Raw genomic sequence first — 229262 nt, forward strand, 5'->3', positions numbered from 1 at the left:
AGACGTACAGGACCGCACCCCACGCCGTGAAGGCGTAGCCGATCGGCCGGGCGATCGCGGCGATGTCGGAACCGCCCTGGGTGAGCAGCAGGAACGGGAAGGCGTACATCAGCACGAAGGTGGCGCCCTTGCCGATGTAGGTGACCTCCGGCGGGGCGAACCCGCGGTGCCGCAGCAGCAGCACGCAGACGCCGAGGACGGCCTCGCGGACGACCAGCGGGACCACCAGCCACCACGGGATGATGTCGCGGATCAGGAAGGCGATGAGGGTGGCGAGGATGTAGAGCCGGTCGGCGGCGGGGTCGAGCAGCTGGCCGAGCCGCGACATCTGGTTGAGCCAGCGGGCGAGTTTGCCGTCGAGCCAGTCGGTGAGCGCGCTGAACACGAGCAGCGCGAGCGCCCAGCCGTCCTCCTTCGGGCCGAGCAGCAGCCACAGGAAGACCGGCACCCCGGCGAGCCGGAGGATCGAAAGCATGTTGGGGACATTCAGGGCCTGCCGCAGCAGGGAAGGCTCTTCGCTGGTCACGCTCGGTTCGGGGGGCGTACTCACCCGCTCAGCCTAGCCAGCGGCGGCAGGTCCTCCCGCGTCAGCTGGCCCGGGTGTGGGTCCAGCCGCGGCGTTGCAGGTCCGCGCTGGTCAGCGCCACGGGCCTGCCCCGGTGGTCGGTGCCCATCCAGCGGTTGTGGCCGGCGGAGGTCTCGAGGACGTACGGGCGGCCACCACACCAGACGACGGTGCACGGTGCCGTCGGTGGCAGCTCCGCGCTCGCCGGTGCGGTGGCCTGGGTTGACGCGGGGTCGGTCTGTTCGTCGGTCTTCATCACTCTCACGGTTTCGGTGACGGGGACTGGGACACGCCGGAGCGCTACCTTTGTTTTCGGCAGAACGGGGCCGCGCGTTAACGGCTCCACGCCGGATTCGTCCGATCGGTTCGCAACGACAGCAGGATGTTGTCGCGCTGTGAACGGCATGTTAATCGTCCACAATGGACAGTCGCCGGGCGGTCCTCGCGAAGCACGGCGGCGGTGGCGCGATAGCCTCCCGCGAATCGAACGTGGCTCAATGCCACGGGATCGGGCCCGGCCGGGTCAGAATGGGCCGGCCACGACCGGCCGACGAAAGGATCGCCTTGCCCGTCTCGACCACCATGGGAACGTGGCGGCGCCTGTTCGCGGCCTGCGCCGTCTGTGCCGCCGTCGGAACGCTCGCCGCCTGTTCGGGCGAAGATCCGCCACCGCCTGTCACCTTGATGTCGGCCTCGCCGCCCTCGCTTCCCACCGCGGTGTCCAGCGTGCCGGTGCCGCCGATCCCGTCGCAGACCGCGCCGAGCCGGTCCGCCGCACCGGTTCCCACCTCCCAGCCGAAACCCGCTGAACCGGTTCAGGGTTCGTGCGGAACGGTCACCGCGGCCAGCGGGCTGACCCTGCAGGTGCTCAATGGCCCCGGGGTCTCGTGCGCGGACGCGACCGGGATCGTCGATTCGTTCCACAAGAGGATCGCCGGACGCCAGTCCGCGGGCTCGGACGAGCCGGTCAGCGAGACCGTGGACGGCTGGCTGTGCGTCTCCGGCGCCCCCGCCGCGCAGGGCGGAACCAGTTGCAGCAAGGGCGACCAGAACGTGTTCGCCGCCGTCGTCCCCGTCGAATGAACCGAATGAAGGGCCCATGAAGAGCTTCGCCGTCCTGCCCGCCGCGTTCGCCGTCGTCCTGCTGAGCGGATGCGGCGCGGACCCCGCTCCCGCCGCCGCGCCGCCGCCCTCCCCCGTACCCACGGCCGATCAGGTCCTCGCCGGAAAGCCCTGCGGCGAGGTCGCCGGGTTCCAGGGCGCGAAGAACAGGGTCGTCGTCCGGGGGAAGGCAGACTGCGCCGAGGCGAAACAGGTGCTCACGGACTACTTCGCGAAGCTGACCCCGGCCGAGGCGGCGTCACCGCAGGGGCCGGGCCCCGTGGTGGTCGGCGCCTGGACCTGCGGGAGCGGGCCGAACGATCCGGTGACGAGCTGTTCGACCGAGGACGAACGGCAGATCGACGCCACCCGGAGCTGAGCACGACCGGCGGCGTCATTTCCCGCGACGCCGCCGGGCCCGGTCCATCCGGTACAGGACACCGAGCCCGATCAGCATTCCCAGCAGTACCAAGCCGGCGAGCGCGACCATCACCAGGCTCAAGACCCGGTTGGACCTCGACAGGTAGGCGAATCCGTCGCCGGCGAAGATCCTGTCGCCCTTCGCGACCTTCTCGCCGTCGATCCTCCCGTGACCGGTGCGCCCGTCGTCGAATCGCCACGACGCCGAGCAATAGGGGAACCGGCCGCTCATCGGCGGCCCGTCCTCGACGCAGCCGGAGACGTCGGTGACCGTGACGTCCTCCCCGGTGTTCAGTTCGCGGACACGTTCGGCGACGGCTCCCCCGGTCACCCACAACAGGAAGACGAACGGGATCGCGGCCAGCAGCATCCAGGCGTTCCGCGGTTCACCTGACAAGAAAGTCCTTCCGTTCGGTCTCTTCAGGCTATTCGCCGCCGCCGCGGAGTGACACGGGATTTGTACCCACCCCCTTGCGGTCATAGGTAAGAGTCGTCTAGACTCAAACTATGCTCACCAGCGAAGACGCCGTGACGATGATCGAGAACACGGTCGACGCGGCCGCTCTGTTCGCGCGCCATCGCTACCGCGAACTGGCGGCCGTTCTCCACCCCGACCGCAACCCCGGCGACGAGCGCGCCCACCGCGCCGCCGCCACTCTCAACCGGCTCCATGACGACTGGAAACGCTCCCGGCGCCAGACGGTCACCACGGCGACGTCGGCGTACACCCTCACCACGCCGCACGCGGTGGGCAGCATCGCGACGACGTACCGGGCCACCGGGCCGCACCTGGTGAAACTCGTCCGCGACCCGGCGCTCAACCCGCTGATCCACGCGGAATGGGCGGCCCTGCGCACGCTCGACGGCTTCACGGAACGGCACCGGTGGCTTCGCCCCTACTACCCGCGGCTGCTGGACACCTCGGGTCCGGTGGCCAGGGGCGACCGCGCGTTCAGCGTCCTCGATCCGCTCGTCGACGGTTTCGTCACCCTCGCCGATGTCGGGAAAGCCTTCCCCGGCGGGCTCGACGGCCGCGACTACGCCTGGATGCACCGTCGCCTCCTGCGTGCCGTGGCAGGCGCGCATCGCGCGGGGGTCGTCCACGGCCACCTCACCGCGGACAACGTGCTCGTCCATCCGGAGCGGCACGGCATCGTCGTCGTCGGCTGGTCCTTCGCCGTCGAAGACGGTGTCCTCCCGCTCGCGGCGGACAACTCCGTCGACTACCCACCGGAAGTCCACAAAGGACTGCCGATGACCGCCGCCACCGACGTCCACATGCTCCACCGCATGATGCTGGAACTGCTGGCACCGGACGAAACCCGCCAGCGCGAGTTCGCGACTTGGTGCACACAGGACAACCCCGCACAACGGCCCGACGCCGCCGATCTGCTCGACGAATACGACGCGCTGCTCGACGACCTCTACGGCCCCCGCACCTTCCGACCCTTCACCATCCCCGAGACAGGAGCCTGACCATGGGACACGGACACTGGGACGACAACGCCTACGCCGCCGCGAAGACCTTCCGGAAGGCCAAGGGCGAGGACGACTTCGGCTACACCGCCGATCTGCGCTCCAAGCCCGCGAAAGACTGGAAGGTCGCACCGGCGCTCGACCCGCTGAACGCGGTCCGGGAATGCCGGGATTCGGCCGACCACACCGATTCGACGCCGATCGCGGTGCTGTTCGACGTCACCGGCTCGATGCGCCGGGTGCCGCGGGTCATGCAGGGCAAGCTCGGCAAACTGCACGGCCTGCTGAAGCGCCGGGGGTACCTGGCCGACCCGCAGGTGATGTTCGGCGCGATCGGCGACGCCGACAGCGACCGGGTTCCCTTGCAGGTCGGGCAGTTCGAATCGGACAACCGGATGGACGAGCAGCTGCGCACGATCTTCCTCGAAGGCGGTGGCGGCGGGCAGAAGAGCGAGTCCTACGAACTGGCCGCCTACTTCATGGCCCGGCACGTCGTGACCGACGCGTGGCAGAACCGCGGCCGCAAGGGCTACCTGTTCATCATCGGCGACGAGCTGAACAAGCCGGCGCTGGAGGCGCGCCACATCCGCCGCGTGATCGGGGACGACGTGCGGGAGGACATCGACCCGGCCTCGGTGTACCGGGAGCTGGCCCGCAAGTGGCACGTCTACTTCGTGCTGCCGAACCAGTCGTCGTACTACAACGACCCGCAGATCGGCGAGCACTGGAGCGATCTGCTGGGCCAGAACTTCCTGAAGCTCGACGATCCCGGCGCGGTATGCGAACTGATCGCGGCCACCATCGGGCTGGAAGAGCGGGTCGTCGACGTCGACCGGGCGCTCGCCGATCTCGCGGACGTCGGCTCGGTCGCGGAAAGCAAGGCGGTCGGCAAGGCGCTGGCGAAGCTGGGCACCAAATCGGTCGTCACCTCGGCCGTGCCGGAGCCGGACGGGCCGAGCGACGTGGTGCTGCGATGACTCTCCTGGACGGTCACGTGGTGGTGGTCGGGCTCGGCTTCGGCGACGAAGGCAAGGGCGCGGTGGTCGACGCGCTCTGCGCCGCCCGGCCCACCACCGCCGTGGTCCGCTTCAACGGCGGCGCGCAGGCCGCGCACAACGTCGTCGTGGACGGGCGGCACCACACGTTCAGCCAGTTCGGGGCGGGCACGTTCGCCGGCGTGCCCACCCACCTCTCACGGTTCGTGCTTGTCGAGCCGTTCGCGCTGGCCGCGGAAGCGCGGCGGCTCGAAGCGGTCGGCGTCCGGAATCCGTTGTCGCTGCTGAGCGTGGACGGCCGGGCCCTGCTCACGACCCCGTTCCACATCCACGCCAACCGGGCAAGGGAGGCGGCCCGGGGCGCGAACCGGCACGGTTCGTGCGGCATGGGTATCGGTGAGACCGTCTGGTATTCGCTGCTGGCGGGGGCCGTGCCGGGCGAGGTGGTGGAAAACCAGGAAGTCATCGGGACGCCGGGGGAAGCGCCCACGGTCGCGGACTGCGCCACACCGTCGGTGTTGCGGCGCAAGCTGGACACGCTCGCGCGGTTCTACGCCCCACTCGCCACGCCACCGCACGGCGTGGACGAACTGGTGGCGCTGTACCGCGATTTCGCGGACGCCATACGGATCACCGACGGGGACGAAGCGGGACGACTGGCGGATTCCGGGCGGCTGGTCTTCGAGGGAGCGCAGGGGGCTCTCCTCGACCAGTACCACGGATTCCACCCGCATACGACCTGGTCCACCACCACGCCGCACAACGCCCGCGAACTGCTGGCCGGACGCCCGCACGCCGTCCTGGGTGTCACGCGGACCTATCTCACCCGGCACGGCGCGGGACCGCTGCCGACCGAGTCCGCCGCCGTGCTCGCCCGCTTTCCGGAGGCGCACAACGAAACCGGCGAGTTCCAGGGCGCGTGGCGGGCGGGTCATCTCGACGCGGCCCTGCTCGACTACGCGATCGCGGCGTGCGACGGCGTGGACGCGCTCGCGGTGACCCATCTCGACGCGACCGGGCTGAAGGTCGTGCCCGAGGACGGCTCCGCCGCCGTCGACCTGCCGGATCCGCTGGCGTGGTTCGGCGAGCAGCTGCCGGTGGCCGTCGCCGGGTACGGTCCGGACAGGGCCGGTTACCGGGTCACGGAAGCAAGGTCGACAATCAACGCGTGATCGAGTCGACGCCGGTGTCCGTTGACGTGCTCGTGGTGCGGTTCGCGCCCGGCACCAGGAAAGTGCTGCTGGGAATCGCGCCGCGAGCCGCCGAGCCGTTCGCGGGTGAACTCGCCTTGCCCGGGGTGTTGCTCGGGCTCGGGGAACGGCTGAGGGAGGCGGCACATCGGGCGGTGGTCGGGAAACTCGGCCTCTCGCCCGACGCCGTCTCGGCCACGGGACAGCTCGCCACCTTCGACGAGCCGAACCGTGATCCCCGCGGGCCCACGCTCTCCATCGCCTTGTGGGCCACGGTGGATCCCGCGCTCGACGAGCCGGGGAACGTGGTGTGGGCCCCGCTGGACGAAGTCCCGCCGCTGGCGTTCGACCACGACCGGATCGTGGCGGACTGCCGTCCGATGCTGGCCGAACGGCTGTGGCGGGACGTCGCCTTCACCGCCGGGCTGCTGGGACGGATCTTCACGACGGCGCAGGCGCTGGACGTCACCGAAGCACTGACCGGGGACCGCCCCTATCCGGCCAACCTCGGCCGGACCATGGAGCGGGTCCCCGGTCTGCGGCGCACCACAGAACACGCGGCCGCCCTCCCCAAGGGAGGACGGCCGCCGTCGTTGTGGCGCTGGGAGTGACTCAGATTCCGCAGGACGGGGCTGACCAGAACCGCGTCGACCGGTGTGCCACGTGCGTGTGATCGTTGTGGCCGGGGTAGCCCGGTCCGAGGATCTCACTGAACCCGTGGTTGCGGGCCTGCTTGGCCAGCCCGCAGAAGCCCTGTGAGCCGGCGCCGAGATCGACGGCGTCACCGTAGAGATGACGGCTGTTGGTCGCGCCGCCGACCGCGTTGTTGCAGGCGACGCTGCGGAAACCGCCGTTGACGTCGATCGGCCGGTCGCCCATGGCGTGCCGCATCGCCTGCAGCTTCCACATCGAGATCAGCGCGTTGGCCTTCGCCGTCGCGGCCGAGACGTTGCCGCCCGACCAGTCGGAGTTGCACCGGTTCAGCTCCGCGTAGGTGAAGTTGACCGGCGTGCAGTCGTCGTCCTGCAACGCGTAGAGCTTGCTGAACGTGGCCGATCCGGCGATGCCGTCCGCGGCCAGCCCGTACGCCTGCTGGAAACGGGTGACCGCGGCCTTGGTGCCCGCGCCGAACTGGCCGTCGATGGCGAGGACGCCCCCGTAACCGGGGTAACCGGCGACGCGGATCTGCAGTTGCCGGACGTCCTCACCGGACGCGCCCTCGGACAACGTGCGTCCCCAGGAGTAGCAGGCGTCGGCGACGGAGACTTCGCCCGCCGTCACCGGGCCAGGATCGGCGGCGGCCGGAGCGGCCACCGCGGTACCGAGCCCGGCCACCAGGGCGAGCATCGGCAGGAGGAAACGAATGCGCATGACAGGAACACCTTTCAAGCAGGGAAGGTGAGACCCGTGACCCCCACGGGTTGTCAACGATTCACTGCACGGGATGCTAACGCGGTTCCGGTTACCGCGCTGTGGGTCGTTCGACCCACACGGCCCTGTCCTTCGCGTGTGTTCGGAGGCGTGACTCGCGTGTCTGGAGGCGCAACTCGCGTGTCTGGAGGCGTAACTCGCGTGATTGGAGGCGTAACACACCGGGTGGGTGAGTTACGCCCTCAAACACGCGAGTTACGCCTCCAAGCACGCGAGTTACGCCCTCAAGCACGCGAGTTCGGCGTTCGGGGCCGGCCGTCAGCCCTTCAGCTGCGGGAAGTCCTCCTCACGGAACTCCCCCGCCGGACGGCCGTCGGCCTCGTTCTCCCGTCCGCGCAGTTCGACGCGCCGGATCTTGCCGGAGATCGTCTTCGGCAGTTCGGTGAACTCCAAGCGGCGGATTCGCTTGTACGGGGCCAGATGTTCACGGCAGAAGGCCAGGATGGACACCGCGGTGTCGGCCGTCGGTTCATGTCCGTTCGTCAGGACGACATACGCCTTCGGTACCGCGAGCCGGATCGGGTCGGGCGCGGGGACGACGGCGGCTTCGGCGACCGCTTCGTGTTCTAGCAGGACACTTTCCAGCTCGAACGGCGAGATCCGGTAGTCCGACGCCTTGAAGACGTCGTCCGTGCGACCCACGTAGGTGATGTAGCCGCGTTCGTCGATCGATCCGACATCACCGGTGTGGTAGAAGCCGTTCGCGAAGGCCGAGGCGGAACGTTCCTCGTCGTCGGCGTATCCGGCCATCAGCCCGACCGGTCGCTTGTCGAGGTCGAGGCAGATCTCGCCCTCTTGCGCCCGTTCGCCGGTGACGGGGTCCACGAGCGCCACGGTGAAGCCCGGCAGCGGGCGGCCCATCGACCCCGGCACGACGTCCTGCCCGGGCGTGTTGGCGATCTGGACACTGCTCTCCGTCTGCCCGAAACCGTCGCGAATCGTGACGCCCCAAGCCTTTTCGACCTGGTCGATCACTTCGGGGTTGAGCGGTTCACCCGCGCCGACCACCTTGCGCGGCGGCGTCTTCAGCACGGTCAGATCCGCTTGGATGAGCATCCGCCACACCGTCGGCGGGGCGCAGAAGCTGGTGATACCGCATCGGTCCATCTGCGCCATCAAGGAGACCGCGTCGAACCGCGCGTAGTTGTACAGGAACACGGTCGCCTCGGCGTTCCACGGCGCGAAGACGTTGCTCCACGCGTGTTTCGCCCAGCCGGGCGAGGAGATGTTGAGGTGGACGTCGCCCGGTTCCAGACCGATCCAGTACATTGTGGACAGATGACCGACCGGGTACGAGACCTGCGTGTGCTGCACCAGTTTCGGTTTTGCGGTGGTCCCCGAGGTGAAGTACAGCAGGAGCGGGTCTTCCGCCGCCGTCGGGCCATCGGGCGTGAAGGTGTCCGGTTCCTCGTAGGCGTCCACAAAGGACCGCCAGCCCTCGACCGGCTCCCCGACGGCGATGCGCGTGTAGTCGCCTTCGACGTTCTCGAACTTGTGCGCGTCGACGGACCGGATCACGACGTGTTTCGCCGCGCCCCGCTCGACGCGGTCGGTGAGATCCGCCGGGCCGAGCAGGGTCGAGGCCGGGATGATGACGGCGCCCAGTTTGATCGCGGCGAGGATCGTCTGCCACAGCTCGCCCTGGTTGCCGAGCATCAGGATCAGCCGGTCGCCCCTGGCCACGCCGAGCGAGCGCAGCCAGTTCGCGACCTGGTTGGACCGCCGCGCCATCTCCGGATAGGTCCAGCGGTTCTCGATGCCGTCCTCTTCGACGATCCACAGCGCGTACCGGTCCTGGTTGGCCGGGTCGGCCGCGACGACGTCGAACCAGTCCAGCGCCCAGTTGAACTCGGCGGGCCGGGGCCAGGTGAAGTCGCGATAGGCGGTTTCGTAGTCCTCGCGATGGGCTAGCAGGTAGTCCCGTGCCTCGCGGAACGTGCGGTATGCCTCCGAAGCGCTCACGATCGTCCTCCTGGTCCGCTGGTAGGGCCGCCGGTTCTTTCTACTCTCCCTTGAACTCGGGCGCGCGGCGCTCGAGGAAGGCCTGCACGGCCTCGCCGAGGTCCTTGCTGGGCAGGAACGCCGCGTTCCAGGCCGACACGTAGCGCAGGCCGTCCGCGACCTGGCGTTCCGTGTTGGCCGAGAGCACGTTCTTGGTGCCCTGCACGACGAGCGGCGGGTTCGTGGCGATCTCGGCCGCCAGCTTGCGGGCTTCGGCCAGCAGGGTGTCCTGATCCGCGTGGACGTCGTTGACCAGGCCGATCTTCTCGGCGCGGGCGGCGTCGATGTCCTTGCCGGTGAGGGCCAGTTCGCGCAGGTGTCCCTCGCCGATGATCGGCGCGAGCCGCTGCAAGCTGCCGAGGTCGGCCACGATCGCGACCTTGACCTCGCGCACGCTGAACTTCGCGTCCGCGCTCGCCAGGCGGATGTCCGCGGCCGCGATCACGTCGACGCCGCCGCCGATGCACCAGCCGGAAATGGCCGCGATGACCGGTTTGCGGCATTCCGCGATCGAGGACACGCTCGCCTGGAGGGTCCTGACCTCGTCGAGGAACTTCGTCCGCGGGCCCGCGAGGGCGTCGCCGCCGAGCATTTCGCCCCAGCCGGGCATCATGGCCGGCAGATCGAGCCCGTAGGAGAAGTGCTTGCCGCTCCCGGTCAGCACGACCGCCCTGACCTGCGGGTCCGCGTCGAGCGCCCGGAAGACGATCGGCAGCTCGCGCCAGAAATCGGGGCCCATCGCGTTGCCCTTGGACGGACCGAGCAGCGTCACTTCGGCGACGTGCCCGTCGATCTCCACCTTGAGCGAAACGAGATCGGGAAGACTGTCAGCTGTAGCGGTCATGAGGTCATCTTGACTCATGTGATTGACAGGCTGCCAACGGCCACTGTGCCTGGCCGCCCCGGAGATGCTTTCCTAATACCGACGAGTACTACCGGTGAGTACCGACGATCGACGAAGGGACGGTGGGATATGAGCCCGGCCAGCAGCGCCACCGCGGTCGCCGACCTGCCCGCTCCGAGCACCGCGCGCGGGCGCGAACGATCTTCCCGGCCGATCGAACTGTCGGGATCCTTCACCCATGAGGGTCACCGGCTCGCCTACACCGAGTTCGGCTCCGGCGACCGGGTGGTCGTCCTCACCCACGGCATCATGCTGACGAGGCGGATGCACGCCCCGCTCGCCCGCAGGCTGGCGCGCGCCGGTTTCCGCGTGGTGACCCTCGACCTGCTCGGGCACGGCGATTCGGACCGGCCCACCGAATCCTGGCTGTACTCGATGCCCGCGTTCGCCGAGCAGACCGTCGCGCTGCTCGACCACCTGGAGATCGACGCGGCTGTCGTCGGCGGGACGTCCCTGGGCGCCAACGTCGCGCTCGAAGTGGGTGTCGCCGCCCCCGAGCGCGCGCTGGGCCTGGTAGTCGAGATGCCCGTACTGGACAACGCGATCGTCGCGGGGCTGATCACGTTCGCGCCGCTGCTCATGGCCGCCCGGTTCCTGCCGGTGACCGTGCAGGGCGTCGCGCTGGCGGCGAAGCTCGTGCCGCACGGTAACCAGTGGGTCGACGTCGTCACCGACACGCTGTCGCAGGAGCCCGCGCCGATGGCCGCGCTCCTGCACGGCGTGCTCTTCGGCCGGATCGCGCCGCCCAAGTCGATCCGGCGGAAGATCGAGACACCGGCGCTGGTCATCGGGCACGAGCGCGATCCGATCCATCCCTTCGGCGACGCCGACACCCTGGCCGCGGACATGCCGGCGGCCGAGTTCGTCCAGGCCCGCAGCCCGGTCGAGTTGCGCTTCGATCCGACCCGCCTGACCGAAGCCATCGCGGACTTCTCCGCGCGCTGTCATGACCGCTGACCCGGCGCCGGTCCGCGACGCGGAGGAACTGCGGACCGGGCGGCTGCTTCTGCGCCGCCCGGGTCCTGAAGACCTCGACGCGATCTTCGCGCTCCACACCGACCCGGAGGCCTGCGCGCACAACCCCTCGGATCTGCTGGAGACGCGCAAGGAGGCGGAGTTGCTGCTGCTCCGCTGGTCGCACCAGTGGAACCGATACGGCTTCGGGTACTGGACGGTCCGGCGGCACGACTCGGCGGAACCGCTGGGATTCTGCGGGGTGAAGATCGTGGGCTTCCGGCGGCGGCCGGTGCTGAACCTCTTCTACCGCTTCTTTCCCTCGTCCTGGGGTGCCGGATACGCCAGTGAGGCCGCCGCCGCGGCGGTGGACTGGGCCCGCGTCCACCGGCCGGACGACCTCGTGATCGCCCGCGTCCGGCCGGAGAACGTCGCGTCGCAGCGGGTGGCGCTACGGGCCGGGCTGGTCCGCGCGGAACACCTCGACACCCCCGGCGACGACGGGACCGACTGGCTCTACGTCTCGGACCCCGGCTACGAGGGCTGAGCCAGCCCCGCCACCGGACCGAACACGATCACCGCAGGCGGCCGCACCCCGGCCGCCGCCGCGTCTTCGACCACCTTGTCCAAAGTGGAGCGGAGCACCCGCTGCGTGCGCATGGTGCCGTCCTCGACGATCGCCACCGGCGTGTCGCCCGGCCGCCCCGTCTGGAGCGCCTTGGCGAACAGCGGGAGACGCTCGACGCCCATCATCAACACGATGGTGCCGCGCATCTTCGCCAGCAGATCCCAGTCCACCAGCGACTTCTCGTCGTCCGGTGCGACGTGACCGGACACCACGACGACCTCGTGCGCGACACCGCGATGGGTCACCGGGACGTCCGCCGCGGCGGGAACGGAGAACGCGCTCGTGATCCCGGGGACCATCGTCACCGGGATGCCCGCTTCGGCGCAGGCGAGGACTTCTTCGAAGCCGCGGCCGAACAAGTACGGGTCGCCGCCCTTGAGCCGCACGACGAACTTGCCCGCCTTGGCCCGCTCGATCAGGGTGGAGTTGATCACGTCCTGGCTGGCGGCGCGGCCGTACGGGATCTTCGCGGCGTCGACGATCTCGACGTGGGGCGCGAGTTCGTCGAGCAGTTCGCGCGGGGCCAGCCGGTCGGCGACGACGACGTCGGCCCTGGCGAGGAGACGGCGGCCGCGGACGGTGATCAGTTCCGGATCCCCGGGGCCGCCGCCCACGAGGGCGACACCGGGAAGCTCGTCGCCGGCGTCGGGTACCCGGCCGTCGGCGACGGTTCCGGCACGAAGGCCGTCGAGGACGCTGTCCCGGACGGTGGCCGACCGCAGCGGCTCGCCGCCGGAGAGGACGCCGACCAGCAGCCCGCCGTGCCTGCCGGAAGCCGGGGTGACCGCGCTGCCGAGATCCCCGTCGTCAGCGCGGACGCAGAACACCCGCGCGCGTTCGGCTTCGGCGCACACGGCGGCGTTGACCTTGGGATCGTTCGTGCACGCGAGCGCGTACCAGGCGTCGGCGAGGTCGCCCTCGGCGTAGCGGCGCTCGTGCCAGACGATCTCGCCTGCGTCGGCCATGGCGCTCACCGACGGCGTGGTGTGCGGCGAGACCAGTTCGACCCGCGCGCCGGCGCTGATCAGCCGTGGCAGGCGGCGCTGGGCGACCGTCCCGCCACCGATCATCACGACACGACGGCCGGCCAGGTCGAGGCCGGAGAGGTAATGCGGGTCATCCATGCGGGGCAGTGTAAGGATTCAGCGCCCCGGACCGCGATCCGAGTGAGAACCGCCTCAGCTCTCCAGGAGCGCCAGCAGTTCGGTGTTGCCGAACATCCTGGCCGCGTCGATCGCCGACGGCTCCCCCGCCGTCGCGTCCGCGCCGCCCTTCAGGAGCGCCTTCACGACCTCAGGCTCGTTCTTGAACACCGCGCCGGCCAGCGGGCTCTGTCCCCGGTCGTTCTCGCGGTTCGGATCGGCGCCGCGTTCGATCAGCGCGGCGACGGTCTCGGCGTGACCGTGGTAGGCGGCGAGCATGACCAGCGTGTCGCCCCGGTCGTTGGTCAGGTTCGCCGGAATGCCGGCGTCGATGTACGCGGCGATCTCGGCCGTCGCGCCCGTGCGGGCGAAGCCGAACACCTTGGCCCACAACTCCAGCAGTTCGGGATCGAATTCCTCGGGCTGTCCGGGGTTCTCCGTCATGGGGCCGATTCTTCCACGCCGAGCCGCGGTCCGGGCGGCGTCTCGCACCGCCCGGACCGGTGACCTCAGCGCCCCGCGTTGGGGTAGGGCAGCAACGCCATCTCGCGGGCGTTCTTGATCGCCGTGGCGACCTGTTTCTGCTGCTGGGGCGTCAGCCCGGTGACCCGGCGGGCGCGGATCTTGCCGCGGTCGGAGATGAACTTCCGCAGCAGGTCGACGTCCTTCCAGTCGACCTCGGTGATCTTGTTGGCGTGCAAGAGGTTCGTCTTGCGCTTGAAGGGACGGTCGCGGCCTGCCTTGCCCATCGCGCTCACCAGCTCGACTTCGTGACGCCGGGCAGTTCGCCGTTGTGCGCCATCTGCCGCATGCGGACCCGCGAGAGCCCGAACTTCCGCAGGTAGCCACGGGGGCGGCCGTCGGCGGTGTCGCGGTTGCGGATCCTGGTCGCGCTGGCGTCGCGCGGCATCGCCTGCAGGGCCGACACGGCCGCGGCCTTCTCCTCGGGGGACGCGGAGGGCGAGGCGATGGTGGCCTTCAGCTCACGCCGTCGTTCGACGTAGCGGGCGGCGATGACCTTGCGCTGCTCGTTCTTGGCGATCTTCGACTTCTTGGCCATCAGCGCTCCTCCTTGAACTCGACGTGCTTGCGCGCGATCGGGTCGTACTTGCGCAGCACCATGCGGTCGGGGTTGTTCCGGCGGTTCTTCTTGGTGACGTAGGTGTAGCCGGTGCCGGCGGTCGAGCGGAGCTTGATGATCGGCCGGATGTCGGTGCTCTTGGCCATCAGAGCTTCACCCCTTTCGCGCGGAGCTCGGCCACGACGGCCTCGATCCCCCGCTTGTCGATGGTCTTCATGCCCTTCACCGAGACCCGCAGCCGGACCCAGCGCCCCTCGCTCGGCACGAAGTACCGCTTGGCCTGCAGGTTCGGTTCCCAGCGCCGGGACGTGCGCCGATGCGAATGCGACACCTGCTTCCCGTATCCCGGTTTGCGGCCGGTGACCTGGCACACGGCGGACATACACCCTCCCAAGTTGATATCGGTTGTCGTTTTCATTTACTCTACACAGCCGAACCAGAACGCCCTCGACGCCCCGGAGCTTCAGTGACCGACAACCCCCGCGTGCCCCTCGTCCTGATCAGTGGCCTCGCACCGGGACCGAACGCCGACCTCGCCGAGCGGCTGCGCCTCGCCGAGCCGGGTACCGCCGTCGTGCATCACGACCTGAGGCAGATCCACTCCGGAGTGGTCAGGCGGCGGATCCGGCTCGGCGACCGCGACCAGCTGACCGTCCTCGAACTGGCGCACGGCTGCGTCTCGTGCACGTTGCGCGAAGACCTGCTGCCGCTGCTGCGCAAGCTCTCCCAGATGCCGCAGGTGCGGCGCATCGTGGTGCGGCTCGACGAGGCGATGGAGCCCGAGCCGGTGAGCTGGGCGCTGCACAACGTCCTCGTCGGCGAGCGGCCGGTGATCGAGGACGTCGACCTGCGGGCCGTGCTGACGGTCGTCGACTGCGCGGGCTGGCTGGGCGACAGCACCGGCGACGACACCTTGGCCGAGCGGAACCTGCGGGCCAGCCCCGAGGACGAGCGCACCGTCGCCCAGGTCGCGCTGTCCCAGGTCGAATTCGCCGACCTGCTCGTCCTCGCCGGCGCGGCGACCGACGCCTGGTCCGCGGCGAAGGCTTCGGCCGTGCTCGACCGCGTCGCGCCGTCGATCCCGCGCGTCGAGCTGTCCACTGTGGACGGGAAGACCGTGCTCGACGCCGTCCCGGCCGACGCCCGGCGCGGCGAGGTCACCGACATGCACGGCCCCCTGCTGCGCGGCCAGCCGCCGTTGCACACCGACTGCGGGATCGGGCTGCTCACCTTCACCTCGCAGCGCCCGTTCCACCCCGAACGCCTCCACGACGCGATCGACGTCCTGCTCGACGGCGTCGTCCGCACCCGGGGGCGGCTCTGGGTGGCGAGCCAGCCCGACATGGCACTGTGGATCGAATCCGCGGGCGGCGGCCTCGGCGTCGGGCACGCCGGGCCGTGGCTCGCCGCCCCGGACGGTCCGGACTGGGCCGACGTCTCCCCCGAACGCCGCACCCTCGCCTCCCTGCGCTGGGACCCGCTGTTCGGCGACCGCGCGCAGGAACTGGTCGTCGTCACGGATCAGGCCACCCCGGACGAGATCGAAGCCGCCTTGAACGGGGCGCTGCTGACCGAGGAGGAACTCGCCGCCGGCGAGCAGGAATGGCTCCGGTACCCGGATCCGTTCGGCGAGTGGCACGAAGAACCGTGCGAGGACACGGAAATCGACCCTGAGAAGCACGACGTGAACGCGTCGAACCGAAAGGACGAAACGCAGTGAAACCGGGAATCCACCCCGACTACCACCCGGTGGTGTTCAAGGACCTCTCCACCGGGGACGCCTTCCTGACCCGCTCCACCGCCACCTCGGAGCAGACCATCGAGTGGACCGACGGCAACACCTACCCGCTGGTGAACGTCGAGATCAGCTCGTGGTCGCACCCGTTCTGGACCGGCAACCAGCGGATCATGGACAGCGCGGGCCAGGTCGAGAAGTTCCACCGCCGCTACGGCCGTCGCGGAGGGTCGAAGTAATGGCCGTCCCGAAGCGGAAGATGTCGCGCAGCAACACCCGGTCCCGGCGTTCGCAGTGGAAGGCGGCCGTACCGGATCTGGTGCCGATCAAGGTGAACGGCGAGACGAAACTCGTGCCGCGCAAGCTGATGAAACACTTCCACCAGGGTGGGGAATGACGACGCCGGTCACGGTGCTGTCCGGGTTCCTCGGGGCGGGTAAGACGACCGTGCTCAACCACGTCCTCGCCAACCGCGACGGGCTGCGGGTGGCGGTGATCGTGAACGACATGAGCGAGGTCAACATCGACGCAGCGCTGGTGCGGGACGGGAACAGCCTGTCCCGCACCGAGGAACGGCTCGTCGAGATGACCAACGGCTGTATCTGCTGCACCTTGCGCGACGACCTGCTGGAAGAGGTCTCGCGGCTGTGTGAGGACGGCCGGTTCGATTACCTGCTCATCGAATCCAGCGGGATCTCCGAGCCGATGCCCGTGGCGGCGACGTTCTCGTTCGCCCGTGAGGACGGCGCCACGCTGCTGGATGCCGCGCGGCTCGACACGATGGTGACCGTGGTCGACGCGGTGAACTTCGAGCGGGAGCTGGCGGCCGGGGACGCGCTGACCGAACGCGGGCTCGACCAGTACGACGGGGACGAGCGGACGGTCAGCGACCTGCTGATGGACCAGATCGAGTTCGCGGACGTCCTCTTGCTGAACAAGGCGGACCTGGTCCCGGCCGGCTCCCTCGACCGGCTGACGGCGGTACTGCGGCGGCTCAACCCGGCCGCCGACGTCGTCGTCTCGACGCACGGCCGGGTCCCGCTCGACCGGGTGCTCGGCACCGGACGCTACGACGTCGAGCGGGCGCAGGAGGCACCCGGCTGGGTGGCGGAGCTCAACGGCGATCATGTTCCGGAGACGGAGGAGTACGGGATCTCCAGCGTCGTCTTCCGCGCCTCGCCGGCGTTCGACGCCGAGCGATTGTGGGACTTCGTCGAGCGGCTCGACACCGGGGAGTTCGGGACGGTCCTGCGGTCGAAGGGGTTCTTCTCGCTGGCGTCGCGGCCCGGGGTGACCGGGCTGTGGTCGCAGGCGGGCTCGGTCGCCCGGTTCGAGCCGCAGGGTGTCGAAGAGGCGCCGCGGCAGGAGCTCGTGTTCATCGGCGTGGGTCTGGAGAAGGACGCTCTGCTGGACTCGCTCCGGGCCTGCCTGGCCGCCGGTCCCGCCGGGGCGGATCCGTTCCCGGAATGGGAAGCGGTGCACGTCCACTGAGCAGTACGCCTCGTGAGTGGTAAGGACGGTTCTAACCGTCCTTACCACTCACGAGGACGAGGGTCAGTGGTCGTCGTAGTGGTCCCCGTGCGCGGCGTGGCGGTGGCCGTCGTGCAGGTAGTCGACGTGGTCGCCGTGCGGCACCGCGACATGGCCGCAGCCCTCGCCGTGCGCGTGGTCGTGACCCTGGTGCGGGATGTGGTCGCCGGTCTCGCACTCGTCGAAATGCCCGTCGTGAGCGCGGTGCAGGTGCCCATCGTGCACATAGTCGACGTGGTCTCCGTGGGGTACGGCGACGTGGCCGCATCCTTCGCCGTGAGCGTGCGTATGGCCGGCGTGTTCGGTGTGCGCGGCGGTCATGACCGGGTCCTTCCTGAGCGGAAATGCCTGATCAGGCGGACCGTAGCACCGGTTTACGGGCCCAGCAGCGCTCTCACCCGACCGAGTGCACGCACCTGTTCGGCCCAGCGCGGGCCCGCCAGCCCGACGACGATGTGGGCCGCTCCTGCCTCCCGGTACGTCGCCAGCCGTTCGGCGACGGCCTCGGCGGAACCGGTCAGGGGCAAGGAGAGCGCCTGGTCGAGCGGCATCCCGTAGACCTCGTTGATCCCTGTCGCCAGATCCGCCGCTGTCGGCAGGTCCGCGCCTCCGCCCAGTGCGCCGGTGGCGCCGACCGCGGTCACCGGGTTCGCGACGCCGAGATCCGTCAGCCGTCGCCGTCCGTCGGCGACGGCGTCCGGTGGCAGGAGCGACGGGAACCATCCGGTGCCGTGCTCCGCCACGCGCTCCAACACGCGCCGGCCCCGGTTGCCCACCCAGATCGGCGGGACCGCCACCGCCGGCGCCAATTCGACGACGGCGTCGCCGATCCGCACCTCATTGCCCGCCAGCAGCTCCGGCAGCAAGCGGAGCGCCTGGTCGGTGCGCGGGCCACGTTCGCCATACGGCACCCCGGCCGCGGCGAACTGGGCTTCTCCCCCGCCCGAGCCGATGCCGAGGATCAGCCGTTCGCCCGACACCTCCTGCAGTGTGGCGATCTGCTTGGCCGCCCACGCCAACGGCCGCATCGCCGGGACGAACACGCTCAGCCCGATCCGGATCCCGGTCGTGACCGCGGCGGCGACCCCCAGCCCGACCGTGCTGTCGAGCGACGGACGGCCGGTCATCAGGTGATCGCCGAGGAACACACTGTCGAGGCCCGCGTCCTCGGCCTGCCGGGCGGAGACACGGAGGTCGCCGGCCGGGAGGATCACACCCAGTTTCATGAGCCCATCGTGCGACCTCCACTCGACTGGAGGTCAAGCGATGTGGCGGCGGTGCCCGGCCCAGAACGGCTCCCGGAGCGCCCGCTTGTCGACCTTGCCGATCGCCGTCAGCGGCAGTGCCCCGGCGAAGTCCACATCGGACGGTACGAAATGCTCCCGCCCGAAGAACTCCCTGGCATACGCCCGGACTTCGTCGGCCGACAGCGCTCCCGAGGCGACCACCACGGCGTGGACCCGCTCGCCCTCGCCGCCGTCACCCGGCACCCCGAACACGGCCGCGGAACGGATCAGCGGATGCCGCGCGAGCGCGTTCTCGACCACGGTCGAGTACACCTTGGTGCCGTGTTCGCCGGTGATGATGACGTCGTTCGCCCGGTCCAGCAGGTAGAGGTACCCCTCGTGGTCGAACCGCCCGAGATCACCGGTCCGCAGCCAGCCGTCGCCGATCGGCGCCGCCCCGTGGTACCCGACCATCATGGACAGCCCGCGCACCAGGACCTCCCCGTCGTCGATCCTGGCCTCCATGCCGGGCACGATCCGGCCCACGGACTCGAGCCGCTCCGGCCTGCCGTCGAGTTCCGCCGCGGAGATGCTCGCGATCATCGGCGCCTCGGTGAGCCCGTAGCCCTGCCCGACCACGGGCCCGAACACCTCGAGCGCCTGAGCCAGCCGTCTCGGCGGTAGCGGGGCGGCACCCAGCGAAAGTTGCCGCACGCTGCCGACGTCGGTCGACGCCATGGCCGGATGGTCGAGCACCGCGGCCAGCCGCGCGGGCGTCAGGGACAACGCGGTGATCCGGTGTTCCGCGATCGCGTCCAGGACGGTGCCCGCGTCGAAGCCCCGCAGCAGCACGACACTCTCCCGCCGCAGGATCGCCCCCAGCACGGTGGCGTTGCCGGTCATATGCGTCATCGGCGCGATCAGCAGCGTGCGCCCTGGACCCGCCGGATCCGGCGCGAAGATATGCGCCATCCCGTCGTAGATCCCGCTGTGCCGGATGAGTTTCGGCGTTCCGGTCGTGCCTCCGGTGGGGAAGACGACGGTGACCGACTCCGGCAGTCCGTCCGGGTCGGCACCGTCGCGGTCCGTCAGTTCGTCGAGCGTGATCACCCGCGCGTCGCCGTCTGGCCAGTCCGACGGCCGCTCGGTCACCAGGGTCGTGACCCCGGCCGCCTCGACCGCGGCGAGCCGATCCGGCGAACTCGCCGACGCGGCGACGAGCAGCACCGTCGCACCCCGCAGCTGTGCGGCGAGCTGCAGGAGGACGGTTTCCGGCCGGTTGCCGGCGTCGATGGCGACCACCCCGCCCTCGGGCAGTCCCGCGTACATCCGGCGCACCAGGTCGAACGCCTGCGCGTAGCCGGTCTCCACGCCTTCCTGGACGAACAGCACCTCGTCGCCTCCCGAGCGCAGCGCGTCCAGCACCCGGGTCAAGAACAGACTCTCCACCGGCGGACCCTAACCCACCGAGCAGCACCCGCCGCCGGACGAAGCGGCGCCCTCGTAGGCGTCGTGCCAGTCCCACCACTCGTACGGTGGCGTCTGCGGATAGCCCTCCGGCGAGTCTTCCCACTCCTCCTGCCGTCCCAGCGCGGTGATGTCGAGGTAGCTCCACGTGCTCCCCATCGCTTCGTCGCCGCGGTTGTTGACGAAGTAGGTCCGGAACACCTGGTCACCCTCACGGATGAAGGCGTTGGTGCCGTGCCACTCGTCCACGCCGAAGTCGACGTCGAAGTCGCCGGCGATCGTGTACCACGGCATCGTCCAGCCCATCCGCGCCTTCATCCGCGCGAGATCCGCCTGCCCGCCGCGGGAAACGAAGGCCAGGGTGGTGTCGCGGGCGTTCAGATGCGCGACATGCGCGACCTGGTCGGCCACCAGCGAGCAGCCTTTGCAGGCGTGGTCGGGGAACCCTTCCACGCCGGGATCGAAGAAGGCCCGGTAGACGATCAGCTGACGGCGTCCCTCGAACAGGTCGAGCAGGTTCACCGGGCCGGACGGCCCCTCGAACTCGTACGGCTTCTCGACCACGAGCCACGGCATCCGCCGCCGCTCGGCCGCGAGCGCGTCGCGGGCTCGGGTCAGTTCCTTTTCCTTCACCAGCAACCGAAGGCGCGCTTCTTCCCATTCGGCCGCGGACACCGTGTTCATCCCGCCAGCTCCGCGGGCAGGACGCTTTGCCGGTTCGGCCGCCCCTCCCCGGTGGTGATCAAATCGCGCAGGCTGATGCCGACATAGAAGCTCCACGCCTTGTGGCAGACGTCGAAGCATTCGTACTCCGGGACCAGCCCGTGATGGGTGAAGCGCGCTTCGGTCTTGCCGTCCTTCTCGGTGATCTCGAACGTGATCGTGGTGTCGACCCATTCGGTCTCGTCGCGGGTGAAGTCGAAGTGGTTTTCCAGCACCAGCCAGGAGACCTTGCGGCCGGGCACGGATTCGGTGATCCGGATCCGGCAGCGGTGCACCTCTTCGTAGTGGTATTCGAACTCGTCGCCGGTGAACTCGATCTCTTCCGACCACCACCGGCGGACGTCGGTGAAGGCGTCGAAGACCTGCCTCGGCGTCTGATCCACGGTGAAACTCGTCGTGAAGCTCATGATGAACCCTCCAGATGGTCTTTCAGAGCCGCGAGCGGCCCGTCCCAGTCACGGGCGAGCGCGGCGAGGAATTGCTGGGCGACCTGCATCGGGGCCGAGTGCAGCCGGTAGCGGACGCGCCGCCGCTCCCCCTGCTCCGGGATCACCAGCCCCGCGTCGGTGAGCAGCGCGAGGTGCTTGGCGATGGCCTGCCGCGTGATCGGCAGCCGGTCGGCCAGGTCGGTCGCCGTGGCCGGGCCGCCCGAGGCGAGGACGGCGAGAATGCTCCGCCTGCTCGGGTCGGCCAAGGCGACGAAGACCTGTTCGGCGATCGTTTCGTTGTCAGGCGGCATCGAGGTATTCGATCAGTTCGCCCAGCTCGGCCGCCCACCCCTTCGTGTTCCCCTCGAACGCGGCCTGGTGCGCGTCGTCCGGCAGCTGGGAGAAACCGGACTCGACGACGGTGAGCCGCGTGCCGCCATCGTTCGGGACCAGGGTGAACTCGACGTAGGTGCGACGAGGGTCCTCGTCGGGAAGACCGTAGATGTGCCAGGTGAAGCCGAAGACCTCCGGCTCTTCGACGCGCTCGACGCGCATGTTCGCCTGGTGTCCCTCGTCCCATTTCATCTCGGCCGCGCCGCCGGGCCGCAGGTCGATGCTCGCCTGGTTGCCGAACCAGGTGCCAAGGCCCTCGGCCGTGGTCAGCGCGGCCCAGACCTTCGCGGGCGGGTGGGCGATTTCGACGGTGCGTTCGATCCGGTCGGGGAATCCCACGACGGCCTCCTCAAGTAGCAATCAATCGGTTGCTATAACTTTGTATAGCAACCGACCGATTGCGTCAAGGGCGGATCAGGAAGCCGTGTACAACGCGCCGAGGAACTCCAGTAGCAGCCGCTCCCGCAACGGACCGGGTGCCGTGGCCAGCAACGCGTTGATCTCGGCCATCCGGGTGGGCAACCCGGCCGCACCGCCGAGGCCGGCGGCCGCCAGCAGCCCGGCGAACTGCTCCGGCGTCAACGTCGCCGGGTCCAGCGCGGCGACGAATTCGGCCACCTGTGGGTCGACGACGACCGGCCCCGCCTCACGGGCGGCCGCGACCGACGCGGCGAGATCGGCGAGGAAGTCCTTCTCGCTCCCCCTGTTCGCGGCCGTCACGGTCAGATGCAGGTTCGCGGGCGACGATTCGTGGGCGAACTGCGGCTGGACGTACCAGCCGCGTTCGCGCATCTCGTCCGCGACGGTGAACAGGTCGAATCCGGCGCCGTCCGCGACGGTGAACGCGAGCAGGGTCGACACCGGATCACCGAGGACGCGCAAGCCGTCCAGCGCCTCGATCCCGGCCCGGATCCCCACGGCCGCTTCACGCGCCGCCGAAGCCAGCTTCGCGTAACCCTCGTCGCCGACATGGCGCACCACGGCCCATGCCGCGGCGAGCGGGCCACCGGACCGTGTGCTCTGCAGCGTGGTGTTCAGCATCGTGTAGCCGGGCCAGTCGGCACTGGCGAAGTACTGCGGACGGCGAAGTTCGGCGTTGGCGTGCAAGAGAACCGACACGCCTTTCGGGCAGTAGGCGTACTTGTGCAGGTCCACCGAGACGCTGGTGACGCCGGGGACGTCGAAGCCGAACGGGCCCTGCCCCAGGTACGGCAGCACCCACCCGCCGATGCAGGCGTCGACGTGGAACCGGACGCCGTCCAGCAGCGCGGCGATCTCGGGGATCGGATCGAGGACGCCGTGGGCGTACGACGGAGCGCTCGCGACGACGAGCACCGTGCCGCCGTCGACCGCCGCGGCCATCGCCTCGGGGACGGCGCGGAAGGTCACCGGATCGACCGGCACCGAAACCGCGCGGACGCCGAAGAAATGCGCCGCCTTGTGGAACGCCGCGTGCGCGGTCGTGGGCAACACGATGTTCGGCGTGGCCACGTCGGGACGCGCGTCGCGGGCGGCCAGGACGGCGAGCATGCACGACTCCGTGCCGCCCGAGGTCACCGAACCGACCGTCTCCGCCGTACCGCCCAGCAGCCGCGCGGCGGTACCGACGAGGTCGTTCTCCATCCGCAGCAGGCTGGGGAACGCCGTCGGGTCGAGGCCGTTGGCCGACGACGCCAGCGCGTGCGCCGCCGCGCCGAGTTCGTCCACTTCGGACAGACCACTGTCGTAGACGTACGCGAGTGTCCGGCCCCCGTGCGTCGGCAAGTCCCCCGCGCGCAGCTCCCGCAGTTCCCTCAGGATGTCCTCGGCGGTCACGAACGGCGCTCCAGCACCGACTTACGCAGCAGCGGAATACCGAGCACGATCAGCACGGCCGGGAGGATCGACGCGCCGAGCAGGATCGCCGTGAGCGCGCTGTCCGGCTGGGCGACCTTGGCGTCGAGGCTGGACTGGTAGCCGCCGAACTGCAGCACCAGCCCCCAGAGCCCCGGCCCGAGCGCGAGCCCCAGCGTCTCCGACGCCGTCCAGACGCCGGCCGCGACCCCGGCCCTGGTCTCGCCGGTCCGCTCCTCCTCGTCGCTGATCAGATCCGGCAGGATCGCCAGCGGGAACACCGAGATCCCCGCGTAGCCGACACCGCAGAAGGCCACGAACACCATCGTGACGGCGAACGGGAACACCTCGGCGCCGAGAAGCCCCAGCAGGCCGACGCCGAACGCGGCGGTCGCGATCCGGAACCCGGCCAGCTTCCCGACGCTCGCCCCGAGTCGCGGCCACAGCGGCATGGTCAGCAGCGCCGGTCCGACGAAACCGACGAACAGGACCGTCGAGTAGCCGGAGCTGCCGAGGATGCGCTCGGCGAAGAACGGGATCGCGGCCAGCACCGTGCCGATACCGAGCGCCTGGATGAAGTAGACGCCGAGCAGCCAGCGGAACGGCCGCCACTGCGCGAGTGTCCGGAGCAGTTCGCGCGGGCTGACCGTGTTCGGCCGCAGCGCGCCGACGGGAGCGCCCTTCAGGCCGAAGTACACGCCGAGCGTCGCGAGCAGGATGACCAGTGCGATGAACAGACCCATGACCCGGTATCCGGCGACACCGCCGATGAGGTCGGTGATCGCGGGCGCGCCACCGCCGGAGACCAGGATGGCGACCGCGAGGAAACCGATCCGGACGCTGGTCAGCTTCGTGCGCTCTTCGGCCGAGTCCGTCAGCTCGGCGGGCAGCGCGTTGAACGGCACCTGAAAGAAGGCGTACGCGGTGGCGCACAACAGGAACACGACGACGACGTAGATCGCGTCGGGTACCGGGCCGCCGAATCCGGGATGCGCGAACAGGGCCGCGAAAAGGACGGAAACGCCGATTCCGCCGTAGAGCAGGAACCGGCGGCGGCTGCCGGTGCGGACCATGTCCGCGTCCGACAGCCTTCCCGCGATCGGGTTGAAGAGCACGTCCCACGCTTTGGGAACGAAGACGATCAGGCCGGCCACGCCCGCGGCGACGCCCATCGTGTCGGTGAGGTACTTCAGGAGGAGCAGGCCGGGAACCGTGCCGAAGGCGCCGGTGACGAACGAGCCGAGCGAGTAGCGGTACCTCGTCCGTGCTGGCAGCGATGCCATGATCCTCCTCGAGGCGGTTCTCCCGATGAAGGCCTCAGTATTGGATCTTGGCCACCACCGGGTAGTGGTCGGAGGGAATCGTGCCACCGTCGTAATGCACGAGCTGTACCGGGCCGACAGCGGCGAGTGGACGGCCGCCCGCGCGCACGGCGCCGACGTAGTCCAGCGAGTCACGGTAGGTCGCCGGAACGGACTTCGCCGCGTTCGGGTTCGTGGCCGCGTCGAAGGTGTACGCGCCTTCGCCCGTCGTGCGCAGAACGCCGCCGAGGAAGGCTTCGCCCTGCTGGACCTGGGTCCGGCCGAGGGAGTCCTTGCGCGCTTGCCCGGCCCAGTACTCGATGTTCAGGTCGCCCGCGATGACCACCGGCTCGCTCGCGGGGGCGTATTTCGTGACCAGGTCCCGGATCTCGCCGAGCTGCGCCATCCGGATCTCGTGCGCCTTCGGCAGCGTCTCCGGTCCCTCGTCCGCCTGCATATGCGTCCCCGCGATCCACACCGGCTTCCCGTCGACGACCAGCCGGGCGAGCGCGGCCCCCTTGTTGGACAGGTAGTCCGCTGTGCCGGAGTAGGAATTGCGGAACACCAGCTGGTGCTGTTCGGTCACCGGCGCCTTGCTGAGCACGGTGACGCCGCCGTTGACCACGACCGGGGAATTCGAGCAGTTCCCGTTCACCGTGGTCCAGCCGGGCGAGGTGCCGCAGTGCTGTCCGACCAGCGGGGTCTGGTGCGGCCAGACGTCCTTCAGCCGGTTCCGGAGTTCCTCCGCCTGTGCGCTGAAAGCCTCGTCCAGGACGACGACGTCGGCGTCGTTCGCCCGGATGACGTCCTCCGCCGCGCGAGCCCTGGCCTGTTTGTCCGAGGTGTTCGGGCTGGCGATCCAGGGCAGCTGCCAGATGTTGAAGGCCATGACCTTCACCGAGACCGCCGCCTGGGCGGGCACGGCGGTTCCGGCGAACATCGCGGCGGCGATGGCGAGTACGGCGAGCTTCCGCACGAATGATCCTTCCGGGTCAGGAGACGACGAACGTCCGTGAAGTCCCGCTGAACGCGGAGATCGCCCCGTTCCAGCCGTTCTTCCAGTTGCCGAAGTGGATCACGCGATATTTGCCGATCGGGGCGTTCGCGGGGATCTTCCAGTGGACGACGGCTTTCGATTCGGCGACGAACGTCCGCGCCCAGTGGTACTTCGTGTCCCAGTCGCCGTCGTCGGCGTGGCGGACCCACTTGCCGTCGACCAGCCGCTGGATCTCCAGGAACGTGCCGCCGCGCCGCAGGTCGTTCTTCGGATGCCCGGTGACGAACTCGACCGCGACCTGTTCACCGCGCGCGTAGGTGCTCTTCGCGTCGACCAGGACGTCACCGAAGCTCTTGAACGCGGGCGGGCTGTCGAAGACGACCCCGGGCTGGAAGTTGATCAGCTTGCCGCGCAGGTCCCGCGGCGTCGGCCCGTGCGGCACCGCCGTGCCCGCCTTCATCGCGGCCGCGAGCTTCGCGAATTCCTGTTGATAGGCCGGAAGCGTGTACCGGCCGTACAGCGTCGACGCGCCTTCGTACTGCTGCGAGTCGTACTCCTCGGGCGTGGTGATGTACTGGCTGTACGCGTTGGCGTACCCCTGGATGAGCACGTTCTCCAGCGGGACACCGAGTTCGGCGGCGACGGTCCGGCGCAGGCGCAGTCCGGCGACGATGGTCAGCTCGGCGGGCACGGCCACGAGATGCAGCTGCCCGATCCGGACGAGCTGCAGCGGCAGCACCTCTGGCGTCCACGGATACGGCTTCATCGCGCCGAACGGCACCGCGATCACCTTCGGCGCGTGCGCGTCGGCGAGTGCCTGCGGGATCGGCGCGTCGATGCCGCCGAGCCAGTCGATGAACGGGTTCTTCACTCCTTCGGGGAGCGGTAGGCCGGGCCCGTCTTCGCGGCTGCCGGCCAGCATCGACACCCCGATCGCGGCCGTGCAGGTGCGCTGCGGCCGCCCGTTCGGGGTGTACTTCGCGTCGACGGCGACGTCGGACATGTCCACGTAGCACATCCGGTGGTCGACGCCGCCCGTCACGGCCTCGGCGGCCGCGTCGAAGGCGCTCTTCGCCGCGCGGAACTGGAGGTCGCCGATGGTGCGGGTGTTCTCGAACTCGGTTTCGGGGGTGCCGGGCTCGAGGTTCAGGTTCGGGCTCATGTCGCCGGTGTTGGTCTGCGGGAAGGCGGCGACGAACCGCGGGTTCCCGTCGAGGTACCGCACGCCGGCGTGGTCGTGCTCCCATTCGTAGGCGGCGTAACCCTTGTTGTCGCCGCTGATCAGGTGGTTGCCGTTGCTCATCGACGTCCCGTGCGTGGCGAACCAGCTGATCGCGCCGACGTCGACGCCGCTCTGGCTGAAGCGCAGGACCGTGACGGCCGGGTCGATGGCCTGCGGGAAGTGGTCCTTGTCCGCCTGCGGGTTCAGGTCGAAGGCCTTGCGTGAGCGGTTGACGCTCGCCTTGGTCAGTTCGGCGCGGCCGAGCCGGATCGACCCGGGCGCGAGGTTCGCGTGCGCCCGGGCGATCGCCTCGAAGATCCCGTCGACATGCGCGTCGTACACCTGCTGCTGGAAGCCCAGGATCGCCAGATCGTAGGCGGCGTAATGGGAATCCCCGCCGCACGCGGAGTGGGTGTGCGTGGCGTTGAGGAGGACGTTCTGCTCGGTGTAGAGATCGCCGTACGCGGCCTGGAGCTTGCGCAGCACGCCCTGGTGGACGGACTGGAACAGGGCGCCGAGGTCGGCGGTGACGAAGGCGATCCGCTTGGCGCCGTCGTCGATCACGAAGGCGCGCGCCCGGGTGCGGAGGTGGATGCCGGCGGTCTGCTGCTGCGGCATCGAGTAACCCATCATGCCGTTCTCGGCTGCCGGGCCGGTGACGTCGGAAATGCCGACACCGACGCGGAAACCCTTCGGCGGCGCCGCTTGCGCCTGCTGGGCGCCGAGCACGCCCGCCGCGACGGGCAACGCCGCCGCGCCCGCGAGAACCCGCCTCCGGCTCACCGTCATGAGTCGCACCTCCCGGCCACGAACATGAACCGACTTCATGTTCGTGGCCGGGACGCTACGTGATGGGCCTCACTGCCGCAACCCACGAAAGGTGTGGGGGCTGAGGGGGCCTTTCCCCGCGTCCGATGCGGCGAAGGGCGCTTTCAGCACGTCACATGCAGGGGAGGCGGCCGCGTACCGGCTGCGGTTGATGCCAGGTCGAGTCCGTCCCAGATGCACCAGCAGCCACAGCGGCTGCGCGTGAAGGCCCCCTTCCCTCGGCTCAGCCGAGGAAACTCGACCTTCACACCTTCACCAGTACATGAAGGACCCCTTCCTTGCGCCTGACGCAAGGAAGGGGTCCTTCATGTACCTCGCGCAGGCGAGAGCACGGCCAAGTCGCCGAATGCCGCTACCTACGCGAGGGTTTCCGCGACCTTCGTGAGCGTCGCGGCATCTCCCCGCAAAAGCAGCGTGGTCACCACGGTCTCCTCCCACGCCGCGAGTTCGTCACGGATCTTTTCCGCCGGGCCGATCAGCGACGTGTCCTCGACCAGCGACGTCGGAATCGCCGCGATCGCCTCCTCCTTGCGGCCGGCCAGATACAACTCCTGCACCTTGTCGGCCACGTCCTCGTACCCCATCCGGGCGAAAACGTCGTGGTGGAAGTTGACCGATTTCGCGCCCATGCCGCCGATGTACAGCGCGAGCGACGGTTTGATCCAGCTCGCGGCCTCCTCGACGTCGTCGTGGACGAGCACGGGCACGGACGCGGCGACCTCGAAATCGTCGAAACCGTGCCGGGCGCCGGGGCGCGAGAAGCCCTCCTGCAGCGCTGTCCGGTAGAAGGCGTCGCTCTTGGGCGAGAAGAACAACGGGAGCCAGCCGTCGCAGATCTCGGCCGACAGCGCCACGTTCTTCGGCCCTTCCGCGGCGAGGAAGATCGGGATCTCCTTGCGGAACGGGTGCACTGTGGACTTCAGCGGTTTACCGAGCCCGGTCCCGCCCTGTAGCGGCAACTGGAAGTGCTGCCCATCGTGGGTCACCGGCGCCTCGCGTGCGACGACCTTCCGCACGATGTCGACGTACTCGCGGGTGCGCGCGAGCGGCTTCGGATACGGCTGCCCGTACCAGCCTTCGACCACCTGCGGCCCGGACGCGCCGAGCCCGAGCACGAACCGCCCGCCGGACAGGTGATCCAGCGTCAGCGCGTGCATGGCCGTCGCGGTCGGGGTGCGCGCCGACATCTGGACGATGTTGGTGCCGAGTTTGATCCGGCTGGTCGACGCGCCCCACCAGGCGAGCGGGGTGAACGCGTCCGAGCCGTAGCCCTCGGCGGTCCACACGGAGTCGAAGCCGAGTTCTTCGGCCCGCAGAACCGCGTCCAGCGCGCCCTCCGGCGGGCCGGACGACCAGTAACCGAGGTGATAACCCAGCTTCATCGAGGCTCCTAGTCAGACGTTCGGTGAGTAGTGCTCGGGTTTGCCCCGCTCCGAGAGTGGCGGAAGGTTCCTCGCGGGAGTCTCGACCAACGGCGCGTCCGGGGCCAGTTCGCCACGCTCGCGGCGCCAGCCCGCCCTGGCCCGCGGGTGGTAGCGGCGATCGCGCGGGACCAGCTTGAACGCCGCGTTGATCAGCTTGCCCACGCGGCGATGGCGTCGCTCGTCGCGTTCGGTCCAGGTGTAGCCGAGCCGCTCGCGGATCGGCGGGTCGTACAGGCCGACCGTCAGCCAGACGAAGTTCCGCGCCACCTGCCCGCGTACGAGCTTCCACGCGAAATCCGGCAGCCAGGGCAGGAAATTCGGCTTCGGGAGGTCCTTGATGTCGAGGACGTCGCGCGTGGCCTTGTTGTCCTCCAGCACGTCCTCACACATGTGCTTCCAGTAGAGCTGGAAGTCCTCCCAAGATTCCGGCACCGGGCGCATGCTCATGCCGTACATCTCGTACCACTGGACGTGCTCGTCGAACAGCTTCCGCTTCTCGGTCTCGCCGATGCCGCCACAGAAGTTGTCGGCGATGAGGATCGCGCTCACGAAGAACGTCGAATGCGCCCAGTAGAACGTGTCCGGGTTGAGCGCGTGATAGCGCCGCCCATGCTTGTCGACGCCCTTGATCCGATCGTGGTAGCCGCGCACCTCCAACGCGGTCTGCCGGGCGCGCGGACCGTCGTAGATCACTCCCCCGATCGGGTACAGCGAGCGGAACAACCGCTGCCAGCGCTCCTCGAAGAACCGCGAGTGCTCCTCGACGCCCGCGCCCAGCTCGGGGTGCATGTTCTGCATGGATCCGGCCCAGAGCGCGATGAGCAGCCCGCGCCAGTCGCCGAAGTACTTCCAGGTCAGCGAATCCGGTCCCAGCGGCCGCGGCTGTGTCATCCCCGGTCTCCTCAATGAGCTGGTTAAATTGACCACAACTGTTGTCAGGTTAAAGTTGACAACGGTCGTAGTCAACAAGAGGAGCCGATCATGGCCGGCCGCAGCTGGGCAGGCACGACCCTGGACGACCGCAAGGCCGCGCGGCGGGGACAACTCGTCGACGCGGGCCTCGACCTGCTCGGGACCCAGGGCAGCGCCGGGGTGAGTGTCCGCGCGGTGTGCCGTCACGCCAAGCTCACCGAGCGGTATTTCTACGAGAGCTTCGCCGACCGCGAGGAACTCGTCGTCGCGGTCTACGAGCACATCGGCGAGCAGGCCCGGCAGGCCCTGGTCGACGCGGTCAGCGACACGGCCGAGCCAGCCGAACGGGCGAAGGCCGCGGTCCGCGCCTTCGTCGAATTGATGCTCGACGATCCGCGCAAAGGCCGCGTGCTCCTGCTCGCGCCGATCACCGACCCCGCGCTGACCACGCGCGGGATCGCGCTCCTCCCCTCCTTCGCCGAGCTGGTCAGCGGGCAGCTGTCCCACGGTGACGCGGCCGAACGGCAGATGACCTCGATCGGGCTGGTCGGCGCGCTGAGCAACGTGTTCATCGCCTACCTGGACGGCTCGCTCAAGGTGAGCCGCGAGCGCCTGATCGAGCATTGCGTCCGCCTCGTACTCGGCGCCGACCGTCAGCCCTGACCGCGTTCGGCGACCAGCTGCAGGGCGATGTCGATGATCATGTCCTCCTGTCCGCCCACGTACTTCGCGGCGCCGACGCGATACAGGATTTCGTGCGCCGGGACGTCGTACCGCTCGGCGGCGCGCTCGGCGTGCAGGAGGAAACTCGAGTACACCCCGGCGAATCCCTGCACGATCGACGACCGGTCCATCACCGGCAGCCGGGTGATGTAGGGCTTCACCACGTTCTCGGCCGCGTCCATCAGCACGTCCTTGTCGACACCGGTTCGGATCCCGAGCCGTTCGAACGTCGCCGCGAGGACCTCGGTCGGCGAGTTGCCCGCCCCCGCGCCGAGCGCCACGAGCGAACCGTCGATCTGCCGCGCGCCCGCCCGATAGGCGAGCACCGAGTTCGCGACGCCGAAGCTCAGGTTCTGGTGCCCGTGGTACCCGACCTGCGCCTCGTCGCCGAATTCCGCCACCAGCGCGGCGACGCGTTCACCGGCGTCCTCCAGGATCAGCGCCCCGGCGGAGTCGACGACGTACACGCATTGGCAGCCGGCGTCGACCATGATCCGGCCCTGCTTCGCCAGCGCCTCGGGCGTGGACATATGGGACAGCATCAGGAAACCGACCGTCTCCAGCCCGAGTTCCCTCGCCGCGCCGAAATGCTGGACGGAGACGTCGGCCTCGGTGCAGTGGGTCGCGATCCGGACCGCGCCCGCGCCGAGGTCGGCCGCCACGCGCAGATCGCCGACCGTGCCGAGTCCCGGCAGCAGCAGGACCGCGATCTTCGCGTGCCGCGCCTCGTCCACGGCCGCCTCGATCAGCTTCCGTTCGTCCACAAGGGAAAAGCCGTAGTTGAACGTCGAGCCGCCGAGGCCGTCGCCGTGGCTGACCTCGATCAGCGAGACCCCGGCGTCGTCCAGCGCCCGGACGGTGTCACGCACGTTCTTCTCGGTGAACTGATGCGCCATCGCGTGACTGCCGTCGCGCAGACTCGTGTCGACGATCCGGACCTGCCGGCTCACGTCGTCCCAGCTCATGCCGCCACCTCCTGAGTGGCCAGAAGGTCGCCGACGCGGGCGGCCGCGGCCGTCATGATGTCGAGGTTCCCGGCGTATTTCGGCAGGAAGTCCCCGTTCCCGGCGACCTCCAGGAACACCGCTACCCGCGCCTGCCCGCTCCACCCAGGCCGGGGTGGGTCGTACTGAGGTTCCGCCTTGAGCGTGTAACCCGGCACGTAACCCTGGACCGTCTCGACCATCCGGTGGATGGATTCGCTCACCGCGTCGAAGTCCGCGTCCGGGTCGATCGCGCAGAACACCGTGTCGCGCATGATCATCGGCGGTTCGACCGGATTGATGATGATGATCGCCTTGCCGCGGCTCGCTCCCCCGACGAGTTCGATCCCGCGCGCCGTCGTCGCGGTGAACTCGTCGATGTTCGCCCGGGTTCCCGGGCCCGCCGAGCGCGACGAGACGGATGCGACGATCTCCGCGTAGAGCACCGGCGTCACCCGCGACACCGCGTGCACGATCGGGATCGTGGCCTGGCCGCCGCAGGTGATGAGGTTGACGTTCGGCACGTCCAGCCGTTCGGGCAGGCCCACGGCGGGGCAGGTGAACGGGCCGACCGCGGCCGGGGTCAGGTCGATCGCGCGGATCCCGGCGGTCGCGTACCGCGGCGCGTTCGCCAGGTGCGCCTTCGCCGAGGTCGCTTCGAAGACCAGGTCCGGCAGCTCGTCGCGCGACAGCAGCCAGTCGACGCCGCCGGCGGAGGTCTCCAGTCCCAGTTCCGCGGCCTTGGCCAGCCCGTCCGATTCCGGGTCCACGCCGACCATGTACCGCACCTCGACGTGCTCGCTGCGCCTCAGCTTCGCGAGCAGGTCGGTGCCGATGTTCCCGGGACCGACGATCGCGGCCACCGCTTTCCGTTGCGCCATGCCAGGTGACGCTCCCCGCTCGGATAGGGCACACTCAACCCATGCGTGCCGCTGGGCGGAACGACGACCCGGAACGAACCGGAGCGGACGGCCTCGTCGCCGCCCGGATCTCCGCGCTGCTCTCGGCCTTCCGCCCCGGTGACGACGCGCTCGGTGTTTCGGAGCTGGCGCGGCGGACCGGCCTGGCGAAGTCGACCGTCCACCGGCTCACCGGGCACCTGGTCGCGACCGGCTTGCTCGAACGCGAAGGCGCGGCGTTGCGGCTCGGGCTGAAGCTGTTCGAGATAGGCCAGCTGGCGGTCCGGCGGCGGGGACTCGTCGAGGCGGCGCGGCCGTATCTCGCCGATCTCCGTGAAGCGACCCGCAACACCGTGCATCTCGCGGTCTTGGAAGGCACCGAGGTCGTCTACCTCGACATCCTCCGGGGGCCCGACGCGCCGTCGTTGCCGTCCCGGATCGGCGGCCGGTTCCCCGCGCACGCCACCGGCGTCGGCAAGGCGATCCTCGCTTTCTCGCCGGAATCCGTGGTGTCCCAAGTGATCGATGCCGGCTTGCCCCGCGTGAGCGTGCGGACGATCACCGCCGCGGGGCTGCTGCGCCGTCAACTGGCCAAGATCCACGGCGAGGGAATCGCGTTCGAACGGGAGGAATCCGGCGTCGGTGTCGTCTGCGCGGCGAGCCCGCTGCTCGACGCGCAAGGGGTCGCGGTGGCGGCGTTGTCGATCTCCGGCTGGGCGAATCGCATGCACACCAACCGGGTCGCGCCCGCGGTGCGGACCGCCGCTTTGGCGTTGTCGCGCACTTTGTGAGCGCTACGCGACGAGCCCACGCCGGACCAGTTCCGGACGCACGCCCTCGCCGAACCAGTACGCCTCCTCGAGATGCGGGTATCCGGAGAGGACGAACTCCTCGATGCCGTGCGCGTGGTATTCCTCGATGAGGTCGGCGACTTCCCCGTGGCTGCCGACGAGGGCCGTGCCCGCGCCACCGCGCACGAGGCCGATGCCGGCCCAGAGATTCGGGTACACCTCCAGCCCGCGGACGCCGCCGTCGGTCTTCCCGCCGTGCAGCGCGGCCATCCGTTGCTGGCCGACGGATTCGCTGGCGGACAACTGCTTCTGGGTGTGGGCGATCCGGTCCGGGTCGATCGCGTCCAGCAGTTTTCCCGCCTCCGCCCAGGCTTCCGCCGACGTGTCACGCGAGAGGGTGTGCAGCCGGATGCCGAAACGGAGCTTCCGTCCCTGTTCCTCGGCGAGCTCGCGGACCTTGGCGATCTTCTCGGCGACCTGCGCGGGCGGCTCGCCCCACGTGAGGTAGACGTCGGCGTGCCTCGCCGCGATCGGCAGCGCCGCCGCGGACGAACCGCCGAAATAGATGGGCGGAACCGGATCCGGCGCCGCGCGTGTGGTCGCGCCCTCGACCTTGAGGTGCTCGCCGTCGAAGTCGAACGGCTTGCCGCTCCACACGCCTCGCACGATCTCGAGGAACTCGCCGGTGCGGGCGTAACGCTGGTCGTGGTCGTGCCAGTCGCCGAACCGGCGCTGCTCGACCGTGTCGCCGCCGGTGACGACGTTGAGCAGCACGCGTCCCTGCGAGATCCGCTGGAACGTGCCTGCCATCTGCGCGGCAAGCGTCGGCGAGACCGTGCCGGGCCGGAACGCGACCAGGAACTTGAGGGTTCTCGTCTCGCGGATCAGGGCGGCCGTCGTCAGCCAGGCGTCCTCGCACCAGGTGCCGGTCGGCGTCAGCACGCCCTCGAAACCGTTGGCCTCGGCGGCGCGGGCGACCTGCGCGAGATAGTCGAGGCTCGGCTCGCGGGCGGCGGACGCCCCGGCGGCGCGGCTGGCGTGGAAGTGCTCCACGATCGTCCGGCCGTCACCGGTGGTGGGCAGGAACCAATGCAGCTTCAACGTCACGGTTCCGAGCTTCGGCTGCCCGCACCGGACTGGTCAATCCGCGAGCCTCGCGTCCCGCGATCTGGACGCCCTCCCCCGCATTTCGTCCTCTAGATGCGGGCAAGGGGCGTGGCACCAGGACGCGTCGCGAAAGCCACTTTCGGGACGTCTGATGTCCTCAAAGTGGCTTTCGCGACGCTCCGATCGGAGCTCGGCCGCGCGTACGACGCTGAGTGCCTTCCCGCGTTTAGTCCTCTGAACGCGGGTCAGCCGCCGAACATCAGCCGCCATTCGTCCAGCGACTTCGGCCGGAACACGAAGTTCGTGTCCTTCACCCGCGACAGGTTCGCCGACGGCTCCGCCGAGTACTGGTGTCCCGGATAGACGACCGGATCGCCGTCAAGTCCGGCCAGCCACTGCAGGCTCCGGTAGATCGCCTCGGCGTCGCCGCCGGGAAAATCGGTCCGGCCGCAGCCTTCGAGGAACAGCGTGTCGCCGGAGACGAGCTTCCCGTCGACCAGGAAGCACTGGCTGCCCGGGGTGTGCCCCGGCGTGTGCAGCAGCCGGATCGGCACCGCGCCGACCTCGATGACGTCGTCGTGGTCGTGCGATCGCAGATCGGTTCCGGAGACACCGGTGATCCGGCGGACCCACTCGGCCTCCGCGCCGTTGACGTGGATCGGCACCTGGACGCGTTCCAGCAGCTCCGCGATCCCCGGCAGCGAGAAGCCCATCATCTCGCCGCCGACGTGGTCGGGATGGTGATGCGTGGCGAGGACGCCGGTCAGCCGCATGCCGTCGGCCTCCAGCAGGTCCAGAAGATCGCCGACGGCGTACGCCGGGTCGACGATGACGGCCTCGTTCGTCTCCCGGTCGCCGATCAGATAGGCGAAGTTGACCATCTGCGTCGCGACGGGGTCTCCCACCGCGAAGTCACGGCCCGCGAGCAATTGCCGGAAGTACAGCCTGTCAGCCATGCGGACACCTTACGGCGCTACTCCCCCGTGGTTCCGTCGGCCAGCTCCCGCAGGATGTCCAGATGCCCGACGTGCCGCGCCGTTTCCTGGACGACGTGCGCGAGCACCCAGCGGACGGTGAACTTCCCCGACCTGCGCGCGCGGTCGTCCGGCGAGACCCCGGCCAGCGACGACTCCGCCAAGGCCCACTCGGCGCGGTACGCCGCGACGACGGAACGCGGGTCGTCGTCTTCGGTCAGATCCCAGCTCGGATCCGGCGAGCCTTCCCACAGCGAAGGCAGATCCGCGCCGCCCGCCTCGATCGAGAGCCACCAGCGCTCCACAGCGGTCAGATGCTTGAGCAGCCCTAGCGCGCTCATCCGCGGGGACGACGGCAGCGGTGTCGCGGCGGCCTGATCCCTGGTCAGCCCGGCGACCTTGTTCACCGCTGTCGCGCGGAGGAACCGCAGGAAGTCCCACTGGAGCCCGGCCTCGTCTTCGGCGATCCCGCCCGGCCAGGCACGCTCCACCGGCTCAGCGGTACTCGAACTCGTGTTCGACATGCCGCTCACCCTACACATCCGGCGTAACTCGCGTGATTGAGCGCATAACTCGCGTGATCGAAGGCGCAACTCGTGAGTTACGCGCCCAAACACGCGAGTTACGCGCCTGATCACGCGAGTTACGTGTCGGCACCGCAGGGCTAGGCTCGATTCATGTGGTGGGGTTTGGCTTGCGCGTTCTTCGCGGCCTGTGCGTACGGCGTCGCTTCGGTGATGCAGGCGATCGCCGCGAAAGCGACGTCGGGCGCGGAAGACCGCGTCGATCCCCGCCTGCTCGTGCGGGTGCTGCGGCAATGGAAGTTCGTCGCGGGTCTCGCGCTCGACGTCATCGGGTTCGTCGCGCAGGTCGCCGCGCTCCGGGTGCTGCCGCTCTTTGTGGTCCAGGCGGCGCTGGCGGGAAGCCTCGCCGTGACAGCGGTGGCCGCGCGGACGCTCGGGGTCCGGCTCGGCCGTCGCGAGTGGACGGCGGTCGCGGTCGTCTGCGCCGGGCTCGCGTTGCTCGGGATGTCGGCGGAGAGCGAGGGTTCGGCGTCGACCGGGCTGGGTTTCCGGCTCGCGCTGGTCGGCGCGGTCGTGGTGCTCGGCACGGCCGGGATGTTCGCCGGACGCGCGCCGCGCCGGATCCGGACACCGGCGCTGGGCCTGATCGCCGGCCTGTGCTTCGGCGTGGTCGCCCTCTCCGGCCGCGCGCTCACCAGCCTGGCCCCGCTCGATCTGCTGGCCGACCCGGCGACCTACACGCTCTGTGTGGCGGGCGCGCTGGCGATGTTGTTCTACGCCACCGCGTTGCAGCGCGGCAGCGTCACCACGTCGACCGCGATGATGGTCATCGGCGAGACCGTTCTTCCATCCCTGATCGGGGTGCTCGTGCTGGGTGACACCACGCGACCCGGGTTCGCGGCCGTCGCGGCGGTCGGGTTCGTGCTCGCGGTTTCGGCGGCGCTGGCGCTGGCCCGCTTCGGCGAGCCCGCGCCGATCGAGCCGGTCAGCGCGCCGCTCGGCTGACCCCGCGCCGGGACACCAGCAGCCACGCCAGGTACAACCCGCCGATCGCCCCGGTCACGAGACCGACGGGCAGGCCCGCCAGGAACTGCTGGGTGATCAGATCACTGGTCACCAGCAGGAGCATGCCCATCAGCGCCGCGGCGGCGAGCCCCGGGCCCGACGACCTCGTGAGCCGCTTCGCCAGCTGAGGCGCGGCGAGTGCCAGGAACGCGATCGGACCGGCGGCCGCGGTCGCGATCGAACACAGCCCCACGCTGACCCCGAGGAGCACGACCCGGCTCCGCTGCACCGGCACGCCGAGTCCCTTGGCCGAGTCGTCCCCCATCTCCAGCAGGGAAAGCCTTCTGCCGTAGACGAGGGCGGGCGGCAGCAGGACGGCGATGGCGATGGCGACCGGGACGACGTGCTCCCAGCCGCGGCCGTTGAGCCCGCCGACCAGCCACGCCTGCGCCGCCAGGCCGTCCTGCCAGGAGGCCCTGGTGATCAGGTAGGAGTTGAACGCGAGCAGCATCGCGTTCACGCCGATACCGACGAGGATCAGGCGAAACGTGTGCACGCCGCCTTTCAGCGCGAGCAACGCGATCAGGCCCGCGGTCACGACGCCACCGACCAGGGCACCCAGCGAAACCTGGAGCATGCCGCCGTGCACCACGATGATCGTCAGCAGCGCGCCGGCGGCCGCGCCCTCGGTGAAGCCGATGAAGTCGGGGCTGCCCAACGGATTTCCGGACAGGCTCTGCAGGATCGCGCCGCTGACCGCGAGGGCGCCGCCGACCAGTAGCGCGGTCAGCAGCCGGGGCAGCCGCAGGGTGGTCACGATGAACTCGGTGCTCCGGTCGCCGAAGCCGAAGAGCGTCTGGATGACCTCGCCGACGGACAACGGGTAGTCGCCGGTGGTCATGCTGACGGCGCCGAGGAAGAACACGGCGATGGCCAGCAGCGCGACGACGATCGCGGCCCGCGGGGTGACGCGAAGGGAAAGTCCGCCGCCCGGGGTGCGCAGGACGCGGGTGCTCATCCGTGGGTGCTCCTTGATCGCGGTCACAGCCTGGCCAGCTTCCTGCGGCGGCAGAGCGCGATGAACACCGGCGCGCCGAGGAACGCGACGACGATCCCCGCCTGCAGTTCCTCCGGCGGGTTCAGCACGCGGCCGACGACGTCGGCGCCGATCAGCGCGATCGGCGCGAGCAGCATCGAGTACGGCAGGACCCAGCGCTGGTCCGGGCCGACCAGCAGGCGCGCGGCGTGCGGTACGGCGAGCCCGAGGAACACGACCGGTCCGATCGCCGCGGTACCCGCGCCGCAGAGCAGGGTCACCACGATCGCGCCCAGCACCCGGGTGCGGCCGACGTGGGCGCCGAGCGCCTTGCCGGTCTGGTCGCCGAGCGCGAGGACGTTGAGCGGGCGGGCCAGCAGCAGCGCGATGATCGCGCCGACCGCCACGAACGGCGAGATCTGCCAGAACACGTCCCATTTCCGGCCGCTGAGCGAACCGACGTTCCAGAAGCGGAACTGGTTGAACGTCTCGGGCATCAGCAGCAGGATCCCGACGATGTAGGCCTGCAGCACGGCCATGACGGCCGAGCCGGCGAGCACGAGCCGGTCCGGCGTGGCGCTGCGCCCCGCGGAGCCGAGCACGTACACCACGACCGAGGCGATCGCCGCTCCGGCGAAGGCGAACCAGATGTAACCGAGCACGCTGGTGACGCCGACGAACGCGATCCCCGAGACGACCGCTGCCGAAGCACCGGTGTTGACCCCGAGGAGGCCCGGGTCGGCGAGCGGGTTCCGGGTGAGCGCCTGCATCACCGCACCGGCCAGGCCGAGCGCCACCCCGACGACCACGCCCAGCAGGGTCCGCGGGATACGGAGGTCGTGGATGATCACGGCCTCGGTCGAGCCGTCGTTGTGCCACAGCACCGACCAGGTGGAGGTGAACGGGATGCTCTTCGACCCCACCCAGATGCTGAGCAGGAACACCAGCGCCAGCAGGGCGAGCCCCACCAGCAGTCCGCCGGCGCGGAACGTCCGTGCCGCCGCGCTGGGCGGGGACGCCGCGGCGGGCGGGCGTTCGGTGACGACCACGGAACCTCCTTCGAGTGAGGCGAGGCTAACCGAACGCCGGAGTTCACCTCAACGAGCTACCTACTTAGACTAGCCTTACCTTCCCCACCACGAACGGAGGCGCCGGTGACCGCAACGGCCACCACCAGCCGGAGTGTCCTGCGGCAGGCGATTTCCGGGCAGCGACGACGGGTCACGCTCGCGTCCGTGCTGGCCGCCGGGCACCAGGGCGGTGAAGCCCTCGTCCCGGTGATCATCGGCGTGGTGATCGACCAGGCGGTCGACGGCGGATCGGCGGGCACGCTCGTGTTCTGGATCGCGGTGCTCGGCGTGATCTTCGCGGGACTGTCCTACAGCTACCGGTTCGCCGCGCGCGCGGCCGAGGGCGCGTCACTACGGGCGGCGCACGACCTGCGCATCGCGATCAGCCGCCGGGTCCTGCATCCCGGCGGCGGCGCCGACAAGGGCAAGCTGGCGGGCGAGCTGGTCAACATCGGCACCAGCGACGCGCAACGCGTCGGGGTGGTGAACGCGGCGCTGCCGTTCGGGATCGCCGCGCTCGCCGGGGTGCTGGTCAGCGCCATCGCGCTGCTGCGGATCTCGCTTCCGCTCGGGCTTCTCGTGCTCCTGGGCACGCCGCCGCTGCTCTACCTGGCCCATCTCATCGGCAAGCCGCTGGAGCGCCGTAGCGAAGCCGAACAGGAGCGGTCCGCGCACGCCTCGGGAGTCGCCACGGATCTGGTGTCCGGCCTGCGGGTGCTCAAGGGCATCGGCGCCGAACCCGCCGCGGTCGCCCGCTACCGCGAGACGAGCCAGAGCTCGCTCAAGGCGACCTTGCGCGCCGCGCGGGCCAAGGCCTGGCACGACGGCGCGGTGCTCGCGCTGACCGGCGGCTTCATCGCGGTCGTCGCCCTCGTCGGCGGGCATCTCGCTTCGTCGGGATCGATCAGCGTCGGCGATCTCGTCGCCGCGGTGGGGCTGGCCCAGTTCCTGCTCACGCCGTTCCTGATCTTCTCGTGGGTCAACGGCGAACTGGCGCAGGGCCGCGCGTCGGCGGCCCGGGTCGCCGATCTGCTGACCACGCCGGTCGCGGTGGACTCGGGCGACGGCGAACTCCCGTCGCCCGCCACCGGGAACGTCCGGTTCACCGAGGTCACCTACGGCTGCCTCCGCGGCGTCGACCTCGACATCCCGGCCGGGCAGCTGATCGGCGTCGTCGCCGCGGATCCGGCCGCCGCGACCGATCTGCTCGACTGTCTCGGCCGCGCGGGGGATCCGGCCGAGGGCAAGGTCCACGTCGACGGCGTCAATCTGTCCACTGTGGACCCCGACCGGGTGCGGGAGGTCGTCCTGGTCGCCGCGCACGACGCGGACCTGTTCGAAGGGACGCTCGCCGAGAACGTCCACGCCGACGGCCATTCCATCGACGAGGCACTGGCCGCGTCGGCCGCGGACGAGGTCGCGGCGGCCTTGCCGGACGGCACCGCGACCGCGGTCACCGAACGCGGACGCTCCCTCTCCGGCGGCCAGCGGCAGCGGGTCGCGCTCGCCCGCGCGCTGGCCGCGGACGCGCCGGTGCTCGTCGTCCACGACCCGACGACGGCGGTCGACACGGTGACCGAGGCGAAGATCGCCGCCGGGCTCGCCCGGCTACGGAGAGGACGGACCACGATCCTGGTGACCACGAGCCCCGCGCTGCTCGCCGTGGCCGACCGCGTCGTCGTCCTCGACGGCGGCCGGATCACTGGTGAGGGCGGCCACGCCGAACTCGCCCGTGACCGCGCCGACTACCGCGCGGCGGTGCTGTCATGACCCGCGAACTCCTCCCCACCGCCGACGGCAAGCGGATCCGGGCGGTCCTCGGCGAACTGCTCAGCACTTCGAAGGCCCGCGCCGTCGGCGCGCTGGCGATGCTCGTCGGCGCGACCGCGATCGGGCTGCTGACCGCCCGGCTGCTCGGCCACATCGTCGACCTGGTCATCGAGAAACGGCCCGCGACCGAGCTGACCACCCCCGTGGTGGCACTAGTCCTGGTCGCCGTCGCACAGGCCATCGCGACGGCACTGGGTGTCTCGCTCACCGCCAAGCTCGGCGAAACACTGCTCGCGGAACTCCGTGAACGGTTCGTCGACCGGGCGCTGGGCCTCCCGCTGGAACAGGTCGAACGCGCGGGCTCCGGCGACCTGACCGCCCGTGTCACCAACGACGTCACGGTCGTCGCGAGGGCGGTCCGCGAAGCCCTCCCCGAACTGGGCCGCTCGGTGCTGACGATCGTGCTGACCCTCGGCGCGCTCGCCGTGCTCGACTGGCGGTTCCTCCTGGCGGCCCTGCTCGCGACGCCGATCCAGCTGCACACCGTGCGCTGGTACGTCCGCAACGCGGTCCCGTTGTACGCGAAGCAGCGGATCGCGACGGGTTCGCAGCAGCAGCAACTGCTCGACACGATCGGCGGCGCGAAGACCGTCCGCGCGTTCCGGCTCGCCGACGCGCATGTGGAGCGCGTCCGGCAGCGGTCCGAGGGCGCGATGGACCTGATGTTGCGCGGTGTCCGGCTGATGACGAGGTTCTTCGCCCGGCTCAACCTGGCCGAGTTCGTCGGTCTCTCGGCCGTGCTCGCGGCCGGGTTCCTGCTGGTCGGCGCCGACGCCGTGACCGTCGGCGCGGCGACCGCGGCGGCGTTGTACTTCCACAGTCTCTTCGGTCCGATCAACAGCGCGCTGGCGCTGGTGGACGACGCGCAGGCGGCCGCCGCGAGCCTCGCCCGGCTGATCGGTGTCGCCGATCTGCCCGCGCCGCGCGAACCCCAACGGCCGGCGAAGCCCGTCGACGCCTCGGTGAAGGCTGCGGGCATCTCTCATTCCTATGTGGACGGACATCCGGTGCTGCGGGAGGTCGACCTCAGCCTCTCCCCCGGCGAACGGGTCGCACTGGTCGGCGCGAGCGGTGCGGGCAAGACGACACTGGCCAAGCTGATCGCCGGGATCCACACCCCGGCCTCGGGAACGATCTCCGTCGGCGGGGTCCCGCTCGACGAGCTCGGCCCGTCCGCCACGCGGCAGGCGGTCGCGCTGATCAGCCAGGAGGTGCACGTCTTCGCCGGTTCGCTGGCGGACGACCTCCGCCTCGCGCGTCCCGGCGCATCCGACGCGGAATTGCTGGCGGCACTGGAAAAAGTGGGCGCACGCGGCTGGGCGGAGGCGCTCAGCGACGGACTCGCGACCGTGGTCGGCGAGGGAGGGCACCGGCTGACCGTCACCCAGTCCCAGCAGCTGGCGCTCGCGAGGCTGGTGCTCGCCGATCCGCCGATCGCGATCCTCGACGAGGCGACCGCCGAAGCCGGGAGCGCGGGCGCGAAGACCCTCGAAGCCGCCGCGGCCGCGGCGCTCGAAGGCCGGACCGGCCTGGTCGTCGCGCACCGGCTGACGCAGGCGGCGGCGTCGGACCGCGTCGTCGTGCTCGACGCGGGTGTGATCGTCGAAAGCGGCACGCACGACGAACTCGTGGCCTCCGGCGGTCAATACGCAACGCTTTGGGCGGCCTGGTCGGACAACCGTTCACAGACGTGACCCGGGACGCAGCGACACCGGTTGCAATCGACCGGTCGGCGTCTTAGGTTAGCCAAACCTGATCCTCGATTAATCCGGCATTCCGCCGGACAGCCGATCACGAAGGACGGACGATGGCCCGAATCCCCACCCTCTCCGCCGTGCGCGGGCGCCTGAAGACCGCCGGCCTGCTGGCGTCCACCCTGGTGCTGGCCGCCTCGCTCACCGCGTGCGGAGGAGGCGGCGAGTCGGCCACCCCGGCCGCGCAGAACTCCGCCGGCTCGGCGGTCGACGCGAACGCGTTCCCGACCACGATCGAGCACAAGTACGGCAGCACCACCATCACGCAGGAGCCCAAACGCGTCGTCACGGTCGGCCTGACCGAGCAGGACGCGCTGCTGGCGCTCGGCGTGGTCCCGGTCGGTGTCACCGAGTGGCTCGGCAAGTTCCCCGGCACCATCGGCCCGTGGGCCACCGACAAGCTCGGCGGCGCCGCGCTGCCCGAGGTCCTCAAGGACGTGGACGGGCCGCAGTACGAGAAGATCGCCGCGCTCAAGCCGGATCTGATCATCGCGCTGTACTCCGGGCTCACCAAGGAGCAGTACGACAAGCTGAGCCAGATCGGCGTCCCGGTCGTCGCGCAGCCCAAGGAGTACAACGACTACGGCATCCCGTGGAACGAGGCGACCAAGAAGGTCGGCCAGGCCGTCGGCCGTTCCACCAAGGCGAACGAACTGGTCAAGGGCGTCGAGGACAAGTTCGCCCAGGCCCGCAAGGAGCACCCGGAGTTCGCGGGCAAGTCGGCACTGATGGCTTCGACCTACGAGGGCTACTTCGTCTACGGCAGCCAGGACGGGCGTTCGCACATCCTCGAATCGCTCGGCTTCAAGCTGCCCGCGGATCTCGACGCCGCCATCGGCGACAAGTTCGGCAAGAGCCTCAGCGCCGAGCGGACCGACCTGCTCGACCGCGACGCGCTCGTGTGGCTCATCGACACCCCGGCCAAGGCGCAGGAGATCCTCGGCAAGGACGCGCTCTACAGCGGCCTGAAGGTGGCGAAGGAGAAGCGCGAGGTCTTCATCGAGAACGAAGGCACCTACGGCAGCGCGGTCTCCTTCGTGACCGTGCTGAGCCTGCCGTTCGTGATCGACCGGATCGTCCCGCAGCTCGCCACCGCGGTCGACGGTGACCCGAATACCGAGGTCAAGCCGGCCAACTGAGCCGGTTCCCAGTGCGCGTGAAGGCCCCCTTCCCTCGGCTGAGCCGAGGGAAGGGGGCCTTCACGCGCGGACGGGGAGGCAGTCGCAACCCTCAGGGCCGCCAGCCGCTGGCGCAGGGGTCGTCCATGAAGGATTTCGGACACTCAACGTCCCAAATCCTTCATGGACACGAGACCGCTCTCAACGCCCGCTCAGTGCGGGAAACCCCAGGAGTTGTGCAGCGGAACGGTGATCTGCTTCAACCAGCTCTTCGTGGTGAAATCACGCGCCTTGATGACCACCGAGAACGGCGAGACCTCCACCTGAAGCCCCTGGTTGAACGCGCCGCCGAGGGACACTTCCCCGCCCTTGCCGTCGTCCGTCCAGCCGGTCTGCACGGCGGCGGTGTTGACGACGGTGAACCCTTCCAGGTTGCCGGTCCCCGGCACCACCCGGCGGACCACCCAGTCCGACAGGTTCAAATCCCAGTGCGTGTGCCCGGAGAACAGGAACACGTCCCGGTGTCGGCCGAGGATCGAGAGCAGCCTGTCGGGCTGGAGGTAGTCGGACCGGTAGAGCTTGTTGTGCGTGCCGGAAACGGTGTTGGGCAGCGGATGATGCGTCAGCACCATGACCGGGCTGCGCCGGTTCGACCAGTACCGGAGGCGTTGTTCGAGCCAGGTGAACTGGCGGTCGCTCATCCAGACCTCGTCCCACAGCTTGGGGTCGTGGTACTTCGCGTACCGCTCGGTGCCGAGGCAGAGCACCGGGACGCCGCCGAACGACGTCTCGTTGTAGACGGTGTTGCGGCCCGCGAACCGGTAGAAGCTGCGGAAGAGGGAGTCCTCGGTCGTCCCGTTGGGCCAGGTCTCCTGGGCGAGCGTGTCGGGATCCCGCCACTTCGGGACGTAGAACTCGTGGTTCCCGATCGCCCACGCGACCTCGCGCGGATGCGGGTGCTTGTCGAAGGTCGCGCGAAGCTGGGCGTACTCGAAGTCGTAGCCGCGCGGGGTGAGGTCGCCCGCGATACCGAGCCCCGCGCTGCGCGGGTTGATCGCGTGCAGGTCGTCGAGCGCCTTGCCGAAATCGGTGAGGTCACCCTGGATGTCACTCAGGATGTTGAAGCGGACGACCGGCCCGTGCGGGCCCCACTTCCCTTGCGGTTGCGCTTCCGCCTGTCCCGGCAGCATCGCCGCCCCCGCCGCCGCACCACCGGCGGTCACCATGAAAGCTCTTCGATCCATAACCCGAACGCTACTCACGTTTTATGGCCGGATTCTGAACAACGCAAGTCCGTGAAGGCCTCTCGAGGAGGCCTTCACGGAACGAAACGGGTCAGGACTCCATGGCCTTGACGAGCGAAGCGGGCCGCAGGTCCGTCCAGTTGGTCTCGACGTATTCGAGGCACTCCGGACGCGAGGCCGGGCCGAACTTCGTCGTCCAGCCCGCCGGGACCTCGACGAACTCGGGCCACAGGCTGTGCTGACCCTCGTCGTTGACGAGCACCAGGTACGTGCCGTCGGGGTTCTCGAACGGGTTCGTCATTCCTTGTTCTCCTTCTTCGTGGCCGGTGAATCAGCCCGGCGGATGAGCGCGTCCAGCGCGAGGAACCAGCCTTCCGCGAGTTCCCGCACCGAGTCTTCGGTGAGCACGGCCTCCGGCCAGGACCAGTGTGCGCCCAGTTCGGGGCCGCCGGGGCGGTCCTCGGTCACGACGTTGACCGTCAGCGCGTGCGAGACCGGCATCCCGTCGTCAGGGCCGAGTTCGGCCGCCTCGGCCTCCGAGGCGTACGACCAGTCGGTCGCCTCGGGGACACCGATCCGGCCCAGGTAGTTGAACTCGATCTGCGGCTTCGCTAATTTCGCGAGCTCAGGGCCGGTGTGCGGGTCGAGGTACCGGAGCAGACCGTGCCCGATTCCGCCGTCCGGCAGCCCGTCGAGGTGCGCCCGGACCCGTTCGAGCGCCTCACCGGCGGCCGCCCCACCCGCGAACGCGTCGTCGAGGTCGAGGTCGCCAAGGTCCAGGCACACCGGGACGACGCTGGTGAACCAGCCGACCGTCCGCGAAAGGTCCGCTCCACCAGCGAGTTGCTCTTCGCGGCCGTGCCCCTCGACGTCGACCAGCACCGCCTGTCCCCCGTCCCGGCGCCACCGGGCGACGGCGAGGGCGAGGCCCGTGAGCAGGACGTCGTTGATGCTCGCACGGGACAGCAGCGGGGCCGTCCGCTCGGCGGGCAATGTCAGCGACACCTTCTTCACGGTCGCCGCCACGTCCCGGGCGGGGTCGAGCGGCCGGTCCAGCGGGATCGGATCCCCGCCTCCCAGTACCGACTTCCAGCGGTCCAGCTCGCCCGTCCGGTTCTGGGCGGACAGAGCCCGCGACCATCGCCGGAACGAGGTGTCCACAGTGGATAGCTCCGGCGACCTGCCGACCGCGACCGCGTCCCATGCGGAAGCGAGATCCGGCAACAGGATCCGCCACGAGACACCGTCGACGGCCAGATGATGGATCATCAGCAGCAACCGTCCGGGCGCCGACGGCCCCGCGTCGAACCACGTCGCGCTCAACATCACGCCGGCGTCCGGGTCCAGCCGGGCACGAGCCGGTTCGGCGTGCCGCTCGATCAGCGCGAACAGATCACCTTCGACCTCGACACGTTCGATACGGACATCGACGGATTCGGCCACCCGGAGCGCCCAGCCGTCCACCGACCGGTCGAGCCGCGCGCGCAGCATGTCGTGCCGCGCGACGACCGCGCCGAGCACGGTCTTCAGCTGGTCACCGGTCATGCCGGACGGCGTCCGCAGCAACGCCGCCTGGTGGTACCCGCCGATCGGGCCGCCGAGTTCGCGCAGCGCGTGCATGATCGGCGTGAGCGCGACCGTGCCGTCGTCCTCGATGTTCTCGGCGACCTCGGCCAGCGCCTCGACGGTCCGGCCTGCGAAGACGTCGTGCGGGGTGATCTTCAGCCCGGCCGCACGTGCCCGGCTGACCAGCCGCATCGCGACGATGCTGTCCCCGCCGAGGGCGAAGAAGTCGTCGTCGGCACCGAGGTCCGGAACGTCGAGCACCTCCGCGAAGAGCGCGCACAGCGCCTTCTCCCGCGCGGTCACGGGCGCCCTGCCGCCTGCCAGCTCCGTGTAATCCGGGGCGGGCAGCGCCTTGCGGTCCAGCTTCCCGTTGGACAGCACGGGAAGCGCGTCGACCGAGACGAACGCCACCGGCACCATGTAGTCCGGCAGCGCCTCGGCCGCGAACCGCCGCAACTCCTCCCGATCCACAGTGGACACCACGTACGCCACCAGTTGCTTGACCCGCGGACGGTCCTCACGCACGAGGACGACCGCCTGCGTGACGTCCTCGTGCCGTTCGAGCACGGCCTCGACCTCGCCGGGTTCGACCCGGAACCCGCGGATCTTCGCCTGATCGTCGGCGCGCCCGCCGAAGTCCAGCCGACCGTCCGCGGTCCAGCGGGCGAGGTCACCGGTCCGGTACATCCGGGCCCCCGCCGGGCCGAACGGGTCCGCGACGAACCGCTCAGACGTCAGCGCCGCTCGCCCGAGGTAACCCCGGGCGAGCCCGGAACCGGCGAGGTACAGCTCGCCGGTGACGCCTGGCGGCACGGGCCGCAGTGCCGCGTCCAGCACGTAGGCACGGGTGTTCGCGACCGGCCTGCCGACCAGCGGTTTCTCGCTGTCACCGATTCTCGCGACGAGCGCGTCCACTGTGGACTCGGTCGGGCCGTACAGGTTGAACGCCGCGGTTCCGTCCAAAGTGGCCAGGCGACGCCACAGGCTCTCGGGCACCGCCTCACCGCCGACACCGATCACGGCGAGCGGGCACCGGTCGCCGTCGAGCAGCCCCGCGTCCGCCATCTGCGCGAAGAACGACGGCGTGACCTCGATGAAGTCGAAGCCGTCCCGCTCGATCATCGCGGCCAGCAGTTCGGGGTCGCGCCGGGTCTCCTCGTCCACGATGTGCACGGCGTGCCCGTCGAGCAGCCACAGTTGCGGCTGCCACGAGGCGTCGAAGGAGAACGACCACGCGTGTCCCACCCGCAGGTGCGGTTTGCCGGTGGCCTCGACCGCGGGCCGGTGCAGGGTGGCGCGGTGGCTGTGGAACAGGTTCACCACGCCGCGATGCGGGACGACGACCCCCTTGGGCGTCCCGGTCGAGCCGGACGTGTAGATCACGTACGCCGGATGCTCCGGGTCGAGCGGGCGGACCCGGTCACGATCGGTCAGGTCGTGCGCCTGCCGGTCCTCGGTGACGAGCGCGCACAGCGCCAGCGTCTCGATCTCGGCCCGGGGCAACGACTCCAGCAGCTCGGGCTCGGTCAGGATCACCTTGGGCCGCGCGTCGGCGAGCATCGCGGCCAGCCGCTCGGCCGGGTGGTCCGGGTCGAGCGGCAGGTACGCCGCGCCCGCCTTGTGGACCGCGAGGATCGCCAGCAGTACGTCCGCCGAACGCGGCAACGCCAAGGCGACGAAGTCCTCTGGGCCCACACCGTGGGCGACCAAGGCCCTGGCGAGCCGGTTCGCGCGCTCGTTGAATTCGGCGAAGGTCAAGGCGACCTCGCCCGAGACCACCGCCGTCGCGTCCGGTGAACGCCGCACCTGTGCCTCGAACAGGCCGGCCACAGTGGACGGTTCGACGGCGAGTGCCGTGTCGTTCCAGTCCCGCACGATCCGCTCGAAATCGGCCTTCGCCAGGGTGTCGACCCTACCGGCCGGTGCGTCCACATCGGACACCATCGCGGCGAGCACGCGTTCCATCGCGGGGAGAAGCCGCTCCGGCAGGCCGGGGTCGAACAGGTCGGAGCGGTACTCGGCGGTGAGCTTCAGCCGGGTGCCGGGTTCCACCGCCCAGGTGAGCGGATAGTGCGTGGAGTCCTCGTGGCGCACGATCTCCCCGCGCAACCCGGCACCGGTCTCGTCTTCGTCCGCGCCGGGGTAGCTCTCGAACACCATCAGCGTGTCGAACAGCTCCCCCAGCCCGGCGACGCGCTGGATGTCGGCGAGCCCGAAGTGCTGGTGTGCCAGCAAACCGGACTGCTCGTCCTGGACCCGGTCGAGCAGATCACCCAGCTTTTCGGCCGGGTCGAGCGCGATCCGCACCGGGATCGTGGTGATGAACAGGCCGATCATCCGCTCGACCCCGGCCAGTTCGGGCGGGCGCCCGGCGACCGTCGCGCCGAACACGACGTCCGAGCGGCCGGTCAACCTGCCGAGCACGATGCTCCAGGCGGTCTGGACGAGCGTGTTCAGCGTCAGGCCACGCGAGCGGGCCACTGTGGACAGTGCATCGGTCGCCTGCTCCGATAGCTCCAGCGACAACCGCTCCGGCAGGGCCGGGACCCGCTGCGGGTCGTGCGGGACCAGATGCGTCGGCTCGGTCAGGCCGTCGAGCGCCTGCCGCCAAGCGGCTTCGGCCGCCTCCCGGTCCTGTTCCCCGAGCCAGCCGAGATGGTCGCGGAACTGACGGGTGGGCGCCGGCTCGGCCCCGGCGTACAGCTGGGACAGCTCGGCGAACAGCTGCGGCACCGACCAGCCGTCGAGCAGCACGTGCTGGTGGGTGAACACCAGCCGGTGCCGTCCGTCCGGCAAGGCCAGGAGCAGGAACCGCAGCAGCGGCGCGGCGGCCGGGTCGAAGCGGCGCCGGTCGTGGGCCAGCTCGGCCTCGGCGTCGTCGGCCGAGGCCATGAAACGCCACGGAACGGTGACCGAACGCGCCACCAGCGCCACAGGACGGCCGGACGCGAGGTACCGGTAGCCGGTGCGCAGGATGGCGTGCCGGTCCACGAGCGACTGCGCGGCGTCACGCAGTCGCGCCGGATCGAGCGGCCCGTCGAGATCGAACGACACCTGGACGGTGTAGACGTCGGGTCCGCCGCCGTCCATCGTCGCGTGGAAGAGCAGCCCGGCCTGCAACGGCGTCAGCGGCCACACCTCGGCCGTGTCCGGCGCGACGTCGAGGACCTCCGCCTGCTCGGCCGCGTCGAGCTCCACCAACGGCTTTCTGGTCGTCGGCGCGTCGAGCCTCACCGAGCTGACCTCGGCCAGGGCCGCGACGGTCCGGTGCCGGAAGACGTCACGCGGGCTCAGCATCAGCCCGGCGCTCCGCACGCGGCCGACCAGCTGCATCGCGACGATGCTGTCCCCGCCGAGACGGAAGAAGTCGTCGTGGATGCCCACCTTGTCCAGGCCGAGCACGCCGGCGACGAGCGTCGCCAGCAGTTCCTCGCGTGGGGTGCGCGGGGCGTCGCCGGTGACCTCGCCGGAGAAGTCCGGGGCGGGCAGCGCCTTGCGGTCGAGCTTCCCGTTGGGCGTCAACGGGTACGCGTCCAGCACCACGAACGCCGACGGCACCATGTACTCCGGCAGCGTGGCCTCCGCGAGCCGCCGCGCCGCCTCGACATCCGCCTCCCCGGTCAGGTACGCGACGAGCCTGCCGTCGCGCAGGACCACGCGGGCGGAGAGCACGGACTCGATCTCGCCCAGCTCGATCCGGAAGCCGCGCAGCTTGACCTGGTCGTCGGCCCGGCCGAGGTAGTCGAGCGCGCCGTCGGACCGCCACCGCGCGAGATCGCCTGTGCGGTACATCCTCTCCCCGGCCGCGTACGGGTTCGCCACGAACCGCTCGGCGGTCAGCCCGGCCCGGCCGAGATAGCCGCGCGCGAGCTGCGCGCCCGCCAGGTACAGCTCGCCCGCCACGCCCGGCGGCACCGGCCGCAGCCGGGAGTCGAGCACGTGGACCTGGGTGTTCCACACCGGACGTCCAATAGAGACAGTGTCATCGACGACCTCCCAGGAGGTCACGTCCACCGATGCCTCTGTCGGCCCGTAGAGGTTGTGCAGCGGGACATCCACGCGAGCCGCCAACTCCGGCGACAGTGCCTCGCCACTGCACAGGACGCGGCGGACTCCATGCCACGACGGCTCTTCGGCGAGGAACGCCTCCAGCATCGACGGGACGAAGTGCAGCGTCGTGATCCGCTCGTCCCGGATCAGTGCTTCGAGATACGCCGGGTCGCGGTGGCCGTCCGGTTTGGCGACCACCAGCGTCGCGCCGGTGATCAGCGGCCAGAAGAACTCCCACACCGACACGTCGAAACTCGACGGCGTCTTCTGCAACACCCGATCATCGGCGGTGAGGCCGTACTCGTCCTGCATCCACAGCAACCGGTTCACGATGCCCTCGTGCGGCACCATCACACCCTTCGGACGACCGGTCGAGCCGGACGTGTAGATCACGTACGCCGGAGACGACGGATCCACCACCCGCCCCAGACTCTCACCGGAGTAGCCGTCCAAAACCGGCAACTCGTCGAGAACGACCGCGGGCGCGGCGTCTTCGAGCATGAACGCGATGCGGTCGGCCGGGTAGTCCGTGTCGAGCGGCAGATACGCCGCGCCCGCCTTGTGCACGGCATACAGCGCGACGACGAGATCGAGCGATCGCGGCAGCGACACCGCCACCACCGACTCCGCGCCCACGCCCTGCTCGACCAGCCACCGCGCCAGTTGATTCGCCCGTACGTCGAACTCGGCATACGACAGCTCGACGCCCTCGAACACCACAGCGGGAGCATCCGGCGTCCGCGCCACCTGCGCCTCGAACAACTCCGGCAGTGTGGTCGGCGGGACGTCGTGCGCGGTGTCGTTCCAGCGCCCGAGCCGCGTGCGCTCGTCCTCGCCGAGGAGATCGAGTTCGCCGACCGGGATCGCCGGATCGGCTGCCACCTGGTCCAGGACGGCGACCAGCCGCCGCGCGAACGACTCGGCCGTGCCGTGGTCGAACAGATCGGCGCTGTACTCGATGGCGCCCGCGATCCCGTCACCGTTCTCCAGGAACCCGAACTCGAGGTCGAACTTGGCGACGCCCTGCGCGAACTCTTCCTGGACCGCGCGAAGACCGGGCAGCTTCAGCCCGGCCTCGGCTTCGGGCAGGTAGACCACCATCACCTGGAACAGCGGGTGCCTGGCCAGCGAACGTTCCGGGTTCACCGCGTCGACCAGGCGCTCGAACGGCAGGTCCTGGTGTTCGAAGGCGGCGAGGTCGTTCGCGCGCACCCGGGAGAGCAGGTCGCCGAACGACGGGTCCCCGGACAGGTCGGTGCGCAGTACGAGCGAGTTGACGAAGAAGCCGATCAGCGGCTCCAGCCGTTCGTCGACGCGGCCGGAGCTCGGCGCGCCGAGCGGGATGTCGTCCCCGGCGCCGAGCCGGTGCAGCAGTGCCGCGACCGCGGCCTGCGCCAGCATGAACATGCTGACGTCGTGCCGCCGGGCGACCGCGCGCAGGCGCTCGGTGAGCCCGCCGTCGATCGGGAAAGTGACGAGACCACCGCGGTGGCTCGACTCGGCAGGGCGTGGCCGGTCCGTGGGCAGAGCCAGTTCGACCGGCAACCCTGCCAGCGTGTCCCGCCAGAAGCCGAGGTGCGCGGGAGCCGTCGAGTCGAGCAGTTCCCGTTGCCACAGGGCGTAATCCGCGTACTGGACGGGCAAGTTAGTCCACTGTGGAGCGATGCCCGCAGCACGAGCCTCGTACGCCGTGGCGAGGTCCGCCATCAGCGGCCCCTGTGACCACTCGTCCGTCGCCACGTGGTGGATCACCAGCAGCAGGACATGTTCCCGCGGCGAGACGGCGAAGACCGTGGCCCGGATCGGGAGTTCCTCGTCGAGCGCGAATCCGCGACCGGCCTCGGCCGCCAACCGCGTCGGAAGGTCTCCGGCTTCCTCGAAACGGACTTCCGGACGCACGTCGCCCAGGATCCGCTGCGCCGCGACGCCGTTCTCCTCGGCGAACACGGTCCGGAGTGGTTCGTGCCGTTCGACGAGGTCGCCGATCGCCGCGCGCAGTGCGTCCACATCCAGCTCGCCGTGCAGACGCCAGGCGAGCGGGATGTTGTAGGTGGCCGTGATCCCTTCGAGCCGGTACAGGAACCACAACCGTTGCTGCGCGGGCGAAAGCGGCAGTACGTCCGGCCGGTTCCCGGCGCTCAGGGCCGGTTGCGCGGACGGGTCCGAGAGCCGTTCGGCCAGCGCGGCGACAGTGGGGGCGTCGAAGACGTCACGGACCGACACCGTGGCGTCCAGGCTCGCCGAGATCCGGCTGACCAGGCGCATCACCAGCAGCGAATGGCCGCCGAGGGCGAAGAACCCGTCGTCGATCCCGACCCGCTCGACCCCGAGCACGTCGGCGAACAGCGCGCACAGGGCCACTTCCCGCGCGTTTCGCGGCTCGCGGCCTTCGGTGGTCGCGAACTCCGGCGCGGGCAGGGCCTTGCGGTCGAGTTTGCCGTTCGGGGTCAACGGGATCTCGTCGAGGACGACGAACGCCGACGGCACCATGTGCTCCGGCAGCTTCGCCGCCACCGCCTCCCGCAGGCCGTCGGCGGACCCGACGACATAGGCGACCAACCGGTCTTCGCGAGCGACGACCACGGCGCGCGTGACGAAAGCGGCCAAGGCGGCTTCGACCTCGCCGAGTTCGACCCGGAAGCCGCGGATCTTGACCTGGTCGTCGACCCGGCCCAGGAACTCCAGCACGCCGTCGTCCGACCAGCGCGCGAGGTCCCCGGTGCGGTACATGCGCTCCCCCGGGCCGCCGAACGGGTCGGCGACGAACCGCTCGGCCGTGAGACCCGGCCTAGCCAGGTACCCGCGAGCGAGCTGCACGCCGGCGAGGTAGAGCTCACCGGGGACCCCCGGCGGGACGGGGTTCAGCCGGGGGTCCAGCACGTACGTCCGCGTGTTCCACACCGGACGCCCGATCGGGACCGACGGCGTCGTCTCGGCACCGGCTCGCCAGGCCGTCACGTCGACGGACGCCTCGGTCGGGCCGTAGAGGTTGTACAGCGGGACGTCCACGCGTGCGGCCAGCTCGGACGGCAGCGCCTCGCCACTGCAGATCACGCGCCGCAGGCCCGTACATTCGGCGGTTTCCAGGAACAGCGCGAGCATCGACGGGACGAAGTGGACGGTGGTGATCCCGGCGGTGCGGATCAGCTCGGCGAGGTACGCCGGGTCCTTGTGCCCCTCGGGTTTGGCGACGACCAGCGTCGCGCCGGTGATCAGCGGCCAGAAGAACTCCCACACCGACACGTCGAAACTCGACGGAGTCTTCTGCAACACCCGATCATCGGCGGTGAGGCCGTACTCGTCCTGCATCCACAGCAGGCGGTTCACGATGCCGGAATGCGGCACCACCACACCCTTGGGGCGTCCCGTCGAACCCGACGTGTAGATCACGTACGCCGGAGACGACGGATCCACCACCCGCCCCAGAGCCTCACCGGAGTAGCCGTCCAAAACCGGCAATTCGTCGAGAACGACCGCAGGCGCGGCGTCTTCGAGCATGAACGCGATGCGATCGGCCGGATAGTCCCGGTCGACCGGCAGGTAGGCGCCACCGGCCTTGTGCACCGCGTAGAGAGCGACGACCAGGTCGATCGACCGCGGCAACGACACCGCCACCACCGACTCCGCACCCACACCCTGCTCGACCAGCCACCGCGCGAGCCGGTTCGCCCGTGCGTCGAACTCCGCATACGACAACTCGGAGTCCTCGAACACCACGGCAGGAGCGTCCGGCGTCCGCGCCACCTGCGCCTCGAACAACTCCGGCAACGTCGCGACCGGTATTTCACGGGCCATGCGGTTCCACTCGGTCACCCGCGCGTGTTCGTCGCCGACGAGGACGTCGAGCGCCGCGACGGGCCGCTCCGGCTCGGCCGTGACCTGCTCCAGCAGCGACGTCAGCCTGGCCAGCAAGCGCTCGGCCGTCGTCTCGTCGGCGAGATCCTCGGCGTACTCCAGCATCAGCGTGGCGGTGGTGCCGTCGTCGACCATCGTGAAGTGCAGGTCGAACTTCGCCATGCCGGTGTCCATCTCGAACCACTCGGCGGGCAGCCCGAGCACGTCGCGCGCGCCGCTCTGCCGGTGGTAGCCCACCATCACTTGGAAGAGCGGGTTGCGCCCCGGCACCCGGGGCGGGTTCAGCTCCTCGACCACGCGCTCGAACGGCAGATCGCCGTGAGAGAACGCGGCGAGGTCGGCCTCGCGGACCCGGTCGAGCAGGGCGGCGAACGTCGGCTCGCCGGACAGATCGGTCCGCAGCACCAGCGTGTTCACGAAGAACCCGACGAGGTCGTCGAGCGCCGCGTCGGTGCGCCCGGCGATCGGCGCGCCCAGCGGGACGTCGTCCCCGGCGCCGGTCCGGTGCAGCAAAGCGGCCACCGCCGCCTGAAGCACCATGAACGGGCTCGCACCCGCCTTCGCCGCCAGGTCACGCACCGCGGCCGATAGTTCCTCCGACAGCGGGGACTTGACCTTGCCGCCCTTGCCCGTCGGCTGGAGCGGACGCGGGCGGTCCAGCGGCAAGGTCAGCTCGTCCGGCGCCCCGCGAAGAGATTCGGCCCAGAAAGCGACCTGGGCGGCTCCGCGCTGATCGAGGAAGTCCCTCTGCCACAACGCGAAGTCGGCGTACTGCACCGGCAGATCCGTCCACACTGGACTGTCTCCACCGAGCCGCGCCCGATAGGCCGAGGTCAGGTCGTCCAGGAACGGCCGGTCCGACCATTCGTCGGTCGCGCTGTGGTGCAGGACCAGTGAGATCACCTGGTCACGCTCGCCGAGACGCAGTACCCGCAGCCGGACGGGGATTTCCCTCGCCAGGTCGAACGGCGTCCGCGAAAGTTCGGCGATCCGCGCGGCCAGGCCGCCCTTGTCGCACTCCTCGACGGCGAACGGGATCTCCGGCGCGTCCAGAACACGCTGGTAGGGCTCGCCGTCGTGCTCGGCGAGCACGGTCCGCAGGACCTCGTGCCTGCCGAGCACGTCGCCGAGTGCCGCGCGCAGCGCTTCGAGGTCCAGGTCACCGCGCAGGCGGAAGGTCAGCGGGAAGTTGTACGCGACCGCGTTCGCTTCCATCCGGTCCACGAGCCACAGGCTGCGCTGGGCCGCCGAAAGAGGGATCCGCTCGGGGCGTTCGGCGCGGACCACCGGCGGCCGCGCCGGTTCTCCGCCACCCGCGCGGGTGGCCAGTTCGGCCACCGTCGGTGCCTCGAACAGGTCACGGATGGCCAGTTCGGCGCCGAGTTCGGTCCTGGCCCGGCTGATGAGCCGGGTGGCGAGCAGGGAATGGCCGCCGAGATCGAAGAAGTTGTCCTCGACACCGACCCCTTCCACCCCGAGGACCTCGCCGAAGAGCGCGCACAGCGTCTCCTCCTCGGCGGTCTCGGCCGGACGGCTTTCGGCGAGCCGCACCGTCTGCTCGGCGTCCGGGAGCGCCCGGGTGTTGAGCTTGCCGTTGTCGGTCAGGGGCAGGGCGCCCAGCGTGACGAAGGCGGCCGGGACCATGTAGTCCGGCAGTTCCGTCTTGAGCCTGTCCCGCAGGCGCTGCACCAGCTCGCCGCCGCCGCGGGCCGCCGTCGGGCTCGTGGCGTACTTGGCCAGGTTCGTGCTGAGCGAGACTGGCTGATGCACCCCGGTGACCAGCACCTCCGTCTGTCCCTTGTGGACGAACACGGCTTCGAACGCGCCCTCGGCCGACCACGTGCAGTACACCCGGAACCCGAGCCGGTCGCCGAGTTCGTGCACATCCTCGGGCTCCACACCACGGGAGGAACCGAATACCGCGAGGACGTCGATGAGCGGCGCGCCGGCGTCCAGCGCCCTCGTCGCCTCGACCTCCGGGGCCTGCCGGGCGTCCGGGATCCGGCTCACCCGCAACGTTTCCACGCCGGAAAGACGGTCCTCCAGTGCGGCCAGGGAACCCACTTCGTCCCACGACAGTCGTGGCGCCTGAGCGACCGACATCGTCGCGGCGGGTTTCTTCACGAGCACCGCGTCGTAGCGGTACCGGCTCAGCTCGTTGTGCAGGCGGGCCCGTTTGATCCGGACCTGCGCGGCGACGTCCGGCATCCGCCGCGCGAGCGCGGTGAAGTAATCCGGATCGATCAGCAGTTCCTTCTCCAGCGCGGCACCGCGTTCGATCGCGCGCCGCACCTGGGCGACATCGGAGGTCGCGTCGGCGCGGGTGAGCTGGATCGCGGTGTGGAAGGCGCGGGCGAGCCGCAGGTTGCGGACGTCGCCGACGAACAGCGCGCCGCCAGGGGCGAGCAGGCCGATCGCCTTCGTGATCACGTCGGTCAGGTAGTCGACGCTCGGGAAGTACTGGATGACGGAGTTGATCACGATCGTGTCGAACCGGCCGGCGGGCAGGCCGTCGAACACGTGCGCCGGCTGGGCGCGCAGATTCACCTTGGCCGCCAGCGCGGGATCCTGCTCCAGCTCGCGGTTCAGCTTCGCGATCACCGGCGCGGCGAGGTCGGTGCCCCAGTACTCCTGGACCAGCGGCGCGATCTGACCCATGAGCAGACCGGTGCCGACGCCGATCTCCAGCACCCGTTCCGGCTTCAGCTCGGCGATGCGGTCGACGGTCGCCCGCCGCCATTCCCGCATGTGCTCCAGCGGGATCGGGTCGCCGTCGTAGCTGGAATCCCAGCCCGCGAAGTCCTCGGTGAACAACGCCGTCGGGATCTCGGTGTACTCGTCGGAGTAGATCTGCTGCCATTCGCCGACCTGGTCGGCTTCGGCCTCGGCTCGCGCGTCCCCGCTCAGTTCGGCCGGGACGACGTAGCCGATGAGCCGTTGCAGACCGGGCGCGGACGGGTCCGGCCGCGCGATGACGGCGGCCTGCGCGACCTCCGGGTACCGGCTGAGCGCGGTCTCGATCTCGCCGAGTTCGACGCGGTAGCCCCGGATCTTGACCTGGTCGTCGGTACGGCCGAGGAAGTCGAGGTTGCCGTCCGGACGGCGGCGCACCAGGTCACCGGTGCGGTACATCCGCCCGCCGCCGGGCACGAACGGGTCGGCGACGAACCGTTCGGCGGTCAGGCCGGGACGGCCGAGGTAGCCGCGGGCCAGGCCCTCGCCCGCGATGTAGAGTTCACCCGCGACGCCGTCGCGGACCGGCCGGAGCCACGCGTCGACGATGTAGGCGCGCGTGTTCCAGATCGGCTTGCCGACGGTCGGGGTGTCGCTGTCGGTCGTGCCGCCGCCGAGCGTGTTGATCGTGTATTCGGTGGGTCCGTACAGGTTGTAGCCGTACGTCCCGTCGGTGTCCCGCAGCCGGTTCCACACCGACTCGGACACCGCTTCGCCACCGAGCAGGACGAGCGCGGGCCGGTGCCCGTCCAGCAGCCCCTCCTCGATCAGCAGGTGCGCGTACGTCGGAGTCACGTTGACGACGTCGACCTCGTGCTCGTCGCAGTACGCCACGAGCGCCCGCGCGTCCCGCCGCAGTTCCTCGTCGCAGACGTGGACTTCGTGCCCTTCCACGAGCCAAAGCAGTTCTTCCCACGACATGTCGAAGGCGAACGACACGGTGTGGGCGATCCGCAGCCGCCGTCCGCCCGCGGACGCGATGGCCGGGGCGAAGATGGCACCCTGGTGGTTGAGCTGCATGTTCGTCAGGCCGCGGTACGGCGTGACCACACCCTTGGGCTTGCCGGTCGAGCCCGACGTGTAGATGACGTACGCCGGGTGCTCCATGCGGTCCGCGCGGCTGCGCGCGAACAGCGGGCGTTCGGCGTCGGAGATCGGGCCGTCGCCGAACGCCCTGTCTTCGTGGTCGTCGACGAGGATCCGCGACGTTGTGCCGGGAATTGTCGCCGAGACGTCCTTTGTGGACACCAGGCACAGCGGCCTGGCGTCCTCCAGCATCACCGTGAGCCGCTCGACCGGGTAGTCGAGCTCCAGCGGCAGGTACGCCGCGCCGGTCCGCAGCACGGCGAACAGCGCGACGACCATGTCGATCGACCGCGGCAGCCCGAGCGCGATCACCTGCTCAGGTGCGGCCCCCTTCGCCAGCAGCAGCCGTGCCATCCGGTTGATGCGCGCGTCGAGTTCGGCGTAGGTCAGCTGTTCTTCACCGAACACCAGGGCTGTCGCGTCCGGAGTCCGCTCGGCCTGGACGGCCAGCAGGTCGGCGATCGTGTCCTCGACGACGGGGTGCTCGGCCTCGGCCCAGTCCGCCTCCAGCGCGGCACGGTCATCTGCGGATACCGTCGCGAGCGCGGCGACCGGTTTCGCCGGGTCGTCCACGATCTGCGCGACCAATGACGTGAACCGGTCCAGCACCGACGCGGCCTCGGCGGCGTCGATCACGTCGTCCCGATAGGACACCGTGATCCGGATTTCCTCGCCCGGGGTGACCACCAGCGTCAGCGGGTAATGCGTGGCGTCGATGTTCAGCAGTCCGGTGATGCCGTGCCGGTGGCGCAGGCCGTCGCGCCGTTCGTCGCCGTCGGCGTTGCGCAGCACGAAGAGCGTGTCGAACAGAACGCGATGCCCGGCTTCCCGTTGCAGGACACCGAGGCTCATGAACTCGTACGGTGTGAGATCCATGCGCTCGGATTGCAAGCGCCGCACCAGGTCCAGGACGGATTCGGCCGCGTCGAGCCGCACCCTGGTGGGTACGGTGTTGAGGAACAGCCCGATGGTGTTCTCGATGTCGGGCACGGCGGCGGGCCTGCCCGCGACCGCGGCGCCGAAGACGACGTCGGTCCGCCCGGTCATGGTCGACAGGACCAGGCCCCAGGCGGCGTTGAGCACGGAGTTGACGGTCAGGCCGTGCCTTCTGGCCTGCGCACGCAACCCACGTCCCAGCTCCGGCGGGAGCACGGTGTCCAGGTTGACCGGGGTCGCCGGCACCAGGTCCCGGCCTTCCGGTCCGATGACCGTCGGCTCCGCGAGACCGGACAGCGCCTCGCGCCACGCGTTCGTGGCCGCCTCGATGTCCTGCCGGTCCAGCCAGCGCAGGAAGTCCACATAGGACCCGGCGGCGGGGAGGGCACGATCGTCGCCGCCGAGGTCGTACAGCGCGAACAGCTGCTCGATGAACAGCCACGCGGACCAGCCGTCCCAGAGCAGCAGATGCCGGTTCAGCACCACACGGTCGCGTCCGTCGCCGAGCCTCACCAGTTTCAGGCGGAACAGCGGCGGCGCCCCGAGGTCGAACCGGGTCGCGCGGTCCTCGGCCATCAAGGCGTCGAGGCGTTCCTGCTGTTTGTCTTCGGGCAGCGCCGAAAGGTCCACTTCGGACACCGGGGGTTCGACCTCGGCCGCCACGAACTGCACCGGCCCGCGCAGCCCCTCGCTGGTGAACCCGGCGCCGAGACTCGGGATCCGCCGGAGCAGCGCGGAGACCGCCGCTCGCAGCCTTCCGGCGTCCAGGCGCTGATCGAAGTCGATCGCCTCCTGGATCGTGTAGATGTCGACCCGGTCGGAGTTGTAACTGGAGTGGAAGAACAAACCTTCCTGCAGCGGCGACAGGGGCCAGACGTCGGCGACGGGCACCGGGCTGACCCGCTCGACACGGGCGATCTCCTCCTGCGTCAGCGACACGAGTTCGAGGTCGGACGGCGTGAGGCCCACCGGCGCGTCCGTGTCCACCGCCGCCAGCTCGCGCATCGCCACGAGCCAGCGGTCGGCATGCGCCGCACCCGCTCCAGCGAACGTCGCCGTCAGCCTCGGCCCGTCCGCGGTCTCCTCGCAGGCGACACCGATCCGCAGGGCGTGGTCTCCGGACGGTGGCACGGCCGTGTGCCCGGCGACCTGCCAGTCCCCCGGCCCGGCCGGGATACGGCCGTCGTAGCGCAGCGCGATCCGCGGCTTCGGGAGCCCGGCGAGCAACGGTCCGGTCTGGACGTTGAGGTACCGCAGCGGGCCGTAACCCTCGGGCGTCTTCCGGACGGTCTCCTTGACGGCCTTGAGCATCGCGAGCGGTTCGCCGGTGGCGGTGATCCGCACCGGACGGACAGACGTCAATGCGCCGACCGTGTCGGAGCTGTCCACCCTGCCGTGGAGATCGACGAGCAGTTCACCGTCGACAGCGACTTTCAGCGCCGTCAGGAGGACGTCTGTCACGTCACCGTGAACGGCCGACGGGAGCGCGCCGACGAGCGTCCGGGTGTCCTCGACGGACAAGGTGATGCGACGTTCGGCGACGTCGCCGGAGATCTCGGCTGAGCCGGGCGCCAAGGCCTCGGTCCACTGCTCGATCTCGCCGAGCAGCGCGGGATCCTGCGCTTCGTCGGTGGTCCGGCGGGCGATCGTGCGCAGCGACGTCCGCAGCGGGGTGAACACCGGCGGGCGGCCATCGGTCACGGCCTGCCAGCTGATCGCGAGATCGGCCGCCAGCGTCGTCCAGCTCCGCGCGTCCAGCAGGACCGGATGCGCGACCAGGAGCAGTCTGCCCGGTTCGTCGAACCAGACGGCCTGCAGCAGGTTGTCCGGCAACCGGTCGACGGCGTCGCGGTACTCGTCCTCCACGGATCCGGTCGCGTGCCGAAGAAGATCCGCCGCCTGCACCGTCCCTTGTGGACGGATTTCGAGCGACCACAGGACCGAGGCGACCCGCGACAGTTCCAGCCGCAGGCCGTCGTGGTGGTCGAGCACGAGTTGCAGGGCGGCGGCGAGCGTCTCGACGTCGGCCCCGGCGGGCGCGTTCAGCAGCACGGACTCCGGCTGGATCGCGTCGCCGAGCTCCCGCAGCCTGAGCGCTTCGGGAAGGAGAGGCAGGGCGCCGACACCGTCGGCGACGGCCGCCGACTCGGCAGGTGCGGCGGAGGCGGCGAGCGCGGCCGGGGTCCGGAGCTCGAAGACGTCCTTGGGGCTCAGTTCGAACCCGGCCCGCCGGGCGCGGCTCGACACGGCGATCGACGAGATGCTGTCGCCGCCCAGCAGGAAGAAGTCGCCGTCGGCACCAACAGAGTCCAGGCCGAGGACGTCCGCGAAGATCCGCGCGAGGGTCCGTTCCTGATCACTCTCCGGGACGGTGGCGGCTTTTCCGACCTCGGGCGCGGGCAGGGCGCGGACGTCGAGTTTTCCGCTGGGGGTCAAGGGGAATTCGTCGAGCACGACGAACGCCTGCGGCACCATCGGCGCCGGCAGCGCCTCGCTGACGGCGGCACGCAGCCGCTCCGGGTCCACATCGCCGACGACGTAACCGACGAGCGCGCCGTCCTTCGCGACGACCGTGGCGGCCGTGACCTCCGGCAGCGCGACGAGGACGGCTTCGATCTCGCCGAGTTCGATCCGGTTGCCGCGGATCTTCACCTGCCGGTCGGTGCGGCCGAGGTACTCGATCTCGCCGTCGGCGCGGCGCCGCACCAGGTCGCCGGTCCGGTACAGCCGCTGCCCGGGTTCGCCGAACGGGTCGGCGACGAAGCGTTCGGCGGTCAGGCCGGGCCGTCCGTGATAACCGCGGGCCAGCTGGACACCGGCGAGGTACAGCTCGCCTGCCACGCCGTCGGGTACCGGACGGAGACAGCCGTCAAGGACGTGCACCCGCGTGTTCCACACGGGACGGCCGATGGGCACGGTGGCGCCCTCGGTACCTGTGCTGGCGAAGAACGTGACGTCCACAGCCGCCTCGGTGGGGCCGTAGAGGTTGTGCAGCGGAACGCCGGTGAGCGAACGCCATCGCGCGGCGATCTCGCCGGTCAGCGCCTCGCCGCTGGAGAACACCCGGCGCAACGATCCGAGCTCGCCGGTGACCTCGTCGCTGCCGAGGAACGCGGCGAGCATGGACGGGACGAAGTGCAGGGTGGTGATCTGCCGTTCCCGGATCACCCGCGCGAGATACGCGGGGTCGCGGTGACCGTCCGGCTCCGCCAGGACCACCGCGGCGCCCTCGCACAGCGCCCAGAAGAACTCCCACACCGACACGTCGAAACTCGACGGAGTCTTCTGCAGCACGCGGTCATCGGCCGTGAGCCGGTACTCGTGCTGCATCCACGCGAGCCGGTTGACGATCGCGCGATGCGTGACGGCCACGCCCTTCGGCCGCCCGGTCGATCCGGAGGTGTAGATCAGGTAGGCGGTGTTGTCCGGTCCGGCGGCCGCTCCGGGGACGTCATCGACGGGTTCGCCGGCGACGGGGACCTGCGTCAGCCCGTCGACGACCGGGATCCGCGCGGCCGTGCCGGGTTCGGAGAGCACGAGACGCGCACCGGAATCGGCCAGCATGTACTCGAGCCGGTCGGCCGGGTAGTCGAGGTCGATCGGCAGGTAGGCGGCCCCGGCCTTGAGGACACCCAGCAGCGCGACCATCAGCTCGGCCGACCTCGGCACGGCGACGGCGACGACCACTTCGGGGCCCGCGCCCAGGGAGCGCAGCCTGCGAGCCAGGTTCTCGGCGCGGGCGTCGAGGTCCGCATAGGACAGTTCGGTGTCCCTGAAGATCACCGCCGTCGCGGACGGCGTCTTGGCGACCTGCTCGGCGAAGGCCTCGGCCAGCGTTCGCTCGGGCACCGGATGCGAGGTCGCGTTGAGCTCGGCCAGACGGCCGCGTTCGGCCGGCGACAGCAGGTCGAGGGCGGCGACCGGCAGTTCGGGGTTCGCGGTCAGTGTCTCCAGCAGGCGGGCGAACCGTTCGGCGAGCTGTCCGGCCGCGACCGCGTCGATCCGCGCGGCGTCGAACTTGAGGCTGAACTCCAGGTCTTCACCCGGTGTCACGATCAGCGCGACCGGGAAATGCACCGCGTCGGTGACCTCGACGCCGGTGAGCCGGACGGTTCCGGACGCGCGTTCGCCGTCACGCGGGAAGTTCTCGACGACCACGAGGGTGTCGAACAGTTCTTCCTGCCCGGCACCGGCGATGCGCTGCAGTTCGCCGAGGCCGAGATGCTGGTGGTCCAGCAACGCCGCCTGCTCGCCTTGCAGCCGCCGCAGCACGGCGGCGACGGTCTCGGCTCCCGACCAGCGCAGCCGCACCGGGACTGTGTTGATGTAGAGGCCGACGGCCGACTCGATCCCGGCGGCACCGCTGTCGCGGCCGGAAACCGTGCTGCCGAACAGCACGTCGTCGCGGCCGGTGAGCCCGCCGAGCAGGAGACCCCACGCGCCGTGCAGCACGGTGCCGAGGGTGAGCCCGTGCACGCGAGCCATGTCCGACAACGCCTTCGTCGCCTGCTCGCCGAGGTTCAGGTGCAGCCGCGACGGCTGCCTCGCAGGCCCTGGCTGCCCCTCGATCAGCCGAGTGGGTTCGTCCGCTCCGGACAATGCCGCGCGCCAGGCTTCGCGCGAAGCCTCATGATCACGGGACGCGAGCCGCCGCAGGTGGTCGGCGCGGGTGTCCGGCTCCGGGCCCGTGTTCGCACCTTCGTAACCCGCCAGCAGTTCACGGAGCAGCACCACGACCGACCAGCCGTCGGCGATGATGTGGTGGAACGTCAGTGCCAGCTTGGCATGACGCTCGCCGAGCCGGGTGAAGGTCGCCCGCAGCAGGGGCGGCCGGGCGAAGTCGAACCGGCGCGCGCGGTCGGCCTCGAAGGCTTCCGCGGCGTCTTCGGCGGCCACCTCGCGCCAAGGCAGTTCGGCGTGCCGGGTCACCGTCTGGACGACCTGGCCGCCGTCGAGCTGCCGGAAACCGGACCGCAGGGACGAATACCGGTCCAGCAGGGCCTGCGCCGACCGGCGCAATGCTTCGGCGTCGATGTCGCCTTCGAGGTCCAGCACCTCCTGCACCGTGTAGATGTCCGCGGCCTGGCCGCCTTCGAACTCGGCGTGGAAGAAGAATCCTTCCTGCAACGGCGTCACAGGCAGGACGTCGGCGTACTCGGCGAGCGACGCCCGCTCCGCGCCGGTCAGCTCCAGCAACGGCCGCTCATCCACAGTGGACTCGGCGACGACGGCCTCCGCACAGGTGGCAAGCGCCTCGGGAGTCCGGTGCTGGAACACCTGACGCGGGGTGATGGCGAGACCGTGGTCCGCCGCGCCCAGCACCAGCCGGATGGACAGGATGCTGTCGCCACCGAGCGAGAAGAAGTCGTCGTCGGCACCGAACGAAGCCAGACCGAGGACTCGCGCGGCGACGTCGCACAGGATCCGCTCGCGCTCGGTGCGCGGCGCGCGTCCGGTGGCGGCGGCGCCGAAGTCCGGGAGGGGCAGGGCGGTGCGGTCGAGTTTGCCGTTCGGCATGATCGGCAGCCGCTCGAGGTCCACGAACGCGGACGGCACCATGTAGTGCGGCAGCGCCGATTCCGCGTGGGCGCGCAGGTCCTTGAGCAGCGACGGAGACGCGTCCGTGGCCGGGACGACGTACGCCACCAGCCGCCGGTCGCCCGGCTTGACCTCGCGGGGCACGACGGCGATCCGCTCGACCCCGGTGAACGTGGCGAGCGCGGACTCGATCTCCCCCGGTTCGATCCGGAACCCGCGGATCTTGACCTGGTGATCGGTCCGGCCGAGGAAGTCGAGATTGCCGTCCGCACGCCAGCGGACCCGGTCGCCGGTGCGGTACATCCGCGCGCCGTCACCGGCGAACGGGTCGGCGACGAAACGTTCCGCCGACAGTCCAGGACGGCCCGCGTAGCCCCGCGCGAGACCGCGCCCGCCGACGTACAGCTCCCCCTCGACGCCGACCGGGACCGGCCGCAGCGCGGTGTCGAGGACATAGCAGCGGGTGTTCGGATCCGGGACGCCGATCGGGATCGGCGCGTTCCAGCCGGGTTCGGCCGCCCACAGCGTCGAGTTCACCGTCGCCTCGGTCAGCCCGTACGCGGCGACGACCCGCAGGTCTTCGGCCCAGCGCGCGATCAGTTCCGGCGGGACGGTCTCGGTGCCGACGATCAGCACCGCGCCCTTCGGCAGTTCGCAGTCCGAGGGCAGCGCCGCGACCAGCGACGGCGGCAGGATCATATGCGTCGCCGCGTTGTCCGCGATGTAGCCGGTCAGCTCGACGCCCGCGACGCGGCGATGCGACGGGACCACGATCAATGTCCCGCCGACGCACAGCGACATGACCAGATCCCAGACCGTCACGTCGAAACCGGTGGAGGCGAACTGCACCACCCGGCTGTCCTCGCCGATGCCGATCCGCTCGGTCGCCGTACTGATCAGGCTGCCGATCCCGTCGTGGGACAGGACCACACCCTTCGGCCTGCCCGTCGAACCCGACGTGTAGATGACATACGCGGCCTGGCTCAGCGCGATCCCGCTCACGTCCACAGTGGACGAATCGAGGGCCGCCAGCTCGGCGGCGGTCTCGGGATCGTCAAGAAGGATCCGCTCGACGTCCACGCCGGACGGCAGCTGCTCGGCTTCCTCCACAGTGGACACCACGATCTCCGCACCCGCGTGCGAAAGCATGTACGCGAGGCGATCCTCGGGATGGTCGAGGTCGAGCGGGAGATACGCGGCTCCGGCCTTCATCACGCCGAGCAGCGCGACGACGAGATCGGCCGACCGCGGCATCGCCACGCCGACGACGTCTTCGTCACCGACGCCGCGTCGCCGCAGCAGCCGGGCGAGCCGGTTGGCGGCGGCGTCGACCTCCGCGTAGGTCATCCGGACGTCCTCGCAGACGACGGCCTCCGCGTCCGGCTTCCGCGCCACGACCCGGGCGAACGCCTCGGGCCACGAAACCTCCGGCGACTCCGCGACCGCCGTCCCGAGCGCCAGGACCCGGTCGCGTTCCTCGGCGGAGAGCAGGTCGATCGCGGCCAGTGGCAGGTCCGGCCCCGCCACCAGGGCGTCCAGGACCGCGGCGAACCGGCGGCGGTGATCGGCGAGTTCGTCGTCGGAGGACACGGATTCGTCGGCGTCGAAGTCGAACCGGAGCCCGCGTCCCTCGCCGGCGTCGTACACGGCGATGGCGACGTCGCTGATCGGCCCGAGTTCGAGGTTGTGCACCGTCGCGCTCGCGGCGCCGAACGCGAGCTCGCCGTCCACCGCCATGTAGTTCACGCTCAGCCCGACGAGTTCGTGCACCCCGCCGCTCGCGCCGAGTTCGCGCGCGAGGTCCTCGCCGCGGTACCGGCTGTGCTCCAGCAGCGCGGACACCTTCTCCGCGACCTGGGCGACGAGCTGCGCCGGCGTCGTCTCCGGGCGCACCGCCAGGCGCAACGGCAGGACGTTGGAGACCATGCCCGGCTGTTCACGCAGGGCGCGGGTGGTCCGCGCGGTGACCGGCAGGCCGAGGACGACGTCTTCGGCTCCGGTCACCCGGTGGGCGTACGCCGCCACCGCGGCGATCGCGACACGGGACAGCCTCGTTCCCGCGTCGAGCGCGAACTTCCGCAGGCGACCCGCGTTCGCCGCGGACAGCTCCCACGAATGCCGCCGGAGCCGGATCCGGCCGGACGATGCGCGGCCGAGCAGCCGCACCGGGTTGGGCCTGCCCGCGAGCTCGGCGGACCAATAGTCGCGGTCGGCTTCCGCGCCGTAGCGCGGCTCGGCCAGCCCCGAAAGCGGCCAGGAGACCTCCTCGGCGGTGCCCGAGTAATGGGCCGCCGCGCGACGGGTCAGGACGGCCTGGCCGTGCGCGTCCATCACCAGATGGTGGTAGCGCTGGAACCAGCGGACCCGGTCCGCGGCCAGGACGAGCAGCGTGTGCGCGGTGAGCGGCCCCCGGGCGGGGTCGGTCACCACGGCGAGCTCGGCTCGCGCCCACTCGTCCGCGGCCCGCTCCGGATCGGGCTCACCGGTGAAGTCGAGGACCGCGACCTCACCGGGGGCGACCGGACGCTGGACCGGCGTGTCGCCGTCCAGCTCGACCGTGACGTGGAGGCATTCCGCCTCCGCGACCGCCCGCCGGACGGCTTCACCCAGGCGGGCGATGTCGACGTCGCCGCGAAGCTCGGCGACCCAGCCGATCGTGTAGACCGGGTCGGCCGGGTCGAGCTGCTGCGCGAGCCAGATCCCCTGCTGTGCCGGGGTCAGGGGAAAGCCGCGGTTCATCGGGTCGCCTCCACCGTTCAGAGCTGTCGGGATCGTCCACGCCTCAGGCGGGGCCGGTCCCGCTCACCGCGTACTCGGGCCGGGACGCGCCCGCGGCCCGGCGGTCCACAATGGACTGAAGGATCTCGCCGACGCGGACGGCGGTGTTGGACAGCAGCGACGACGTGATGCCGTGCGTGTGCTCGGTGCCGCCCTGGAGGTAGATCCCACCGTCCAGCGGCGGCTCGGTGACGATCCGGTAGTCGCGTTCGACCCGGAGCCTGCCCTCGTCGTCGCGCATGCAGGCCGACGCCAGCTCGCCGAGCAACGGTGTCGGGTCGGCCGGGCTGTACCCGGTGGCGTACACGACGAAATCGGCGTCGAGCCGGGTCCGCTCCCCCGTCTCCAGCGCTTCGACGGTGACCCGCACTTCGGAGCCGGTGTCCGTGACCTCGGTGGGGCGGGAGACGTTGATGAGCTTCAGCCGCTCGATCCCCTGCACCTTCTCGCGGTAGACGCGCCGGTACAGCTCGTCGATGAGCTCGATGTCCACGGCCGAATAGTTGGTCGCGCCGTGGTAGCGCATCAGCCGGTCCTTGACCGCTTCCGGCGCTTCGTAGAACCGCCCGACCGCCTCGGGATCGAAGATCCGGTTCGCGAACGCGCTGTCGTCGGCCGGGCTGTAGCCGTACCGCGCGAACACCGCGCACACCTCGGCCCGCGGGAAGCGGTCGTGCAGCAGCGCGCTCACCTCGGCCGCGCTCTGGCCGGCACCGACGACGACGAAGCGCTTCGGTTCCTCGGCGGCCATCCCCTCCAGCCGGTGCAGGAGCTCGCTGTTGTGCCAGATCCGTGTGCCCGGCGTCACACCTTCGGGGAGGTTCGGGCGCAGCCCGGTGCCCATCACCAGATTGCGGGCGCGCAGGTTCACCAGTTCGCCGTCGGTGCGGGCGTGCACGTCGAAGAACACGATCTCGTCGCCGTCGAACACCGGCGTGACGGAGAGCACTTCGGTGCCGTAGGAAACCAGGTCGTCGACCTTTTCCGCCGCCCATTCGAAGTAGTCGTGGAACTCGATCCGCAACGGGAACAGGTTCTTGTGGTTGATGAAATCGACCAATCGGTCCTTGCTGTGCAAATACGACAGGAAGCTGAACGAACTCGTCGGGTTCCGCATCGTCGCCAGGTCCTTGAGGAAGGAGACCTGCATGGTCGCGTTGTCGATCAACATCCCGCGATGCCAGCCGAAACGCGCCTGGCGCTCGAGGAAGTGGGCGGTGACGGTCCCGGCTCCCGGCGCGGCGTTGTGCTCGGTGACCGCGATGGCGAGCGCGAGGTTCGAGGGACCGAACCCGACCCCGACCACGTCGTAGACCGGAACCCGTTCACCGACCACTGCTCGTGCCATCTTGAACCCCTAGCGCGGCTCAGCCGCATCTCGGTACTTCGTTACAAAGACCAGGGAACCCTAACCTAAGTTAGGTGAGGCTCAACTAGTACTTTCAGTGGTGATGTTCATCCCTCGACCAGGAGGAGGCCGGTCCCATGCGGGTCGCCATGTTCGGATACCAGACCTGGGGACACCGCACCCTGCGGGCCTTGATCGACGCGGGCCACGACGTCGCCCTCGTCGTCACCCACCCGAAGAGTGACCACGCCTACGAGAAGATCTGGTCCGATTCCGTCGCGGACCTCGCCGAGGAGAACGGGATCCGCGCGCTGCTGCGGCAGCGTCCCGACGACGCGGAACTGCTGGCGGAGCTGAAGGAAGCCGATCTCGACCTGATCGTCGCCAACAACTGGCGCACCTGGCTGCCGCCCGAGATCTTCGAGATGCCGCGGTACGGCACGCTGAACGTCCACGACTCGCTGCTGCCCGCCTACGCCGGCTTCTCGCCGCTGATCTGGGCGCTCATCAACGGCGAGAAGGAGGTCGGTCTCACCGCCCACATGATGGACGCCGACCTCGACGCGGGCGACATCGTGCTGCAGCGTTCCGTGCCGGTCGGCCCCAAGGACACGACGACCGATCTGTTCCACCGGACGGTCGATCTCATCGCGCCGATCACCACCGAGGCCATCGAGCTCATCGCGAGCGGGGACTACACGCCGGTCAAACAGGACCGGTCGAAGGCCAGCTTCTTCCACAAGCGCGCCCTCGAAGACAGCCTCATCGACTGGTCCTGGCCCGCCGAGGAGATCGAGCGGCTGGTGCGCGCGCAGTCCGACCCGTACCCGAACGCCTTCACCTACCACCGCGGTAAGCAGCTACGCGTGATCCGCTCGTCCGTTTCGGTGGGTCACTACGGCGGCACCCCCGGCCGGATCTTCATCCGTGAGGGTGAAGGCGTCGTGATCGTCGCCGGGCCGGAGTCGCGCCGGGGCCGGTCGCACGGTCTCGTCATCGAGCGGGTCCGGACCGAGGACGGCACCGAACTGGCGGCGAACGAGTACTTCCGCACGATGGGTGGTTATCTCACCTCGCGCCCCTAGGGTGTACTCACGGTTCGACCTGGAGGGAAAGTCATGCCGGAGAAGATGACCGACGAGCAGCGCCGCGCCTTCCTCGCGGAAGGCACCCGCACCGCTGTCTTCGCGACGGTGCGCCCGGACGGCAGGCCGCACGCGGTCCCGATCTGGTTCGCCCTCGATGGGGACGACATCCTGGTCAACCTCGGCGAGGGCTCCGTCAAAGGCAAGGCGCTCAAGGAGAATCCGCGCGTTTCGGTGGTCGTGGACGATCCGGTGCCGCCCTACTCGTTCGTGAGCGTCGAGGGGGTCGCGGAGATCGTTTCGGACCCGGACGGCATCCGCGCGGGTTCGGAGTCGATCGCGCGGCGGTACCTCGGCGAAGCGGGGCAGGAGGCCATCGACGGCTGGCTCGCCTACGCGACTTCTCCGGGGAAGGTGATCGTGCGGGTGAGGCCTGAGCGTTTCGTGGCGATCGCGAAGGTCGGCGGCTGAGGTCGCTTCGGTCTCGGCACCGCCCCACAGGTACCAGCAGTCACAGCGACAGCGCGTGAAGGACCCCTTCCCTCGGCTCAGCCGAAGAAACTCGCCCTTCACACCTTGCCCAGTACATGAAGGACCCCTTCCTTGCGCCTAGGTACAGGAAGGGGACCTTCATGTACTCCGGCGGACTCTCGTCATCGGACGGCCCACTCACGAGACCGGTGTACCGCCGAGCGGGAGCCCGCTGGCCGCCGCCACCGTCCGGCGCCAGGATGGCCCCGTGGCCGAGATCGTTTTCGACGAGAACACCCGTTCCTGGCTGATCAGCACGGCATCCACGAGTTACGCGCTCAGGCTGACCGAGGACGACACGCCCTCCCACGTCTACTGGGGCCCCGCGCTCACCGCCGGCCAGCTCACCGACGTCCTCCCCCGGACGAAGGAACGCTGGGACGCCTTCAACGATCCCAACGAGGGACTCGACGAACTCGCCGCCGACGGCGGCACCCGGTACTGGACTCCCGCCCTCCAGATCCGGTTCGCCGACGGGACCCGGGCCCTCGAATGGCGCTACCTCGGCCACGACATCGACGGCGGACAGCTGCGCGTCCGCTTCCGCGATCGCCACTACCCCCTCCGGATCACGCTCGGCTACCGCGTCCCGGAGGGCACCGACGTCGTCGAGCGCTGGACCGAACTCGGTCACGACGGCTCGGACGGCCCGATCGAGATCATCCGGGCCGACTCGGCGACCTGGGTCGTATCGGACCGGCCGGACTACCGGATCAGCCACGTCACCGGCCGGTGGGCAGCCGAGAGCCAGCTGCTCCGCGAGCCTGTCCCCCACGGCGAAACGACGTTCGGGAGCAGGCGCGGCATCACGAGTCATCACGCCAATCCGTGGGTGATGCTCGACGACGGCGAGACGACCGAGCGGCACGGTGAGGTCTACAGCGCCGTACTCGCGTGGAGCGGTTCGTGGCGCATCACCACCACCCGCTCGTCCACCGGCCGCCTCACGGTGACCGGCGGATTCGGCCAAGACGGCGTCGTCCCCCGGCTCGCACCTGGCGACACGCTCACCACACCGGTTTTCGCCGGCTTGTACACCGACGGCGGATTCGGCGCCGCGAGCCGCGCCTGGCACGCGTACACGATCGGCCACGTCCTCCCGCATCCCGGCGAGCTCCGGCCGGTGCTCTACAACTCCTGGGAGGCAACGGGTTTCGGCGTCACCGAGGCAGGGCAACGCGCGCTGGCGCACAAGGCCGCGGCGCTCGGCGTGGAGTTGTTCGTGGTGGACGACGGCTGGTTCGGCGCCCGGAACGGCGACCACGCCGGCCTGGGCGACTGGCAGGTCAACCGGGACAAGTTCCCCGGCGGTCTCGAACCTCTCGTCTGGGAAGTTCACCGGCTCGGCATGAAGTTCGGGTTCTGGGTCGAACCGGAGATGGTCAATCCGGACAGCGATCTCCACCGTGCCCACCCCGACTGGGTCCTCCACCATCCACATCGGACACGGTCGGAACTCCGGCGGCAGCTGGTGCTCAACTTCGCGCGCCCGGACGTCGCCGAGTGGGCGTTCGGCACACTCGACTCCCTCGTAAGCGCGAACGGGATCGACTTCCTGAAATGGGACATGAACCGCCCGTTCAGCGAAGCGGGCTGGCCCGCCGACAGCGATCCGGACCGGCTGTGGGTGGAGCACACCCGCTCGGTCTACGCGATCATGGACCGCCTGCGCGCCCGCCATCCCAGGCTGCGGATCGAGGCGTGCAGCGGTGGTGGCGGCCGGATCGACCTCGGGATCATGGCCAGGACGGATCAGGTCTGGACTTCCGACAACACCGACGCGCTCGACCGGCTCGTCATCCAGCACGGTTACGGTCAGGTGTACCCGGCGCGCGCGATGTCGGCGTGGGTCACCGACGATCCCAACTTTGTCACCCGGCGGTCCACACCACTGCGCTTCCGGTTCCATGTCGCGATGGCGGGGGTGCTCGGCATCGGCGGCGACATCGTGAAGTGGTCCGAGGAGGATCTGGACCACGCGCGCGAGCAGATCGCGTTGTACAAGGAGATCCGGCCCATCGTGCAGCACGGCAGGCTCCACCGTCTCGTGCCACCTGCCACCGACGGGGTCTCCGCGCTGCAGTACGTGGCGGCCGACGGCGGACGCGCGGTGGTGTTCGTGTTCCGGCAAGCGGCACATTTCCACACTCACGAACGACCGCTCCGGCTCGACGGTCTCGACCCCTCGGCCCGCTACCGCGACGAGGACACCGGAAAGGTGTGGCACGGGGCCTCGCTCCTGGCACACGGCCTGTTCCCTGGTCTTCCGGAGGGCGATTTCGCCAGCGTCGTGATCCGCTTGACGCGACTCGATAGGTCAGATGTATAGGCTATTTCTGCCGCCTTGAAGCAGGGTAAGCCGCTTGACATCCCCCTAGACATCCGATCGAATGCCGGGCATGAGAAGGTCCTTCGCGTTGGGAGCCGCACTACTCATCGCCGCGAGCCTCACCGGATGCACCGTCGGCGGCGGGACGAACGCCTCGGGCAACGAGATCACCTTCCTGACGTTCGAGACGCCGAACCTCCCACCGTCCTATTGGGACTCCGCCATCAAACGCGTCACGGACCGCAATCCCGGTCTGAGCGTGAAGAAGCTGGTCGCCCCATCGACCGACCGGACGGGCTACGCCAAGCAGCTGTTGCAGTCCGGCCAGTTCCCCGACGTCGCGATCGCCGTCGACTCCGCCGGTTTCGCCGAATCGGGCAACCTCTACGCGTGGACGCCCGAGGAGCTCAAGGACTTCCAGTTCCCCGCGGCCAACCCGATCAAGGGCGGTCACCACCAGTTGCCCGCCAACACCCAGACCATCCCGCCGATCTACTACAACAAGAAGCTCTTCGCCGACGCCGGGATCACCTCGACGCCGAAGACGTGGAACGAACTCCTCGCCGCGTCGGAGAAACTGAAGGCGAAGGGCGTCACTCCGTTCACCATCGGCGGCGGCAAGGAAGGGTTCCCGTCCGCGATGCTGCTGGACGGCCTGGTCAGCGTCGACGTCTACGACAGGACACCGGACTGGCTTTCCCAGCGCCGGGCCGACAAGGTCAAGTTCACCGATCCGGCCTTCCAGCAGGCGTTCGGCAAGTTCGCCGACCTGGTGGCCAAGGGCTACCTCGACAAGACCCAGGTCTCACGGGACTACTCGGCGACCGAGGCGGCCTTCCTCAACGGCGAGGGCGCGATGTACCCGATGGGCAACTGGTTCGCCGCCAGCGCCGACGCCAAGAAGCCGCCGTTCGAGATCGGCGTCTTCAACTTCCCTTCCGAGGACGGGAAGCTCGTGGTTCCCGCGTACACCGGTGGTGGCATCGTCGTCAACGCCAAGTCGCGGAACCTCGACGCGGCAAGGAAGTTCGCGCTCGCGTTCCAGCTCGACAAGGAGCAGATCGACGCCTCGGTCAAGGCCGACGGCCTGTTCCCCGCGATCAAGGGCTACACGCCGCCCTCCGACGTCGGCCCGGTCTTCAAGGCGGGCTACGACTTGTATCAGGAAGCCGTCGCGAAGAACGCGGTCGTGAACGCCTTCAGCTGGGAAACCGCGGACGACGGTCTCCTGCCGGGGATGAAGGACAAGGTCTACCAGGCCGCGCAGGACGTCATCACCGGCCGCAAGACGGTGGCCGACGCGTGCGCGTTCCTGGACACCGAATGGGCGAAGGCGCGCTGACACCACGATGGGGAGGAAACCGATCCTGCCGCGCGTCTGGCATTTCGCCTCGTTCGGCGCGCCCGGCGTCCTAATCTATCTGTGTTTCGTCATGGCGCCGATCCTCATCAGCTTCGGCTACAGCCTGACGAACCACAATCCGTTCAACCCGCCCGCGGAATTCGTCGGGCTCGAGAACTACCGGCTGCTGTTCCAGGACGAGCAGTTCCTGACCGCGCTCCGGGTCACCACGATCCTGACCGTGATCGTCGTGATCGTGCCGAACGTGCTCGGCCTCGGCGTCGCGCTGCTCCTCGACCGGAAAGGCTGGCTGTACAACGCTTTGCGGAGCGTGTTCTTCACGCCCGTGATCCTCAGCTCGGTCGTGGTCAGCATCATCTGGACGAAACTGCTCGACGACCGGGGCCCGGTCAACGACGCGCTCCGCGCCCTCGGTGTCGAGCATCCGCCGGGCTGGCTTTCGGATCCGGATCTCGCGCTGTACTCGGTCGCGTCGATCGTGTGCTGGCAGATGCTGGGGTTCTGCGTGGTCGTGTATCTCGCGGGCCTGCAGGGTGTCCCGGCCGAACTGCTGGAGGCCGCGGAGATCGACGGCGCCGGACCGGTGCGCCGGTTCCGCGCGGTGACGTGGCCGCTGCTCGCGCCGTCGTTGACGATCAACACGGTCGTGCTGCTGATCTCGGCGTTCAAGACCTACGACCACGTCAAGGTCGTCACCAACGGCGGGCCGGGTTCGGGGACCACGGCCACCATCGCGTTCGGCGTCCTCGCCACCGGACTCGACGCGAACCACGTCGGCTACGCGTCCGCGATGGCCGTGGTGATGCTGGTGATCGTGGCGGTGCTGACCACGATCGTGCTGCGGTTCCTGCGGCGGCGGGAGGTGGACCTGTGACCGCGAAGTGGCTCCGGCCGGCCGCGGCGATCCTGGTGAGCGCGCTCTTCGCCGTGCCGCTGTACTACGTGGTCGTCAACGTCTTCAAACCCGGCGATCGGATCGCCCAGGAGCCGGCGTCGGTCCCGCTGCCACCGACGCTGTCCAACATCCACGCCGTCCTCACGCGGCCCGACGGCCTGTTCTGGGTGAGCCTGGCGAACAGCGTGCTCGTCACCCTGCTGTCGATCATCGTGCTGACCGTGCTCTCGGCCATGCTCGGGCATTACCTCGCGCGTTCCGGTAGCCGGTGGACCAAGGTGCTCGCGCTGATCCTGTTGGCGGGCTTGATGATCCCGCCCCAGGTGATCCTCATCCCGGTCACCGAGGTGCTGCGGCTGACCGGGTTGATGGCGACGATCCAGGGTCTGGTGCTGTTCAACGTCGGCTACTACGTGCCGTTCGGTGTCTTCGTCTTCACCGGGTTCATCCGCGGGGTCCCGGTGGAACTCGAGGAGGCCGCGCTGCTCGACGGCGCGAGCCGGACACAGGTGTTCTGGCGGATCGTGTTCCCGCTGCTGCGCCCGGCCACGGCGAGTGTGCTGATCTTCCTGGGGGTGTGGATCTGGAACGACTTCATCGATCCGCTGATCATCCTCGGGCCCAGCCAGGGCACGACGGTCACCACCGGGATCTACCGCTCGATCGGTCAGTACCAGGCGGATCTCGGCAGCGTGTTCGCGCTGATGTTCCTGGCGACCCTTCCGGTGCTGATCTTCTACCTGGCGCTGCAGAAGCAGTTCGTGAAGGGCCTGACCGGCGGTGCCACCAAGGGTTGACCCGCATTTAGTCCTCTCAATGCGCGCCGCATTCAGAGGACTAAATGCTCAGAGTTCCGTCACCTTGCCGTCGGCGACTTCCAGTCGCCGCGTCGTCGCCACCGCGTCCAGCATCCGGCGGTCGTGCGTCACCAGCAGCAGCGTCCCCGGATACTCCGCCAGCGCCGACTCCAGCTGCTCGATCGCGGGCAGGTCGAGGTGGTTCGTCGGCTCGTCGAGCACGAGCAGGTTCACCCCGCGCGCCTGCAGCAGCGCCAGCGCGGACCGGGTGCGCTCCCCCGGCGACAACGTGGCCGCGGACCGCAGGACGTGCGCGGCCTTGAGCCCGTACTTCGCCAGCAGCGTCCGCACATCGGCGTCGACCAGTTCCGGGACCTCACGGGCGAAGGCCTCGACCAGCGGCAGGTCGCCGAGGAACAGCTTCCGTGCCTGGTCGACCTCTCCAACTACGACACCGGAACCGAGTGACGCGGCGCCTTCGTCGACCGGGACCCGTCCGAGCAGCGCGGCGAGCAGCGTCGACTTCCCGGCGCCGTTGGCCCCGGTGATCGCGACCTTGTCCGCCCAGTCGATCTGCAGGTCCACCGGGCCGAGGGTGAACTCGCCCCGCCGCACCACCGCGCCGCGCAGCGTCGCCACGACCGCGCCCGCCCGGGGCGCAGCGGCGATCTCCATCCGCAGTTCCCATTCCTTGCGCGGTTCCTCGACGACTTCGAGCCGCTCGATCATGCGGTCGGTCTGCCGGGCCTTCGACGCCTGCTTCTCCGTCGCCTCGCTCCGGAACTTGCGGCCGACCTTGTCGTTGTCGGTGGCCTTGCGCCGGGCGTTCTTGACGCCCTTCTCCATCCACGAACGCTGCATCGCGCCACGGGCTTCGAGCGAAGCCTTGGTGTTCGCGAACTCCTCGTACTCCTCGCGGGCGTGCCGCCGCGCGACGGCGCGTTCCTCCAGGTACGACTCGTAGCCGCCGCCGTAGGTCCGAACCTGCTGCTGCGCGTAGTCGAGTTCGACGACGCGGTCCACGGTGCGGGCGAGGAATTCGCGGTCGTGGCTGACCAGCACGGTCCCGGCGCGCAGTCCGGTCACGAACCGTTCGAGCCGTTCCAGCCCGTCGAGGTCGAGGTCGTTGGTCGGCTCGTCGAGCAGGAAGATGTCGTACCGGCTCAGCAGGAGCGACGCCATGCCCGCGCGGGCCGCCTGCCCGCCCGACAACGACAGCATCGGCTGGTCGAGGTTCACCGTGAGCCCGAGATCCGCGACGACCTCGCCCGCCCGGTCGTCCAGGTCGGCCCCGCCGAGCGCGAGCCAGCGGTCGAGCGCGAGACCGTACGCGTCGTCCGCGCCGGGTTCGCCCGCGGTGAGCGCTTCGGTGGCGGCGTCGAGGGCGGCCTGTGCGGCGGTGACGCCGGTGCGCCGCGAGAGGAACTCGCGGACGGACTCACCCTCACGGCGTTCCGGCTCCTGCGGAAGGTGACCGACGGTGGCCGTCGGCGGGTTCAGGCGGACGCTGCCCTCTTCCGGCGGGACGAGGCCACCGAGGGTCTTCAGCAGGGTCGACTTGCCCGCCCCGTTGACCCCGACGAGACCGATCACTTCGCCGGGCGCGACGACCAGGTCGAGACCGGAGAACAGCACGCGGTCGCCGTGGCCGGCGGCGAGATTCTTGGCAACGAGTGTGGCGCTCATGAGATCGGTAAGTCTACGGGGGCCGATTGAACACCTCGTGGTCCCTCGGAAGAGTGGCAAGTATCCAAGCGATCACGGAACGTGGGTAACCTGGTTGTTCTTCTGGGCCCGAACGAACCCCCGAGTATTGAGGTCGGTGACAGCAAATGGCGGACTCCGCCACCCCGGTCCCCGTCGTCCACCAGCAGAAAGGCGGTACCCGTAGGCCGACGTTGAGCAGGCGGCGGGAAGTCGGTCATGCCAGCGCGCGGTCGCTGCTGATGACGATCCTCGGCGAGTACGTCCTGCCCCGTGACCAAGCGATCTGGACCTCGACGCTGGTCGAGGCGCTGCACGTGCTCGACATCGAGGAGAAGTCCGCACGGCAGGCGCTGGCCCGTTCCTCCGCCGAGGGCTGGGTCGTCTCCGAACGCGTCGGACGAAGAGTGCGCTGGTCGCTCACTCCACCAGGCAGACGCCTCCTGACCGAAGGCGCGGAGCGGATCTACGCCTTCGGCAACGAGGAAAAAGCCTGGGACGATCGCTGGCTGATGCTGATCGTGTCGGTCCCCGAAGCGAAACGGGATCTCCGGCACAGGCTGCGCACCCGGCTGACGTGGGCCGGCTTCGGTTCGCCGGTGGCGGGCGTCTGGGTCAGCCCGGATCTCAGCCGCCAGCGAGAGGCCCAGCAGATCGTCCAGGAACTCGGCCTCGACGCGCAGGCGATGTCGTTCACCGCCGCCTACGGCGACGTCGGCGATCAGGAGACGATGGTCGCGCGCTCGTGGGACCTGAGCGAGCTCAAAGACCGCTACGAGGACTTCATCGATCGCTTCACCGGCTTGCGTCCTTCGGGCGAACGCGGCGTCCTGCGCGCGCAGACGGAACTCGTCCACGAATGGCGCAGCTTCCCCTTCCTCGATCCGCGCCTTCCGCTAAAACTTCTCCCCGACGGTTGGAGCGGCGTGCGCGCGGCGGACCTGTTCCACCGCAAGCACGTGGAATGGCGACCAGAAGCACAGGCGCAATGGGACGAACTCGTGGCGGCCTCGGGCTAGGGTCACGGAAAACGACCCATCGGAGGGAACCGCCTTGGCCGCCTCGATCCGCCTCGACCGTGAAGACGACCTCGCCGTCCTGACCATCGCCTCGCCGCCGCTGAACCTGTACACGGCGGAACTGCAGGCCGAACTGGGCGAGGCGATCGGCGAACTGGAGACCACGCCGCCGCGCGCGGCGCTCATCCGCGCCGAGGGGAAGATCGTCAGCGGCGGCGTGGACGTCTCCCTGTTCGACGCCCAGTCGACCGCGGCCGAGGCGAAGGTGCTCTTCGACGAGATGCTGGCGATCCCCGACCGGATCGCCGCACTCCCGTTCCCCACCGTGTTCGCCGCGCACGGGCTGTGCCTGACGTGGGCGTTCGAGGTCGCGGTCGCCTGCGACCTCATCCTCGCGAGCGAAAAGGCCAAGTTCGGCCTGGTCGAACGGGTCGTCGGCCTGACCCCGACCATGGGCGGCACGCAGCGGCTCGCCGCCCGCGCCGGGGTCGGCCGCGCCAAGGAGTTCGTGATGACGGGCGCGACCTACGACGCCGCGACCCTCGAACGCTGGAACGTGGTCAACCGGGTGCTCCCGGTGGACGGCTTCGACGAGGCCGCACGCGCCTTCGCGACCGACCTCGCCCAGGGGCCGACGAAGGCGCACGCGGCCACCAAGAAGGTCCTCGAGCACTACGAGCACGGCGGCGTCGCCGAGGCGAACGAACACATCACGACGATCGCCGCCGAACTCTTCGACACCGAGGACCTGCGCGGCGCGGTGAAGTCGTTCCTCGCCGACGGCCCCGGCAAGGCGACGTTCACCGGCCGCTGATCCGCTACGGCCGCTGACCGACCGCGTTCACCACGCCGGACGCGGTCACCGCGGTCGAATTCGTGCCCAGGAACTGGAACGTGTCCGCGGTGAAGACGATCACGATCGGCTCCGCGTCCGGACCGTCGCTGGGCTTCAACGGCCACGTGATCCCGACTCCGGGCCTTCCCGCGGCGTCGTGGGCGGGCTCCATGACCCGGAGCCGGGGCACCTTCGCCGCGGCTTCGAACAGGGCGGCGCGAGTCGCGGGCGAAAGGTAGTACCCACTCGCCAGCTCCTGGATGTCCTTGCCCATCGCGTTGTAGTCGCCGTCCTCACCGGAGTGGTGGGCGTTGAGGTAGGCGAACATCGCGTCGGCGCCGGTGGGGAGGTCGCGGCGATCCCGGACGGTCGGCTCGCACGGCTCCGTGCGTCCCTTCAGCGGCTCGCCGCCCTTGTACACCTGCGCTTTCCCGTCCCGGCAGCCCGGGAGCGGCAGGAGCGATCCGTCCGCCATCTTGATCACGCCGTCCCGGGTGCCGTCGGCCGAGAACCATGATTCCCGCTCACCCTCGGGATCCTTGGTCTTCGTATAGAGGAATTGGTCGGGCCTCGGCGGAATGGCGGGAGACTTCAGCGCGGCCGCGGCGGCGTTCCGGAGCACCGTCACGGGATCCGCGGCGGCCGCGGGAGGTTCGAGGCCGACCTGCTCGACCGGCACCAGCGCGACGACCGCGGTGATGGCCGCGGCCAGCCCGGCCGCGCCCGCCCCGGTCCAGACCCAACGCCGTCGTTTTCGCAGCGGCACCACGTTTTCCCGTTCCGCGTCGGCGATCTCGGCCATCAATCGCGCGCGTGCCTTGGCGAGCGCTCCGGATTCCGCGAGCGGGACCGAGCCGGTCCGCTCGGCGATCGACTGCAGCTCATCCATGGGTGGAGATCTCCTTCGAAGTCGTGGTGTCCGGGCGCCCCAGCGCCTCTCGGACCTTCCGGCGGGCTCGGTTGAGCCGAGAGCGGACGGTGCCGATCGGAATGCCCAGCGCCGAGGCCACTTCCTCGTAGCTCAGGCCTTCGCCGGCGAACAACGTGAGCGCGTCCCGGTCGCCGTCGGCCAGTTCCGCCAGCGCGGAGTCCAGCAGTTTCCCCATCGCCTCGGCGGTCACCTGCTCCGCGACGCGCTCAGCGTGCCCCTCTTGGTGAGACGGCGGGCCGAGGGCTTCCCGTAGCTTCAGCTCCTTGGCCTCCTCGCGACGCCGCTGCGCCACGAGGTTGGTGGCGATCCCGTAGAGCCAAGGCCGGGCGTCGCGGCGCTCGGTGTCGTACCCCGCGCGTTTGCGGAAGGCCACCAGGAACGCTTCCCCCAGCGCGTCCTCGGCGGCGGTGGGGCCGATGCGCCTGACCAGGTAACGGTGGATGTGCGCGGCATGCCGATCGAAGATCGCGGAGAACCAGTCCGGCCTGGTCACCGATCTCGCGATCAGCTCCGCGTCGTCGAGATCGTCCGGATCCGCCCTAGGTGAGCTCATGAACCGCCCTTCGCCGTTCGTCCGTGTCACCCGTTGTCCGCATCCGGGGCCTATCGGGTTCACGACCGACGAATCGGTCTAGACCTTTTATGCGCTCCGCGCTACATTCAAGTGTGGTCTAGACCACACGCGCCATCTTTCGAGCAGGTCAGTCTCGCCGCCTCTTTTGGAGAGAACCGCCATGAGACGCACCAGAAGAAGACTACTCAGCGCACTCACCGTGACACTCCTCGCCGCCGGGCTCCTGGTAGCCGCGGGCACTCCGGCGCTGGCGGCGGGCCGCCTCCGCGCCGCCTTCACCTTGACCGGGACCACCGGCGAGTACACCGTCACGAACCCCAGCAGCGAAACCGTCGCCGACTGGTCCATCACCTTCACCGTCCCCGCCGGCGTGACCGCCACCAGCGGCTCCAACGGCACGGTTTCCCAGACGGGCAACCAGGTCACCCTCACCCCGGCGTACTACATCAAGTCCCTCGCGCCGGGCCGTTCGACCTATCCCTACAGCCCGTCGTTCCGGCTCAGCTCCGCGGTCAGCCCGACCACCTGCCGGATCGACGACGCCAACTGCGACGGTTCCGGCGACGCCCCGCCGTCGACCCCGGCCAACCTGCGACTCGTGGCGAAGACGACCACGACCGCCGCGCTGGCCTGGAACGCCGCCGCGCCGGGTTCCCTGCCCGTCGTCGGCTACGACGTCTACCAGGGCACCACGCTGGCGGCGTCGGTCACCGGTACCGAAGCGAGGATCACCGGGCTGACGCCGAACACGGCATATAGCTTCACCGTCGTCGCCAAGGACCGGAAGGACGCCAAGTCCCCGCCCACCCCGCCACTCGCGGTGACCACCAACAACCCGAGCGACGACACCCAGGCGCCGACCGCGCCGTCGAACCTCCGCTCGACCGCGGTCACCTCGGGCTCGATCTCGCTGGCGTGGAACGCGTCCACGGACAACACCGGCGTCGTCTCCTACGACGTCTACCGCGGCACGACCCTCGCCACCACGGTGACCGGGACGACCGCGACGGTCACCGGGCTGTCACCGTCCACTTCGTACTCTTTCACGGTCAAAGCCCGCGACGGGTACGACAACGTCTCCGGTGCGAGCGCCGCCGTCAGCGCTCGCACCGGCGACATCGTGAACGGGTACGCCCGGGTCGGCTACTTCGTCCAGTGGGGCATCTACGGCCGCCAGTTCTTCGTCAAGAACCTGGTGACCAACGGATCCGCCGCCAAGCTGACCCATCTGCTGTACGCCTTCGGGAACATCGACCCGGTCAACCACACCTGCCTTTCGGGCGTCACCAAGGGCACGACGCCGAACCCGCAAGACCCGAACCAGGGTGACGGCGCGGGCGACGCGGAAGCCGACTACTCGCGGCCGATGTCGGCCGCGCAGTCCGTCGACGGCGTCGGCGACACCGGCTGGGAGACGCTGCGCGGCAACTTCAACCAGCTGAAGAAGCTCAAGGCCAAGTACCCCAACCTGAAGATCCTCATCTCCTTGGGCGGCTGGACCTACTCGAAGTACTTCTCCGACGTCGCGGCCACGCCCGCGTCGCGGCAGAAGTTCGTCGCGTCGTGCATCGACACGTACCTCAAGGGGAACGTGAAGCCGTACGGCGGCGCCGGCGGCCCGGGTACGGCCGCGGGCATCTTCGACGGCATCGACATCGACTGGGAGTGGCCGGGCAGCCCCGACGGGCATCCCGGGAACCACTGGAGCGCCAACGACAAGACGAACCTGACCGCCCTGCTGGCCGAGTTCCGCACGCAGATGGACGCCTACGGCGCGACCACCGGCAAACGGTACGAACTGCAGGCCTTCACCCCCGCCGACCCGGCGAAGGTGAAGGGCGGCTGGGAGATCCCGAAGATCTTCGACTACCTCGACGTCGCGAACGTGCAGGGCTACGACTTCCACGGCTCCGGCAGCGACAACTCGTGGGAACCGAACCGCACCGGCCACCAGGGCAACCTCTACGCCGACGCGGACGATCCGTACAACTTCAAGTTCAGCGTCGAATCGGCGATCAACGCCTACACCGAGGCCGGGGCCAATCCACGGAAGCTCACCCTCGGGCTCGCCTTCTACGGGAGAGGCTGGCAAGGGGTCGCCGACGGCGGCAAGAAGGGCGAATGGCAGAGCGCGACCGGAGCCGCGCCAGGCCAGTTCGCCGAGGAAGCAGGTACTCGTGGCTACGCGAATCTCTTGGCCAGTGTCCCCAACTGCGCCGTCCAGCACGACACCGCGGCCGTGGCCACGTCGTGCTACACGGGCAACGGAGGGCAATGGTGGACCTTCGACGACGCCTGGTCCATCCAGCAGAAGGTCGCCTGGCTCAAGACCAGAGGACTGCTCGGGGTCATGGCCTGGGAGATGTCCGGTGACACCGGAGCCCTCATGACCACAGTGGACAATTCACTGAAGTGACAGTCGGCCCTCGCGCGTGGTGAGCCACGCGCGAGGGCTTCACCTCCACCTCGCCTTGCTGCACAGTGTGTTCCGTGACTTCTGCGAACGAGGATCGGACCCTGCTCATCGCCGGCTCCTACACGGCGGCGAGCGGCGGCAAAGGCGAGGGCATCGGCACGTTCTGGCGCGACGCGCGGACCGGGGAGCTGACCCCGGCGGGTTCCCTCGCGCTGGACTCGCCGAGCTGGCTGACCCCGCATCCCACGCTCCCCGTGCTCTACGCCGTGAACGAGACGGCCGAAGGCGCGATCACCGCGGTGGCCGTCGCCGAAGACGGCACGCTGTCGGCGCTGAACTCGCTGCCGACCGGCGGCGCGGATCCGTGCCACCTGGCGGTCACTCCCGATGGCCGGTACCTGTTGTGCGCCAACTACAGCGGCGGCAGCCTGGCCGCTTTCGCGCTGGGCCCCGACGGAGTGCCCACCGTGCGGACCGCGCTGGTCCAGCACGAAGGCAGCGGCCCGGACACCGAACGGCAGGAGTCGGCGCACGTCCACATGGCCGTCGTCGACGAGAGCGGGACGCTGGTCAGCGCGATCGACCTGGGCGCGGACGAGATCCGGAGCTACCGCCTCGGCGAGGAGGGCGAGCTGATCCCCGTGTCGGTGTCGACGCTGCCCGCCGGGACCGGCCCTCGGCAACTGGTCCGGCGTCCCGGCACGAACCACGCGTACGTCGTCGGCGAACTGGCCGCCTCGCTGGTGACAGTGCGCGAAGAGCCGCCGGGCACGTTCGCCGTCGAGAACTCCGTTAACGCGACCCGCGAACCCGGTGGCCCGAACCTCCCGGCGCAGCTCGTCCTGCACGAAGACCGGCTGTTCCTGTCGAACCGGGGCCCCGAGAGGATCACGGAATTCACGTTCGACGGCGTACTTCCGCAGGCCGTCGACGACCATCCGACCGGCGCATGGCCGCGGCACTTCTCAATTGCCGGAGAGCATTGTTATGTCGCGTCACAGAACACCGACGCGATCCAGGCCTACGAACGCGCGACCTGGCGCCTGATCGGCAGCTATCCGGTCGGGAGCCCGGCCTTCATCGGCCTTTGGCCGCACTGATTCGTCCAGCCTCTTTCTTTTTGGGGTGAACGAAGACTCTTGACGCAACTGGTTCAGACCATGACACTGAATCGCGCGCCGCCGGTGACCTGGTTCACACCCACTCGAGGAGTCCCATGTCCCTACCGAGGAAACTGCTCGCCCTGACCACGCTCGTCCCGTTGGCACTAGGCCTTTTCAGCGCTCCCGCGCAGGCCGCTCCCGCCACCTTCACCCATCCCGGCGTGCTGGTCAGCCGCCCGCAATTGGACTTCGTCCGCGCCAAGGTCCAGGCCGGCGCCCAACCGTGGAAACAGGCTTACGACGCGATGATGTCGAGTTCGTACGCCTCGCTGTCCCGGTCACCGAAACCCCGCGCTGTCGTCGAATGCGGTTCCTATTCGAATCCGAACATCGGCTGTACCGATGAGCGGCAAGACGCGATCGCCGCGTATTCCCTTTCGCTGGCCTGGTACATCACGCGCGAAGCGAAATACGCGACCAAGGCGATCGAGATCATGGACGCGTGGTCCGCGGTGCTGAAGGATCACACGAACAGCAACGCTCCCCTCCAGTCGGCGTGGTCGGCCTCCTCGTGGCCGCGCGCGGCGGAGATCATCAAGCACACCTACCCGAGCTGGCCGAATTCCGGCCGCTTCGGCACCATGCTCCGGAACGTGTACCTGCCCGAGGTGATCAACGGCAGTCACAGCAACGGCAACTGGGAACTCAGCATGACCGAGGCCGCGCTCGGCATCGCCGTCTTCCTCGACGACAAGGTGACCTACGACAAGGCCGTCGCGAAGTTCCGCACCCGCGTCCCCGCCTACCTCTACCTGACCAGCGACGGCACACTCCCGAAGACCGCGCCCGGCAGCGGCCTGAACACCCGCGACAAGATCGTCAAGTACTGGCAAGGCCAGACGACGTTCGTCAACGGCCTCTCCCAGGAGACCTGCCGGGACTTCACCCACACCGGTTACGGCCTCGCCGCCATCGCGAACTTCGCCGAGACCACCCGCATCCAGGGCCAGGACCTCTACCCCGAGATCGCCGACCGGCTCCGCGAAGGCCTCGGCTTCCACGCGAAGTACCAGATGGGTGCCGCCGTCCCGTCGTGGCTGTGCGGCGGCAGCCTGAAACTCGGCCTCGGCCCGATCACCGAGGTCGGCTACAACCACCTGCACACCCGCCTCGGGCACACCATGAGCAACACCGAGGCCCTCACCCTGCGCCAGCGCCCGGCGGGCACCAACAACCTGTTCGTCTCGTGGCAGACCCTCACCCACGCCGGCAACCCCCAGTGACCCCGTGGGGGCCGCCCGAATGCGGCAGGGCGGTCCTCACGGACCGTTTTCCCAGCTCAAACACACAGTGACCCCTGGTTGCAAGCCCCCGTCCGGGACCCGCTAAAGTACTCACATCGCACTCCACGGAGCGCGGGTCCGGGCTGTGGCGCAGTTTGGTAGCGCACTTGACTGGGGGTCAAGGGGTCGCAGGTTCGAATCCTGTCAGCCCGACGGACGAAGCGGGTTTCCGCAGCTCACCAGCTGCGGGAGCCCGCTTTTTCATGTGGTCGGAGGTGTCGTTCCGGTTCAGCACAGCGCTCGGTGACACCTTGTTCGGGACCGGCGGCGCCTGCGAGCGTCGAGCCGATCGACATGGTTGAAATGGCGGAGTGGACACGCGGCACCGCTCACCGAGCAGACCTGGCCGCCGTATACCTGAGCCTTGCCACCGCAAGGGGTATGACGAGCGCTTCCCCGTAACCCGAGGACCGCAGCGACGACGCGGCTGGCGCGCGCGACAGAGGTCAGACCGGTCAGCTTGTGCGTGCCACCCCGGCCAGGCCACGCGACCGGGCGGCGTCCTTTCCGGTGCCCGCCGTGTCGGGGTGCCATTGCGGCAGCCACACCAGCCCGGGCTCGACCAGCTCCAGGTCGCCGAAGAACTCGGCGATCTGCTCACGCGACCGCATGATCGCCGCGTGATTGGTCCGGCGCCCGTACTCCTGCGCCACCTTCTTGCCCGCGTTCTGCGTCTCGACATCCTCCGGCGCCACGTGAATATGTGACACCGCAAGGAAACTGCCCGGCGGCAGCATCGAGCGGTGGAACCCGAGCGCGGCGTGCGGATTCTGCTCGTCGGGCATGAAATGCAGCAGAGCGACCAGCAGCAGCCCGATCGGCTGCGTCCGGTCGATCAAACCCGTGTCCAGTACGCGATCCCACAGCAGACGCCGGTCGAAGAAATCGGCATCCAGCGCGGCATGCCGGCTCGGATCCGCAGTCTGCTCCAGCAGGATCTGCGCGTGCGCCTGGGCGATCGGTTCGTTGTCGATGTAGACCACCCGGCACTCGCCCGGTGCCACCTCATCGGCGACCTCGTGCACGTTGCCCTGCGTCGGCAGCCCGGAGCCGATGTCCACGAACTGCCGGATCCCCTGCCCGACCATGAAACGCACGGCACGGCCGAGGAACGCCCGGTTCGCGCGGGCGAAGTCCCGGATCTCCGGCAGCACCGCGAGCTGCTGCTCCGCGAAAGCCTGATCGACGGCATAGTTGTGCGTCCCGCCGAGCAGATAGTCATACACCCGCCCCACCGAGACCTTGTCCACCGAAGCGGCCACACGGGCGACGTCATCCATGCTCATCGTGTTCCCCAAGAGTCTTCAGGTGCCGCAGCGAGTACTGGCACACTACCGGTCCCGAGAACGACCCAAGGCTGGATCGTCAACACGAGCCAATGTTGCCCGCGGCGGCCCAAGGCACGGCTGCGCATAGGCCCGGTCGTCGACGCCGGGCACGTCGCGCGTGTGCCGTGGGCTCCACGCCCGTACCGGCGAATTCGCCGGCCGCGCGTCGAGGATCCCGCTGCACTCCCCGATGCGCAGCGGGATTTCAGCGACCTGCGCTCAGCAGTGCACGGTGATGGCGTCGGTGCGGTCGTTGGAGCCGACCAGACGCAGGCTCTCCCACGCTTGGACGGTGGTCATCTTGTGCCACTGGTTGGTGCCGTGATTCCAGTCCCAGAGGGTGATCGCGTTACCGTGTGCCCGGACGGAAGACGTCTGGTTCTGCATCCAGCCGTCGAGGATGTGCCAGCCGCAGCCGTTGGCGTCCCACGTCGGCCCGTCCCAGTTGGGCCACGCGAACAGGCACGCCTCGCCGTAGTCGCAGACCTGGTTGCCGACGCCTGCGACGCCGACCTCTCCCGAAGCCGTGGCGGTCCCGGACAACAGCGTCACGGACATCGCGGCCGCAGCCAGCACACCGGCGAACAGTTTTCTCATGATCATCCCTCCAGATCGGGTGGGTCGAATCCGTTCAGGAGGGAACTTATGGCGACTCCGGCCCCGCGTTCTGTCGTCCGGCTTGCTCCGCACTGTCAGCACCGACCGGCACATCACGCAGTGGGGGGTCAGGCAGGCGATCAACGGTTAGGCTGGTTTCCGCCGGAATCACTTGGTGGATGGCGGAAAAACAACACCGGCATCGGCGCCGAGCGGGGTGCGACGACCCCGCTCGGCGACCGGCGGCGTCAGTGAGAGGCCTGGACTTGACCTTCGTTCTCGATCACACCGACCTGCTCAGGGTTTTCCGGGGCGGCCATATGACGGATGCTTTCCCCGCCCTTGTGGTCGTGGGCACGGGAATGCAGGGAATCCAGCACGCTCTTCACTTTGTGCGCCGCGCCGGCGTACGCGTCGTCCACCGTCGTCGCATGATGCGTCACCGCGACAGGCGGTTTCGCCCCGGGACGTGCTTCGATCACGCATTTCTTTTCTTCCGGCTTGGTGCCCCCGTTGTCGCTGAGGTGCACCTCCACCCTGGTCAACCAGCCACCGAACCTGGACAGGCTGTTCTCCAAGTCCGTCTTCACGTAGGAGGCCAATTTCTCGCCGCCAGGGACGTTGTGGTCGGTGTTGACTTGAATTTGCACGAGCACCTCCGCGGGACGACAGTGAGGATCTCCTCAGTACCCCGGGCTCGGCCGAACCAAACCCGGATAACAGGCCACTCCCTCACGCCGACCGCGCCACCAAAGCCGCGCAGCGTGCCAGCGAAATGTGCCGACGGCGCGCCATCTCCCTCAGTTCGCCACCCGCCCGTTCCCGGCTGACACCTCGGGCGATCAGCACGGCCACAGCCCGCTCCACATCACCAACGGGCACAACTGCTTTCCTGCGAAACAACACTGCGTTTCCTCCGGCGGCACCTCACGACGACTCAGAGCGTTTACCCACGAGCGGCCGACCTCAATCATGGGACGCGGCGCGCCACGACCCCGACCGAAAATCGGGAAGTTCCCAGCATGGAAGTGAAACCCGGCTCGGCGGCGTTTGGCGTGACGCGGGTGCGGGCACTACGAGCCAGTCCCCATCGTGGCCGCGGATCCGTTCCGGCCACTTCAGGAAAGTGAGTCACCATGATCGTGCTCGGAGTCATCATTCTCGTGATCGGCCTGCTCGTCGACATTCCCGTGCTGACCACCATCGGCGCCGTTCTCGCCGTCGTCGGCGTGGTTCTCGCGATCCTCGGTGGCACGGGACGCAAGGTGGGCGGCCGCGCCCACTGGTTCTGAGCCGCTCGTCCTTCGAACCGACGGCCCCGGTCCGGCTTCGCCCGGACCGGGGCCAGGTTCTTACCCCGCACCTTCTACTCCACCGCACCCGCGAGGACAACGATGCCTGAGCCGACGACGCCGGAACCCGTCCCAGCCGAACTACGGGCCTTGGCCGCCGATGCCGACGCTCTCGCCGAGCGGACCGCGGAAATGGCCGCCCGCTTGGAGGCCGCGGACGACGGGCACCTGCAACGCCTCGCCCAGCCGATGAACAAGGCCACCGACGATCTGGCCGGATACACCGGCGAGATCGCCCGGACCGCCGAATACCTGGCTCGCGTCCGGGTATCCCGCGATCCGCAGCTATGCGACGTCCCGTGGGGCGTCTGCCCGGTCCACGGCGTCACCTTGCACTCGCTCGGAGACCGGGCCTGGTGCACCGCCACGGGTTGCGGCAACACCTGGGATTACGACCGGCTCCACACTCCCTGCACGGAACCGGCCGCGGCGATCGCCACCGATCGCGGCGGTGTGACCGGCTCGCTCTGCTCGGCCCACGCGTCGGACGCCGCGCGGCGGCTGGACGGATGCAGCATCGAGTACCTCGATCATCGGGCCAAGAACAGCTGACCCGCCTCCCCGTGCCGGAGACCGGCCGGATCGTGACGCGCTCGTCAGGGGCGGTTGACCACGGACTTCGCCGCTGCCTAAAGCCGGGAAGATCCGATTCACGTCCTCGCTGACCCGGCTTACCCGAACGTCTAGCCAGATTGTCGGACAATCTGGCAACCTGTTCACTGTGACCGACCCGATCACCGGCTTGGGTGCGAGTATCCAGCGGCAGAGCACCACAGAACAGGCGGCCGAAGCCGTCCGGCATGCCATCCTGTCCGGTCGGCTACCGCCGGCCACGCCGCTGCGTGAGGCCGCCCTCGCGGCCGAACTCGGCGTCTCCCGCAGCACTCTCCGCGAAGCCGCTCGGACCCTCGAAAGCGAAGGCCTGGTCCGCTATCAGATGAACCGCGGCATCGTCGTCGCGGACGTCACCGGGCCGGATATCGACGACATCTACGCTGCCCGAACCGCCGTGGAACTGGCCGCGGCCGACGCCCTGACCACGACCCGGGACCCGGAGGTCTACGCGCGCCTCGCCGACCTGGTCGACCAGATAGAACACGCCTTCGTCGACGGCGACATCGCCGCCGCGCTCGACGGTGATCGGCTCTTCCACGCCACCCTGGTCGTGGCCACCGGCAGTGCCCGGCTGCGCCGCTTCCACGCGCGACTCCACCAAGAACAGCGGCTCGCCCTGGCGTTGGCGGAGCGTTCCCGCAATGAACTCGGCCGCACCGTGGACGACCACCGCCGGCTACTGAACGCGTTGCACGGCAGCCCGGAGCAAGCCAGGGCGGAACTGACGACACACCTGCGAGACGGCGCCGCCGAACTGCGACGGCTGCTCGACCTGCTCGCCCAGCCGAACGATGGAGGGACGACCTCGTGACCGATGACCGCACCGGCGCCTGGGATCTGATCGTCACGCCCTGGCATCTCGACGAGTACATCCCGGCCTTCCCGATCCCCGTCGCCGCGACCCAGGCCATCCGCCCGGTCCTCCCCGCCGGCCCCGTCCCCACGCGGATGAGCCTGCTGCACAGGGCCGCCCTCGACGCGGTGACGCAAGCGGCCAGACCCCTGGTGCTCTCCGGCGACTGCCCCACCACCCGCGCGGTAGTGGCCGGGCTGCGGCACCGCCATCGCGACCTGGCCGTGCTCTGGCTGGACGCCCACGGCGACTTCAACACCCCCGCCATCTCGACCAGCGGCTACCTCGGCGGCATGGCACTGGCCATGTTGACCGGCCGCACTCCCGGCCTGTTCGACGACACGCTCGGTCTGCGCCCCGTCCCCGATACCGGTGTCGTGCTCGCGGGCGCCCGCGACCTCGACCCCGCCGAGCGCGACGCCCTGACCACCAGCCACGTCCGTCGCGTGCCTGCCGACCCCGCCGCGATCAGCTCCGCCCTCGACCGCCTCGGCCCCGTCCCGGTCTATCTCCACCTCGACATCGACGTCATCGACGCCTTGCAGCTGCCCGGCGCGCGCTTTCCCTCCGGGCTCGGCCCCTCACTCGCCCAGATCGAGGAATGCCTGGCCGCCGCCTGCGCCACCGCCGAGGTCACCGCCGCCTACATCGCCTGCGCCTGGCTCCCCGAGCATGTCGGCGACGAGACCAGCCGGCAGACGATCACGCGCCTCACCGCGGCACTCGGCGCCGACCTGGCGTGGCACGAACCCGACGGCGACTGATCGTCCGGTCGGTTTCACCGGGACCCGCTGCCGGAGGGCATCGTGGTATCGGCCGAAAAGAGATGGCCGGTTCGCGACTGGACGTTTCAGTGACGGGTGACCACAAACAACGTCTGCGCGAAGCCGAACGCAAAATACGACCGCTGCGGCTGGCACGTTTCTGCTGATCGAAGGCCTTTCCCTCCTCTAACGGCGGCGAAGGCACCTCTACCAGCACCCCGGTCGAGTGAATTGCACGGTAAAGGCCTCACGCCCTTTTCGTGGTTCCCATCCAATGAGCGCGTCCGCCTTTTGTAGTATCGCTCTCGATCGAGGGGGCGTCATGAAAGCACTGAATCCCGGGGAACCCACCGAGGTGGGTCGGCACCGGGTGTTCGCCGTGCTCGGTCAAGGTGGCATGGGCCGGGTGCTGCTGGGCCGTTCGCCCGACGGGCGGCTGGTCGCCGTCAAGCAGGTGCATCCCGGCTTCGCCCACGATGCCGGTTTCCGCGAACGGTTCCGCCGAGAGGTCTCGGCTTCGCGGATGGTGTCAGGCGCCTTCACCGCCGCGGTCATGGACGCCGATCCCGACGCGCCGGCACCTTGGCTGGCGTCGGTGTTCGTACCGGGTCCCTCGCTGGCGGAGGCGGTGGCGGCCGGCGGGCCGTTGCCCACGTCCTCGCTGCGGTATCTGGCCGCCGGGCTGGCGCTGGCGCTGGGAGAGATCCACCGCGCCGGGCTGGTACACCGCGACCTCAAGCCCGGTAACGTCATTCTCGCCGAGGACGGCCCGCGAGTGATCGACTTCGGGATCGCCCGCGCCATCGAGGGTGACTCTGAGCTCACCCACACCGGAGCGATCATCGGCTCGCCCGGTTTCATGTCGCCGGAGCAGGCACGCGGACAGGAGATCGGCCCCGCGAGCGACCTGTTCTCCTTCGGCTCCTTGCTGGTGATGGCCGCGACCGGGCAGGGCCCGTTCACCGGATCGTCCACTCCGCACACCCTCTACAACGTCGTGCACGCCCAGCCCGACCTGAGCCGGGTGCCGGAAGACCTTCGGCGGATCGTCGAGCCCTGTCTCGCCAAGAATCCCGGCGACCGGCCGGACTCGGCCTGGGTGCTGCGTCAGCTCGGCCCCATCGCGCCGGCGGCTGCCCCGTGGCCACCGCCGGTGCCCCAGCTGATCGACGCGCAGCAGGCCGAGGTGCGTGAACTGCTGAACCCGCCCGCGCCGGGGCGCTCCCGACGCGGGCTCTACACCACCTTGGCCGCGGCCGCGGCGGTGCTGGTGGTCGCCTCCGTCGTCGTGGCGGTGAACCTGCCGCAACGGCCCGGGCCGGCACCCACGGCCGCGTCGGCGCCGCCACCCGGAGCGGCGGTGACCACGCCGGTCAACCCGGATCCGCTCGGTCCGGACAACCTGCGCCGGGTCGACCTGTGCAAGGTGCTGGCGGGCTGGGAAGCGCCCATGCTCGGTGCGCTGACGGCGTCCTCGCCCGGGCGAAGACTGGACTGCCTTTACGGTGCCCTGAACCTCGGTATCGGCCCCAGACTGATCGAGGGGGTCCCCACCGGGGAATTGGAAGGGCTGCCGATGTACACCAGCACCTTCGGCGACTCGTGCGCGGCCGCCGTACCGGTCGCCGGTCTCCAGAGCGTCGTGCTCCTCACCGAGATTCGCGGTGCACTCTCCTCCAACGAAAAGTGCACCGTGGTGAAGGCCGGCCTCGGAGAGGCGGTGCGGCGGATCCGAGCGGGTGGTCACGGACGCGATATGGCCCCCCAGTCGCTGATCGGGATGGACCCCTGCACGCTGCTCTGGCCCGAAAGGGTCGCCCGGTTGATCGGCCCCGTGCGGGCCACCGTCCTCGAGGATCTGCACCAGTGCGTCCACCACGGCGACGACACGTTCCGGCTGACCGTGGAGCAGGGGTATCCGCCACACGGACCGGAGCAGGCCGCCGCCGGTGGCGTCGTGCCGGTAGAGGTCGGCGGTACGACGGTGTACCGCGACGAGCGTCCACCGCAGGGGCCTCCGGCCTGTGTCCTGACCTGGCAGCACCGGGCGACGAGCGAGCGCCTCGGCGAGAACGTCAAGGTGACGTACGAGCGTGGAAGCCGCAAGACCATGCAACAGGCCTGCGCCAAGGCCGAAGAGGTCGTCAGTGCGCTGCTCACCTGGTTGCCGAAACCCTAGGACCAGTCTGTGAAACCCTTGCGTGCCGGTGAATCCCGGCAGGTCGGTCCCCACCGGATCATCGCCGAACTCGGCGAAGGGGGCATGGGCAGGGTCCTACTCGGACTCGCCCCCGACGGCCGGCTCGTGGCCGTCAAACAGATCCACGCCGAGTTCGCCCACGACCCCGGCTTCCGGGAACGTTTCCGCCGGGAGATCGCCGCCTCACGCCTGGTCTCCGGCGCCTACACCGCCGCCGTCATGGACGCCGACCCCCAAGCCGAATCCCCTTGGCTCGCCTCGATCTTCGTCACCGGACCCGATCTGCGCACGGCCGTGGACGCGACCGGCCCGCTCCCCGTGGAAACCGTTCGCCGGCTCGCCTCCGGACTCGCCGCCGCACTCACGGACATTCACCGTGCCGGACTGATCCATCGCGATCTCAAGCCCAGCAACGTCATCCTCTCCAGCGACGGGCTCCGCGTCATCGACTTCGGCATCGCCCGTGCCGCCGAAGAAGCGCAGAACCTCACCCACACGGGCGCCATCATCGGATCGCCCGCGTTCATGTCGCCCGAACAAGCCGGAGGCGGGCCGATCACCCCGGCCACCGACATGTTCTCGCTCGGCTCCATCCTGGTCATGGCATCCACCGGACGTGGCCCCTTCAGCGGTACGTCGGCACCACAGACGCTCTACGACGTGGTCCACACGGAACCCGATCTTTCCACCGTGCCGACGGAAATCCGGCGTATCGCCGAACCGTGCCTTGCCAAGGACCCGGCCCGGCGGCCCACCCCCGGACAGCTACAGGACTTCCTCGGTCCTGTTCCGTCGGACACCGAACCCTGGCCCGAGGCCGTACACGCCCGCATCCGGCATCAAGAAGCCGAAGTGCGCTCGGTGCTCTCGTTGCCGATTCCGGCGTGGCAGCCACCCTCGAGACCTTCGCCGGTCAAGAAGCGCCGGCCGGTTTTGCCCCTCACCGTGGCGCTGGTGGTGGTCGCGGCCCTGATCGGCACCCTGATCGTCGTCATCCAGGCGATCACCTCACCACCGGATATCGGCACCGCGGCCATGCCGGTGGCCGAGGCGCTGACCCTGGACCGGCTCCGTCGGGTCGACACGTGCAAGGTCCTCGACGGCCGGTACACCGAGGACCTCGGCTCACTGGAGCCGGACTCGAACCCGATGTCACCGGACAGGTGCACTTACAAGGGACCCAAGGGTCTCTATTTCGATCTCCGGCTCGGCGAACCCGTGGTCAACGGCGGCATCGGCACGACGAACCGCACCGCCGAAGGACTACCGCTGCTGCGCGCCTCCTTCAGCGAGGGCTGCCACTCGCTGATTCCGATCACCGACGAGCCGGCGCTTTACGTGATGCTCTACAACGACACGAACGTGGGCGACAAATGTGCGGTCGCGGACAGCGCGCTCACCGTCGTGCTCGCCCGCCTGCGCACCCACGAAGTCGATCGTCAGGACGACGCGGCTGGTGTACTCCCCCTCAACCCTTGCGCTCTCCCTGACGCCACCGTGGTCGCCCAAACCATGCCCGACGTCCGGGCGGTCACCGCGGGCCTGCGGAACTGCCGGTGGCAGCGGGAAGACGAACGGCTGGACCTGAGAGTCCAGCGGAGCCGGTACATCGACGACGACAACGGTGACCCCGTCGATCTCGGCCACGGAGTCACCGGTTACGTAACCGATGACTCCGAGTCCTCCTGTCAGCTCTCCTGGCCGCACCGCACCCTCCCGGACGGTGACGCCGAGTACATTTCCGTGTGGCTGCAGGGATACAGCGGTGAACGCGCCTGCGATCGAGTACGGGCCGTCGCCGGCTCCGTACTGAACCGGCTGCCGAAGCGCTAGAGGCCTCTTACCGAGTGGGCGCGTCCGTGAGAAGCGTTCGTGTCCACCGCAACCGTGGATCGCGGGTGGTCATCGCCGTACCCCGGACAGGGCGCACAGGACCGCCCAGCCGGTGGCGAACCCGGCGACCTTCACCCGCGCTGTCTTGTCCGGCAAGGTCAGGCCGAAGATGATCGCGTCGGCGGCATCGGCGGCGACCCGCGCGCCCAACGCCACCTGCAGCGGCCGTCCGGCCGGGGCGAGCATCATCGCCACGCCGATCGCGGTGTCCCGGGCGCCGATGGCGGCGATCAGTGTCCGGACCGGCACCGGCACCGATCCCGCCGGCCCCGTCAGACCGCTGGGTTTCGCCAGGATCTTCGGGGCGACGATCAGCGAGGCGCTGTAGGCAGCGGTGATTCCGCCGAGAACACGAGTCAGAGCGGGCATGGCGGAAATCTCCTCGATGAGGTGGTCTGCGGACACCCGAGCCATACCCGATGCATCGATTCTGAAACGCAACGGCGTCCGGCATCACCGCACATCCGCGCGGCGCCGGTGCGATGGTGGCAACGTGAACTCGACGCAAGACGAGGTCGGCTGGATCTCTTCCCTCACCCGACGGCTCAGGTGGGGCCTCATCGGAGACCGAGGTGTGTTCGACGCCTGGGGCTTTGCTTCCGGCTTCTCTCTCCCGCGACGATCCGCACAACGATGCCGGCCAGTGAGCGGAGTCGCCCGGATACGGGTGGAACATGAAGTCCGCAACAGACGGAAGCGAGGGACCGGACGTGCTTCAATCCGCCGGGCGCTCGTCGCGTGCCTTCTTGGTAAGCGACCTGCTGACGTAGACCAGCCCGCTGGTCAGGACCACGATGTCGTCGAAGTACACCGGGTCAGGCAGCAAGTCGAACGGGAACACCGTGTAGGCCAGGGAAATCCAGTAGGCGGCTTTGGTCGGCACCGGCGTGCCCGGCTGATGGACCTGACGGTGCTTCCGCACCAGTTTGACCACAAGGAACAGCGCGATCAGAACGAGGACGACGACCACCACCACGGCCACGACGCCGAGAGTCGTCCACAGGGATTCCATGTGATCCTCTCCCATCACCACAACGCCGTCACCGTGGCGGCACGACCGCGATACGTACCCTAGCCATAGTGCACATGCCGCGGCGACGAGTGCTACGTCGAAGCTCGCGAACGGTCGATGTCCCGGGCCATGTCACCGGAACCGCGAGCACGTCCGGTGAGTCCCAGTCGAGAACTGGACGTACAACCACTAAAAGGGGATGAATGAAGACCCTACTCAAGAAGGCGACGATCACTGCCGCGGCGAGCATGGTGATGTTCGGGCTCACCACGGTGGGCACCGCCTCCGCCGAGGCGGCGACCATCACCTGCGACTCGAAGTCCAGCGGTAAGGACGGCCCCTTCTACCATGGGGAATCGGCCTCCTACGCCTACGACAACCGGTTCAGCAAGAGCCACCCCGTCCCCGCCCTGGCGACCAACATCCCCCAGGGCACGGCGACCTGGTCGAACTGGGACGGATCGAACGACCTGATCCTGGTCACGTCGTACGAGTCCGGCCACCGCAGCGCGATCATCATCGGGATCGACGCCAAGACCGGCAAGCAGGTCGGGCAGGCGCTGCTCGCGTACTCGCACGTCGGCGGGATCGCCGTCTTCGAAAAGCAGGGCTGGGCGTTCGTGTCCGGCAAGGGCGACACGATCCGCAAGTACTCGCTGGCGAAGCTCAAGAACGCGATCAAGAAGTCGCTTCCCATCGAACAGGAAGGGAAGGCGCAGACGGTCTACGCCTCGTCCTTCCTCACCAGCCACGGCCCGAGCAATACGCTGTGGGCCGGCAAGTTCGAAGACTCCAAGCGCGGATTGATGCACTCGTACACCGTCGGCTCCGACGGCAAGCTGAGCTACCGGCCGGGGTCGTGGGAGGTGCCGACGAAGACGCAGGGCCTCATCGTCACCAAGGACCTGTTCATCTACAGCACCTCGCATGGCCGGAACAACCGCAGCAACATCTACGTGGTCCGGCGCGGCGCCGGCGACAAGGACCTGGACACGGCCAAGAAGCACTGCTTCCGCGCGCCCAGCATGTCCGAGGGGCTGACGGTGTACGGCAGCAACGTCTACCTGGCGTACGAGTCCGGCGCGCACTACTACAGCAAGGCCGCGGACAAGCCGAGGAACATCATCTCGAACCTGCACAAGGCGTCACTGTCCTCTTTGGAGGCACTCGCGCCCCGATGAGACGCCGGCGGCGGGCGAGGGTAGCCGCCCTCGCCCGCCGCCGGAGCACTGGAGCGTCAGCGGTTCCAGTGGATGGTGCGCTGGATCCAGCCGTCGTAGGCGGGAACGCTGGTGTAGAGACCGGGTCCGTTGGCGCAGGGCACGTCGTCGTCACCGGGGCCGGAGGTGACGCCGATCAGCTCCCACCGGCCCCATTTCCCGCGCTGGACCTGCGGCCCGCCGGAGTCCCCCATGCACGCCATCGCACCGGGCTTACGGCTGATCGTGCAGAGCCGGGTCGAGTCCGCGTAACCGGGCGAGCATTCCGACACCGCACCGCGGCGGGTGTCGAGCTGCTGAAGCCGTTCGGGGAACACCACCTTGGAGATGTCCGCGGTGTCGACCGTGGTGCCGAAACCCAGCAGACGGGTCGGCGTGCCAGGTCGGCCGGGGCGGCCGGCGATGCGGATGGGTCGCTCCGAAACCGGGCGGTCCAGGCGCACCAGCGCGATGTCGTTCTTGTTCGGCGCGCCCGGCTGGTAGCCGGGGTGGCGAACCCAGTGGTCGATCTTGCGTACGGTGCCGCCGGTCGTCCGCCGGTCGCTGCCGATCCGCACGGTCCCCTCCGGCCTCGCCGGGTTGTTGTCCGGGTCGACGCAGTGCGCCGCGGTCACCACCCACTGCGGGTGGACCAGCACGGCCCCGCAGACACCCTTGGCGTTGTTCAGCTCGGGCACGACCTCCGGGATCGAGGCCATGAACTCGTACCGCTCGGTGGAGTTCTCCCCGTTCACCACGGCATTGGCGCTGCCCGGCACCGCGAGCGCGCAGGCGGCGCCTGCCAGTACGACCGCGGCGGCACGAACCAGGTTGCGGCGCATGGAACCCACACTCGACATACATTTCCTTCGTTCGGGTACTTCGGATCGACGGATCCAGCATCGCGGCCCGCCTCGTCCCGGACCATCGGGGCAGCTGGCTGATTCGTCGTCACGGCTGCTCTACGTCCAGAGGTAGGGTTCGCCCTACCCTCTCTCGTCCGCCCAGGGATCCAATGGTTTCGGCCGGGCCGCGACCGGCTGTCCGATGGCGCGATGCGTGCGTAGGAGGTTCCGATGCCGGGACGGCGCCGGGCAGCGCACCGTGAGCACCCACGGAGGCGTCGACGCGCGAGCCGGGAAGGCACATCTGTCTCAGCGCGCCCGCGAACTCAGGATCGCCGGGCGTTCAAGTATGTCGAAGAACGAACTGGTCAAGGCGCTCGAGAAGGCCAGTCGCCGGGAGACCGCTCGCGCCAGGCGGAGCCACTAGCGACCGGCACCGAGGCCGTCATGAGGAGCGGGCCGGCTCATGCGGCCATCACCGCCGAGCCGGCAGTCCGTCACTCCCGGCCGAGGACGATCGTCGGCTCGAGTTCAATGGCCATGTCGTCCAGGGCATCGGCCTCGCCGCGTGGTTCGGGCACGGTCACCCGTTCGGTCGACGACTGGGGTTCTTCGATCGCGTGTGTCATGGTCCTCAACTCCGTTCGGGTCACGGCCGGCCGGTGGAAGCCGGCAGGAGGCGATTACCCGCTGCTCCGGAGACCAATCCTCAAGTGGCGTTCAGGACGGGTCTCCGCGGCGACTCGGCCGCGGAGACCCCTCGGTCACCAGCTCACGCTGAACTCGGCCGTCGCCCCGCTCCCCGTTTTCGTCAGTTTCCCGATCCGGCTCCGCCGTTCCGGAGACGGATCCTCATGCGGAAGCAGGCTCGCGTCGGTGATGTAGTTCCACGAAGCCCACCACGAACCATCAGGCGCTTGGAACGCGTTGAACGCGCCGGGCCCCCGCTTGTTGCCCGGCAGGTTCTTCTTGCGGTACTTGTCCGGCAGACCCGGCCGGAAACGCGGCTCGCCGTCCGGGTCCGGCTGGTAGGAGAAATACGCGCGCTCCCCTGCCATCGGGGCGCACCGGTTGTCGGTCAGCGCGGTGCCGCAGTAGGCGACGCCGGTCGAGTAGCGGTTCGCGTACCAGTTGTTCCCCGAGTAGAAGAGGTACCAGTCGCCATCGATGCGGACCGCGTTGGGATTCTCGATCGTGAGGACGTCGTCGGACGGGCTGTTGTGGTGCGTCCACTCGAGATTCGCGTTGTCGATGAGCTTCTTCGCGTCGGCTTCGGCTATCCGCCGGACGTGGCGTGGCCGGTCGAACTCCAGTTTCGCGGCCCCCAGGGCGGTGACGCGGTCCTGTGTCCAGGCGCCGTTGCGCAGGGTCAGCCAGACTTCTCCCTGTCCCCTGGTCACGTCGGCGTCGATCGCCCACCCGCGATCCGGGCAGAACAGCGGATCGGCGTTGGCGACGAAATCTCCCGTGGCCCGTAGTGAGGTGGCGTAGCCGATGCAGTGCTTCGCCTGGCCGGCGGGCTCGGGCCCGGGAAGCGCCGCGCTGTAGAAGACGTAGTAGACGACGCGGCCGTCCTCCTGGTGCGCGAACAGGGCAGGAGTCCATAGTGGAGAGTCCGGCCTCGCCCAATAACCCGCGGGGAACGAGACGCCGTCCCAGGCGTCGCCGTCGACGGCGCCTCGGCGCTGGAACGAACCGCCGCTGAACTCGACCTTCGTGTACGGCAGCTTCTTGCCGGGGACGCTCGCCCCGACCGCGACGTAGGTGTTCGTCTCCGGCACCCGCATCAGATCCGCGGCCGGGAACCGGAAGTCCAGCGACTCGTCGCGCGGCCCGGTCTCGGCCGTCGCGGCCGGGACGGCCGTCAGCAGGCTGACACCGCACACGAGGGCGATCAGGGCGCGCCGCATCATCGGGTCACCGTCACACGGGCGCGCACCGGACGGTGGTCGCTTCCGTAGCCGCCGAGGGCGGCGACCTCGGACCCTGACGAGTCCTTCTTCGCCCACACGTGGTCGATGGACCTGGTTCCATGGCTCGGGGCACTGTAGGAGTCGGCCACGCGCCGCAGCCCCGTCATCAGATCCGAACCCGGTTCGGCGTTGAAGTCGCCCATGACGATCGGTTCGGCCGCGCGTGACGAGAACCAGTCTGCGGTGTTGCGGACCTGCAGGTTGTGCAGTTCGCGGTTGAGATCGAAGCGCTGCGCGGACGGGGTCAGGTGCACGACGCCCACGACCCACTCGAAGCCCGCGCCGCCCACCCGCACCCAGTTGACGTACTTCGGCGGCACCCAGCAACCGCAGTCACCTGGTTCGGCGGGGCCGGTACCGGGGGTCGACGGGTCCACTTTGGCCGCGGGCGAGATCTCGCCTGCACCGTGGCCGGTGATGGTCATGTTGCCGCGCACCAGGATGGCGTTGTGCTTGACCGCGCGCCGGTCCGACTCGTAGATGGCGACATACCCCGTCGCGGCCGCGGCCTCCTTCACCACGGCCTCGCGGTCGGCGACCTCCTGCAGCCCGATGACGGCGGGGCGTTCGGTCTCGATGAGCCGGACGAGGTCGGCCTTGAGACCGCCCGCGTCGCCCACGTTGTAGGTGACGACCTTGATCGTGCGTTCGGTCGCCGCCTCGGCGGCGGGCACCGTGACGAGCGTGGCGAACGGCACCAGCAGCGCCAGCGCGAGGGTCTTGCGTCTCGAATGCTTCATGGGATTCCCTCCAGTGTCGATGACGGAGGGAATCGGACCATCGGGGGCCCGGCACGGGCAACGCTCCGCGCGATCCCGTCATTTTCCGGAAAGAACTACTCGGGCGAAGGGTTCTCCCAGACGAAGGTGACCTTGTTGCCCGCCGGATCCACGATCTCCGTCAGCTTCACGAAGCCGAAGTCCTGGATCGGGCCGCATTCCACGCCACGCCCCGCGAGATCGCCGACGGTCTCGTCGATGTCCTCCACGACGAGGACCACAGTGCTCTTACCCGCGGTTTCCGGATCGTGCGCCACCTGGAGCCCGGCGTTCCCGGTGATCCGCCATTCCGCGACGCCTTCCATCGGTTCGGTGTCCGGTCGCCGCCCGATCCACCGCTCGTACCAGGCGACCGCGGCGGCATGGTCTGTGACCGGCAGCACGGCGTAGACATCCTTGAACCTCGGCACGGCGCGTCCTTCCACTCGGGATCGCCGACCACTGTAAGGCGTTTTGTCCGAGTTCGCCTCGGCTTTACAAGGTCACCTTTACCCTGCACCGCGTGACCGGCAGACGGACTGTGAGGATGACCGCGCGGCTTTTCGCCGTGCTGGCCGTGCTCACCGCCGTCGCCCTCTTGCAGGGCGCCCTGTGCAGTGACGGAGCGGCCGCGGCAGGCTCGCCCTGCGCTCCCCTGTTCGCCGCCGAAGCCACCCACACCACGATCCCGGCCGGCGAATGCGAGCCGGCGGCGCCCCGGCTGAGCCCGGTGGACCAGCCTCTTCCGGACAACCACCTCGACGACGTCGCGGGGATCGGCATGGCACTGCTGGCCGCGCTCGTCCTGCTCGTCCGCCATCATCGCCCCGGTGGGACGGGTGTACCGCCGTCCTCCCCGGCACAGCGTTCGACGGCCACTCCACCGCTCGTCCAGCTCTGCGTTTCGCGTACCTGATCCGGCACGCTCATGCCGCTTTCAGTTGCCAACACCGAGCCAAGGACACAACAGAATGACCAAGAACACCAAGGTTTCCCTCACGGTCGTGGCCGTCGTCGTCGCGGTCGTGGCCGCGTTGCTCGTCATCACCAACCTGGGTGACGACGCCCCGGCGGCGCAGGTGGACGCACCCCCGGTGGTGCCCGCGTCGATCCTCGTCCGGCCGGACAGCCATCGGCTCTCCGATCCGGCGGGCAGCAAGGTGACCGTCGTGGAGTTCCTCGACCTCGAATGCGAGGCGTGCGGCGCCGCGTTTCCCGGCGTCGAGCGCCTCCGCGCCGAGTACGGCGACCGGGTCACCTTCGTGATGCGCTACTTCCCCATCCCGAGCCATCAGAACGCCGAGCTGGCCGCGCGGGCCGTGGAGGCGGCGGGCAAGCAGGGCAAACTCGAACCGATGTACCGCTTGATGTTCGAAAAGCAGCCGGAGTGGGGCGACCAGCGGGTCTCCCATCGCGAGACCTTCCTCGGGTTCGCCCGTGAACTGGGACTCGATCTGCAGGCCTTCGAAACGGCGCTGGACGACCCGGTCACCCTCGGCCGGGTGCTCGCCGACCGCACCGACGGCGCGAACATCGGCGTCGAGGGCACACCGACGTTCTTCGTCAACGGCGTCAAGTTCACGGGGTCACCGTCCTATCAGGGCCTCAAGTCCGTCATCGACCGGGAGCTCGCGAAATGACACCGTTCGCCGTTCGCGCGACACCGTGGGTGCTGCTGGCCGGCGGCGCGCTCGGGCTGCTGGCTTCGTTCGTGCTCACCGTCGAGAAGATCGCGCTGCTCAAGGACTTCTCCTACATCCCCACCTGCAGTGTCAACCCGGTGCTCAGCTGCGGGTCGATCATGAAGACGCCGCAGGCCGAGCTGTTCGGGTTTCCCAATCCGCTGCTGGGGATCGCCGGGTTCAGCGTGGTCGTCACCACGGGGGCCGCGCTCCTCGGCGGAGCACGGCTCCCCCGCTGGTATTGGCTGGGCCTCCAGATCGGCTCGGCGCTCGGTGTCGTCTTCGTGCACTGGCTGATGGTGCAGAGCCTGTACGTCATCGGCGCGCTGTGCCCGTACTGCATGGCCGTCTGGGCGGTCACCATCGCCGTCTTCTGGTACACGACCCTGCACAACCTCCACAAAGGACCGGAGGTGAAGGCGGCGATCCGGTACCACAGCGTGGTCCTCGTCGTTTGGTACGCCGCCATCACCGTCGCGGTCCTGCAGGCCTTCTGGAGTTACTGGACGACGCTCGGCTGAAGGCGGCTTCGATCGAGAGCACGTAATCCCCAGGCACAGACCGCACCGATCACCGTCAGGGCCAGCCACGGGATCTCCGGGAAGCCCGCCTGGCGTGCGAGGTCGAAGACGCTGCCGGTGAAGAGGTTGCCGAGGAGGATGCCCACGCCGACGATCGTGTTGTAGAAGCCGTAGTGCGTGGCGACCAGCCGGTCGCCCGAAAGCCGCACGACGGTGTCCATTTCGAACGGGAAGACGACGACCGTGCCGACGGCCAGCAACGCGGCGGACAGCAGCAGTCCGGCGACGGCCGCGGCCGGTCCCGCCCGGGCGACCGCCAGCGGCGCGACGAAGGCCACGGCCATGAACACCAGCCCCGCGGCGAGGCACGTGCCAGGCGGCCACCGGTCCTTGAACCAGGCCGTGATCTTGAGCTGCCCGGCGATCGCGAGACCGCCCGAGATCACGAACAGCCCGGCGATGAGCACGGTCGCCGACGTCTCCGAGCCGGTGATCCGCCGTGCCTCCATCGGAAGGGCGAGATAGGTCTGGAAGGACAGCACGTACGAACCGATCATGACCAGTGCGAAGAGCAGAAAGGACCGGTTCGCCGCGACGATCCGCCAGTCCGACCAGATCGACGACGTGGCCCCTTCGCTTTCGTGCGAGGGCAGCGCGCGTATCTGCACCACGGTCAGGACGCCGAAGACCGCGGCGGCGACCAGGCAGGTCAGCCGGAAGTCGACGGCCGTGAGCGCCAGCCCGACCACCGGCCCGGCGAGGATTCCGCCCTGGTAGAACACGTTGAACACGGAGAACGCCTCCAGCCGCCGCTCCCCCGCGTCCGCCGCCAGATAGGCGCGGACCGCCGGGTTGAACAACGCTCCGGCGAACCCGGTGGCCGCGGACGCGACGATCAGCGACGGCAACGACGAAGTCACGCTCAGCAGCGCGAATCCCGCCGTCCGCAGCACACATCCGGCGACGATGAGCGGTTTGTAGCCGAACCGGTCGGCCAGCGTGCCACCGACGAGGAACATGCCCTGCTGCGAGAAGTTGCGGATCCCCAGCACCAGGCCGACCGCCCAGCCCGCCAGCCCCAGCGGCCCCGACAGGTAGCCGGCGAGATAAGGCATCAGCATGTAGAAGCCGACGTTGATGGTGAACTGGTTGACCATCAACACCTTGCTGGGCCGGTCGAAGGAGCGGAACCGCTCGGCGAACGCGGTCACAGCGTGGGGTCCACGACCGTGCGGCACCGGGTCCAGCGTTCCACCACATGTTCGCCGGGATGCGCGATGAGATCCGGTTCGCGTGCCGGGACGACGTCGAGGAGGCCGTGTCCCGCGCAGTACTCGTCGTTGTAGACGGTGTCGAAGTAGCGCTGGGGACCGTCCGGGAAGATCGCCGCGATCCGGACGTCCGGATCGTGTGTGCGGGCCAGCCAGGCGGCCACGAGGGCGACCGCGCCGACACTCCAGCCACCGGTCGCGTACTGGGCGGCGGCGAGACGGCGGCAGGTCCACACCGCCTCGGCGGGGGCGACCCAGTGGACCTCCTCGAACGCGTCGTAGTCGACGTTGCGTGGATGGATGCTCGACCCGAGCCCGCGCATCAGCCGCGAGGTGGCGGGCTGCCCGAAGATCGTCGACCCGACGGTGTCCACGCCCACGAGGCGCAGCCGCGGGAAGTACCGCCGCAGCGCGCGGAAGGTCCCGGCCGAATGCCCGCCGGTGCCGACCGAGCACACCAGCACGTCGATCCGGCCCAGTTGCGCGGCCAGTTCGTCGGCCAAGGTCGCGTACGCGGCCACGTTGTCCGGGTTGTGGTACTGGTCGGGGCACCAGGAGCCGGGCTGCTCCGCCAGCACCCGCTGGACCCTGTCCCGGCGCGCCTGCTGCCAGCCGCCCACCGGATGCGGCTCGGTGACGAGGTCGACGCGGGTGCCGTGCGCGGTGAGCATCCGCCGGACGATGGGCTCCATCCCGGGATCGGTGACCAGGGTGACCGGATGCCCGTGGACGATCCCGGCCAGCGCGAGCCCGAGCCCGAGCGTCCCGCTGGTCGACTCGACGATCATCGCGCCGTCGGCCAGTTCACCGCGGGCCTTGGCCGCGCCCACCATGTGCAAGGCGGGTCGGTCCTTCATGCCGCCGGGGTTGAAACCCTCCAGTTTGGCCCAGAAACCCTTACCGGAGCCGGTGAGTCGTTCGTCGATCCAGAGCACGGGTGTGTTGCCGACGGACGGCGCCGTGGGCCGGGGCAGGACTGCGTTCATCGAGGATTCGTCTTTCTGTGCTGTGCGGACAGGACGGGACGGCGCGGGGCCGGTCACGTCCGCGAAACGCACAGCTCGACGAGTATCCGGGGCCCGCTCCGGATCACCGGGAGCAGCCGGGTGTTCTCTTGCGCCACAGGCGAAAAGCCGAGTTCCGAGTGAGGCGGGACAGCTGGAGCGGACGGCGTTTCCTCGCTTCGAACCACGACGGCGGCGAGCGGACGGGCGTGTACGTGGCCCTCCCGCGGCGGGCACGACGAGTCGTGAGAGGCCGACGCCACGGCAAGGGCTTCGCCGCGGCCGTCGTCCAGGCAGCCGGCAGCCCCGGAACCCGCAACGACCAGCAACACCAAGGCCATCACGAGTCGACGAAGAGTAGCCGGAAAGACACTCACGGTTCCCACCGTAGCAAAGACTCCCATGAGCCGTAGTACTAGGCGTCTTAGTAGGACTTCACCGCGCGCTCACAACCGGCCCCGTACTACTAAGCGCGATAGTTGACCCTGTGCGACAGGAGATTCGGCACCCGTGACCCCACACCGGCGCTCACCACGGCACCCCCTCGCCGCCACCGCCGCCCTCATGATCCTCGGCTTCGGAGCGCTCCCCGCGAACGCGCAGCCCGCGCCGGACGGCCAGGATCCGATGCGGCGTTACCAGGAACTCGGCGCTCAGGCGGCCAAGGCCGACGAGGATCTGCAGGAATCCCAGAACCGGTTGAAGACCCGCGAGGGCGAACGCGACCAGGCCACCGCCGCCGTCGGCCGCGCCGACGGCGAGCTCACGCAGGCGCGGTCGGCGATCGATCGCTTCCGGCCGCAGGTCGAGGCGATCGCGCGGTCCGCGATGAGCGGCGAGCGGCTCGGCAACGCCGTCCTGCTGCTCGACAGCGGTAGCAGGCAGGAGTTCCTCGACCGCTCCTCCGCGCTGTCGGTCCTGGCCGAGGAAAAGGCCAAGGCGTTGAACGGCCTGCGCGACGCGCTCGCGAAGGCGCAGACCGCGCGCACGACGGCGGAGGACGCGCGGGAGATGGCCCAGCTCGCCGCCAACGACGCGACCTTGGCGCTGGACCAGGTCCGTACGCGCAAGAAGGACCTCGACGACCAGATCGCCAAGGTGCGGCAGGCGCTCGGACAGCTGCCCGCCGCCGACAAGGCGAAACTCGGCAAGGTCCAGGACAAGGGCTCGTACCTCGGCCCGCCCGGCGCCGCGAACGACGCGCTGCAGGCGGCGCTGTCCAAACGGGGCTCGCAGTACGAATGGGGCGCCACCGGGCCGAGCGAATTCGACTGCTCGGGCCTGACGTCGTGGGCGTACAAGCAGGCGGGGATCTCGCTTCCCCGCACCAGTCGCCAGCAGTACACCGTGGGCAAGGCCGTCCCGTTGGACGCGCTCGTCCCCGGTGATCTCGTCTTCTACGACGACGGCACCGGGAACCCCGGGGCCATCCACCATGTCGGCATGTACGTCGGCGGCGGCAAGATGGTCGACGCGCCCACCGAAGGCCAGCCGGTCGACGTCCGTTCGGTCAAGGGCGACGGGCATCTGATGGGCGCGCGGCGCGTCGTCGGCTGAGCCGGAGCGGCACAGTATCCTTCCCGGCGGAGGTGTCATGCAACGGCTGGGCGAGCTCGAAGCGTCGGTGATGGACGTGCTCTGGGACGCGGCGGAACCCCTGCGGGTGCGCCAGGTCCTCGAGGCGATCAACCGGGACCGCGACCTCGCCTACACCACGGTGATGACGGTGCTGGACAATCTGCACCGCAAGGAATGGGTCGAGCGCGAAATGGAGAATCGCGCGTACCGTTACCGCGCCGTGGCGACCCGCGAGGAGGCGACCGCGCAAAGCCTGCGGGAAATCCTCGACGCCTCCGACGACCGGGAATCGGTGCTGCTGCATTTCGCGCGCTCGGTCACCGAAGAGGAGTCGGACATCCTGCGGCGCGCCCTGCGACGGAAGCCCGGCAAGCGATGATCCTGGCGGCGGTGCTCCTGTTCGGCGTGGTGGTGATCGGCTGGTGCTCACCCCGGCTGCTGGGCAGACTGACCGCCGGCGGGATCAGCCCCGGCACGGCGCTCGCGTGGTGGCTGCTGACCGCGCTCGGCGTCCTCGTCGGCACCCTCGGCGCCGTCCTTCTCCTCGTCCTGCCCGACCACGGGCCCGCCGAGGCCATCACCCGGATCCTCCACGAGTGCTGGGCGGCCGTCGACCACAGCGGTCTGCCCGGCCTCGATCCGCTCGCCGGCACTGTCGCGGGCGCCGCCGTCGCGATCGCGGCGGCCAGGCTCGCCGCGTCCACCGCGCGCCGCCGGAAACGCAGCACGCTGCTGCACCGGCGCCATCTCGACGTGCTCCGGCTGTCGGGCGCCCGGCCGGGGCCGACGCTGTGGCTGCCCGACGACCGGCCGATCGCCTACAGCCTCGGCGGCCGCGACGGCCTGATCGTCGCGAGCCACGGCCTGGCGGGCAGGCTCTCACCCCGCGAACTCGACGCGGTGCTGGCCCACGAACGCGCGCATCTGCGCGGCAGGCATCACTTTCTGGCCGGATGTGCCGAAACACTCGGCCGCGTACTGCGGTTCGTCCCGCTGATGCGCGAACTCCCCGGCGCGGTCCGGCTGCTCGTGGAATTGGCCGCCGACCGGGCGGCCGCGGCGGGGCACGGACCGGAGACCGTGCGTTCGGCGTTGTTGTCGATCCACACGGCCGGCGGCGACACCGCCCTCCGGTTGCGCTGGCTCGCCCGGCACACGGGCGGCCCGGCGCGATTCCCGGAACGGGTGCGGGCCGTCGCGGGCGGGGCGCTGGCGCTGTTCGCCGCGCCCGTGCTCACCGTGGGCCTGATGTTCACGGCTGGGCTCGTTTCCTGCTGGTGAAGGAAACACTTTCGTCACCGATGCGGACGAACGGGTTCAGCTCGGACACCATCAGGTGACAATCGTTTTCCGGCCCGGAAAGGCCATTTCCCGAACGGGCGTACGCACGTCGCTGACCGTCGTTCGCCGGTCGGCGAATCGGGGACGGTAAATCGCGCAGTCTCCACTCACACGAGTGAGGAGCCGCCATTTCATTGAGCCGGAAAGGCGAATTCCCAGCGCTACTCAAATGGCGGCATTCGGCCGGTGCCGCGTGTGCGTAACGTCGATCACCGTACTCACCTCGCACCGAATTCCGTGCACCCCATGGAGGTTTTCGTGATCCGACGTCCTCTGCGCACCCTGACCGTCCTGATCGGCGCCGCTACAGCCGTCACCACCTTCGCGGCACCGGCTTCGGCGGCGCCATCGGTGCTGACCGAAGCGGCGGGCCCGGCCACGGTGGCCGCCGCCCAGCAGGAACTCGGCACCTCGCTCGGCGCCGCGTTCGCCGGCTCCTGGCTGGACACCACGACCGGCGAGCTGATCGTCGGCACCACCGACGCGGGCCGGTCTTCCCGGATCCGCGCCGCGGGCGCGATCCCGAAGGTACTCCGGCACAGCGCCGCCGGACTGAAGCAAATCCAGTCCACATTGGACAACAGAACCGCCGGCCTCCCCGATTCGGTCGCCGGCTGGTACGTGGACGTGCCGTCGAACGACGTCGTGGTCAGCGTGGTGGGCGGCGATCCCGCCGGACTGGCGTGGGCCGCCTCCGCCGGGGTCCCGGTCCGCGTGGAACACGTGAAGAGCGCGCCGCGTCCGTTGTGGAGCGTGGTCGGCGGGCAAGGCCTGTACTTCGACGGCGGTGCCTGTTCGGTCGGGTTCAACGCCTACGACGACGATGACCACTACGTGATCACCGCCGGCCACTGCACCGAACTCGGCGGCACCGTGCGCGGGGATGGTGGCACGATCGGCAAGGTCGCGAGGTCTTCCTTCCCCGGCAACGACTACGGCACGGTCAAGGTGACGCATTCCGACGTCTCCACCCCGCCCCGGGTCGACCGGTACGAGGACGGGTCCGACGTACGGATCGAGGGTGCCGACGTGGTCGGCGTCGGCGGCCGGATCTGCCGGTCCGGGATCACCACCCACTGGCACTGCGGGCGGGTCGAAGCCCTGGACCAGACGGTGAACTACGGCAACGGGAACGTCGTGCGGGGTCTCACCCAGACCGACGCGTGCGCCGAACCCGGTGACTCCGGTGGCTCGTTCGTCAGCCGTCCGTCGTCGGGCTCCGGCACGAAACTCGTGCAGGCGCAGGGCATGACCTCGGGCGGTTCCGGTGACTGCGATTCGGGCGGCACCACGTTCTTCCAGCCCGTCAAGGAGGTGCTCGACCGCTACGACCTGACGCTCGAAAAGGACTGATCCCCCATGGCGAGGGGCGGCCGGCCCACCGGTCGCCCCTCGATCAGGCAGGCGAGCTCGACAGCCTCGGCGGCCAGCGTCTCGATCTCCGCCCAGCGGCGGCGGATCCGTTCGTGGTCGGCCACCAGCGTGCCGGAAACCATGCCCAGCAACAGGTTCGCGTCCGTGCCGACCTCCGCCAGCCGCAGGAAGGGACGGCGGTCGTCTTCGGTTCCCGCCCCGTGCTCCGCGGCCCATTCCCGGGCTCGCATCCCGGCGTCGTGGCAGGCGTCGACGAGGAGGGTCCGGATCTCCTCCGCCCGGTCCCCCGGGCTCGCGGGAGGTTTCCCCATCAGCGGGAAGATGTTCCAGGCCACCGACAGCAGGCAGTCGGCCACTTCGTCCATCGACTCCACGTCCACCGGGCGAGTGTTCCGGCCCGCGCGTCCTGCCAGGCGCAATGACGCGCGGGACCCGCAGGGTCGACCCGATCGGGTGGCGCTCCCAAGCCGGGTCTCGTGAGTGGTACGGGCGAAGCGCACGTGGCCCAGGGCCGCACTCGCGTGATCAGGGGCGTAACTCGCGTGTTTGGAGGCGTAACTCGCGTGATCAGAGGCAGAACAACGAGTTACGTCTCTGATCACGCGAGTTACGCGTCCAGTCACGCGAGTTACGCGTCTGATCACGTGTCCTTGCCGCTCACGAGGCTCGGCTCGGCCAAGTCGTCAGGGGTCCGCGCGTCGGCAATTCGCAGGCCGGCGATCAGGCCGGACAGTCCCTGGTGACCTTCGGGCCGGAAGGCGAGGATCCCGCTGGCGAAGAACAGCAGGTTCGCCAGCGGCTCGAACCCGCCGTTCGCCACCGACGCCAAGGTGAGCAGCGTGAAATAGCCGCCGGAACCGGCGAGGAACCGTACGGTCATCCGCCACAGGGCGGGCTTCCCGCCGTCCGGCCCGGCGGGACGCAGCAATACGACCCGCTGGCCGAAGCTGGCGCCGTTGCCCGCGACGGGAACGACGAACAACAGGAGCAGCGCAGGCAGGAAAGTACCGATGAGCGCGGTCACCACGGTGTTGGGTTCGCCGGCGACCAAGGTCGTCACGATACCGACGGTGGTACCGAGCAGCACGACCGACACGACGTCGACGGCCATCCCGAGCAGGCGGCGGCGCGCGGTGACCGGCCGCGGCGTCCCCGGCGGCGCGGACGGCTCGTTCCCCGGCAGCAGCCGCAACAGCGGGGCGAGGCCGAAACCGACCGCGGCGCCGACGGTGTTGGTCAGCAGATCGTCGACGTCGGCCAGCCGGTACGGGCACTCGAACAGGAACCAGACCCCGGTCAGCTGCGTGCATTCGATGAACAGCGAGACCGCGAAGCCGATCGCGACGGTGGCCGCGAAACCGCGCCGGAAGAGGTGCCGCAGGAACATCCCCAGCGGCACGAACAAGGCGACGTTGAACACCGCCTGCTGGACGGCGGGATTACGCAGGAACGCCCGAAGGCCCGCGCCGGTCTGTTCACGGCGGATGTCGGCGACGAACTGGAACGGGCGTAGTTGCAGATGACCGGCCGCTTGCCCGGCGCACGTCGTCGTCTCCGGAATGGGGAGCAGCGTGTACGTCCACAGCGACATGGCGTAGACCAGGAACCCGAACACCAGCAGGACCCGCCAGAGCCCGAGCTCCCCGCGGCGCCGGTAACTCGCGGCGATGTACGGGACGGCCAGGAGGCCCGCGAGCACGCAGCCCGCGAACACCGCGATGACCGCGGAGATGGTCGGATCAGTCACTCGCGGAAGTTAACAACGCGCGCTCCGGCGCACCTGCCACACCACCTGGGCGGGTGACGGCGAGGGCTCGCTGATGCGCGAGCGCGGCGATGGCGAAGGTCAGGTGGACGACGACCCAGTTGCGGTCCTCGCGATGGACCCGCTGCAACAGGTCGAGTGTGGCGTCGCCGGGACTGCGGCCCTGACGGCAGGCGTCGATGAACGCCTGGGTCAGGTCGTCGACGTTTCTCCGGAACTCCTCGAAGGCGTCGGCGGGTTGAGCACTGGTGCAAAGATCCACGGTCACGTCACAGAGCGTTCCATAGCGCGACACAAAGTTACGAATCGGCGGAGCCCTAATCACTCACGTGAGGTAGGCCTCACGCGAATCTGTGCTCTGCGTCACGCCGAAGCGAGCCCGGCGGGCATCCGGCGTTCCCGTTCGGCCGCCTTCGCGCGGCGGGTGACCGGGAAGCGCTGATCGAGTTCGACCAGCAGCGGGGTCACCGCCGTCAGCGCCAGCAGAGCGAGCCCGGCGTATGCGCCCACGGTCTCGATGATCGTAATTTCGGCCTCCTCGGTCCCCTGCCGCCTCCTCCGGCGGCCTGACACCAGGATCGCCTCCCGGCCGGGTGCGGCGGATCGGTCATCCGGCGGAGACGCCTCGACCGGTCGGCCTTTTCGGCACTGTCCGATCGGCCGATCCCGGCCGGCGGTGCAGCAGGTCGAACCGCGACCACATGGCCTCGGCCGCCTCGATGGACTCGCCGGTGCGGACGGGATCGACGGCGGCGAGCTGCGCGACGATCGCCTGCACCAGGCTCATTCCCGCGGTCAGCGACGGGAAGAAGGTCACGCCCTCGGCGGGCACCATCAGCACCTGTTCGACCGCGGCCGCCAGCGCGGGACTGGCCGCGTCCGTGATGGCGAAGGCCCGCGCTCCCCTGGCCTTGGCCTCGTTCGCGGCGAGCACCGTACTTTCGTACAGCCGCCAGAAGCTGATCGCGATGAGCACGTCTTCGGCGGTCAGCTTCGCCGTGGCGTTGGCGAGTTCGGCGTCGCCGGCCGTGATCGCGTGGACGTCGTATCCGGCGAGCCGGGCGTTGTGCGCGAACGCGATCCCGACCGCGGCGTAGCTGCCGTCGGCGATCACGACCGTGCGGCGCGCCCCGGCGACGGCCTCCGCGACGTTGCGGATCTCGTCCTCGGCGACGCGCCGGTTGAGCAGGGCGAGGCTGTCGAGGTCGCGGCGCAGCGACGCCGACCCCGGCGAATCGACGTCCCGGTGTTCCTCGGCCACCTGCGGCGCGCTCAGCGACGACATGTACCGCGCCCGCAACTCCTGTTGCAGCGCCGGCCATCCGGCGAACCCCAGCGCCTGCGCCGTCCGGGTCACGGTGGCGACGTTGACCCCGGCGAGCTGGGCGAGCTCGGCCGTCGAACCGAACGACGCCCGCCGCGGTTGCGAGACCAGCACTTCGAGCACGGCGGCCGCCTTCGGCCGCAGGCCGCGCTCCGGCGTGCGATCCCGAAGCCACGCCTCGAAACCGTCGTCGGTTCCCGTCCTTGTCACGCGCACCCTCCCTCGACGGCGTCACGGTAACGCATCGTGCCCGGTGGACCACTTGCAACAACCATTGCAGTTTTGCCGAAACGCAGTATACGTTGTCCGCACTCTCGTGACTCCTCGTCGCCCGAACCACGGAAGGCGTTCCCCATGACGCTTCTGGCACGACTGGACCGGCTCCCGCTGAGCCGTCCCCATTACAAACTCCTGCTGATCGGCGGGCTCGGTTACACCTTCGACGGGATGGACTCCGCCGTCGTCGCGTTCCTGCTGCCGAGCGCGAAAGCCGCCTGGGGCCTCGACAACGGCCAGCTCGGGCTGATCGGTTCGGCGACGCCGTTCGGCTTCCTCTTCGGCGCGATCGCCGCCGGGCTGCTGGGCGACCGCATCGGCCGCAAGAAGGTCATGATGTACGCGCTGGCCTTCTACGCGGTGTTCTCGGTGGTCGCTGCCTTCTCCCCCAACTACGAGGTCTTCCTGGGCGCCCGGGTGCTGGCCGGGGCGGGCGCCGGTGCCGAAAGCGCGATCATCGCGCCGTTCCTGTCGGAGTTCGTCCCCGCCAAGCGGCGCGGCTGGTTCGTCGGTGCGCTGGCCGGATTCTTCTCGTTCGGGTTCGTCATGGCCGCGCTGATCGGAAGGTTCGTCGTCCCGACGGTGCCGGAGGGCTGGCGGGTCGCGCAGCTGATCACCGCGCTGCCGATCGTCATGCTGCTGTGGTGGCGCCGCTCGCTGCCGGAATCACCGAGGTTCCTGGTCGCGAACGGACGTCACGCCGAGGCCGAGAAGATCGTCACGAAACTGGAGCGGGACGTCGAAAAGGCGACGGGGCAAGCACTTCCCGCCGTCGCGGCGGCCGACACCCAGCCCGCGACGGAGACCCCCAAGGTCAATCTCCTCAGCGCGCTGAGGTTCTTGTGGAGCCCGGCGATGGCGCGCCGCACCGCGGTGATCTGGACCGTGTGGTTCGTGATCACGTTCTCCTACTACGGCTTCTTCTCCTGGATCCCGACGCTGCTCGTCGACCGCGGCATCACGGTGACCAAGAGCTTCGAGTTCTCCATCATCATCTACCTGGCGCAGATCCCCGGATACTTCTCCGCCGCGTGGCTGTCGGAGCGGCTCGACCGCAAGCACACCATCGCGTTGTACCTCGCCGGATCCGCGGTGAGCGCGTTCTGGCTGAGCCAGATGGACGCGCCGTGGTCGATCACCCTCGCCGGGGCGGTGCTGTCGTTCTTCCTCAACGGCACCTACGCCGGTGTGTACTCCTACACCCCCGAGGTGTTCCCGACCTGGATCCGCGCCAGCGGGACCGGGCTGTCGAGCGCGTTCGGCCGGGTCGGCAGCATCCTCGCCCCGACGATCATCGGCCTGTCCGCGGCGAGCCTCGGCTTCGCCGGCGTCTTCGGCATGACCACCGCCGTCCTGGTGGCCGGGGTGGTGGTCGTGGTCGTGTTCGGCCTGTCCACCGCCGGCCGCTCACTCGAAGAACTGACCGAACACGGCGCGCCCGTGAAAACCGCGAAGGAGATGACGAAGTGACCGTGTCGCTGTCCACTGTGGAGGACAAGACCCGAGCCACGATCGGCGTACGGCTGTTCACCGTCCTGGCCTGGGTGCCCGAACGGCGGGCGCTGCGGCGCGTGTACAGCAGCCACCCTGTCGAGTACCCGGTCGGCGGCGAGAAGACCGTCGAGGTGGCCGCCGGCTGGCTGGAGCGGTGCATCACCGGCCAGGAGCCCTACTTCGGCCCGGACAGCGCGGCGGTGCGGGAGATCTTCGCCGACCACGAACTCATCGACAGCCTCGGCTGCGGCGCGGTGATCAACGTGCCGGTGGTGGACGACGGCCGCACGCTCGGCGTCCTCAACCTCCTCGACGCGGAGGGCAACTACGACGACGAGTCCGTCGCGACCGCCCGATCCCTGGCACCGTTGGCCGTCCCGGCCCTGCGCGAGCTCCTGGAGGAGACCCGATGAACGGATCGCTGCTGCTGCGTAACGCCCGCCTGCTCGACCCCGTCAGCGGCGAGTACACCGAGGGAGACCTCCGGTGCGCCGACGGCCGGATCGTCGAGATCGGTGACGGGCTCACCGCGGACGACGCCCGGACCGAGGACCTGCGTGGCGCGTTCGTGCTGCCCGGACTCGTCGACGCCCACGTGCATGTCACCGCGTCGACCGCGGATCTCGGGTCGCTGCCCGCGTCGTCACCGTCCTACGTGGCCGCGCACAGCGCCCGCACCATGAGCCGGATGCTGGACCGGGGCTTCACGACGGTCCGTGACGCCTCCGGCGCCGACTACGGCCTCGCCGACGCGCAGGCCGAGGGCCTGTTCCGCGGTCCGCGCCTGTTGTTCTGCGGCCGGGCGCTGAGCCAGACCGGCGGGCACGGCGACAGCCGGACTCGCGGCACCAACGTCAGCGACGACCACCCGTGCTGCGCCGGCCTCGGCCGGGTCGCCGACGGGGTCGACGCGGTCCGTGCGGCGGCGCGCGACGAACTGCGCAAGGGCGCGCACCACATCAAGGTGATGGCCTCCGGCGGCGTCGCCTCCCCCACCGACCGGATCGACTCGACGCAGTACTCCGCCGAGGAGTTGCGCGCCATCGTCGAGGAGGCGGAGTCGGCCAACCGTTACGTCGCCGCGCACGCTTACACCGCCCGCGCGGTGAACCGCGCGCTGGAGCTGGGGGTGCGGTCGATCGAGCACGGCAACCTGATCGACGACCTCAGTGTCGAACTGTTCCTCCGGCACGACGCGTACCTCGTGCCCACCCTGGTCACGTACTGGGCGCTGAAGGAGGAAGGACGTGAGCACGGGCTGCCGGAATCCAGCTGGCGCAAGGTCGACGAGGTGCTCGGCGCGGGCATGGCCGCCCTCGAGAAGGCCGCCAGGGGCGGCGTGAAGATCGTGTACGGCAGCGATCTGCTCGGCGGGATGCACCGGCACCAGAACCACGAGTTCCGGCTGCGCGGCGAGGTCCAGTCCGCGCTGGAAGTGGTCCGCTCCGCGACGTCGACGGCGGCGGACCTGCTGAACCTGACCGGCGAGATCGGCACGCTGGCGCCGGGCGCGCACGCGGACCTGATCGTCGTCAACCGGGATCCGTTGGAGGACATCGGTGTCCTGGCCGAGCCGGAGAAGTTCCGGTACGTCGTGCAGGGCGGGACCGTGGTCTCCCCCTGACGCGTTTCGTCCTCTGCTTGCGGTACTTGCGCGTGCAAGTACCGCATCCAGAAGGACGAAACGCGGGTCAGGAGAAGTGCTGCGGGACGTCCCACGGGTTGTCGTCCCGCAGCGGCTCCGGCAGCAGGTGCGAAGGCCAGTCCTGATAGGACACCGGCCGCAGGAAGCGTTCCACCGCCGCGGTTCCGACCGAGGTCGACGCCGGTGACGTCGTCGCCGGGAACGGTCCGCCATGCTGCATCGCGGCGGTCACCGCGACCCCGGTCGGCCAGCCGCCCCACAGGATCCGTCCGCTGCGGTCGGCCAGCACCGGACGCAGCGCCTCGACTTCGGAGGCCTCTTCGGGTAAAGCGTGCACGGTCGTCGTGAGCTGACCGGGCAGGGCCGCCAGCACCGGCAGGACGTCGGAAAGGCGCGAGTATCGCACCACGACGCCCAGCGGGCCGAAGCACTCTTCGGCCGCTTCCGGCACGAAGTCCTCCAAGGCGACTTCGAGCAGCTGGGCGCCGGGGCCTCGGACGACCTCGCGCATCCACGGGATCGCGGCCAGCCGCGCCGCACCGGTCTGGAACCCGGACGCGATGCGGTCGTTCAGGAACGGCGCGGCCGCGACCTCGCGCAACCGTTCGGCGACGAGCTCCACGAACGGGCTGTCCGACGGCACGAACACCAGGCCGGGATTCGTGCAGAACTGTCCGTTGCCCAGCGTCAGCGAACCGGCGTACCCCGCCGCCAGCTCCTCCGCCCGCGACCGTGCCGCGCCGGGCAGGACGACCACCGGGTTGACGCTGCCGAGCTCGCCGTGGAACGGGATCGGGACCGGCCGCTCGGCCGCGATCCGTGCCAGCGCGAGCCCGCCCGCCACCGACCCGGTGAACGCGGCGGCCGCGATCGCCGGATGACGCAGTGCCGCCACGCCCGCGGCTTCCCCTTCGACGAGGCCCAGGAGCGCGCCCCACCGGCCGAGGGCTTCCACCACGACCGAAGCCGTCCTGCGGGACAGCTCCGGATGGCCGGGGTGAGCCTTGACGACCACCGGGCATCCGGCCACCCACGCCGACGCGGTGTCCCCGCCCGCCACGCTGAACGCGAACGGGAAGTTACTCGCGGCGAACACCAGGACCGGGCCGACGGCGGTGCGGTACCGGCGCAGCTCCGGCCGGGGTCCGGGCGGCCACGACGGATCGGCCCGGTCGATCCGGACGTCGTAGTACGAGCCGCTTTCGGCCGCGAGCAGCCGCAACTGGAACGTCGTGCGAGCCAGCTCGCCGGTCAGCCGCTTCGTCCCCAGCCGGGTCTCGGCGTCGGCGATCTCGATCAGGGACGGCCCGGCCGCGTCCAGTGCGTCAGCGACGCCGGTGATCACCGTCGCGCGCGTCTTCGGGTCGGTCGCGGCCCATTCTGCGGCGATCTCCGCCGCCCTCTCGATCTGCTTCATCCTTCCTTCCTCAGAGCACGAAGCCCGCGGGGAACGGGTCGTCCGGGTCGAGCAGATAGGTGGCGTTGCCGGTGATCCACGCGCGTCCGGAGAACTCCGGCACCACGGCGGGAACGCCGCCGACGGTGGTCTCGGCGACGAGCTCGCCGGTGAAGGTGGTGCCGATGAACGAGCTGTTCTCGAACGGCGTGTGCAGCGGCAGTTCGCCTCGGGCGTGGAGCTGGGCCATCCGCGCCGAAGTGCCGGTGCCGCACGGCGACCGGTCGAACCAGCCGGGATGGATCGCCATCGCGTTCCGCGAGGACCGCGCGTCCGAACCCGGCGCGAGGAACTGGACGTGCTTGCAGCCGCCGATCAGCGGATCGGCGGGATGCTTCGGTGGCCGCTGGTCGTTGATCGCCGCCATGATGTCCAGCCCCGCGGCGAGGATCCGGTCCTTCTCCGCCCGGTCGAACGGGATGTCCACTTGGGACAGTTCGAGGATGGCGTAGAAGTTGCCACCGTAGGCCAGGTCGTACCGCACCTCGCCGAGGCCGGGCACCTCGACCACGGCGTCTCGCTCGGCGAGGAACGACGCGACGTTGCGGAGCTTGACGCGCACCGCGCGGCCGTCCCGGACCTCGACCTCGGCGTGCACGAGCCCGGCCGGGGTGTCCAGCCGCACGACGGTCTTCGGTTCGGTCACCTCGACCATGCCGGTCTCCACCAGCACGGTCGCCACGCCGATCGTGCCGTGCCCGCACATCGGCAGGCAACCGGACACCTCGATGTACACCACGCCCCAGTCGGCGTCCGGCCGCGCGGGCGGCTGCAGGATCGCTCCGCTCATCGCCGAATGGCCGCGCGGCTCGTTCATCAGGAACTGCCGCAGGTGGTCCAGGTTCTCCATGAAGTACCGGCGGCGGTCGGCCATCGTGTCGCCGGGGATGACGCCGACCCCGCCGGTCACCACCCGGGTCGGCATGCCCTCGGTATGGGAGTCGACGGCGGTGATCGACCGGATCGACCGCACCTACTCCACCCCCAGCGAGGCGAGCGCGCGGCGCATGTCGGCGGTGACCTGCTCGCGGTGCTCGCCGGTCAGTGGTCCCCGCGGCGGACGGCACGGCCCGCCGTAGCGGCCGACGAGGTCCATCCCGAGTTTGATCGCCTGGACGAACTCGGTGCGCGAGTCCCAGCGGAACGCCGCGACCAGCGGCTCGTAGAGTGCCCTGGCCTCTTCGAGTTTGCCGGCCCGCGCCAGGTCGAACAGGCGCACCGACTCGGCGGGGAAGACATTGGGGAATCCGGCGAACCAGCCGGTCGCGCCCATCAGCAGGCTTTCCAGCACGACGTCGTCCGCGCCGCTGATCACGTCCAGACCCGGTGCCTGCTCGCGGATCTCCAGCACCCGCCGGACGTCGCCGGAGAACTCCTTGACCGCGACCACGTTGTCGATCTGAGCGATCTCGGCGAGCAGGGCAGGCGTGAGATCGACCTTGGTGTCGATGGGGTTGTTGTAGACCATCACCGGCAGCCCGACCGACGCCACCGCTTCGAAATGCGCGAGCACCTCGCCGCGGTTCGCGCGGTACATGGTGGGCGGCAGGCACAGCAGGCCGCCGGCACCGTCCTCGGCCGCGACCTCGGCCCAGTACTTGGCCTGATGCGAGCCGGGGCCGTGCACGCCGACCACGACGATCCCGTCGTCGCCGACGGTTTCGATCGCGGTGCGGGCGACGCGTCGGCGTTCCTCGTCGGTCAGCGACGAGTATTCGCCGAGCGAGCCGTTCGGGCCGACGCCCCGGCAGCCGTTGTCGACCAGCCACCGGCAGTGTGCGGCGTAGGCGTCGTAGTCCACGGCCAGCCCGGCGGGAGCCGACGCGTCCACCCGGTACGGGAGTGCGGTCGCGACGACGACGCCACCGAGGTCGGGGGTGCTCATCCAGGTTCTCCTTCGGTTCGGGCGGCGAGTTCGCCCAGCCGGATCGGCTGGACGATCGGGCGGTGATGCCGTTCGGTACCACCACAGAGTTCGGACACGGTCGGACCGCAGATGCGGCCCTGGCACGGGCCGAGGCCGGCCCGGGTGCCGAGTTTCAGGGCGTGCGGACCGGGACAGACCGTGTCCTCGGCCGCACGCGTCAGTTCGCCGTACGTCGTCTCCTCGCAGCGGCAGACGATCGTGTCTTCGCGCAGCCAGCCTCTCCAGGCTGCGCCGATGGGGTGGGCCGCGGCGAGGCGTTCGGCGAAGGCCAGGGCCCGGTCGCGGGCGCGGATCAACCCCGGCGACGGCTCGGCCCCGGCCGCGACGCAGCCGGCCACCGCTCCCTCGGCCGCTGCCGTGACCGCGCCGCCGATACCGGTGATCTCGCCCGCGGCGAAGACACCGTCCACTGTGGTCCGTTGCGCGGCGTCGACCCGCACGAACCCCTCGTCCAGCGCGCAGCCCGCGGCGACGGCCAATTCCGGTTGAGGGACGAAACCGTGTCCGACGCAGACCGCGTCGACCTCATAGGTCCGCTCGGTGCCAGGAACGACCGACCAGTCGGCGCGGACCTTCGCGGTCACGACCTCGTGGACGCGGCCCGCGCCGCGCGCCTCGATCACCGCCCGGCCCATCCGGTACGGGACCCGATGCCGGGCCAGCGTCGCGGCGTACCGCGCCAGTTCACCCGCCTTCCCCGCCTGGGCGGCGAGGCGCCAGGGGCGAGACGACCATCCTTTCCGGACGGTCGAGAGCGGGTTCGCCTCCAGTACCGCGACCACCTCGGCCCCAACACCCAGCAACGATTCCGCGACCGGCAGCAGGAACGGCCCGGCCCCGGCGACGAGGACGCGCTCGCCGATCGCGACCCGCTCCCCCTTCGCCAGCGCCTGCGCCGCGCCCGCGGTGTACACGCCGGGCAGTTCCCAGCCGGGGAACGGCAGGGTGCGGTCGTGCGCGCCGGTCGCCAGGATCAGCGCGTCCGGGACGAGGGTCACCCGCCGCCGTCCAGCGCCGTCGGACTGCCCCCGCAGCACGTGCACCGTCTTCTGCGCGCGGTCGAACGCCCAGACCGAGGAGCCGGGCCACCACCGGCATCGCGGATGCGAGAGCACCCGGCGCCTCCGGTGGAACTCCGCCCACCCGTGCTGGACCCGCTCCGGACGCCGCGCCGCGTACGCCCCGGGAAGCATCCGGTGGTACTGCCCGCCGGGGGTCTCCGCCTGGTCCAGCACCGTGACCTGGGCACCGGCCCGCAGCGCGTGCTCGGCCGCCGCGAGCCCGGCGGGCCCGGCGCCGACGATCACCACGTTCACGCGGTCTCCTCCCGGGACTGGGTGCGGATCTCGTCCCCGTCCGCGGCCGGGCGGCGGCACGCGCGGACGTCGGGCACGTCGTTCACCGTGAGCAGGCAGTCGAAACAGGCGCCGATACCGCAGAACACGCCGCGCGGTGCCCCCGACCGGGTGGTGCGCCAGGAGGTCCGGCCGGCGGCGAGCAACACGCCGGCCACGCTCTGCCCGGCGATCCCGGTCAGGGTCTCGCCGTCGACGGTGATCCGGATCGGCCGGTCGGTGCGGCCCACCGGATCGCGATCGCGCGGCAGCAGCCACCCGCTCATGCCGCCACCACCGCCGGACGGTCCACGGTGAACTCTTCGACGGGCATCGACGGCTCCGTCCCGGTGAGCAGTTCGCGCAGCAGCCGCGCGGTGCCGACGCTCAGGCCGATCCCGGCGCCCTCGTGCCCGGTGGCGTGCCAGAGATTCCCCAGCCGCGGATCCTCGCCGAGCACCGGGAGGTGATCGTCGACGTAGGGCCGGAAACCGCCGTACGCGCGCATGATCGCGACGTCGGCGAGCGCCGGAAACAGGCGCAGCGCCTTGACCGCGATGGCGCTCAGCACGTCGGGGCGGATCGCGTCGTCGAACTCCACCCGGCGCCGGGACGAGCCGATCAGCACGGTGCCGCCCCAGGTCGACTCGACGACGGCGGAGGTCTGCAGCTCACCCGAATCGGCACCGACCGCGCCGACGTAATCGGCGTCGTACACCTTGTGCCGGACGACCCCGGGCATCGGCGTGGTCACCAGCACCTCGCCGCGGCGGGGCCGGACCGCGATCGCGGCGCCGAGACGCGCCGACACCTGGCCCGCCCACGGGCCCGCGGCGTTCAAGACGACGTCGGCCTCGATCACTTCACCGGGCACCCGGACGCCGGTGATCCGTCCGTTGTGGACGGTCGCGCCGACGACTTCGGTGTCGGAACGCAGCCGGGCGCCGTGACGCAGCGCGGAGCCCAGCAGGGCCAGCGCCGCGCCCGCGGGCTGGACCTGCGCGTCCTCCGGGTAGTGGAACGCGGCGGTCACCTCGCGGGTCAGCGCGGGCTCCGCGTCGGCGAGTTCCTTGTGGGACAACGGTTCCGCGCGAACACCGGGCTGTGACGCGGCGAAGGCGGTGAGGGCCCGGGCTCCGTCGTCCGTGGTGGCGACGACGATGCCACCCTTGGGGTCGTATTCGATCGCCGCTGCGGCGCGGGCGTCCTCGTCGGCGATCTCGGCGACGACCTGCGGCCACAACGCGGTCGACAGCTTGGCGAGTTCGAGTTCGGCGCCGGGTCCCTTGTCGGAGACGAGGATGTTGCCCTCGCCGTGCGAAGTGGTTCCCCCGGCGGGACGGCCGCGATCCACGACCACGACGTCGAAGCCCGCCAGGCTCAGCTCACGGGCGCACGCGGCGCCGACGATACCCGCGCCCAGGACGACCACGCGCGTTCGGTTCATCGACCCTCCAGCGTTCGGTAAAGCGAACGATCGGAGCGTAGGTTCCGCCCCGGAGGAGTGTCAATACCCGGCGAGCGGTCAGCCCTTCAGCACCGGATGCGGCCTGCCGTCGAGCCGTTCGTCTGCGCGGTACTGCAGCAGCAGCACCGAGTGCACCGGGCCGTCCGAAGCGGTGTAGCAATGCGGCTCACGGGCGTCGAAGGCGACGTAATCCCCAGGCCCGACCTCGACGGTCTTCCCCGCCACCTCGACCAGCAACGATCCGGTCTGCACGATGGTGTGCTCGACTCCGACGTGCCCCTGCGAACGTTGCGGCGCGTCCCCGCGGACCACCTGGTCGTACACCTCGAAGACGCCGTCACCGGCCTCGATGCGCCGCAACGGCCGGAGATCCACTCCCTCGCCGCTGAGCACCTCGACGTCGGCCCCGCGCACCACGGTGAGCGCGCCGCCGGCCCGATGGTCGAGCAGGTCCGAGATCGCCACCTCCAGCACCCTGGACAGGCTGAACACGGTCTCGATGGTCGGATTGCCGCCGCCGGACTCCAGCTGCGACAGCGTCGCCTTGCCGATACCCGAGCGCCGCGAGAGCTCCGACAGCGAGATGCCCCGCGCCGCCCTGGCCGCGCGCAGGTTGACCGCCAGCATGTCCCGGATCGAGGGCGTCTCGTCCTGCACCGCTTCTCCCCTGTCGTTCGTCGAACCGTACGACCTCGTTCGCTTTGCCGATCGAGTTCGCGGACATCATGACACGCCTCCCGGCGCCGGGGGGCATAGCCGAGGCCGATGGGGCGGCGCGATGGTGGACCGCGCGGACCGCGATGAAACTCCATCACCAACCGGTGTGTCACCGTCGACACAGGGTCACGGGCGCACCGTCGATTCCCTCCAGCGAGGAGATTCCCGTGCAGCTGATCCGCAGATCCGCGGGCCGACGACTTCGGGCGTTCGGCGCGGTGCTCATCACGACCCTCGGACTGACCGCGGCCGCCGCCACCCCGGCGACGGCGGCCGCGAACGCCTGTCTCACCGGCACACTCGCCTTCGACCACTACGACGCCGAAGCCGGGACGAGCAAACCACTGCGCACGCAGGTGGCGCGGAACGCGAACTGGGAACTGTGGGGCCGCACCGGTTCCGGCACGGCGACCAGGCTCGCCGCCGGCATCACCGGCGCGTCCGACGGCCGGTTCACCGCCTGCCACACCGCGTCCCTCGCCGAGGCGTACGTGCGGTTCCGGTCGAGCAGCACCTCGATGTGGCGGGTCGTGAAGGCCGCGAACGACACCACCGACTACACGTTCGACTCGGCGCGCCGCACGAACGTCTCCGGCACCGTCGACCTCGGCACGGTGAAGGTGCCTTCGTCGCTGCAGCGGGCGTGGAAGGTCGTGGACACGATGAACGTCCTGTACTGGAAGCGCGCGAACCCCTCTTCGTCGTGCTGGACGGCGCGGCAGGCCGACGGGCGCTGCGACCGCATCACATTCGTCTGGGACCCGCGGGTCGCCGACGGCGGCTACTGGGACTACCCGAACACGAACTACGTCTTCCTGGGCGCGACGATGCCCGACTCCAAACACCTCATCCTCCACGAGGCGGGACACTGGCTCCAGTGGCAGCTCTACGGCCGCGACTTCCCCGTCGTGGACGACTGCAACCCGCACTACGTCGAGAAGCACAGTTCGGAATCCTGCGCCTGGACAGAGGGATTCGCCGACGCCGTCGCCGCCTACGCCCTCGGCGACTACCGCTACGTCCGTGACGACGGGACGTCGGTGAGCTTCGAGAACGATGGCCCCACACCCGGCTGGGACGACGGCGACACCGTGCAGGGCCGGGTCGGCTCGTCGCTGCTGGACCTGTGGGCGCCGGACGGCCCGGACGGCGGGAACTGGGACCGCACGATCGCGCTGATGACCCGCCACTTCAGCCAGGACTTCCGCGAATACTTCACCGAGGACCGGCCCGCCGTCGGCCTGTCCACGACCGGTGCCGCCGAGCGGATCCTCGCCGGGCACACCATCTGGTACTGACCGGGACCCTGGAGGGCCGGGCCGCGGCCCGGCCCTCCAGGAGTGTCCACAAGGGACACATTTGAGCAGTACTGATGGTTCTTCTTGGATACCTACCGGGTCCGGTCGGTGGCGGCCTGGGAAGCGGTGTCGCGAAAGCCACTTTCGGGACATCAGACGTCTCGAAAGTGGCTTTCGCGACATGCTCGCCAGGGCGGTACCGGGCCCGGCCACGCCGACGTTGAGCGTGCCGGACTCCTTGGCGGCCTACGCCACCTTTGCCTTACCCCTCACCCGCCCTTCAGCTCCCGGCCGCCCGCACCCAAGCGGTGATCTCGTCGGCGGTCGAGGGGAAACCGCCGGAGAGCAGGTCGTACCCCGCTGGAGTGACCACGACGTCGTCCTCGATCCGGACGCCGAGGCCGCGCAGCTCCGGCGGCACGGTGCGGTCGCCGGCGTGGAAGTACAGACCGGGTTCCACCGCCAGCGCCATCCCCTCGGCGAGCGTGCCCTCGCGGTACGCCGACGGATGCGCGGCGGCGCAGTCGTGGACGTCGAGCCCGAGGAAATGGCCGGTACCGCAGACGATGTACCGGCGGTGCTGCTGCCCGTCCGGCGACAGCGCTTCGTCCACCGACACCGGGAGCAGGCCCCAATCGTGCAGACCCTCCGCGAGCACGCGCAGCGCCGTCGCCTGGAACGCGCCGTAGTCCTGGCCGGGACGGACCTCGCCCAGCGCCGCGACGTGCGCCCTGTGCACGAGGTCGTAGACGTCGCGTTGCGCCTTCGTGAACTCCCCGCCGACCGGGAAGGTGCGGGTGATGTCGGCCGTGTACAGGGAATCCACCTCGACGCCGGCGTCCAGCAGCAGGAGGCTGTCCTCGGTCACCCGCCCGTCGCAGCGCGTCCAGTGCAGGATCGGCGCGTGCGGTCCGGCCGCCACGATGGAGGTGTAGCCCGGTCCGGTCCCCTCGCTGCGGGCACGGCGGTCGAAGGTGCCCTGAAGCCAGCGTTCCCCGCCACCGCGGACCGCCTCCGGAAGCGCGGCCAGCACGTCGGCGAACCCGAGGGCCGTGGCGTCGACGGCGGCGCGCAACTGGCCGATCTCCCAGTCGTCCTTGATCCGGCGGAGCTCCGCGAGGACGGTCCGGAGCCGTTCGCTGTGGCCGAAGCGGTACGCGTCGAGCGCGGGATCGACCCCGGCACCGACCAGGACGCTCGGATTCCGTCCGCGCAAACCGTGCGGGAGATCCTCCAGCGGACGGCATTCGATGCCGAGCGCGCGCTCGTACGCGGCCGGTCCGGCGGCGGAGCCGACCCACAACGGGCTGGTGTCGGCGTCGCCGACGAAGTCGGGCTCGTGCGCCTCGGCGGGCCGCGGGACGTACAGCGTGGCGTGGTGGCCGTCCCCCGCCGGGGTCATCACGAGGATCGCGCCCTCACGCTGGCAGCCGGTGAGCCAGACGAAGTCGCTGTCGGCGCGGAAGCCGTGGAAGGTGTCGTTGGACCGCACCACGGCCCTGCCCGCCGCGAGCGCGATCCGCTGACCGGGCAGTTCCGCCGACAGCCTGCCGCGATGGGCGGCGGCCGCCTCCGCGGTACCCGCCGGCACGTCCACCGCGGTGTCGGCGGGCTCCCACCCGTCGCTGATCCAGTTCCGGAACCCCTTGGCGGCCAGCAGCGCGCGCAGATCCGGCCGGGTTCGGTCGCCGGTCATCGGCTCCCCTTTCAGGTAGTCACGGTTCTGGCCGCACCTTCGCACCGCGAACGGCCGGGCCGTAATGACCGGCGGCGATAGACTCCGCCTATGGCCCTGGAGATCCGGCACCTGCGGGCGATCTGCGCCATCGCCGAAGCGGGCAGCCTCTCGCAGGCGGCCGCCGCGCTGGGCATGTCCCAGCCGTCGCTGACCTCGCTGCTCCAGCGGCTCGAACGCCAGATCGGCGCGCCGCTGTTCGTCCGCAGCCATACCGGCGTGACCCCGACCCCGGTCGGCGAGCAGACGTTGCGCCGGGCGCTGACCCTGCTCGTGGAGTTCGACCGGTTCGAAAGCGACCTCCTCGGCGCGCTCGGCGACGGACCGGTCCGGCTCGGATCGTCCCAAATGGACTGTCTGCCCACCTTCGTCGAACGGCTGGACGACGCGCTGCCGGGGCTGGACGTGACCGTCCACGTCGAACCCTCCAGCACGGTGCTGGCGCAGGCGCTGGCCCGCGCGACGCTCGACATCGCCGTCATCGCCATGTCCGACGACCAGGAAGTGCCGCTGGCGAAGCATCTCGGGCACCGGGTGCTGTTCTCGTGGGTGCCCGTGTTCGTCGGTCTCCCCGCGAAGCACCCGCTCGCCGACGGCTTCGAAGTCGACCTGGCCGACCTTGCCGACGAAGCATGGATCGGCCCGCCCGGCCCCGAGGACGGCTCGCTGACGTCGCTGCGCGCGGCGACGCATCGCGCCGGGTTCACGCCGCGGATCCGGTTCGAGTGCCCGAACGGCGGCGGACGGCACCTGATCGCCACCGGGCAGGCGGTGCAGCTCGTCGAGCCCACCGCGCCCGAACTGCCCGGCATGGTCGTCCGGCCGTTGAAGGGTGACCCGATGCGGATGCGGCTGGTGCTTGCCTGGCGCAAGGAACGGCTGACGTGGGATCAGGCGGAGAACGTGTACCGCGCGGTCATGACGTCATACACGCGGCACGCGATGGCGTCGACCCCGTTCCGGACCTGGTGGGAGCGGCGGCGGAGCGCACGGTCGTGGGACGGGCTGGTGGACTTCTTCCGAAGCCTGTAACCCGATCCCGCCTCGCCGCGATGGACCCCGTACCGGGCGAACGGAGACGGGAGAAGATGACGCAACGGCTGTGGCTGGGACTGGCGGTCGTCTACGCGTGCACCGCGGTGGTCCAGCTCTACCTCCTCGCCAGCACCGGCGCCGTCTGGGCCGGGACCCTCACCGCGGTCGGCTTCGCGGCGGCGCTCCTGTGCGTTCTCGCCGCCTGGAAGTCCTCCGACCGAAAACGGGACGATACGAGGGAAATCGACTCACCCCGGTCCTAGGACCCGGGATAAGGGACGGCCCACGGCTCCTCTTCGAGCGCGACCGCGTTGGCGACGTTGGCGATCGTCCGGTACCAGCCGGCCAGCACGAGGAGTTCCAAGAGCAGTGGCGCCGGGAAGTGTTCGGCGAGCGCGGCCCACGTCTCGCCGGAAACCGTTGCGGTGTCGTGGAGTTCGTCGACGGCGCGGATCAGCGAACTATGCCGCTCCGACCAGACGGGATGCCCGGAGTCGCCCGACACGGTCGCTTCGAGCTGCTCCGGCGTCAAACCGACCACCGGCGCGAAAACCGCGGCGTGGACACCCCATTCGTAGCCGCATCCGGACCGGGCGGTCACCCGCGCGATGACGATTTCCCGGTCCAGCGCGGGTAATTCGCCGTGCGCGAGCAGGCCGGCGCCCAGGACGCGCATCCGCGAAGCCAGCTCGGGATGACGCTGCAGCAAGCGGAACAACGCCAGCGGTTCCCGCGCCACCCCGGGCGGCATCCATTTACGGAGAGCCTGTTCGACATCCGCCTCGTACGGCGGGGCGAGTGGCGCGATCCGGGCCATGACCACCTCCAGTGCTTCGATTTCAGAACCACTATGCTGCTTCGAAAGTCGAAGCACAAGGGGGTGCCATGCCCGGCGAACCGATCCCGCGGCCCGGGCGGCCGGTCCGCGGCTCCGAAACCGGCCGTCCGCTCATGGCCGCGCTCGACCTGCTGGGACGCCGGTGGACCCTGCGGGTGATCTGGGAACTGCGCCAGGGCGACGTCGGCTTCCGCGAACTGCGGCGCCGCTGCGAACTCATGTCTTCGAGCGTGCTCGCCACCCGCCTCGCCGAACTCACCGAAGCCCGGATCGTCGAGACCGGCGGGGAGGGTTACCGCCTGACACCATTGGGCGAACGACTCCTCGACGCGTTGCACCCGCTCGAAAAATGGGGCCTCGCCTGGGAGAAGGCGCTACGCGAGTGACCATGCACGATGATGTATCCCGCCGTTAACCGCATCCGGTCTTGCCAGCCGCGAGGAGCGGCGTACCGTGAGAAGTACGTGAGGTTGAGTCCACCAGCCCGCGCGAACGACCCGCATGTCCGCGGCCCAGCACCTTGTCACAGGGCGACGCGGCGGCGAGTTGACTTGCGCAGCCGTTGTGCAGGCTTTCCCGTTGTCGTCTCGTCCCGGCTATCCGGGAGACAGCATCATGACCGAACGCATTCCGTACACGCGGAGCAGCCGCGACGGCCCCTCTTTCCGCGCCGGCCTCCCCCTGACCATCCCGCGCCCGCGTCCCACGGCCGAGAACCTGCTGCGGGTCCGGCGGATCCGCTGGAACGAAGACCTGCTCGTCGTCGCCGCGGCCGGCGAGATCGACCTCGCCACCGCGGGACGCCTGGAACGCGCGCTTTCGGGCCGCCTGCCCGCCACCACGGTGCTCGACCTCAGCGAAGTCGGCTTCCTCGGAGTCGCCGGGCTACGGGTCATCGAATCCGCCGCGGCCCGCGCCCGCGCCGAGAACCGCACGACCGGGGTGGTCACGGACGCCCGCCCGGTACTGCGCCTGCTACAGCTGTTCGGCGTCGACAGCCGTATCCCCGTGTACCGGCACCTCGACCACGCGATCCTCGAAGTGCCGAACCGCTGAGCCGCCGCCCGGTCAGGATCCGGCGAGCGGCAGGAGCGTGGACAATCCCGTCTTCGAAGCCAGCCGCCGGATCGTGGGCGACGGCAGGAAACTGAGGTCGACCCCCTGTGTGCTGCACCGATCGTTGATCCTGACCAGGGTCGCCAAACCCGTGGAATCGCAGAACTCCACGGCTTCCAGGTCGACCACGAGCTTGCCCGGCGCGGGCTCCAGCGCGTCCTCGAAGGTCTCTTTGAGATCCTCAGAGGTTGTCAGGTCAATCTCGCCCGCCACCGCGATGACGACCTCGGCGCCATCGGGCCTGGCGACGGTCACCGAGAACGGGACCTCCCGGGTTTCGCCGTCTCCGCTCGTCACCGTCATCCACCCCTCACGATCGGTACGCGACAGTCTCGAACATATCCGATGGAGCCGCCCGCTCGCGCGGCACTCGTGTCCCGATGCCCGGCGGTGCCTTAGCCTTGTCGTTGGATCCGGCGGTCGTGGACCGCGGCGGACGACGAGGAGAAGCTTCGTGATGCCGATCGACGAGCCGGTGCGCGACGGCACCGACGAGCTAATCCTCGAGGTCGCCGCGGTAGCCGCACAGGCGGCCGCGTTACGGGACCTCCTGGCGAAATGGGCCCTCGGCCGGGGCCTCCCCCGGGAGCTGGCCGAAGATCTCAAGCTCACCGCCTACGAAGCGATGACGAACGTCGTCAAGCACGCGTACCCCGACGGCACCGAAGACAACGTCATGAGGGTGACCGCCGCCCACGACGACGGTCACGTCAGGATCAGCGTCGCCGACGAGGGCCGCTGGCGCGACGGACGTCGCCCGGACGGCGGACGCGGCCTGCCGATCATCCGCGCCTTCGCGCCGGAGGCGACGGTGACGAGCACGCCGACCGGGACCGTCGTCCGGCTCGCCTGGCCCTGCCCTTCCGCCTGACCGGGCTCGGCCCGTCTTCACGAACGTCGCACCGCGTGCGCGGCCCACCGCCCATTGATGCGATGGACCTCGACGTCCCGTTCGTAACAGGCGGAAAGCCCCTCCCCGGTGAGGACCTCGTCGATCGGGCCCGCGCCGGTGACCTTGCCGCGACGCACCATCAGGGCGTGCGTGGCCGTCGCCGGGATCTCCTCCAGATGATGCGTCACGGTGACCGTCGCCAGCTCCGGCTGGGCCAGCGTCAAGTTCTCCAGCGCCATCAGGAGATCCTCGCGGCCGGGCAGGTCGAGACCGGCGAACGGCTCGTCCAGCAGGAGCAGCAGCGGGTCGGCCATGAGCGCCCTGGCGAGCCGGACCCGGGCGCGCTCGCCCTGCGAGCAGACGTGCACGGGCCGGTCGCGCAGTTCGGTGCAGCCGACCAGTTCGAGCAGTTTCGCCGCCTTGTCCCTGGCCGCGTCGTCGTAGCGGTCCCACAGCGGCAGCACGCTTCCGCTGAACCCGGTCAGCACCACCGTGTGCGCGTCGTGGTTCTCCGCGTCCGGCAGCCGCTGCTTCGCCCCGACGAAGCCGATATGCGTCCGCACGTCACGCAGGTCGACCGCGCCCATCCGGTGGCCGAGCACGACTGCCGTTCCCGCGCTGGGGAACCGCTGGGTCGAGGCCACCGAAAGGATCGTGGACTTCCCGGCCCCGTTGCGGCCCAGGACCACCCAGCGCTGGCCGTACTCCACCCGCCAGTCGACGTCCGACACGAGCGGCGTACGGCCGACGTGGACCTCGACGCCGGACAGCTCCAGCGCCGGTCCGTCGAGGTTCGGCTGCACGAAGACGGGCTTGGTCACGCGGTTCATGATCGCAGGACGCGTGCCGGGGGCCCGCCTGGGTCCGATCATCGGATGACGTCGTAGACCAGCTTCTGGACACCGTTGCCGTAGGCCTCGCTCTCGACCAGCTTGAGGTTCTGCTTGTCCTTGTCGGTGTCGCTGAACAGCTTCTTGCCCGCACCGAGCAGGACCGGGAACAGCAGCAGGTGGTAGCGGTCGATCAGCCCGGCGTCGGCGAGGTTCCGGTTGAGTTCCGCGCTGCCGTGGATGATGATCGGCCCGCCCTCGGTCTCCTTCAGCTTCGCGACGTCGTCGAGCGAACGCAGGATGGTGGTCTCGCCCCAGTTGCCGACTAGGTCCTCCTCCCTCAGCGTGGTCGAGACGACGTACTTCGGCATCGCGTTGTACTCGGCGAACTCCTCGGTCATACCGGGCCACACCGGCGAGAACGCCTCGTAGCTGGCCCGGCCCATCATCATCGCGGTGGCCTCGCCCTGCTCACGCCCCTTGAGCTCGTAGGCCGCTTCGTCGAACTCGATACCGTCGAAGGTCCAGCCGGAGTTGCGGTAGCCCGGCTCCCCGCCGGGGCCTTCGACGACGCCGTCGAGCGAGACGAACGCGGTGGCGATCAGGGTGCGCATCTGGTTTCTCCTTGGTGGTTCCGAACTGCTTTCGACACTGCGTCGTCCGGGGCACGACGGATTCGACACGGCGCCGGAAAAAAGTTTCAGCCTTCGGCGTCGCGGACGAGCAGGGCGATCTGCACCCGGTTCTCGACGCCGAGTTTCGCGAGCATGCTGCTCGTGTGCGCCTTCACCGTCGCGACGGTGATGTCCAGCCTCCGCGCGACGTCGGTGTTGGACAAGCCCTCCGCGATGGCGTTCGCGGTCTCGCGTTCACGGTCGGTCAGGGTGGCCAGCAGGTCGCGGGCGGTCTCCCGGGACGCCCGGCGCGCGTCGGACGAGTGCGGCCCGGTGGCCGCGGCGATCAGCCGGGACGTCGCGGCGGGCGAGAGCGCGGGTTCGCCGGTCGCGACCGTCCGGATCGCCGCGAGGATCCGGGGCGGCGGCGTGTCCTTGAGGAGGAATCCGAGCGCCCCGACGCGCAGCGCGCCCAGCACCATCTCGTCCGAGTCGAACGTCGTGAGCACCAGGATCCGGGGCGGTTCCGGCAGCCGGAGGATCTCCTCGGTCGCGCTCAGCCCGTCGCGCCCAGGCATCCGGACGTCCATCAGGACGACGTCGGGCCGCTGCTCCCCCACCACGGTCACCGCCGCGTCGCCGTCGGCGGCCTCGCCGACCACGACGAGGTCGGGCTCGCCGTCGACAATGAGCCGCAGCGCCATCCGCACCAGGTGCTCGTCGTCGACGAGGACGACCCGCACCCGCTCGTTGCCCATTCACTCGCTCCCTTCGCGGACCGGCCACGGCAGCCGCGCGGTGAGGACGAATCCGCCGCCTGGTTCCGTGTGGTGGTCCAGTTCGCCGCCTGCCAGCCCCACCCGCTCGGAGAGGCCGAGCAGCCCGAAACCCGAGGCGGGCGGCCCCGCGACCGCCCGCGCCGCACCGGAATCCCGGATCGTCGCCCGCACGCCGTCCCCGGCCTCCCCCTCGACGGTGACGGCCACGCTCGCCCCCGGCGCGTGTTTGCCCGCGTTCGTCAGGCCCTCCTGAACGACCCGGTAGACGGTTCTCGCGATCGCGTCGGGTGGCTCAGCCGGGATCGTGGCCGTCAAGGTGACGTCCAGCCCCAGTGCCCGCGCGTCCGCGACCAGCGCCGGCAGGTCCGCGAGCGAAGGCTGCGGTGGTTCCAGCTCCTCCGGGCTCGCCCTCAGCACGCCGAGGACGTCCCGCAGTTCCTCCAGCGCCTGATGGGAGCCGTCGGCGATCCCGCGGGCCAGCTCCGCGACCTGGTCGGCGGGCAGATCCGGGCGGTGCCCCAGCACTCCCGCCTGCATCGCGACCAGCGAAACCCGGTGCGCGAGGACGTCGTGCATCTCGCGGGCGATCCGGTGCCGCTCCATGATCCGGGCCTCGGCCGCCCGTGCGGCCTGCTCGCGTTCCGCGCTTTCGACCTGGTGCCGCAGGGAACGCACCTCCTCCCGGCGTGCCCCGATCGCGGCGCCCACGGCCACCACGATGCCCACCAGCAAGGTGGGAAGGCTGATGATCAGCCACAACGGCCCCGGCGCCTCGCGCTGCGGATAGAGGCCGGCCGTCAGCACCGCCGTGACCACCGACAACACCGCCACGAACGCCGTTTCGGCCGGTCGCCGCCGGGTGGCCAGCGAACACAGGGCCAGTAACGCCGCGCCCGCCGCCAGCACCGAAGCCATCGTGGCGAGATTGACCGCGGTCGTGATCACGACCGGGAAGCGACGGCGCCACGGAAGGACGATCAGGCAGGCGAGCGCGATCAGCGGATCTCCGGTGATCAGCCAGTCGACCCTCGGTCCCGCCGCGCCCACCGGCAGCTGCGACGCCGTGACGAGCCAGAGCAGCACGCCCAGCCCGGCCGCGGCGAGCAGGCGCCAGGCCTCTCCCCACACACGAACGGGCGGCCGGGCATCGGTGATCACCGGCCCATCATGGTCGACCGGCTCGCGGCGGCGCAGCCGGACACAGGACGATCCGGGGCTCGACTTTGGTCGGAGGCCACGCGCGACGCGCTGCCGATGTGCACCCCGATCACGCGGGCGAAGCTGGGACCCGACCGAAGACCAGGAGGTAGGAAGCATGACCAAGGGCGGCTATCTGGGGCTGCAGATCGTCGGGATGGTGGCCATCGCCGTCTTCGCGCAGGCCGCCATCCGCAGCCTTTTCGATCATTCCGCGACCCAGTTGTGGGGCGCGTTCGACTGGGTACCCGGTGACTGGGGCGGCAGGTTGCTCGTGTTCCTGCTGCTCGTGGCCGCGGGAACGGTGCTGGCGGGCTGGGCGCATGATCGCGGCAAGCAAGCGCCCCGCTAGGAGGTCGGCGGTCCGCTAGTATCCGCAGCCGGGCGCTTTCCGTCTACATCGGACGGAGCGCGGGGTCCGGTCGACGGCGGGAGAATGCATGGCGGACGGAGTTGGCTCGCTTGCGGGGTGGTCCGCCGATCCCACCGAAGTGACCAGCTACGTGGGCCGCGACGCCGAGACCGGTGAAGCGCGGCGCCTGCTGAACGCGTCGTCGCTGGTCACGCTGACCGGGCCGGGCGGTGTGGGCAAGACTCGGCTGGCGTGGCGGGTCGCCGCCGCCCACCACGAGGCGACCGGCGACGAGGTCGCGTTCGTGTCGCTGGCCGAGCTGCGGGAACCGGCGTTGCTCGTGCCGACCGTGGCGAACGTCCTCGGCTTCGGTGACCGCTCGGCGAAACCGGCCATCGAGGTGGTCGTCGAGGCACTGCAGGCCAGCCGATTGCTGCTGGTGCTGGACAACTGTGAGCATCTGGTCGACAGCTGCGCCTGGTTCGCCGACACCGTCGTCAGGGCCTGCCCTCAGGTGACCGTGCTGGCCACGAGCAGGCAGTCGCTGGGGGTGGCGGGTGAACGGGTCCTGCCGGTGCCACCGCTGGCGATCCCGGAGCAGGGCGACTCCTTCGAACGCGTCACGAACGACGAGTCCGTGCGGCTGTTCGTGGACCGCGCGACCGCGGTCGCGCCGTCGTTCCGGCTCACCGAGGAGGACGCCGAACCGCTGATCCGCCTGTGCCGCAGGCTGGACGGGCTGCCGCTGGCCATCGAACTGGCGGCCGTCCGCGCGCGGGCGTTGTCCCTGCGCCAGCTGGCCGACCGCCTCGACCGGCAGTTCTCCGTGCTCACGAAGGACCGGCGGGGACGGCCGGAGCGGCACGAGACCATGCGGGCCCTCATCGACTGGAGCCACGACCTGTGCACGGGGCCCGAACGGCTGCTGTGGGCACGCGCGTCGGTGTTCTCCGGCAGCTTCGACCTCGACGCCGCCGAACAGGTCTGTTCCGGCGGCGAACTGCCGCGCGAACGGGTCCTCGAAGTCGTCGACGGGCTGCTCGACAAGTCCATCCTGCTGCGCGAGGAGTACCCCGGCGGCGTGCGGTACCGCATGCTGGAATCGGTGCGCGAGTACGGCGTCGACCGGCTCACCGAGACGGGCGGGACGGCGGAGTTCCGGAAACGGCACCGGGACTGGTTCGCCGAGCTCGCCGGCCGGTACGCCGCCGAATGGCTGGAGACCGATCAGCTCGGCTGGATCGGACGGCTGCGCCGCGAACACGCGAACCTCCGGGTCGCCCTCGACTACTGCACCGGCGCTCCCGAAGACGCGGTCATCGGGTTGCGGATGCTGCGTGACGTCAAGGAGTTCTGGATCGTCCGCGGGCTGAACACCGAAGGCCGGATGTGGGTCCGCCGTCTCGACGAGGCCGCCGCGCCGGGTGTGCCCGGGCGGGCACACGTGCTGTGGCTCTCCGGTTTCCTCGCCCTGGTGCAAGGAGACCTTCCCGCCCACCGGTGCATGCTGGAGCGGGCGGCCGCCGAAGCCGAGACCAGTGGTGACGAACTCGCCGCCGCGTACGTGCTCCACGTCCGGGCCTACGCCGCGCTGATCGGCAACGACATGGCCGAGGCGGCACGCCTGTTCGGCACGGCCATCGACCTGTTCCGCGCACACGGCGACGAAGGCGGGGACCTCTGGGCGAGTTACAACCATGGGCTGGCCATCTGGCTGAACGGCGACATCGACCGCGGCCGGGCGGTGCTCGCGGAAGCCGTCGAACGCTGCGAGCGGCAGGGCGAGGTCTTCTGGCGGGGCTGGGCGCTGTGGTCGCGCGCCGCCGCCGAGTACCTCCAAGGTGATCTCGCGGTGGCGAGCCGCTGCTGTGAACAGGTCCTGCGCCTGCACGCCCGCGTGGACGACCGCGTCGTCGTCGGGTTCACGCTCACCGTGCTGGCGGGCTGCGCGGCCCGTACCGGACGACCCAACCGGGCCGCGATCCTGCAGGGCGCGTCGATGAACGTCTGGCGCACGGTGGGCGCGTGGCCGACGCGCTACGAGGCGTTCACCGAACCACTGCTCGCCGACACCGAGGTCGTGACGACAGCCCTGGGCTGGGAAGTCGCGGTCAAGGAGTTCGCCGACGGCGCCGCGATGCCCACCCGGGACGCCATCGCGTACGCCCTCGAAGAACGGTCCCCCGAGCCGCGGAACCAGGCCGCGCAGGTGCTCACCAAACGCGAGACCGAGATCGCGCACGTGGTCGCCGAGGGGCTGACGAACCAGGAGATCGCCGACCGGCTGGGCATCGCCCGGCGGACGGTGGACACCCATATCGACCACATCCTCACCAAACTCGGCTACTCCAACCGCGTCCAGGTCGCCACGTGGGTGACCCGGGCCGCGGAATCCGCCTGACGCTCACGCCACCTTCATCGAGGTCGCCGGTTCGGGGGTGAGCAGCTCCGCGCGCAAGGCGATCCTCAGGTCCAGCCGCGCCTGCGGATCGTCGAGCCGGGAACCGAACAGGACCCGGAGACGGCGCAGGCGGTTGCGCACCGTCTGCGGGTGGACGCCGAGGTTGTCCGCGATCTCCGGTGCGCCGCCGCGGGCGGAGAGCATGGCGTCGAGGGTTTCGGCGAGTTTGGCGCGCTCGTTCGCGGGCAGGCCGTCGATCGGGGCGAGGCTGCGCTCGACGAGCGCGGTCGTCAGCACCTCGTCGGCGAAAAGCCAGTGCGTGGTCAGGTGGTCCGCCCAGCGCACGAGCGGGCCGTCCTCGATCACCTCGCGCCGGACCAGCTCCAGGGTCCGGCGTGCCCACCGCAGCGACACGGCGGCCTCGGCGGGCGCCACCGCCGGCCCGACCGCGGCCCGCGTCCCCGCCAGGACGCCGCCGATCTCGATGTCGTCCGGCACGAGCAGATGCGGGTACTCGCCGGTGAGGTCGGCCAGCACCTCCGGGCCGAACGAGGCGCGGACCGCGCCGGGCTCCGCGGCGACGGCCACCACCCGGGCGGGCGGCACCCAGCCCGCCTCCGCCGCGAGGCCCGCCCACTTCGACGGCGGCCGGCCGCTCAAGATCTCCCTCAGCAGGTCTTGCCGCACTTCGGCGACCGACGGCGTGTGCGCCGCGCGGTAGGCGGCGGTGGACAGCCGGATCAGGACGTCCGCGCAGCGGAGCAGGGCCTCCACCCCGGTGTCCATCAGGGCCGGGCCCGCCCCGGGCTGCCGGGACAGCGAAGCCAGCGCGGGCAGGGCTGCCCGGCCCGCCGAATGGTAGGCGCGAGTGAGCCGTTCGAGTTCCTTTCCCGCCGCGTATTCGGCGACGCCGACCTGGCGGAAGGCGTCCGCGCCCGCCGCGATGCCCAGGTTGATCCCGTCGTGCTCCAGTACCGAGGCGACGAACTCCGTGGCTCGCGCGTCGAACAGTGACGCGTGCTCCGGCAACGAGTGCCGGATCCCGTCGACGACCACGCGGGCGATCACGAGCGCGGCGGTACGGGCTGGGGCGTGGGACGCGGTCAGGGTCATCATCGACCTCCGGAGCAGCGGGAATCGTCGGGCCGCCGAGTCTGCTACTCCGGAGTAGCGGGGCACATCGGGTGAATTACGTACTCGCGCCTCTCCGCCCTACGCATCACCCGTTCGTGGCGCCCTACCGAAGTACATGAAGGCCCCCTTCCCGTACCTAGGCGCAAGGAAGGGGGCCTTCATGTACTTCGGCCGCTCTACTCGCAAACGGCTCCGTGCGCGGCGCTGCGGACGACCTTGGCGTACTTGCCGAGCACTCCGCGCGTGTACGCCGGGGGCTTGGGGGTCCAGCCCTCCTTGCGTGCCTCGATGTCGTCGATCTCGACCTCCAGTGTCCGGTTCGCGACGTCGAGGGTGATCGGGTCGCCGTCCCGAACGAACGCGATCGGCCCGGCGTCGACGGCCTCCGGGGCGATGTGGCCCACGCAGAGCCCGGTCGTGCCGCCGCTGAACCGGCCGTCGGTGATGAGCAGGACGTCCTTCCCGAGCCCGGCGCCCTTGATCGCGCCCGTGATGGCGAGCATCTCCCGCATCCCCGGCCCGCCCTTGGGGCCTTCGTAGCGGATGACGACGACGTCCCCGGCGACGATCCGGCCCTCGGCGAGCGCGTCGAGAGCGGCCCGCTCGCCGTCGAACACCCGCGCGGTGCCGGTGAACGTCGATTCGTCGAAGCCCGCCGACTTCACTACCGCGCCTTCGGGCGCCAGCGATCCCTTGAGGATGGTCAGCCCGCCGGTCTTGTGGATCGGGCGGTCGAGCGGGCGGATGATCTCGCCGTCGACGCCGGCGGGGGCGATGCCTTCGAGGTTCTCCGCCATGGTCTTGCCGGTCACGGTGAGCACGTCGCCGTGCATGAGCCCGGCGTCGAGCAGCGCCTTCATCACCACGGGGATGCCGCCGACCTTGTCGACGTCGTTCATCACGTACTTCCCGAACGGCTTCAGGTCGCCGAGGTGCGGGACCTTGTCCCCGATCCGGTTGAAGTCGTCGATGCGCAGATCGACCTCCGCCTCGCGCGCGATCGCGAGCAGGTGGAGGACGGCGTTGGTCGAGCCGCCCAGCGCCATCACGACGGCGATGGCGTTCTCGAACGCCTCCATGGTCATGATCTGCCGCGCGGTGATGCCCTGGCGGAGCATCCCGACGACGGCCTCCCCCGACCGGTGGGCGAACCCGTCACGGCGCCTGTCGACGGCCGGCGGAGCGGCCGACCCGGGCAGCGACATGCCGAGCGCCTCGGCGACCGACGCCATCGTGTTGGCGGTGTACATCCCGCCGCAGGCGCCTTCGCCGGGACAGATCGCGCGTTCGATCCTGTCCACTTCGGCGCGGGTGATCTTCCCCGCCAGGCAGGCGCCGACGGCTTCGAAGGCGTCGATGATCGTGACGTCCTGGCCGTCCACTTGACCGGGCATGATCGAGCCCGCGTAAAGGAAGACCGAAGCGAGATCGAGCCGCGCGGCCGCCATCAGCATGCCCGGCAGGGATTTGTCGCAGCCCGCCAGCAGCACGGAGCCGTCCAGCCGCTCGGCCATCATCACCGTCTCGACCGAATCGGCGATCACCTCACGGGAGACCAGCGAGAAGTGCATTCCCTCATGGCCCATGGAAATGCCGTCGGACACCGAGATCGTGCCGAACTCCAGCGGGTAGCCGCCGCCCGCGTGCACGCCGTTCTTGACCGCCTTGGCCAGCCGGTCGAGGGACAGGTTGCACGGCGTGATCTCGTTCCACGAGGACGCCACCCCGATCTGCGGTTTGGCGAAATCGTCGTCGCCCATCCCGACCGCGCGGAGCATGCCGCGGGCCGCCGCACGCTCCAGGCCGTCGGTCACGTCGCGTGAACGAGGTTTCAAATCCGGCTGGTCTTGCGGCATCGGAACACCTTTCTTCGTGGCGGGACACCGGGCACGCTGCCAACCCGGCGGGCCCAGCGCAACTCACCGCTCCGCGGCGATCGGGGCCGCTGGCTACTGACACGTCGTTCCGATACCTTCGACGGGGAACCCGCACGGACGGAGTCCTGATGTTCGCACTCAAGACCGCTCCCTTCCGGCACAAGGCGGAGGCGATCGCCAAACCGGTCACCCGCTGGAGCATCGGCCACGCCATTCCCCGCGTCGCCCTGCGGGTCGCGGCGCGCCGGGGCGACCTCCAGGGCAGGCTGTCCGTCGAGGCGAGCGGCGGAGCGGATCTGAGCGGACTGTTCGACGAGATCCGCTCGCACGGCGCCATCGCCACCACCCGGGTCGGGCATGTCAGCACCCGGCATTCGGCGTGCAAAGAGGTGCTGACCAGCGACGCGTTCAAAACCGTGCGGTTCGTCCCGGACAACCCGCTGCTCAACCGGCTGGTCGCGTGGTCGTCGTCCGGGCTGATCCACCCGATCGAGCCGCCGTCGCTGCTCGCCAGCGAACCGCCCGACCACACGCGCTACCGGAAGCTGGTCACCCGCGTCTTCACCGCCCGCGCCGTCGAGCAACTGCGGGAGCGCACGCAGGCGATCACCGACGAACTGCTCGACGGCCTCGACCCGGCGGACCCCGTCGACCTCATCGAGCGGTACTGCGGGCTCCTGCCGGTCACCGTGATCAGCCAGATCCTCGGCGTACCGCCGGAAGAACGCGACAAGGTGCTCGCGCTGGGCGGCGCCGCGGCCCCGAGCCTCGACCTCGGCCTGCCGTGGCGGACCTTCCGGACGGTGGAGGCGACGCTCGCCGAGTTCGACTCGTGGCTCACGCTGCATCTGGAGAAACTGCGGAAGAACCCGGGCGACAACCTGCTCAGCAAGCTGATCGCCGCCCGCGAGGACGGCGTCGGCCTGACCGAGCGAGAACTCAAGGCCACGGCCGGACTCGTGCTGGCGGCCGGCTTCGAGACGACCGTCAACCTCCTCGGCAACGGCATCGCCCTGCTCACCCGGCACCCGGGCGAACTCGCGAAACTGCGGGCGAATCCGGACCTGTGGAGCAACGCCGTCGACGAGATCCTCCGCTACGACCCGCCGGTGCTGCTCACCGGCAGGCTTTCCGCGCGGGACACCGAGATCGGCGGGACCCGGATCGAACGCGGCGCGATCGTCACCACCGTGCTCGCGGGCGCCAACCGGGACCCGGAGATCTTCGACGACCCCGCCACTTTCGACGTCGAACGCGCGAACGCGCGGGATCACGTGTCGTTCGGCGCGGGGCGGCACTATTGTCTCGGAGCTTCGCTGGCGAGGATGGAGGGCGAGATCGGGCTGCGGTCGATCTTCGAGCGCTTCCCCGGCCTCCGGCTGCTCGACGGGGCGCGCCGGCGGGAGACCCGGATCCTGCGCGGCTTCGAGACCCTTCCCGCCGCACTCGCCTGACCGCCTCGTGAGTGGTAAAGACGGTTCCAACCGTCCTTACCACTCACGAGAAGGGACCGTATGCCTCCCGCTCTCTCGGTGCTGGACACCTCCCCCATCGTCGAGGGCTCGACACCGCGTGAGGCATTGCTCAACACGGTCGATCTCGCACGGCTCGCCGAAGACCTCGGCTACCACCGTTACTGGGTTCCCGAGCATCACGGCATGCGTGGTGTCGCCAGTTCCGCGCCCGCGGTCCTCATCTCCCACCTCGCGAACGCCACGAAGCGCCTGCGGGTCGGCGCGGGCGGTGTCCTGCTGCCGAACCATCCGCCGCTCGTCGTGGCGGAACAGTTCGGGACGCTGGCCGCCTTGCATCCGGGACGGATCGACCTCGGGATCGGCCGCGCGCCGGGCGGTTCGAAGGCGGCCTCCGCGGCGGTTCGTCCACAAAGGACGAAAGCCTTCGGCGAGCAGCTGACCGAACTCCAGTACCACCTGGACCCGCCCGAGGACGCCGAGGTGAAGGCGATCCCCGTCCTCGGCGGCAACGTCCCGGCGCTCTGGTTGCTCGGCCGCTCTCCCGAAAGCGCCGCGCTGGCGGCGGAACACGGGCTCAAATACGCCTTCGCCCACCATCTGGCGCCGGCCGCGCCGGTGGAGGCCGACTTGGTCAGCGTCTCCGTCATCGCGGCCGAGGACGACGAACGCGCCGAGTGGCTCGCGGGTTCGACCCGGCTGAAGGTGCTCAGCCGGATCCGCGGCCACCGCATCCGCCTGCCCAGCCCCGAGGACGCGGCCGCTTTCCCTTACACCGCGGACGATCGCGCGGAGATCGCGAAACGCTCCGGCGCCGTGCTCACCGGCAGCCCGGACACACTCGTCCCGAAACTGCGGCGGATCCTCGAAGAGACGAGGTCCGGTGAACTCATGGTGACCACGCCGCTCTACCACCACGCCGACCGCCGCCGCTCCTACGAACTGGTCGCCTCGCTGGCCGGACGCCTCATGGCGTGTTCGAACAGGTCCGCCAGCTCGCGCGCGTAGACCGCCACCCCGGTGTCCGGCCGGGCCATCAGCTCGGCGGGCGCGGCCTCCATCGCGGCGAGCACCGACACGGCCATGACCCGCGGCGAGAACTCCCGCAACTCCCCCTCCCGCTGCCCTTCCCGGAACATGTCCTCCAGTTCGGCCAGCGTCTTCGCGTTCTGCTCTTCGAACCAGCTCCGCGCGGCCTCGGCATCCCTTGACGCCGCGGCGATCTGGCCGATCGCGATCATCTCCTTGGGCCGCTCGGCGGCATAGAACACGAATCCCTCGATCAGGGCGCGCAGCGCGGCGGCATAGCTTTCAGCGCCTTCCGCCCGCGCGCCGAGTGCCTGGTCGATCGAGGTGTGCACGGTCAGCATGACCTGCTTCATCAGCTCTTCGCGCTTGACGAAGTGATACGTGATCAGCCCCGGGCTGATCCCCGCCCGCCGCGCGATCTGCACGAACGACGCCTTCGCGTAACCGATCTCGGCGATGGTCTCGATGGTCGCCGAGACGATCTGCGCGCGCCGCGCCTCCTCGATGAACGAGCGCCGCTCCTGGCCGCCCGGCTCATTTTCTGGTTGCATGAACAGTAGCCTAGTTGAGCAACTAGCGAGGGGACAGTCATGATCAGTCGCAAGACGTTCTTGAAATCCGTCGCGGGAGCGGTGGCGGTCACGAGTCTCGGCGGGGGCATGGCCGAGGCGGCGGGCAAACCTCGACGGCTGCGAGGCGGGGTCGCCTACGACGCCGGCGTCCTGCATGCCGCGGGCGAACCGTTGAGCCGGGTGCGCTGGAGCAGAGGCCAGCTGGAGCGAGAGATCAGGGTGATCGCCGACGAGCTGCGCTGCCCGTCGATCACCGCGTTCGGCACCGACGTCGGCAGGCTCGCCGAGACGACGTCCACCGCGCTACGCCGCGGGTTGGAGGTCTACGTCCAGCCCCGCCTCTACGACCACCCCCAGGATCAGGTCCTCGACCATCTGGCCGAAACCGCCAGGCAGGCGGAGCGGCTTCGCCACGGTGACGACGTCAAGTTCGTGACCGGATGCGAACACCTCCTCTTCACCCCCGGCATCGTGCCCGGGGAGACCTACCTGGAGCGGATCGCGAACATGGCCACGATCCCGCCGGAGGAATGGCCGAAGATCATGGACCGGCTCGCCGATTTCCTCGCGCGGGCGGCCGACGTCGCACGCCGGAACTTCCGCGGCCGGATCACCTACGCCTCGATCGGCGGCGCGGAGCCGGTCGACTGGACCCTCTTCGACATCGTCGGGATCGACTACTACCCGTACTTCGCCACGGATGCCGAGTACACAAAGGACCTCGCCCAGTACCGGAAGTGGGGCAAACCGGTGATGGTGCTGGAGTTCGGCTCGTGCACCTTCACCGGCGCCGCCCAGGCCGGCGGGATGGGCTGGGACATCGTCGACTACGAGCAGGTCCCGCCCCGGATCAAACCCGGCCATGTGCGGGACGAACGCGAACAGGCCGACCACCTCGCCCGCCTGCTGCGCGTGTTCACCGAGGCGGGCCTGCGGGGCGCGCACGTGTACACCTTCATCGCGCCGGACCTGCCACATCGCCCGGACCGGCCGGAGTTCGATCTCGACATGGCCTCGTACAGCCTGGTGAAAACCTTGCGGGCGCGGCAGGACGACGACAATTCGCCGTACCGGTTCGAGCGCAAGCTGTCCTTCGGCGCGCTCGCCCGGCACAACCGCGGGTAAGCGGGCATTTTTACCGGACCAGCGACGGAAACCGGTCAGTAACCTCACGGCCGTGACGACGGACCGTGAAGGCAAGGAAGCCCCGGAGCTGCCCGCCTTCACCGTCATCGGCGGTCTTCTGGGCTTCTTCATGACCGTCCTGGTCCTGATCGGCCCGGCCCTGCTCTGGATCAGCACCCGCTTCGCGCCCGGCGATGACGACCGCCTGGTCGTCATCGCCATGGGCGTCGTGTTCACGCTCGGCGGGCTGGGCACCGTCGGATCGCATCTCCGGCAGAACGCCAAGGCCCGTGAGGCCCACCGCGGGCTCGACCGGTCGGGGGTCCGGGCGAACGCCGAAGTCGTGTCCAGCAAACGGATCTGGGTCGGCGAAGTGAGCACTCCCGCGGACGACGTCGACCTCGTCGTCACCGGCCCGGGGGTGACGCCGTTCAGCGCGCGCGTGCTCACCGAAGACGTCGGCCGCTACGAAACGGGCACGGTGGTACCCGTCGACGTGGACCCGAGGACCCTCCTGTTCCGCCTCGCCGACTGACCTCGGCACGATCATTGCCCGGCAGCATCGTATCGCTTATCGTATATGAAATTCACCCCCCGATGCTGCGAGGTGACCCCCGTGACCACCGCCACCGCCGACCCGACCACCACCACGGTCGCGCGAGATTTCACCGATTTCCGCACGGTGGTGTCGCAATCCTTCGTGCCGCTGCACGTGACGAGCGAGCACCGGGACCACTTCCGCGGCCGTATCCGCTCGTGCGGCGCGGACGACGTCCAGCTGACCGAGGTGACCGCGTCGGCGCACGTGGTCGAACGGACGCCCGAGCTCATCGCCAGGGCGGACCGGCACTACTACAAGCTGAGCCTGATCCTGTCCGGGACCGGGCTCTTGGTGCAGGACAACCGCGAGGCGATGCTGCGCCCCGGAGACGTGGCGTTGTACGACACGCACCGGCCGTACACCTTGGCGTTCGAAGAGGATTTCCGCACGCTCGTGGTGATGTTCCCGCAGCGGCTCATCGATCTCCCCCGCGACCTGGTCGGCCAGCTGACCGCGGTGCCCATGTCGGGCAAGCGGGGCATGGGCAACGTGGTGGTGCCCTTCCTCGCGCAACTCGGCAGCAACCTCGACCAGCTCGGCGGGCCGGCGGGCGTCCGGCTCGCGCATACGGCGGTCGATCTGCTCGCCACGCTCTTCGCCAGCGAACTGGACCTCGCCCGCGCGACCGCCGGACCGCACCACGAGCTGATGCGCCGCGTGCTCGCCTACATCGACGCGAACCTCTCCTCCACCGATCTCGGCCCGGCGCAGATCGCCGCCGAGCACTACATCTCCACCCGGCATCTGCACGGTCTCTTCCACGAGCAGGGCACGACCGTCTCGGGCTGGATCCGCACCCGGCGGCTCGAACACTGCCGCCGCGAACTGCTCGACCCGGTGCACAGTTCCCGGCCCGTCGCGGCCATCGCGGCGAAGTGGGGTTTCGTCGACGCGCCGCACTTCAGCCGGGTGTTCAAGACGGAATTCGGCTGCTCGCCGAGCGAACTGCGCCGCGGCTTGACCGTGAGCGACCGGTTGTTGCCGCCCAGCGCGTGACGGCTTCCCCTTCGCGGGCGGTCGCCCCGACGATGACCGCATGCCCGAAGCACCCGAGGAACAGTGGCGCACCTATGACGAGTTCGCCGCCGGAATAGCCACCTACCGCCTGCCGAACGCGGACCTGTCGGGACGCGAGCTCACCGTCACCCTCGACGACGGGAAGACGCTCGCGCTGCGGTTCGAAGACGCTGAAACCGTCACCTGCAACGGCATCAAGGATCCCTACGACGCGGTCGCCGTCCGGGAAGACGTCTTCTTCGTCAATCTCCCACACACCAGCGTCGAAGGGGAAGCCCTCACCGTCGTCTTCTCCACGACGACACATCGCGCGCTCGCCGTGCGTTCGGTGATCGGCGCCGAAGACGTCGAAGGCGTTCCCCGTGTCTCCCAGACGTTCTGGTCCGGCACGACCGACGCGGGGACGCCGACCGGCGAGGTGCCGGGTCCGTCGCGCGACCTGATCGGGAAGCGCAACATCTACCGCTACAGCCCCGAACATCTCTACGAGCACGTGTACGTGTCCTCACAACGTTATGCCTGGCAATGCCTCGAAGGCGTGCAGCGCGGTCACGGGGACATGGACCTGTCGACGGTGTGGAAGTTCCAGGACGGGCTCTACCTGTTCTGTTTCCGCGAATTCCGCATCGCCGTCGCCAGCGTGTGGCTGCACGACCTCGGTTACGCGCTGAAGACCACCGGCGTCTTCCTCGGCCTGACCGGCGACGGCCGGTCGGAACATTCCCGCGCGGGCGGGCACATCTACCCACTCGGCGCCGTCGCCTATCCCGACGCGCAACCGGTCTAAGGAGCCCCAGTGTCCAATCTAGACATCATCGCCGCGCACTACGCCGCGAGCGACCGGGGAGATCTGGCGGGCATGCTGGCCCCGCTCGGTCCCGCGACGACGTGGACGGAGGCGGCCGGTTTCCCTTACGCCGGAACGTACACCGGCCCGGAAGAGGTACGCGACAACGTCTTCGGCGCGATCGCGAAGGACTGGGACGGCTACACCTTCACCCTCGGCGACCTTCACGACGCCGGTGACACGGTGATCGGCATCGGGACCTATCAGGGCAAGCACCGCGAGACCGGCCGCTCGTTCACCGCCCGCGTCGCGCATGTGTGGAAGTTCGACGGCGGCAAGGTCTCCTCGTTCGAGCAGATCGTCGACTCCGTACCCGTCGCCGAAGCCATGGGGAACCGGTGAAACCCGCGCGGCGCCTCGTCGCCCTCGCCTCGGCCGTCCTGCTCGCCACGGCGGGCTGTGCCGGCTCCGAAAGCGGTTCGAGCGGGCCGATCGTGGTCGGTTCGGTCAACGCGCTGAGCGGCGCGGCGACGTTCCCCGAGGCCTCCCAGGCGGCCAAAGCCGTCTTCGACGCGGCCAACGCGAGCGGCGGCGTGAACGGCAGGCAGATCCAGTACAAGGCCCTCGACGACAAGGGTGACCCGGCGGCCGCGGCCGCGGCGGCCCGCGAGGTCGTCGGCCGTGACGAGGCGGTGGCGCTCGTCGGCTCGTCCAGCCTCATCGAGTGCGAGATCAACAACAAGTACTACGAGCAGCAGAAGATCCTGTCCATGCAGGGTATCGGCGTCGACCCGGCCTGTTTCTCCAGCCCGAACATCGCCCCGGTCAACGTCGGGCCGTACCACGACATGACGCTGACTCTGCTCTACGGCTCGGAAACGTTGAAGCTGAACGACATCTGCGCGCTGCTGGAGATCGCGGGCAACACGCTGCCGTCGTATCAGGCGGCGATCGACGAATGGTCGGCCATCACCGGCAAGAAGCTCAAGTACCTCGACGCGACCGTGCCCTACGGCGGTTCCGACTACACCTCCTACATCGTCAAGGCGCGCAACGCGGGCTGCAAGGCGATCACGGTCAACCCGGTCGAGCCGGATTCCATCGGACAGCTCAAGGCCGCCGCGGCGCAGGGCTGGAACGACGTCACGTGGCTGCTGCTCACCAGCGTCTACAGCGAGAACTACGCCAAGGCCATCACGAACGCCGGCGCCGGGGTGTACGTGCCCGCCGAGTTCTACCCGTTCACCGACGCGACCAGCCCGCAGAACAAGGACTGGCGCGAGCTGATGACCAAGAACAACATCCCGCTGACCTCGTTCAGCCAGGGCGGTTACCTGGCGGCGAAGTACTTCCTCGACGTCATCCGCGGGATCCAGGGTGACATCACCCGCGAGTCGGTGACCAAGGCACTGCGCGAGATGAAGCCGATCACCGATCCGATGGTCGGGACGCCGTACGTCTTCGGTCCCGGTCAGACGCACCACGACAACACCGCGGGCTGGCCGATCAAGCTCGCCTCCGGCACCAACAAATGGGAGCTCGTCGCGAACGACTGGCTGCGGATTCCCAAGAAGTAGGTCGTACTGGCCGGGTCTCGTGAGTGGTAAGGGCGGTTAGAACCGTCCTTACCACTCACGAGCTCCCCTCATACAGGAGGATTCGATGCTGCAGGGAGCGCTGGCAGGCCTGGCCGCCGGCGGACTGTACGCGGTGTTGGCGGTGTGCCTGACGCTGATGTCGCGCCTGGTGCGGGTGGTGAACTTCGCCCAGTCGGCCACCGGGATGTTCGGCTGCTACGTGGCGGTGTTCTTGTCCGTCCACGCGGGACTGCCGACGTGGCTGGCCACGGTGGCGGGAATCCTGCTCGGCGGGCTGCTGAGCGCGCTGCTCGGCTGGATCGTGTCCACCTGGCTCGCCGAGGCGGACACCGGCACCCGCTCGGCGGTGACCGTGGCGGTGCTGCTCCTGCTGATCTCGTTGTCGTTCATCCTGTTCGGCAACAAGCCGCAGCCGTTCCACCCGATCCTGGACGGTCCGGCGGTCACCGTCGGCGGCGTGGTGATCAGCCAGGTCACCGTGGTCACGGTCGCGCTGGCCGTCCTCGTCGCGGTGGCCAGCCGGATCGTGCTGAGCCGGACCCCGGCGGGCGTCCAGCTCCGGGCGCTGTCGGAACGCCCGACGACGGCGGAACTGCTGGGCATCCCGGCGAAACGGCTCAGCGTCGCGGTCTGGGCGGTCACCGGGGTGGTCAGCACACTGGTGATCTCGATCGTGGCGCCGTCGCAGTCCAACGACGCGACGTCGCTGGCGATGCTGGTGGTCCCCGCGGCCGCGGCCGCCCTGCTCGGCGGATTCCGCCGTCTCGACCTCGCGGTCGCGGGCGGGCTGGGCCTCGGCCTGATCCAGGGCGCGGCCGCACAGGTCGACGGCCTTTCGGTGGTGCGGTACTTCCTGCCGTTCGCAGTGATCGTCGCGCTGCTGCTCTGGTCGCAGCGCAAGGAGGTGTGGGATGCGGCTCGCTGAACGCGGGATCCCGTTCGCGGTCGCCATCGTGGCGATCGCCGCGGGTTACGGCCTGAGCGTCGGGCTCGACGGGTACTTCGTCTACCTCGGCATGAGCGCCGTCGTCGCCGGGATCTCCCTGCTCGGGCTCGGCGTGGTGACCGGCAGCGCCGGCATGATCTCCCTGTGCCAGCTGACTTTCGGTGCCGTCGGCGCCTGGACCGTGTCGGCGCTGAACGAGGCACAGGCTCCCGGCGGATTCCTCACCTGGCTGGTGCTCGGCGGTCTCGCCGCCGGGGTGGTCGGGGTGCTCGTCGGGCTGCCGGCGCTGCGGCTGCGCGGGATCAACCTCGCCGTCGTCACGCTGGGGCTAGCCGCGGCCGCCGACCTTGCGCTGGTCCAGCTCCAGTTCCCCGGGGTCTCGAGCGGGATCTCGGTCGAACGGCCGGACGCCTTCTCCGACGACCGGTCCTATTTCCAGCTCGCCGTCGTGGTGCTGGTGCTGTGCTGCCTCGCCGTGTACTTCCTGCGCCGCGGCCGCTGGGGCAGCGCCTGGCAGGCGGTGGCGTTCTCCGAACGCGGCACGGCGGCCGCGGGCACGAGCGTGCGGATGTCGAAGCTGACCGCGTTCGCGGTGAGCGCCACCCTCGGCGGGATCAGCGGCGGCCTGCTCACCGGGCAGGTCGGGCTCGCCTTCCCGGCGAGTTTCACCGCGATCCAGTCGCTGGCGCTGTACGTGCTGGCGATCATGTCGGGCGCGCACCTGATCGACATGGCCGTGTTCGGCGCGGTGCTGTGGGTCGGCGTTCCGGAACTGCTCAAACGCTGGGGAATCCCGCAGGACTGGGGTTTCGTGGTGTTCGGTGTGCTCGGCGTCCAGGCGCTGGCCAGTGGCGGGAACCTGGGCACCACGGTGCGCCAGGTGTGGTACCGGCGGGCCAAGAAGGAACCGGCGAGACTCGATCTCGCGGCCGGTACCTCGGTCATCGAAGCCAAGACGCCCGGTCCGCCGGTGCTCACCGTCCGCGGGCTGAGCGTGAACTTCGGCCACGTGGCGGCACTGTCCTCAGTGGACATATCGGTCCCGGAGCACGGGGTGCTCGGCGTCATCGGGCCGAACGGCGCGGGCAAGTCGACGCTGGTCGACGCGATCAGCGGCTTCCTGCCGAACGCCGAGGGCTCCGTCGAACTCGGGGGCGTCCCGCTCACCGGGTCACCGTCGAACCGGGCCCGCGCCGGGTTGCGCCGGACGTTCCAGCAGGACCGCGTCCCGCCGGGGCTGACGGTCGGGGCGTATCTCAAGTTCCTCGCCAGGCGGCGGCTCACCGCCGACGAGATCGGCGACGCCCTGGACTTCTTCGGCTGCCCCGCCGCCCGCACCCCACTGTCGCAAGTGGACGTCGGCGCGCGCAGGCTGGTCGAGGTCGTCGGGCATCTGCTGGCGCGGCCGCGGGTCCTGCTGCTCGACGAGCCCGCCGCGGGTCTTCCGCACGAAGAACACGTCGCGTTCGGGGAACGACTGCGCCAGGTTCCCGCCCGGTTCGGGGTGTCGGTGCTGCTCATCGAGCACGATCTCGACCTGGTGCGCTCGGTCTGCGACACGATCACCGTCCTCGACTTCGGCCGTGTGCTGGCCTCCGGCCCCCAGGCCGAGGTGCTCGCCGACCCCGCCGTGCTCAAGGCGTACATGGGTGAAACGGAGATGCTGTGAACGCGTTGCGGATAGCGGGGCTGACGGTCACCCGCGGTGCCGGGCCGGTGATCTCCGGGGTCGACCTGACCCTGGAACCGGGCCGGATCACCGCGCTCGTCGGCCCGAACGGCGCCGGGAAGACCAGTCTGCTGGAGGCCGTCTCGGGCGTGGTGCCCGCGTCGGCAGGCACCGTCCACATCGGATCCGACGAGATCACGAAGCACTCGCGGGTCGCCCGCGCGCGGCGGGGTCTGGCGCATATCGAGCAGGGTCGTGCGGTGTTCGGCGGCCTGACCGTGCTGGAGAACCTGATGCTGACCGCGCGCACCCGCGCGCGGGCCGACGAACTGTTCGAGCTGTTCCCGGAACTGGAGAAGCGCCGCGATTCGCCGGCGGCGCTGCTCAGCGGAGGTGAACAGCAGATGGTGGTGCTGGCCCGCGCGTTCGCCGCGCGGCCGTCGTTCCTGCTGATCGACGAGATGTCGCTCGGCCTCGCGCCCGTGGTGTTCACGCGACTGCTGCCGATGGTGACGCGGTTCGCCGAGGAGGGCACGGCGATCCTGCTGGTCGAGCAGTTCACGCAGCTCGCGCTCGGCGTGGCGAGCGACGCGCTGGTGGTGTCTTCGGGGCGGGTGACCTATGCGGGTTCCACGCAGGGCTTGCTGGACTCCCCCGGCACCCTGCACGCGGCCTACCTCGGCGAATCCTGAAGCGCGTGAAGGCCCCCTTCCCTCGGCTGAGCCGAGGGAAGGGGGCCTTCACGCGCACCTACTAAGAACCCATCCCCGCCCGTTCGAACGCCAGCGTCGGCAGATCGACCGCATGCGCGCCGCCGTCCGCCACGATCACCGCACCGGTGATGTACGAAGACTCCGAAGAGCCCAGGAACCGCACGATCGACGCGATCTCCTCCGGTTCGGCGGGACGGCGCAGCGGGACCTCGGCGGTCACGCGCCGGTAGCCCTCGTCGTGTCCGCCGTCGAAGCCCGCCGCCTCGGCGAACTGGTCCATCTCACCGTCCGCCATCGGCGTGCGCACCCAGCCGGGGCAGACCGCGTTCGCACGAACACCCTTCGGCCCGTAGTCGCGGGCGATCGAGCGCGTCAACCCGATCAGCGCGTGCTTCGCGACGGTGTAGCCGGCGACGTTCGGCCCGGCGAACAGCCCGGCCAGCGACGACACGATGACCACCTGGCCGCCGGTCTCGACCAGCGAGGGCAGCGTGGCCCGGCAGAACACGAAGGCGCTGGACAGGTTCGAGCGCAGCGCCAGTTCCCATTCCTCGTCACCGGTGTCGACCACCGACGACAGGCCGTGGCCGCCGGCGTTGGCCACCACGACGTCCAGCCTGCCGAACTTGCCGACGATCTCCGCCGTGGCGTTCTCGGCGGCTTCGCGGTCGCTGGCGTCGCAGGCGACGACGTGCGCGCCGGTTTCGGCGGCCACCTTCTCCAGCGGTTCGAGCCGCCGTCCGAGCACCACCACCTGGGCGCCTTCGTCGGCGTACCGGCGGGCGACCGCGGCCCCGATACCGGTACCGCCTCCCGTGATCGCGACAACCTTCTTCACTTGCGGAGTCCTTTCTAAGCGGGAAAACCGGAGCGGGCCGAGACGCCGAAGTCGGCGAGCACGGCCTGGCCGTTGACCGCCCGCGAACGCGCGGACGCGAGGTGGAGCACCTGCCAGGCGACCTCTTCGGGAGCCTGCACCGGGAAGGCGGGATCGTCGAGCACGTCGCCGAGATCGCCGCGCGCCATCGGGGTGTCGACCACCGACGGGCAGACGCAGTTCACCCGGACGCCGGGAAGATCGACGGCGAGAGCCCTGGTCATCGCGACCACGGCGCCCTTCGAAGCGCAGTACGGGACCATGCCGGGCGCACTGGTGAACGCCGAGTCGCTGGCCAGCAGCACGACCGAGCCACCCGACGCGGTAAGCCACGGAGCGGCGTGTTTGACCAGCAGGAACTGGCCGGTGACGTTGACGGCCATGAGCGCGGCGAAATCCGCCGCCGAGGTCTCGGTGACCGGTGTGCCCACCGGGCCGGAGATCCCCGCGCAGCCGACCACCACGTCGAGTCCGCCGAACCGGCTCGCCACGGCGTCGACCGCGGCAGCGATCGACGGCTCGTCGGTCACGTCGGCCTCGAGCGCCAGGAGACCGTCGGCCAGCGTGGGCACGGGTGCCCGGTCGAGGGCGCCGACCCGCGCGCCCTCGGCGAGGAAGGCCTGGACGCAGGCAAGGCCGATACCGGACGCCGCGCCGGTCACCAGCACGGCCTTGCCCGCGAAATCCAGTCCCATGGCGTCATCCTCCGGTCCGGACCTTTCACGGAGGTTGGCCGTCAGTGCACCCTTCTTGTCGGCAGCCGCACGACGGCCTTTCCAGTCCCGGCCGGACCGGCAAGACTGCGAACCATGACCAGGCCGCATCCACTCGACCCGCTGACCGCCGACGAACTCACCGCAGGCCGCGAGATCCTGGCCGCCGAAGGCCTGCTCGCCGCGTCCACGCGGTTCCCCGCCGTGCTGCCGGTGGAGCCCGAGAAAGGTGACGCCGCGCCCGACCGCCGTGTCCAGTACACGTTGCTCGACACCGCGACCGGCCGCGCGCGTGACGTGGTCGTCTCGCTCGCGAAACGCGAAGTGGTCTCCAGCGAGGACTGTGGCCCAGGTCAGCCCGCGTACCTGTTCGAGGAGTACGACCTCGCCGCGTCGATCACCAAGGCGTCACCCGAATGGCAGGCCGCGATGGAGCGGCGCGGGCTCGGCGACCGGATCGGGCACGCCTTCTGCGCTCCCCTGGCCCCCGGTTTCTTCGGCAGGGCCGACGAGACCGGCCGGGTCATCCGCTCGCTGACGTTCCTGCGCGACGACGCGTCCGACAGCCCGTGGGCGCATCCGGTCGAGGGCCTGATCGTCCACATCGACCTGACCGGCCAACGCGTCATCCGAGTGGAGGACGAGGGCGACGTCCCGGTGCCGCCGGAGCACGGCCGCTACGACGGTGTCCCGGCCCGCACCACCCTCAAGCCGATCGAGATCACCCAGCCGGAGGGCCCGAGCTTCACCGTCGACGGCAACGAGGTCACCTGGGAGGGCTGGAAACTCCGCGTCGGCTTCAACGCCCGCGAGGGTCTGACGCTGCACCAGGTCTCGTTCCAGGACCGTTCGGTGCTCCACCGGGCCTCGGTACCGGAGATGGTGGTGCCCTACGGCGACACCGCGCCCGGCCGGTTCTGGATCAGCTACTTCGACGCGGGCGAGTACCTGCTCGGCAAGAACGGCAACGACCTGCGCCTGGGTTGCGACTGCCTCGGCGTCATCCACTACTTCCCCGCGTTCGTCGCCGACGACCACGGCCACCCGGTCGAGATCCCGCGTGCGATCTGCATGCACGAGGAGGACTACGGGATCCTCTGGAAGCACACGGATCTCGACGGCCGCGCCGAGGTCCGCCGCTCCCGTCGGCTGGTGATCTCGTCGATCTCCACCATCGGCAACTACGACTACGGCTTCTTCTGGTACCTCTACCTCGACGGCACCGTGGAACTGGAGGCGAAGGCCACCGGAGTCGTGTTCGCCGGCGCCGCGCACCCCGGCACGGAGCACCCGCACGCCAACGAGATCGCCCCCGGCCTGTTCGCGCCGGTGCACCAGCACCTGTTCTGCGCGCGGCTGGACGTCGCGATCGACGGCGAACGCAACTCACTCGTCGAGGTCGACGTCGAACGGATCCCCGTCGGCGAGCAGAACCCGTACGGGAACGCGTTCACCTGGAAGGAAACCCCATTGCGGACCGAACAGGAGGCGCGGCGGTTCGCGGATCCGGCCAAGGCGCGTGTCTGGGAGATCCGCAGCGCGGACCGGACCAACCGGCTCGGCAAACCCACGGCGTACCAGCTCGTGCCGCGGCCGTCCGCGACCCTGATGGCGCAGCCGGAATCGACCGTCCATCAGCGGGCGACGTTCGCCACCCGGCACCTGTGGGCGACGCCGTACCGCGCCGGCGAACGGTTCCCGGCGGGCGACCGCCCGAACGCGCATCCGGGTGGTGCGGGCCTACCCGCCTGGACCGCCGCCGACCGCGACCTCACCGACACCGATCTCGTGCTGTGGCACGTGTTCGGGCCGACCCATATCCCGCGTCCGGAGGACTGGCCGGTCATGCCGGTCGACTACTCCGGTTTCTCCTTGCGCCCCTACGGCTTCCTGGACCGAAACCCGGCCCTCGACCTGCCTTCCGGCGCTGCCGACGACCACTGTTCCGCCCACGAGCACTAGGAATTCTTCGATGCCCGAACTGACCCTGTCCGACACGTCCACCTGGCTGCCGCTGGACGGTCTGGCCCCCGGTTTCGACGCGAACAAGGCGCCCACGGTCGGCGACCTGCACGGCCGCACCTTCGAACTCGCCTGTGAAGACGGCACCACGTTCACCGCGGCCTTCTCCGGCACCCGGATCGAGTGGACCTACCACGGCACGGGCACCGACCGCTGCGAAACGTTCCTGGTAGACGACGACCTCTACTACGTCCAGTTCCATCCGCAGGCCCGCCAGGACGAGGCGTTCACCCTGCTGCTGGACCTGCGCCGCGGCCGCGCACTCCTGGTGCTGAGCAAGATCGGTGACACCTCGCCCCGCGTCACGCAGTCCTTCGTGGCCGCCACGATCGGCGGTATCGAGCCGACCGGGGAATCGCTCGCCCCGACCACGTCGCTGGTCGGCCGCCGGGTGCTATGGGTGTACAGCACCGAGCACGCCTACGAGCACGTTTACCTCAGCCCGCACTGGTACACGTGGCAGTGCCTGGCGGGCCCGGAGCGAGGACTCGCGGACACCGACGAGAACTCGGTCTACGAGCTGCGGCCGGGAATCTACGTCTTCGCCTGGCGGGAGAAGGTGATCCCGTGCGCCTCGGTGACCGTCGCCGACCATCGGGACGCGAAACGGCTGCGCTCGCACGGTGTCCTTTTCGGACTGGACGCCACCGGGAGCACACCGACCCACTTCACCTTCGGCGCGCACGGCAAGCTGCTGAGCACCACCGTGCACCCCGAGGCCTACGACCCGGCAGGGAGCTGAGCCTTGACCGCCGACATCGTCCTCACCAACGCCACGGTATACACAGTGGACGGTCACCGGCCCTGGGCGTCGTCGCTGGCGATCAAGGACGGGAAGGTGCTGTCGCTGGAGGACATCGAACGCGGCCCGAGCACCGAGGTCGTCGACCTCGACGGCGCGTTCGTGATGCCCGGCCTGGTCGACGTGCACAACCATCACGCCCTGGCCGGACGCGCGGCCCTGTTCGAGCTGAACTTCGGCGCCGACGCCGGGCTGGACGACATCCTGGCGGCCGTCCGCTCGAGGGCCGCGGGGCTCGGACCGGACGAATGGGTCGTGGGCGGCGCCTGGGCGTCCACTTTGGTCGCCACTCTTTCGCGAGCCTCAGCCCGGCACGCGCTCGACGAGGCCGCCGGCGGACGCCCCGTCATGCTGTCCGACGACAGCAGGCACAACCGCTGGGTGAGCAGCCGGGCGTTGGAACTGGCGGGAGTCACCGCCTCGACGTCCGATCCAGTGGGCGGGGAGATCGTCCGCGACCCCTCGACCGGGGAGCCGGTCGGAGTCCTGCTCGAAGCGGCGGGCGTCGCCGTCGAGCGGGCCCTCAGCGAGACACGGACGCTCACCGCGGAGCAGCACGTCGCGGCGTCGCGGCACGGGATCGGCACGCTGCACTCGTACGGCGTCACCGCGTTCCAGGACGCCGGGGTCTCCGCGGACATCCTGGGCGCGCTCAAGGCGCTCGACGACGCGGGCGAACTGCACGCCTGGGTGGTTTCGTCACTGCTGATCAACGACCCGATCTTCGGTTTCGACCCGATCGGGGCACCGTTGCTGGAAGTCGCCGGGCAGTACCGGAGCGAGCATCACCGGCCGGACTTCGTGAAGATCTTCCTCGACGGGGTGCCGCCGACGCGGACAGCCGCCTTCCTGGAGCCGTACCTGCCGGACGCCGCGCACGGAGCCTGCCATCACGGCGCCACCACCATGCCGGGTGAGGAACTCGTCGGCTGGTTGCGCACGGCGGCCGCGGCGGGGCTCTCGGCCAAGGTCCACTGCACCGGGGACGCTTCGGTGCGCGCGACGCTCGACGCCGTCGAGAAGGTGCGCGCCGAGGGCTTCACGGAGGCGCGGTTCCAGGTCGCGCACGGCCAGTTCGTCCATCCCGACGACCTCCCGCGGTTCGCCGCGCTGGGCGTCGCCGCGGACATCTCGCCGTTCCTGTGGGTCCCGGGTGTCATCCCGGCGGCCATCGCCGAGGTCCTGCCCGGCGAGCGGGCCGGGCGGATGCAGCCGAACCGGTCGCTGCTCGACGAGGGCGCGCTGGTCGCGGGTGGTTCGGACTGGCCGGTCAGCGAGTCGCCGAACGCTTGGGAAGGCATCCACGGCCTCGTCACGCGTCAAGATCCGACCGGCACGTTCCCCGGCGCGCTGTGGCCGGAGCAGGCGATCACCTTGGACGAGGCGATCGAGGTCTTCACCCTCGCCGCCGCCCGCGCGATGGGGCTGGGCGACGTCACCGGCTCGCTGGCGCCCGGCAAGTCGGCGGATTTCGTCGTCCTGGACCGTGATCCGTTCCGAACCGATCCGTCCGCGCTCGTCAAGACAAAGGTGACGGAAACGTGGTTCGCCGGGCACCGCGTGTATCACCAGGCCTGATCTCCTACACTGGTAGAAGAACCAGTGCGGGAGGTCTGCCGATGCCGAAGATCATCGACCACGACGAGCGGCGCAGCCATATCGTCGACGTCACCTGGGATTTGATCACCCAGGGCGGGATCGAGGCCGCCACCATGCGCGAGATCGCGGCGGCCGCCGGCTTCGCCAACGGCGCGCTCAAGCTGTACTTCCCGAGCAAGGAAGACATCATCCAGGCGACCTACGAACGCGCGCTCGGCATGATGCGGGAGTACGTGGAGCTGGACGAGCTACGCGGGCTGACCGCGCTCCGCGAGCTGTGCGTCTCGTCGATGCCGATCGACGAGGACCGCATCGCCGCGGGGCGTGTCCTGCTCACCTTCTGGCAGCTTTCGCTGACCAACCCGAAACTGCAGGACAAGTACCTCGAGCACATCCGCTCGTGGCGGGGCCTGCTGCACCGGTACCTCACCGAGGGCCGGGAAGACGGCGACATCGTCACCGAGACCCCCGACGAGCAGCTGGTCGACGAGGTCGTGCTGATCAACGCCGGGGCGAACGTGATGAGCCTGGTCGCCGGGGAGTTCTCGACGGTCGCCCTGCAGCGGCAGCACCTCGAATCCTTCTTCGAGCGCCTCACCCGCCCCTGACACCACGTACTACCGCACTTCGTCCTCTGAATGCGGTAGTACGTAGTGCGAACAGCCGCATCCAGAGGACGAAAAGCGGTGGGTCGCCGACCTCGCGGGCGTGACTCGCGTGATCAAAGACGACACTCGCGTGTTTGGAGGCGTAACTCGCGTGATCGGAGGCGTAACTCGCGAGTTGCGGCTCCAATCACGCGAGATCGGCATCTGGGCATCGCTGACCGCATTCAGAGGACGAAATGCGGCGGGTCGAAGGTCCGGGTGAGGAAGCTCGCCACGTGCCGGTGCGAGCGCGGCGAGGCCGGGAGATCCGTGTACAGGCCGTAGAAGCCGTGGATCTGCCCCGAGTAGCGCGTCAGCTCCACCTGGGTGCCCGCGTCGGTCAGCCGCCGCGCGAACTCCTCCCCTTCGTCGCGCAGCACGTCGTACTCGGCCGTGAGCACCAGCGCCGGCGGGAGCCCGGTCAGGTCGGTCGCCCGCAGCGGCAGCAGGTACGGATCGTTCAGGTGCGCCGGATCCGACACGTACTGCTCGAAGAAGAACCGCATCGCCCCGGCGGTCATGCCGAAACCCTCCGCGAAGTCCACATAGGACCGGAATCCGTCGTCCGGATGACCGAAGACCGGGCAGATCAGCACCTGCGCGGCGATCGGCGGGCCACCACGGTCACGGGACATCATCGAGACCACCGTCGACAGATTGCCGCCCGCGCTTTCGCCCCCGATCGCGATCCGCGTCCCGTCCACCGAAGGCCCCGCGCCCCCCGCGGCGAGCCAGTTGACGACGGCGTAGCAGTCGTCCGGGGCCGCCGGGTACGGATGCTCGGGCGCGAGCCGGTAGTCGACCGCGACGACGGCGACCCCGGCCGCGTTGCACACCGCCCGCGACGCGACCTCGTTCTCGTCGATCGAGCCGATCGTCCACCCGCCGCCGTGGATCCAGACGAAGACGGGTACCGGCTCCGCGGCCTCGGGCAGATAGATCCGCACCCGCACCCCGGAGGGCAGGACGTGGTCGGTCACCGAGGCGACCTCCTCGACCGACTCGGGGCGTCGCCACGAAGCGGCGAAAGCGGCTCGTAGCCCGGGAGCGGTCAGAGGTCCGGCCGGTGCCTCGGAGGGAGCGCTGCGGGCCAGGAGTTCCTTGACCGCGGGATCGAGGGTCATGGTCACACCGCTTCCGCGACCAGCACCCGCGGGCTGCCCGGCAGCGCGAGCCGGTCGGTGACCCGCCAGCCCGCCCCGCTCAGCCACTCGCGAACCTCGGCCTCCGGGTAGACGATCGTCCCGTCGATCACCAGGTACTCCCCCGCGTGCAGCGCGTCGATCGGCCGCTGCACCGCGTCGTCGTCGAGGAAGAAGTCGAGCAGCAGCAGTGTCGCTCCCGGCGCGGCGGCGGCACGGGCGTTACGCAGGATCTCCGCGTTCTGCTTCGCGTCGAAACGGTGGACGACGTGGTTGACCATCACCAGGTCGAACTCGCCGTCGGGCCGCGCGGTGGGCGTCTCCGCCCCGACGACGGTCGTGCGCTCCGCCAGGCCCGCGTCGGCCGCCGCGGTGGTGACCGACTCGGCGAAGCCAGGGTCGAAGACGAACGTGGTGCGCAGTCCGTCGTTGGCCTTCATGGCTTCGACCGCGAACGCGCTCGAAAGACCGCCCAGGTCCAGCAGTTTTCGATAGGAGCCGAAGTCGAACGCGCCGGCCAGCATCTTGGCGTGCAGGGCGTTGTACGTCATGACTCCCGACATGAACGTGCCCCAGCGCGCGTCGTCCATCTCCAGCTTGCCCGGCTCGCCGCTGTCGGCCGTGTGGCCGAACTGAAGCCAGTGCGGGTAGCTGATCGAGTCGAGGAACGTCAGGAACGGCGCCAGATCGAGGTCTCCGCCGCCGAGGTACTCCGCGGCGTCCGCGGCCAGCTCATACCGTCCGTCCACACGGGACAGAAGACCGAGTGATGACATGGCGTCACCGAGAATGCGGGTGATCTTCTCCGGTTTGCCGGTCTTTCCCGCCAGTTCCGCCGCTGTCAGCGGTCCGCCTGCCAGCGCGGCGAACAGGCCGATCCGGCTCGCCGCGAAAAGTTGTTTGGCCGCCATGTAGCCCACGGCGATGTCCACGATCCGCTCGGGACCTGCGGTCTTGGTCGACCCGCTCACGGGTGCCTCCTCAGCTCGTTTCGGTCGAGAGTCTACAGACGTAGACAAAAGAATCCAGTGCGAATTTTCGCCCACTGCCAGGGAAAACCCGCCGGATATCAACTTCCTACATTCGTAGAATATACCCATTGACAGCGCACTCCCCCAGTGTCAACATGCGTAGAACTACCCCCGCCGGAGGTCCGTTCCCCGGCAGTGCGGCCCGCTCCGGGCGGGCTCGGGAAAGGGGATTCATGACCCTGCTCGAATTACGAGAACTCACCGTCGGCGTCATCGCCGACGAGACCGAACGCGAGCTGGTGCGCGAACTTTCGTTCGATCTCGATCAAGGCCGGACACTCTGCGTGGTCGGCGAATCCGGCAGTGGTAAAACGGTGACGGCCTTGTCGATCATCCGGTTGCTGGAGTTCGTCGCGCCCGTGTTCACGCGCGGTGAGATCACCGTCGACGGCGTGGACGTCACGAGGCTTTCCGCCGACGAGATGCGGGCGTACCGCGGCCCGCGGATCGGCATGATCTTCCAGGAGGCCTTGGATTCACTGAACCCGAGCCGGCGGGTCGGCAAGCAGCTGATCGAGGCCTACCGGAAGCCCGGCTCCCTGCCGCGCCAGGCCGTGCGCAAGGGCACGCCGTTGCACCGCGAAGCCGAGACGAAGGCGCGCGGCCTGCTGAAGGAGGTCGGCCTCACCGACACCGACCGCGTGCTTTCCCTTTATCCGCACCAGATGTCGGGCGGGATGCAGCAGCGCGTGATGATCGCGCTGGCGTTGATGGCCGACCCGAGCCTGCTGATCGCCGACGAGCCGACCACGGCACTGGACGTGACCACGCAGGCGGAGATCCTCACCCTGTTCGACCGCGTCCGCCGCGACCACGGCACCGCGTGCGTCTTCATCACGCACGACATGGGCGTGGCCGCACAGGTGGCGGACCGGATCGCGGTGATGTACCGCGGCGAACTCGTCGAGCTCGGGTCCACAGAGGACATTCTGTACACGCCGAAGCATCCCTACACCAAGGCTTTGCTCGACTGCGTCCCTCAGCTCGGGGTCAGCAGGCGCGACGGTTTCCCCACCATCTCCGAGGCACTGCTGGAAGCCGCGATGAACGGTCAATCGGCCGTCGCCACCGAGACCAGGTCGTTGAGCCGCGCGAAGACCGGGGACACCGGTGAGGGCACCGCACTCGTCATCGATTCCGTGTCCAAAGTGTACGGACGTCGCGGCCGGTTCTCCCTGAGCCGTGAGCCCGAGGTGCACGCGGTCAAGGACGTCTCGTTGGAGATCGCTCCCGGCGAGTTCTTCGGCCTGGTCGGGGAATCCGGTTCGGGCAAGACCACGCTCGGCAGGCTGGTGAGCGCGCTGGAGCCGCCCACCTCGGGCACCATCTCCTTCGGGGAGCACCGGTGCACCCCGTCCGGGCTCGACGGCGACGAGCGCGCGTTCCGCCGCCGCACGCAGCTCATCTTCCAGGACCCGCAGAGCTCGCTCGATCCACGCCACACAGCCGCCCGGATCATCGCCGAACCACTGCGGGAGCTCACCGGCCTCCGCGGCGCCGAACTCGACCGCCGCGTCACCGAGCTCATCGACGAGGTCGGGCTTCCGTCCGACACCGCGAAGAAGCTGCCCTCACAGCTCTCCGGCGGGCAACGACAGCGCGTCTCGATCGCCCGCGCGATCGCGGCGGAACCCGACCTCATCGTCGCCGACGAGCCCACCTCCGCGCTCGACGTCTCGGTGCAGGGCCAGGTGATGAACCTGCTGCTGGACCTGCGGCGCACCCGCGCGCTCAGCTTCCTGTTCATCACGCACAACCTCAGCCTGGTGCTCTCGGTCGCCGACCGCGTCGGCGTCATGTACCGGGGGGAACTGATCGAGATCGGCGAGCCGGACGAGATCCGGCTCCGCGCCCGGCACGAGTACACCCGCCGTCTCCTCGCGGCGAACCCCGAAATTGGAGTGCGGAACCCATGAGACGAACCCTGACCAAGGCCGCGCTCGGCCTGGCGACCGTCCTGCTGCTCACCTCGTGCATGGGAGGGCAGGCCGGCGGTGGGGCCGCTGACGGGCCGCCGGTCCGGGGCGGCAACCTGAAGGTCGCCGTGCCCACCGATCCGCAGTCGCTCGACATGGTCGCCAACCCCGGCCAGGTGACCGCGCATATCGGCAACATGATGTACGAGAAGCTGTTCGAGGTGGACAAGGGCTTCACCGCCCGCCCCATGCTGGTCGAGGACTACACCACCAGCCCGGACCGGCTCACCTACACCTTCAAGCTCCGCCAGGGCGTCACCTTCCACGACGGCAATCCGCTGACGTCCGAGGACGTCGTGGCGAGCCTGAAGCGGTGGCAGCAGGTGCACCGCACCGGGCAGCTGGTCACCCCGGACATCGAGTCGATCACGCCTGCCGATCCGGCGACGGTGACCATCAAGCTCAAGAAGCCGCGCTACCCGCTGATCAACGAACTCGCCGGCGCGGGCACGGAGATCTACGAGGCGAAGAACCTCACCGGTGTCGCGCCGACCGGGTTCGCCCAGGAGAAGGCGATCGGGACCGGGCCGTACAAGCTCAAGAGCTGGGACATCGGCCGTGAACTGGTGCTGGAGCGGTACGACGGCTACAAGTCCCGGTCCGAAGAGGACTGGGGCGGGCAGGCGGGCGCCAAGCACGCGTACCTGGACACCGTGACCTACAAGGTGGTCTCCGACCAGGACGCGCTGATCAACGGCCTTCAGACCGGCCAGTGGGACCACATCATGCCCACGAACGACCAGTACGAGCCGCTGCGCAACAACCCGGCCGTGGTCGTGCACAACCTCCCCGGAGGCAACGACAACGTGGTGATCCCGAACTTCAACACCGGGTCGAAGTTCGCCGATCCTCGCGCCCGCGAGGCGCTGAACCTGCTGCTCGACAAGCCCGCGATCAACGCGGCGACCGGCGGCAGCAAGGACCTCACCCTCGAGACCGGCGCCTTCGCGTCGCCGGACAACAAGCAGTTCTACTCCACCGCGGGCGAAGAGGTCTACAAGGCGCACGACCCCGAGAAGGCCAAGCGGCTGCTGGCCGAGGCCGGGATCACCGCCGGTGCCACGATCCGCATCGTCACCACGAACTCGTACCCGGAGTTCGGCAAGTGGGCGGTGCTGATCCAGGACAGCCTGTCGAAGATCGGCATCAACACGAAGATCGACACCTTCGACTTCGCCACGATGCTCGGGACACTGACCAAGGAACCAGGCGGCTGGGACATCACCACGCTGTTTTTCGACTCGGCGCTGACCTCGCCCGCGCAGATGCCCGCGCTCACCCTGGGCACGCTGAACGGTTCGTCCTCGCCCGAACTCGACGCGCTCATGGCCGAGTTCAACGCTTCGACCACGCCGGAGCAGGCGAAGGCGGTGGTGGACAAGCTGCAGGCGTTCACCTGGAAGCAGTTGTCGGTGATCACCCTGAGCCAGTCGAAGCTCTACGCGGCCTACTCCCCCAAGCTCAAGGGTTACGGCGACTTCTACCGCGTCTTCTGGAACACCTGGCTGGCGTCATGACCGGTCTGCTGTTGCGCAGGCTGCGCGACCTGGTGATCATCCTGGTGATCGTCGGGACGATGATGTTCTTCGTCATCCGGCTGATCCCCGGCGACCCGGCGCAGGCGATCCTCGGCCCGACCGCGCGACCATCCGATGTGGACGCGCTGCGGGAGAGCATGGGACTGAACGGGACCCTCTGGGAGCAGTACGTCAGCTGGGCCGGGAACGTGCTGCAGGGCGACTTCGGTACGTCGATCACCTATCACGCGCCGGTGCTCGGCGTGGTCGCCGACCACATCCTGCCAACGCTGACCCTCGCCGTGCTCTCGACGGTGATCAGCTTCTTCCTCTCGGTCGCGATCACCTCATGGCAGGCGGTGTCGCCGCGCAACCCGGTGGCGCGGGCGCTGGACCGGCTCTCCGCGCTCGGCATGGCGATGCCGGACTTCTGGATCTCGCTGATGCTCGTACTGGTGTTCTCGGTGACGCTGCGCTGGTTCCCCTCCAGCGGTTACGAGAACCTGTTCACCGACCCGGCGACGGCGGTGCCCGCGCTGGTGCTGCCGCTGACCGTGCTGGTCATCGGGCAGACCGCGTTGTTCGTGCTCACCCTGCGGGAAAGCCTGCTCGGGGAGCTACCCCTGGCGTATCTGCGCACCGCGCGGGTCAAGGGGCTGTCGGAGCGGCAGGTCATGACCAAGCATGTCCTGCCGAACGCGCTGATGCCGCTGATCACCCAGCTGGGCAGCAACTTCGCCATGCTGGTCGGCGGGATCGTGATCATCGAGTCCATCTTCGTCGTGCCGGGGCTCGGCCATCTGCTGATGGGCGCGGTGTCCACTCGCGACTTCCCGCTGATCCAGGGTGTGACGCTGTTCGTCGCGGTGCTGTTCGTGCTGGTCAACCTGCTGGTGGACCTCTCGTACGCGCTGCTCGACCCGAAGGTGCGTGTCTCGTGAGCATGGCTCTCGTGGAAAAGACGTCGCCGGTGCGCGAACCGCGTCCCGCCGGCCGCGCGGCCCGGGTGTTCCGGCGGAACCGGATGCTGGTGATCACCACGGCGGTGCTGGCGGTGATCGTGCTGACCGTGATCGTGTTGCCGTTCTTCCTGCCGAGCGTCAGCGCGACCGACCCGGTGAACCGGTTGCTGCCGCCGTCGGCCGCGCATCCGCTCGGCACGGACTCGTTCGGCCGGGACGTGCTCGCCCGGCTCGTCTCCGGCGGCCGCGCGTCGCTCGGGCTGTCCGCCTTGATCACGCTGTGCGCGGCCTTCACCGGCCTGGTGATCGGGCTGATCAGCGGGTTCTTCCGCGCCGCCGACGCGGTGCTGATGCGGGTGATGGACGCCTGGATGTCCTTCCCGGCGATCATCCTCGCGATGGCGCTGGCGATCTCGCTCGGCGCGAGCATCTGGACCGAGCTGATCGCGCTGACCGTGATCTTCACGCCGTTCACCGCCCGCGTCGTCCGCAGCCGGGTGCTCGGCATCGCCGGCCGCGCCTACATCGGCGCCGCCCGGGTTTCGGGGATGAGCCGGTGGAAGATCCTCGTCGTGCACGTGTTCCCGAACGTGCTGCCGCTCGCGCTGGTGCAGGTGGTGATCCTGTCCGCGGCGGCGATGCTCGTGGACGGGGCGATGAGCTTCCTCGGTCTCGGCATCGCTCCCCCGACCCCGACCTGGGGCAACATGATCGCCGAAGGCCGGTCGTACCTGGTGCAGGCGCCCTGGCTGGTGATCGCGCCCGGCGTGATGATCATGGTCTGCGTGTTCCTGCTGAACCTCATCGGATCGTCGCTGCGGATCGCCGTCGACGCCCGCGCGCGGACGCTGAGCGAGATGCAGCGCCTGCGCACCCGCCGCCCCTCCGGCAGCTGAGAAAGGATCCCGTTGTCTGCCACTACTTCCCTGGCCGTGCGCCGGTTCGCTCCCGAAACCGTCGTGGGGCCGCCTGTGCTGCTGGTGCACGGATTCGCTTCCGACGGACACACCGACTGGATCACCACGGGGTGGCCTGCCGCGCTCACCGCCGCGGGCCGCGAGGTGCTCATACCGGACCTTCCCGCCCACGGCTCCAGCCCGGCCCCCTCGGGATCGCTGGGTGCCGTCGCGATCACTTCCGAGCTGAGCCGGCTGGTCTCGGATCTGTCCGAAGTGGACGTCGTCGGCTATTCGCTGGGAGCACGGCTGGCTTGGGAGCTGCCCGCGCAGGCGCCGGTCCGGCGGCTGGTGCTCGCCGGTGTGAGTCCCTTCGAACCGTTCGGCGCTGTCGACGTCACGGCCGCGCTGGCCTTCGCCAGTGGTGGCAAGGCTCCGTCGGATCCGCTGACGGGGATGATCGCGCAGATGATCACCGCGCCGGGGCGGAACCCGGCCGCGCTCGCGCGATGCATCGAAGACCTGCGGGCGGAACCTTTCGCGCCGGTCTCCGGTGCCGTCTCCGTGCCGACCCGCTTCGTGGCGGGTGTGGACGACCCGGTGAGCCAGGGCATCGAGACGTTGGTGGAGCTGGTGCCGGGATCCTCGCTGGTGCGGGTGCCCGGGGACCACGGCGGGGCGCTGCGGAGCCCGGAGTTCAAGGCGGCCGTGCTCGATTTCCTCCAGTAGGCCTCGTGAGTGGTAAGGACGGTTAGAACCGTCCTTACCACTCACGAGCCCGACGTCAGAAGGTTCCGTCCGCGGCCACTTCCCGGTCCAGCCACAGATCCTGCAGCGCCGCCCGCACCTCCGAACCCCGTGAAGCGGCGAGCGCGACGGCACCCAGGTTGTCCTCCAGCTGAGCCATCCGGCTCACGCCGAACAGCACGTTCGCCACCGGCTCGTAGGCGAGGCAGAACGCGAGCGCCAACTGCGACGGGCTCACCCCGAAGTCCCCGGCGACAGCGGCCACGCGTGTGGCGGCGGCACGGATCGACTCCCGGATACCACCCGGATCCGCACCGATCTTCCGCGAAGGGGTCTTGCCCAGCAACACACCACCCTCGAACACGTCCGAGGCTTGCAAGGTCAACCGTCCGGCCTCGAAATGCCTGCCGTAGAAGGAACCCTCGGCCATCGAACGGCGGACGACGCTGTACTTCAGCTGAGCGAAACGTGGAGCCGGAAGACCTTCCCGCGCGGCGAAGTCCAGGGCAAGGTCGAGGTCCGCGGCCTGCCAGTTGTTCACCCCCCAGACACCGAAGCGGCCGAGCCGGATCTGTTCCGCCACCTCGGTGACGATGCGCGGGATATCCGGGCGCTCGAAGTAGTCACCGACCACGACGGCTTCCGCACGGTCGACGCCGACTCGGTCGAACGAGGTCGCGAGCTGCTCGGCGAACCCGGTGTTCGGGTAGTCCCAAAGCCAGAGCTTCCCGCACAACTGGTACTCGTCGCGTTCGATTCCGGCGGCGCGCACGGCTTCCCCGAAGAGGAGGTCCGTCCGCGACTGCTCGGAATGCGGCCCCATGTCGTAGTGGGCCACGTCGAAAAGCGTGATACCGGAATCGATTGCGGACCGGAGCAGCCGCACCGCGTCCTCGAAGTCCATGCGGTCCCAGGTGTTCCAGGATCCCAGGCTCAGCGCCGAAGTGGCGAAGCCCAGGCCGTTCTGCTTCTCGTCCACGAGATTTCCTTTCGCTGGCAACGGAAACCAGTTTTAGTCTACGATCGTAGAATGAACAAGAGACTTGTCGTGGTGACCGGCGGTGCCAGTGGCATCGGCCGCGGAGTCGCCGAAGCCTTCCAATCCGCGGGTGACCGCGTCGTCATCGCCGACGTCGACGTCCGCGCGGCGCACGACCTGGCCGGAGAACTCGGCGCGGAGCACGTCGAACTCGACATCTCCGACCCCGGCTCCGTGGACGCGGCACTGGGGCTGGTCACCGATCGGTTCGGCCCGGTGGAGGTCCTGGTCAACAACGCGGGTCTCGCCGGGGGCGGCGGGCCGTTGGTGGGCTTGGACATCGGCGTCTTCGACCTGTGCATGCGGGTGAACTTCCGCGGCACCTTCCTGATGACCCGCGCGGTCGGCGCGCACATGCTGGAAGCCGGCACCCGAGGCGCCATCGTGAACATCACCTCCATCGGCGCCCGTCAGCCGACACCGGGTCTCGGCCACTACGAAGCCACCAAGGCGGCCGTCGAGGCCCTCACCCGCTCGGCCGCGCTCGAATTGGCACCGCATGGCATCCGCGTCAACGCCGTCGCGCCGGGCCCGGTGCTCACCCCGATGACCGCCGGTTTCGCCTCGGACACCGCCGCCCGCGCGGCGTGGGAAGCGAGGATCCCCTTGGGTACCATCGCTTCCGTCGCCGACGTGGTGCCGTCAGTCCTGTTCCTCGCCTCCGCCGACGCCGGCCATCTCACCGGGGTGAGCCTCCAGGTCGACGGCGGGCAGCTGCTCACCTGAGTACACGACGCGGCCGCCGGACACGGTGAGTTCGACGCCGACGTCCGGCAGGTCCGCGAACGCGACCTCGAGCGGGTTCGCGGCAAGCACACAGAAGTCCGCCACGCGGCCCACGGTCAGCGATCCCTTCCAGGCCGCCCCGCCGTCCTGCTCGGCGGCCGCGGTCGTGTAGCAGCGCAGCAGCCGGGCCATCAGCTCGGCGTCCACTTCGGACGCCTCCAGCATTCGGGCCGCCGCCGCGATGTGCACCCGCCAATCAGGAGTCACCACCGGTGCGTCACTGCTCAGGGTCAGCGGAACCCCCGAGGCCAGCATCTCCGTCAGCGGCCAGGCACGAGCACCGACCTCGGCACCGAGCGCGTCCGTCAGCATCCCCCGCATCGCCACGGCGATCGCGGGCTGCGTGGTCAGGCCGACGCCCGCCGAAGCCATCCGCGCGAGCTGATCCGCCGTCACCAGGTCGCCGTGCACCAGGTGGTCTCCGCGGCGAAGCGAGCCGAGCGCGGCCTCGATGCTGCGATCCCCCGTCGCGTGCACCGCCACAGTCAGGTCGGCCTCGTGGGCGAGACGGATCATCGCGGCGAGATTGCCCGCGCGATCCGGATCGTCGGCGCCGTCGACGAGCAGCGCACCGTGCGAGCCGTCGGCGTAGCAGTGGTGCGTCCACGCGGACCGCATCGGCGGAATGCCATCGGCGAAGATCTTCACACCGGGCACGGTGAGCCACAACGGATTCGCGGCCGGTGCCGGAGTCGCGAGCCCACGCCGGAAGTCCTCGAGCGAACTCGCGCCGTCGAGTAGACCGAACAGCCGCAGCGCGGTCACCCTTGCTCGCAGAAGGCCTTCCGAAGCCAGCGTCGCGTACTCCTCCAAGACTTCGGCGCCGAAGCACCCCGTTTCGCCAGGACCCAGACCGGGTTCGGTGTAACTCGTGATGCCCAGCGACGCGCACAGCTCGCCCGCACGCAGGATGGCCGCCCGTCGTTCGGCCGCGGTGCGCACGGTTTTCTCTTCTCCCCCGGTGATTCCGGCGCCGCCGATGAGCGTGTCCGGCCACCGCGCGCCGAGCCAGGCCGCGTGGAGATGCGAATCGTTGATCCCGGGCAGGACGGTTCTCCCCGCCAGGTCGATCATTTCGGTCTCCGGGCCGATGTGGTCCAGGGCGACATCGCCGAGGGCGACGATCCGATCGTCACGCACGGCCATCGCCCGTACGACGGTGCCCGCCGGGTCGAAGGTGAGCACAGGACCGCCGCGAACCACGAGTGAAGCGGGGCGAATTTGGTGCGACGGCATGGTTTCCTCCAGGATCTGGACTTTTTCTCCTACGACTGTAGACTAAAACAATGGTCGACAGAACCGAAGCGGCGGTGCTCACCGAACACGGCTCCGCGCTCACCTTGCGGGAACTGCCGCTGCCCGAGGAGCCGGAACCGGGCGCCGCGCTGGTCCGGATCACCTGCACCACCCTGTGCGGCACCGACGTGCACCTCTGGTCCGGCCGGATGACCTTCCCCGGCATGCTCCCGATGGTGCTGGGCCACGAAATGGTCGGCGAGGTGGTGGCCGTCGGACCGGGCACCACCGACACGCTCGGCCGCGAGATCGCCGAGGGCGACCGCATCGGCTGGTCCGAGTCGACCTGCGGAAAGTGTCACGGCTGCACGATCCTGCGCGAGCCGGTCGCCTGCGAGAAGCGCGGATACGGTTTCCTTCAGCGTTCCGACGTCTTCCCGTACGCCACCGGCGGACTCGTGCGGTACTGCTACGTGACTCCTGGCGCGGCGAAGCTACTCCTGCCCGACGACGTCAAGGACACTTGGGCGTCCATGTCGGGCTGTGCGGGCAAAACCGTGCTGCGAGCCGTCTCGCGCTCGGGCGGGATCCGTCCCGGTGCGACCGTCGTGATCCAGGGCGCGGGCGCGCTGGGCGTGTTCGCCACCGCGGTCGCGCGGATCTCCGGCGCGGGCGACGTGATCACCATCGGCGGACCGGCCGACCGGTTGAAGACAGCCGAGCGTTTCGGTGCCACGGCGACGATCCCCGTCGACGGCAGCGTCGAAGACCGCGTCGAGCGGGTCAAGGAACTCACCGGCGGCCGGGGTGCCGACCACGTCTTCGACTTCGCCGGCGGGCCGACGATCGGTGAAGAGGCCGTCGCCTTCGCCGCCCAGCGCGGGACGATCGCGATCGTCGGGTCCACCGGTCCCGCGCCTTCCCCCGTGGCACTGGGTACGGTGATGGGCAAGGAACTCACGGTCGTCGGATCCCTCAACGGCGACATCGCCGACTACCACCGCTCGGTGGACTTCTTCCGCACGTTCGCCGATCGGCTGCCGTGGGACGAACTCTTCAGCCCGCCCGTCGGTCTTTCCCAAGCTTCGCGGAGCGTCGAGTCGATGTCCCGGCTCGGCGAACTCAAAGCCGTCATCGATCCCCGTCTGCCGTGATATCCGCCGGTGAACCCGCGACCGCGATCGACGTCGGCAGGACGCCTGGTGGTCGAACGCGTACCTTGGCCGAACGGGGCGCCCTGCCACCGCGATAGCGGGGCCTTCGGCCGGGGCGGGTTCACGCGTACGCCGGTTTCCCGAACACACCCCAGCTCCGTCACTCAGCCCTAGGAGAATCCATGACCATTCCCCAGCGCCGGATCGGCCGCGACGGCCCGCTCACCGGCGTGCTCTCGCTCGGCTCCTGGCACACCTACGACCGGATGGACTTCCGCGAGGCGGTGGACCTCGTCCGCACGGCGGTCGATTCCGGTATCACGCTCTTTGACGTCGGCGTCTACGGTTTCCCCGGCGCCGCACCGGTCTTCACCGACGTGCTGTTCTCCGCGATGGTCCGCGCGGCCGGGCTGCGCCGGGAGGACTACCTGTTCTCGGCCAAGCTCTGGCTGGAGGGGTATCCGGAGCACGATCTCCGGGGCCAGCTGGACAACGCGCTCTTCCGCGCGGGCGTCGACCACGCCGATCTGGTGGTGCTGGGCGATCTCCGGAACGACGACACCGATCTGCACCGGCTGGTGCTCGATCTGAACGAACTCCGCGAGGCCGGGCTCATCCGGCAGTGGGGCGTCAACAACTGGTCCGCGACCACGATCCGGGCACTGCACGATTTCGCCGCGGCCGAGAACGTGCCTGGGCCCGCGATCGCGCAGCTGAAGTACAGCGTCGCGCGACGGTCCATTCCGGACGGTGAACCCTTCGGGAAGGTCTTCGGCGAACTCGGGGTGACGCTCCAGTCGTCGGACATCTTCGAAGGCGGGATCCTGCTGGGCAAGAACAGCGGCGCGCGCCAGGTCGGCCGCGACCCCGGCGACATCCGCGAACGCATCGCCGCCTCCGCGCCGGAACTGGCGAAGATCGCGGCCGGGCTGGACGCGACACCGGCGCAGCTGTGTCTCGCCTTCACCCTCACTCACCCGGCCAACACGACCACCCTCTTCGGCGCGACGAGCACCCGGCAGCTCGAGGACAACCTCGGCGCTGTCGACCTCGTCGAACGCGTGGGCGCGGAGCAGCTCCGCGAGCTCGTCGAGCCGTACTGGGCGGACCGGGGTGTCGTCGACCCGGAGGGACCGTGACGGCCTTCGACCCCGAACTCGCCGAAGCCCTGACGGGGCTCCCTTCCGGACCGCCATTGGACGCCGGATCGCTGGCGGAGATCCGGCGGGCGATGACCGAGGGGAACCTGAGTTGTGCCGAGGCGATCGGCGACCGGGATCTCGTCTGGGAAGATCACGAAATCCCCGGCACCGACGTGGTCGTCACGGTCGTCAAGCCGAGGGACGCCGAGGACGCGCCGGGGTTCTACAACATCCACGGCGGCGGGATGGTGCTGGACGACCGGTTCGCCGACCTGCCCAGAATAGTCACCCTCGTCGAGGAGTTCGGCTTCGTCGCGGTGACGGTGGACTATCGGCTCGCCCCCGAACATCCGCATCCGGCGCCGATCGAAGACTGCTACGCGGGCTTGACCTGGATGGTCGAGCACGCGAGCGAACTCGGCTTCGACCCTGGCCGGTTGATCGTGGGCGGCGGCAGCGCGGGAGGCGGGCTCAGCGCGGGGATCGCCTTGCTGGCCAGGGATCGTGGTGGGCCGGCGCTGGCCGGTCAGCTCCTGCTGTGCCCGATGATCGACAGCCGCAACGACTCCGCGTCCACAGTGGAATTCGCCGAACGCGGGGTATGGGGCAGGGCCGCCAACGAGTTCGGCTGGCGTTCCCTCCTGAATGGACAGACCTCGCCGTACGCCGTTCCGGCGACCGCGACCGATCTCGCCGGACTCCCGCCCGCCTTCATCGAGGTCGGCGCGGCCGAGATCTTCCGCGACGAGGACGTCGACTACGCGCGACGGCTCTGGCAGGCGGGCGTACCCACCGAACTGCACGTCTGGGCGGGCGCGTACCACGGTTTCGACCGGATCGCCCCGGACAGCGAGGTGACCCGGGCCGCGCTCGCCGCCCGGGCCTCCTGGCTGCGCCGCGTCATCGGCCGAGCATGAACCGGGCGGCCTGCTCGCCGACCAGCACCGCCGGCGCGTTGGTGTTGCCCGTGGTCACCCGCGGCAGCACCGACGCGTCGGCGATCCGGAGCCCGCTGATCCCGTGCACGGCGAGCTCCGGATCGACCACGGAGTCGGCGTCGGTGCCCATCCGGCAGGTCCCGACCTGGTGGTGGTAGGTGATCGCGGTCCGCCGGACGTACTCGCGGACGTCGGCGTCCGGCCCCGGATACAGCTCACGGGCACCCCACTCGTCGGCCAGCGCCGACGCGCGCCCGATCTCCCGGCACTGCTCCACCGACGCGACCAGGCTTTCGAAATCGGCCGGATCCTCCAGCGCGGCCAGGTCGATCAGCGGTTCGTCGAGCGGGCTCGGCCCCGAAAGCCGGAGACTGCCCCGGCTGCGCGGCGTGACCATGCCCGCCATCAGCGAGAACCCGGTCTCCGGGCCGGTCATCCACGACTCGTACATCGGCACACTGAAGTGGATCGGCTGGGTGTCGGGCACCGCCAGGCCGGGGCGGCTACGCCAGAACAGATGGGTCTGCGTGACCGAGCGGCCGGGCGCGGGCGGATCGACCTGGCGGCGATCGGTCGCGAAGATGACCGGCGACAGCAGATGGTCGTGCAGGTTCTTCCCGACGCCCGGCAGTTCCGCGACGACGTCGATGCCGTGCACTTCCAGCTCGTCGACCGGTCCGACCCCGCTGCGCAGCAGGATCGCCGGGGACGCCAGCGCGCCTGCGGCGAGCACGACTTCGTCCGCGAAGACCTTGCGTAGTTCGCCGTCGACCTCGGCCAGCACGCCGGTCACCTTGTCACCCTCGAAGAGCAACCGGTGGACGAGCGCTCCCGTGTGGACGGTCATCCGTTCGGCCACGGGCTGCCCGTAGGCGAGCCAGGTGTTGAGGCGTTTGCCGTCGCGGGTGGTGACGCGCTGCACCGACACACCGTCGAGCTCGCCGGCGTTGTAGTCCGGGTTGAACGGCAGCCCGATCTCCACGGCCGCGTCCACAATGGACTGCTGGATCGGGTGCAGCGGCTCGTTCGGCACCACGTCGAGCAGATCCTTCTCGATCCGCTCGAACACCGGGCGCACGTCGTCCCACCGCCAGCCGGGCAGGTCCCAGCCGTCGTAGTCGGCAGGCGCGCCGCGCACCCAGATCATCGCATTGAGGGAATGCGACCCGCCGAGGACCTTGCCGCGCGGCAGGTGAAGCCGCCGGTTCGCCGCGTGCGGCTGCGGCACAGTGTAGTAGTCCCAGTCCTCCGGGCCGTGCCACAGCTCCCCTGCCCGCGAAGGGTCGTGAATGGCCGGATTGGTGTCCGGCCCGCCCGCTTCGAGCAGCGTGACCCACGCCCCGGAATCGGCCAGTCTCCTGGCGACCACCGAACCGGCCGAACCCGCTCCCACCACGATGACGTCCATGTCCCCCACCCTCGCAAGGCGCGACGGCGTCCGGCGGATTCGGTTCGCTGGCCGACAATCGGCGTGCCCTGGCGGGCAAGACCGGGGACCTCGTGGCGCCCGATACTCGATCACACACCGGTCGAGGAGGAGCTAGCCATGGCCACACGCCTGTTCATCGACGGACAGTGGACCGCCGCGGGAGGCGGGTCATTGCCGACGTACGATCCGGCCACCGGCCAGGTGATCGAGGAGGTCGGCACCGCGTCGGCCGCCGACGTCGACGCCGCCGTGGGTGCCGCGCGGAAGGCGCTGAACGACCCCGCCTGGGCGGGGCTGCTGCCGGTCCAGCGGGCCGCGCTGCTGTTCAAGCTGGCGTCGCTGGTCGACGAGCATCACGAGGAACTGGCCGCGCTGGAGACACGTGACCAAGGCCAGCCGATCGGCATCTCGCGCCAGGTCAGCGTCACCGGCGCGGCCGAGCACCTCCGGTACTTCGCGGGCTGGGTGACCAAGATCCAGGGCACCACGAACCCGGTGTCCTTCCCGGACACGCTGCACTACACCCGTCGCGAGCCGGTCGGGGTGAACGCGCTGATCACGCCGTGGAACTTCCCCCTGATGATCCTGGTGTGGAAGCTCGCGCCCGCGCTGGCCACCGGCAACACCGTGGTGATCAAGCCCAGCGAGGTGACGCCGCTGACCAGCATCCGCCTGGTGGAGCTGGTGCAGGAGGCCGGGTTCCCGCCGGGGGTGGTCAACCTGGTCACCGGCGACGGTGCCGTGGGCGCGCTCCTGAGCAGGCACGACGACGTCGACCACCTGTCCTACACCGGGTCCACCGCGGTCGGGAAGCTGATCACGGCCGCCAGCGCCGAGTCGAACCTCAAACGCCTCACCCTCGAACTCGGCGGCAAGGCGCCCAGCATCATCTCCGGCGACGCGGACATCGACGCCGCCGTCGCGGGCAACCTCGCGGGCGCCACCCTGAACAGCGGGCAGGTCTGTGCCGCGTACACCCGGTTCTTCGTGGACCGCAAGCGTGAGCAGGAGTTCGTCGCGAAACTGGCCGCCGGGCTCGAAGGCCTCAAGCTCGGGCCGGGGCTGGACGAATCCACCCAGCTCGGCCCCCTCGTGTCCGCGAAACACCGCGAGCACGTGGACTTCCTCGTCTCGACCGGCAACGAGCAGGGCGCGGAACTGGTCACCGGCGGCAAACCCGTCGACCGCGACGGCTACTTCTACTCCCCGACGTTGTTCGCCGGTGTCGCCGACGACATGACGATCATGCGCGAGGAGATCTTCGGCCCGGTCCTCGCCGTCACCGCCTACGACGACCCGGACGAACTGCTGGCCCGCGCGAACGACACCGAATACGGGCTCGCGGCCACCGTGTGGACCCGAGATCTGGGCGTCGCGCAACGGTTCGCCAACGGTATCCGGGCGGGCGCGGTGTTCGTCAACATGCCGCCGATCCCCGACATGGCGGCGCCTTGGGGCGGCTACAAGGCTTCCGGCTGGGGCCGGGAGATGGGCCCGTGGGCGATCGACGCCTACACCGAGATCAAATCCGTCTGGCTGCACTACTCGTGACCACGGGCGACGCGGTGAACGGGACCGCGAAGAGCAAGTCGCAGATCGCCTACCACTGGATCAAGGCGAGGATCGACGACGGCACCTTCTCCCCCGGCTACCGCCTCGTGTTCGGGCAGATCGCCCAGGAACTCGGCGTCAGCACCGTACCCGTGCGCGAGGCGGTCCGGCGGCTGGAGGCCGAGGGCCTGGTGACCTACGAGCACAACATCGGCGCGCAGGTCGCGATGGCGGACGAGAGCGATTACCAGCACACCATGCAGACACTCGCGCTGGTCGAGGGCTACGCCGCCGCGCTGGCGGCGCCGTCCTTGCCCGGCGAGGCGCTCGACGAGGCCAAGGGGCTCAACGCGGAACTGACGGCGTGTCTCGACAACTTCGAGCCGTCGCGGTTCACCGCGCTGAACCGCGACTTCCACCGCGTCCTGTTCGGCACGTGCCCCAATCCGCAGGTGCTCGATCTGGTCAACCGCGGCTGGAACCGGCTGGCGGGGCTGCGCACGTCGACGTTCAGCTTCGTCCCCGGCCGCGCGCACGAATCCGTGCGGGAGCACCAGAAGATCCTCGACCTGTTCGACCGGAACGCGCCCGCCGGGGAGATCGAACTGGCCGTGCGGGAGCACCGGCTGACCACTTTGGAGACGTTCCTGGCCTGGCGGCATCCTTAGCCCGGGTTCACGCTGTGGTCAACCGTGGCTTGAGTACCTACTGCTCACCCGAGTACATGAAGGCCCCCCTCCTGTACTGCCGCGGACCTGTTGGGTGCGGGCTTGGCCGGGCCCGGCACCGCCCTGGTGACCGTGTCGCGAAAGCCCACTTTCGAGACGTCTGATGTCCCGAAAGTGGCTTTCGCGACACCGCCCGCCCCAACCCCAGACCGAACCGGGGAGCTAGGACAAGACGGCACTCAACCCCTAGGCCGGGGCAGTCTCCGGCGGCGGAAAAGCATAGAAGCGCACGGAAAGTTCCTTCTCACCCGTCACCGGACGACGACGGCGCCGGCAATACCGCGCGATCAGCTCGCGGTACTCCGCGTCCAGCTCACGGAACTCGTCCTCGGTCAGCCGCGTCGAGGTCCGCTGGGCCGTCGCCCACGGGCCGAACTCGTCGCGGTGTGCCGCGGCCCAGGACAGCAGGGCGACCTCGTTCGCGTACTTCGCGTCGAGGAACGCGGCGACCCTTTCCCGATCCGCGCCGTCGTAGTCGTCCGGCTCGGGCTCTCGAAGGTCTTGCGGAATCGCGATCCAGTTCCCTTTCCTGTCACGGCGTACGAAACCGTTGTCCCGTAACGTTTTCAGGCATTCGGCGACTTCGGCACGCTCCAGCCCCGTCCGACGCGCGACCGCCTCCATGTCACCGGGAAGCTCGCGCGTCACCCACTGGTATCGCGGATCGTCTCGCATCTCGATGTCCCGCAAGGTGACCGATCGCCGCGGCAGCGGGTCACTCAAGAGCCGCCGCGCGGCCAAAGCCAGCGCCACTGCGACCGGGATCTCGACGAGGACGGCGAGCGCGACACTGGTCCACCGTTCGGCCGACGTCCAGCCGAGCACGACGTCGAACCACGCGTCACAGCAGAGCATCGCGGCAGTCGCCGACAGCAAGGGAACTGCCGCGCGACGGCGAAGCAGTCCCAGGCACGCACCGGCCGCGAAGCAGAGCAGGAGAGCGATGTCGAATCCGACCCAGGCCGCGCGCCACTGACCGGTGTCGTACCGGTCGGGCAGGGTGTGCGCGAGGTAGACGGTCCAGGGCACGAGGAGGACCGCCGCGCCGGCGAGCACCGTCAGGAGTAGCCGTCGGATCATGATCACGACGCTAGAAGCGGTCGGACGCCGGGGCATCCGGGATTCTCCCTGGTCCGGGCTCAGGGTCCGCCGACCGGACCAACTTCGGCGAAACCCCGCGCGATGCCCGGCCCGTCTGGTCAGAATCGGTCCATGCGATCGAAGACGCTCGCTCTCGCCGTGATCCTCGCCTGCACGGCCGGGCTCGCCGGTCCGGCCTCGGCTTCGACCGCGGGACCACGGCTGGAAGACGCGCGCCCCTGCGCGCACGACGCGCGGTTCACCTGTTCGACGTTGACCGTGCCGCTCGACCATCGCGGCCGGACACCGGGCACGCTCGACCTCCAGGTCGCCACCGCGAACAACGCGACCGCGGCCAAGGGAGTGCTGCTGTTCCTCACGGGCGGCCCGGGGCAGCCTGGGGTCCCGTTCGGCACCAAGCTCCTCGACCGGATGCCGGCGGTGTTCGCCGACCACCGGCTGGTGATGATCGACCAACGGGGCACCGGCGCGAACGCCCTCGACTGCCCGGATCTGCAGGCCCAGGTGGGCAGTTCCGACATCGAGCCGCCCACCCGCGAAGCGGTCACGCGCTGTGCCGCGAGCCTCGGCGACAAGGCCGGGTTCTACGGCACCGACGCGACGGTCGCCGACCTCGATCTGCTCCGCCGGGCACTGGGCGCACGGAAGATGGTGGTGGACGGCGTTTCCTACGGTTCGTTCACCGCGGCGCGGTACGCCATCGCGCATCCCGGCAACGTCTCGAAACTGATCCTCGATTCGGTGCTCCCCCATCACGCCACGGCCGACCAGTCGCTGTACCTGGAGGCGATGAAGGCGACCGCGCGTGTCCTGCGTGACGCCTGCGCCAAGCCACCGGCCTGTGATTCCGATCCGGCGGAGGACCTCGCATGGCTGGTCCGGAACCGGGACGCCGCGGCCGGCGTCGCGCTGTTCGACATGATCGTCACCTACGAATTCGCCGACCCGAGCTATCGGGACCCTTCGGCGATGGGGACGGACCTGATCACCGCGCTGCGGACCGCGCGCGGCGGGAACACCACGAAACTCGACTCGCTGCTGCGGGATCTCGCGTCCGGCGGCGACTCGCTCACGTCGTTCAGTTCGGGCCTGCACGCGGCGACACTGTGCGCGGACATGCGTTTCCCTTGGGGTGACGCCGGAACGCCGGGTTTCGCCCGCGAACCGCTGCTGCAACTGACCGAGAAGCGGCTGACCGCGCGGGACACGTGGCCGTTCAGCCCGGCCGTCGCGACCGGGATCGGGTTCGTCCGGACCTGCCTGCCGTGGCCGGTCGTCCCGCCGAACTCGAACCCCGGCGGGCGACTTCCCGACGTCCCGGTGCTGCTGCTCAACGGCGACCACGACCTGTCGACACCGATGGAGTGGGCATACGAGGAGGCGAAGGCGGCGCCGCGGGGTGAAGTCGTGATCGTCGAAGGCGCGGCGCATTCCATCCAGAACCGGGAACCGGGCGAGGCCGGGCGGAAAGCGGTGGCGGAGTTCCTCGCCAGGTGAGCGGCCTTGAGTCTCCACCCACTGGAGCCTTTACCGTCGCTTCCATGACGATCACCGTTCTCGACACCTACCCCGCGATGCGCGCGATCCTGCGTGCGCCGCGGCCGGACCGCGCCGCGATGCTCAAGGCGATGGCCGAACCCGCGGCCGGGATGTACCGCTACTTCCCCGGCGAGGTGGACCTGGTCGCGATGCACGCGATGAGTTCCGGGTTCCCGCTCGACCGCGACGAGGAGCGCTGCCTGGAAGCGCTCGAAGCCCTCCATGAAGCGGACGCCTGGAACCGGATCCAGCGGGCGCTCGACGACGCCGTCGCCACACAGCTCGCCGCGACGCCCGGGCTGACGGTCCCGGACATCACCGTCCTCACCGTGCTGGGTGATCCCGGCGACGCGCACTTCATGGGCCCGAATCTGGGGATGACGGCGAACGGCAGCGTGTCCGGCTACATCCACCTCAACTTCTGGCCGTATCCGGAGAACCTGGCGCGGCTGGAGGCCACGGCGGTCCACGAGCTGAACCACAACCTGCGCTACAGCCCCGGCGGGGTGATCTGGGATCCGGCGACGGTCACCGTCGGCGAGCAGATCGTGTCCGAGGGACTGGCCGACGCGTTCGCCCGCCAGTTGTACGGCGACGAACTCGGTTACGCCCGCATCGGGGTGCCACATCTGCACGACGACGCCGTGTTCGCGAAGGTCGTCTCCGGGTTGGAGATCACCGGCATGCAGAACTTCACGGCGTGGGTGCACGGTGACGAGACCGCCGCCCGCTACGGCGGCACACCCGTCGGCCTGCCGACCGGCGCCGGGTACGCGGTCGGCAACCGGCTCGTCGACGCCTATCTGGCCGCGACGGGCCGGACGGCCGCGGAGGCCCTGCTGGCGGACCGCCGCGACGTCATCGACACCGCCCTCGGTTAGGCGCTGTCCGGTAAGTCTGTTGGCGGTCTCCGCACCCGGGTGTCGCGAAAGCCACTTTCGGGACATCAGGCGTCGCGAAAGTGGCTTTCGCGACACGCTCCGGCGGCGCGACCGCTCGGGGACGCCACCGCCCAGTTTGAGCGGCTTCACCAAGTGCCGCGAGGGTTAGCAGCACCCTTGTCACCCACGACAGACATCCTGCCGGCAGCCTCGTCCTTTGTGGACTCCGGAGGAGAGCGCAGACTTACAAGACAGCCTAGGACTCGCGGCGCCTCGAACGGATCGTGAGCGCCACCAGCACGCCACCGGCGAGCAGCAGGAACAAGCCGGCGACCAGCAGTCCCCGGACCTCGCTGCCGGTCGAGGCCAGCGGACCGCTGTCGGACGGTCCGCCGCCCGGCGCGGTACCGCCCGGCTGGCCGGGGGTCGTGGTCACCGTGACCCCGGGCCCAGGAGTCGTGGTCGAAGTCCTGCTGGTCGTGGTCGGCGCGGTGCTGCTCGAACTCGACGACGAGGTGGAGCTGCTGCTCGTCGGGCTCGAAGAAGTCGCGCTGCTGGACGAACTGGACGACGCCGAGCTGGTGCTCGTCTGGCTCGACGACGTGGCCGAGGTCGAGGTGGGCGCCGTCGACGTCGAAGTGACCGACGTGGAAGTGGCCGAAGTCGGGCTGGTCGACGTGGCGCTGGTCGTGGTCGAGCTACTGCTGGTCGTGGTGGTCGAACTGCTGCTCGTCGGCGAACTGCTCGTCGTGGCCGAGCTCGACGAAGACGAGGACGAAGACGACGTGGAGCTGCTCGGCGTGGTGGTCGGTGTGCTGCCGCATTCGGGCAGGTCGCCGTTGAACGGGTAGGCGTGGAACTCCTGCCCGCCACCGCCGGTCGCCTCGGAGGTGTGCACCAGCGAGCCCGTGGTGAAAAAGCGGCCGTTCATCCCGGAGGCGGTGACGGTCGCGGTGCTTCCCGGCTCACCGATCAGCACACTCCCCTGGAACTGGGCGCCACCGGCGATCTTCACGCTGGCGGCGTCCGGGAAGTTCCACAGCAGCCGCTCGCGCAGCTTGTTCAGCGGATCCTGGTCGTTGAGGTCGCCGGTGTAGGTGTTGATCGTCCGGGCGGCTCCCACCATGTTGACCAGGATCGTCGCCCCGGCCGGGATGCCCTCGAATTCGATCCCCTGCATGCCCCCGGTGGTGCCGGTCAGGTCGAAGTCCACGGTGAACACCTGCAGCGCGGACTTCCCGTCCCCGGTGAACAGGGTGCGGTATCCCTGGTTGACCGCCGTGCCCGTCGCCGGACGCGGCGTGGTGCCTTCGCGTGCGTAGCACTTGCTGGCCACCCGGAGATCCTCGCGCAGGCCCACATAGGGTTTCGCCGCGTCAGGATCCTTTTCGAGCTTGCCCGTCACCGTCCCGGTGACGGTCCCCGCGTGCCGCACGACGCCGCCGTCCGCGAGCAGACGTTGGTCCGCCGCGACATTGACGTTCCCCCCGGTCGTCAGGAAGTCCGCGCCGTCCGGTGGCGGGACGCGGGATCCGACACCCGCGATGCCGACGTTGTAGACGGAAGACGCGCCCGCTCGTTTCGCCATGTCGAAATCACCGAGGACGACAACCCGCCCTTCGGCTTCCGCTGCGGCTTCCCGTACCTGGAATTCGCCGCCGACATAGACGTTGATGCCGTTGTCGCGGCCCGCGTAATCCTTGTTGTTCACGGGCGGGTATTTGGTCGGACAGGCCGGCCCGACGCAGGGTCCCAGTCCGCCCGGTAAAGGGGCGGCGACCGCGCCGTCGGTGACCACGAGCGCCGCCACGCACACCGCGGCGGCGGCACCGGCCGACAGGGACGCGAATCGCCTTGCACGCATGCGGCGATTCTTGTGCCCATCCACCGCCCGAACACAATCGGAATCCGGAATTACCCCCGACCGGGCGAGGCGGGTGACCCACCCGTTCTCGGAATTCCGGTGTCGTCCGGACAAGTGAATTCCACGTGGGACCGCGGAATCCCATGGGGTGCTGTGACGAATCCCTGACCTGGCGGGTCCTGGACCTGCGCATCCTTAAGGCATCTGCTTGACTGCTGCCGTGCCGCCCGATCGTGAGACCTCCGTCGAAGCGGAGTTCTCGCGGGTGGTCGGCCGGTTCGCCGGCCCCGCCAGAGGTGCCGGGCTGCTGGTGATCAGCGTTTTCGGGGTGCTCGCCACGCCGTCCGGGGCGCTCCCGCTCGCGTTCGGGCTGCTGGCGCTGGCCCTGGTCACCGCCGTGGCCGAGCACCTCGTGGGGAGGACCGGCCGGGGCAGACCGGTGGCGTTCGCGCTGACGCTGGTGCGCGCGGCGGCGATCTGCGGCACCCAGCTCCTGACCGCGCCCGATCCGGCCGAGCTGAACCAGTGGGCGCTCAACGTCCTCACCATCACCGCGATCACCCTCCAATGGGAATGGCCGCCGAAGGTCACCGTGCCCGCCATCGCCTGCCTGCTGGTGATCGAGGTGATCGCTCTCGGTCTCGAGGACGGTTCGTGGGTGGTGGTGCGCGTGCTGATCGAGGCCACCCTCGCCCGGTTCGCCTTCCTCCTGCTGTCGCGGACGACCCGCCGGATCGACGATCTGCGCGAGCGCCAGGCCCGGCTGACCCGCGAGGAATCCGTTGCCGTGCAACGACGGCTGCAGGAACGCGAGTATCTGGCCGTCCTCCACGACACGGCCGCGGCCACCTTTCTCACGGTGGCCCAGCGCGGTGAAACGACCGAGCCGTCCGAGGTCGCCGGATACGCTCGCCGCGATCTCGCGATCCTCACCGGCGAATCCGGTCCCGGCAGCGTGGTCGATCTCGAAACGTCGTTGCGCGGCGTGCTCGCGCAGAGCCCGGTGAAGGTCGAGACGCGCTGGTCTCCGATCGCGCCGATCCCGGCGTCCGCGGCGCTCGCGATGGTCCGCGCCGTGCGTGAGGCGCTGGTGAACGTCGATCGCCACGCCGGTGTCGGCGAGGCCAGCCTGACGGTGGAAGACGGCGTTCGCGTGACCGTCCGGGACGAAGGCCGCGGTTTCGACCCGGCGAAGACCCCGGCCCAGCGGCGCGGTGTCCGTGGCTCGCTCGTCGAACGCATGGCCGCGGCGGGCGGCCGGGCCGAGGTGACCTCCGCGCCCGGCGCGGGGACCACGGTGGAACTGGTGTGGCCCGCATGAACGAGACCTCGGACCGGGTGCTCGGCGGCTGCCGGATCGCGGTACTGCTCGCGACGGCGGCGATCCAGCTCGGGCTCAGCCTCACCCGGCTGGACGACACCCCCGGCAAGATCGCGTTCGCCGCGCTCGCCGGCGTGCTCGTCGTCGCGGCGTGGTGGGTGCTGCGCTGGAAGCCGGTCCCGTGGCCGGTCGCGCTCGCGGGGTCGATCGTGGTCCTCGCCGCGTCCGCGGTCGCCATCTGGACCCTGCCCCCGGACCGGCTCCTCGGCGACGCGGACTGGGCGTCCGGCCTCGCGGGCTGGCATCTGCTGGTGCTGCTGCTGGACCGTCCCGCGGTCGCGATGGCCGCGCTCGTCCTCCAGATGACGCTCACCTTCGTCCGGCAGTTCGGCGCCGTGCCCACCGATCGCGGCGAGATCGGCAGCGTGGTGATCGCCGGGCTCAGTGTGCTCACCTTCCAGGCCGCGACACTGACGCTGATCAGGGTCGTCAACCGGCGGGCGGGCGAAGCCGCCGAGGCCTCGGCCGAACGCGACCGGCAGGCGCACCGCAAAGCGCTCGCCCAGCAGCGGGAGGCCGACCAGCGGAGCCGGTTCGCCGGGCAACTCGGCGCCACCCTGCCGCTGCTGGCCGGACTCGCCGACCGCACCCTGGACCCGCGTGACGAAGCCGTCCGGCAGCGTTGCGCGCTCGCCGCCACCCAGCTACGGCGGCTGTTCGCGGAGAACGACGACGTCCCCGACCCGCTGCTGCACGAGGTCTCGGCCTGCGTCGATCTCGCCGAGCGACGGGGCTTGACGGTGACGCTGGCGGTCAGCGGCGAGGCGGCGCCCGTCCCCACCTCCGTCCGCCGCGAACTGACCGGTCCGCTGATGACCGCGCTGGCCGCCGCGCGGACTCAGGCCAGGGTCAGCGTCCTGCGCGCGGACGACGAGATCCGCGTCGCGGCGATCACGGACGGTGAACCCGGGCGGACGGCGAACGGATCGGGCGCCGTCGACGTCGAATGGCACGCACTGGGAGAACGATCGTGGATGGAGGCGAAATGGCGTTCGCGACCGAATTGACCGCGGTGGTCGTCGACGACCATCCGGCCGTACGGGCCGGGGTCGTGCACTGGCTGTCGTCGGGCACACCGCCGGTGACCGTCGTGGCCGAGGGCGAGGACGTGCGGGCCGCGTGGATCGGCGAGGGCGCCGGGGCCGACGTCGTCATCCTCGACCTGCACCTGAACAGCACGACTCCGGCGATGGGCGATCTGCGACGGCTCACCGAGGCAGGCCGCCGCGTCGTGGTCTACTCGATGCGGGCCGACGACGAGACGGTCCTGCAGTGTCTCGAACTGGGCGCGCTCAGCTTCATCACCAAATCCGAAGGCGCGGAACACATCCTCGAAGCCGTGCGCGCGGCGGCGGCCGACCGGTCGTACACACCGCCGTCGCTGGCGGGCGCGATGGCCGGGGACCGCTCCGAGCGGCGTCCCGCCCTCTCCGCGCGCGAGACCGAGGTGCTCATCGAGTGGTTCCAGTCCGAGTCGAAGGACTTCGTCGCGCACCGGCTGGGGATCTCGCCGAACACGGTCAACTCGCATCTCGAGCGGATCCGGGTCAAGTACGCCCAGATGGGAAGGGACGCTCCGACCAAGGCCGCGCTCGTCGCGCGGGCGATCCAAGACGGGCTGATCGGCGTAAGCGATTTGTGATCGGTTGTGGTGCGAACGGACCACTCGGATCTCCTCCGGTTGCGACTACGTTGCGTGACGAGCACGCCGGAGTTCGTCCGGTGGGAGTCCGAGGAGATCCATGAAGTCCGCCCGTACCGCACTGATCGCCACCGGCTGCGCCGCCGCGCTGCTGTTGTCCGCCTGCGGCGGGCAGGGCGGGAAGACCGTCAGGGCCGACGGCACCATGGCCCCCGGCAGCGAACTCAAGGTCGGCGAACGCGCCGTCGTCCCGTTCAGCGACGCGGGCAAGTCGGGCACCATCGCGATCACCGTCAAGTCGGTCGAGATCGGCCCCAAGGCGGATCTCGCCGAGTTCAAGGACAAGGGCGAGGGGAGCCTTCCGGTCTACGTCCGGATGGTCGTCGAGAACGTCGGTGGCACGGACCTCGCCGACACTTCGGTGTCGGTGCGCGCCGTGAACCCGGACGGCAAGGGCACCAAGGTGATCATGGCCAGTGGCACCCCGGCCTGCAAGGGCGAGCCGGCGCCGGCGGAGTTCACCAAGCCGGGCGCGACCTACGAGACCTGCCAGACCGAAGGCGTCAAGGACGGCGATGACGTCGGGGGCGTGACGTTCAGGGACGGCGAATATCAGGACGACCCGATCACCTGGAAGAAGTGAACTCGCACCCATTAGGCCGATAAGCGTAACCGATTCGTGACCTCTCCTGGTGCGAATGGACCACACTGATGTACTCCATCGTCGACTACGGTGCGTGGCGAGAACGCCGGAGCAGGATTCGGCGGGGAGTCCGAGGAGATTCATGAAGTTCGACCGCATCGCCCTGTCCGCCACCGGCTGCGCCGCCGTGCTGCTCCTTTCCGCCTGCGGCGGCAAGGAAGAGAGCGGCAGTCCCGCTCCCGCGCCGTCGCCCGCACCGACGTCGGCTGCCGCGTCCTCGCCGGCGACCAGCGGAACCGTCCCGGTCTCGAACGCGGACGCCACCGCGCCCGGCACCGAACTCAAGGTCGGCGAACGCGCCGTCGTCCCGTTCAAGTACGGCAACGACAAGTCCGGCACCATCGCGATCACCGTCAAGGCGATCGAGCTCGGCCCGAAGGAAGACCTCGCCTCCTACGGCGAGAAGGCCAAGGGCATGACTCCGGTGTACATCCGGATGACGGTCGAGAACGTCGGCGGCACGGACCTCACCTACAGCACGGTGCGGATGCGCGCGGTCGGGCCGAACAACAAGAGCACCGGCGTGATCATCACCGGCGAGACCCCGAGCTGCCAATCCGAGTCGGCGAAGAAGGACTTCAAGACCGCCGGCGCGACCTACGAGACCTGTGAGCTGCAGGCAATCAGGGACGGTGGCGAGGTCGGCGGCGCCGAGTTCAACGACGGTGACGGGTACAAGGACGACCCGATCATCTGGAAGAAGTAGCCAGTAGCGCGTGAAGGCCCCCTTCCCTCGGGATGGGGGCCTTCACGCGCTTCAAGCGGGAGTACAACTCTCGAAAGCTTTGCCGGCCTGCTTGTGGCTCCACGGACGGCTTTCGCAACGCACCCCGCCGCTCCACAGGTCAGCCCCGCCGCGCCGCGCTTCTAGTGAAGATGAGCCCGAAGGCGTAACTCGCGTGATTGAAGGCGTAACTCACGTGTTTGGAGGCGTAACTCGGGTGTGCGCCGTCTGATCACGCGAGTTGCGTGTCTGATCACGCGAGTTACGCCTTCAATCACGTGAGTTCGCCTCCAGGGTGCGCCTCAACGCTCGGGGACGGGGCGCTTACGCGGGTTACTCAGCCGCCGCACGGCGTTCGCGCAGGCGAGGGACTCCAGCAGCGGGACGGTTCGCTCCCAGCCCAGGCAGGCGTCGGTGATGCTCAGGTCTGGCCGGGGCGGCGCGGAACCGATGTCCTGCCTGCCATCGGAGAGGTACGACTCGATCATCACCCCGGCCAGCGCGTCGTTGCCCGCCGAGATCTGGTCCGCCAGGTCCGCGACGACCACGGGCTGCCGGTTGTGGTCCTTGCCGCTGTTGCCGTGCGAGGCGTCGACCACGAGCCGGTGCGGCAGGACGGCGGCGGTCAGCGCGTCGAGGGCGTCCGCGACCGCGTGCGCGTGATGGTTGGGTTTCGGGCCACCGCGCAGGACGAGGTGCGCGTCCGGGTTCCCGGCGCTGCGCTGGATCCGCGGGCGTCCGTCGGCGGCGGCGCCCGGGAACACGTGCGGCAGCGCGGCCGCCCGGACCGCGGCGACGGCGGTGTCCAGCCGCCCGGACACGCAGTTCTTCATGCCCACCGGCATCGGCAGCCACGACGCCAGCTGCCGGTGCGGCTGGCTGGCGACGGTCCGCGCGCCGATCGCGCCCCAGCTGATGGTGTCCGCGAAGTAGGGCGCGAGGAACGGGTCGACGAACTCGTACGCGAGCGGCAGCCCGGTCGCGGCGGCGTCGTCCAGGAACCGCCGTCCGATCCGGACACCGGACGCGAGATCGCCCTTGCCGTCCAGAGTGGGATCGGGCACCAGCCCGGTCCAGCCGGCGATCGTCCGCGGTTTCTCCAGGTAGGCGCGCAAGACCACGACGAGGTCGTCGGCGAATCGGCGGGACGCCTCGGCGAGCCGGTGCGCGTACTCGAGCGCGCCGTCGGTGTCATGCACCGAACACGGGCCCACGACGACGAGCAGTCTGGAGTCCCGGCGGGCGAGGACGTCGGCGACGGTTTCCCGGTGCCGGGTGATCTCCTCCGGGACGAAGCCGGTCGTGACCACCTCGGCCGGGCTGGGCAGCTGGTCAAGCATCCGCATGACCTTTCTCCTTGTCGGGGGCGGCCTGGGGCAGCCGCGTCGCACCGGCCACCGCCACGACGGCGAGGCCGAGAACACACCAGAAGGCGTCGGCGAAGGCCGCGGCGACGTCCGGGCCACGGGCGGCCAGCCGGGCCTGCAGCACCACGGCCAGCACCGCGGTGCCGATCGAGCCGCCGAGGGTGTTGAGCAGGTTCAGCGCCCCGGCGGCGCGGGGCAGGCGGGCGGGTTCGACCCGGCGGTAGACGATCGTCATCACCGGCGCGCCGATCATCGCCGCACCGAAACCGCGCAGCAGCAACGAAATTACGATGACCCAGTCCGGAAGACCCGGGCCGAGCTGGGTGAACGGCGCGGTGCCGAGGGCGACCAGCCCGATCCCGCTCAGCACCAGGGTGCGCGGCGCGATCCGGTCGACCAGGCGGTTCACCAGTACGGAACCGGCCGCCGCGCCGATCCCTTGGGGCACCAGCAGCAACCCGGTGTCCCAAGTGGACAGTCCGGGACCGCGCTGCAGGTAGAGCGGGAGCAGGAACATCGTGCCGAACACCGACGCGCCGAGCAGGACCAGAGCCAGCGCGGCGACCCCGAACGGCGGCCGCGTGAACAGGCGTGGATCCAGCAAGGGCGCTTCGGCGCGCAGACCGTGCCGCACGAACGCCGCGAGCATCACGACGCCGAGCGCGACGGCGATCCCGGCGGCCATCGGTGTTCCCTGCTCGAACCAGGTGAGCCCGAAGACCAGGACGGCGAGCCCCGGCGAAAGCAGCATCGCGCCCCGAAAGTCGAAGCGCTCCCCCTTGCCACCGGGGTCGCTCGCCGGAACCCAGCGCCGGGCCAGGATCACCGCCGCCACACCGACCGGGAGGTTGACGTAGAACAGCCACGGCCAGTCGGCGACCGCGAGGATCGTGCCGCTCGCCATCGGGCCGAGCACCGGCGACAGCAGCGGTACGAGACCGACGACGCTGATCACGCGCCCGATCCGGTCCGGTCCCGCCGCCCGCGCCAGGAGCGCCTGGCCGGTCGGCGGGAGCAGGCCGCCCGCGAGCCCTTGCAGGACACGGAAGGCGATGAGCGCGGGCAGCGTCGGCGCCAGCGCGCACAGCAGGGACGCCAGCAGGAACACGACGACAGCGGTGATCCAGACACGACGGCCACCGAACCGGTCGGCGAGCCAGCCCGACGCCGGGACCGCCGTGACCACGGCCAGCAGGTACGCCGTCGTCACCCATTGGACGCCGGTGACCGGCGCGTCGAACTCGTCGGCGAGGGTGTCGACGCCGACCGAGACGATCGTGCTGTCCAAGGTCGCCATGAACGTGCCGAGCACAAGAACGGCGGCCGTGCGCCACAGCGCGGCGTCGATCGGGCGCGCGGTCACCGGTCCCCCACGAACCCGGCGGCGTCGCCGTCGAGCCAGGACGGCAGCTTCCGGAGATACCCCGCCAGGTCCTCGGCCAGCGACCGGGCGTCGGTCTCCCTCGCGTACAGAACGCCTTCCCACCCGTGCTCGCCCGGGACGACGGTGACGCTCACCGGGTGATGCGTGCGTTCCCGGAACCTCGTCCCGGTGACGGTCAGGCCGGGCGCGGGTTCGCGCAGCTTCGCCGGGTCCACCGGGTAGTTCTCGAATACGAGCAGACTGTCGAACAGGCGCTCGCGGCCGGCCAGTGACGCGAGTTCGGGCAGGCCCATCCGGTGGTGCGCGGTCATCGCCTGCTGCCGCTTTTGCAGGTCGGCGAGCGCCTCCGTGACCGTTCCGGTGAATCTGGCGCGGACCGGGACACTGTTGGCCAGCAGGCCGATGATGTCTTCGACACCGTCCACATCGGACGTCCGGTTCGAGGTCATCACCCCGAAGCTGACGTCGTGGCGTCCGGCGTGGCTCGCGAGAACGGCCGCCCACGCACCCTGCAGCAGGGTGTTGACGGTGAGCCCGCGTGCCGCACCCAGTCTGGTCAGTTCCGCGACCAGCTGATCGTCCACAGTGAACAGTGCGGGTTCGGGCGAGCCGCCGGTACGCGGCAGGTGGTCACCTTCGGGCAGGCCGTCGAGTTCCCTGCGCCAGGCCCGGACGTCGGCTGAGTGATCGGCCGCGGCGAGCAGGCGGGTGTACCGGGTCGGCGGCGCCGGCTCCGGCAACGGCTTCCCCGCGTACAGCGCGAACAACTCACCGAGGATGCGCGGCGCCGACCAGCCGTCGGACAGCAGATGGTGACTGGTCAGCACGAGGGTCTGCCTGCCTGGCCCATGACGCAGCACGGTGACCCGCCACAGCGGACCGTGGGCCAGGTCGAACGGTTCCGCGAGTTCCTCGTCCAGCGCTGTGTCCAAATCGGACACTCCGCGGACGCTGAACCCGGCCCGCGGTTCGGCAGGGATCACCTGGACCTCATGCGACGCCGGGAACACCGCGCCCAGGTTCGGCTGCCGTCGCACCAAGGCGTCCGCCGCCATCCGCAGCGCCTCGACGTCGAGGTCACCGGACAGCGTGAACGCGGCCTGCACCGGATACGGATCCTCCTCCGCGGCCCGGGACTCGCGCAGGATCACCTCCTGCAACGGGGTCAGCGGCATGATCTCGCCGGGCCCCGGCACGTCGGCGGCGAAAGTGTCCAGCTCACGCCGGAAGTGCTCGCCCAGCACGACGATCTCGTCTTCGGTGAACAGCGCGGACGGCCACGTGAAGCGGACGCCGAGCGTGCCGCCGTCGGGGACCATCGCGTTCACCGTCAGCGCGTACGGCAGCGGCATCTCCGCGCCACCACCCGAACCGAGCGGATCGGCGTCCGGCGGGCGCTGCCACGGGGTCTCCTCGACCGGCGCCGCCGGGAAGCGGCCGAGATAGTTCCAGGCGATCTCCGGTCGCGGGCCCTGGACATCGAGAATCCCGTGGCCCAGGCCATCGCCCGCCGCGCGCAGGTGATCACGGACCGCCCGCAGCGCGTCCGGCAGCGGCCCGGGCGGCGGGGCGATCCGCGCCGGATGCACGGAGGTGAACCAGCCGGCGGTCTGCGCCAGATCGACCTTGCCCGTGAAGTCCGGCGTGTGCCCCGGACGTCCGTGGCTCTCGACGGCGACGAGCAGATCGGCGCCGGTCCCGCGCCAGGCGGCGACCGCGCGGGCGAGCGCGGTCAGCAGCACGGTGTCCGGGCCGGTGCGGTAGGCCGTGGGCAGTGCGGTGAGCACGGCGTGGGTGGTGCCCTCGCCGATGTCGAGCCGGTGATGCCGTGCGGTCGCCACGGTGTCGCGCGCCGGATCGAGCCTGGTGCGGCCGAGCGTGGTCTCCGGCGCGGCGGCGATCCCGTGCCAGTACCGCATTTCGTCCTCTCGATGCGGTGCGGCGGCGCGCAGCGATCGCGCCCAGCCCAGGAACGACTGCCCGCGCCGGTGCAGGGTCTTGCCGTGGAAGGCCTGTTCGACGTCGTCGAGCAGGACGCGCCAGGTCACCGCATCGGCGACGAGGTGGTGTGCCACCAGCAGCAAGCGTCCGGGACGGTCGCCGGCGTCCACCAACACCGCTCGCACCAGCGGCCCGGTGCGCGGGTCCATCCGCGCGACGATCTGCTCGACGTGGGTGTCCAGCACCGCACGCGGCTCACCGGTCACTCGGACGGCGGTGAGCACGTCGGCACCGGTCACGGCGCCGACGTCCGGAACCCGAAGCGCGTCCTCGACCAGATGCGCGCGCAGGACGTCGTGGCGGGCGAGAACGGCGTCGAGCACCGCCGTCCAGTGAGGGACGTCGTCCGCCGAAGGCACGGAGATCTCGACCCACTGGCAGAACCCGTCGGCCGCCTTTCCCGCGCGCCGCACCAGATCGCGCATGATCGGCGTGAGCGGGGCATCGCCGACGGCGTGGGCTTCCTCCGCCTGTTCAGGCTCACCACAGCGCGCTGCGATCCCGGCGACCGTGCCGCCTTCGAGGACGTCACGCGCGGTCAGGTGCAGCCCTTCACGGCGGGCACGGGAAACCACCCGCAGCGAGGCGATGCTGTCGCCGCCCGCGTCCAGGAAGCCGTCGTCCAGGCCGACATCGGGACCGAGCAGCTCGCGGACCACCCGCAGCAGCACGGCTTCCGCCGGGGTGGCGGGTTCCCGTCCGCCGTCGGAGCGGGCTTCCGGCGCGGGCAGCGCGGCGCGGTCCAGCTTGCCGCTCGGTCCGAGCGGAAGCCGGTCCAAGGGCACGAACGCGGTCGGCACCATGTACGCGGGCAGTTCGGCGGCGAGGTACTCGCGCAGCGCGGCCGGGTCGGGTTCGGCTCCGTCCACGGGGACTACATAGGAGACCAGGCGGTCTTCACGGACGATCACCGCGGCGGCGCGCACGTCGTCGTGCGCGGTCAGCGCGGTCTCGATCTCACCGAGTTCGATCCGGAAGCCGCGCAGTTTGACCTGGTGGTCGGCGCGGCCGAGGAAGACGATCTGCCCGTCCGGGCGCCAGCGGACCAGGTCGCCGGTGCGGTACATGCGCTCCCCCGGCGGCCCGAACGGGTCGGCGACGAACCGTTCCGCGGTCAGCGCGGCGCGGCCGACGTATCCCTGGGCGAGCTTCGGCCCGGCCAGGTACAGCTCGCCGGTGACGTTCGTCCCGACCGGGAGCAGCCCGCCGTCGAGCACGTACGCGCGGACCTCCGGGTCCGGGCGGCCGATCGGGAGCGGTCCGGGGTCGGCCGGGTCGTAGTGCCAGGTGACCGAGTTGATGGTGACCTCGGTCGGCCCGTAGGCGTTGAACAACGCCCGCCGGTTTCCCCAGCGCCGCGCCAGTTCCGGGTCGAGCCGTTCGGCGCCGACGACGAAGAACACGTCCGGGTCGACGGTCGCGTCGTCAGGCATCGCGGACAGGAACGACGGCAGCAGGTTGAGCCCGGTGACGCGGTGTTCGGCGGCGTAGGCCAGCAGGTCGTCGCCGGAGGTCCGCACCTCCTCGGGCGCGATCACCGACGTGCCACCGGACAGCAGCGGCAGCATGAACTGCCAGAACGCGACGTCGAAACTCGTCGAGGCGAAATGCAGGTACCGTTCGGCGGTCCCGATCCCGACGATGTCCTCCTGCAACGCGATCAGGCTCGGGACGCCGCGATGCGGTACCGCCACACCCTTCGGCTTGCCCGTCGTGCCGGAGGTGTAGATGACGTACGCGATCGCGTCCGCACACAAGGACACGCCCGGATCTGTGTCCTCAGTGGACAGTGATGCCGGGTCGATCACCGGTAGGCCATCTACGTCCGAAGTGGACACCACGGCGGCGGGCGCGATGTCGTCCAGCATGTACGCGAGCCGGTCGGCCGGGTAGTCCGGGTCCATCGGCACGTGCACGGCGCCCGCCTTGACGACACCGAACAACGCGACCACGAGGTCGACGTCGCGGCGCAGCAGGACCGCGACCGGGTCCTGTGGTTTCACCCCGGCGTCGATCAGGGTGTTCGCGAGCCGGTTGGCGCGGCGGTCCAGTTCGGCGTAGGTCAGGCTCCGGTCCCGGCACACGACGGCTTCGGCGTCCGGGGTCTCCCGGACCCAGCGGCCGAACTCCTCCAGCATGCCGCCGCGTTCGCGTTTGGGTTCGGGTCCCTCGCCGAGGCGCAGCATCGCGCGTTCTTCCTCGGCGTCGAGCGCGCGCAGCCGGGAGACCGGCCGCGCCGGATCGGCGACGATCTCGTGCAGCACCGCGCGCAGCCAGCGGCCGTAGGCCTCGGCCTCCTCGCGGGTGAACGCCTGGGGCTGGTAGCCGAGGCCGACGGTGAACTCGTCGCCGGGCAGCACGATCACCGTGAGCGGGTAGTGCGTGGCGTCGGTGATGTCGACGCCGACGAGGTCGAGGCCGGGGGCCAGCGTGGTGCGGGCGCGGCTGGAGAGCGGGAAGTTCTCCATCACCAGCATCGTGTCGAACAGGTCGCCGACGCCTGCTATGCGCTGAATGTCCGGCAGACCGGCGTGATGGTGATCGGTGAGCCGGACGCTTTCGGTGTGCACCCGCTCCAGGACGGTGGCCGCGGTGTCGGCGGCGTCGAAGCGCACGCGCACCGGGATGGTGCTGCCGAGCTGGCCGATCATGCGCTCGACGCCGGGGACGTCGGCCGGGCGACCGGAGACCGGGCAGCCGAAGACCACATCGCGGCGGCCGGTCAGCCTGGCGAGCAGCACTCCCCATGCGGTCTGGAACACCGTTGTCGGGGTGATCCCGCGTTCGCGGGCGAAGGCGCGGAGCCGTTCGCTGAACTCTCCGCCCAGTTCCACCGTGACGCGTTCGGGACGCTCCACAGTGGACTCGACACTCGCCGGGGCGAGCCGCGTGCCCTCTTCGAGCCCGGCCAGCGCCTCGCGCCACGCCTCCAGCGCGGCGTCCGGGTCGCGTTCGCCGAGCACGCGGTGGTACTCCGAAAGCGGCGGCGCGACCGGGGCCGCCGGGCCGCCACCGAGTTCGGCGTAGGTGGCGAGCAGCGTGCGGCCGACGAGCGGCATCGACCAGCCGTCGAGCAACGCGTGGTGATTCGTGAGCACCAGGCGGTGCTCGTCCGGGCCGAGGGTCAGCAGCAGGAACCGGATCAGCGGCGGGGTCGCCGGATCGAAGGGCCGGGCCAGTTCGGCGCGGCACTCGGCCTCGACCTGCTCCGGTGAGACTTGCGTGAACCGCCAGTCCAGCGTGACGTCGGCGGGGACCACCTGGACGACCTCGCCCGCGTCGGTGGTGTGCAGGTGGACACGCAGCGCGGGATGCCGCCGCAGGACCTCCTCCGCGGCGTCGCGCATGCGGTCCGCGTCGAGCGCGCCGCTGAGCAGCGTGACGGCCTGGACCACGTAGACGTCGGTGTCCTCGGTACCGCGTGCCAACGTGTGGAACGAAAGCCCCGTCTGCAACGGGGTCGCGGGCAGGACGTCCTCGACGCGGCCGAGGCGTTCGAGCGCGTCGATATCGGCTTGGGCGAGGCCGACCAAGGGCAGATCCGACGGGGTGAGCCCACCGCCGTCCGGTCCGATCCGGGTGACGTGCGCGGCCATCGCTTCGAGGGCGAGTGACCACGCTTCTTGGAGCGCCGCAACGTCTTCTTCAGCCAGCACCTTGCCTGCCGCGGTCCACTCGACGGCTAGCCGGGGACGGCCGTCCTCACGGACGAAGCAGTTCAGCGCCAGCACTTGTTCCAGTGACTTGGCGTCCGGTTCGGTGACCGCGAACGGGTCTTCCTCGGGCAGCCGCCAGCCGGTGCCCGGCAGCGCCGCGAAGCGACCGAGGTAGTTCAGGACGACGTCCGGCGGCGGGACGGCGGCTAGTTCGTCTTGGGTGAGCGGGTCGAGATACCGCAGGACGCCGAAGCCGACGCCGTTGTCCGGGACGGCGCGTTTGGCCTCCTTGGCAGCTCGCAGCAGCCTTCCGGCCTCCGCTACGCCGGCGGGAACGCGCAAGGGATACTCGGCGGTGAACCAGCCGACGGTGCGCGAAAGATCCAGGCCGCCGTGGTCCCGGCCGTGTCCTTCGACGGACACCGTTTCGGCCTCGACCGGGGCACCACGCCACGACCGCAGGGCGAGCACGAGCGCGGCGAGCAGCACGTCGTCCGGTCCGGCGCGATAGGCGGCGGGCAACGCGGTGAGCACCGCGTCGGTCTGCTCCGGGGTGGCGAGGGTGACCGACCGCCGCGCCGTCGCGACCGTGTCGGCGGTCCGGTCGAGCGGACGGTGGCCGAGGCGCGGGCCGTCGAGCGCGGCGCGCCAATACTCGAGTTCACCGCGCCTGGCACCCGAAGTGCCTTGCTCGGCAAGGAGAAGCGCGTGCCGCCGCCAGGAGGTGCCGACCGGTTCGAGCGGCTCACCGGCGCACGCGGCGCGCAGATCCGGCAGGAGCACCCGCCACGAAACCCCGTCGATCGCCAAGTGGTGAACGACGATGACGAGGTGGTCCGGCAGCAACGCGACCTTGAGCACCCCGGTCCGGAGGTCAAGGGACTCCGCGAGTTCCGCCGCGACCTCGGCCGGGTCGCCGGTCGTCTCGATCACGACGTCGGACGCCCTCACCGCGCCGCGTTCCCGGACCCGCATTTCGTCCTCTAATTGCAGCCGGAGGACGTCGTGGTGGTCCAACAACGTCTGCACGCCCTCGGTCAGCAAGGCTGGCGGGAGATCCTCGTCGAGCCGGAGCGCCGTCCACTGCGTGTATCCGGCGATCGTCGCGACGTCCGGATGCGGGTCGAGCAGGGCGCGGACGATCGGCGGCGCGGGCACCACGCCGACCGGCTCGTCCGGCGGAGCGTCCGGGGCGCCGATCTCCGCGCTCGCCGCGGCCAGCGCCTCGAAGCTGCGTCGGGCGAGCAGGTCACGCGGGCGCAGGTCGAGGCCGTGCGCGCGCAGCCTGCTGCTGACGCTGATCGCGGTTATGCTGTCGCCGCCCAGCGCGAAGAAGTCGTCGTCGACGGCGACCACTTCGACGCCGATCACCTCGGCGATGGTGGCGCACAGCAGTCGTTCGCGTTCGGTGGCGGCGGTCCTTCCGGCCGCCGCGCGTGGGGCGGGCAGCGCGGGACGATCGATCTTCCCGTTGGGGGTCAACGGAAGCGTGTCGAGGACGACGACCGCGGCGGGCACGAGATGCTCCGGCACGCGCCCGGCGAGCTCCGCGCGGACCTCGTCCGGGACGACCTCGCCGACGACGTAGCCGACGAGCCGGGGCCCGCGCACCGCGGCGGCGGCCGCACGCACGCCGGGAACGGCGGCCAACGCGGCCTCGACCTCGCCGAGTTCGACGCGGTGACCGCGCACCTTCACCTGGCCGTCGCGGCGGCCCAGGTACTCCAGGCCGCGGCCGGGCACCCAGCGGGCGAGGTCGCCGGTGCGGTACATCCGGTCGCCGGGCGCGCCGAACGGGTCGGCGACGAACCGTTCGGCGGTCGCGCCGGGGCGCCCGAGATAGCCGCGCGCGAGATGCGGTCCCGCGAGGTACAGCTCACCCGGCGTCCCCGCGGGCGCCGGACGCAGCGCGGCGTCGAGCACCCGGACCGCCGTACCCGGCACCGCGGTGCCGATCGTCGGCTCCCCGTCGTCCAGCCAGGATCCGGCACCGTCCACAGTGGCCTCGGTCGGGCCGTACATGTTGCGGGCGCGAACATCGGAGGCTGCGACGCGACGCCACAGCGCGGGCGGGGTCGCCTCGCCGCCGAGGACGAGCAGTGCGGGCGGGTTCGGGCCGTCGAGCAGCCCGGCGTCGACGAGCGGCGCGGCCATCGACGGCGTGGTGTCGACGACGTCGATCCGGTCGCGGGCGAACGCGGCCAGCAGTTCGTCGGCGTCCCGGGCGACGTCGGTGCCGTAGACGTGGAGTTCGTGCCCGAACAGCAGCCACATCAGCTGGTCGAGCGCCGAGTCGAAGGCGAACGAGTAGGTGTGCGCGACGCGCAGCCGCCTGCCCGCGGCGCGTTCGGTCTCGGCGACCGTGGTCGCCCGATGATGGCGCAGCAGCGTCGCGAGTCCGCCGACCCGGCCCAGCACGCCCTTGGGCCGCCCGGTCGAGCCGGAGGTGAAGATGACGTACGCGAGATGTTCCGGATGGCGGGGAATGTCCAGCGGCGAGGAGTCCAGTGTGGACAGATCGGTCTCGCCGAGCACCAGCTGAGGCCCGGGAACGATTTCCGGGTCGTGGCTCACCGTGATCACCGCGCCGGCCTCGGCGGCGAGTTCCCGGAGCCGTTCGACGGGATGGGCGAGATCCAGCGGCAGGAAGGCGGCCCCCGCGTCGAGCACCGCCAGCAGGGCGACGACGAGATCCGCGGACCGCGGCAGGGCCAGCGCGACGACGTCGTCGGTTCCGACACCGCGTGCGCGCAAGGACCGGGCGAGGCGGTGGACCCGCGTGACGAGTTCGCCCGCGGTCAGCCGTTCTTCACCGAAGACCAGTGCGGTCTGCTCGGGATCGAGGCGGTCGAGAAGTTCAGGTACGCCAAGGAGTTCGGCGTCAGGCGCGGGCGTCGACCACGCTTCGAGAAGCGTGTCCCGCTCCCCCGCCGGGACCAGGTCGGCGGCGGTGATGGCCGGGCCGTCCGGTTCGGTCAGCGCGGTGATCAGACAGCGCAGCGCGATCAGCTTGGCGTCGACGGCGGCCTGGTCGTGGGTCCGCGCGTCGACCTCGAAACCGAGCAGCAGCCCGCCGTCCGAGGTCGGCAGCACCGACAGCCCCATGTCTTCCGGCGGCCCGCCCGCGACGTTGCGCATCGTGCCCTGCGAGCCCGCGAAGTCGAGCTTCAGGTCGAACGCCTTGAGGTTGATACCCCGCCCGTGCAGCAGCGCCCCCGCGCCGGGCACCGCGAGATCCTGGGGCAGGTCCTCACCGCGATACCGCTGGTGCGTCCGCATCTCCTTCAGCGCGCCCGCGACCCGTGCGGTCAGCTCGGTTCCCGTGTCCTGTGGCAGCACGTCGACCCGCAGCGGCAGCACGTTGACCGCCATCGCCGGAGTCCGCAGCGCCGTCCCCTCGCGGCCCATCAACGGCATCGCGAACACGACGTCGGTCCAGCCGAGCACGCGGTGCAGGAACGCGGCATAGCAGGCGATCAGCGCGTCGCCCCAGGTCGTCCCGGCGCGTTTGCCCAGTTCTCGCAGCCGGGCGACGTCCGAAGCGGGCAGGACGGCGCGTGCGGTCACGGTGTGCTCGGGCGGACCCGACGCGCTTCCGGCGTCGTCGAGGTCCGGCAAAGGCGTGAACCGCTCCCGCCAGTACTCGCGGTCCTGGGCGAACCGTTCGCTCTCGCGGTAGGCCTGGTCGGCCTCGACGAGATCGACGAACCGCGCGAACGTCGAGGGCGGAACTTCCTTGCCCTGGACCGAAGCGGTGTAGCGGGCCGCCGTCCGGCGCGCGAGCATCGCCGCGGTGTAACCGTCGAACACCAGGTGGTGCCCGAGCTGGGTGAACCACACTTGCGAGTCGGACAGCCGCAGCACGAGGTGGGCGAACAACGGCCGCTCGACCATGCCGCGGCAAGCCTCGGCGACGCGGCGGCGTTCGGCGTCCACCCGCGTGTGCGCGGCGGCCACCGGGTCGGCCTCACCGCGCAGATCCACGATCTCCGGCAGCGGCATCTCGTCGTCCGACACCACCTGGCGCGGACCGTCCGGCGTCTCGAAGACCCGCAACCGCAGGCTGTCGGCCTCTTCGGCGGTCGCCCGGATCGCTTCGGTCAGCGCGACGACGTCGACGGGGTCGTCGCCGACGATTTCGATCACGTCACCGACGACGTAGTAGGGCGAGTCGGGTTCGAGACGCTGGGCGGTCCAGATCCCCAGCTGGGCACCGGTCAGGTTCAGCATGTGGGCACCACCATCGGGGTTCCGGTCACCGGGTCGGGCACGACGACGCTGGGGAGATCGAAGACCTCCTTCATCAGCTCGGCGTCGACGATGTCGGCGGGCGCGCCCTCGGCGACGATCCGGCCGTCCCGCAGCGCGACGAGATGGTCGGCGTACCGGCAGGCCTGGTTGATGTCGTGCAGGACGGCGATCACCGTCCGGCCTTCGTCGCGCAGACGCGCCAGCAGGCTCAGCAGCTGGTACTGGTGCGCGATGTCGAGGAACGACGTCGGCTCGTCGAGCAGCAGGTACGGCGTCTTCTGCGCCAGCACCAGCGCCACCCACACGCGCTGACGCTGCCCGCCCGAAAGTTCCTGCACCGGCCGGTCGGCCAGCCCCGCCACCCCGGCCGCGGTCATCGCCTCGATCACCGCGCGTTCGTCCTCTTCGGACCATGACGCGAACAGCGACTGATGCGGGAACCGGCCGCGCGCGACCAGCTGCCGGACGCGGACGTCCTCGGGTGCCACCGGATCCTGCGGCAGGAACCCGAGTTCCCGCGCCAAACCCTTGCCGGGGAAGGAACCGACGTCCTTGCCGTCGAGCAGGACCTCGCCGTCCGACGGGCGCAGCAGCCGGACGAACGCGCGCAGCAACGTCGACTTGCCACACGCGTTCGGTCCGACGACGGCGGTGAACGCGCGGTCGGGCACGTCGAGGCTCAGCCGGGTCGACACGACCCGGTCGCCGTAACGCAGGGTCAGGTCCCGGGCGGTCAAGCGGGCACTCATGTGCGCCGCACCTCCTTGGTGAGCAGCCAGATCAGGTAGCCGCCGCCGATCACGGTGCTGATCACACCGACCGGCAGCGCTTCCGGCGCGAGCAGCATCTGGGCGGCCAGGTCGGCGCTGGTCAGCAGCACGGCGCCGGTGAGGGCGGCGGGCAGCAGGGAAATACCGGGCGTGCGGGCCAGCCGCCGCCCGATCTGCGGGGCGGCCAGCGCGATGAACGCGATCGGACCGGCGACGGCGGTGACCGTGGCCGTGCAGCCGACCCCGATCAGCACGAGCGCGAGCCGCAGCCGGTCCCAGCGGACGCCGGTGGTGACCGCCAGCGCGCCGCCGAGCGCGGCCTGATGCAACGCCGGCGCCCTGGTGAACAGCACGGCGAACAGCACCGCGAGCACACCGAACGGGATCGCCACGTCGTCCCAGCCGATCCCGTTGAGGGAACCGGCGTTCCAGCCGACGGCGGCGATCGCGATCTCGAGTTCGGCGCGCAGCACGATCCACGAGTTCAGCGCGGTCAGCATCGCGTTGATCGCGATACCGATGACGATCAGCCGCAGCCCGGAAAGTCCGCCGCCGAGTGACAGCGCGTACACGATCGCCGCCGTGAGCACGCCGCCGAGCACCGAACCGACGGTCAGTTGCGTGGACGTCCCCGAAAGCACGGTGATCGCGAACAGCGCGCCGGTGTACGCGCCGGCGTCGAGGCCGATCACGTCCGGGCTGCCCAGCGGGTTTCGGGTGATGTTCTGGAAGATCGCGCCAGCCAGGCCGAGCGCGGCGCCGAACACCAGCCCCGCCATCACCCGTGGGAGCCGCCATTCGCGGATGACCACGCCGGGGCCGCCGCCGGAACCGGTGAGCGCGGCGAACACGCGGGCGGGACTCGCCCACGCCGCGCCGTAGCAGAGCCCGAGCAGCGTCAGGCCGGCGATGACCACGAACATCGCCACGAGGAAGACGAGGGTGCGGCGTTCGATCCGGGCGGAGAACCTCCCGCGCCGCAGGACGAGTGTGCTCATAGCGGCGCCGCCCCGTATTTGCGGACGGCCCAGATCAGCACGGGGCCGCCGAGGAACGCGGTCACGATCGCGACCGGGACCTCGCCGGTCGGCAGCAGGACCCGGGAGCCGACGTCCGCGGCCAGCATCAGGACCGGGCCGAGCAGCGCGGCGAACGCGATCAGCCACGGGATCGACGCGCCGGCCACCCGCCGGGCCAGATGCGGCACGATCAGCCCGACGAACAGGATCGGCCCGGCCAGCGCGGTCGCCGCGCCCGCCATCAGCGTGATCAGCAGCAGCGTGATCGTCCGGACCCGCGCGACGTTCGCGCCGAGCGTGTGCGCGACCGTCTCGCCGAGCGCGATCGCGTTCAGCTGGCGGCTCACCGCGAACGCCCCCAGCAGGGACAGCCCGATGATGATCAGCGGGACCGTGGTCGGCGCCTGTTCACGACCCGCCAGGGAACCCACCGACCAGAACCGGTAGACGTCGAAGGTGTCCGGGAACAGCAGCCGCAGGCCGAGGGTGAGCCCCAGCAGCACGGCGCTCAACGCGGTCCCGGCGAGCACCAGCCGCAGCGGCGACTTGCTGCCGACCGCGTACACCAGCGCCGAAGCGCCGAGCGCGCCCAGCACCGCCAGGCCCAGCTCGACGGGCGCCGACGCGGCGAGCCCGAACGAGGACCCCACCGCGATGGCGAACCCGGCCCCGGCGGTCACGCCGAGCACGCCGGGTTCGGCCAAGGCGTTGCGGGACAGGGCCTGCACGAGCACACCGCCGACGGCGAGCGCAGCGCCGACGCCGATCGCCAGCACCGCCCTCGGCATCCGGATGTCCAGGACCACGGCCCGGTCACTCGGATTCCCGTCGCCCAGCAGGGCGCGCACGACCTCGCCGGGGGCGATGGCGTGCGCGCCGATGCCGACGCTCAGCACGGCGACCACGACGAGCCCGAGCAGTGCGGCGCCGAGCAGCGCGGACCGCCCGGTGGTGGTCACTTCTTCAGCAGCGGCGCGAACGCCTGGTCGACGGCGTCCAAAGTGGACGTCGCGGCCCGGTAGGTGGCGGCCTCGGTGTAGCGGAACGGGTAGACCTTGCCCGCCTTCACCGCGGGGAGTTCCTTCCACAGCGGCGAGTCGAGGACGTACTTGACCGGCGCGGGCACGGAACCGTCGGCGGCGACCGAGTACGTGATCGCGTCGGCCTCGGCGAACGCGGTCGACAGCTCTTCGATCGACGGGTACTCGCTGACGTCCTTGGAGCCGCCGCCCTTGACCTTGACCTGCCCGTAGTAGGTGGCGCCGACGTCCTGCGCGATGTTGGTGCCCCAGGAACCGTTGAACTCGCGCTGGAAGTTGCCCTTGGCGACCTCGCCGTAAGCACCGACGTGACCCAGCTTCAGCTGCGGCAGCACGGCCTTGTACTTCTCGGCCAGCCCCTTGGCCTTGGTGTCGTACGCGGTCTTGAGCGCGTCGAACCCGGCGGTGGCACCGGCGGCGTCGGCCTGCTTGCGGGACAGCTCACGCCACATCGACGGCACCGACGGGCCGATGGCCACGACCGGCGCGATCGCTTCGAGCCGCTTGATGTCGATGTCGGCGAGCACCGGCTTCGGCACGCCGATGACGATCAGATCCGGATCCGCCTGCGCGATCGCCTCGTAGTTCGTCTCCGCCGCCGATTCGCCCGCGACCTTCGCCAGCTCGTCGTACTTCTTGCGCTCCTGCTCGTTGAACAGCGGGATGCCGCGCTTCCAGCTGGAGACCCCGACCAGCGGCGCGCCCGCTTCGAGCAGGGCGGGCACGGCGTAACCGGTGGCGATGACCCGCTTCGGCGAGACCGGGATGGTGATCTGGCCGTTGTCGGCGGCGAACACCCGGGTCGGACCGCCGTCCGCCTGCCCGGCGTCGCCGGACCCACAGGCGGTGGCCGCGGTCACGACCGTCAAAGCGAGCGCGAGCGCTCCGGCGAGACGGCGGGTTCTGGTGGTGCGCATGGATTTCCTCGTTCTTCGATGAGTGGGGATCAGTGGTCGTGCTCGTCGTCGAAGTCCGCGACGCCGCGTTTCCAGTAGCCGGTCACGTCGTGGTCGTCCTTGCCGAGCCCGAGGTCGTTCTTGAGCCAGCGGCGCAGCGGCTTGATCTGCCCGGCTTCACCGGCGACCCAGGCGTAGAGCCGTTCACCGGCGGGGACCTCGACCGTCATGACCGCGCGGGCGAGCATGTCCGAGGCGCCCGGCGCGACGTCGCCTCGGTGCAGCCAGTGCACCTCGACGTCTTCGGGCGCGGACAGCTCGATCTCTTCGCTCGCGTCGGTGACCTCGATGAATGCCCAGCCCGCGGCGGTGCGCGGCAGCTCTTCGAGCCAGCGCGCGATCGCGGGCAGCGCGGTGAGATCACCGGCGAGCAGGTAGCGGTCGTAGGTGTGCGGCACGATCAGCCCACCGGGCGGACCCGCGACATGCACCGGGGTGCCAGGGGTGACCTTCTCGGCCCAGCCGGAGCCGAGCCCGCCCTCGTGCAGCGCGACATCGAGGTCGAGCTCCCCGGAAGCCGGGTCGTACCGGCGGACCGTGTACTCGCGCGACGTCGGCGAGGGCTTCGGCCAGCGCAGCATGTCGCCGTCCTGGACCGGCAGCTTCGGCTCGGGATCCAGCTCGGGGAACAGGATCTTCACGTGTTCGTCGGGCGAATGCGCCTCGAAACCCACGGTTCCCGGCCCGCCGAGGGTGACGCGCAGCAGTCCGGACCCGATCATCTCGGTGCGCACGACCTCGGCCTGCCGGACCCGGATCGGGTACGGGACCTTCTCCGCGTGCGCTCCCCCGCGCACCTCGGCGATGCGTTCGAGGTGCCGGTGGCGATGGTCGGCGCGGCTCACGCGGTGCTCCCGGTGAGGACCTGGGTCCAGTGGCCGAGGGTCGGCTGTTCGGCGAGGTCGGCGAACTCCAGGGTGTCGGCGCCTTCGGTGCGCCACTGCTCGACGAGACCCATGATCCGCATCGAGTCGAGACCGAGGTCGGTGAGGTCGGTCTCCGGCTTCAGCTCGGCCGGATCGCAGCCGAGCAGCTCGGCGACGTCGGCGTGGATCTTTTCGACGGTGAGGCTCATGAGCGTGCTCCGGCGTGGATCGGGGCCAGCGCGGCGAGCGCGGCGGCCGTGGTGGTCAGCGCGCCGCAACGCTGGGCGACGTACTCGCAGGCCTGGTCGTGGCGCTCGCGGGAGAAGTCCGCGACCGCGTCGCCGACGAGGAACGGCTGGATGTCGCGCATGAAGGCCTCGACCGCGGTGGCCTGGCAGCCGATATGCGCGTAGACACCGGTGATCAGCAGCTGGTCCCGGCCCCCTTCGGCGAGCTGCTCGGTGAACGTGCTGCGCTGGAACGCGCTGTAGCGCCACTTCGTCAGGACCTTGTCCCCCGGCTTCGGGGCGAGCTCGGGCACCACGTCGGCGGCGGCGGGGTCTTCGTCGATGACCGCGCCGATACCGTCGCCCCAGAACTCGGTGAGCAGTCCGCGATCCTCGGCGGCCTGGTGACCGGGCTGCGCGGTGTAGAACACCGGGACACCCGCGGCGCGGGCGGCGTCGGCCAGCGCGGCGATGTTCGCGACCATCTCCGGTATCGGGGATCCCGCGTACGGCGCGAGGAAGTACCGCTGCGCGTCGTGCACCAGCAGCGCGGCGCGCGCGGGGTCGGGCTTCCAGCCGACGCGGCCGGCGGGCAGCTCGGCCTCCGTCGGCAGGGCGTACGGCTCGATCTTGGGCAGTGACACGTTCACTTCTCCTTCGCCAGGGCGGCCAAAGCCGCCCGCAGCTCGCGTTTGCTGGTCTTGCCGACCCCGGTCACCGGGAACTCCGGCACGATCTGGACCAGATCGGGCACCTTGAACGCCGCGACCCCGCGCTCGCGGACGAACCGGCGCAGCTCCGCCGCGGCGGGCTCGGCGCCGGCCGCGGGGACGACGTAGGCGCAGGTGCGCTCGCCCAGGTACGGATCCGGCACCGCGACGACGGCGGCGTCGAGCACCCCGGGGTGGGCCATCAGGTGGTTCTCGACCTCTTCCGCGGCCACCTTTTCCCCACCGCGGTTGATCTGTTCCTTGGCCCGGCCGACGACTTCGAGGTGTCCCGAGGGGTGCTGCCGCACGAGATCCCCGGTGCGGTAGAAGCCGTCCTCGGTGAACGCGGTCTTGTTGTGCTCGACGGCGCGGTAGTAGCCGCGGATCGTGTACGGGCCACGGGTCAGCAGCGCGCCGACCTCGCCCGGCGCGACCACGTCGTCCGAAGTGGACAGAGGATCGTCCGGGTTCACGACGCGGACCTCGTCGTCCGGCGAGATCGGTCGTCCCTGCGTGGCGAGGACGTACTCGTCCGGATCGTCGAGCCGTGTGTAGCAGACCAGCCCCTCGGCCATGCCGAACACCTGCTGCAGACGGCAACCCAGCGCGGGCCCGATCTTCTCGGCCAGCTCGCGCGCGCATTTGGCGCCGCCGACCAGCAGGACGTCCAAAGAGGACAGATCGCGGGTGGTCCGCGCGGCCGCCTGCGCCCATGCGGCGGCCAGGGGCGGCACGAGCCCGGTGATCGTCACGCCTTCGGCCTCGATCAGCCGGAACGCGGTGTCGGCGTCGGGACGCGGCGCGAACACCGTGGCCCCGCCCGCGTGCAGCGCCCCGAGGAGACCCGGTGAGCTGAGCGGGAAGTTGTGCGCCACCGGCAACGCGGCCAGGTACACGCTTTCCGGGCGCAGGCCGCAGATCCTGGCGCTTTCCCGGACGCTGTAGAGGTAGTCGTCATGGGTGCGCGGGATCAGCTTCGGCAGTCCGGTGCTGCCGCCGGACAGCTGGAGGAACGCGACCCCGGCGGGATCCGGATCCGGCAGGGCACGCGGAGTCGCCGCTTCGAGCACGGCGAACTCCTCCGTGCCGACGACGAAGACGTTCCGTACCGAAGGGATTTCGGCAGCGACCGCGCGGGCCATGGCCGCGTGGTCGAATCGTTCGTGTTCGCCGACGGTCAGGATCGCCGCGGCCTCGCTCTGCTCGGCGAAGTGCCGCAGTTCGCTCGCGCGGTGCGCCGGCAGCGCAAACACCGGCAGCGCACCGGCCCGCCACAGTCCGAACACGACGGACGCGAACTCCGGCACGTTCGGCAGTTGCACGACGACCCGGTCACCGGCCTGGATCCCGGCGCCGGCGAATCCGGCGGCGAGCCGATGCGCCCGCTCGTCGAGTTCGGCGAAGGTCCAGCGGGCGTTCTCGCCGATCACGGCGGGACGCTCGGCGTACGCCTCGGCGAGGCTGGTCAGCAGCTTGCCGAAGGTCTGGCCGCGCCAGTATCCGGAAGCCCGGTAGCGCGCGGCGGTTTCGGGTGGCCATGGCACGTGATCGAGGTTCATGCCGCTCCCTCCAGGCCGAGCGCCCGCAGCATGGTGCCGAACTTCGCGCCGGTCTCGGCGAGTTCGGCCGCCGGATCGGAGCCCGCCACCACGCCGGCGCCGGCGAACAGCCGCACGGTGCGGTCGCGGACCTCGGCGCAGCGGATGGTGACGACCCATTCGCCGTCCCCGTCCTGGTCGGTCCAGCCGACGAGACCCGCGTAATAGCCGCGATCCTCGGGTTCGAGCGCGGCGATGGTGTCACGGGCGAGCGCGGTCGGGACGCCGCAGACGGCGGGTGTCGGATGCAGAGCTTCCGCCAGCCCGAGCGCGGACGAACCGGCGTCGCCCGGGTCGGCGAGCCGTCCGCTGATCCTGGTCGACAGGTGCCACATCGTGGGGGTGCCGATCACCTCGGGCTCGGCAGGGACGTCGAGGTCGTCGCAGAACCGGCCCAGCACTTCGGCCACCTGCGCGGCGACGTGGGCGTGTTCGGCACGGTCCTTTTCGGACGCCAGCAGATCCTCGATCCGGCGGGCGTTTTCGGCGTCGTCGGCCACCCTCTTCCGCGATCCCGCCAGCGGGTTGGCCGTCACGACCCGGCCACGACGGGAAACCAGCAGCTCCGGGCTCGCGCCGATCAGGGTGCGCGGCGCGGGGTCCCCCGGCGCGCTGACGTCGACCGCGAACGCGTGGGCCGCCGGGTCCGCGTGGACGAGCCGGGCCAGCAGCCGTGGCACGGCGATGGGGTCGCCACCGGTGACGTCGAGGCAGCGGGCCAGCACGATCTTGCGCAGATCACCGTCGCGGATCTCGTCCAGCGCCTTGGCGACGGCGGTGGTGTAGACCTCCGGCGCGGGCCGCGGCGACACCGACCAGTCCCCGCCGCCGAGCGGGTCGACCGGACCACTCGCCATCGGTGGTCCGGCCCGGCGCACCACGGCGGGCACCACCAGGCTGCTCGGCGCGTCGGGCCGGAAGCCGATGGCCCCGGCCACCACGGGCTCGGTCACTCCCGCCACGAGGGCGGCGTCGAGGACTTCGGCGGCGGCACGGGCGCGTTTGCCCGGCACCGCGTGGACCGGGGAGTACACACCGTCGGCGAGAAGCGATCCGCGAGCGGACGAGTAGTAGAACGATCCCGGCAGGTACGCCGCCAGCAGATCGGCCGCCTGGTGGACCGGCCTTGGCCGGGCCGGTGCAGGTGAGGACACGACTGGATTCCCTTTCGCGAATACTACTGACCGAACAGGCGCTGGTGACACCCCAGTACGCAAGCGCCGACTACGACTTTTGGTTAGCCTAACCTAATCGTACGGACCCGAAAAGTCTTCGTTGCGTCATCGAGATCACGCGCGGAGCGTGGCGCCGCCGTCGACGTACAGGTTCTGCATCGTGATATGCCGCGCGCGATCGGAGGCCAAAAACAGGACGGCGTCGGCGATATCGGCGGGCTCGGCTATCCGGCCCAGTGGTATGCCGACCCGGTATTGCTCCGGATTTCCCTCGATGACACGGTCCGCGCCGTTCTCGTCCGTCCACAGTAGACGTTGCATATCGGTGTCGGTCGAGCCGGGAGAGACGATGTTGCAGCGGATGCCGGAACCGGCGAGTTCGAGCCCGAGACAGCGGGTCAGCATCGTCGCGGCCGCCTTCGACGCGGCATACGCGGCCATCCCGCCGCGTGGCACTCCGGCCGCGTTCGACCCGACCGTCACCAGCACTCCGCTCCGGCGGGGCACCATCCGGCGGGAGATCTCGCGGAGCACGGTGAAGACACCGGTGGAGTTGACCGCGAAGGTCGCCGCCCAGTCTTCGTCGCTCGTGTCGCAGACGGACCCCGGCTTCAGTACACCCGCGACGGACGCGCCGATCCCGATCGGCCCGAGTTCGCGTTCGACCTCATCGACGACCCGCGTGACGGCGACGGGATCCCCGACGTCCGCGACGAACGACGTCACTCCATCCCTGGAAGCGCTTTTGGCCAGGTCCACCGACGCCACGATCGCACCCGCCCGGGCGAGCCCGTCCACGACGGCCGCCCCGATCCCGCGCGCGCCTCCGGTGACGAGTGCGACCTTGCCCTCGATCCCTTCCACGCCACAACCACCCCCCGTCTCATTTGCTTAGCCTTGCCTAAGCTAGCGGGTGGATCCGGACAAAGCGAGGGACCGACACCGGTGATCCGGGACACTTCCGGGGTGAGCGGTGGCCGTAAAAATGCCGTGGTACGTGCCAAACATGTGTGCTGCCCGTGACCCACTAGCCGGGCAAGGGACACGACAGCGGACCACGCACGGTTCCCTCACCCCGCAACGTGATCTGCGCGCTCCCGCCGAGCGAATCCCGCGCGGTGCACACGATCTGGTCCACCGCCCGCGCCGACAACCCGGCGACGCCGACCGAGAGGGTCACCGTGACCCCGTTCGGCGCGGGCGTCTGGTCCAGGACCGCTGTGCCGGGCGGGACTTCCGTGGAGTACTGCCGTTCCCGCTCGCTCTCGTCCGGTCCGGCGGCGAGCAGATCGACGGGGCTCGCCGGCGGCAGTTCCTGTGCCAGCGGGCGCAACACACGGACCGGTTGCCCGCCGGACAGGAAGTAGAGCACCGCGCCGTTGGCGGGCCCCGACGGCGCGGGCGCCCCGGAGATCACGGCGCTGGGCCGGACGCCGCAGCCCGCGACCACGGCGACGATCAGGAGTACCGAAAACCAGCTCTTCCTCATGCCGTCACTCCCAAGCGCGGCAGGCGAAGCGTGAACACCGCGCCGCCGTCGACGCCGTTGGCCGCGCTCAGGTCACCGCCGTGCAGCCGGGCGTTCTCCCAGGCGATAGCCAGTCCGAGTCCGCTGCCGCCGGACCTCGCCCTGGCCGAATCCGCCTTGTAGAACCGGTCGAACACGTGCGGGAGCACCTCGGGCGCCAGCCCGGGCCCGCGATCCGAGACCTCCAGCGTGATCAGCTCCCCCGCTTCGGAAAGCCGGAGCGAGACCGGCTTTTCCCCGTGCCGCAACGCGTTCCCGACCAGATTCGCCACGATGACGTCCACCCGCCTCGGATCCCACTCGGCGAAGATCCCGGCGGGCAGGTCTTTCTCCACCTCGCCCGTCCAGCCCCGGATGCGCAGGCTCGCCGTGATCACCTCGGCGACGTCGACCTCCTCCGGCGCCAGCGCGGCCGCCCCGGCGTCGAAGCGGGAGACCTCGATGAGGTCGTTCACCAGCCGCGTCAGGTTGTGCGTCTCCTCGATGCTCATCTTCGCCGCGCGACCGGCGTCCCCCGGCAGCTTCGACGCCTCCTGCTCCAGCACGTCCGCGACCGCGGTCATCGCGGCGAGCGGGGTGCGCAGTTCGTGGGAGACGTCGGCGACGAACCGCCGCGCGTCGGATTCCATCCGCTCCAGCTCGCCGACGTGCCGCTCCAGCGCTTCGGCCGTCTCGTTGAAGGTCCGCGCCACCCCGGCCAGCTCGTCCGAACCACGGACGCTGATCCGCGCCCGCAGATCACCCTTCCCCAGCCGCCGCGCCGCGTCGCCCAGTTCCCGCACCGGCCGCAGCACACCGCGGGCGGCCAGCAGCGCCAGCCCGATCGCGAAGACCAACGCCACCCCGCCGATCAGCCAGGCCCGGGTGGCGAGTTCGTCGATGCTCTTCGCCTCCGGCGCCATGCTGCGCGCGACGTAGGCCTCGATACCCGAATCCCGTTGCTGCCCACCGGGAAGCACGACGGTGAACCTGGTGCCCACCACCAGCATCGGTGCGCCCCGGGAGTCGACTCGTTGCCAGGCGACGTTTCCCGACCGGACCCGCTCGCGAAGCTCGGGCGAGATCAGCGCCCGCATCTGCTCGCTGCCGCTCGCCTTGTCCTCGTACAGGACCAGGGAACTCAGGTCACGGTCGGACAGTTCGCCGCTGATCCGGCTCAGCGTCCCGTCGCCCGGCGGAAGCGGGCCGAGCGGAAACAGCGCGGTGGCCTTGTCGACCAGGACGCGGGCCGTGGCGTCCTGCGCCTGCTGGAGGATCACGGTGCGGGACTGGACGTAGGCGCCGCCGGCGACCGTCGCCGCGGTGATCACGACCAGCAGGCTGAACGCCAGGAGCAGCCGGGTGCGCAGGCCACCGAGCTTCACAGTGGCCCGAAGCGGTAGCCGAACCCGCGGACCGTCTGCACGTACACCGGCGCGGACGAGTCGTCCTCGATCTTCGCCCGCAGCCGCTGCACGCAGGCGTCGACGACGCGCGAGTCGCCGAAGTATCCGTGCTCCCACACGCTTTCCAGCAGGTACTGACGGCTGAGCACCCGGCCAGGGACCTGGGTGAGTTCGAGCAGGAGCCTCAGTTCGGTCGGGGCGAGGGCGACGGGCTTGTCCCCCTTGGTCACGGTCAGCCCGGCACGGTCGATGCCGAGGTCGCCATGCCGCTCGATCTCGGCGGGCGTGGGCAGCGACGGCGCGGGTTGCCCGCTGCGGCGCAGCACCGCGCGGATCCGTGCCTCCAGCACCTGGGCCCTGGCGGGTTTGACCACGTAGTCGTCCGCGCCGGCGGCGAGCCCGGCCACCACGTCGATGTCCTCGTTGCGCGCCGTGAGCATGATGATCGGGAGATCCCCCGCCGCCCGGATCCGGCGGCAGACCTCGAAACCGTCCAGTCCGGGCAGCATCAGGTCCAGCACGACGATGTCCGGCGGCCGGGACGCGAGCCGGGCGAGGCCTTCCTCGCCGGTGGCCACCGCGTCGACCGCGTGGCCACGGCCGCCCAGCGCCATGCTGAGCCCGTCACGCACGGCTTGGTCGTCCTCGATGAGCAGCACCCTGGGCATGCCGACGACTATCGCAGCGCCGGACGGAATCCGCTCGTCCATGACACGCCATGGTGCCCGTCCCGTTTCCGCGGAACGTCCACGTAATGTCATCGTTGCGTCACGACGTGCTCCGTGCGGAACGGTGACATTTTCGTCGGCGTCCGCGCACGTCGCCGCGATCGGGTCCGCACAGGCGTCGGCGAATGTCGACGGCATGAAAGAACTCGTGCTCGCGGCGATCACCCGCGTCCTCGCGGTACTGCTGCTGATCCCGGCGTGGCTGCGGCGCCCCGGCCAGGCCCGGCGGATCGCCTGCGGCTGGGCGCTGTCACTGCGGTTCCCGGCCGAAAACCTCGCCGGGCTCACCACCGGGACGCTCGCCGCGTTCACCGCCGCCAGGACCGAGGCGTTCTGGCGGCACCGCACGCTCCTCGGCGTCACCTCGGGGCATCGGGACGCCGCCGAGCAGCATCGGCTGTACCTCGCCGAGACCGCCCGCGGCGGCAAGCGTGTCCTGCCGCCGCAGGATTCCGCGCACGTCGGCGGTACCGCGCTGGACGTCCGGCCGCGCGAAGGCGCGCAGTGGCTGGAGGACCACGGAGCCCGCTTCGCGCTCTACCGGATCTACGACAACGAGTGGTGGCATTTCGAGTACCGGCCCGGGGAAGCACCGCCCGTGCGGCTGCCGCATCCGGGCTGGCGGGAAGGTGTCACCCGGTGACGGTGATCCGCGGCGCCAGTGCCGCCAGGAAGTCGGCCGCGTCGAAGACCTCGCCCGCCGAGACGACCCCGGTCGCCTTGGTCCGGCCGTCGAGCACGCGCTGGACGGCCTCCACGACCAGCGGTGCGGTGATCGCGTAGATGTCCTGCCCCCGCGCGACGATCCGCCGCTCTTCGCCGCCGGCTCGCACCACGACGTCGACCACGAACTCCTGTGCCGACGGGCCGTCGGCGGGAGGCGCGGGGGTCTCGGGTGTCACGACCTCGCGGGCCGCGTTCACGGTCATGTAGGTGGTCACTTCGGGAATGTCGAGGTGACTGGGGACGGTGATGACGTCGGCCATCGTGAACTCGCCGAGCACGGCGCGGGTCCCGAGCGGCGCGGGGAAGTCCCAGTCCAGCTCCGGCAGCGCGTCCTCACGGTGTTCGATCCGGCCGCGCGCGAAGCGGATCCGCTTTCCGTCGCGCCGCTCCCGCGAGACCTTGCCCGCCGCGCGAGTTCCTTCCGTCGGATGCCAGCTGCTCAGCCCGTAGGCGACGTGCGCTTCGTCGGCGGACGTCCAGTCCCCCATCGCGGCGGTGACCATCAGATCACCGAGACCGCCGAAGAACGCCATCGCAGGGATCACCGTCGCTCCCGCGGCGCGTTCGCCGAACTGAGCGAAGGTGTCGATGTTCGCTTCGAGCTCCGCGGCCACGTCGAGGTACGGGATGCCCGCCCGCAGGGCCGCTTCGATCACCGGAGCGGCGGTGTCGGCGAACGGCCCGGCGGCGTTGATCACCGCGTCCGCACCCGCGAACGCTCGGTCGAGCGAAGCCGGGTCGTCGACCGACGCCTGCCGGACGTCGAGATCGGGCCAAGGCAGGCCGCGCAGCTTCGTCTCGTCGCGTCCCACGGCCAGCACGCCGAATCCGCGTTCGCGCAACTCCGCCACCACGAACCGCCCGGTGTGCCCGTAGGCCCCGAACACCGCGACGTCGTACGTACCCATGGTTTCTCCTGCCCTCGGTCGATCCACTGTGGACCATCCTGTCGGCTGATCCGGCCGATCGACAGTGTCCGGAACGCCATCATGCGTACACTTTCGGACATGAGTACGGTCGCCCTCACCTCCACGGACGGGATGCTGCAGTTCGAGCTGTCCATCGCCCATGAGGTCTTCGACACGGGCCTGTACGAATTCGGTGTCTACGGCTCTAAAGCGGTGAAGGTCGGGCGGTTCCTGCTCGAACCGGACCACGGGCTCGACGATTTGACGCGCGCCGGCACCGTCATCGTCCCCGGCTGGGCCGACGTCGACGTCGATCCGCCGCCGGATCTGGTCGAGGCCGTGCGCGCCGCCCACGAAGCGGGCGCGCGGGTGGCGTCCCTGTGCACGGGCGCGTTCGTGCTGGCGGCCGCCGGGCTGCTCGACGGCCGCCGGGCGACGACGCACTGGGCGCACACCGACGTCCTCGCCGACCGGTTTCCCTCGGTGGAGGTCGATCCGGACGTCCTCTACGTCGACAACGGCAGTGTGCTCACCTCGGCGGGCAAGGCCGCCGCGATGGACCTGTGCCTGCATCTGGTCCGGTCCGACCACGGTTCGGCGGTCGCGAACACCATCGCCCGCCGCCTCGTCGTCCCGCCGCACCGCGCGGGCGGGCAGGCCCAGTTCGTCACCGCCCCGGTGCCCGACCAGGACGACCATCCGCTCGGCGGCCTGCTCCCCTGGGTCACCGAACGGCTCGACCGGCCGCTGACCGTCGAAGACCTCGCCCGGCACGCGAACATGAGTTCACGCAATCTGGCGCGGCACTTCCGGTCGGCGACCGGGACGACCCCGCTGCGCTGGCTGCTGACCCAGCGCATCCGCCGCGCGCAGGAACTGCTGGAGCGGACCGACGACAGCGTCGACCTGATCGCGGAGGCCACCGGGATGGGCACCGCCGCCACGCTGCGGCGGCACTTCAACCGCACGGTCGGGGTGCCGCCGGACAGCTACCGCCGCACTTTCCGCGCGGCTGTCGGTAAGTAAGGCCAAGCGGCGGGCCGGGTGTCGCGAAAGCCACTTTCGCGACGTTCGATGTCCCGAAAGTGGCTTTCGCGGCACGGTCGGATAGCCCCACCGCGCCCCCGGCACCCTCAGGCGCGCAGCCGTTCCGTGACCAGATCCGCGACGGCCGCCATCCCGGCCTCGTTCGGGTGGTACGGCACGCGTCCCGGCGCGGCCGCGTACCGCTCCATCCACGGGACGGCGGCACAGGCGTCGTGGTCCGAGCTGATCGCGGCCGCCGGGACCAGGGTGGCCCGTTCGGCGCGGGCCGCCCGCCGGGTCGCCGTCGCGAGCCGGTCCGCGACCTCGCGTTCGAAGACCAGCTGCTCCGGGGTGAGCGGAACGCCGTCGCAGGCGGGCGCGGTGCGCGGCACGATCGTCAGGTAGTCGACGACCAGCACCCGCGCCCGCGGCGCGCGCCGGTGGACCTCCGCGATGACGGCGCCGATCTTCTCGTGCACCGTGGTCAGCGCCGTGCGGACGGCGTTCTGGTCGACCTGGCCGCAGTTCGTGCCGCCGGTGTTCTGGCAGCCGTAGGTGAACAAGCTCCCGACGTAGCCGACGTCGTTGCCGCCGATGGTGACCGTCACGAGCCGGGTGTCCCGGGTGACGGCCTCGATCTGCGGCGGCTGCCCGGCCTGCCCCGAGGTGAGGATGTTCGCCGTGGTCGCACCGCTGCAGGTGACGTCGGTGAGGGCGAATCCGCGTTCCGCGGCCACGAGAGTCGCGTAGTTCTTCGTCGAACGTCCGCACGCCGCAGGGGTTCCGGGCTGCTGCGGCGGGATTCCCGGCCCCGCGGCGAAGGAACTGCCCATGGCGACGTAGCGGGCGGCCCCTGCGGCATGGCCCGGCGGCGTGACCAGGAGACCGAGCGTGACCGCGGCGAGCACCGCGACGGACATCCGCTTGAACATGTCGAACCCCTTATCTCAGGAAGGTGACCGGTTCCGGTCCCGCGATGCCGTCGATGACACCGAGGGCGAGCAGATCTTCGGGACGAGGCTTCAGCGCGTCGGCGAGGGCGGGGATGTCTTCAGGATCCCGTTTGAGGATCCCGGCCGCCAGTTCCGGGGCGATGACGGAGAAACAGGCGTCCGGGGTGAGCCAGATCCGGTCCGCCGAGCAGAGGGCCAGCGCGCCGCCCGAACCTCCTTCCCCGATGACGAGGGTCGTGATCGGCACCTCCGCCGCCGCGATCGCGCCGAACAGTCCGGCGATGGCGTTCCCCGCCCCGGCCGTCTCCGCGGCCGGATCGGCGGCCGCGCCCGGCGTGTCGACGAGGGTCAGCACCGGCAGACCCAGCCTGCCGGCGAGGCGGATCAGCCGGGTCGCCGCGCGGAAACCGCCGGGCGTGGTGGCGATCCCGGTCTGCGCCGCGAAAGCGATCGGCCGCCCGCCCCGGTTTCCGAACCCGCAAAAGATTCCGTCGCCGGCGCCGCCCCGGAGCGTGACGCGGGTGTCGAAGTAGTCGTCGAGGTAAGCGTCCGCGCGGGGCCGGTCCGCCGACCGCGCGCGCAGGACGGCTTGCCAGCCGTCGGTCGCGGAGTCGAGGGCGCCGAGCGCGCGGGGCAGATCCGCCGGGCGGTTCCGGGAAGCACCGGTCAGGAGCCCGAGCCAGACCTCCAGCCGGTCGGCGATCGCGTCCTCGGCCACGAGTTCGTCGACATATCCGGCCGTGTACTGGTTTTCCGCCGTGTACGCGGGATCGTCGGCGTACGACTCCGGCCGCACCCGGCGTCCGGCGAACCCCACTTGAGCGCCGGGGACGGCGAGCACGACGTCGGCGTCGGCGCCGAGAGACGCCCACACCCCGCCGGTGGTGGGGTGCCGCGCGACGGTGATGTGCGGCAGCCGCTCTTCACGCAGCAGTGCCAGACCGCGCGCGATCCGCTGCAGTTGCCGCAGCGCGGGAACGCCCTCCTGCATCCGGGTCCCGCCCGTGGACAGCAGCGAGACGACGGGCAGCCGGTGCGAGCGCGCCTCATCGAGCGCCCGCTCGATGAGCGCGCCGGTGCCGGTCCCGACCGAACCGCCGAGGAAGCCGAATTCGAAGCGGATCACCACGACCTCGTGGCCGCCGATCTTCGTGCGTTCCCAGACCACCGACTCGTCCGTGCCCGTGCGTTCCCTGGCGCGTGCCAGGGAAGCGGCGTAACCGTCCCAGCCCAGTGGGTCAGTCATGGAGAGCCCGCTTGAGGACCTTGCCCATCTCGTTTCGGGGCAACGCTTCCAGGTAGTGCACGACCCGCGGCCGCTTGTGCGGGGACAGCAGTCCGGCGACGTGGTCGGCGAGTTCGCCCGGCGACGGCTTGTCCCCGGCGGGGACGATCCAGGCCACGATGCGCTCGCCGAGGTCTTCGTCCGGCTCACCGGTAACGGCCGCCTCCGCGACCCCCGGATGTTCCAGGAGCGCGTTCTCGATCTCGCCCGCGCCGATCTTGTAGCCGCCGCTCTTGATCAGATCGGTGGCCCGACGGCCCACGATCCGCACGTAACCGTCCGGATCGCGCATCGCCATGTCGCCGGTCTTGAACCAGCCGTCGCGCAACGCGGCTTCCGTGGCGTCCGGCCGGTTCAGATAGCCGAGGAACAGGTTCGGGCCGCGGACCTCGATCTCGCCGACGGACTCGCCGGAGAGCGGTTCTCCCGCGTCGTCGACCAGCCGCAGTTCGACGCCGGGCACCGGCGGGCCGACCGCACCGGGCCGCCGGTCCCCCGTGGCACGGACTCCGCAGTTCATCAGCGTTTCGGTCATGCCATAGCGTTCGACGACCCGTTGCCCGGTCGCGGCGGTGATCCGCTCGTGGTCAGTCGCGGGCAAGGCAGCCGAACCCGAGACCAGCAGCCGCGCCGCACCCACTCCGGCGGCCAGCGCGGGGTCGGCCTCACAATCGGCGGCGAGCCGGTGGTACATCGTCGGGACACCGAAGAGCATCGTGCCCGCACCGGCGAGTTCCTTCGCGGCCGCTTCGGTCGAGAACCGGCCGAGGTGATGCAGCGAACCGCCCCGGCGCAGTGGGCCGACCACGCCCAGGATCAGGCCGTGCACGTGGAAGAGCGGAAGTGCGTGCACGAGGACGTCGGCGCCGGTCCAGTCCCAGATCTCGGCGAGCGCGTCGAGATTCGACGCCACCGCCCGGCGCGGGAGGAGGACGCCCTTCGGTGGTCCGGTGGTGCCCGAGGTGTAGATGACGAACGCCGGGCTCTCCGGATCCGGTTCCTCGCCTTGCCAAGGTGTGCCCGAGGTGTCCAGCTCGATCGGGACCCGCGGTAGCACGTCGAGTTCCGGCGGCAGCTCCGCGTCGGGTGCGGCCAGCACCAGGTCCGGCACGCTGTCGGCGACGATATGCGCCAGTTCGCGTGATCCGGCCTTCGGGTTGATCGGCACCACGGGGACGCCGGCGGTCAGCGCGGCGACGATCGCGACACAGGTGCGCAGGGTCGGTGTCGCCCACACCGCGACGCGCGGGCGCCCGGCCAGCCTGGCGGCGAGCGGTCCCGTGACGCACGCGAGTTCGCCGTAGGTCAGGGATTCGTCGCCGAACCGCAGGGCGACGCGGTCGTTCCCGGCAGTCAGTCCGGACAGCATGGATCTCCTCCTCAGCCCCAGTTGGGCACGACGAACACGAGCCAGGCGACCAGCGGCACGACGGCCACCACGAGCGCCCCGTAGACCAGAAGTTGTTTGAAGAACTTGTCGCGGTCGACGTCCTTCGCGTTGGCGAGGACGAGCGCGCCGTTGGTGGAGAAAGGACTGACGTCCACCATCGTCGCCGAGACCGCGAGGGCGGCGATCATGCCGACCGGCCCGATCGTGCCCTGCGCCAAGAACGGCACGGCGAGCGGGATGAGCGCGCCCATCAGCCCGACCGAAGACGCGAAGGCGGACACGACACCGCCGATGTAGCAGAGCAGAAGCGCCGCGAGCAGTGGGATCCCGACGGTGGTGACCGCATTGCCGACGTAGTCGATGGTGCCGATCTCCTTCAGCACCGCCACGTAGGTCAGCACGCCGCAGATCAGCAGCACGGTCGGCCAGGTGATCTCGGAGACGGCGGAGCGGCTGGTCTTGGGCCACGCGACGCTCAGCAGGACGGCGACGGTGATGGCGGTCAGGCCAGGGTCGAGGTCGAACACGAGGGTGCCGACCACGAGCGCGACCAGCCCGGTCAGCGTCACGATCTTGGGGCCGTCCAAGGGAATCCGCTGTTCGTGCGGCAGCGGTTCCTCCTCGGTCTCCGCGCCGCCGACGCCCGCCGTCACGAGCTGGCGGCGACGCAGTTTGGTCCCGCCGAGGACGACGAACAGGACACCCGCGATGGCGAGGTTCATGCCGAGGCTCGCGAGGAACAGCACCACGGGGCTGCCCGCGATGTGGTTGCGCTCGACGATGCCGTTGACGATCGAGCCGTAGACGCTGATCGGCGAAAACCCACCGCCCTGCGCGCCGTGCACCACCATCGCGCCCATGAGCAGCGGGCTGATCTTGTAGCGGGCGGCGAAACCGAGCGCGATCGGCGCGACGATCGCGCAGGCCGCCGGGCTCACCGCGCCGATCGCGGTCAGCGCGCCGGTGACCACGAACATCACCCACGGGATGAGCGCGATCCGGCCGCCGACCAGGCGCACGGCCGCGGCGACCAGCCAGTCGGTGGTGCCGTTGGCCCTGGCGATGGCGAACAGATAGGTCACGCCCACCAGCACCACGAAGATGTCGCCGGGGAAGCCGGCGAAGATGCCGTCGGTGTCCAGACCACCGGCGAGGGTGCCGACGAGGAACGCGCCGGCGAAGGCGAGCGCCCCCATGTTGATCGAGCGGGTCGTGGCGAGGGCGAAGATCACCACGAGAACGAGGATCGAGATCAGCTGGGCGGACATGACCGTCCTCCTTGACGGCGGGAGCCCCCTGGCGAGTGGCCGAGTGGACTAGTGGCTGAGCCACTTTCCCTGTGACGCCGACCACCTGTCAAGGGGATGAGTGGTAAATTGGCTAAGCCACTTGTCCAGTCATGGGAGGGGACCGAGTGCCGGAGGCGTTGAGCCGGTTGAACCGGGCGAAGCTCTACGAGCAGGTCGTCGAGCGGATCAAGGCGCACGTCGAGGAGTCCGGCCTGCACGCGGGCGACAAGCTCCCCAGCGAGCGCGACCTCGCCGAGCGGCTCGGGGTCAGCCGCGCGTCGATCAAGCAGGCGATCGTCGTGCTCGAGGTGCAGGGCCTGCTCGAGTCCCGGCACGGCGGGGGCACCTACCTGCGCAACGATCACCTCGACGTCGAACCGGTCGACGAACTGGTAGCCCGCCGCAAGCGGCTTCCGGAAGTACTCGAAGCCCGCGAGGCGATGGAGACCAAGCTCGCGGAGCTGGCCGCGTCGCGACGATCCGACGCGGATCTCGCCGCCATCGACGCGGCACTGGAGTACATGAAGACCGAGATCGAGGACGGCGGGCACGGCGCCGAAGGCGATCGCCGCTTCCACGAAGCGATCACCGCCGCCGCGAACAACGCCATCCTCGCCGAGTTCATGCGGTCGATCGACACGCAGATCGCGGAAAGCCGCAACGAGTCCCTGCGGCAGCCCGGCAGGCCGTGGCGTTCACTGAGCCAGCATCACAACATCGCCGAGGCCATCCGGAACGGCGACCCGAAGGCGGCCGCGAACGCGATGCGACGGCACGTCCAGACCGTCAGCAAGGTCCGGCTGCTGACCTGGGACCCGCAGGCCGACTAGCGCTTCAGCAAGCCGTTCGCCGCGATATCGGTCGCCGCGGCGAGCAGGTCGCGCAGCTGATCTTCGTCGCGGCTCAAGGCGTCCGGACGCCAGCCGAGGCTGATGATCCCGTTCCACGCCGCCCACAGCACGGTCGCGGTCTCTTCGGGGTCGACGTCCCGCAATTCGCCGGCCTCCACCCCTTCACGCACGGCGCGCACGAGCCGCGCATTCTGCTCGGCGACCGACCGGGCGAGCCGTTCCGCGAGTTCGTGCCCCGCCGCGTAACCGCCGGGTTCGCGGGGGAACGCAAGCATCCGGAAGTAGTCGGGGTTGGCCAGATAGAACGCCAGGTACTCGTCGGCCGCGGCGTAGATCTGCTCGATCGGCTTGCGACCGGGGACGTAGGCGCGGTCCATGTACTCGCGATCCGCCTGGAGCGCGCGCTCCACCACCGCCGCGTGCAGGCCCGCCTTCGAGCCGAAGTGGTTGTAGAGGGAGCCGACCGAGACCTTCGCCCGCTCGGCGATCTCCTCGACCGTGACGTCGTCGGCCGGACGTTCCCGGAAGACCTCGTCCGCGGCACGCAGCAGCGCGGCGATCGTCCGTTCCTTGCGCGGGTCCACCCTGGGAGCCTAGCGGTTCTTGTAACCGTTGCAAGAACCACGCTACAGTTCTTGCAACGGTTACAAGAACTCTCGGGCGAAAGGCGGCGGGCATGACGAACTGGGCGGGCTCCGGCTGGCGGGATCCCCGGCTCGGCGCCGTGAAGGAGGCCGAACTCCCCTCGGGAACCGTGCGCTACCACGAGAGCGGGACCGGGCCGACACTCGTGTTCGTCCACGGCTACCTGGTGAACGCGAACCTCTGGCGCGCGCTCGTCCCGCTGCTCTCCCCCGCTTTCCGTTGTGTCACACCGGATTGGCCGCTCGGCGCCCATCTGACGCCGATGCGCCGCGACGCCGACCTGACCCCGCCCGGGATGGCCGCCGTGATCGCGCAGTTCCTCGACGCGCTCGACCTGACCGACGTCACACTGATCGGCAACGACTCCGGTGGCGCCTACAGCCAGATCGCCGCCACGACGTATCCCGACCGCATCGCGCGCCTGGTCCTCAACAGCTGCGAAACCCCGGAATGCTCTTGGCCGCCCGAGCCCGGCGGTTTCGGGATCCTCAAGGCGACCGCCGCCCATCCCGCGACCTACCGGGCGCTCTATCAGGCGTTGCGGATCCGCCGCACCTGGCGCTGGCGCAACACCTATGGGTGGCTTGCCAAGTACCCCGTCGACGCACGGGCCATGGAAAGCTACATCGGCCCGGTCCTGACCGATCCGGCGATCCGCCACGACGGCCGCAAGGCCATCGGCAGCGTGTCGGCGCGGTACAGCCGCGAGGCGGCCGCCAACCTCGCGGCCGGGTTCGGCAAACCGATCCTGCTGGCCTGGGCCGCCGAGGATCGCGTGTTCCCGCTCGCCAACGCCCAGCGGTTCGCCGAACGACTGGACGCACCGTTGAAGACCATTCCCGACAGTTACGCGTACACGGCAGAGGACCAGCCGGCGAAGACGGCCGCCGTGATCACCGAATGGGCGCGGCAGCTTCTTTGAGTGGCCGACGCCTCGCGTGACCGGATGGACGACACGCGTGACTGGCCGGACGGCACACGTGATCAGCGGGACGGCACACGTGACCGGACGGACGGCACACGCCCGCGGCCGGTCCGCCGCGTGTCGTCCATCTGATCACGTGTGTCGTCCGCCTGATCACACGTGTCGTCCATCTGGACACGCGTGTCGTCCTCCGAGACACGGTTGGCTCCAACCCGAATCGCCCCAAACGCGCCCGAGCCGGGGTACGAGACCCGGACGACGCTTACCTCACTGCGACAGGGCTTTGCCCAGCCGCCGCAAACCCTCGGCGATCGTCTCCGGCGCGTGCGTCGCGAACGACAGCCGCAACGCCGACCGATCCGGCTCCCCCACCTGGAACGCCGAGCCGGGCACGAAAGCGACGTCCTGCCGCAGCGCCTCGGGAAGCAACCGGTCCGTGTCCGCGCCGCCGGGAAGCGTGACCCAGACGAACATCCCGCCGTCCGGATCGGTCCACGTCGTCCCCGGCGGGGTGATAGCGGGCAGTTCGGCCAGCATCGCGTCACGGCGCACGCGGTACGTCGCGCACAGCTTCCGCACGTGTGCCTCGAGATCCGCGACGGCCAGATACTCGGCCGCGGCCGCCTGGTCGACGGTCGAACTGTGCAGATCGGTCGCCTGCTTGAGGATCGTGACGCGGCGCAGGAGGTCCGCGGGCGCGCGGAACCAGCCGAGCCGCATCCCCGGGGCGATCACCTTCGAGAAGCTGCCGAGATAGATCGTGCGCCCGGCGAGTTCCGGACGGGCCGACAGCGGTTCCTCGCGTTCGCCGCGATACCGCAGCTCGTGGTACGGATCGTCTTCGACAAGCCAGAACCCGTGGCGCGCGATCACTTCCGCGAGCGCGCGGCGCCGCTCCGGGCCGATCGTGCGCCCGGAAGGATTCGAGAACGTCGGGACGAGGTACAGCAAGGCAGGCCCTTCCCTGGCCGCGATCTCGTCCAGCGCGGCCGGGTCGATCCCCTCCGCGTCGCCGGGGACGGGCACGACGCGCGCCCCGGCGAGCTGGAAGCATTGCAGCGCCGACAGGTACACCGGTTCCTCGACCAGCACGGTGGCTCCGGGATCGAGCAACGCGGTACTCAGCAGTTGCAGGCCCTGCTGTGAACCCGTGGTGATCAGCAGTTCGTCCACAGTGGTCGCGAGCCCACGACCGGACAGGCGCCGCGCGAGCAGCTCGCGCAGCCGCGGATTCCCTTCGGTGGGCGAATACTGCAACGCGGACTCGTCGGCGAGCGCCCGGTCGAAGGCGGCGCGAAGGCCGTACACATCGAACAGTTCCGGCGCGGGCATGCCACCGGCGAACGAGATCACGCCCGGGCGGGCGGTGAGCGCGAGCAGGTCGCGCACAGGAGAACTGGTGACGCCGTCCATACGACGGGCGAGGGGAAGAGACATGAAGGCTCCTCGGAAGAAACGTGCGGCTCCAGTGCAGCAGCCGGGGATCTTCCCGCGCGAGCAAGCAACTGCCGCCACGATAGCAGTTTCGCCCGCCCTTAGGCTTGTGCCGTGCCTCTCGTGGAAATCACCTACGCGCCACATCTTCCCGAAGCCAAGCTGCGTGAGCTCGGCTCGGTTCTGCCGCACCTCGTGTCCGTCGCCGTGGAGTGTCCCGAGGAGCCCTACGACGGCGACCTCCAGCCGGGCGACGTGGAACTGCGTTTCCGCGCACCGGGACCGTTCGACCGCTTCGGGCTCGACCTCCTGGTCGAGGTCCGGTCGAAGTGGTTCCCGAGCCGGGCGGACAACCGCCAGGAGCGGGTGGACCTGCTGCGCAAGAGTATCGAGTCCGCGACCGGGATCGACGACGTCGGCGTGTACCTCTCCCTGCCCGTCGCGGCATGGTCGCAATCGGACTAGCTCTCCCCGAACACGTGCCGCCGGGCGAACGGGTTCCGGAACTTGCCGTCCGGGTCCAGTTCGTCGGCGAGCGCCCGGAAATCGGCCAGCTTCGGGTACTCCGCCGCGCGGTGGAAGAGCTTTCCCCAGTGCGGCCGGACATCGAACGGGGCGAGCCGTTCCTCCATCACGGGCAGCAGCTCGCGGACGGCCTGCTCGTCCGGCAGCCAGGTGAAGTGCAGCGCCAGCCGGTCGCCTCCGTGGAACGGGCTGAGCCACAGGTCGTCCCCCGCGACCGTGCGGATCTCCGAAGTGAGCAGGACGGGTGCCAGCCGGTGCCCGAGTTCGCGCATCGCCTCCATCGCCGCGACGGCGTGCCGGATGGGCACGAAGTACTCGGTCTGGAGTTCGTTCCCGATGCTGGGCGTGAAATCCAGCCGGAAATGCGGGATCCGTTCGTGCCACGGTCCGGTGACGCCGAGCTGCCGCGTGCAGTTGTCCGCCGGGATACCCGCCGCGTGGGCCGGATGCCGTGGCCCGTCCGCCGCCGTCGCGCCGAAGAAGTCCCCGCCCGGCTGTCCCGGTCCTTTGACCCAGACCTGGTCGACCTCGTCGCGGGCCCAGTTCGTGAACAGGCTGACGCTGTATCCGGCGTCCTGGATCTCGTCGAAGTGCTCGTACACCGATTCCCACGCCAGGCCGTCGAAGACGTCCTGCCGGAGGTCGAACGACGGCACCAGGTCGAGGGTCAGCCGGGTCACCACCCCCAGCGCGCCGAGGCCGACGACCACGCCGTCGTGCCGGGAGAACGTCTTCAACTCGCCGTCGGCGGTCACCAGCTCCAAACCGGACACCGCCGACGCCAGGCTCTGGTTGCGCCGGCCGGAGCCGTGGGTCGCCGTCGCGACGGTGCCCGCCACCGTGCAGTGCGGCAGTGAGGCGAGGTTGGCCAGCGCGAACCCGGCGGCGTGCACCTGGACGGCGAGGTCGCCGTAGCGGGCCGCCGCGGGCACCGTGACCGTCGCCGACTCCGTGTCGAGGCCGGCTTCCACGTCGAGCGCGGACAGATCGAGCAGGACACCATTCGGACTGTCCGCGATGTCGTTGAAACAGTGCCTGCTGCCGAGCGCCTTGACCGCGCTCGCCCCGGCGACGACCTCCTGCACCTCCCCGATCGTGCGTGGCCGGAGGATCCGCTCCGCGGAGAAGGTCTGATTTCCCGCCCAGTTCGTCTCTCGCACCAGGCCCAGCCTAGATTGCCGACGTCGGCTTCATCCGGAGGAGGTTCGCCCTGACAGGCATTCCCGGCGAGATGGTGTCCATCGCGCTCTTGCTGGTCGTCCTGGCCTTCGCGGTGATCCGGCCACGCGGTCTCCCGGAGGCGGTCGCCGCCGTCCCCGCCGCGGCGATCGTCCTGGTGACCGGAGCGATCTCGTTCCCCGACGCCCTCGACGAAGTGACCCGGCTCGCCCCGGTCGCCGGCTTCCTCGCCGCGGTGCTCGTCCTGGCCAAACTGTGCGACGACGAGGGGCTGTTCCAGGCGGCCGGGACGCTCATGGCGCGGTTCAGCCGGGGACGGCCGCGACGGCTGCTGCCCGCGGTGTTCGTCGTCGCCGCGGCGGTCACCGTGGTGCTCAGCCTGGACGCCACCGTCGTGCTGCTGACCCCGGTCGTGTTCGCCACCGCCGCGCGGATGGGCGCGCGGGCCAAACCGCACGCCTACGCCTGCACGCATCTGGCGAACTCGGCCTCGCTACTGCTGCCGGTGTCCAATCTGACCAATCTGCTGGCCGTCGCCGCGACCGGCATCTCGTTCCTGCGGTTCACCGCGCTGATGACGTTGCCCTGGCTCGCGGCGGTGCTCACCGAATACCTGGTGTTCCGCCGGTTCTTCGCCGCCGACCTGGCGGCCCGGCCGCGGGGTGGGAAAGCGGTCCCGGCCGGAAAGGTCCCGGCGTTCGTCCTCGTCGTCCTCGGCCTGACGCTGGCCGGCTTCGTGGTCACGTCGCTGCTGGACGTCAGCCCCGCGTGGGCCGCGTTCGCGGGCGCCGCGGTCCTCGCTTGCCGTGCCCTCGTGCGGCGGCGGACCTCGCCCGCAGCGATCGTGCGGTCGGCGAGCATCCCCTTCGTCGCTTTCGTACTCGCGCTGGCGATCGTGGTCCGCGCCGTCGTCGACAACGGACTGGACGAGGCGCTGAGCCACCTGGTGCCGACCTCCACCTCTTTCCCCGCGCTGCTCGGCGCCGCCGCGGTGGCGGCCGTCCTCGCCAACCTGATCAACAACCTGCCCGCCGTGCTGGTGCTGCTGCCGCTCGCCGCCGCCGGCGGGACACCGGTGGTGCTGGCCGTGCTGATCGGGGTCAACCTCGGGCCGAACCTCACCTACGTCGGCTCGCTGGCGACGTTGTTGTGGCGGCGGATCCTGCACCGCCACGACACCCGGCCGGAGCTGGGCGAGTTCACCCGGCTCGGGCTGCTCACCGTCCCCGCGTCCATCGTGCTCGCCGTCGGCGGGCTGTGGCTCGGGCTCGTCCTGACTTCCACTCAGTGAGAAGATGGGCGGATGTCCGGGAACCTGTCGACACCCGGCGCCAGCGTCACGTCGCGGGCGTTCGCGCTGCTCGGCGCCTTCGACGTCGACCATCGTGAGCTTTCGCTGACCGAACTCTCGCAGCGGGCCGGCCTGCCGCTGCCCACCGCGCACCGGCTCGCCCGCGAACTCGTGGGCCTGGGCGCACTGGAGCGACGCGAAGATCGGTACGCCGTCGGCAGGCGACTGTGGGACCTCGGGCTCCTCGCGCCCGTCCAGTTCGAACTGCGGCAGGTCGCCGCGCCCTTCCTCCAGGATCTCTATGGCGCGACCGGCGCCACGGTGCATCTCGGCGAACGTGACGGCGACCAGGTGCTCTACCTCGACCGGCTCTCCGGGAACGCGTCCGTACCGGTGGTCAGCCGGATCGGCGGACGCCTGCCGTTGCACGCCACCGGAATCGGGAAGGTCCTGCTGGCCTGGGCACCGGAAGACGTTCAGCGGCGAGTGCTCGCCTCGCTGACCCGCGTGACGCCGTACACCATCACGCAGCCCGGCCGCCTGCGCGAACAGTTGCGCCGTGTCCGGCGAGAGGGCTACGCGCAGACCGTCGAGGAGATGAGCCGGGGCGCCTGCTCGGTCGCCGTCCCGATCCGGCCGTCGGGCGGCGACGTCGTCGCGGCGCTCGGCCTGGTCGTTCCCGATCTGAGCCGGGGCCGGGCCCGGCTGATCTCCGCGCTCCAGGTCGCGGCCGCCGGTATCGGCCGGAGCCTGCCGGTTTCACTGAGTGGAAGCGACCGCTAGCGGTCCGGCCGCCGGGCGACCAGACTCCGGTCATGCGTACCCCAGTCGCCATCGTCGGCGCCGGCCCGGCCGGACTGCTCCTGTCGCATCTGCTCGACCTGGCAGGGGTCGAATCGGTGATCGTCGAGACCCGCTCGCGCGAGTACGTCGAAGCGCGGATCCGTGCGGGCATCCTCGAACAGTCCACAGTGGACCTCCTTCGCGAGACCGGACTCGGCGAGCGGCTCGACCGCGAAGGCGACGAGCACCGCGGTATCTACCTGCAATGGCCCGAAGAACGGCACCATCTCGACTTCGTGGACCTGGTTGGCCGAAGCGTCACCGTGTACGGCCAGACCGAGGTGACGAAGGATCTGGGCAAGGCTCGAGCGGCGGCCGGGCAGCAGATCCACTACGAAGTCACCGATACCGCCGTGCACGACATCGAGACCGAGCGGCCCTACGTCACTTTCACCGACGCGGACGGCGCACCACAGCGGCTGGACGCCGACGTCGTCGTCGGCTGCGACGGCTCCTTCGGACCTTGCCGCACCGCGATCCCCGACGCCGCGAAGCAGACTTGGGAACGTACCTACCCGTACTCGTGGCTCGGGGTGCTCGCCGACGTCGCCCCGTCGACCGACGAGCTCATCTACGCCTGGCATCCCGACGGTTTCGCCATGCATTCGATGCGCTCGGCGACCGTCAGCAGGCTCTATCTCCAGGTGCCCAACGGCACCGAAATCGGTGACTGGTCCGACGACCGGATCTGGGCAGCGCTCGCGGCCAGGCTCGGCCACGGCCAGCACGGCTGGACCCTCACGCCGGGGCCGATCACCGACAAGAGCGTGCTGCCCATGCGCAGTTTCGTGCAGCAGCCCATGCGGCACGGCCGCCTGTTCCTCGCCGGCGACGCCGCCCATATCGTGCCGCCCACCGGTGCGAAGGGGCTCAACCTCGCCGTCGCCGACGTCGCCCTCCTCGCCCCCGCACTGGCCGCTTTGGTGCGGGACAAGGACTTCGCCCTCGCCGACGCCTACTCCGACACCGCGCTGCGCCGGGTCTGGCGGTGTACGCACTTCTCATGGTGGATGACCACGATGCTGCACCAATCCGGCGACCCGTTCGACCGGCAGTTGCAGCTTTCGCAGTTGCAGTGGCTGGCGCGGAGCGAGGCGGGACGGGCTGGGCTGGCGGAGAACTACGCGGGTTTGCCCATCGGATTCTGAGGATCAGTGTTCCGCGAGCCTCATCTCGTGAGTGGTAAGGACGGTTCTAACCGTCCTTACCACTCACGAGACAGCAGGTCTTCGACTCCCGCGAGGAAGGTTTCACAGATCGGCGCGGGGTCGGAAAGGCAGCCGGTGGCCATCGCGCCGTCCCGGAGCAGGACGAAGCGCCGGGCCGCGAGTTCGGCCGGAGCGCTCCCCACAGGGGCCAGCACCTCGGTGATCACCCGCGCGAACCACGCACGGTGGGCGAGGACGGCTTGATGCACGGGATGCGCCGGATCCGGGTACTCCGACGCGGCGTTGAGGAAAGCGCAGCCGCGGAAACCGGGTGACCGGATGCCGTCCGCGATGTTCCCGGCGATCGCGCGCAGGGTGTCGGGCGCCGACGCCCCCTTGGCGACGATGGCGTCGATCTGGGCGCGGATCGCCTGATCGGCTTCCTGCAGGTAGTAGACGATCAGGTCGTCCTTGCCCGGGAAATGCCGGTACAGGGTCGCCCGGGTCACCTTCGCCTCGGCCACGATCCGGTCGATGCCCACGGAGTGAATGCCCTCCGCGTAGAAGAGCCTGGTCGCCGTGGTGAGCAGCCTGGTGCGCGCTTCGGACGCTTGACGTTGAGACATTACGGCCAGCTTACGGGATAGAACGTTCGGTCTTGACCGCACCGCGCCCGACTGCCAGAGTCCAAGTAGACCGAACGTTCTCCTCACCTTCATTGGAGCTTCTGTGAGCAGCCGTACCGCCATCCTCGCGCCCACCCTGCGGCGTCTGTACTTCGCTCGTTTCGGCTTCGCACTCGTGTGGGCCGGCCTGCTGTTCACGAGTGCGTCGAAGCTCGGACCGGTCAGCATCGCCCTGCTCGTGCTGTACCCGCTGTTCGACGTCGCCGCCGCCGTCATCGACCTTCGCTCAGCACAGGACACGAAGCCCGCTCCGGGCCTGTACGTGAACATCGCGATCAGCACGATCGCCGGCATCGGCCTCGCATTCGCCGCCGCTTCAGGGATCCCGGCGGTGCTGCGCGTTTGGGGCGCCTGGGCGATCGTGTCGGGTCTCGTCCAGCTCGCCGTCGGCATCGGCCGCCGCGAACTGGGCGGCCAGTGGGCGATGATCGCCAGCGGGGCCATCTCGGCCCTCGCCGGGACCTCCTTCGTCCTGCAGGCCGCCCAACCGGACGCCACGCTGCTGAACCTGGCCGGATACGCCTTCCTCGGCGGGGTGTTCTTCCTCGTTTCGGCGATCCGTCTCGGCAGGCTCAGCGCGCGAGACTGAGCCGCCGTTCCCGATGCGCGGTCATGTACACCGGCGTGTTCACGACCCCGTACCCGCCATACCCGCCGATCCGTTGCACGACCTCGAAGAACACCCGCGAGCCGACCAGTTCGGTGCAGAAGTGCAGGAACTCGCCGGACGAGTCCCGGTCGTACAGCACCGAATTCTCCCGCAGGGCGGCCGAAAACGGCAGATCGAACCGCGCGTCGAGGTCGTCGTAATAGTTGCCGGGGATCGAAAGCAGTGGCGCACCCGCCTCCCGCATGGCCCTCGCGACGGCGATCGCGTCATCGCACGCGAGGGCGATGTGCTGAGGTGAAGGCACTCCCGGCGCCCACTCCCCTCGCCGCACCAGGGCACTGTCCAAGGTCAGGCGGACGTCCCGGTTCCCGACCGCCCGGCTGCGCACGAGCCCGAACGGCGCCGCGAATTCGGACACCGGCTCGGGCTCCAGGCCGAGCACCGAACGATAGAACAGTGTCGCCTCGTCGAAGTGGTCGAAAGGCTGGGTCAGGGCGACATGGTCGATGCCGGTGATCCCCATCCCGGCCGGGACCGCTCCGGTGGGAACGAAGTCACGAAGCCATTCTTCGTTGCCACAGAAGAAGATCTCGGTCCCGTCCGGGGCGGCGACGGCGGACAGGTCCGCCTCGTCCGGGCCGTGCGCGCGGGGCAGCACCGGCGCGAGCAGGTCCTCCGCGCGCCGCGCCGATCCGGCCGGGTTCGCGCTGGTCAGGCCGAGCGCGCTGATCGTGCCCTCGGCGGCGGCTGCGTTCACCAGCAGCCGCGCGGATCCCTGTTGCCACAAGTGGACCGGTTTCGAGCGATGCGTTCCGACGTGCGTGAAACCGAGCTCCGCGAGCACGGTGCCCGGAACCGCGAGCTCCGCGAAGGCGTGCCCATCCAGCCGGGGCGCCTCGGGAACCGCAAGGGCGCCAACGGATTCGCGCAGAGCCACCAGCGATCGCATGGCGTCGACGGCAGCCGGCCGAGGATCCGCCTGCCGGAAGACGTCGTTGAACACCTCAAGCGAAAGCGGCCCTCGATATCCAGCCGCCAGGACATGCCCGGTGAAGGTGGCCAGGTCGAACGCGCCCTGCCCGGGGAAGAGCCGGTGATGCCTGCTCCAGTGCAGCACGTCCATGTCCAGCAGCGGCGCGTCGGCC

Annotated in this window: 206 protein-coding genes and 1 tRNA gene (2 of these 207 running past the window's edge); 98 read left to right on the top strand and 109 right to left on the bottom strand. The window is 70.0% G+C overall.

Features of this window, described 5'->3' with window-relative positions:
• Both H4W30_RS21365 and H4W30_RS21370 read right to left on the bottom strand, forming a co-directional pair.
• Positions 1 to 550, bottom strand: partial view of a CDP-alcohol phosphatidyltransferase family protein gene (locus H4W30_RS21365; protein ID WP_378233321.1) — the 5' portion only. The gene continues 62 nt to the left of window position 1, outside the view; only the first 550 of its 612 coding nucleotides appear in the window; the start codon lies at positions 548 to 550; its stop codon lies off the left edge, out of view.
• 37 nt (positions 551 to 587) lie between these two features.
• On the bottom strand, positions 588 to 821 hold the full coding sequence (locus H4W30_RS21370) for a hypothetical protein (RefSeq protein WP_192744477.1): 234 nt from the start codon (positions 819 to 821) through the stop codon (positions 588 to 590).
• Positions 822 to 1129: 308 nt separating this feature from the next.
• Here H4W30_RS21370 and H4W30_RS43760 point away from each other — a divergent pair, with 308 nt between their 5' ends.
• Positions 1130 to 1648 (top strand): hypothetical protein, encoded by a 519-nt coding sequence (locus H4W30_RS43760; protein WP_225949807.1) that lies wholly within the window; start codon positions 1130 to 1132, stop codon positions 1646 to 1648.
• A gap of 16 nt (positions 1649 to 1664) precedes the next feature.
• Positions 1665 to 2045, top strand: a complete 381-nt coding sequence (locus tag H4W30_RS21380) for a hypothetical protein (protein WP_192744478.1) — start codon at positions 1665 to 1667, stop codon at positions 2043 to 2045.
• Positions 2046 to 2060: 15 nt separating this feature from the next.
• On the opposite strand, the gene H4W30_RS21385 is transcribed toward H4W30_RS21380, so the two are convergent.
• On the bottom strand, positions 2061 to 2483 hold the full coding sequence (locus H4W30_RS21385; RefSeq protein ID WP_225949808.1) for a hypothetical protein: 423 nt from the start codon (positions 2481 to 2483) through the stop codon (positions 2061 to 2063).
• Positions 2484 to 2593: 110 nt separating this feature from the next.
• Here H4W30_RS21385 and H4W30_RS21390 point away from each other — a divergent pair, with 110 nt between their 5' ends.
• From H4W30_RS21390 to H4W30_RS21405, 4 genes are read left to right on the top strand one after another with little or no spacing between them, the layout of a single operon-like run.
• Positions 2594 to 3562, top strand: coding sequence for an adenylate cyclase (locus tag H4W30_RS21390; protein ID WP_192744479.1), 969 nt, complete (start codon positions 2594 to 2596; stop codon positions 3560 to 3562).
• 2 nt (positions 3563 to 3564) lie between these two features.
• Positions 3565 to 4539 carry a hypothetical protein gene (locus H4W30_RS21395; RefSeq protein ID WP_192744480.1) on the top strand — a complete coding sequence of 325 codons (975 nt, stop codon included), beginning with the start codon at positions 3565 to 3567 and terminating at the stop codon, positions 4537 to 4539.
• On the top strand, positions 4536 to 5729 hold the full coding sequence (locus tag H4W30_RS21400; RefSeq protein ID WP_192744481.1) for an adenylosuccinate synthetase: 1194 nt from the start codon (positions 4536 to 4538) through the stop codon (positions 5727 to 5729). Before H4W30_RS21395 ends, H4W30_RS21400 begins: the two co-directional genes overlap by 4 nt.
• Positions 5726 to 6358 (top strand): NUDIX hydrolase, encoded by a 633-nt coding sequence (locus H4W30_RS21405; protein WP_192744482.1) that lies wholly within the window; start codon positions 5726 to 5728, stop codon positions 6356 to 6358. The genes H4W30_RS21400 and H4W30_RS21405 overlap by 4 nt, the downstream gene beginning before the upstream one ends.
• A gap of 1 nt (position 6359) precedes the next feature.
• On the opposite strand, the gene H4W30_RS21410 is transcribed toward H4W30_RS21405, so the two are convergent.
• The 3 genes from H4W30_RS21410 to H4W30_RS21420 form a co-directional block, all read right to left on the bottom strand.
• Complete coding sequence (locus H4W30_RS21410; protein WP_192744483.1) at positions 6360 to 7118, bottom strand: D-Ala-D-Ala carboxypeptidase family metallohydrolase; 759 nt, start codon at positions 7116 to 7118, stop codon at positions 6360 to 6362.
• A gap of 318 nt (positions 7119 to 7436) precedes the next feature.
• Positions 7437 to 9140 carry an AMP-binding protein gene (locus tag H4W30_RS21415; RefSeq protein WP_318780638.1) on the bottom strand — a complete coding sequence of 568 codons (1704 nt, stop codon included), beginning with the start codon at positions 9138 to 9140 and terminating at the stop codon, positions 7437 to 7439.
• Between the two features lie 40 nt (positions 9141 to 9180).
• Positions 9181 to 10023 carry a crotonase/enoyl-CoA hydratase family protein gene (locus H4W30_RS21420; protein WP_192744484.1) on the bottom strand — a complete coding sequence of 281 codons (843 nt, stop codon included), beginning with the start codon at positions 10021 to 10023 and terminating at the stop codon, positions 9181 to 9183.
• Positions 10024 to 10152: 129 nt separating this feature from the next.
• On the opposite strand from H4W30_RS21420, the gene H4W30_RS21425 reads away from it, so the two are divergent.
• Entirely contained in the window at positions 10153 to 11040 is an 888-nt protein-coding gene (locus tag H4W30_RS21425) for an alpha/beta fold hydrolase (RefSeq protein ID WP_034306424.1), read from the top strand.
• Positions 11030 to 11584: a GNAT family N-acetyltransferase gene (locus H4W30_RS21430; RefSeq protein ID WP_192744485.1), complete on the top strand. Its 555-nt coding sequence runs from the start codon at positions 11030 to 11032 to the stop codon at positions 11582 to 11584. The genes H4W30_RS21425 and H4W30_RS21430 overlap by 11 nt, the downstream gene beginning before the upstream one ends.
• Here H4W30_RS21430 and cobA read toward each other — a convergent pair.
• The 6 genes from cobA to rpmB all read right to left on the bottom strand — a co-directional run bounded on the left by cobA (position 11572) and on the right by rpmB (position 14270).
• Positions 11572 to 12789 (bottom strand): uroporphyrinogen-III C-methyltransferase, encoded by a 1218-nt coding sequence (cobA, locus tag H4W30_RS21435; protein WP_192744486.1) that lies wholly within the window; start codon positions 12787 to 12789, stop codon positions 11572 to 11574. The two genes, H4W30_RS21430 and cobA, sit on opposite strands and share 13 nt — an antisense overlap.
• 54 nt (positions 12790 to 12843) lie before the next feature.
• The gene (locus tag H4W30_RS21440; RefSeq protein ID WP_192744487.1) at positions 12844 to 13251 is read right to left on the bottom strand and encodes an ankyrin repeat domain-containing protein; all 408 of its coding nucleotides are present in this window, start codon (positions 13249 to 13251) and stop codon (positions 12844 to 12846) included.
• Positions 13252 to 13316: 65 nt separating this feature from the next.
• Positions 13317 to 13565, bottom strand: coding sequence for a 30S ribosomal protein S18 (gene rpsR / locus H4W30_RS21445; protein WP_192744488.1), 249 nt, complete (start codon positions 13563 to 13565; stop codon positions 13317 to 13319).
• Positions 13562 to 13867: a 30S ribosomal protein S14 gene (rpsN, locus tag H4W30_RS21450; protein WP_034306410.1), complete on the bottom strand. Its 306-nt coding sequence runs from the start codon at positions 13865 to 13867 to the stop codon at positions 13562 to 13564. The genes rpsR and rpsN overlap by 4 nt, the downstream gene beginning before the upstream one ends.
• Complete coding sequence (gene rpmG, locus H4W30_RS21455; RefSeq protein WP_192744489.1) at positions 13867 to 14034, bottom strand: 50S ribosomal protein L33; 168 nt, start codon at positions 14032 to 14034, stop codon at positions 13867 to 13869. Before rpmG ends, rpsN begins: the two co-directional genes overlap by 1 nt.
• Positions 14034 to 14270, bottom strand: a complete 237-nt coding sequence (rpmB, locus tag H4W30_RS21460; RefSeq protein ID WP_005149951.1) for a 50S ribosomal protein L28 — start codon at positions 14268 to 14270, stop codon at positions 14034 to 14036. The genes rpmG and rpmB overlap by 1 nt, the downstream gene beginning before the upstream one ends.
• An 84-nt stretch (positions 14271 to 14354) precedes the next feature.
• Here rpmB and mrf point away from each other — a divergent pair, with 84 nt between their 5' ends.
• The 4 genes from mrf to H4W30_RS21480 are packed head-to-tail and all read left to right on the top strand — an operon-like array spanning position 14355 to position 17114.
• Positions 14355 to 15608 carry a ribosome hibernation factor-recruiting GTPase MRF gene (mrf, locus tag H4W30_RS21465; RefSeq protein ID WP_192744490.1) on the top strand — a complete coding sequence of 418 codons (1254 nt, stop codon included), beginning with the start codon at positions 14355 to 14357 and terminating at the stop codon, positions 15606 to 15608.
• The gene (locus H4W30_RS21470; protein ID WP_016334055.1) at positions 15605 to 15862 is read left to right on the top strand and encodes a type B 50S ribosomal protein L31; all 258 of its coding nucleotides are present in this window, start codon (positions 15605 to 15607) and stop codon (positions 15860 to 15862) included. Before mrf ends, H4W30_RS21470 begins: the two co-directional genes overlap by 4 nt.
• On the top strand, positions 15862 to 16020 hold the full coding sequence (rpmF, locus tag H4W30_RS21475; RefSeq protein WP_005149940.1) for a 50S ribosomal protein L32: 159 nt from the start codon (positions 15862 to 15864) through the stop codon (positions 16018 to 16020). Before H4W30_RS21470 ends, rpmF begins: the two co-directional genes overlap by 1 nt.
• A complete protein-coding gene (locus H4W30_RS21480) occupies positions 16017 to 17114 on the top strand; it encodes a GTP-binding protein (protein WP_192744491.1) in 1098 nt (365 codons plus the stop codon). The genes rpmF and H4W30_RS21480 overlap by 4 nt, the downstream gene beginning before the upstream one ends.
• A 63-nt stretch (positions 17115 to 17177) precedes the next feature.
• On the opposite strand, the gene H4W30_RS21485 is transcribed toward H4W30_RS21480, so the two are convergent.
• The 13 genes from H4W30_RS21485 to H4W30_RS21545 all read right to left on the bottom strand — a co-directional run bounded on the left by H4W30_RS21485 (position 17178) and on the right by H4W30_RS21545 (position 29886).
• Entirely contained in the window at positions 17178 to 17474 is a 297-nt protein-coding gene (locus H4W30_RS21485) for a hypothetical protein (protein WP_125794207.1), read from the bottom strand.
• Between the two features lie 53 nt (positions 17475 to 17527).
• Positions 17528 to 18379 (bottom strand): LLM class flavin-dependent oxidoreductase, encoded by an 852-nt coding sequence (locus H4W30_RS21490; protein WP_192744492.1) that lies wholly within the window; start codon positions 18377 to 18379, stop codon positions 17528 to 17530.
• A gap of 33 nt (positions 18380 to 18412) precedes the next feature.
• The gene (locus H4W30_RS21495) at positions 18413 to 19828 is read right to left on the bottom strand and encodes a class I adenylate-forming enzyme family protein (RefSeq protein WP_192744493.1); all 1416 of its coding nucleotides are present in this window, start codon (positions 19826 to 19828) and stop codon (positions 18413 to 18415) included.
• A gap of 9 nt (positions 19829 to 19837) precedes the next feature.
• Positions 19838 to 20530, bottom strand: coding sequence for a DUF899 domain-containing protein (locus tag H4W30_RS21500; RefSeq protein WP_192744494.1), 693 nt, complete (start codon positions 20528 to 20530; stop codon positions 19838 to 19840).
• A complete protein-coding gene (locus H4W30_RS21505) occupies positions 20527 to 20976 on the bottom strand; it encodes an SRPBCC family protein (RefSeq protein WP_192744495.1) in 450 nt (149 codons plus the stop codon). Before H4W30_RS21505 ends, H4W30_RS21500 begins: the two co-directional genes overlap by 4 nt.
• The gene (locus H4W30_RS21510; protein ID WP_034306386.1) at positions 20973 to 21308 is read right to left on the bottom strand and encodes an ArsR/SmtB family transcription factor; all 336 of its coding nucleotides are present in this window, start codon (positions 21306 to 21308) and stop codon (positions 20973 to 20975) included. The genes H4W30_RS21505 and H4W30_RS21510 overlap by 4 nt, the downstream gene beginning before the upstream one ends.
• Positions 21298 to 21729: an SRPBCC family protein gene (locus H4W30_RS21515; protein WP_192744496.1), complete on the bottom strand. Its 432-nt coding sequence runs from the start codon at positions 21727 to 21729 to the stop codon at positions 21298 to 21300. Before H4W30_RS21515 ends, H4W30_RS21510 begins: the two co-directional genes overlap by 11 nt.
• Positions 21730 to 21804: 75 nt before the next feature.
• Positions 21805 to 23205, bottom strand: coding sequence for a pyridoxal phosphate-dependent decarboxylase family protein (locus H4W30_RS21520; protein ID WP_192744497.1), 1401 nt, complete (start codon positions 23203 to 23205; stop codon positions 21805 to 21807).
• On the bottom strand, positions 23202 to 24506 hold the full coding sequence (locus H4W30_RS21525; RefSeq protein WP_192744498.1) for an MFS transporter: 1305 nt from the start codon (positions 24504 to 24506) through the stop codon (positions 23202 to 23204). Before H4W30_RS21525 ends, H4W30_RS21520 begins: the two co-directional genes overlap by 4 nt.
• 34 nt (positions 24507 to 24540) lie before the next feature.
• Positions 24541 to 25500 (bottom strand): sphingomyelin phosphodiesterase, encoded by a 960-nt coding sequence (locus H4W30_RS21530; protein ID WP_192744499.1) that lies wholly within the window; start codon positions 25498 to 25500, stop codon positions 24541 to 24543.
• Between the two features lie 16 nt (positions 25501 to 25516).
• Complete coding sequence (locus tag H4W30_RS21535) at positions 25517 to 27532, bottom strand: neutral/alkaline ceramidase (RefSeq protein WP_192744500.1); 2016 nt, start codon at positions 27530 to 27532, stop codon at positions 25517 to 25519.
• 395 nt (positions 27533 to 27927) lie between these two features.
• Positions 27928 to 28953, bottom strand: a complete 1026-nt coding sequence (locus tag H4W30_RS21540; protein WP_192744501.1) for an LLM class F420-dependent oxidoreductase — start codon at positions 28951 to 28953, stop codon at positions 27928 to 27930.
• 12 nt (positions 28954 to 28965) lie between these two features.
• Complete coding sequence (locus H4W30_RS21545) at positions 28966 to 29886, bottom strand: oxygenase MpaB family protein (protein WP_192744502.1); 921 nt, start codon at positions 29884 to 29886, stop codon at positions 28966 to 28968.
• Positions 29887 to 29976: 90 nt separating this feature from the next.
• Between H4W30_RS21545 and H4W30_RS21550 the strand changes: the two genes are divergently transcribed.
• Positions 29977 to 30570, top strand: coding sequence for a TetR/AcrR family transcriptional regulator (locus H4W30_RS21550; RefSeq protein WP_063273524.1), 594 nt, complete (start codon positions 29977 to 29979; stop codon positions 30568 to 30570).
• Here H4W30_RS21550 and dmpG read toward each other — a convergent pair.
• Both dmpG and H4W30_RS21560 read right to left on the bottom strand, forming a co-directional pair.
• Positions 30561 to 31595 (bottom strand): 4-hydroxy-2-oxovalerate aldolase, encoded by a 1035-nt coding sequence (gene dmpG / locus H4W30_RS21555; RefSeq protein ID WP_192744503.1) that lies wholly within the window; start codon positions 31593 to 31595, stop codon positions 30561 to 30563. The two genes, H4W30_RS21550 and dmpG, sit on opposite strands and share 10 nt — an antisense overlap.
• Positions 31592 to 32494 carry an acetaldehyde dehydrogenase (acetylating) gene (locus H4W30_RS21560; RefSeq protein WP_192744504.1) on the bottom strand — a complete coding sequence of 301 codons (903 nt, stop codon included), beginning with the start codon at positions 32492 to 32494 and terminating at the stop codon, positions 31592 to 31594. Before H4W30_RS21560 ends, dmpG begins: the two co-directional genes overlap by 4 nt.
• Positions 32495 to 32535: 41 nt before the next feature.
• On the opposite strand from H4W30_RS21560, the gene H4W30_RS21565 reads away from it, so the two are divergent.
• Positions 32536 to 33303 carry an IclR family transcriptional regulator gene (locus H4W30_RS21565; protein ID WP_126732100.1) on the top strand — a complete coding sequence of 256 codons (768 nt, stop codon included), beginning with the start codon at positions 32536 to 32538 and terminating at the stop codon, positions 33301 to 33303.
• A 3-nt stretch (positions 33304 to 33306) separates the two neighbouring features.
• Here H4W30_RS21565 and H4W30_RS21570 read toward each other — a convergent pair whose 3' ends face one another.
• The 3 genes from H4W30_RS21570 to H4W30_RS21580 all read right to left on the bottom strand — a co-directional run bounded on the left by H4W30_RS21570 (position 33307) and on the right by H4W30_RS21580 (position 35908).
• Entirely contained in the window at positions 33307 to 34410 is a 1104-nt protein-coding gene (locus H4W30_RS21570; protein ID WP_192744505.1) for an LLM class flavin-dependent oxidoreductase, read from the bottom strand.
• Between the two features lie 245 nt (positions 34411 to 34655).
• Positions 34656 to 35366: an MBL fold metallo-hydrolase gene (locus tag H4W30_RS21575; protein WP_192744506.1), complete on the bottom strand. Its 711-nt coding sequence runs from the start codon at positions 35364 to 35366 to the stop codon at positions 34656 to 34658.
• A gap of 17 nt (positions 35367 to 35383) precedes the next feature.
• Positions 35384 to 35908, bottom strand: coding sequence for a DinB family protein (locus tag H4W30_RS21580; RefSeq protein WP_192744507.1), 525 nt, complete (start codon positions 35906 to 35908; stop codon positions 35384 to 35386).
• A 153-nt stretch (positions 35909 to 36061) separates the two neighbouring features.
• On the opposite strand from H4W30_RS21580, the gene H4W30_RS21585 reads away from it, so the two are divergent.
• Complete coding sequence (locus H4W30_RS21585; RefSeq protein ID WP_192744508.1) at positions 36062 to 36913, top strand: DMT family protein; 852 nt, start codon at positions 36062 to 36064, stop codon at positions 36911 to 36913.
• Here H4W30_RS21585 and H4W30_RS21590 read toward each other — a convergent pair.
• Together H4W30_RS21590 and H4W30_RS21595 are read right to left on the bottom strand one after the other, a co-directional pair.
• Positions 36894 to 37931: a FecCD family ABC transporter permease gene (locus H4W30_RS21590; protein ID WP_126732104.1), complete on the bottom strand. Its 1038-nt coding sequence runs from the start codon at positions 37929 to 37931 to the stop codon at positions 36894 to 36896. The two genes, H4W30_RS21585 and H4W30_RS21590, sit on opposite strands and share 20 nt — an antisense overlap.
• Before the next feature lie 23 nt (positions 37932 to 37954).
• Positions 37955 to 38998, bottom strand: a complete 1044-nt coding sequence (locus H4W30_RS21595) for a FecCD family ABC transporter permease (protein WP_192744509.1) — start codon at positions 38996 to 38998, stop codon at positions 37955 to 37957.
• 105 nt (positions 38999 to 39103) lie between these two features.
• Between H4W30_RS21595 and H4W30_RS21600 the strand changes: the two genes are divergently transcribed.
• The 3 genes from H4W30_RS21600 to H4W30_RS21610 all read left to right on the top strand — a co-directional run bounded on the left by H4W30_RS21600 (position 39104) and on the right by H4W30_RS21610 (position 43742).
• A complete protein-coding gene (locus tag H4W30_RS21600) occupies positions 39104 to 40789 on the top strand; it encodes an ABC transporter ATP-binding protein (protein WP_192744510.1) in 1686 nt (561 codons plus the stop codon).
• Positions 40786 to 42543, top strand: coding sequence for an ABC transporter ATP-binding protein (locus H4W30_RS21605; protein WP_192744511.1), 1758 nt, complete (start codon positions 40786 to 40788; stop codon positions 42541 to 42543). Before H4W30_RS21600 ends, H4W30_RS21605 begins: the two co-directional genes overlap by 4 nt.
• Before the next feature lie 113 nt (positions 42544 to 42656).
• Positions 42657 to 43742, top strand: coding sequence for an iron-siderophore ABC transporter substrate-binding protein (locus H4W30_RS21610; RefSeq protein ID WP_192744512.1), 1086 nt, complete (start codon positions 42657 to 42659; stop codon positions 43740 to 43742).
• A 191-nt stretch (positions 43743 to 43933) separates the two neighbouring features.
• Here H4W30_RS21610 and H4W30_RS21615 read toward each other — a convergent pair whose 3' ends face one another.
• The 4 genes from H4W30_RS21615 to H4W30_RS21630 all read right to left on the bottom strand — a co-directional run bounded on the left by H4W30_RS21615 (position 43934) and on the right by H4W30_RS21630 (position 68855).
• Positions 43934 to 44965 carry a metallophosphoesterase family protein gene (locus tag H4W30_RS21615; protein ID WP_225949810.1) on the bottom strand — a complete coding sequence of 344 codons (1032 nt, stop codon included), beginning with the start codon at positions 44963 to 44965 and terminating at the stop codon, positions 43934 to 43936.
• A 91-nt stretch (positions 44966 to 45056) separates the two neighbouring features.
• Positions 45057 to 45266: an MbtH family protein gene (locus tag H4W30_RS21620; RefSeq protein ID WP_007029404.1), complete on the bottom strand. Its 210-nt coding sequence runs from the start codon at positions 45264 to 45266 to the stop codon at positions 45057 to 45059.
• Positions 45263 to 67468 (bottom strand): non-ribosomal peptide synthase/polyketide synthase, encoded by a 22206-nt coding sequence (locus tag H4W30_RS21625; protein ID WP_192744513.1) that lies wholly within the window; start codon positions 67466 to 67468, stop codon positions 45263 to 45265. The genes H4W30_RS21620 and H4W30_RS21625 overlap by 4 nt, the downstream gene beginning before the upstream one ends.
• 43 nt (positions 67469 to 67511) lie before the next feature.
• Entirely contained in the window at positions 67512 to 68855 is a 1344-nt protein-coding gene (locus tag H4W30_RS21630) for a lysine N(6)-hydroxylase/L-ornithine N(5)-oxygenase family protein (RefSeq protein WP_192744514.1), read from the bottom strand.
• A gap of 137 nt (positions 68856 to 68992) precedes the next feature.
• Here H4W30_RS21630 and H4W30_RS21635 point away from each other — a divergent pair, with 137 nt between their 5' ends.
• From H4W30_RS21635 to H4W30_RS21660, 6 genes are all read left to right on the top strand, one after another.
• On the top strand, positions 68993 to 69940 hold the full coding sequence (locus H4W30_RS21635) for a methionyl-tRNA formyltransferase (protein WP_192744515.1): 948 nt from the start codon (positions 68993 to 68995) through the stop codon (positions 69938 to 69940).
• Positions 69941 to 69973: 33 nt separating this feature from the next.
• Positions 69974 to 70411 (top strand): PPOX class F420-dependent oxidoreductase, encoded by a 438-nt coding sequence (locus tag H4W30_RS21640; protein ID WP_192744516.1) that lies wholly within the window; start codon positions 69974 to 69976, stop codon positions 70409 to 70411.
• A 268-nt stretch (positions 70412 to 70679) separates the two neighbouring features.
• A complete protein-coding gene (locus H4W30_RS21645) occupies positions 70680 to 72800 on the top strand; it encodes an alpha-galactosidase (RefSeq protein WP_192744517.1) in 2121 nt (706 codons plus the stop codon).
• Between the two features lie 70 nt (positions 72801 to 72870).
• Positions 72871 to 74142 carry an extracellular solute-binding protein gene (locus H4W30_RS21650; protein ID WP_192744518.1) on the top strand — a complete coding sequence of 424 codons (1272 nt, stop codon included), beginning with the start codon at positions 72871 to 72873 and terminating at the stop codon, positions 74140 to 74142.
• 7 nt (positions 74143 to 74149) lie between these two features.
• Positions 74150 to 75037, top strand: a complete 888-nt coding sequence (locus H4W30_RS21655) for a carbohydrate ABC transporter permease (RefSeq protein WP_192744519.1) — start codon at positions 74150 to 74152, stop codon at positions 75035 to 75037.
• On the top strand, positions 75034 to 75855 hold the full coding sequence (locus H4W30_RS21660; RefSeq protein WP_192744520.1) for a carbohydrate ABC transporter permease: 822 nt from the start codon (positions 75034 to 75036) through the stop codon (positions 75853 to 75855). The genes H4W30_RS21655 and H4W30_RS21660 overlap by 4 nt, the downstream gene beginning before the upstream one ends.
• 48 nt (positions 75856 to 75903) lie before the next feature.
• Here the strand turns inward: H4W30_RS21660 and H4W30_RS21665 are convergent, their stop codons facing one another.
• Positions 75904 to 77541, bottom strand: coding sequence for an ABC-F family ATP-binding cassette domain-containing protein (locus H4W30_RS21665; protein WP_192744521.1), 1638 nt, complete (start codon positions 77539 to 77541; stop codon positions 75904 to 75906).
• 146 nt (positions 77542 to 77687) lie between these two features.
• On the opposite strand from H4W30_RS21665, the gene H4W30_RS21670 reads away from it, so the two are divergent.
• A complete protein-coding gene (locus tag H4W30_RS21670; RefSeq protein ID WP_192744522.1) occupies positions 77688 to 78578 on the top strand; it encodes a PaaX family transcriptional regulator in 891 nt (296 codons plus the stop codon).
• A 34-nt stretch (positions 78579 to 78612) separates the two neighbouring features.
• Positions 78613 to 79392 (top strand): enoyl-CoA hydratase/isomerase family protein, encoded by a 780-nt coding sequence (locus tag H4W30_RS21675; protein WP_192744523.1) that lies wholly within the window; start codon positions 78613 to 78615, stop codon positions 79390 to 79392.
• A 4-nt stretch (positions 79393 to 79396) separates the two neighbouring features.
• On the opposite strand, the gene H4W30_RS21680 is transcribed toward H4W30_RS21675, so the two are convergent.
• A complete protein-coding gene (locus H4W30_RS21680; RefSeq protein WP_192744524.1) occupies positions 79397 to 80302 on the bottom strand; it encodes a CU044_5270 family protein in 906 nt (301 codons plus the stop codon).
• On the bottom strand, positions 80295 to 80897 hold the full coding sequence (locus H4W30_RS21685; RefSeq protein WP_192744525.1) for an RNA polymerase sigma factor: 603 nt from the start codon (positions 80895 to 80897) through the stop codon (positions 80295 to 80297). Before H4W30_RS21685 ends, H4W30_RS21680 begins: the two co-directional genes overlap by 8 nt.
• Before the next feature lie 220 nt (positions 80898 to 81117).
• Between H4W30_RS21685 and H4W30_RS21690 the strand changes: the two genes are divergently transcribed.
• The 4 genes from H4W30_RS21690 to H4W30_RS21705 all read left to right on the top strand — a co-directional run bounded on the left by H4W30_RS21690 (position 81118) and on the right by H4W30_RS21705 (position 85933).
• Positions 81118 to 83334, top strand: coding sequence for a glycosyl hydrolase family 18 protein (locus tag H4W30_RS21690; protein WP_192744526.1), 2217 nt, complete (start codon positions 81118 to 81120; stop codon positions 83332 to 83334).
• A gap of 74 nt (positions 83335 to 83408) precedes the next feature.
• On the top strand, positions 83409 to 84434 hold the full coding sequence (locus tag H4W30_RS21695) for a lactonase family protein (RefSeq protein ID WP_192744527.1): 1026 nt from the start codon (positions 83409 to 83411) through the stop codon (positions 84432 to 84434).
• A 116-nt stretch (positions 84435 to 84550) separates the two neighbouring features.
• Positions 84551 to 85720 carry an alginate lyase family protein gene (locus H4W30_RS21700; RefSeq protein WP_192744528.1) on the top strand — a complete coding sequence of 390 codons (1170 nt, stop codon included), beginning with the start codon at positions 84551 to 84553 and terminating at the stop codon, positions 85718 to 85720.
• 139 nt (positions 85721 to 85859) lie between these two features.
• Positions 85860 to 85933, top strand: a tRNA-Pro gene (locus tag H4W30_RS21705).
• Between the two features lie 302 nt (positions 85934 to 86235).
• Here H4W30_RS21705 and H4W30_RS21710 read toward each other — a convergent pair.
• The 4 genes from H4W30_RS21710 to H4W30_RS44235 form a co-directional block, all read right to left on the bottom strand.
• Positions 86236 to 87060 (bottom strand): SAM-dependent methyltransferase, encoded by an 825-nt coding sequence (locus tag H4W30_RS21710; RefSeq protein ID WP_192746750.1) that lies wholly within the window; start codon positions 87058 to 87060, stop codon positions 86236 to 86238.
• Positions 87061 to 87327: 267 nt separating this feature from the next.
• On the bottom strand, positions 87328 to 87705 hold the full coding sequence (locus H4W30_RS21715; protein ID WP_192744529.1) for a hypothetical protein: 378 nt from the start codon (positions 87703 to 87705) through the stop codon (positions 87328 to 87330).
• Between the two features lie 248 nt (positions 87706 to 87953).
• A complete protein-coding gene (locus H4W30_RS21720) occupies positions 87954 to 88361 on the bottom strand; it encodes an HPF/RaiA family ribosome-associated protein (RefSeq protein WP_318780639.1) in 408 nt (135 codons plus the stop codon).
• Positions 88362 to 88437: 76 nt separating this feature from the next.
• Entirely contained in the window at positions 88438 to 88560 is a 123-nt protein-coding gene (locus H4W30_RS44235; RefSeq protein WP_264082865.1) for a hypothetical protein, read from the bottom strand.
• Positions 88561 to 88841: 281 nt separating this feature from the next.
• Between H4W30_RS44235 and H4W30_RS21725 the strand changes: the two genes are divergently transcribed.
• The 6 genes from H4W30_RS21725 (at position 88842) to H4W30_RS21750 (ending at position 95322) form a co-directional block, all read left to right on the top strand.
• Positions 88842 to 88997: a hypothetical protein gene (locus tag H4W30_RS21725; RefSeq protein WP_192744530.1), complete on the top strand. Its 156-nt coding sequence runs from the start codon at positions 88842 to 88844 to the stop codon at positions 88995 to 88997.
• A 102-nt stretch (positions 88998 to 89099) separates the two neighbouring features.
• Positions 89100 to 89609 carry a hypothetical protein gene (locus tag H4W30_RS21730; RefSeq protein WP_192744531.1) on the top strand — a complete coding sequence of 170 codons (510 nt, stop codon included), beginning with the start codon at positions 89100 to 89102 and terminating at the stop codon, positions 89607 to 89609.
• A gap of 169 nt (positions 89610 to 89778) precedes the next feature.
• Entirely contained in the window at positions 89779 to 90483 is a 705-nt protein-coding gene (locus H4W30_RS21735; RefSeq protein ID WP_192744532.1) for a GntR family transcriptional regulator, read from the top strand.
• On the top strand, positions 90480 to 91289 hold the full coding sequence (locus H4W30_RS21740) for an arginase family protein (protein ID WP_192744533.1): 810 nt from the start codon (positions 90480 to 90482) through the stop codon (positions 91287 to 91289). The genes H4W30_RS21735 and H4W30_RS21740 overlap by 4 nt, the downstream gene beginning before the upstream one ends.
• A gap of 322 nt (positions 91290 to 91611) precedes the next feature.
• A complete protein-coding gene (locus tag H4W30_RS21745) occupies positions 91612 to 93468 on the top strand; it encodes a serine/threonine-protein kinase (protein ID WP_192744534.1) in 1857 nt (618 codons plus the stop codon).
• A 9-nt stretch (positions 93469 to 93477) separates the two neighbouring features.
• Entirely contained in the window at positions 93478 to 95322 is a 1845-nt protein-coding gene (locus H4W30_RS21750; protein WP_192744535.1) for a serine/threonine-protein kinase, read from the top strand.
• A gap of 69 nt (positions 95323 to 95391) precedes the next feature.
• On the opposite strand, the gene H4W30_RS21755 is transcribed toward H4W30_RS21750, so the two are convergent.
• Both H4W30_RS21755 and H4W30_RS21760 read right to left on the bottom strand, forming a co-directional pair.
• On the bottom strand, positions 95392 to 95751 hold the full coding sequence (locus H4W30_RS21755) for a hypothetical protein (protein WP_192744536.1): 360 nt from the start codon (positions 95749 to 95751) through the stop codon (positions 95392 to 95394).
• 346 nt (positions 95752 to 96097) lie between these two features.
• On the bottom strand, positions 96098 to 96394 hold the full coding sequence (locus H4W30_RS21760; protein ID WP_192744537.1) for a YkvA family protein: 297 nt from the start codon (positions 96392 to 96394) through the stop codon (positions 96098 to 96100).
• Between the two features lie 203 nt (positions 96395 to 96597).
• On the opposite strand from H4W30_RS21760, the gene H4W30_RS21765 reads away from it, so the two are divergent.
• Positions 96598 to 97575 (top strand): hypothetical protein, encoded by a 978-nt coding sequence (locus H4W30_RS21765; RefSeq protein ID WP_192744538.1) that lies wholly within the window; start codon positions 96598 to 96600, stop codon positions 97573 to 97575.
• 56 nt (positions 97576 to 97631) lie between these two features.
• Here the strand turns inward: H4W30_RS21765 and H4W30_RS21770 are convergent, their stop codons facing one another.
• Entirely contained in the window at positions 97632 to 98435 is an 804-nt protein-coding gene (locus H4W30_RS21770; protein ID WP_225949812.1) for a S1 family peptidase, read from the bottom strand.
• Positions 98436 to 98697: 262 nt separating this feature from the next.
• Here H4W30_RS21770 and H4W30_RS21775 point away from each other — a divergent pair, with 262 nt between their 5' ends.
• Positions 98698 to 98865 carry a hypothetical protein gene (locus H4W30_RS21775; protein ID WP_378233345.1) on the top strand — a complete coding sequence of 56 codons (168 nt, stop codon included), beginning with the start codon at positions 98698 to 98700 and terminating at the stop codon, positions 98863 to 98865.
• 70 nt (positions 98866 to 98935) lie between these two features.
• On the opposite strand, the gene H4W30_RS44240 is transcribed toward H4W30_RS21775, so the two are convergent.
• The 4 genes from H4W30_RS44240 to H4W30_RS21790 form a co-directional block, all read right to left on the bottom strand.
• Positions 98936 to 99067 carry a hypothetical protein gene (locus tag H4W30_RS44240; protein ID WP_264082866.1) on the bottom strand — a complete coding sequence of 44 codons (132 nt, stop codon included), beginning with the start codon at positions 99065 to 99067 and terminating at the stop codon, positions 98936 to 98938.
• Between the two features lie 135 nt (positions 99068 to 99202).
• The gene (locus H4W30_RS21780) at positions 99203 to 100351 is read right to left on the bottom strand and encodes a family 43 glycosylhydrolase (protein ID WP_192744540.1); all 1149 of its coding nucleotides are present in this window, start codon (positions 100349 to 100351) and stop codon (positions 99203 to 99205) included.
• A complete protein-coding gene (locus H4W30_RS21785) occupies positions 100348 to 101151 on the bottom strand; it encodes an endonuclease/exonuclease/phosphatase family protein (RefSeq protein WP_192744541.1) in 804 nt (267 codons plus the stop codon). The genes H4W30_RS21780 and H4W30_RS21785 overlap by 4 nt, the downstream gene beginning before the upstream one ends.
• 95 nt (positions 101152 to 101246) lie before the next feature.
• Positions 101247 to 101600 carry a VOC family protein gene (locus tag H4W30_RS21790; RefSeq protein ID WP_192744542.1) on the bottom strand — a complete coding sequence of 118 codons (354 nt, stop codon included), beginning with the start codon at positions 101598 to 101600 and terminating at the stop codon, positions 101247 to 101249.
• A gap of 92 nt (positions 101601 to 101692) precedes the next feature.
• On the opposite strand from H4W30_RS21790, the gene H4W30_RS21795 reads away from it, so the two are divergent.
• The 3 genes from H4W30_RS21795 to H4W30_RS21805 are packed head-to-tail and all read left to right on the top strand — an operon-like array spanning position 101693 to position 103372.
• Positions 101693 to 102085, top strand: a complete 393-nt coding sequence (locus H4W30_RS21795; protein WP_318780640.1) for a hypothetical protein — start codon at positions 101693 to 101695, stop codon at positions 102083 to 102085.
• A gap of 55 nt (positions 102086 to 102140) precedes the next feature.
• Positions 102141 to 102809, top strand: a complete 669-nt coding sequence (locus H4W30_RS21800; protein ID WP_192744543.1) for a DsbA family protein — start codon at positions 102141 to 102143, stop codon at positions 102807 to 102809.
• Positions 102806 to 103372 (top strand): vitamin K epoxide reductase family protein, encoded by a 567-nt coding sequence (locus tag H4W30_RS21805; RefSeq protein ID WP_192744544.1) that lies wholly within the window; start codon positions 102806 to 102808, stop codon positions 103370 to 103372. The genes H4W30_RS21800 and H4W30_RS21805 overlap by 4 nt, the downstream gene beginning before the upstream one ends.
• Here the strand turns inward: H4W30_RS21805 and H4W30_RS21810 are convergent.
• Both H4W30_RS21810 and H4W30_RS21815 read right to left on the bottom strand, forming a co-directional pair.
• Positions 103351 to 104583 (bottom strand): MFS transporter, encoded by a 1233-nt coding sequence (locus H4W30_RS21810; protein ID WP_318780641.1) that lies wholly within the window; start codon positions 104581 to 104583, stop codon positions 103351 to 103353. The genes H4W30_RS21805 and H4W30_RS21810 overlap by 22 nt on opposite strands.
• Positions 104580 to 105629, bottom strand: a complete 1050-nt coding sequence (locus tag H4W30_RS21815) for a PLP-dependent cysteine synthase family protein (RefSeq protein WP_192744545.1) — start codon at positions 105627 to 105629, stop codon at positions 104580 to 104582. Before H4W30_RS21815 ends, H4W30_RS21810 begins: the two co-directional genes overlap by 4 nt.
• Positions 105630 to 106157: 528 nt before the next feature.
• Here H4W30_RS21815 and H4W30_RS21820 point away from each other — a divergent pair.
• From H4W30_RS21820 to H4W30_RS21835, 4 genes are all read left to right on the top strand, one after another.
• A complete protein-coding gene (locus tag H4W30_RS21820; RefSeq protein WP_192744546.1) occupies positions 106158 to 107204 on the top strand; it encodes a C40 family peptidase in 1047 nt (348 codons plus the stop codon).
• A gap of 37 nt (positions 107205 to 107241) precedes the next feature.
• On the top strand, positions 107242 to 107604 hold the full coding sequence (locus H4W30_RS21825) for a BlaI/MecI/CopY family transcriptional regulator (RefSeq protein WP_192744547.1): 363 nt from the start codon (positions 107242 to 107244) through the stop codon (positions 107602 to 107604).
• The gene (locus H4W30_RS21830; protein ID WP_192744548.1) at positions 107601 to 108506 is read left to right on the top strand and encodes a M56 family metallopeptidase; all 906 of its coding nucleotides are present in this window, start codon (positions 107601 to 107603) and stop codon (positions 108504 to 108506) included. Before H4W30_RS21825 ends, H4W30_RS21830 begins: the two co-directional genes overlap by 4 nt.
• A 318-nt stretch (positions 108507 to 108824) precedes the next feature.
• Positions 108825 to 109919, top strand: a complete 1095-nt coding sequence (locus tag H4W30_RS21835) for a S1 family peptidase (RefSeq protein ID WP_192744549.1) — start codon at positions 108825 to 108827, stop codon at positions 109917 to 109919.
• Here the strand turns inward: H4W30_RS21835 and H4W30_RS21840 are convergent.
• The 5 genes from H4W30_RS21840 to H4W30_RS21860 all read right to left on the bottom strand — a co-directional run bounded on the left by H4W30_RS21840 (position 109892) and on the right by H4W30_RS21860 (position 113239).
• The gene (locus H4W30_RS21840; protein ID WP_192744550.1) at positions 109892 to 110320 is read right to left on the bottom strand and encodes a hypothetical protein; all 429 of its coding nucleotides are present in this window, start codon (positions 110318 to 110320) and stop codon (positions 109892 to 109894) included. The genes H4W30_RS21835 and H4W30_RS21840 overlap by 28 nt on opposite strands.
• A gap of 260 nt (positions 110321 to 110580) precedes the next feature.
• Positions 110581 to 111687: a VanZ family protein gene (locus H4W30_RS21845; protein WP_192744551.1), complete on the bottom strand. Its 1107-nt coding sequence runs from the start codon at positions 111685 to 111687 to the stop codon at positions 110581 to 110583.
• On the bottom strand, positions 111680 to 111973 hold the full coding sequence (locus tag H4W30_RS21850) for a hypothetical protein (protein WP_192744552.1): 294 nt from the start codon (positions 111971 to 111973) through the stop codon (positions 111680 to 111682). The genes H4W30_RS21845 and H4W30_RS21850 overlap by 8 nt, the downstream gene beginning before the upstream one ends.
• A 95-nt stretch (positions 111974 to 112068) precedes the next feature.
• Positions 112069 to 112215, bottom strand: coding sequence for a hypothetical protein (locus H4W30_RS21855; RefSeq protein WP_192744553.1), 147 nt, complete (start codon positions 112213 to 112215; stop codon positions 112069 to 112071).
• Positions 112216 to 112312: 97 nt separating this feature from the next.
• Positions 112313 to 113239, bottom strand: coding sequence for a MurR/RpiR family transcriptional regulator (locus tag H4W30_RS21860; RefSeq protein ID WP_192744554.1), 927 nt, complete (start codon positions 113237 to 113239; stop codon positions 112313 to 112315).
• Positions 113240 to 113383: 144 nt separating this feature from the next.
• Between H4W30_RS21860 and H4W30_RS21865 the strand changes: the two genes are divergently transcribed.
• Genes H4W30_RS21865 through H4W30_RS21875 form a run of 3 tightly spaced genes read left to right on the top strand, consistent with a single transcriptional unit; the run spans position 113384 to position 116423 of the window.
• A complete protein-coding gene (locus H4W30_RS21865; protein ID WP_192744555.1) occupies positions 113384 to 114775 on the top strand; it encodes an MFS transporter in 1392 nt (463 codons plus the stop codon).
• Positions 114772 to 115212, top strand: a complete 441-nt coding sequence (locus tag H4W30_RS21870; protein ID WP_192744556.1) for a GAF domain-containing protein — start codon at positions 114772 to 114774, stop codon at positions 115210 to 115212. Before H4W30_RS21865 ends, H4W30_RS21870 begins: the two co-directional genes overlap by 4 nt.
• Positions 115209 to 116423 (top strand): metal-dependent hydrolase family protein, encoded by a 1215-nt coding sequence (locus H4W30_RS21875; protein ID WP_192744557.1) that lies wholly within the window; start codon positions 115209 to 115211, stop codon positions 116421 to 116423. The genes H4W30_RS21870 and H4W30_RS21875 overlap by 4 nt, the downstream gene beginning before the upstream one ends.
• Before the next feature lie 67 nt (positions 116424 to 116490).
• Here the strand turns inward: H4W30_RS21875 and H4W30_RS21880 are convergent, their stop codons facing one another.
• From H4W30_RS21880 to H4W30_RS21910, 7 genes are all read right to left on the bottom strand, one after another.
• Positions 116491 to 117861, bottom strand: a complete 1371-nt coding sequence (locus H4W30_RS21880) for an aldehyde dehydrogenase (NADP(+)) (protein ID WP_225949814.1) — start codon at positions 117859 to 117861, stop codon at positions 116491 to 116493.
• Positions 117862 to 117871: 10 nt separating this feature from the next.
• Entirely contained in the window at positions 117872 to 118873 is a 1002-nt protein-coding gene (locus H4W30_RS21885) for a proline racemase family protein (RefSeq protein WP_126732155.1), read from the bottom strand.
• A complete protein-coding gene (locus tag H4W30_RS21890; RefSeq protein WP_192744558.1) occupies positions 118874 to 119785 on the bottom strand; it encodes a dihydrodipicolinate synthase family protein in 912 nt (303 codons plus the stop codon). It lies immediately after the preceding gene.
• On the bottom strand, positions 119782 to 121143 hold the full coding sequence (locus tag H4W30_RS21895; protein WP_192744559.1) for an FAD/NAD(P)-dependent oxidoreductase: 1362 nt from the start codon (positions 121141 to 121143) through the stop codon (positions 119782 to 119784). The genes H4W30_RS21890 and H4W30_RS21895 overlap by 4 nt, the downstream gene beginning before the upstream one ends.
• Positions 121140 to 121448, bottom strand: coding sequence for a (2Fe-2S)-binding protein (locus H4W30_RS21900; RefSeq protein WP_192744560.1), 309 nt, complete (start codon positions 121446 to 121448; stop codon positions 121140 to 121142). The genes H4W30_RS21895 and H4W30_RS21900 overlap by 4 nt, the downstream gene beginning before the upstream one ends.
• On the bottom strand, positions 121445 to 122608 hold the full coding sequence (locus H4W30_RS21905) for an NAD(P)/FAD-dependent oxidoreductase (protein WP_192744561.1): 1164 nt from the start codon (positions 122606 to 122608) through the stop codon (positions 121445 to 121447). The genes H4W30_RS21900 and H4W30_RS21905 overlap by 4 nt, the downstream gene beginning before the upstream one ends.
• Before the next feature lie 78 nt (positions 122609 to 122686).
• Positions 122687 to 123286 carry a helix-turn-helix domain-containing protein gene (locus H4W30_RS21910; RefSeq protein ID WP_185927041.1) on the bottom strand — a complete coding sequence of 200 codons (600 nt, stop codon included), beginning with the start codon at positions 123284 to 123286 and terminating at the stop codon, positions 122687 to 122689.
• Between the two features lie 227 nt (positions 123287 to 123513).
• Between H4W30_RS21910 and H4W30_RS21915 the strand changes: the two genes are divergently transcribed.
• The gene (locus H4W30_RS21915; protein WP_192744562.1) at positions 123514 to 124644 is read left to right on the top strand and encodes a metalloprotease; all 1131 of its coding nucleotides are present in this window, start codon (positions 123514 to 123516) and stop codon (positions 124642 to 124644) included.
• Between the two features lie 280 nt (positions 124645 to 124924).
• Here the strand turns inward: H4W30_RS21915 and H4W30_RS21920 are convergent, their stop codons facing one another.
• A complete protein-coding gene (locus H4W30_RS21920) occupies positions 124925 to 126340 on the bottom strand; it encodes an aminopeptidase P family protein (protein ID WP_192744563.1) in 1416 nt (471 codons plus the stop codon).
• A 90-nt stretch (positions 126341 to 126430) separates the two neighbouring features.
• Here H4W30_RS21920 and H4W30_RS21925 point away from each other — a divergent pair, with 90 nt between their 5' ends.
• Both H4W30_RS21925 and H4W30_RS21930 read left to right on the top strand, forming a co-directional pair.
• The gene (locus H4W30_RS21925) at positions 126431 to 127411 is read left to right on the top strand and encodes a LysR family transcriptional regulator (RefSeq protein WP_192744564.1); all 981 of its coding nucleotides are present in this window, start codon (positions 126431 to 126433) and stop codon (positions 127409 to 127411) included.
• 56 nt (positions 127412 to 127467) lie between these two features.
• Complete coding sequence (locus tag H4W30_RS21930) at positions 127468 to 127677, top strand: hypothetical protein (RefSeq protein WP_192744565.1); 210 nt, start codon at positions 127468 to 127470, stop codon at positions 127675 to 127677.
• Here H4W30_RS21930 and H4W30_RS21935 read toward each other — a convergent pair.
• Positions 127674 to 128231, bottom strand: a complete 558-nt coding sequence (locus H4W30_RS21935; protein WP_192744566.1) for a carboxymuconolactone decarboxylase family protein — start codon at positions 128229 to 128231, stop codon at positions 127674 to 127676. The two genes, H4W30_RS21930 and H4W30_RS21935, sit on opposite strands and share 4 nt — an antisense overlap.
• A gap of 68 nt (positions 128232 to 128299) precedes the next feature.
• On the opposite strand from H4W30_RS21935, the gene H4W30_RS21940 reads away from it, so the two are divergent.
• On the top strand, positions 128300 to 128638 hold the full coding sequence (locus tag H4W30_RS21940) for a winged helix-turn-helix transcriptional regulator (RefSeq protein ID WP_126732163.1): 339 nt from the start codon (positions 128300 to 128302) through the stop codon (positions 128636 to 128638).
• 229 nt (positions 128639 to 128867) lie between these two features.
• Positions 128868 to 129308 (top strand): STAS domain-containing protein, encoded by a 441-nt coding sequence (locus H4W30_RS21945; protein WP_192744567.1) that lies wholly within the window; start codon positions 128868 to 128870, stop codon positions 129306 to 129308.
• Positions 129309 to 129320: 12 nt separating this feature from the next.
• Here the strand turns inward: H4W30_RS21945 and H4W30_RS21950 are convergent, their stop codons facing one another.
• On the bottom strand, positions 129321 to 129671 hold the full coding sequence (locus tag H4W30_RS21950; protein ID WP_192744568.1) for an STAS domain-containing protein: 351 nt from the start codon (positions 129669 to 129671) through the stop codon (positions 129321 to 129323).
• Between the two features lie 154 nt (positions 129672 to 129825).
• On the opposite strand from H4W30_RS21950, the gene H4W30_RS21955 reads away from it, so the two are divergent.
• Positions 129826 to 130239: an ATP-binding protein gene (locus H4W30_RS21955; protein ID WP_192744569.1), complete on the top strand. Its 414-nt coding sequence runs from the start codon at positions 129826 to 129828 to the stop codon at positions 130237 to 130239.
• A gap of 17 nt (positions 130240 to 130256) precedes the next feature.
• Here the strand turns inward: H4W30_RS21955 and H4W30_RS21960 are convergent, their stop codons facing one another.
• The 4 genes from H4W30_RS21960 to H4W30_RS21975 all read right to left on the bottom strand — a co-directional run bounded on the left by H4W30_RS21960 (position 130257) and on the right by H4W30_RS21975 (position 133641).
• Positions 130257 to 131090: an ABC transporter ATP-binding protein gene (locus H4W30_RS21960; RefSeq protein ID WP_192744570.1), complete on the bottom strand. Its 834-nt coding sequence runs from the start codon at positions 131088 to 131090 to the stop codon at positions 130257 to 130259.
• Positions 131091 to 131128: 38 nt separating this feature from the next.
• Complete coding sequence (locus H4W30_RS21965; RefSeq protein ID WP_192744571.1) at positions 131129 to 131704, bottom strand: dihydrofolate reductase family protein; 576 nt, start codon at positions 131702 to 131704, stop codon at positions 131129 to 131131.
• Positions 131705 to 131790: 86 nt separating this feature from the next.
• Positions 131791 to 132462, bottom strand: coding sequence for a response regulator (locus H4W30_RS21970; RefSeq protein ID WP_192744572.1), 672 nt, complete (start codon positions 132460 to 132462; stop codon positions 131791 to 131793).
• Positions 132463 to 133641 carry a sensor histidine kinase gene (locus H4W30_RS21975; protein ID WP_192744573.1) on the bottom strand — a complete coding sequence of 393 codons (1179 nt, stop codon included), beginning with the start codon at positions 133639 to 133641 and terminating at the stop codon, positions 132463 to 132465.
• 157 nt (positions 133642 to 133798) lie between these two features.
• Between H4W30_RS21975 and H4W30_RS21980 the strand changes: the two genes are divergently transcribed.
• Together H4W30_RS21980 and H4W30_RS21985 are read left to right on the top strand one after the other, a co-directional pair.
• A complete protein-coding gene (locus tag H4W30_RS21980) occupies positions 133799 to 134032 on the top strand; it encodes a hypothetical protein (RefSeq protein ID WP_192744574.1) in 234 nt (77 codons plus the stop codon).
• Between the two features lie 88 nt (positions 134033 to 134120).
• A complete protein-coding gene (locus H4W30_RS21985; protein WP_192744575.1) occupies positions 134121 to 136433 on the top strand; it encodes an ATP-binding protein in 2313 nt (770 codons plus the stop codon).
• Between the two features lie 3 nt (positions 136434 to 136436).
• On the opposite strand, the gene H4W30_RS21990 is transcribed toward H4W30_RS21985, so the two are convergent.
• A complete protein-coding gene (locus tag H4W30_RS21990) occupies positions 136437 to 137549 on the bottom strand; it encodes a helix-turn-helix domain-containing protein (protein WP_225949815.1) in 1113 nt (370 codons plus the stop codon).
• Between the two features lie 194 nt (positions 137550 to 137743).
• Positions 137744 to 139423, bottom strand: a complete 1680-nt coding sequence (ilvD, locus tag H4W30_RS21995) for a dihydroxy-acid dehydratase (RefSeq protein ID WP_192744576.1) — start codon at positions 139421 to 139423, stop codon at positions 137744 to 137746.
• A gap of 149 nt (positions 139424 to 139572) precedes the next feature.
• Here ilvD and H4W30_RS22000 point away from each other — a divergent pair, with 149 nt between their 5' ends.
• Both H4W30_RS22000 and H4W30_RS22005 read left to right on the top strand, forming a co-directional pair.
• On the top strand, positions 139573 to 140898 hold the full coding sequence (locus tag H4W30_RS22000; RefSeq protein ID WP_192744577.1) for a cytochrome P450: 1326 nt from the start codon (positions 139573 to 139575) through the stop codon (positions 140896 to 140898).
• 60 nt (positions 140899 to 140958) lie between these two features.
• Positions 140959 to 141924 (top strand): LLM class flavin-dependent oxidoreductase, encoded by a 966-nt coding sequence (locus H4W30_RS22005; protein WP_192744578.1) that lies wholly within the window; start codon positions 140959 to 140961, stop codon positions 141922 to 141924.
• On the opposite strand, the gene H4W30_RS22010 is transcribed toward H4W30_RS22005, so the two are convergent.
• The gene (locus H4W30_RS22010; RefSeq protein WP_192744579.1) at positions 141852 to 142496 is read right to left on the bottom strand and encodes a TetR/AcrR family transcriptional regulator; all 645 of its coding nucleotides are present in this window, start codon (positions 142494 to 142496) and stop codon (positions 141852 to 141854) included. The two genes, H4W30_RS22005 and H4W30_RS22010, sit on opposite strands and share 73 nt — an antisense overlap.
• A gap of 39 nt (positions 142497 to 142535) precedes the next feature.
• On the opposite strand from H4W30_RS22010, the gene H4W30_RS22015 reads away from it, so the two are divergent.
• The 9 genes from H4W30_RS22015 to H4W30_RS22055 all read left to right on the top strand — a co-directional run bounded on the left by H4W30_RS22015 (position 142536) and on the right by H4W30_RS22055 (position 150952).
• Complete coding sequence (locus H4W30_RS22015) at positions 142536 to 143642, top strand: abortive phage infection protein (protein ID WP_192744580.1); 1107 nt, start codon at positions 142536 to 142538, stop codon at positions 143640 to 143642.
• Positions 143643 to 143694: 52 nt separating this feature from the next.
• Entirely contained in the window at positions 143695 to 144177 is a 483-nt protein-coding gene (locus H4W30_RS22020; RefSeq protein WP_192744581.1) for a hypothetical protein, read from the top strand.
• A gap of 81 nt (positions 144178 to 144258) precedes the next feature.
• Positions 144259 to 145239 carry an AraC-like ligand-binding domain-containing protein gene (locus H4W30_RS22025; protein WP_192744582.1) on the top strand — a complete coding sequence of 327 codons (981 nt, stop codon included), beginning with the start codon at positions 144259 to 144261 and terminating at the stop codon, positions 145237 to 145239.
• Positions 145240 to 145279: 40 nt separating this feature from the next.
• Positions 145280 to 146047, top strand: coding sequence for a MoaF C-terminal domain-containing protein (locus H4W30_RS22030; protein WP_192744583.1), 768 nt, complete (start codon positions 145280 to 145282; stop codon positions 146045 to 146047).
• 9 nt (positions 146048 to 146056) lie between these two features.
• On the top strand, positions 146057 to 146449 hold the full coding sequence (locus H4W30_RS22035) for a nuclear transport factor 2 family protein (RefSeq protein WP_192744584.1): 393 nt from the start codon (positions 146057 to 146059) through the stop codon (positions 146447 to 146449).
• Positions 146446 to 147624 (top strand): ABC transporter substrate-binding protein, encoded by a 1179-nt coding sequence (locus H4W30_RS22040; RefSeq protein WP_192744585.1) that lies wholly within the window; start codon positions 146446 to 146448, stop codon positions 147622 to 147624. The genes H4W30_RS22035 and H4W30_RS22040 overlap by 4 nt, the downstream gene beginning before the upstream one ends.
• Positions 147625 to 147709: 85 nt before the next feature.
• Entirely contained in the window at positions 147710 to 148570 is an 861-nt protein-coding gene (locus H4W30_RS22045; protein WP_192744586.1) for an ABC transporter permease subunit, read from the top strand.
• Entirely contained in the window at positions 148557 to 150260 is a 1704-nt protein-coding gene (locus H4W30_RS22050; protein WP_192744587.1) for a branched-chain amino acid ABC transporter ATP-binding protein/permease, read from the top strand. Before H4W30_RS22045 ends, H4W30_RS22050 begins: the two co-directional genes overlap by 14 nt.
• Complete coding sequence (locus tag H4W30_RS22055) at positions 150257 to 150952, top strand: ABC transporter ATP-binding protein (protein ID WP_192744588.1); 696 nt, start codon at positions 150257 to 150259, stop codon at positions 150950 to 150952. The genes H4W30_RS22050 and H4W30_RS22055 overlap by 4 nt, the downstream gene beginning before the upstream one ends.
• A 61-nt stretch (positions 150953 to 151013) precedes the next feature.
• Here the strand turns inward: H4W30_RS22055 and H4W30_RS22060 are convergent, their stop codons facing one another.
• Together H4W30_RS22060 and H4W30_RS22065 are read right to left on the bottom strand one after the other, a co-directional pair.
• A complete protein-coding gene (locus H4W30_RS22060) occupies positions 151014 to 151811 on the bottom strand; it encodes an SDR family NAD(P)-dependent oxidoreductase (protein ID WP_192744589.1) in 798 nt (265 codons plus the stop codon).
• Between the two features lie 14 nt (positions 151812 to 151825).
• Entirely contained in the window at positions 151826 to 152545 is a 720-nt protein-coding gene (locus H4W30_RS22065; RefSeq protein ID WP_192744590.1) for an SDR family NAD(P)-dependent oxidoreductase, read from the bottom strand.
• 114 nt (positions 152546 to 152659) lie between these two features.
• Between H4W30_RS22065 and H4W30_RS22070 the strand changes: the two genes are divergently transcribed.
• Genes H4W30_RS22070 through H4W30_RS22085 form a run of 4 tightly spaced genes read left to right on the top strand, consistent with a single transcriptional unit; the run spans position 152660 to position 157594 of the window.
• A complete protein-coding gene (locus H4W30_RS22070; protein ID WP_192744591.1) occupies positions 152660 to 154525 on the top strand; it encodes a primary-amine oxidase in 1866 nt (621 codons plus the stop codon).
• 10 nt (positions 154526 to 154535) lie between these two features.
• Positions 154536 to 155327 (top strand): molybdenum cofactor biosynthesis F family protein, encoded by a 792-nt coding sequence (locus H4W30_RS22075; protein ID WP_192744592.1) that lies wholly within the window; start codon positions 154536 to 154538, stop codon positions 155325 to 155327.
• Positions 155328 to 155330: 3 nt separating this feature from the next.
• On the top strand, positions 155331 to 156965 hold the full coding sequence (locus H4W30_RS22080; RefSeq protein WP_192744593.1) for an amidohydrolase: 1635 nt from the start codon (positions 155331 to 155333) through the stop codon (positions 156963 to 156965).
• A 41-nt stretch (positions 156966 to 157006) separates the two neighbouring features.
• Positions 157007 to 157594, top strand: a complete 588-nt coding sequence (locus H4W30_RS22085) for a TetR/AcrR family transcriptional regulator (protein WP_126732189.1) — start codon at positions 157007 to 157009, stop codon at positions 157592 to 157594.
• 224 nt (positions 157595 to 157818) lie between these two features.
• Here H4W30_RS22085 and H4W30_RS22090 read toward each other — a convergent pair whose 3' ends face one another.
• Positions 157819 to 158763 carry an alpha/beta hydrolase gene (locus tag H4W30_RS22090; RefSeq protein ID WP_192744594.1) on the bottom strand — a complete coding sequence of 315 codons (945 nt, stop codon included), beginning with the start codon at positions 158761 to 158763 and terminating at the stop codon, positions 157819 to 157821.
• On the bottom strand, positions 158760 to 159746 hold the full coding sequence (locus H4W30_RS22095) for a methyltransferase (RefSeq protein ID WP_192744595.1): 987 nt from the start codon (positions 159744 to 159746) through the stop codon (positions 158760 to 158762). The genes H4W30_RS22090 and H4W30_RS22095 overlap by 4 nt, the downstream gene beginning before the upstream one ends.
• A 233-nt stretch (positions 159747 to 159979) precedes the next feature.
• On the opposite strand from H4W30_RS22095, the gene H4W30_RS22100 reads away from it, so the two are divergent.
• The 5 genes from H4W30_RS22100 (at position 159980) to H4W30_RS22120 (ending at position 165886) form a co-directional block, all read left to right on the top strand.
• Positions 159980 to 161722: a dipeptide ABC transporter ATP-binding protein gene (locus H4W30_RS22100; RefSeq protein ID WP_192744596.1), complete on the top strand. Its 1743-nt coding sequence runs from the start codon at positions 159980 to 159982 to the stop codon at positions 161720 to 161722.
• The gene (locus H4W30_RS22105; RefSeq protein ID WP_192744597.1) at positions 161719 to 163299 is read left to right on the top strand and encodes an ABC transporter substrate-binding protein; all 1581 of its coding nucleotides are present in this window, start codon (positions 161719 to 161721) and stop codon (positions 163297 to 163299) included. The genes H4W30_RS22100 and H4W30_RS22105 overlap by 4 nt, the downstream gene beginning before the upstream one ends.
• Positions 163296 to 164240: an ABC transporter permease gene (locus H4W30_RS22110; protein ID WP_192744598.1), complete on the top strand. Its 945-nt coding sequence runs from the start codon at positions 163296 to 163298 to the stop codon at positions 164238 to 164240. Before H4W30_RS22105 ends, H4W30_RS22110 begins: the two co-directional genes overlap by 4 nt.
• Positions 164241 to 164242: 2 nt before the next feature.
• Complete coding sequence (locus H4W30_RS22115; RefSeq protein ID WP_225950098.1) at positions 164243 to 165157, top strand: ABC transporter permease; 915 nt, start codon at positions 164243 to 164245, stop codon at positions 165155 to 165157.
• Between the two features lie 75 nt (positions 165158 to 165232).
• Positions 165233 to 165886, top strand: a complete 654-nt coding sequence (locus tag H4W30_RS22120; RefSeq protein WP_192746756.1) for an alpha/beta fold hydrolase — start codon at positions 165233 to 165235, stop codon at positions 165884 to 165886.
• A gap of 55 nt (positions 165887 to 165941) precedes the next feature.
• Here H4W30_RS22120 and H4W30_RS22125 read toward each other — a convergent pair whose 3' ends face one another.
• The gene (locus H4W30_RS22125) at positions 165942 to 166883 is read right to left on the bottom strand and encodes an aldo/keto reductase (RefSeq protein WP_192744600.1); all 942 of its coding nucleotides are present in this window, start codon (positions 166881 to 166883) and stop codon (positions 165942 to 165944) included.
• Between the two features lie 69 nt (positions 166884 to 166952).
• On the opposite strand from H4W30_RS22125, the gene H4W30_RS22130 reads away from it, so the two are divergent.
• Positions 166953 to 167669 (top strand): SDR family NAD(P)-dependent oxidoreductase, encoded by a 717-nt coding sequence (locus H4W30_RS22130; protein ID WP_192746757.1) that lies wholly within the window; start codon positions 166953 to 166955, stop codon positions 167667 to 167669.
• On the opposite strand, the gene H4W30_RS22135 is transcribed toward H4W30_RS22130, so the two are convergent.
• A complete protein-coding gene (locus tag H4W30_RS22135) occupies positions 167586 to 168965 on the bottom strand; it encodes an amidohydrolase (RefSeq protein WP_192744601.1) in 1380 nt (459 codons plus the stop codon). The two genes, H4W30_RS22130 and H4W30_RS22135, sit on opposite strands and share 84 nt — an antisense overlap.
• A gap of 50 nt (positions 168966 to 169015) precedes the next feature.
• Here H4W30_RS22135 and H4W30_RS22140 point away from each other — a divergent pair, with 50 nt between their 5' ends.
• The 3 genes from H4W30_RS22140 (at position 169016) to H4W30_RS22150 (ending at position 172178) form a co-directional block, all read left to right on the top strand.
• Positions 169016 to 170119, top strand: a complete 1104-nt coding sequence (locus tag H4W30_RS22140) for a zinc-binding dehydrogenase (RefSeq protein WP_192744602.1) — start codon at positions 169016 to 169018, stop codon at positions 170117 to 170119.
• A gap of 182 nt (positions 170120 to 170301) precedes the next feature.
• Positions 170302 to 171258, top strand: a complete 957-nt coding sequence (locus tag H4W30_RS22145) for an aldo/keto reductase (RefSeq protein ID WP_192744603.1) — start codon at positions 170302 to 170304, stop codon at positions 171256 to 171258.
• Positions 171255 to 172178 carry an alpha/beta hydrolase gene (locus tag H4W30_RS22150; protein WP_192744604.1) on the top strand — a complete coding sequence of 308 codons (924 nt, stop codon included), beginning with the start codon at positions 171255 to 171257 and terminating at the stop codon, positions 172176 to 172178. The genes H4W30_RS22145 and H4W30_RS22150 overlap by 4 nt, the downstream gene beginning before the upstream one ends.
• Here the strand turns inward: H4W30_RS22150 and H4W30_RS22155 are convergent.
• On the bottom strand, positions 172162 to 173607 hold the full coding sequence (locus H4W30_RS22155) for a GMC family oxidoreductase (protein ID WP_192744605.1): 1446 nt from the start codon (positions 173605 to 173607) through the stop codon (positions 172162 to 172164). The two genes, H4W30_RS22150 and H4W30_RS22155, sit on opposite strands and share 17 nt — an antisense overlap.
• 138 nt (positions 173608 to 173745) lie before the next feature.
• Here H4W30_RS22155 and H4W30_RS22160 point away from each other — a divergent pair, with 138 nt between their 5' ends.
• Entirely contained in the window at positions 173746 to 175179 is a 1434-nt protein-coding gene (locus H4W30_RS22160) for an aldehyde dehydrogenase family protein (protein WP_192744606.1), read from the top strand.
• Positions 175176 to 175847: a GntR family transcriptional regulator gene (locus H4W30_RS22165; RefSeq protein ID WP_192744607.1), complete on the top strand. Its 672-nt coding sequence runs from the start codon at positions 175176 to 175178 to the stop codon at positions 175845 to 175847. Before H4W30_RS22160 ends, H4W30_RS22165 begins: the two co-directional genes overlap by 4 nt.
• 246 nt (positions 175848 to 176093) lie before the next feature.
• Here the strand turns inward: H4W30_RS22165 and H4W30_RS22170 are convergent, their stop codons facing one another.
• Positions 176094 to 176987 carry a helix-turn-helix domain-containing protein gene (locus H4W30_RS22170; RefSeq protein ID WP_192744608.1) on the bottom strand — a complete coding sequence of 298 codons (894 nt, stop codon included), beginning with the start codon at positions 176985 to 176987 and terminating at the stop codon, positions 176094 to 176096.
• Between the two features lie 132 nt (positions 176988 to 177119).
• Between H4W30_RS22170 and H4W30_RS22175 the strand changes: the two genes are divergently transcribed.
• Together H4W30_RS22175 and H4W30_RS22180 are read left to right on the top strand one after the other, a co-directional pair.
• The gene (locus tag H4W30_RS22175; protein WP_192744609.1) at positions 177120 to 178505 is read left to right on the top strand and encodes an alpha/beta fold hydrolase; all 1386 of its coding nucleotides are present in this window, start codon (positions 177120 to 177122) and stop codon (positions 178503 to 178505) included.
• A 44-nt stretch (positions 178506 to 178549) separates the two neighbouring features.
• Positions 178550 to 179428, top strand: a complete 879-nt coding sequence (locus H4W30_RS22180) for a DUF2268 domain-containing protein (protein WP_192744610.1) — start codon at positions 178550 to 178552, stop codon at positions 179426 to 179428.
• Between the two features lie 256 nt (positions 179429 to 179684).
• On the opposite strand, the gene H4W30_RS22185 is transcribed toward H4W30_RS22180, so the two are convergent.
• Positions 179685 to 181292, bottom strand: a complete 1608-nt coding sequence (locus H4W30_RS22185) for a choice-of-anchor A family protein (RefSeq protein ID WP_192744611.1) — start codon at positions 181290 to 181292, stop codon at positions 179685 to 179687.
• Between the two features lie 220 nt (positions 181293 to 181512).
• On the opposite strand from H4W30_RS22185, the gene H4W30_RS44540 reads away from it, so the two are divergent.
• The 5 genes from H4W30_RS44540 (at position 181513) to H4W30_RS22210 (ending at position 185724) form a co-directional block, all read left to right on the top strand.
• Complete coding sequence (locus tag H4W30_RS44540) at positions 181513 to 182613, top strand: sensor histidine kinase (protein WP_192744612.1); 1101 nt, start codon at positions 181513 to 181515, stop codon at positions 182611 to 182613.
• Positions 182610 to 183680 carry a histidine kinase gene (locus tag H4W30_RS22195; RefSeq protein WP_192744613.1) on the top strand — a complete coding sequence of 357 codons (1071 nt, stop codon included), beginning with the start codon at positions 182610 to 182612 and terminating at the stop codon, positions 183678 to 183680. The genes H4W30_RS44540 and H4W30_RS22195 overlap by 4 nt, the downstream gene beginning before the upstream one ends.
• Positions 183659 to 184315 carry a response regulator transcription factor gene (locus H4W30_RS22200; protein WP_126732207.1) on the top strand — a complete coding sequence of 219 codons (657 nt, stop codon included), beginning with the start codon at positions 183659 to 183661 and terminating at the stop codon, positions 184313 to 184315. The genes H4W30_RS22195 and H4W30_RS22200 overlap by 22 nt, the downstream gene beginning before the upstream one ends.
• Positions 184316 to 184415: 100 nt before the next feature.
• Positions 184416 to 184958, top strand: coding sequence for a hypothetical protein (locus H4W30_RS22205; RefSeq protein ID WP_192744614.1), 543 nt, complete (start codon positions 184416 to 184418; stop codon positions 184956 to 184958).
• Positions 184959 to 185100: 142 nt separating this feature from the next.
• Positions 185101 to 185724 (top strand): hypothetical protein, encoded by a 624-nt coding sequence (locus H4W30_RS22210; RefSeq protein WP_192744615.1) that lies wholly within the window; start codon positions 185101 to 185103, stop codon positions 185722 to 185724.
• Positions 185725 to 186044: 320 nt separating this feature from the next.
• Here the strand turns inward: H4W30_RS22210 and H4W30_RS22215 are convergent, their stop codons facing one another.
• The 16 genes from H4W30_RS22215 to H4W30_RS22290 form a co-directional block, all read right to left on the bottom strand.
• The gene (locus H4W30_RS22215) at positions 186045 to 187088 is read right to left on the bottom strand and encodes a 3-deoxy-7-phosphoheptulonate synthase (RefSeq protein ID WP_192744616.1); all 1044 of its coding nucleotides are present in this window, start codon (positions 187086 to 187088) and stop codon (positions 186045 to 186047) included.
• On the bottom strand, positions 187075 to 188472 hold the full coding sequence (locus H4W30_RS22220; protein WP_192744617.1) for a DHA2 family efflux MFS transporter permease subunit: 1398 nt from the start codon (positions 188470 to 188472) through the stop codon (positions 187075 to 187077). Before H4W30_RS22220 ends, H4W30_RS22215 begins: the two co-directional genes overlap by 14 nt.
• A complete protein-coding gene (locus tag H4W30_RS22225) occupies positions 188469 to 198380 on the bottom strand; it encodes a non-ribosomal peptide synthetase (RefSeq protein WP_192744618.1) in 9912 nt (3303 codons plus the stop codon). Before H4W30_RS22225 ends, H4W30_RS22220 begins: the two co-directional genes overlap by 4 nt.
• Positions 198374 to 199150 (bottom strand): ABC transporter ATP-binding protein, encoded by a 777-nt coding sequence (locus H4W30_RS22230; RefSeq protein WP_192744619.1) that lies wholly within the window; start codon positions 199148 to 199150, stop codon positions 198374 to 198376. The genes H4W30_RS22225 and H4W30_RS22230 overlap by 7 nt, the downstream gene beginning before the upstream one ends.
• Positions 199147 to 200169 carry a FecCD family ABC transporter permease gene (locus H4W30_RS22235; RefSeq protein WP_192744620.1) on the bottom strand — a complete coding sequence of 341 codons (1023 nt, stop codon included), beginning with the start codon at positions 200167 to 200169 and terminating at the stop codon, positions 199147 to 199149. The genes H4W30_RS22230 and H4W30_RS22235 overlap by 4 nt, the downstream gene beginning before the upstream one ends.
• The gene (locus H4W30_RS22240) at positions 200166 to 201149 is read right to left on the bottom strand and encodes a FecCD family ABC transporter permease (RefSeq protein ID WP_192744621.1); all 984 of its coding nucleotides are present in this window, start codon (positions 201147 to 201149) and stop codon (positions 200166 to 200168) included. The genes H4W30_RS22235 and H4W30_RS22240 overlap by 4 nt, the downstream gene beginning before the upstream one ends.
• Positions 201146 to 202147 carry an ABC transporter substrate-binding protein gene (locus H4W30_RS22245; RefSeq protein ID WP_192744622.1) on the bottom strand — a complete coding sequence of 334 codons (1002 nt, stop codon included), beginning with the start codon at positions 202145 to 202147 and terminating at the stop codon, positions 201146 to 201148. Before H4W30_RS22245 ends, H4W30_RS22240 begins: the two co-directional genes overlap by 4 nt.
• Positions 202148 to 202176: 29 nt before the next feature.
• Positions 202177 to 203031, bottom strand: a complete 855-nt coding sequence (locus H4W30_RS22250) for a siderophore-interacting protein (protein WP_192744623.1) — start codon at positions 203029 to 203031, stop codon at positions 202177 to 202179.
• Positions 203028 to 203261, bottom strand: a complete 234-nt coding sequence (locus H4W30_RS22255; protein ID WP_192744624.1) for a phosphopantetheine-binding protein — start codon at positions 203259 to 203261, stop codon at positions 203028 to 203030. The genes H4W30_RS22250 and H4W30_RS22255 overlap by 4 nt, the downstream gene beginning before the upstream one ends.
• Entirely contained in the window at positions 203258 to 203929 is a 672-nt protein-coding gene (locus tag H4W30_RS22260; protein WP_318780642.1) for an isochorismatase family protein, read from the bottom strand. Before H4W30_RS22260 ends, H4W30_RS22255 begins: the two co-directional genes overlap by 4 nt.
• The gene (locus H4W30_RS22265; protein WP_192744626.1) at positions 203926 to 205548 is read right to left on the bottom strand and encodes a (2,3-dihydroxybenzoyl)adenylate synthase; all 1623 of its coding nucleotides are present in this window, start codon (positions 205546 to 205548) and stop codon (positions 203926 to 203928) included. Before H4W30_RS22265 ends, H4W30_RS22260 begins: the two co-directional genes overlap by 4 nt.
• The gene (locus tag H4W30_RS22270; RefSeq protein WP_192744627.1) at positions 205545 to 206741 is read right to left on the bottom strand and encodes an isochorismate synthase; all 1197 of its coding nucleotides are present in this window, start codon (positions 206739 to 206741) and stop codon (positions 205545 to 205547) included. The genes H4W30_RS22265 and H4W30_RS22270 overlap by 4 nt, the downstream gene beginning before the upstream one ends.
• A gap of 135 nt (positions 206742 to 206876) precedes the next feature.
• Positions 206877 to 207626, bottom strand: coding sequence for a 2,3-dihydro-2,3-dihydroxybenzoate dehydrogenase (dhbA, locus tag H4W30_RS22275; RefSeq protein WP_192744628.1), 750 nt, complete (start codon positions 207624 to 207626; stop codon positions 206877 to 206879).
• A 163-nt stretch (positions 207627 to 207789) separates the two neighbouring features.
• Complete coding sequence (locus tag H4W30_RS22280) at positions 207790 to 208251, bottom strand: GerMN domain-containing protein (RefSeq protein ID WP_192744629.1); 462 nt, start codon at positions 208249 to 208251, stop codon at positions 207790 to 207792.
• Entirely contained in the window at positions 208248 to 209654 is a 1407-nt protein-coding gene (locus H4W30_RS22285) for an ATP-binding protein (RefSeq protein WP_192744630.1), read from the bottom strand. Before H4W30_RS22285 ends, H4W30_RS22280 begins: the two co-directional genes overlap by 4 nt.
• Positions 209651 to 210385: a response regulator transcription factor gene (locus H4W30_RS22290; RefSeq protein WP_318780643.1), complete on the bottom strand. Its 735-nt coding sequence runs from the start codon at positions 210383 to 210385 to the stop codon at positions 209651 to 209653. Before H4W30_RS22290 ends, H4W30_RS22285 begins: the two co-directional genes overlap by 4 nt.
• Before the next feature lie 154 nt (positions 210386 to 210539).
• On the opposite strand from H4W30_RS22290, the gene H4W30_RS22295 reads away from it, so the two are divergent.
• Positions 210540 to 211046 carry a M15 family metallopeptidase domain-containing protein gene (locus H4W30_RS22295; RefSeq protein ID WP_192746759.1) on the top strand — a complete coding sequence of 169 codons (507 nt, stop codon included), beginning with the start codon at positions 210540 to 210542 and terminating at the stop codon, positions 211044 to 211046.
• On the opposite strand, the gene H4W30_RS22300 is transcribed toward H4W30_RS22295, so the two are convergent.
• Complete coding sequence (locus tag H4W30_RS22300) at positions 211036 to 212037, bottom strand: saccharopine dehydrogenase family protein (protein WP_192744631.1); 1002 nt, start codon at positions 212035 to 212037, stop codon at positions 211036 to 211038. The two genes, H4W30_RS22295 and H4W30_RS22300, sit on opposite strands and share 11 nt — an antisense overlap.
• A gap of 81 nt (positions 212038 to 212118) precedes the next feature.
• Between H4W30_RS22300 and H4W30_RS22305 the strand changes: the two genes are divergently transcribed.
• Positions 212119 to 213063 (top strand): helix-turn-helix domain-containing protein, encoded by a 945-nt coding sequence (locus tag H4W30_RS22305; RefSeq protein ID WP_455423573.1) that lies wholly within the window; start codon positions 212119 to 212121, stop codon positions 213061 to 213063.
• 107 nt (positions 213064 to 213170) lie between these two features.
• Here the strand turns inward: H4W30_RS22305 and H4W30_RS22310 are convergent, their stop codons facing one another.
• From H4W30_RS22310 to H4W30_RS22325, 4 genes are read right to left on the bottom strand one after another with little or no spacing between them, the layout of a single operon-like run.
• Complete coding sequence (locus H4W30_RS22310; protein ID WP_192744633.1) at positions 213171 to 213995, bottom strand: SGNH/GDSL hydrolase family protein; 825 nt, start codon at positions 213993 to 213995, stop codon at positions 213171 to 213173.
• A 10-nt stretch (positions 213996 to 214005) separates the two neighbouring features.
• Complete coding sequence (locus H4W30_RS22315) at positions 214006 to 215262, bottom strand: carboxyl transferase domain-containing protein (protein WP_192744634.1); 1257 nt, start codon at positions 215260 to 215262, stop codon at positions 214006 to 214008.
• Entirely contained in the window at positions 215255 to 216670 is a 1416-nt protein-coding gene (locus tag H4W30_RS22320) for an acyl-CoA synthetase (RefSeq protein WP_192744635.1), read from the bottom strand. Before H4W30_RS22320 ends, H4W30_RS22315 begins: the two co-directional genes overlap by 8 nt.
• A gap of 11 nt (positions 216671 to 216681) precedes the next feature.
• Complete coding sequence (locus H4W30_RS22325; protein ID WP_192744636.1) at positions 216682 to 217959, bottom strand: SLC13 family permease; 1278 nt, start codon at positions 217957 to 217959, stop codon at positions 216682 to 216684.
• Positions 217960 to 218105: 146 nt separating this feature from the next.
• Between H4W30_RS22325 and H4W30_RS22330 the strand changes: the two genes are divergently transcribed.
• Complete coding sequence (locus H4W30_RS22330) at positions 218106 to 218810, top strand: FadR/GntR family transcriptional regulator (RefSeq protein WP_126732230.1); 705 nt, start codon at positions 218106 to 218108, stop codon at positions 218808 to 218810.
• On the opposite strand, the gene H4W30_RS22335 is transcribed toward H4W30_RS22330, so the two are convergent.
• Complete coding sequence (locus H4W30_RS22335) at positions 218807 to 219415, bottom strand: TetR/AcrR family transcriptional regulator (RefSeq protein WP_192744637.1); 609 nt, start codon at positions 219413 to 219415, stop codon at positions 218807 to 218809. The genes H4W30_RS22330 and H4W30_RS22335 overlap by 4 nt on opposite strands.
• A 92-nt stretch (positions 219416 to 219507) precedes the next feature.
• Between H4W30_RS22335 and H4W30_RS22340 the strand changes: the two genes are divergently transcribed.
• A complete protein-coding gene (locus H4W30_RS22340) occupies positions 219508 to 220398 on the top strand; it encodes an alpha/beta fold hydrolase (RefSeq protein WP_192744638.1) in 891 nt (296 codons plus the stop codon).
• 270 nt (positions 220399 to 220668) lie between these two features.
• Here the strand turns inward: H4W30_RS22340 and H4W30_RS22345 are convergent, their stop codons facing one another.
• Positions 220669 to 221838, bottom strand: a complete 1170-nt coding sequence (locus tag H4W30_RS22345; RefSeq protein ID WP_225949820.1) for an aminotransferase-like domain-containing protein — start codon at positions 221836 to 221838, stop codon at positions 220669 to 220671.
• A gap of 111 nt (positions 221839 to 221949) precedes the next feature.
• On the opposite strand from H4W30_RS22345, the gene H4W30_RS22350 reads away from it, so the two are divergent.
• Positions 221950 to 222300 (top strand): hypothetical protein, encoded by a 351-nt coding sequence (locus H4W30_RS22350; protein WP_192744639.1) that lies wholly within the window; start codon positions 221950 to 221952, stop codon positions 222298 to 222300.
• Here the strand turns inward: H4W30_RS22350 and H4W30_RS22355 are convergent.
• A complete protein-coding gene (locus H4W30_RS22355) occupies positions 222297 to 223520 on the bottom strand; it encodes an FAD-binding protein (RefSeq protein ID WP_192744640.1) in 1224 nt (407 codons plus the stop codon). The two genes, H4W30_RS22350 and H4W30_RS22355, sit on opposite strands and share 4 nt — an antisense overlap.
• A 71-nt stretch (positions 223521 to 223591) precedes the next feature.
• Between H4W30_RS22355 and H4W30_RS22360 the strand changes: the two genes are divergently transcribed.
• The 3 genes from H4W30_RS22360 to H4W30_RS22370 are packed head-to-tail and all read left to right on the top strand — an operon-like array spanning position 223592 to position 226821.
• Positions 223592 to 224830: an ArsB/NhaD family transporter gene (locus H4W30_RS22360; protein WP_192744641.1), complete on the top strand. Its 1239-nt coding sequence runs from the start codon at positions 223592 to 223594 to the stop codon at positions 224828 to 224830.
• 12 nt (positions 224831 to 224842) lie between these two features.
• Positions 224843 to 225613, top strand: coding sequence for an IclR family transcriptional regulator (locus H4W30_RS22365; protein ID WP_192744642.1), 771 nt, complete (start codon positions 224843 to 224845; stop codon positions 225611 to 225613).
• Between the two features lie 32 nt (positions 225614 to 225645).
• Positions 225646 to 226821, top strand: coding sequence for a 4-hydroxybenzoate 3-monooxygenase (locus tag H4W30_RS22370; protein ID WP_192744643.1), 1176 nt, complete (start codon positions 225646 to 225648; stop codon positions 226819 to 226821).
• Between the two features lie 56 nt (positions 226822 to 226877).
• Here the strand turns inward: H4W30_RS22370 and H4W30_RS22375 are convergent, their stop codons facing one another.
• Positions 226878 to 227447: a TetR/AcrR family transcriptional regulator gene (locus H4W30_RS22375; RefSeq protein WP_192744644.1), complete on the bottom strand. Its 570-nt coding sequence runs from the start codon at positions 227445 to 227447 to the stop codon at positions 226878 to 226880.
• A 103-nt stretch (positions 227448 to 227550) separates the two neighbouring features.
• On the opposite strand from H4W30_RS22375, the gene H4W30_RS22380 reads away from it, so the two are divergent.
• On the top strand, positions 227551 to 228096 hold the full coding sequence (locus H4W30_RS22380) for a hypothetical protein (RefSeq protein ID WP_192744645.1): 546 nt from the start codon (positions 227551 to 227553) through the stop codon (positions 228094 to 228096).
• On the opposite strand, the gene H4W30_RS22385 is transcribed toward H4W30_RS22380, so the two are convergent.
• A protein-coding gene (locus tag H4W30_RS22385) for a bifunctional sugar phosphate isomerase/epimerase/4-hydroxyphenylpyruvate dioxygenase family protein (protein WP_192744646.1) crosses the window boundary here: on the bottom strand, positions 228080 to 229262 show its 3' portion. It continues 581 nt past the right edge of the window; only the last 1183 of its 1764 coding nucleotides appear in the window; its start codon lies off the right edge, out of view; it ends in the stop codon at positions 228080 to 228082. The genes H4W30_RS22380 and H4W30_RS22385 overlap by 17 nt on opposite strands.

The sequence above is a fragment of the Amycolatopsis roodepoortensis genome, from assembly GCF_014873915.1.
GTDB lineage: Bacteria > Actinomycetota > Actinomycetes > Mycobacteriales > Pseudonocardiaceae > Amycolatopsis > Amycolatopsis roodepoortensis.

Bases quoted from the DNA above. Each gene is read 5' to 3' on its own strand.
- H4W30_RS21500 (WP_192744494.1), bottom strand. From the start codon at position 20,530: ATGAACACGGTGTCCGCGGCCGAATGGGAAGAAGCGCGCCTTCGGTTG.
- rpsN (WP_034306410.1), bottom strand. From the start codon at position 13,867: ATGGCCAAGAAGTCGAAGATCGCCAAGAACGAGCAGCGCAAGGTCATC.
- H4W30_RS22360 (WP_192744641.1), top strand. From the start codon at position 223,592: ATGGTGTCCATCGCGCTCTTGCTGGTCGTCCTGGCCTTCGCGGTGATC.
- H4W30_RS22370 (WP_192744643.1), top strand. From the start codon at position 225,646: ATGCGTACCCCAGTCGCCATCGTCGGCGCCGGCCCGGCCGGACTGCTC.
- H4W30_RS21590 (WP_126732104.1), bottom strand. From the start codon at position 37,931: ATGAGCACCCGCGTCCTGCGCACCCCGGGCGGCGGACTTTCCCTTCGC.
- H4W30_RS21525 (WP_192744498.1), bottom strand. From the start codon at position 24,506: ATGGCATCGCTGCCAGCACGGACGAGGTACCGCTACTCGCTCGGCTCG.
- H4W30_RS22110 (WP_192744598.1), top strand. From the start codon at position 163,296: ATGACCGGTCTGCTGTTGCGCAGGCTGCGCGACCTGGTGATCATCCTG.
- H4W30_RS21890 (WP_192744558.1), bottom strand. From the start codon at position 119,785: ATGAGCACCCCCGACCTCGGTGGCGTCGTCGTCGCGACCGCACTCCCG.
- H4W30_RS22185 (WP_192744611.1), bottom strand. From the start codon at position 181,292: ATGCGTGCAAGGCGATTCGCGTCCCTGTCGGCCGGTGCCGCCGCCGCG.
- H4W30_RS21815 (WP_192744545.1), bottom strand. From the start codon at position 105,629: ATGAACGCAGTCCTGCCCCGGCCCACGGCGCCGTCCGTCGGCAACACA.
- H4W30_RS22045 (WP_192744586.1), top strand. From the start codon at position 147,710: ATGCTGCAGGGAGCGCTGGCAGGCCTGGCCGCCGGCGGACTGTACGCG.
- H4W30_RS21725 (WP_192744530.1), top strand. From the start codon at position 88,842: ATGATCGTGCTCGGAGTCATCATTCTCGTGATCGGCCTGCTCGTCGAC.
- H4W30_RS22345 (WP_225949820.1), bottom strand. From the start codon at position 221,838: ATGTCTCTTCCCCTCGCCCGTCGTATGGACGGCGTCACCAGTTCTCCT.
- H4W30_RS21585 (WP_192744508.1), top strand. From the start codon at position 36,062: ATGTGGTGGGGTTTGGCTTGCGCGTTCTTCGCGGCCTGTGCGTACGGC.
- H4W30_RS22160 (WP_192744606.1), top strand. From the start codon at position 173,746: ATGGCCACACGCCTGTTCATCGACGGACAGTGGACCGCCGCGGGAGGC.
- H4W30_RS21680 (WP_192744524.1), bottom strand. From the start codon at position 80,302: ATGGATGAGCTGCAGTCGATCGCCGAGCGGACCGGCTCGGTCCCGCTC.
- H4W30_RS21745 (WP_192744534.1), top strand. From the start codon at position 91,612: ATGAAAGCACTGAATCCCGGGGAACCCACCGAGGTGGGTCGGCACCGG.
- H4W30_RS22000 (WP_192744577.1), top strand. From the start codon at position 139,573: ATGTTCGCACTCAAGACCGCTCCCTTCCGGCACAAGGCGGAGGCGATC.
- H4W30_RS22225 (WP_192744618.1), bottom strand. From the start codon at position 198,380: ATGCTGAACCTGACCGGTGCCCAGCTGGGGATCTGGACCGCCCAGCGT.
- H4W30_RS21865 (WP_192744555.1), top strand. From the start codon at position 113,384: ATGACGCTTCTGGCACGACTGGACCGGCTCCCGCTGAGCCGTCCCCAT.
- H4W30_RS44240 (WP_264082866.1), bottom strand. From the start codon at position 99,067: ATGACACACGCGATCGAAGAACCCCAGTCGTCGACCGAACGGGTGACC.
- H4W30_RS21665 (WP_192744521.1), bottom strand. From the start codon at position 77,541: ATGAGCGCCACACTCGTTGCCAAGAATCTCGCCGCCGGCCACGGCGAC.
- H4W30_RS21565 (WP_126732100.1), top strand. From the start codon at position 32,536: ATGCGTGCCGCTGGGCGGAACGACGACCCGGAACGAACCGGAGCGGAC.
- H4W30_RS22290 (WP_318780643.1), bottom strand. From the start codon at position 210,385: ATGGACGAGCGGATTCCGTCCGGCGCTGCGATAGTCGTCGGCATGCCC.
- H4W30_RS22005 (WP_192744578.1), top strand. From the start codon at position 140,959: ATGCCTCCCGCTCTCTCGGTGCTGGACACCTCCCCCATCGTCGAGGGC.
- H4W30_RS21655 (WP_192744519.1), top strand. From the start codon at position 74,150: ATGGGGAGGAAACCGATCCTGCCGCGCGTCTGGCATTTCGCCTCGTTC.
- H4W30_RS21425 (WP_034306424.1), top strand. From the start codon at position 10,153: ATGAGCCCGGCCAGCAGCGCCACCGCGGTCGCCGACCTGCCCGCTCCG.
- H4W30_RS21640 (WP_192744516.1), top strand. From the start codon at position 69,974: ATGCCGGAGAAGATGACCGACGAGCAGCGCCGCGCCTTCCTCGCGGAA.
- H4W30_RS21880 (WP_225949814.1), bottom strand. From the start codon at position 117,861: ATGAAGCAGATCGAGAGGGCGGCGGAGATCGCCGCAGAATGGGCCGCG.
- H4W30_RS21580 (WP_192744507.1), bottom strand. From the start codon at position 35,908: ATGTCGAACACGAGTTCGAGTACCGCTGAGCCGGTGGAGCGTGCCTGG.
- H4W30_RS21440 (WP_192744487.1), bottom strand. From the start codon at position 13,251: ATGACGGAGAACCCCGGACAGCCCGAGGAATTCGATCCCGAACTGCTG.
- H4W30_RS21955 (WP_192744569.1), top strand. From the start codon at position 129,826: ATGCCGATCGACGAGCCGGTGCGCGACGGCACCGACGAGCTAATCCTC.
- H4W30_RS21670 (WP_192744522.1), top strand. From the start codon at position 77,688: ATGGCGGACTCCGCCACCCCGGTCCCCGTCGTCCACCAGCAGAAAGGC.
- H4W30_RS22215 (WP_192744616.1), bottom strand. From the start codon at position 187,088: ATGCGGATGCTTGACCAGCTGCCCAGCCCGGCCGAGGTGGTCACGACC.
- H4W30_RS21830 (WP_192744548.1), top strand. From the start codon at position 107,601: ATGATCCTGGCGGCGGTGCTCCTGTTCGGCGTGGTGGTGATCGGCTGG.
- H4W30_RS21420 (WP_192744484.1), bottom strand. From the start codon at position 10,023: ATGACCGCTACAGCTGACAGTCTTCCCGATCTCGTTTCGCTCAAGGTG.
- H4W30_RS22155 (WP_192744605.1), bottom strand. From the start codon at position 173,607: ATGGACGTCATCGTGGTGGGAGCGGGTTCGGCCGGTTCGGTGGTCGCC.
- H4W30_RS21430 (WP_192744485.1), top strand. From the start codon at position 11,030: ATGACCGCTGACCCGGCGCCGGTCCGCGACGCGGAGGAACTGCGGACC.
- H4W30_RS22050 (WP_192744587.1), top strand. From the start codon at position 148,557: ATGCGGCTCGCTGAACGCGGGATCCCGTTCGCGGTCGCCATCGTGGCG.
- H4W30_RS21965 (WP_192744571.1), bottom strand. From the start codon at position 131,704: ATGCGCACCCTGATCGCCACCGCGTTCGTCTCGCTCGACGGCGTCGTC.
- H4W30_RS21575 (WP_192744506.1), bottom strand. From the start codon at position 35,366: ATGGCTGACAGGCTGTACTTCCGGCAATTGCTCGCGGGCCGTGACTTC.
- H4W30_RS22300 (WP_192744631.1), bottom strand. From the start codon at position 212,037: ATGGGTACGTACGACGTCGCGGTGTTCGGGGCCTACGGGCACACCGGG.
- H4W30_RS21480 (WP_192744491.1), top strand. From the start codon at position 16,017: ATGACGACGCCGGTCACGGTGCTGTCCGGGTTCCTCGGGGCGGGTAAG.
- H4W30_RS21730 (WP_192744531.1), top strand. From the start codon at position 89,100: ATGCCTGAGCCGACGACGCCGGAACCCGTCCCAGCCGAACTACGGGCC.
- H4W30_RS21875 (WP_192744557.1), top strand. From the start codon at position 115,209: ATGAACGGATCGCTGCTGCTGCGTAACGCCCGCCTGCTCGACCCCGTC.
- H4W30_RS21980 (WP_192744574.1), top strand. From the start codon at position 133,799: ATGACCAAGGGCGGCTATCTGGGGCTGCAGATCGTCGGGATGGTGGCC.
- H4W30_RS21605 (WP_192744511.1), top strand. From the start codon at position 40,786: ATGACCCGCGAACTCCTCCCCACCGCCGACGGCAAGCGGATCCGGGCG.
- H4W30_RS21920 (WP_192744563.1), bottom strand. From the start codon at position 126,340: ATGACCGGCGACCGAACCCGGCCGGATCTGCGCGCGCTGCTGGCCGCC.
- H4W30_RS21780 (WP_192744540.1), bottom strand. From the start codon at position 100,351: ATGATGCGGCGCGCCCTGATCGCCCTCGTGTGCGGTGTCAGCCTGCTG.
- H4W30_RS22255 (WP_192744624.1), bottom strand. From the start codon at position 203,261: ATGAGCCTCACCGTCGAAAAGATCCACGCCGACGTCGCCGAGCTGCTC.
- rpmF (WP_005149940.1), top strand. From the start codon at position 15,862: ATGGCCGTCCCGAAGCGGAAGATGTCGCGCAGCAACACCCGGTCCCGG.
- H4W30_RS21625 (WP_192744513.1), bottom strand. From the start codon at position 67,468: ATGAACCGCGGCTTTCCCCTGACCCCGGCACAGCAGGGGATCTGGCTC.
- H4W30_RS21905 (WP_192744561.1), bottom strand. From the start codon at position 122,608: ATGAACCGAACGCGCGTGGTCGTCCTGGGCGCGGGTATCGTCGGCGCC.
- H4W30_RS21485 (WP_125794207.1), bottom strand. From the start codon at position 17,474: ATGACCGCCGCGCACACCGAACACGCCGGCCATACGCACGCTCACGGC.
- H4W30_RS21785 (WP_192744541.1), bottom strand. From the start codon at position 101,151: ATGAAGCATTCGAGACGCAAGACCCTCGCGCTGGCGCTGCTGGTGCCG.
- H4W30_RS21805 (WP_192744544.1), top strand. From the start codon at position 102,806: ATGACACCGTTCGCCGTTCGCGCGACACCGTGGGTGCTGCTGGCCGGC.
- H4W30_RS22070 (WP_192744591.1), top strand. From the start codon at position 152,660: ATGACCAGGCCGCATCCACTCGACCCGCTGACCGCCGACGAACTCACC.
- H4W30_RS22235 (WP_192744620.1), bottom strand. From the start codon at position 200,169: ATGAGCACACTCGTCCTGCGGCGCGGGAGGTTCTCCGCCCGGATCGAA.
- H4W30_RS22200 (WP_126732207.1), top strand. From the start codon at position 183,659: ATGGCGTTCGCGACCGAATTGACCGCGGTGGTCGTCGACGACCATCCG.
- H4W30_RS22230 (WP_192744619.1), bottom strand. From the start codon at position 199,150: ATGAGTGCCCGCTTGACCGCCCGGGACCTGACCCTGCGTTACGGCGAC.
- H4W30_RS22245 (WP_192744622.1), bottom strand. From the start codon at position 202,147: ATGCGCACCACCAGAACCCGCCGTCTCGCCGGAGCGCTCGCGCTCGCT.
- H4W30_RS21765 (WP_192744538.1), top strand. From the start codon at position 96,598: ATGAAGACCCTACTCAAGAAGGCGACGATCACTGCCGCGGCGAGCATG.
- H4W30_RS21510 (WP_034306386.1), bottom strand. From the start codon at position 21,308: ATGCCGCCTGACAACGAAACGATCGCCGAACAGGTCTTCGTCGCCTTG.
- H4W30_RS22280 (WP_192744629.1), bottom strand. From the start codon at position 208,251: ATGAGGAAGAGCTGGTTTTCGGTACTCCTGATCGTCGCCGTGGTCGCG.
- H4W30_RS21540 (WP_192744501.1), bottom strand. From the start codon at position 28,953: ATGAAGCTGGGTTATCACCTCGGTTACTGGTCGTCCGGCCCGCCGGAG.
- H4W30_RS21535 (WP_192744500.1), bottom strand. From the start codon at position 27,532: ATGACGGTGAGCCGGAGGCGGGTTCTCGCGGGCGCGGCGGCGTTGCCC.
- H4W30_RS21710 (WP_192746750.1), bottom strand. From the start codon at position 87,060: ATGGATGACGTCGCCCGTGTGGCCGCTTCGGTGGACAAGGTCTCGGTG.
- H4W30_RS21635 (WP_192744515.1), top strand. From the start codon at position 68,993: ATGCGGGTCGCCATGTTCGGATACCAGACCTGGGGACACCGCACCCTG.
- H4W30_RS22305 (WP_455423573.1), top strand. From the start codon at position 212,119: ATGCGTACACTTTCGGACATGAGTACGGTCGCCCTCACCTCCACGGAC.
- H4W30_RS22085 (WP_126732189.1), top strand. From the start codon at position 157,007: ATGCCGAAGATCATCGACCACGACGAGCGGCGCAGCCATATCGTCGAC.
- H4W30_RS21490 (WP_192744492.1), bottom strand. From the start codon at position 18,379: ATGAAACTGGGTGTGATCCTCCCGGCCGGCGACCTCCGTGTCTCCGCC.
- H4W30_RS22205 (WP_192744614.1), top strand. From the start codon at position 184,416: ATGAAGTCCGCCCGTACCGCACTGATCGCCACCGGCTGCGCCGCCGCG.
- H4W30_RS21945 (WP_192744567.1), top strand. From the start codon at position 128,868: ATGACCGAACGCATTCCGTACACGCGGAGCAGCCGCGACGGCCCCTCT.
- H4W30_RS22340 (WP_192744638.1), top strand. From the start codon at position 219,508: ATGACGAACTGGGCGGGCTCCGGCTGGCGGGATCCCCGGCTCGGCGCC.
- H4W30_RS21395 (WP_192744480.1), top strand. From the start codon at position 3,565: ATGGGACACGGACACTGGGACGACAACGCCTACGCCGCCGCGAAGACC.
- H4W30_RS21560 (WP_192744504.1), bottom strand. From the start codon at position 32,494: ATGGCGCAACGGAAAGCGGTGGCCGCGATCGTCGGTCCCGGGAACATC.
- H4W30_RS21825 (WP_192744547.1), top strand. From the start codon at position 107,242: ATGCAACGGCTGGGCGAGCTCGAAGCGTCGGTGATGGACGTGCTCTGG.
- H4W30_RS21760 (WP_192744537.1), bottom strand. From the start codon at position 96,394: ATGGAATCCCTGTGGACGACTCTCGGCGTCGTGGCCGTGGTGGTGGTC.
- H4W30_RS21900 (WP_192744560.1), bottom strand. From the start codon at position 121,448: ATGAGCGGGTGGCTGCTGCCGCGCGATCGCGATCCGGTGGGCCGCACC.
- cobA (WP_192744486.1), bottom strand. From the start codon at position 12,789: ATGGATGACCCGCATTACCTCTCCGGCCTCGACCTGGCCGGCCGTCGT.
- H4W30_RS22075 (WP_192744592.1), top strand. From the start codon at position 154,536: ATGCCCGAACTGACCCTGTCCGACACGTCCACCTGGCTGCCGCTGGAC.
- H4W30_RS21935 (WP_192744566.1), bottom strand. From the start codon at position 128,231: ATGGCCCGGATCGCGCCACTCGCCCCGCCGTACGAGGCGGATGTCGAA.
- H4W30_RS22145 (WP_192744603.1), top strand. From the start codon at position 170,302: ATGACCATTCCCCAGCGCCGGATCGGCCGCGACGGCCCGCTCACCGGC.
- H4W30_RS22170 (WP_192744608.1), bottom strand. From the start codon at position 176,987: ATGATCCGACGGCTACTCCTGACGGTGCTCGCCGGCGCGGCGGTCCTC.
- H4W30_RS22065 (WP_192744590.1), bottom strand. From the start codon at position 152,545: ATGGGACTGGATTTCGCGGGCAAGGCCGTGCTGGTGACCGGCGCGGCG.
- H4W30_RS21550 (WP_063273524.1), top strand. From the start codon at position 29,977: ATGGCCGGCCGCAGCTGGGCAGGCACGACCCTGGACGACCGCAAGGCC.
- H4W30_RS21700 (WP_192744528.1), top strand. From the start codon at position 84,551: ATGTCCCTACCGAGGAAACTGCTCGCCCTGACCACGCTCGTCCCGTTG.
- H4W30_RS21930 (WP_192744565.1), top strand. From the start codon at position 127,468: ATGACGCAACGGCTGTGGCTGGGACTGGCGGTCGTCTACGCGTGCACC.
- H4W30_RS22175 (WP_192744609.1), top strand. From the start codon at position 177,120: ATGCGATCGAAGACGCTCGCTCTCGCCGTGATCCTCGCCTGCACGGCC.
- H4W30_RS22100 (WP_192744596.1), top strand. From the start codon at position 159,980: ATGACCCTGCTCGAATTACGAGAACTCACCGTCGGCGTCATCGCCGAC.
- H4W30_RS22180 (WP_192744610.1), top strand. From the start codon at position 178,550: ATGACGATCACCGTTCTCGACACCTACCCCGCGATGCGCGCGATCCTG.
- H4W30_RS22010 (WP_192744579.1), bottom strand. From the start codon at position 142,496: ATGCAACCAGAAAATGAGCCGGGCGGCCAGGAGCGGCGCTCGTTCATC.
- H4W30_RS21620 (WP_007029404.1), bottom strand. From the start codon at position 45,266: ATGACGAACCCGTTCGAGAACCCCGACGGCACGTACCTGGTGCTCGTC.
- H4W30_RS22210 (WP_192744615.1), top strand. From the start codon at position 185,101: ATGAAGTTCGACCGCATCGCCCTGTCCGCCACCGGCTGCGCCGCCGTG.
- H4W30_RS22310 (WP_192744633.1), bottom strand. From the start codon at position 213,995: ATGTTCAAGCGGATGTCCGTCGCGGTGCTCGCCGCGGTCACGCTCGGT.
- rpmG (WP_192744489.1), bottom strand. From the start codon at position 14,034: ATGGCCAAGAGCACCGACATCCGGCCGATCATCAAGCTCCGCTCGACC.
- H4W30_RS22325 (WP_192744636.1), bottom strand. From the start codon at position 217,959: ATGTCCGCCCAGCTGATCTCGATCCTCGTTCTCGTGGTGATCTTCGCC.
- H4W30_RS22195 (WP_192744613.1), top strand. From the start codon at position 182,610: ATGAACGAGACCTCGGACCGGGTGCTCGGCGGCTGCCGGATCGCGGTA.
- H4W30_RS22115 (WP_225950098.1), top strand. From the start codon at position 164,243: ATGGCTCTCGTGGAAAAGACGTCGCCGGTGCGCGAACCGCGTCCCGCC.
- H4W30_RS22140 (WP_192744602.1), top strand. From the start codon at position 169,016: ATGGTCGACAGAACCGAAGCGGCGGTGCTCACCGAACACGGCTCCGCG.
- H4W30_RS22265 (WP_192744626.1), bottom strand. From the start codon at position 205,548: ATGAACCTCGATCACGTGCCATGGCCACCCGAAACCGCCGCGCGCTAC.
- H4W30_RS22030 (WP_192744583.1), top strand. From the start codon at position 145,280: ATGCCCGAAGCACCCGAGGAACAGTGGCGCACCTATGACGAGTTCGCC.
- H4W30_RS22015 (WP_192744580.1), top strand. From the start codon at position 142,536: ATGATCAGTCGCAAGACGTTCTTGAAATCCGTCGCGGGAGCGGTGGCG.
- H4W30_RS22375 (WP_192744644.1), bottom strand. From the start codon at position 227,447: ATGTCTCAACGTCAAGCGTCCGAAGCGCGCACCAGGCTGCTCACCACG.
- H4W30_RS21800 (WP_192744543.1), top strand. From the start codon at position 102,141: ATGACCAAGAACACCAAGGTTTCCCTCACGGTCGTGGCCGTCGTCGTC.
- H4W30_RS22365 (WP_192744642.1), top strand. From the start codon at position 224,843: ATGTCCGGGAACCTGTCGACACCCGGCGCCAGCGTCACGTCGCGGGCG.
- H4W30_RS21940 (WP_126732163.1), top strand. From the start codon at position 128,300: ATGCCCGGCGAACCGATCCCGCGGCCCGGGCGGCCGGTCCGCGGCTCC.
- H4W30_RS21770 (WP_225949812.1), bottom strand. From the start codon at position 98,435: ATGCGCCGCAACCTGGTTCGTGCCGCCGCGGTCGTACTGGCAGGCGCC.
- H4W30_RS21715 (WP_192744529.1), bottom strand. From the start codon at position 87,705: ATGAGAAAACTGTTCGCCGGTGTGCTGGCTGCGGCCGCGATGTCCGTG.
- H4W30_RS21970 (WP_192744572.1), bottom strand. From the start codon at position 132,462: ATGGGCAACGAGCGGGTGCGGGTCGTCCTCGTCGACGACGAGCACCTG.
- H4W30_RS22135 (WP_192744601.1), bottom strand. From the start codon at position 168,965: ATGCCGTCGCACCAAATTCGCCCCGCTTCACTCGTGGTTCGCGGCGGT.
- H4W30_RS21410 (WP_192744483.1), bottom strand. From the start codon at position 7,118: ATGCGCATTCGTTTCCTCCTGCCGATGCTCGCCCTGGTGGCCGGGCTC.
- H4W30_RS21390 (WP_192744479.1), top strand. From the start codon at position 2,594: ATGCTCACCAGCGAAGACGCCGTGACGATGATCGAGAACACGGTCGAC.
- H4W30_RS21685 (WP_192744525.1), bottom strand. From the start codon at position 80,897: ATGAGCTCACCTAGGGCGGATCCGGACGATCTCGACGACGCGGAGCTG.
- H4W30_RS21545 (WP_192744502.1), bottom strand. From the start codon at position 29,886: ATGACACAGCCGCGGCCGCTGGGACCGGATTCGCTGACCTGGAAGTAC.
- H4W30_RS21610 (WP_192744512.1), top strand. From the start codon at position 42,657: ATGGCCCGAATCCCCACCCTCTCCGCCGTGCGCGGGCGCCTGAAGACC.
- H4W30_RS21505 (WP_192744495.1), bottom strand. From the start codon at position 20,976: ATGAGCTTCACGACGAGTTTCACCGTGGATCAGACGCCGAGGCAGGTC.
- H4W30_RS21985 (WP_192744575.1), top strand. From the start codon at position 134,121: ATGGCGGACGGAGTTGGCTCGCTTGCGGGGTGGTCCGCCGATCCCACC.
- H4W30_RS21370 (WP_192744477.1), bottom strand. From the start codon at position 821: ATGAAGACCGACGAACAGACCGACCCCGCGTCAACCCAGGCCACCGCA.
- rpmB (WP_005149951.1), bottom strand. From the start codon at position 14,270: ATGTCCGCCGTGTGCCAGGTCACCGGCCGCAAACCGGGATACGGGAAG.
- ilvD (WP_192744576.1), bottom strand. From the start codon at position 139,423: ATGCCGCAAGACCAGCCGGATTTGAAACCTCGTTCACGCGACGTGACC.
- H4W30_RS21630 (WP_192744514.1), bottom strand. From the start codon at position 68,855: ATGGCACGAGCAGTGGTCGGTGAACGGGTTCCGGTCTACGACGTGGTC.
- H4W30_RS21990 (WP_225949815.1), bottom strand. From the start codon at position 137,549: ATGATGACCCTGACCGCGTCCCACGCCCCAGCCCGTACCGCCGCGCTC.
- H4W30_RS21950 (WP_192744568.1), bottom strand. From the start codon at position 129,671: ATGACGGTGACGAGCGGAGACGGCGAAACCCGGGAGGTCCCGTTCTCG.
- H4W30_RS21380 (WP_192744478.1), top strand. From the start codon at position 1,665: ATGAAGAGCTTCGCCGTCCTGCCCGCCGCGTTCGCCGTCGTCCTGCTG.
- H4W30_RS21400 (WP_192744481.1), top strand. From the start codon at position 4,536: ATGACTCTCCTGGACGGTCACGTGGTGGTGGTCGGGCTCGGCTTCGGC.
- dmpG (WP_192744503.1), bottom strand. From the start codon at position 31,595: ATGAGCTGGGACGACGTGAGCCGGCAGGTCCGGATCGTCGACACGAGT.
- H4W30_RS22295 (WP_192746759.1), top strand. From the start codon at position 210,540: ATGAAAGAACTCGTGCTCGCGGCGATCACCCGCGTCCTCGCGGTACTG.
- H4W30_RS21755 (WP_192744536.1), bottom strand. From the start codon at position 95,751: ATGCCCGCTCTGACTCGTGTTCTCGGCGGAATCACCGCTGCCTACAGC.
- H4W30_RS21960 (WP_192744570.1), bottom strand. From the start codon at position 131,090: ATGAACCGCGTGACCAAGCCCGTCTTCGTGCAGCCGAACCTCGACGGA.
- H4W30_RS21615 (WP_225949810.1), bottom strand. From the start codon at position 44,965: ATGGATCGAAGAGCTTTCATGGTGACCGCCGGTGGTGCGGCGGCGGGG.
- H4W30_RS21925 (WP_192744564.1), top strand. From the start codon at position 126,431: ATGGCCCTGGAGATCCGGCACCTGCGGGCGATCTGCGCCATCGCCGAA.
- H4W30_RS21650 (WP_192744518.1), top strand. From the start codon at position 72,871: ATGAGAAGGTCCTTCGCGTTGGGAGCCGCACTACTCATCGCCGCGAGC.
- H4W30_RS22320 (WP_192744635.1), bottom strand. From the start codon at position 216,670: ATGCTGTCCGGACTGACTGCCGGGAACGACCGCGTCGCCCTGCGGTTC.
- H4W30_RS22315 (WP_192744634.1), bottom strand. From the start codon at position 215,262: ATGACTGACCCACTGGGCTGGGACGGTTACGCCGCTTCCCTGGCACGC.
- H4W30_RS22105 (WP_192744597.1), top strand. From the start codon at position 161,719: ATGAGACGAACCCTGACCAAGGCCGCGCTCGGCCTGGCGACCGTCCTG.